At 60.3% G+C, this 224,347-nt stretch carries 223 protein-coding genes and 9 pseudogenes (1 of these 232 cut by a window edge); 98 read left to right on the top strand and 134 right to left on the bottom strand.

Annotated features, from left to right (window positions below; all coding sequences use genetic code 11):
• The coding region (locus tag GA566_RS31560) for an arsenate reductase (azurin) large subunit (RefSeq protein ID WP_160475170.1) at window positions 1–867 on the top strand (867 nt) is incomplete at its 5' end.
• A gap of 54 nt (window positions 868–921) precedes the next feature.
• Here the strand turns inward: GA566_RS31560 and arsN2 are convergent.
• The 3 genes from arsN2 to GA566_RS31575 all read right to left on the bottom strand — a co-directional run bounded on the left by arsN2 (window position 922) and on the right by GA566_RS31575 (window position 2,430).
• Window positions 922–1,365 (bottom strand): arsenic resistance N-acetyltransferase ArsN2, encoded by a 444-nt coding sequence (arsN2, locus tag GA566_RS31565; RefSeq protein ID WP_137924316.1) that lies wholly within the window; start codon window positions 1,363–1,365, stop codon window positions 922–924.
• 101 nt (window positions 1,366–1,466) lie between these two features.
• Window positions 1,467–1,790 carry a helix-turn-helix transcriptional regulator gene (locus tag GA566_RS31570; protein WP_137924315.1) on the bottom strand — a complete coding sequence of 108 codons (324 nt, stop codon included), beginning with the start codon at window positions 1,788–1,790 and terminating at the stop codon, window positions 1,467–1,469.
• A 364-nt stretch (window positions 1,791–2,154) separates the two neighbouring features.
• A complete protein-coding gene (locus tag GA566_RS31575) occupies window positions 2,155–2,430 on the bottom strand; it encodes a hypothetical protein (protein WP_137924314.1) in 276 nt (91 codons plus the stop codon).
• 379 nt (window positions 2,431–2,809) lie between these two features.
• On the opposite strand from GA566_RS31575, the gene GA566_RS31580 reads away from it, so the two are divergent.
• On the top strand, window positions 2,810–3,028 hold the full coding sequence (locus GA566_RS31580) for a hypothetical protein (protein WP_137924313.1): 219 nt from the start codon (window positions 2,810–2,812) through the stop codon (window positions 3,026–3,028).
• Window positions 3,029–3,043: 15 nt separating this feature from the next.
• Here GA566_RS31580 and GA566_RS31585 read toward each other — a convergent pair whose 3' ends face one another.
• The 10 genes from GA566_RS31585 to GA566_RS31625 form a co-directional block, all read right to left on the bottom strand.
• Window positions 3,044–3,676 carry an RNA ligase family protein gene (locus tag GA566_RS31585; protein WP_237380979.1) on the bottom strand — a complete coding sequence of 211 codons (633 nt, stop codon included), beginning with the start codon at window positions 3,674–3,676 and terminating at the stop codon, window positions 3,044–3,046.
• Window positions 3,677–3,681: 5 nt separating this feature from the next.
• Entirely contained in the window at window positions 3,682–3,900 is a 219-nt protein-coding gene (locus tag GA566_RS31590) for a DUF2188 domain-containing protein (protein WP_202127014.1), read from the bottom strand.
• 68 nt (window positions 3,901–3,968) lie between these two features.
• Window positions 3,969–4,394 carry a hypothetical protein gene (locus GA566_RS31595; protein ID WP_137924311.1) on the bottom strand — a complete coding sequence of 142 codons (426 nt, stop codon included), beginning with the start codon at window positions 4,392–4,394 and terminating at the stop codon, window positions 3,969–3,971.
• Window positions 4,395–4,445: 51 nt separating this feature from the next.
• Window positions 4,446–4,610 (bottom strand): hypothetical protein, encoded by a 165-nt coding sequence (locus GA566_RS31600; protein ID WP_160475171.1) that lies wholly within the window; start codon window positions 4,608–4,610, stop codon window positions 4,446–4,448.
• A 382-nt stretch (window positions 4,611–4,992) separates the two neighbouring features.
• Window positions 4,993–5,307 (bottom strand): hypothetical protein, encoded by a 315-nt coding sequence (locus tag GA566_RS33500; protein ID WP_237380981.1) that lies wholly within the window; start codon window positions 5,305–5,307, stop codon window positions 4,993–4,995.
• 315 nt (window positions 5,308–5,622) lie between these two features.
• On the bottom strand, window positions 5,623–6,078 hold the full coding sequence (locus GA566_RS31610) for a hypothetical protein (protein ID WP_237380982.1): 456 nt from the start codon (window positions 6,076–6,078) through the stop codon (window positions 5,623–5,625).
• Window positions 6,071–7,924 carry a hypothetical protein gene (locus GA566_RS31615; RefSeq protein WP_237380966.1) on the bottom strand — a complete coding sequence of 618 codons (1,854 nt, stop codon included), beginning with the start codon at window positions 7,922–7,924 and terminating at the stop codon, window positions 6,071–6,073. Before GA566_RS31615 ends, GA566_RS31610 begins: the two co-directional genes overlap by 8 nt.
• Entirely contained in the window at window positions 7,852–8,394 is a 543-nt protein-coding gene (locus tag GA566_RS33505; protein ID WP_237380967.1) for a hypothetical protein, read from the bottom strand. Before GA566_RS33505 ends, GA566_RS31615 begins: the two co-directional genes overlap by 73 nt.
• Window positions 8,391–9,986 carry a site-specific integrase gene (locus GA566_RS31620; protein WP_237380096.1) on the bottom strand — a complete coding sequence of 532 codons (1,596 nt, stop codon included), beginning with the start codon at window positions 9,984–9,986 and terminating at the stop codon, window positions 8,391–8,393. The genes GA566_RS33505 and GA566_RS31620 overlap by 4 nt, the downstream gene beginning before the upstream one ends.
• Entirely contained in the window at window positions 9,926–11,143 is a 1,218-nt protein-coding gene (locus tag GA566_RS31625; RefSeq protein WP_008648470.1) for a tyrosine-type recombinase/integrase, read from the bottom strand. Before GA566_RS31625 ends, GA566_RS31620 begins: the two co-directional genes overlap by 61 nt.
• 314 nt (window positions 11,144–11,457) lie before the next feature.
• Between GA566_RS31625 and imuA the strand changes: the two genes are divergently transcribed.
• Complete coding sequence (gene imuA / locus GA566_RS33800; RefSeq protein ID WP_370459394.1) at window positions 11,458–12,306, top strand: translesion DNA synthesis-associated protein ImuA; 849 nt, start codon at window positions 11,458–11,460, stop codon at window positions 12,304–12,306.
• Between the two features lie 812 nt (window positions 12,307–13,118).
• Here the strand turns inward: imuA and GA566_RS31635 are convergent.
• Window positions 13,119–13,409, bottom strand: coding sequence for a hypothetical protein (locus GA566_RS31635; RefSeq protein ID WP_137924309.1), 291 nt, complete (start codon window positions 13,407–13,409; stop codon window positions 13,119–13,121).
• Between the two features lie 379 nt (window positions 13,410–13,788).
• The gene (locus GA566_RS31640; protein ID WP_137924308.1) at window positions 13,789–14,673 is read right to left on the bottom strand and encodes a DNA-binding protein; all 885 of its coding nucleotides are present in this window, start codon (window positions 14,671–14,673) and stop codon (window positions 13,789–13,791) included.
• A gap of 138 nt (window positions 14,674–14,811) precedes the next feature.
• On the opposite strand from GA566_RS31640, the gene GA566_RS31645 reads away from it, so the two are divergent.
• On the top strand, window positions 14,812–15,612 hold the full coding sequence (locus GA566_RS31645; RefSeq protein WP_202127015.1) for a DUF6884 domain-containing protein: 801 nt from the start codon (window positions 14,812–14,814) through the stop codon (window positions 15,610–15,612).
• Between the two features lie 42 nt (window positions 15,613–15,654).
• Window positions 15,655–16,584 carry a site-specific integrase gene (locus GA566_RS31650; protein ID WP_171020346.1) on the top strand — a complete coding sequence of 310 codons (930 nt, stop codon included), beginning with the start codon at window positions 15,655–15,657 and terminating at the stop codon, window positions 16,582–16,584.
• Window positions 16,585–17,432: 848 nt separating this feature from the next.
• Here the strand turns inward: GA566_RS31650 and GA566_RS33125 are convergent.
• On the bottom strand, window positions 17,433–17,573 hold the full coding sequence (locus GA566_RS33125; protein WP_202127026.1) for a hypothetical protein: 141 nt from the start codon (window positions 17,571–17,573) through the stop codon (window positions 17,433–17,435).
• 105 nt (window positions 17,574–17,678) lie between these two features.
• Between GA566_RS33125 and GA566_RS31655 the strand changes: the two genes are divergently transcribed.
• Window positions 17,679–18,302 carry a hypothetical protein gene (locus GA566_RS31655; protein WP_237380983.1) on the top strand — a complete coding sequence of 208 codons (624 nt, stop codon included), beginning with the start codon at window positions 17,679–17,681 and terminating at the stop codon, window positions 18,300–18,302.
• Between the two features lie 89 nt (window positions 18,303–18,391).
• Here GA566_RS31655 and GA566_RS31660 read toward each other — a convergent pair whose 3' ends face one another.
• From GA566_RS31660 to GA566_RS31690, 7 genes are all read right to left on the bottom strand, one after another.
• Complete coding sequence (locus GA566_RS31660) at window positions 18,392–18,835, bottom strand: hypothetical protein (protein ID WP_137924305.1); 444 nt, start codon at window positions 18,833–18,835, stop codon at window positions 18,392–18,394.
• Window positions 18,836–19,159: 324 nt separating this feature from the next.
• On the bottom strand, window positions 19,160–21,091 hold the full coding sequence (locus GA566_RS31665) for a phosphoadenosine phosphosulfate reductase family protein (protein ID WP_237380984.1): 1,932 nt from the start codon (window positions 21,089–21,091) through the stop codon (window positions 19,160–19,162).
• Window positions 21,092–21,115: 24 nt separating this feature from the next.
• Window positions 21,116–21,400 carry a hypothetical protein gene (locus GA566_RS31670; protein WP_137924304.1) on the bottom strand — a complete coding sequence of 95 codons (285 nt, stop codon included), beginning with the start codon at window positions 21,398–21,400 and terminating at the stop codon, window positions 21,116–21,118.
• A 297-nt stretch (window positions 21,401–21,697) separates the two neighbouring features.
• Window positions 21,698–24,022, bottom strand: coding sequence for an AAA family ATPase (locus tag GA566_RS31675; protein ID WP_137924303.1), 2,325 nt, complete (start codon window positions 24,020–24,022; stop codon window positions 21,698–21,700).
• Window positions 24,010–24,525 (bottom strand): hypothetical protein, encoded by a 516-nt coding sequence (locus GA566_RS31680; RefSeq protein ID WP_137924302.1) that lies wholly within the window; start codon window positions 24,523–24,525, stop codon window positions 24,010–24,012. Before GA566_RS31680 ends, GA566_RS31675 begins: the two co-directional genes overlap by 13 nt.
• Before the next feature lie 178 nt (window positions 24,526–24,703).
• Window positions 24,704–26,161, bottom strand: coding sequence for a metallophosphatase family protein (locus GA566_RS31685; protein ID WP_137924301.1), 1,458 nt, complete (start codon window positions 26,159–26,161; stop codon window positions 24,704–24,706).
• Between the two features lie 96 nt (window positions 26,162–26,257).
• The gene (locus GA566_RS31690) at window positions 26,258–27,574 is read right to left on the bottom strand and encodes a hypothetical protein (RefSeq protein WP_370459395.1); all 1,317 of its coding nucleotides are present in this window, start codon (window positions 27,572–27,574) and stop codon (window positions 26,258–26,260) included.
• 913 nt (window positions 27,575–28,487) lie between these two features.
• Here GA566_RS31690 and GA566_RS31695 point away from each other — a divergent pair.
• From GA566_RS31695 to GA566_RS31705, 3 genes are read left to right on the top strand one after another with little or no spacing between them, the layout of a single operon-like run.
• Window positions 28,488–29,090 (top strand): hypothetical protein, encoded by a 603-nt coding sequence (locus tag GA566_RS31695; RefSeq protein WP_137924299.1) that lies wholly within the window; start codon window positions 28,488–28,490, stop codon window positions 29,088–29,090.
• A 25-nt stretch (window positions 29,091–29,115) separates the two neighbouring features.
• Window positions 29,116–29,715 carry a hypothetical protein gene (locus GA566_RS31700; protein WP_137924298.1) on the top strand — a complete coding sequence of 200 codons (600 nt, stop codon included), beginning with the start codon at window positions 29,116–29,118 and terminating at the stop codon, window positions 29,713–29,715.
• 12 nt (window positions 29,716–29,727) lie between these two features.
• Entirely contained in the window at window positions 29,728–30,135 is a 408-nt protein-coding gene (locus tag GA566_RS31705; RefSeq protein ID WP_137924297.1) for a polymer-forming cytoskeletal protein, read from the top strand.
• 111 nt (window positions 30,136–30,246) lie between these two features.
• Here GA566_RS31705 and GA566_RS31710 read toward each other — a convergent pair whose 3' ends face one another.
• The 33 genes from GA566_RS31710 to GA566_RS31870 all read right to left on the bottom strand — a co-directional run bounded on the left by GA566_RS31710 (window position 30,247) and on the right by GA566_RS31870 (window position 54,805).
• Window positions 30,247–30,627, bottom strand: a complete 381-nt coding sequence (locus tag GA566_RS31710; protein ID WP_137924296.1) for a hypothetical protein — start codon at window positions 30,625–30,627, stop codon at window positions 30,247–30,249.
• A 278-nt stretch (window positions 30,628–30,905) separates the two neighbouring features.
• Complete coding sequence (locus GA566_RS31715) at window positions 30,906–31,877, bottom strand: DUF932 domain-containing protein (protein ID WP_160475173.1); 972 nt, start codon at window positions 31,875–31,877, stop codon at window positions 30,906–30,908.
• A gap of 461 nt (window positions 31,878–32,338) precedes the next feature.
• Entirely contained in the window at window positions 32,339–33,889 is a 1,551-nt protein-coding gene (locus GA566_RS31720; RefSeq protein WP_137924294.1) for a hypothetical protein, read from the bottom strand.
• 63 nt (window positions 33,890–33,952) lie between these two features.
• On the bottom strand, window positions 33,953–34,306 hold the full coding sequence (locus GA566_RS31725) for a hypothetical protein (RefSeq protein WP_137924293.1): 354 nt from the start codon (window positions 34,304–34,306) through the stop codon (window positions 33,953–33,955).
• Between the two features lie 60 nt (window positions 34,307–34,366).
• Window positions 34,367–34,759: a hypothetical protein gene (locus GA566_RS31730; RefSeq protein ID WP_137924292.1), complete on the bottom strand. Its 393-nt coding sequence runs from the start codon at window positions 34,757–34,759 to the stop codon at window positions 34,367–34,369.
• A 221-nt stretch (window positions 34,760–34,980) separates the two neighbouring features.
• Window positions 34,981–35,454 (bottom strand): hypothetical protein, encoded by a 474-nt coding sequence (locus GA566_RS31735; RefSeq protein WP_137924291.1) that lies wholly within the window; start codon window positions 35,452–35,454, stop codon window positions 34,981–34,983.
• A gap of 10 nt (window positions 35,455–35,464) precedes the next feature.
• On the bottom strand, window positions 35,465–35,740 hold the full coding sequence (locus tag GA566_RS31740) for a hypothetical protein (protein WP_237380985.1): 276 nt from the start codon (window positions 35,738–35,740) through the stop codon (window positions 35,465–35,467).
• A 278-nt stretch (window positions 35,741–36,018) separates the two neighbouring features.
• The gene (locus GA566_RS31745; RefSeq protein ID WP_237380986.1) at window positions 36,019–36,348 is read right to left on the bottom strand and encodes a hypothetical protein; all 330 of its coding nucleotides are present in this window, start codon (window positions 36,346–36,348) and stop codon (window positions 36,019–36,021) included.
• 163 nt (window positions 36,349–36,511) lie between these two features.
• Window positions 36,512–36,985 (bottom strand): glycine zipper 2TM domain-containing protein, encoded by a 474-nt coding sequence (locus tag GA566_RS31750; protein WP_237380987.1) that lies wholly within the window; start codon window positions 36,983–36,985, stop codon window positions 36,512–36,514.
• A 149-nt stretch (window positions 36,986–37,134) separates the two neighbouring features.
• Window positions 37,135–37,908: a hypothetical protein gene (locus GA566_RS31755; protein WP_137924287.1), complete on the bottom strand. Its 774-nt coding sequence runs from the start codon at window positions 37,906–37,908 to the stop codon at window positions 37,135–37,137.
• A gap of 66 nt (window positions 37,909–37,974) precedes the next feature.
• Entirely contained in the window at window positions 37,975–38,313 is a 339-nt protein-coding gene (locus tag GA566_RS31760) for a DUF3085 domain-containing protein (protein WP_137924286.1), read from the bottom strand.
• A gap of 77 nt (window positions 38,314–38,390) precedes the next feature.
• Window positions 38,391–39,113: a hypothetical protein gene (locus GA566_RS31765; protein WP_137924285.1), complete on the bottom strand. Its 723-nt coding sequence runs from the start codon at window positions 39,111–39,113 to the stop codon at window positions 38,391–38,393.
• 189 nt (window positions 39,114–39,302) lie between these two features.
• Window positions 39,303–40,106 carry a PRTRC system ThiF family protein gene (locus tag GA566_RS31770; RefSeq protein ID WP_137924284.1) on the bottom strand — a complete coding sequence of 268 codons (804 nt, stop codon included), beginning with the start codon at window positions 40,104–40,106 and terminating at the stop codon, window positions 39,303–39,305.
• Entirely contained in the window at window positions 40,103–40,744 is a 642-nt protein-coding gene (locus tag GA566_RS31775; RefSeq protein ID WP_137924283.1) for a PRTRC system protein A, read from the bottom strand. The genes GA566_RS31770 and GA566_RS31775 overlap by 4 nt, the downstream gene beginning before the upstream one ends.
• Before the next feature lies 1 nt (window position 40,745).
• Window positions 40,746–41,465 (bottom strand): PRTRC system protein B, encoded by a 720-nt coding sequence (locus GA566_RS31780; RefSeq protein WP_137924282.1) that lies wholly within the window; start codon window positions 41,463–41,465, stop codon window positions 40,746–40,748.
• A 9-nt stretch (window positions 41,466–41,474) separates the two neighbouring features.
• The gene (locus GA566_RS31785) at window positions 41,475–42,614 is read right to left on the bottom strand and encodes a PRTRC system protein F (RefSeq protein ID WP_137924281.1); all 1,140 of its coding nucleotides are present in this window, start codon (window positions 42,612–42,614) and stop codon (window positions 41,475–41,477) included.
• A 90-nt stretch (window positions 42,615–42,704) separates the two neighbouring features.
• Window positions 42,705–42,929: a PRTRC system protein C gene (locus tag GA566_RS31790; RefSeq protein ID WP_137924280.1), complete on the bottom strand. Its 225-nt coding sequence runs from the start codon at window positions 42,927–42,929 to the stop codon at window positions 42,705–42,707.
• Window positions 42,930–42,941: 12 nt separating this feature from the next.
• The gene (locus GA566_RS31795; protein WP_137924279.1) at window positions 42,942–43,388 is read right to left on the bottom strand and encodes a PRTRC system protein E; all 447 of its coding nucleotides are present in this window, start codon (window positions 43,386–43,388) and stop codon (window positions 42,942–42,944) included.
• Between the two features lie 71 nt (window positions 43,389–43,459).
• The gene (locus tag GA566_RS31800) at window positions 43,460–45,133 is read right to left on the bottom strand and encodes a PRTRC system ParB family protein (protein WP_137924278.1); all 1,674 of its coding nucleotides are present in this window, start codon (window positions 45,131–45,133) and stop codon (window positions 43,460–43,462) included.
• 697 nt (window positions 45,134–45,830) lie between these two features.
• On the bottom strand, window positions 45,831–46,070 hold the full coding sequence (locus tag GA566_RS31805; RefSeq protein WP_137924277.1) for a hypothetical protein: 240 nt from the start codon (window positions 46,068–46,070) through the stop codon (window positions 45,831–45,833).
• 29 nt (window positions 46,071–46,099) lie between these two features.
• On the bottom strand, window positions 46,100–46,504 hold the full coding sequence (locus tag GA566_RS31810) for a hypothetical protein (RefSeq protein ID WP_137924276.1): 405 nt from the start codon (window positions 46,502–46,504) through the stop codon (window positions 46,100–46,102).
• Between the two features lie 27 nt (window positions 46,505–46,531).
• On the bottom strand, window positions 46,532–46,954 hold the full coding sequence (locus GA566_RS31815) for a hypothetical protein (RefSeq protein WP_137924275.1): 423 nt from the start codon (window positions 46,952–46,954) through the stop codon (window positions 46,532–46,534).
• A 23-nt stretch (window positions 46,955–46,977) separates the two neighbouring features.
• Complete coding sequence (locus tag GA566_RS31820) at window positions 46,978–47,169, bottom strand: hypothetical protein (protein WP_160475174.1); 192 nt, start codon at window positions 47,167–47,169, stop codon at window positions 46,978–46,980.
• A 20-nt stretch (window positions 47,170–47,189) separates the two neighbouring features.
• Complete coding sequence (locus GA566_RS31825; protein ID WP_137924274.1) at window positions 47,190–47,606, bottom strand: type II toxin-antitoxin system VapC family toxin; 417 nt, start codon at window positions 47,604–47,606, stop codon at window positions 47,190–47,192.
• Complete coding sequence (locus tag GA566_RS31830; RefSeq protein WP_137924273.1) at window positions 47,593–47,829, bottom strand: DNA-binding protein; 237 nt, start codon at window positions 47,827–47,829, stop codon at window positions 47,593–47,595. Before GA566_RS31830 ends, GA566_RS31825 begins: the two co-directional genes overlap by 14 nt.
• 127 nt (window positions 47,830–47,956) lie before the next feature.
• Window positions 47,957–48,340, bottom strand: coding sequence for a tyrosine-type recombinase/integrase (locus GA566_RS31835; protein WP_137924347.1), 384 nt, complete (start codon window positions 48,338–48,340; stop codon window positions 47,957–47,959).
• 501 nt (window positions 48,341–48,841) lie between these two features.
• Entirely contained in the window at window positions 48,842–50,551 is a 1,710-nt protein-coding gene (locus tag GA566_RS31840; RefSeq protein WP_137924272.1) for a hemagglutinin, read from the bottom strand.
• Window positions 50,552–50,844: 293 nt separating this feature from the next.
• Entirely contained in the window at window positions 50,845–51,771 is a 927-nt protein-coding gene (locus tag GA566_RS31845) for an N-6 DNA methylase (RefSeq protein ID WP_137924271.1), read from the bottom strand.
• A 143-nt stretch (window positions 51,772–51,914) separates the two neighbouring features.
• Entirely contained in the window at window positions 51,915–52,637 is a 723-nt protein-coding gene (locus GA566_RS31850; protein WP_137924270.1) for a hypothetical protein, read from the bottom strand.
• Window positions 52,638–52,703: 66 nt separating this feature from the next.
• Complete coding sequence (locus GA566_RS31855) at window positions 52,704–53,183, bottom strand: hypothetical protein (protein WP_137924269.1); 480 nt, start codon at window positions 53,181–53,183, stop codon at window positions 52,704–52,706.
• 98 nt (window positions 53,184–53,281) lie between these two features.
• Window positions 53,282–53,485, bottom strand: a complete 204-nt coding sequence (locus GA566_RS31860; RefSeq protein ID WP_237380988.1) for a hypothetical protein — start codon at window positions 53,483–53,485, stop codon at window positions 53,282–53,284.
• A 156-nt stretch (window positions 53,486–53,641) separates the two neighbouring features.
• Window positions 53,642–54,283 (bottom strand): hypothetical protein, encoded by a 642-nt coding sequence (locus GA566_RS31865; protein WP_202127016.1) that lies wholly within the window; start codon window positions 54,281–54,283, stop codon window positions 53,642–53,644.
• 3 nt (window positions 54,284–54,286) lie between these two features.
• A complete protein-coding gene (locus tag GA566_RS31870; RefSeq protein ID WP_137924267.1) occupies window positions 54,287–54,805 on the bottom strand; it encodes a hypothetical protein in 519 nt (172 codons plus the stop codon).
• Window positions 54,806–54,964: 159 nt separating this feature from the next.
• Here GA566_RS31870 and GA566_RS31875 point away from each other — a divergent pair, with 159 nt between their 5' ends.
• From GA566_RS31875 to GA566_RS31925, 11 genes are all read left to right on the top strand, one after another.
• Window positions 54,965–55,414, top strand: coding sequence for a hypothetical protein (locus GA566_RS31875; RefSeq protein ID WP_137924266.1), 450 nt, complete (start codon window positions 54,965–54,967; stop codon window positions 55,412–55,414).
• On the top strand, window positions 55,411–56,868 hold the full coding sequence (locus tag GA566_RS31880; RefSeq protein WP_137924265.1) for a 3'-5' exonuclease: 1,458 nt from the start codon (window positions 55,411–55,413) through the stop codon (window positions 56,866–56,868). The genes GA566_RS31875 and GA566_RS31880 overlap by 4 nt, the downstream gene beginning before the upstream one ends.
• Window positions 56,869–56,880: 12 nt before the next feature.
• Window positions 56,881–58,110 carry a DUF1173 family protein gene (locus tag GA566_RS31885; protein ID WP_137924264.1) on the top strand — a complete coding sequence of 410 codons (1,230 nt, stop codon included), beginning with the start codon at window positions 56,881–56,883 and terminating at the stop codon, window positions 58,108–58,110.
• Window positions 58,100–58,462 (top strand): hypothetical protein, encoded by a 363-nt coding sequence (locus tag GA566_RS31890; RefSeq protein WP_137924263.1) that lies wholly within the window; start codon window positions 58,100–58,102, stop codon window positions 58,460–58,462. Before GA566_RS31885 ends, GA566_RS31890 begins: the two co-directional genes overlap by 11 nt.
• 133 nt (window positions 58,463–58,595) lie before the next feature.
• Entirely contained in the window at window positions 58,596–59,444 is an 849-nt protein-coding gene (locus GA566_RS31895) for a hypothetical protein (RefSeq protein ID WP_137924262.1), read from the top strand.
• 444 nt (window positions 59,445–59,888) lie between these two features.
• Window positions 59,889–61,124: a hypothetical protein gene (locus GA566_RS31900; RefSeq protein WP_137924261.1), complete on the top strand. Its 1,236-nt coding sequence runs from the start codon at window positions 59,889–59,891 to the stop codon at window positions 61,122–61,124.
• Window positions 61,121–61,606 (top strand): hypothetical protein, encoded by a 486-nt coding sequence (locus tag GA566_RS31905; protein ID WP_137924260.1) that lies wholly within the window; start codon window positions 61,121–61,123, stop codon window positions 61,604–61,606. The genes GA566_RS31900 and GA566_RS31905 overlap by 4 nt, the downstream gene beginning before the upstream one ends.
• Window positions 61,603–62,724 carry a phage Gp37/Gp68 family protein gene (locus tag GA566_RS31910; protein WP_160475175.1) on the top strand — a complete coding sequence of 374 codons (1,122 nt, stop codon included), beginning with the start codon at window positions 61,603–61,605 and terminating at the stop codon, window positions 62,722–62,724. The genes GA566_RS31905 and GA566_RS31910 overlap by 4 nt, the downstream gene beginning before the upstream one ends.
• Window positions 62,725–62,743: 19 nt before the next feature.
• Entirely contained in the window at window positions 62,744–63,016 is a 273-nt protein-coding gene (locus GA566_RS31915; protein ID WP_137927686.1) for a hypothetical protein, read from the top strand.
• 55 nt (window positions 63,017–63,071) lie between these two features.
• Complete coding sequence (locus tag GA566_RS31920) at window positions 63,072–63,662, top strand: hypothetical protein (RefSeq protein WP_137927685.1); 591 nt, start codon at window positions 63,072–63,074, stop codon at window positions 63,660–63,662.
• Window positions 63,663–63,718: 56 nt separating this feature from the next.
• Window positions 63,719–64,615, top strand: a complete 897-nt coding sequence (locus tag GA566_RS31925; RefSeq protein ID WP_137927684.1) for a DNA/RNA non-specific endonuclease — start codon at window positions 63,719–63,721, stop codon at window positions 64,613–64,615.
• Between the two features lie 99 nt (window positions 64,616–64,714).
• Here the strand turns inward: GA566_RS31925 and GA566_RS31930 are convergent, their stop codons facing one another.
• The 3 genes from GA566_RS31930 to GA566_RS31940 all read right to left on the bottom strand — a co-directional run bounded on the left by GA566_RS31930 (window position 64,715) and on the right by GA566_RS31940 (window position 67,251).
• Window positions 64,715–65,602 carry a hypothetical protein gene (locus GA566_RS31930; protein WP_237380990.1) on the bottom strand — a complete coding sequence of 296 codons (888 nt, stop codon included), beginning with the start codon at window positions 65,600–65,602 and terminating at the stop codon, window positions 64,715–64,717.
• 31 nt (window positions 65,603–65,633) lie between these two features.
• Window positions 65,634–65,924, bottom strand: a complete 291-nt coding sequence (locus GA566_RS31935; protein WP_137927682.1) for an HU family DNA-binding protein — start codon at window positions 65,922–65,924, stop codon at window positions 65,634–65,636.
• A 196-nt stretch (window positions 65,925–66,120) separates the two neighbouring features.
• Window positions 66,121–67,251, bottom strand: a complete 1,131-nt coding sequence (locus GA566_RS31940; RefSeq protein ID WP_137927681.1) for an integrase domain-containing protein — start codon at window positions 67,249–67,251, stop codon at window positions 66,121–66,123.
• 1,029 nt (window positions 67,252–68,280) lie between these two features.
• On the opposite strand from GA566_RS31940, the gene GA566_RS31945 reads away from it, so the two are divergent.
• The 3 genes from GA566_RS31945 to GA566_RS33610 are packed head-to-tail and all read left to right on the top strand — an operon-like array spanning window position 68,281 to window position 69,942.
• Window positions 68,281–69,303, top strand: a complete 1,023-nt coding sequence (locus tag GA566_RS31945; RefSeq protein WP_137927680.1) for a PRTRC system protein D — start codon at window positions 68,281–68,283, stop codon at window positions 69,301–69,303.
• A gap of 9 nt (window positions 69,304–69,312) precedes the next feature.
• The gene (locus GA566_RS31950) at window positions 69,313–69,750 is read left to right on the top strand and encodes a hypothetical protein (protein ID WP_137927679.1); all 438 of its coding nucleotides are present in this window, start codon (window positions 69,313–69,315) and stop codon (window positions 69,748–69,750) included.
• A gap of 60 nt (window positions 69,751–69,810) precedes the next feature.
• Window positions 69,811–69,942, top strand: coding sequence for a hypothetical protein (locus tag GA566_RS33610; RefSeq protein ID WP_255459743.1), 132 nt, complete (start codon window positions 69,811–69,813; stop codon window positions 69,940–69,942).
• A gap of 70 nt (window positions 69,943–70,012) precedes the next feature.
• Here the strand turns inward: GA566_RS33610 and GA566_RS31955 are convergent, their stop codons facing one another.
• The 6 genes from GA566_RS31955 to GA566_RS31980 all read right to left on the bottom strand — a co-directional run bounded on the left by GA566_RS31955 (window position 70,013) and on the right by GA566_RS31980 (window position 73,834).
• A complete protein-coding gene (locus GA566_RS31955) occupies window positions 70,013–70,225 on the bottom strand; it encodes a hypothetical protein (RefSeq protein WP_137927678.1) in 213 nt (70 codons plus the stop codon).
• 100 nt (window positions 70,226–70,325) lie between these two features.
• Window positions 70,326–71,396: a primase-helicase zinc-binding domain-containing protein gene (locus GA566_RS31960; RefSeq protein WP_137927690.1), complete on the bottom strand. Its 1,071-nt coding sequence runs from the start codon at window positions 71,394–71,396 to the stop codon at window positions 70,326–70,328.
• 237 nt (window positions 71,397–71,633) lie between these two features.
• Window positions 71,634–72,197 (bottom strand): single-stranded DNA-binding protein, encoded by a 564-nt coding sequence (locus GA566_RS31965; RefSeq protein ID WP_137927677.1) that lies wholly within the window; start codon window positions 72,195–72,197, stop codon window positions 71,634–71,636.
• Between the two features lie 12 nt (window positions 72,198–72,209).
• Window positions 72,210–72,992, bottom strand: a complete 783-nt coding sequence (locus GA566_RS31970) for a hypothetical protein (RefSeq protein WP_137927676.1) — start codon at window positions 72,990–72,992, stop codon at window positions 72,210–72,212.
• A gap of 6 nt (window positions 72,993–72,998) precedes the next feature.
• Window positions 72,999–73,427, bottom strand: coding sequence for a hypothetical protein (locus GA566_RS31975; RefSeq protein ID WP_137927675.1), 429 nt, complete (start codon window positions 73,425–73,427; stop codon window positions 72,999–73,001).
• A gap of 98 nt (window positions 73,428–73,525) precedes the next feature.
• Complete coding sequence (locus tag GA566_RS31980; protein ID WP_137927674.1) at window positions 73,526–73,834, bottom strand: hypothetical protein; 309 nt, start codon at window positions 73,832–73,834, stop codon at window positions 73,526–73,528.
• A gap of 593 nt (window positions 73,835–74,427) precedes the next feature.
• Here GA566_RS31980 and GA566_RS31985 point away from each other — a divergent pair.
• From GA566_RS31985 to GA566_RS32000, 4 genes are all read left to right on the top strand, one after another.
• Complete coding sequence (locus tag GA566_RS31985; protein WP_137927673.1) at window positions 74,428–75,633, top strand: hypothetical protein; 1,206 nt, start codon at window positions 74,428–74,430, stop codon at window positions 75,631–75,633.
• A 15-nt stretch (window positions 75,634–75,648) separates the two neighbouring features.
• Window positions 75,649–76,827: a FlhC family transcriptional regulator gene (locus tag GA566_RS31990; RefSeq protein WP_137927672.1), complete on the top strand. Its 1,179-nt coding sequence runs from the start codon at window positions 75,649–75,651 to the stop codon at window positions 76,825–76,827.
• 431 nt (window positions 76,828–77,258) lie between these two features.
• A complete protein-coding gene (locus tag GA566_RS31995; protein ID WP_137927688.1) occupies window positions 77,259–77,456 on the top strand; it encodes a YqaE/Pmp3 family membrane protein in 198 nt (65 codons plus the stop codon).
• 96 nt (window positions 77,457–77,552) lie between these two features.
• On the top strand, window positions 77,553–78,383 hold the full coding sequence (locus GA566_RS32000; protein ID WP_137927671.1) for a hypothetical protein: 831 nt from the start codon (window positions 77,553–77,555) through the stop codon (window positions 78,381–78,383).
• Between the two features lie 239 nt (window positions 78,384–78,622).
• Here GA566_RS32000 and GA566_RS32005 read toward each other — a convergent pair whose 3' ends face one another.
• The 15 genes from GA566_RS32005 to GA566_RS32075 form a co-directional block, all read right to left on the bottom strand.
• Window positions 78,623–79,954, bottom strand: coding sequence for an adhesin (locus GA566_RS32005; RefSeq protein WP_137927670.1), 1,332 nt, complete (start codon window positions 79,952–79,954; stop codon window positions 78,623–78,625).
• Between the two features lie 126 nt (window positions 79,955–80,080).
• Entirely contained in the window at window positions 80,081–80,695 is a 615-nt protein-coding gene (locus tag GA566_RS32010; protein ID WP_137927669.1) for a type 4 pilus major pilin, read from the bottom strand.
• 25 nt (window positions 80,696–80,720) lie between these two features.
• Window positions 80,721–81,944, bottom strand: coding sequence for a pilus assembly protein TadE (locus GA566_RS32015; protein ID WP_137927668.1), 1,224 nt, complete (start codon window positions 81,942–81,944; stop codon window positions 80,721–80,723).
• Window positions 81,945–83,741, bottom strand: coding sequence for an ATPase, T2SS/T4P/T4SS family (locus GA566_RS32020; protein WP_137927667.1), 1,797 nt, complete (start codon window positions 83,739–83,741; stop codon window positions 81,945–81,947).
• Between the two features lie 8 nt (window positions 83,742–83,749).
• Entirely contained in the window at window positions 83,750–84,406 is a 657-nt protein-coding gene (locus tag GA566_RS32025) for a hypothetical protein (protein WP_137927666.1), read from the bottom strand.
• A gap of 10 nt (window positions 84,407–84,416) precedes the next feature.
• Window positions 84,417–85,760 (bottom strand): type 4b pilus protein PilO2, encoded by a 1,344-nt coding sequence (locus GA566_RS32030; RefSeq protein WP_137927665.1) that lies wholly within the window; start codon window positions 85,758–85,760, stop codon window positions 84,417–84,419.
• Window positions 85,757–86,545 (bottom strand): hypothetical protein, encoded by a 789-nt coding sequence (locus tag GA566_RS32035; protein ID WP_137927664.1) that lies wholly within the window; start codon window positions 86,543–86,545, stop codon window positions 85,757–85,759. Before GA566_RS32035 ends, GA566_RS32030 begins: the two co-directional genes overlap by 4 nt.
• A 1-nt stretch (window position 86,546) precedes the next feature.
• Complete coding sequence (locus GA566_RS32040) at window positions 86,547–88,352, bottom strand: protein PilN (RefSeq protein ID WP_137927663.1); 1,806 nt, start codon at window positions 88,350–88,352, stop codon at window positions 86,547–86,549.
• An 8-nt stretch (window positions 88,353–88,360) separates the two neighbouring features.
• A complete protein-coding gene (locus tag GA566_RS32045) occupies window positions 88,361–88,960 on the bottom strand; it encodes a toxin co-regulated pilus biosynthesis Q family protein (RefSeq protein ID WP_137927662.1) in 600 nt (199 codons plus the stop codon).
• Between the two features lie 28 nt (window positions 88,961–88,988).
• The gene (locus GA566_RS32050) at window positions 88,989–89,423 is read right to left on the bottom strand and encodes a lytic transglycosylase domain-containing protein (protein ID WP_237380994.1); all 435 of its coding nucleotides are present in this window, start codon (window positions 89,421–89,423) and stop codon (window positions 88,989–88,991) included.
• On the bottom strand, window positions 89,420–90,670 hold the full coding sequence (locus tag GA566_RS32055; RefSeq protein ID WP_137927661.1) for a pilus assembly protein PilL: 1,251 nt from the start codon (window positions 90,668–90,670) through the stop codon (window positions 89,420–89,422). The genes GA566_RS32050 and GA566_RS32055 overlap by 4 nt, the downstream gene beginning before the upstream one ends.
• Complete coding sequence (locus GA566_RS32060; protein ID WP_160475176.1) at window positions 90,667–91,464, bottom strand: transglycosylase SLT domain-containing protein; 798 nt, start codon at window positions 91,462–91,464, stop codon at window positions 90,667–90,669. Before GA566_RS32060 ends, GA566_RS32055 begins: the two co-directional genes overlap by 4 nt.
• Entirely contained in the window at window positions 91,457–92,701 is a 1,245-nt protein-coding gene (locus tag GA566_RS32065; protein WP_137927719.1) for a TrbI/VirB10 family protein, read from the bottom strand. The genes GA566_RS32060 and GA566_RS32065 overlap by 8 nt, the downstream gene beginning before the upstream one ends.
• Window positions 92,701–93,609 (bottom strand): TrbG/VirB9 family P-type conjugative transfer protein, encoded by a 909-nt coding sequence (locus GA566_RS32070; RefSeq protein ID WP_137927720.1) that lies wholly within the window; start codon window positions 93,607–93,609, stop codon window positions 92,701–92,703. The genes GA566_RS32065 and GA566_RS32070 overlap by 1 nt, the downstream gene beginning before the upstream one ends.
• 15 nt (window positions 93,610–93,624) lie before the next feature.
• A complete protein-coding gene (locus GA566_RS32075; RefSeq protein ID WP_137927721.1) occupies window positions 93,625–94,332 on the bottom strand; it encodes a type IV secretion system protein in 708 nt (235 codons plus the stop codon).
• A gap of 333 nt (window positions 94,333–94,665) precedes the next feature.
• Between GA566_RS32075 and GA566_RS32080 the strand changes: the two genes are divergently transcribed.
• From GA566_RS32080 to GA566_RS32155, 16 genes are all read left to right on the top strand, one after another.
• The gene (locus tag GA566_RS32080) at window positions 94,666–95,715 is read left to right on the top strand and encodes a CpaF family protein (protein WP_137927722.1); all 1,050 of its coding nucleotides are present in this window, start codon (window positions 94,666–94,668) and stop codon (window positions 95,713–95,715) included.
• A gap of 20 nt (window positions 95,716–95,735) precedes the next feature.
• Entirely contained in the window at window positions 95,736–96,083 is a 348-nt protein-coding gene (locus GA566_RS32085) for a TrbC/VirB2 family protein (protein WP_008645667.1), read from the top strand.
• Window position 96,084: 1 nt separating this feature from the next.
• Window positions 96,085–96,414 carry a conjugal transfer protein gene (locus tag GA566_RS32090; protein WP_008645668.1) on the top strand — a complete coding sequence of 110 codons (330 nt, stop codon included), beginning with the start codon at window positions 96,085–96,087 and terminating at the stop codon, window positions 96,412–96,414.
• Window positions 96,408–98,864, top strand: coding sequence for a VirB4 family type IV secretion system protein (locus tag GA566_RS32095; protein ID WP_137927723.1), 2,457 nt, complete (start codon window positions 96,408–96,410; stop codon window positions 98,862–98,864). The genes GA566_RS32090 and GA566_RS32095 overlap by 7 nt, the downstream gene beginning before the upstream one ends.
• An 18-nt stretch (window positions 98,865–98,882) precedes the next feature.
• A complete protein-coding gene (locus GA566_RS32100) occupies window positions 98,883–99,641 on the top strand; it encodes a conjugal transfer protein TrbJ (protein ID WP_137927724.1) in 759 nt (252 codons plus the stop codon).
• 14 nt (window positions 99,642–99,655) lie between these two features.
• A complete protein-coding gene (locus tag GA566_RS32105; protein ID WP_137927725.1) occupies window positions 99,656–100,693 on the top strand; it encodes a type IV secretion system protein in 1,038 nt (345 codons plus the stop codon).
• Entirely contained in the window at window positions 100,690–101,910 is a 1,221-nt protein-coding gene (locus GA566_RS32110) for a TraI domain-containing protein (RefSeq protein ID WP_137927726.1), read from the top strand. The genes GA566_RS32105 and GA566_RS32110 overlap by 4 nt, the downstream gene beginning before the upstream one ends.
• Window positions 101,910–103,775 (top strand): conjugative transfer system coupling protein TraD, encoded by a 1,866-nt coding sequence (gene traD / locus GA566_RS32115; RefSeq protein WP_137927727.1) that lies wholly within the window; start codon window positions 101,910–101,912, stop codon window positions 103,773–103,775. The genes GA566_RS32110 and traD overlap by 1 nt, the downstream gene beginning before the upstream one ends.
• A 6-nt stretch (window positions 103,776–103,781) precedes the next feature.
• Window positions 103,782–104,288, top strand: a complete 507-nt coding sequence (locus GA566_RS32120; protein WP_137927728.1) for a hypothetical protein — start codon at window positions 103,782–103,784, stop codon at window positions 104,286–104,288.
• A 16-nt stretch (window positions 104,289–104,304) separates the two neighbouring features.
• Window positions 104,305–104,559, top strand: a complete 255-nt coding sequence (locus tag GA566_RS32125) for a hypothetical protein (RefSeq protein WP_237380996.1) — start codon at window positions 104,305–104,307, stop codon at window positions 104,557–104,559.
• A gap of 3 nt (window positions 104,560–104,562) precedes the next feature.
• The gene (locus GA566_RS32130; protein WP_137927730.1) at window positions 104,563–105,183 is read left to right on the top strand and encodes a DUF4400 domain-containing protein; all 621 of its coding nucleotides are present in this window, start codon (window positions 104,563–104,565) and stop codon (window positions 105,181–105,183) included.
• 44 nt (window positions 105,184–105,227) lie between these two features.
• Window positions 105,228–106,067: an ATPase gene (locus GA566_RS32135; protein ID WP_137927731.1), complete on the top strand. Its 840-nt coding sequence runs from the start codon at window positions 105,228–105,230 to the stop codon at window positions 106,065–106,067.
• A 280-nt stretch (window positions 106,068–106,347) separates the two neighbouring features.
• Window positions 106,348–108,075 (top strand): ATP-dependent helicase, encoded by a 1,728-nt coding sequence (locus tag GA566_RS32140; protein WP_137927732.1) that lies wholly within the window; start codon window positions 106,348–106,350, stop codon window positions 108,073–108,075.
• 316 nt (window positions 108,076–108,391) lie between these two features.
• The gene (locus tag GA566_RS32145) at window positions 108,392–109,531 is read left to right on the top strand and encodes a ParA family protein (RefSeq protein WP_249359677.1); all 1,140 of its coding nucleotides are present in this window, start codon (window positions 108,392–108,394) and stop codon (window positions 109,529–109,531) included.
• Window positions 109,531–110,679 (top strand): ParB/RepB/Spo0J family partition protein, encoded by a 1,149-nt coding sequence (locus tag GA566_RS32150; RefSeq protein WP_237380999.1) that lies wholly within the window; start codon window positions 109,531–109,533, stop codon window positions 110,677–110,679. The genes GA566_RS32145 and GA566_RS32150 overlap by 1 nt, the downstream gene beginning before the upstream one ends.
• Before the next feature lie 592 nt (window positions 110,680–111,271).
• Entirely contained in the window at window positions 111,272–112,537 is a 1,266-nt protein-coding gene (locus tag GA566_RS32155; RefSeq protein WP_137927733.1) for a helix-turn-helix domain-containing protein, read from the top strand.
• 265 nt (window positions 112,538–112,802) lie between these two features.
• On the opposite strand, the gene GA566_RS32160 is transcribed toward GA566_RS32155, so the two are convergent.
• The 3 genes from GA566_RS32160 to GA566_RS32170 form a co-directional block, all read right to left on the bottom strand.
• Complete coding sequence (locus tag GA566_RS32160) at window positions 112,803–113,075, bottom strand: hypothetical protein (RefSeq protein ID WP_137927734.1); 273 nt, start codon at window positions 113,073–113,075, stop codon at window positions 112,803–112,805.
• An 84-nt stretch (window positions 113,076–113,159) separates the two neighbouring features.
• Complete coding sequence (locus tag GA566_RS32165) at window positions 113,160–115,271, bottom strand: phage integrase family protein (protein WP_137927735.1); 2,112 nt, start codon at window positions 115,269–115,271, stop codon at window positions 113,160–113,162.
• A gap of 6 nt (window positions 115,272–115,277) precedes the next feature.
• Window positions 115,278–115,835: a hypothetical protein gene (locus GA566_RS32170; RefSeq protein ID WP_137927736.1), complete on the bottom strand. Its 558-nt coding sequence runs from the start codon at window positions 115,833–115,835 to the stop codon at window positions 115,278–115,280.
• A 317-nt stretch (window positions 115,836–116,152) separates the two neighbouring features.
• Here GA566_RS32170 and GA566_RS32175 point away from each other — a divergent pair, with 317 nt between their 5' ends.
• The 4 genes from GA566_RS32175 to GA566_RS32190 all read left to right on the top strand — a co-directional run bounded on the left by GA566_RS32175 (window position 116,153) and on the right by GA566_RS32190 (window position 118,670).
• Window positions 116,153–116,785: a hypothetical protein gene (locus tag GA566_RS32175; protein WP_137927737.1), complete on the top strand. Its 633-nt coding sequence runs from the start codon at window positions 116,153–116,155 to the stop codon at window positions 116,783–116,785.
• Window positions 116,782–117,114: a hypothetical protein gene (locus GA566_RS32180; RefSeq protein ID WP_137927738.1), complete on the top strand. Its 333-nt coding sequence runs from the start codon at window positions 116,782–116,784 to the stop codon at window positions 117,112–117,114. The genes GA566_RS32175 and GA566_RS32180 overlap by 4 nt, the downstream gene beginning before the upstream one ends.
• 145 nt (window positions 117,115–117,259) lie before the next feature.
• Complete coding sequence (locus GA566_RS32185) at window positions 117,260–118,168, top strand: FRG domain-containing protein (protein WP_160475177.1); 909 nt, start codon at window positions 117,260–117,262, stop codon at window positions 118,166–118,168.
• Window positions 118,169–118,175: 7 nt separating this feature from the next.
• Window positions 118,176–118,670, top strand: a complete 495-nt coding sequence (locus GA566_RS32190; protein WP_160475178.1) for a DUF2971 domain-containing protein — start codon at window positions 118,176–118,178, stop codon at window positions 118,668–118,670.
• Here the strand turns inward: GA566_RS32190 and GA566_RS32195 are convergent.
• A pseudogene (locus GA566_RS32195) lies at window positions 118,641–118,874 on the bottom strand (transposase); the annotation flags it as partial. The gene GA566_RS32190 and the pseudogene GA566_RS32195 overlap by 30 nt on opposite strands.
• A gap of 178 nt (window positions 118,875–119,052) precedes the next feature.
• On the opposite strand from GA566_RS32195, the gene GA566_RS32200 reads away from it, so the two are divergent.
• The 5 genes from GA566_RS32200 to GA566_RS32220 all read left to right on the top strand — a co-directional run bounded on the left by GA566_RS32200 (window position 119,053) and on the right by GA566_RS32220 (window position 123,760).
• On the top strand, window positions 119,053–119,688 hold the full coding sequence (locus GA566_RS32200; RefSeq protein ID WP_137927611.1) for a hypothetical protein: 636 nt from the start codon (window positions 119,053–119,055) through the stop codon (window positions 119,686–119,688).
• The gene (locus tag GA566_RS32205; protein ID WP_137927610.1) at window positions 119,685–121,688 is read left to right on the top strand and encodes a DDE-type integrase/transposase/recombinase; all 2,004 of its coding nucleotides are present in this window, start codon (window positions 119,685–119,687) and stop codon (window positions 121,686–121,688) included. Before GA566_RS32200 ends, GA566_RS32205 begins: the two co-directional genes overlap by 4 nt.
• Before the next feature lie 29 nt (window positions 121,689–121,717).
• Window positions 121,718–122,695, top strand: a complete 978-nt coding sequence (locus GA566_RS32210) for an ATP-binding protein (RefSeq protein ID WP_160475179.1) — start codon at window positions 121,718–121,720, stop codon at window positions 122,693–122,695.
• Window positions 122,664–123,314: a hypothetical protein gene (locus GA566_RS32215; RefSeq protein ID WP_171020495.1), complete on the top strand. Its 651-nt coding sequence runs from the start codon at window positions 122,664–122,666 to the stop codon at window positions 123,312–123,314. The genes GA566_RS32210 and GA566_RS32215 overlap by 32 nt, the downstream gene beginning before the upstream one ends.
• A 188-nt stretch (window positions 123,315–123,502) precedes the next feature.
• Window positions 123,503–123,760, top strand: coding sequence for a hypothetical protein (locus GA566_RS32220; RefSeq protein WP_137927608.1), 258 nt, complete (start codon window positions 123,503–123,505; stop codon window positions 123,758–123,760).
• A 370-nt stretch (window positions 123,761–124,130) separates the two neighbouring features.
• Here the strand turns inward: GA566_RS32220 and GA566_RS32225 are convergent, their stop codons facing one another.
• Window positions 124,131–124,352, bottom strand: a complete 222-nt coding sequence (locus tag GA566_RS32225; RefSeq protein ID WP_137927607.1) for a DUF2188 domain-containing protein — start codon at window positions 124,350–124,352, stop codon at window positions 124,131–124,133.
• Between the two features lie 428 nt (window positions 124,353–124,780).
• Window positions 124,781–126,454, bottom strand: coding sequence for a phage integrase family protein (locus tag GA566_RS32230; RefSeq protein WP_137927606.1), 1,674 nt, complete (start codon window positions 126,452–126,454; stop codon window positions 124,781–124,783).
• Between the two features lie 298 nt (window positions 126,455–126,752).
• Here GA566_RS32230 and GA566_RS32235 point away from each other — a divergent pair, with 298 nt between their 5' ends.
• The 10 genes and pseudogenes from GA566_RS32235 to GA566_RS32275 all read left to right on the top strand — a co-directional run bounded on the left by GA566_RS32235 (window position 126,753) and on the right by GA566_RS32275 (window position 136,026).
• Window positions 126,753–127,193, top strand: a complete 441-nt coding sequence (locus tag GA566_RS32235) for an Hsp20/alpha crystallin family protein (RefSeq protein WP_029306667.1) — start codon at window positions 126,753–126,755, stop codon at window positions 127,191–127,193.
• Between the two features lie 15 nt (window positions 127,194–127,208).
• Complete coding sequence (locus GA566_RS32240) at window positions 127,209–127,616, top strand: Hsp20/alpha crystallin family protein (protein ID WP_029306668.1); 408 nt, start codon at window positions 127,209–127,211, stop codon at window positions 127,614–127,616.
• Window positions 127,617–127,819: 203 nt separating this feature from the next.
• The gene (locus GA566_RS32245) at window positions 127,820–128,389 is read left to right on the top strand and encodes an Hsp20/alpha crystallin family protein (protein ID WP_029306669.1); all 570 of its coding nucleotides are present in this window, start codon (window positions 127,820–127,822) and stop codon (window positions 128,387–128,389) included.
• A gap of 119 nt (window positions 128,390–128,508) precedes the next feature.
• Window positions 128,509–128,898 (top strand): hypothetical protein, encoded by a 390-nt coding sequence (locus tag GA566_RS32250; protein WP_029306670.1) that lies wholly within the window; start codon window positions 128,509–128,511, stop codon window positions 128,896–128,898.
• A gap of 141 nt (window positions 128,899–129,039) precedes the next feature.
• Entirely contained in the window at window positions 129,040–130,980 is a 1,941-nt protein-coding gene (dnaK, locus tag GA566_RS32255) for a molecular chaperone DnaK (protein ID WP_029306671.1), read from the top strand.
• 91 nt (window positions 130,981–131,071) lie between these two features.
• Entirely contained in the window at window positions 131,072–131,344 is a 273-nt protein-coding gene (locus GA566_RS32260; RefSeq protein ID WP_029306672.1) for a hypothetical protein, read from the top strand.
• Window positions 131,345–131,671: 327 nt separating this feature from the next.
• Window positions 131,672–132,238: an Hsp20/alpha crystallin family protein gene (locus GA566_RS32265; protein WP_029306673.1), complete on the top strand. Its 567-nt coding sequence runs from the start codon at window positions 131,672–131,674 to the stop codon at window positions 132,236–132,238.
• A gap of 85 nt (window positions 132,239–132,323) precedes the next feature.
• Window positions 132,324–132,637: pseudogene (locus tag GA566_RS33805) on the top strand (S1C family serine protease); the annotation flags it as partial.
• Window positions 132,638–133,418: 781 nt separating this feature from the next.
• Window positions 133,419–134,762 carry a nucleobase:cation symporter-2 family protein gene (locus GA566_RS32270; RefSeq protein WP_029306675.1) on the top strand — a complete coding sequence of 448 codons (1,344 nt, stop codon included), beginning with the start codon at window positions 133,419–133,421 and terminating at the stop codon, window positions 134,760–134,762.
• A gap of 178 nt (window positions 134,763–134,940) precedes the next feature.
• Complete coding sequence (locus tag GA566_RS32275) at window positions 134,941–136,026, top strand: porin (protein ID WP_029306676.1); 1,086 nt, start codon at window positions 134,941–134,943, stop codon at window positions 136,024–136,026.
• A 200-nt stretch (window positions 136,027–136,226) separates the two neighbouring features.
• Here the strand turns inward: GA566_RS32275 and GA566_RS32280 are convergent, their stop codons facing one another.
• Window positions 136,227–137,321 carry a hypothetical protein gene (locus GA566_RS32280; RefSeq protein WP_029306677.1) on the bottom strand — a complete coding sequence of 365 codons (1,095 nt, stop codon included), beginning with the start codon at window positions 137,319–137,321 and terminating at the stop codon, window positions 136,227–136,229.
• Between the two features lie 29 nt (window positions 137,322–137,350).
• A complete protein-coding gene (locus GA566_RS32285) occupies window positions 137,351–138,424 on the bottom strand; it encodes an aromatic ring-hydroxylating dioxygenase subunit alpha (RefSeq protein ID WP_029306678.1) in 1,074 nt (357 codons plus the stop codon).
• Between the two features lie 401 nt (window positions 138,425–138,825).
• Between GA566_RS32285 and GA566_RS32290 the strand changes: the two genes are divergently transcribed.
• From GA566_RS32290 to GA566_RS32320, 7 genes are all read left to right on the top strand, one after another.
• Window positions 138,826–139,488 carry a GntR family transcriptional regulator gene (locus tag GA566_RS32290; protein WP_029306679.1) on the top strand — a complete coding sequence of 221 codons (663 nt, stop codon included), beginning with the start codon at window positions 138,826–138,828 and terminating at the stop codon, window positions 139,486–139,488.
• Window positions 139,489–139,666: 178 nt separating this feature from the next.
• Complete coding sequence (locus GA566_RS32295) at window positions 139,667–140,521, top strand: aromatic ring-hydroxylating dioxygenase subunit alpha (RefSeq protein WP_029306680.1); 855 nt, start codon at window positions 139,667–139,669, stop codon at window positions 140,519–140,521.
• 25 nt (window positions 140,522–140,546) lie between these two features.
• Complete coding sequence (locus GA566_RS32300) at window positions 140,547–142,298, top strand: Rieske 2Fe-2S domain-containing protein (protein ID WP_029306681.1); 1,752 nt, start codon at window positions 140,547–140,549, stop codon at window positions 142,296–142,298.
• Window positions 142,299–142,309: 11 nt separating this feature from the next.
• Window positions 142,310–142,984, top strand: a complete 675-nt coding sequence (locus tag GA566_RS32305; RefSeq protein ID WP_029306682.1) for a glutathione S-transferase family protein — start codon at window positions 142,310–142,312, stop codon at window positions 142,982–142,984.
• A 108-nt stretch (window positions 142,985–143,092) separates the two neighbouring features.
• Complete coding sequence (locus tag GA566_RS32310; protein WP_029306683.1) at window positions 143,093–144,199, top strand: S-(hydroxymethyl)glutathione dehydrogenase/class III alcohol dehydrogenase; 1,107 nt, start codon at window positions 143,093–143,095, stop codon at window positions 144,197–144,199.
• An 8-nt stretch (window positions 144,200–144,207) separates the two neighbouring features.
• The gene (fghA, locus tag GA566_RS32315) at window positions 144,208–145,065 is read left to right on the top strand and encodes an S-formylglutathione hydrolase (protein WP_029306684.1); all 858 of its coding nucleotides are present in this window, start codon (window positions 144,208–144,210) and stop codon (window positions 145,063–145,065) included.
• 91 nt (window positions 145,066–145,156) lie between these two features.
• Window positions 145,157–145,765 carry a glutathione S-transferase family protein gene (locus GA566_RS32320; protein ID WP_029306685.1) on the top strand — a complete coding sequence of 203 codons (609 nt, stop codon included), beginning with the start codon at window positions 145,157–145,159 and terminating at the stop codon, window positions 145,763–145,765.
• Between the two features lie 321 nt (window positions 145,766–146,086).
• Here the strand turns inward: GA566_RS32320 and GA566_RS32325 are convergent, their stop codons facing one another.
• On the bottom strand, window positions 146,087–147,508 hold the full coding sequence (locus tag GA566_RS32325) for a PLP-dependent aminotransferase family protein (RefSeq protein ID WP_080711353.1): 1,422 nt from the start codon (window positions 147,506–147,508) through the stop codon (window positions 146,087–146,089).
• 154 nt (window positions 147,509–147,662) lie between these two features.
• Here GA566_RS32325 and GA566_RS32330 point away from each other — a divergent pair, with 154 nt between their 5' ends.
• A complete protein-coding gene (locus GA566_RS32330) occupies window positions 147,663–148,109 on the top strand; it encodes a carboxymuconolactone decarboxylase family protein (protein WP_029306687.1) in 447 nt (148 codons plus the stop codon).
• A gap of 811 nt (window positions 148,110–148,920) precedes the next feature.
• Here the strand turns inward: GA566_RS32330 and GA566_RS32335 are convergent.
• Window positions 148,921–149,412 (bottom strand): hypothetical protein, encoded by a 492-nt coding sequence (locus GA566_RS32335; RefSeq protein WP_137928051.1) that lies wholly within the window; start codon window positions 149,410–149,412, stop codon window positions 148,921–148,923.
• A 265-nt stretch (window positions 149,413–149,677) separates the two neighbouring features.
• Here GA566_RS32335 and GA566_RS32340 point away from each other — a divergent pair.
• The 5 genes and pseudogenes from GA566_RS32340 to GA566_RS32360 form a co-directional block, all read left to right on the top strand.
• Window positions 149,678–151,898 (top strand): annotated as a pseudogene (locus GA566_RS32340) (Tn3 family transposase); the annotation flags it as partial.
• 165 nt (window positions 151,899–152,063) lie between these two features.
• Window positions 152,064–153,233 carry a tyrosine-type recombinase/integrase gene (locus GA566_RS32345; protein ID WP_137928052.1) on the top strand — a complete coding sequence of 390 codons (1,170 nt, stop codon included), beginning with the start codon at window positions 152,064–152,066 and terminating at the stop codon, window positions 153,231–153,233.
• A gap of 155 nt (window positions 153,234–153,388) precedes the next feature.
• Entirely contained in the window at window positions 153,389–155,293 is a 1,905-nt protein-coding gene (locus GA566_RS32350) for a tyrosine-type recombinase/integrase (RefSeq protein ID WP_137928053.1), read from the top strand.
• Window positions 155,294–155,346: 53 nt separating this feature from the next.
• Window positions 155,347–155,940 (top strand): annotated as a pseudogene (locus GA566_RS32355) (Tn3 family transposase); the annotation flags it as partial.
• A 419-nt stretch (window positions 155,941–156,359) separates the two neighbouring features.
• Entirely contained in the window at window positions 156,360–157,307 is a 948-nt protein-coding gene (locus GA566_RS32360) for an NAD(P)/FAD-dependent oxidoreductase (protein WP_237381001.1), read from the top strand.
• Between the two features lie 287 nt (window positions 157,308–157,594).
• Here the strand turns inward: GA566_RS32360 and GA566_RS32365 are convergent.
• The 5 genes and pseudogenes from GA566_RS32365 to GA566_RS32380 all read right to left on the bottom strand — a co-directional run.
• Window positions 157,595–157,687, bottom strand: a pseudogene (locus GA566_RS32365) (transposase); the annotation flags it as partial.
• A 33-nt stretch (window positions 157,688–157,720) separates the two neighbouring features.
• Window positions 157,721–157,929: pseudogene (locus tag GA566_RS33130) on the bottom strand (hypothetical protein).
• Window positions 157,930–157,944: 15 nt separating this feature from the next.
• Window positions 157,945–158,421 (bottom strand): annotated as a pseudogene (locus GA566_RS33135) (ATP-binding protein); the annotation flags it as partial.
• Window positions 158,422–158,616: 195 nt separating this feature from the next.
• A complete protein-coding gene (locus GA566_RS32375; protein ID WP_137928054.1) occupies window positions 158,617–159,018 on the bottom strand; it encodes a hypothetical protein in 402 nt (133 codons plus the stop codon).
• Between the two features lie 1,034 nt (window positions 159,019–160,052).
• Window positions 160,053–160,334 (bottom strand): hypothetical protein, encoded by a 282-nt coding sequence (locus GA566_RS32380; protein ID WP_137928055.1) that lies wholly within the window; start codon window positions 160,332–160,334, stop codon window positions 160,053–160,055.
• Between GA566_RS32380 and GA566_RS32385 the strand changes: the two genes are divergently transcribed.
• Complete coding sequence (locus tag GA566_RS32385) at window positions 160,333–160,521, top strand: hypothetical protein (RefSeq protein ID WP_137928056.1); 189 nt, start codon at window positions 160,333–160,335, stop codon at window positions 160,519–160,521. The genes GA566_RS32380 and GA566_RS32385 overlap by 2 nt on opposite strands.
• A gap of 549 nt (window positions 160,522–161,070) precedes the next feature.
• Window positions 161,071–161,355: a periplasmic Cu(I)/Cu(II)-binding protein CopK gene (gene copK, locus GA566_RS32390; RefSeq protein WP_029307141.1), complete on the top strand. Its 285-nt coding sequence runs from the start codon at window positions 161,071–161,073 to the stop codon at window positions 161,353–161,355.
• Window positions 161,356–161,379: 24 nt separating this feature from the next.
• Here copK and GA566_RS32395 read toward each other — a convergent pair whose 3' ends face one another.
• From GA566_RS32395 to GA566_RS32405, 3 genes are all read right to left on the bottom strand, one after another.
• Window positions 161,380–161,796 carry a copper resistance protein CopN gene (locus GA566_RS32395; protein ID WP_237381003.1) on the bottom strand — a complete coding sequence of 139 codons (417 nt, stop codon included), beginning with the start codon at window positions 161,794–161,796 and terminating at the stop codon, window positions 161,380–161,382.
• Between the two features lie 132 nt (window positions 161,797–161,928).
• Window positions 161,929–163,314 (bottom strand): heavy metal sensor histidine kinase, encoded by a 1,386-nt coding sequence (locus tag GA566_RS32400; protein ID WP_137928058.1) that lies wholly within the window; start codon window positions 163,312–163,314, stop codon window positions 161,929–161,931.
• Window positions 163,311–163,997 carry a heavy metal response regulator transcription factor gene (locus tag GA566_RS32405; RefSeq protein ID WP_137928059.1) on the bottom strand — a complete coding sequence of 229 codons (687 nt, stop codon included), beginning with the start codon at window positions 163,995–163,997 and terminating at the stop codon, window positions 163,311–163,313. Before GA566_RS32405 ends, GA566_RS32400 begins: the two co-directional genes overlap by 4 nt.
• A gap of 201 nt (window positions 163,998–164,198) precedes the next feature.
• On the opposite strand from GA566_RS32405, the gene GA566_RS32410 reads away from it, so the two are divergent.
• The 5 genes from GA566_RS32410 (at window position 164,199) to GA566_RS32430 (ending at window position 169,241) form a co-directional block, all read left to right on the top strand.
• The gene (locus tag GA566_RS32410; protein ID WP_160475184.1) at window positions 164,199–166,061 is read left to right on the top strand and encodes a copper resistance system multicopper oxidase; all 1,863 of its coding nucleotides are present in this window, start codon (window positions 164,199–164,201) and stop codon (window positions 166,059–166,061) included.
• Between the two features lie 31 nt (window positions 166,062–166,092).
• Window positions 166,093–167,340, top strand: coding sequence for a copper resistance protein B (locus tag GA566_RS32415; protein ID WP_137928060.1), 1,248 nt, complete (start codon window positions 166,093–166,095; stop codon window positions 167,338–167,340).
• Between the two features lie 42 nt (window positions 167,341–167,382).
• Window positions 167,383–167,769, top strand: coding sequence for a copper homeostasis periplasmic binding protein CopC (gene copC / locus GA566_RS32420; protein ID WP_137928061.1), 387 nt, complete (start codon window positions 167,383–167,385; stop codon window positions 167,767–167,769).
• 6 nt (window positions 167,770–167,775) lie between these two features.
• A complete protein-coding gene (gene copD / locus GA566_RS32425; protein WP_137928062.1) occupies window positions 167,776–168,693 on the top strand; it encodes a copper homeostasis membrane protein CopD in 918 nt (305 codons plus the stop codon).
• 71 nt (window positions 168,694–168,764) lie between these two features.
• The gene (locus GA566_RS32430; protein ID WP_137928063.1) at window positions 168,765–169,241 is read left to right on the top strand and encodes a plastocyanin/azurin family copper-binding protein; all 477 of its coding nucleotides are present in this window, start codon (window positions 168,765–168,767) and stop codon (window positions 169,239–169,241) included.
• 94 nt (window positions 169,242–169,335) lie between these two features.
• Here GA566_RS32430 and GA566_RS32435 read toward each other — a convergent pair whose 3' ends face one another.
• Genes GA566_RS32435 through GA566_RS32450 form a run of 5 tightly spaced genes read right to left on the bottom strand, consistent with a single transcriptional unit; the run spans window position 169,336 to window position 173,049 of the window.
• The gene (locus GA566_RS32435) at window positions 169,336–169,860 is read right to left on the bottom strand and encodes a cytochrome c (RefSeq protein ID WP_137928064.1); all 525 of its coding nucleotides are present in this window, start codon (window positions 169,858–169,860) and stop codon (window positions 169,336–169,338) included.
• A 44-nt stretch (window positions 169,861–169,904) separates the two neighbouring features.
• Complete coding sequence (locus GA566_RS32440; protein ID WP_137928065.1) at window positions 169,905–170,318, bottom strand: DUF411 domain-containing protein; 414 nt, start codon at window positions 170,316–170,318, stop codon at window positions 169,905–169,907.
• Between the two features lie 48 nt (window positions 170,319–170,366).
• The gene (locus GA566_RS32445; RefSeq protein ID WP_255459752.1) at window positions 170,367–172,643 is read right to left on the bottom strand and encodes a heavy metal translocating P-type ATPase; all 2,277 of its coding nucleotides are present in this window, start codon (window positions 172,641–172,643) and stop codon (window positions 170,367–170,369) included.
• Window positions 172,640–172,780: a hypothetical protein gene (locus tag GA566_RS33520; protein ID WP_237381005.1), complete on the bottom strand. Its 141-nt coding sequence runs from the start codon at window positions 172,778–172,780 to the stop codon at window positions 172,640–172,642. Before GA566_RS33520 ends, GA566_RS32445 begins: the two co-directional genes overlap by 4 nt.
• Window positions 172,777–173,049 (bottom strand): DUF2933 domain-containing protein, encoded by a 273-nt coding sequence (locus tag GA566_RS32450; RefSeq protein WP_137928172.1) that lies wholly within the window; start codon window positions 173,047–173,049, stop codon window positions 172,777–172,779. The genes GA566_RS33520 and GA566_RS32450 overlap by 4 nt, the downstream gene beginning before the upstream one ends.
• A gap of 161 nt (window positions 173,050–173,210) precedes the next feature.
• On the opposite strand from GA566_RS32450, the gene GA566_RS32455 reads away from it, so the two are divergent.
• On the top strand, window positions 173,211–174,476 hold the full coding sequence (locus tag GA566_RS32455; protein ID WP_137928171.1) for a type II restriction endonuclease: 1,266 nt from the start codon (window positions 173,211–173,213) through the stop codon (window positions 174,474–174,476).
• Window positions 174,477–174,585: 109 nt separating this feature from the next.
• On the opposite strand, the gene GA566_RS32460 is transcribed toward GA566_RS32455, so the two are convergent.
• Window positions 174,586–174,822 (bottom strand): hypothetical protein, encoded by a 237-nt coding sequence (locus tag GA566_RS32460; RefSeq protein ID WP_137928170.1) that lies wholly within the window; start codon window positions 174,820–174,822, stop codon window positions 174,586–174,588.
• Between the two features lie 122 nt (window positions 174,823–174,944).
• Entirely contained in the window at window positions 174,945–175,406 is a 462-nt protein-coding gene (locus GA566_RS32465) for a CzcE family metal-binding protein (RefSeq protein ID WP_137928169.1), read from the bottom strand.
• 1,005 nt (window positions 175,407–176,411) lie between these two features.
• Here GA566_RS32465 and GA566_RS32470 point away from each other — a divergent pair.
• On the top strand, window positions 176,412–176,621 hold the full coding sequence (locus GA566_RS32470) for a hypothetical protein (RefSeq protein WP_137928168.1): 210 nt from the start codon (window positions 176,412–176,414) through the stop codon (window positions 176,619–176,621).
• A 355-nt stretch (window positions 176,622–176,976) separates the two neighbouring features.
• Here GA566_RS32470 and GA566_RS32475 read toward each other — a convergent pair whose 3' ends face one another.
• From GA566_RS32475 to GA566_RS32490, 4 genes and pseudogenes are all read right to left on the bottom strand, one after another.
• Window positions 176,977–177,711, bottom strand: a complete 735-nt coding sequence (locus GA566_RS32475; RefSeq protein WP_137928167.1) for a glycosyltransferase — start codon at window positions 177,709–177,711, stop codon at window positions 176,977–176,979.
• Window positions 177,712–178,219: 508 nt separating this feature from the next.
• Window positions 178,220–178,594 (bottom strand): NUDIX hydrolase, encoded by a 375-nt coding sequence (locus GA566_RS32480; protein ID WP_137928166.1) that lies wholly within the window; start codon window positions 178,592–178,594, stop codon window positions 178,220–178,222.
• 136 nt (window positions 178,595–178,730) lie between these two features.
• Window positions 178,731–179,762 carry a GDP-L-fucose synthase gene (locus GA566_RS32485; RefSeq protein WP_237381006.1) on the bottom strand — a complete coding sequence of 344 codons (1,032 nt, stop codon included), beginning with the start codon at window positions 179,760–179,762 and terminating at the stop codon, window positions 178,731–178,733.
• A 195-nt stretch (window positions 179,763–179,957) separates the two neighbouring features.
• Window positions 179,958–181,370 (bottom strand): annotated as a pseudogene (locus tag GA566_RS32490) (phage integrase family protein); the annotation flags it as partial.
• A gap of 297 nt (window positions 181,371–181,667) precedes the next feature.
• On the opposite strand from GA566_RS32490, the gene GA566_RS33810 reads away from it, so the two are divergent.
• On the top strand, window positions 181,668–181,745 hold the full coding sequence (locus tag GA566_RS33810; RefSeq protein ID WP_223819874.1) for a YHYH domain-containing protein: 78 nt from the start codon (window positions 181,668–181,670) through the stop codon (window positions 181,743–181,745).
• Window positions 181,746–181,890: 145 nt separating this feature from the next.
• Here GA566_RS33810 and GA566_RS32500 read toward each other — a convergent pair whose 3' ends face one another.
• Window positions 181,891–182,454: a mechanosensitive ion channel family protein gene (locus GA566_RS32500; protein ID WP_012435773.1), complete on the bottom strand. Its 564-nt coding sequence runs from the start codon at window positions 182,452–182,454 to the stop codon at window positions 181,891–181,893.
• A gap of 98 nt (window positions 182,455–182,552) precedes the next feature.
• Window positions 182,553–182,879, bottom strand: coding sequence for a hypothetical protein (locus GA566_RS32505; protein WP_049768032.1), 327 nt, complete (start codon window positions 182,877–182,879; stop codon window positions 182,553–182,555).
• Between the two features lie 849 nt (window positions 182,880–183,728).
• On the opposite strand from GA566_RS32505, the gene GA566_RS32510 reads away from it, so the two are divergent.
• The 4 genes from GA566_RS32510 (at window position 183,729) to GA566_RS32525 (ending at window position 187,369) form a co-directional block, all read left to right on the top strand.
• A complete protein-coding gene (locus GA566_RS32510) occupies window positions 183,729–185,336 on the top strand; it encodes a glycosyltransferase family 39 protein (RefSeq protein ID WP_008650720.1) in 1,608 nt (535 codons plus the stop codon).
• On the top strand, window positions 185,333–185,716 hold the full coding sequence (locus GA566_RS32515; RefSeq protein ID WP_008650722.1) for a GtrA family protein: 384 nt from the start codon (window positions 185,333–185,335) through the stop codon (window positions 185,714–185,716). The genes GA566_RS32510 and GA566_RS32515 overlap by 4 nt, the downstream gene beginning before the upstream one ends.
• The gene (locus GA566_RS32520) at window positions 185,713–186,834 is read left to right on the top strand and encodes a glycosyltransferase family 2 protein (RefSeq protein ID WP_008650723.1); all 1,122 of its coding nucleotides are present in this window, start codon (window positions 185,713–185,715) and stop codon (window positions 186,832–186,834) included. Before GA566_RS32515 ends, GA566_RS32520 begins: the two co-directional genes overlap by 4 nt.
• A 256-nt stretch (window positions 186,835–187,090) precedes the next feature.
• Window positions 187,091–187,369, top strand: coding sequence for a zinc ribbon domain-containing protein (locus GA566_RS32525; RefSeq protein ID WP_223277440.1), 279 nt, complete (start codon window positions 187,091–187,093; stop codon window positions 187,367–187,369).
• A gap of 57 nt (window positions 187,370–187,426) precedes the next feature.
• Here the strand turns inward: GA566_RS32525 and GA566_RS32530 are convergent, their stop codons facing one another.
• Complete coding sequence (locus tag GA566_RS32530; protein WP_011514822.1) at window positions 187,427–189,916, bottom strand: heavy metal translocating P-type ATPase; 2,490 nt, start codon at window positions 189,914–189,916, stop codon at window positions 187,427–187,429.
• A gap of 499 nt (window positions 189,917–190,415) precedes the next feature.
• Window positions 190,416–190,838, bottom strand: coding sequence for a flagellar basal body rod protein FlgB (gene flgB, locus GA566_RS32535; RefSeq protein WP_008650726.1), 423 nt, complete (start codon window positions 190,836–190,838; stop codon window positions 190,416–190,418).
• Between the two features lie 296 nt (window positions 190,839–191,134).
• On the opposite strand from flgB, the gene GA566_RS32540 reads away from it, so the two are divergent.
• Both GA566_RS32540 and GA566_RS32545 read left to right on the top strand, forming a co-directional pair.
• A complete protein-coding gene (locus tag GA566_RS32540; RefSeq protein WP_011229350.1) occupies window positions 191,135–192,202 on the top strand; it encodes a porin in 1,068 nt (355 codons plus the stop codon).
• Window positions 192,203–192,384: 182 nt separating this feature from the next.
• Window positions 192,385–192,663 carry a hypothetical protein gene (locus tag GA566_RS32545; RefSeq protein ID WP_008646716.1) on the top strand — a complete coding sequence of 93 codons (279 nt, stop codon included), beginning with the start codon at window positions 192,385–192,387 and terminating at the stop codon, window positions 192,661–192,663.
• A gap of 298 nt (window positions 192,664–192,961) precedes the next feature.
• Here the strand turns inward: GA566_RS32545 and czcE are convergent, their stop codons facing one another.
• The 9 genes from czcE to czcN all read right to left on the bottom strand — a co-directional run bounded on the left by czcE (window position 192,962) and on the right by czcN (window position 204,019).
• The gene (gene czcE, locus GA566_RS32550; RefSeq protein WP_011514820.1) at window positions 192,962–193,363 is read right to left on the bottom strand and encodes a copper-binding periplasmic protein CzcE; all 402 of its coding nucleotides are present in this window, start codon (window positions 193,361–193,363) and stop codon (window positions 192,962–192,964) included.
• A 108-nt stretch (window positions 193,364–193,471) separates the two neighbouring features.
• The gene (gene czcS, locus GA566_RS32555) at window positions 193,472–194,902 is read right to left on the bottom strand and encodes a sensor histidine kinase CzcS (RefSeq protein WP_011229349.1); all 1,431 of its coding nucleotides are present in this window, start codon (window positions 194,900–194,902) and stop codon (window positions 193,472–193,474) included.
• Window positions 194,903–194,906: 4 nt separating this feature from the next.
• Complete coding sequence (gene czcR, locus GA566_RS32560; protein WP_008646724.1) at window positions 194,907–195,584, bottom strand: heavy metal homeostasis two-component system response regulator CzcR; 678 nt, start codon at window positions 195,582–195,584, stop codon at window positions 194,907–194,909.
• Between the two features lies 1 nt (window position 195,585).
• On the bottom strand, window positions 195,586–196,536 hold the full coding sequence (locus tag GA566_RS32565; RefSeq protein WP_004635344.1) for a cation diffusion facilitator family transporter: 951 nt from the start codon (window positions 196,534–196,536) through the stop codon (window positions 195,586–195,588).
• Window positions 196,537–196,586: 50 nt separating this feature from the next.
• Window positions 196,587–199,778 carry a heavy metal efflux RND transporter CzcA gene (czcA, locus tag GA566_RS32570; RefSeq protein ID WP_004635342.1) on the bottom strand — a complete coding sequence of 1,064 codons (3,192 nt, stop codon included), beginning with the start codon at window positions 199,776–199,778 and terminating at the stop codon, window positions 196,587–196,589.
• Between the two features lie 16 nt (window positions 199,779–199,794).
• Complete coding sequence (gene czcB / locus GA566_RS32575) at window positions 199,795–201,357, bottom strand: heavy metal efflux RND transporter CzcB (RefSeq protein WP_004635340.1); 1,563 nt, start codon at window positions 201,355–201,357, stop codon at window positions 199,795–199,797.
• A 17-nt stretch (window positions 201,358–201,374) separates the two neighbouring features.
• Window positions 201,375–202,631, bottom strand: a complete 1,257-nt coding sequence (gene czcC / locus GA566_RS32580) for a heavy metal efflux RND transporter CzcC (protein ID WP_024570390.1) — start codon at window positions 202,629–202,631, stop codon at window positions 201,375–201,377.
• Window positions 202,632–202,706: 75 nt separating this feature from the next.
• Window positions 202,707–203,054, bottom strand: a complete 348-nt coding sequence (czcI, locus tag GA566_RS32585; protein ID WP_137924345.1) for a CDF family cobalt-zinc-cadmium transporter CzcI — start codon at window positions 203,052–203,054, stop codon at window positions 202,707–202,709.
• A 314-nt stretch (window positions 203,055–203,368) separates the two neighbouring features.
• A complete protein-coding gene (czcN, locus tag GA566_RS32595) occupies window positions 203,369–204,019 on the bottom strand; it encodes a heavy metal efflux RND transporter CzcN (protein ID WP_020206397.1) in 651 nt (216 codons plus the stop codon).
• A gap of 249 nt (window positions 204,020–204,268) precedes the next feature.
• Here czcN and GA566_RS32600 point away from each other — a divergent pair, with 249 nt between their 5' ends.
• A complete protein-coding gene (locus GA566_RS32600; RefSeq protein ID WP_004635330.1) occupies window positions 204,269–204,727 on the top strand; it encodes an MgtC/SapB family protein in 459 nt (152 codons plus the stop codon).
• Window positions 204,728–204,834: 107 nt separating this feature from the next.
• On the top strand, window positions 204,835–205,242 hold the full coding sequence (locus GA566_RS32605) for a hypothetical protein (RefSeq protein ID WP_004635327.1): 408 nt from the start codon (window positions 204,835–204,837) through the stop codon (window positions 205,240–205,242).
• Between the two features lie 87 nt (window positions 205,243–205,329).
• Here the strand turns inward: GA566_RS32605 and GA566_RS33140 are convergent, their stop codons facing one another.
• Window positions 205,330–205,506 (bottom strand): hypothetical protein, encoded by a 177-nt coding sequence (locus tag GA566_RS33140; protein ID WP_004635326.1) that lies wholly within the window; start codon window positions 205,504–205,506, stop codon window positions 205,330–205,332.
• Between the two features lie 598 nt (window positions 205,507–206,104).
• On the opposite strand from GA566_RS33140, the gene GA566_RS32610 reads away from it, so the two are divergent.
• Window positions 206,105–207,043 carry a DNA-binding protein gene (locus tag GA566_RS32610; protein WP_004635320.1) on the top strand — a complete coding sequence of 313 codons (939 nt, stop codon included), beginning with the start codon at window positions 206,105–206,107 and terminating at the stop codon, window positions 207,041–207,043.
• Window positions 207,040–208,545, top strand: coding sequence for a tyrosine-type recombinase/integrase (locus GA566_RS32615; RefSeq protein ID WP_004635319.1), 1,506 nt, complete (start codon window positions 207,040–207,042; stop codon window positions 208,543–208,545). Before GA566_RS32610 ends, GA566_RS32615 begins: the two co-directional genes overlap by 4 nt.
• A 23-nt stretch (window positions 208,546–208,568) precedes the next feature.
• Here GA566_RS32615 and GA566_RS33525 read toward each other — a convergent pair.
• Together GA566_RS33525 and GA566_RS32625 are read right to left on the bottom strand one after the other, a co-directional pair.
• Window positions 208,569–208,745, bottom strand: a pseudogene (locus GA566_RS33525) (DoxX family membrane protein); the annotation flags it as partial.
• A 182-nt stretch (window positions 208,746–208,927) separates the two neighbouring features.
• Window positions 208,928–210,853: a cytochrome c/FTR1 family iron permease gene (locus tag GA566_RS32625; RefSeq protein WP_053823089.1), complete on the bottom strand. Its 1,926-nt coding sequence runs from the start codon at window positions 210,851–210,853 to the stop codon at window positions 208,928–208,930.
• Between the two features lie 417 nt (window positions 210,854–211,270).
• On the opposite strand from GA566_RS32625, the gene GA566_RS32630 reads away from it, so the two are divergent.
• Both GA566_RS32630 and GA566_RS32635 read left to right on the top strand, forming a co-directional pair.
• The gene (locus GA566_RS32630) at window positions 211,271–211,843 is read left to right on the top strand and encodes a phosphatase PAP2 family protein (RefSeq protein WP_115737191.1); all 573 of its coding nucleotides are present in this window, start codon (window positions 211,271–211,273) and stop codon (window positions 211,841–211,843) included.
• A gap of 46 nt (window positions 211,844–211,889) precedes the next feature.
• Window positions 211,890–212,369 (top strand): MAPEG family protein, encoded by a 480-nt coding sequence (locus GA566_RS32635; RefSeq protein ID WP_115737192.1) that lies wholly within the window; start codon window positions 211,890–211,892, stop codon window positions 212,367–212,369.
• 44 nt (window positions 212,370–212,413) lie between these two features.
• Here the strand turns inward: GA566_RS32635 and GA566_RS33815 are convergent, their stop codons facing one another.
• From GA566_RS33815 to GA566_RS32670, 7 genes are all read right to left on the bottom strand, one after another.
• Window positions 212,414–212,680 carry a heavy metal-associated domain-containing protein gene (locus GA566_RS33815; protein ID WP_338123553.1) on the bottom strand — a complete coding sequence of 89 codons (267 nt, stop codon included), beginning with the start codon at window positions 212,678–212,680 and terminating at the stop codon, window positions 212,414–212,416.
• A 181-nt stretch (window positions 212,681–212,861) separates the two neighbouring features.
• Window positions 212,862–213,386 carry an OmpH family outer membrane protein gene (locus tag GA566_RS32645; RefSeq protein WP_115737194.1) on the bottom strand — a complete coding sequence of 175 codons (525 nt, stop codon included), beginning with the start codon at window positions 213,384–213,386 and terminating at the stop codon, window positions 212,862–212,864.
• 680 nt (window positions 213,387–214,066) lie between these two features.
• A complete protein-coding gene (gene cadR / locus GA566_RS32650; RefSeq protein ID WP_053821795.1) occupies window positions 214,067–214,492 on the bottom strand; it encodes a Cd(II)/Pb(II)-responsive transcriptional regulator in 426 nt (141 codons plus the stop codon).
• Entirely contained in the window at window positions 214,489–215,352 is an 864-nt protein-coding gene (locus GA566_RS32655) for an AraC family transcriptional regulator (protein WP_082371465.1), read from the bottom strand. The genes cadR and GA566_RS32655 overlap by 4 nt, the downstream gene beginning before the upstream one ends.
• Window positions 215,309–215,803, bottom strand: a complete 495-nt coding sequence (gene lspA, locus GA566_RS32660) for a signal peptidase II (RefSeq protein ID WP_053821794.1) — start codon at window positions 215,801–215,803, stop codon at window positions 215,309–215,311. The genes GA566_RS32655 and lspA overlap by 44 nt, the downstream gene beginning before the upstream one ends.
• A complete protein-coding gene (locus GA566_RS32665) occupies window positions 215,793–218,756 on the bottom strand; it encodes a heavy metal translocating P-type ATPase (protein ID WP_255459777.1) in 2,964 nt (987 codons plus the stop codon). Before GA566_RS32665 ends, lspA begins: the two co-directional genes overlap by 11 nt.
• Window positions 218,757–218,906: 150 nt before the next feature.
• Entirely contained in the window at window positions 218,907–219,539 is a 633-nt protein-coding gene (locus GA566_RS32670) for a cation transporter (protein WP_053821792.1), read from the bottom strand.
• Window positions 219,540–219,699: 160 nt separating this feature from the next.
• On the opposite strand from GA566_RS32670, the gene GA566_RS32675 reads away from it, so the two are divergent.
• Window positions 219,700–220,596 carry a sterol desaturase family protein gene (locus GA566_RS32675; RefSeq protein ID WP_082371464.1) on the top strand — a complete coding sequence of 299 codons (897 nt, stop codon included), beginning with the start codon at window positions 219,700–219,702 and terminating at the stop codon, window positions 220,594–220,596.
• 399 nt (window positions 220,597–220,995) lie between these two features.
• Here GA566_RS32675 and GA566_RS32680 read toward each other — a convergent pair whose 3' ends face one another.
• Both GA566_RS32680 and GA566_RS32685 read right to left on the bottom strand, forming a co-directional pair.
• The gene (locus GA566_RS32680) at window positions 220,996–221,349 is read right to left on the bottom strand and encodes a copper-binding protein (protein ID WP_053821791.1); all 354 of its coding nucleotides are present in this window, start codon (window positions 221,347–221,349) and stop codon (window positions 220,996–220,998) included.
• Window positions 221,346–224,347, bottom strand: the 3' portion of a protein-coding gene (locus GA566_RS32685; RefSeq protein ID WP_137924344.1) for an efflux RND transporter permease subunit. Its footprint extends 169 nt past the window's final position; only the last 3,002 of its 3,171 coding nucleotides appear in the window; its start codon lies off the right edge, out of view — the gene reads right to left on this strand; its stop codon occupies window positions 221,346–221,348. The genes GA566_RS32680 and GA566_RS32685 overlap by 4 nt, the downstream gene beginning before the upstream one ends.

Raw genomic sequence — 224,347 nt, forward strand, 5'->3', positions numbered from 1 at the left:
ACGTCAATGAATGGTGAGCGCCGGATGCGGCTGTCCGATCGGTTCATGGATCCGCCGGGCACGGCGCGGCCGGATTGCCTGATCGCCGCAGCCATCGCCAATACCCTCAAGCGCACGTACGAGGCGGAAGGCAAGCAGGACATGGCGGCACGCTTCAGCGGCTTCGACTGGAAGACTGAGGAGGATGCTTTCAATGACGGATTCCGCCAGGCTGGGCAGCCCGGCGCAGCACCGATTGATAGCCAGGGTGGCAAGACGGGCAACCTCGTTACCTTTGAGCGCCTGCGCGCCATGGGCAACAACGGCGTTCAACTGCCGGTTCAGGCGTATCGCGATGGCAAGCTAGTCGGCACCGAGATGCTCTACACCGACGGCAAGTTCGATACCGCCGACGGCAAGGCAGAGTTCAAGCCAGCAACCTGGCCCGGCCTGCCGAAGCCCGTAGCAGACCAGAAGGCCAAGTACCATTTCTGGATCAACAACGGCCGCGTCAACGAAGTCTGGCAAACGATGTACCACGACCAGTTCAACGAATTCGTGCGCGCCAGGGTGCCGATGGCCTATCTCGAAATCAACCCCGAGGATGCACGTGCGCTCGGCATCAGCTCCGGCGACGTGGTCGAGGTCTACAACGATTATGGCTCGACCTACGCGCTGGCCTATCTCGAGCCAGACATCAAGCGAAATCAGACCTTCATGCAGTTCGGCCACTACAACGGTGTCATGGGCAACGTGACCACACCGTGGACGGATCGCAATGTCGTGCCTTACTACAAGGGTACTTGGGCAGATCTTCGCCGAATCGGCAGCAGCGAAGATTTCAAGGAGACTGTCAGCTTCAAGAGACGTCGCTTTGAGTCGGCCTAGGCGCGCATCACACTGCACGCCGGCGTTCGCGCCGGCGTCGACGGGCCACCAGCCTCAGGCGGTGGCCTTCGTCATGCAAGTCGCAGATGCTGGACATAGAGCGGCGAACTGCGCGCTGGATTGCAGTGCTGCGGGCGCAGCGTTTCTCTCGACGATCCTGTACCCAAGATTGAGAAAGTAGTCCGCTGCGGAGGTCGTCAACAGGTAGAGTCGTCGTACACCGATCGTCCCGGCATCTCGTTCTATGAGGTCCACCAGGACGCGGCCGAACTGATTGTGGCGGGCATCCTTCGCAACGGCGACTGATCGGAGCAGTCCATCCGTCCCATAGGGCTCTAACCCAGCACAGGCCAAGAGGCTTCCGTCCTGTACAGCCACGAAGAAGCGGCTGGAGTTTTCTGCAGCTACGTCCTCGACAAGGAGGTCTTCTTCGGCCAGCAGCGCACGGATGGACGCGAAGTCGTCGGGGCGAGCAAGTCGAAAGGTCGGAGTCGACATAGGTTGCCTTCAGTACCGACCCGCCCGATGCTGATCGGAAGACTCAATGAAATTGGCGCAGCCGCCGCGCGCTTGCCGTGGCTCTTGTTGCGGAATTTCCGTCAGCATTGGCATGAGGTAGCGCTGGCTTCCAGGCAGGGATGCCCCTGGCAGCAGTTGGCCGTCAGGAAGCCGAGCAGCTCGTTCATATGGGCGAACTCTGCCCGATAGATCAGATTGCGACCCTCACGCTGCTGCGTCACCAGGCGCGCGTGCATCAGTTCCTTCAAGTGGAACGACAGCGTGGCGCTCGGCACGTCAAGCTCCTCGGCGATGGCCCCCGGGGTCAAACCTCCCGGGCCAGCGACTACCAGCATCCGAAAGACTTGCAGGCGGATGTTGTGGGCTAGCGCCGCGAGGGAGCGGACAATGTCTTGCTCTTCCATATTTCCAAGCTATGCGAAAGAGAGGAGTAATACAAAGGAGTATGCGCCACATGGGCGACTCATGTTGCTCCTATCAGGCATAGCTGACCAGCCTTCCAGTGTTTTGCAAACGAGCTGAGCTTTCCGATGGTTTCGGCGCGAGCGTTGGCTGTGGGGTAGTAGCGTACGCCGGGTGGAATCTTCCCCTTGGGCACCATACTGAAAGATGCGAGCACGGCTTCACGCTCACCACTCTCAGTTGCGCGGATGATCGGGGCAGAGTAGTCAGGCCAGGCTTCCGATCGCCATTCTCCGACAGGCGGTTCGACGCCAAACACGTTCCGGAGCATTTGCCGTTGGACCGGCGCGTAGTTGACGCACATCATCACCCTCCATTCAATTTGCCGGACTTCCCCCGGCCGCGTACCACGTCGGCAGGGATGGGCGTTTCCATCTCCTCGCGCGTGATCGGCCGCATTAGCCACGCTTGCCGATATTCCTTCAGTTCGAAGTCGGCGCGCTCGAATCCCGTAAGGACCAAATCGTCTCCGGACATTCTCACGATCCGCGCGTCATACAAGATGCCAAGTTCGGCTGTGTCTTGGTGCTTGCTGTGGGTCATGATCGCATGCGGTATGACGCGGTGGGCGCGCGTATCCATCCGGTCCTCGATTACCACTTGGCCACGCCAAAGCAGCTGCCCGCCCCACCATCCTCGGTGTAGCCGGCGTCCTTCCAGGCAGAGTTTCATGACTTCAAACAGCATACTGTATAAATATACAGTGCTCATCGATCTTGCGGCAAGGCACATGCACGGTAAGTGGTGCGAGAGCTGTATCCCCCAAGTGTCGGGGTGACAATGAAGCACCTCGGACTCACAATCCCGTGTTCGTGACTTGACCCCACGAGGACTATGACGGCCCGCAATCAACTGCGGGTCATTTTTTTGGCTCATCGACATGCCCGGGTAACCAACAATGGCGGAGGTATCTGTGGGCCGCACGGGCTCGGAGCCTGACGCAAACAACGAGAGAAAAACTATGGACAAGCCTGCGGTCTATATTTCCCAGGAGACAATCAGCGATTCGCTGACAAAACAGGGAAATCCATCGATTTTTGAGGACAGCATTGTCAGCTTGCTCAATGGCGGCTACTCGGTTGGACTTGGCAATGCCGAAGCGCCGGTGCGAGTATTTACTGAGGCCGATGAATTTTCGGCGTGGTTCAACAACTTGCGCGTGGCCATCGAGACTGCGTGACTGTTTTTCGCGAGATCAGGGTCCACGCCTGAACGCGCCGTGCTCATGCACTCCACGACGCCTTACCTTGATCCAGTCCACCGAAGGCCCGGCTCGATAGGGGCTGCTGGCACGCTTGCAGACGATGCCTTCTAGATTGAGCGCCAGCGCGTTCGCGAAGAGCCAATCGGACTGATCAAGGACAGCCTGGACGTAGAGAAGGCCGGGCAGGGAAGCGAGTAGCGGGCGCAGCATGGCCTTACGCTCCTCGATCGGCAGCACTCGCACGTCCCGACCCCTGAACGCAAGGATGTCGAAGACGCAGTAGACAATCGGATCAGCGCCTTCATACCAGCACTTGCGCCTGGCCCGCCGATGCAGCCGCTCAAAGTCGGCGCGGCCGACGGCATCCAACACGCATACCTCACCATCGAGCACGGTGCTGGCGGGAAGGGCCCTGAGGCTTTGAAGCAGTTCTGGGAACCAGGGGGTGCAGTCCGCACCGTTCTTCGTTCGCACAGAAGGGACCGAGCCTGTTAAGGCCAAGGCTCGATAACCGTCGTACTTGACCTCGGCCCACCAGCCTTCGCCGCGTGGCAGCGACTTACGCAGGCTTGGAAGCATGGGCGCGAACGCGGCAAGATCCAACTGCGCCATAGCGCGCGGCATGGGACTTAGCCCTTAACGTCTCGCGGGTCATGGCCGAACGAGTTTCGCTCGCGGATCTGGCCGTCGCGGCCGTGAATCAGCAGCTCGACCTTGTCTTGCTTGGCGCGCTCGGTGCCAGCCAATATGGCTTCTTCCTGAGTGGCGAACATCGTCCGCTTGCCCCCTCCAGCCGCCTCAACCGCCCAGCCCTCGCCAGCCGGAACCACGTGAATATCGTTGGCCATGATGGTCTCCATTGTTGACCCTCTTCTAGTGTTCTCCTCGGGGCAACATTGGGGTATCAGGTAGGGTCCTACGGACGTTCTGCGAGCTCTTGGAGCATCGACCGATACCCTTCATGCGGATACATTAGCCAGTGCTCGGGCATGCACACGTCCTGCTTGTCGATCTCAGTGAAGGCAGCATGCCAGTCTGAACCAGCCGGAAATACCCAACCGGCAAGGCCGATGGCGCCAAATTGGTCATAAGTGATGTCGACAATGACGCCACTGGTTTCGAACCACGCGTGACTTTGCGTTCGCTTCAGAAGAGGGTGGTAAGACCCGCAAACGTAATGGCCGTCGCAATCCAACCTTTCTTTCAGAATTCTGCCAACTAACTCCGCCGCTTCGCCACAATTTCCGCGGGGGAAATCGCGGAAGCGGGAGCTTTGTCTAAGCGCTAAAAGGCCGGTTCGGCACGCCTGCGCGATGTTTTCGATGGCTAGTAGGTCGATCATTTGGTGGACCTAAAAAGAAAGAGCCCGCACTCGGCGGGCTCTTCTTTTGACTCATCGAGTCTGCTTGGCAAGATCATGAACGGTCGCGCGGACTTCGTCGGTAATCTCGTCGTCCGAGAGCCCGTCGAACCCGAGCGCACGCATCGCATCCTGCTCGTTCTGCTCTTCTACGCTGGGCGCATAGTTATCGAGCTCTTCGTCTTTGTACGAAGACATATAGGCACTCCTTCGCCAAAACCGCAGCGAGAATGATTTCCCGGCGGGGAGCTAGTGTAGCGGCAGGTTCTCGACGTGTGGGCGGCGGAGCACAAATTTAAAGGCGTGTGGCGCAAAAGCTACCGAATGTGATTTATTAGCTATTCTTGGCACCTATGGCCTAGTGTTGCGTTGGTTTTGGTTTTCAGATTTTGTTGTATTTCAGCCGGAAGACGGACGGATTTTCCACAGGGCCCCCACTTTTTTGGCTAGCACGTGTTGCGTGCCCGTGGCACCAGTCTTCGTTGCGTTGAGCTTTGTGTGGAGGCGCAACGGAAGGACACGCCAGGCCGGGAGTCTGACGGCTGCGGTGTTGCGCGTTGCACACTTGGGCGTGGGACTACTATCGCGTCCTTGGTTTGACCCCCAGTTCCCACAGCACGTCGATGTTGCGGAGATATATGGAGACGTTCTCGGCCGAACTGTGGATGATCGAGTGCTCGCGCCCATCGACGGAGTCAACTTTTGCCGTCCACGGATCTTCCAGGCACTGGCAAACATCCTCAATATCGTCGCGATACTGCTGCAGCGCCTTCGGGGTCCAGGTCCGCATTGCATTTGGAGCCAACAACACAGAGAGCGTACCCTTGCGCTCCCCGATATACCGCACAGGTGAGAGCAGGCCGCCGACGTAAAGCATCATGAGCGCGTCGATCACGCGATCGTCATGGTCCTCGTCCCAGATGACTGCGAGGTCAAGGAATGCGCAGCGATCGAGCCGGTTCAGAAGCTCGTCATGCCAGACCGGCGCCCGAAGGATGGAGTAATGTGTTCCCGGCCGAGGTTGCCCACAGGGCGGGTTTCGTCATGCAGGGTCTGGAAGAAGGGCAATAGGACATGAACGCTCCTTTCGGGAGAGAGACGGCTTCCGCCGCGGAACCGCAGCCATTTCGTGGCTGCGAGCATCAATGCAGACAGTATCACGCCGGATGGCATTCAGCGTCGCCGCGCTTAGTTCCGGCGTTTAGGATTCTCAGGCATCGCGACGATTGCCGCTTCGGGTAGGGCGCCAAGTTTTGCAAGCTTGTCCGGGCGTCACGATACTGCTCGTAGAATCTGGCCCACTTGCTGAATCCGCCCAGCTCACCAACGGCACGTAGCATTGCGAGGTGGAAGCCGTCAGCAATTGCACGGTGGCTTCAAGCTCCGTAATCCTGAGGTCCTTGTCGGCAAGCGTCGCGGCCATGTCAGCGCCAGGTCGCTTGGCAGCGCGGCCACGCCAGCGCCGGTATTCCGCTTGGCGCTGCTGATACTCGGCAAGCAGCCTGCGGCGTGACTCGCTGCGGGTGATCGACGACGCTGCCTTGATGGACGGATGCAGCCGGGCGACGGCGCGCGCCGAGATGTCCTCGTCGTCGGTCAGCAACAGCTCAAGAATCTCGCGCATTTTCCCATCATCGGCCGACGCCGCTTCATTGGCTTTATTCATCAAGTATTCCCTGTTGTCGGGGCAAGGAGAGGTCAATGCCGTCGGGGAAGGGACGGTCGCCCGGCCGCGTTTTGAGCAGCCCTTGTACGCCAGTCAGCCGTTTTTCCGCGTGGTCGAGCTGGTTTTGCCAACCAATGCTGATCGATGGGCGGGCCTTGATCGTTTCCACGGCGAGCTTGAGCTGACCCTCGAGCCGGATCAGGTTCCGCCTGTGCTCCGGCAGGTCAGTGGCCGAGAGGTGACGACAGTCGGCAAAGCATTCCAGATGCTTGGCGCACGGATCGACCGTGAACGAGTTCAGGCAGTGCCCATAAGGGGTGGCATGGAATCCGTCCGCTTCGGCGCGCAGGTACTCGTATGCGGCCGCGTCGCCCTCCGTTTTCTGGATGCGCCGGAAGGCATCGACGATCGGACCGCTTGCCTTGCCACCCTTGATGAGTCGGGCAACCGTGCCGGCTTTTTCGCCGAGGAGGATCTCGACGTCCTGTGGAATTTCAATCTGGTCAAGATCCTCCGCCAGGCTGCGATGGTCGTATTCATAGCTTTGTGCAACGCTGCGCCGGTTGAAGCGCTTTGAGATGATCGTGTCGGCAACGCCAAGCCGGAACAGCTCGGTGTTCTGCATGTGGCGCAGCATGTGTGCCTCGATCTTCAAGGCCCGGTCTTCGTCAGTCTGTCCGTACTTTTCAAACAGCGTCGGCAGTTGCTTTGCGTCACCCAGTGACTGTCCGATGAACGTAGGGTCTGGTCGGTTGACCGACATGTAGCGGGTCACATCGCAAAGCCCGTCGTCGCGTTCCTCGGCCACGGACCGTTTGGGCTGCACGAACAGTAACTCCCAGGGCCCAACGAACCCAGTGGCCAGCGGAAGCCGCATGGTGTCGGATATCTTCGTTGGCGTCGTGAACCGCATATGCTCCTCGAGCTCGCCAACGTGCAAGTACGCAGCGTGCCACTCCATTCGCTTTACAAGGCTGATCGGCGAGCCATTAGCGTATCGGAAGCGCATGCTTGTCTTGCCTTCACGCATCGCCTTCACCAGACGATTCCCAAACACGTAGACAGACATGTCGAGGGTCAGTGTGCCATTTCGCCACAGCGCACACTGGTGGTCATACAGTTCATCAAACACTGACGGATCGAGGCCATCGCGGTAGCGTTTTATGAACGGATCTCGCTCAATGCCTAGCCAGAACGGGTTGCCTGCCAGACGGGTGTAAAGCTCGATGACAGGTACGAGACTGTCGACCGGATACCATGGCAATAGTCGCTCCGTCTCACATTGCAGTTTCAGCGTCGCGCGGAGCGGTTCTGTGAGCTTGGCTACACGGTCGAGTGTCTCTGTCAGCAACGCCCGGAACATTTCCGGGACCGGCTGAGCGCTTTCAAACAGGACGCGACTGTCCGTTTCAGCGTCCTGCTGCTTTTCCGCAAAGTGGCGGACCATCAAGGATGTCGAGATGCCACCGGACTCACCGGCTGGACGACCCTTCGAGTCCAGATACGTCCGCTCACGCTTCCAGTCGGCCGGCAGCAACGCAACTTCCCCTGCACGCATGCCGGTCACGATCAGAGTGCGCACTGCAGCGAATCGCAGCTCGTCCATGAACGTGCGTGGCCGTTCGGTCATCACGATGCGGGTCAGCTCCCAGAACGCCCGGCGCTCAGGCAGGCGTTCGCCGCGCTTGCGAGCCTCCAAGTCGGCCCGTAGTTCATCCTGCGACCAGGTATGCTTTGCCTTGCTCGTACCTTTTACTTGCATGCGCGGCACAGCTAGCGACGAGTACAATGGGCCCGCATCGCAAATGTGTTGACCATCAAACACCGTCTTGACGATGCCGACCACCTGATCCCCAGTTTGCCGGTCGCCTGACATGCTGTTGCAATACGAACAGCCGCACGCAGATCGTCGGCGGTCAGCTGCCACGGGGCCTTGTCCACGCACGTAGCGAGCACCCGCAATGGACGCGCGATGCTATGTGCCACATACCGCGTGGTGTTACGCCTGAACAGCAACTGTTCAGCCACCGCTGCTTTAATCAGGTCTTGCCACGAGACAGCCAGCGCTCGCCGGGGCAGTGGCATCAGGCCACGCTCGACGCGCTCTGCATTGACGATAGCCAGCGCCTTCGCCTCAGCGCCGAGATCTCGCAGGTAGTGGTTTGGGGGTGGCACGTCACCGGTAACCGCCGTCAGATTCCAGCCGACACCGTCACGAGCAGTGCCTGCCTCGTCCAGAGGTATGTCCCAGTGCAGGCCCTTTTCACGGACGAGTGCCTTGCCCAACTCGATGAAGGCAGAGTAGTGTGGGTTCATCGGCGCTCGCCTTCCAACTCGTCGATGACCGCCTGTATTTCGGCGATCGTGCGCTGCAGTTGCAGGTAGGCCGGCGATTGGGCATCACCACGAGAACTCTGCTCGAAGAGCAAGACCACTTCACGCATTGCGGCCAGCACACTCTCGTGCATCGTTTTGTCGTGCAAAGGCATAAACTTCCTGCACCCGTAGCACGACGTCACCGGATTGTAGGGGCAGGCTGGTTGCCCCGACGTGCAGCCGCCGATGCCGGCGATCGGGATGCCGTGAGGCACGCCGGCGATCTGCTGTTCTCCCTTGAGCTGGGTGAGTTCTTCCGGGGAGATGAACCGATCGTGCGCGATCTTTGCCACCCGCCGGTATATATCTGACGCGCCGAGTGCTCTGTTGACCCGTTCCGCGTGAGAGGCTGATGCCGCAAAGTACACCAGCCCCGTCCGTACATCGGAATGCCCCATGAACTCGGCGAGTTCTTCGTGGCTTGCACCAGCGTCAACGAGGCGTTGGGCTGCCGTATGACGAAGGTCCATCGCGCAAGCGCCGTCCCCGATGAGGCGTTCCATGCAGCGGGCGATGCGAGAGCCGGCCTCATGATTGGAACTGACGTCGAAGACGCGATCGCTCGCGTCACGACCTTGCAAATCTGCATAGGCGACCAGGGCCGTGAACAGCACCGCCCACTCCTGTTTCACACGACGGACCATCGGCCTTTTTCGAAGCCTTCCCCGCTGCTTGACCATGAGAAACGTGAGGTGAACGGCCGGTTCGCCGCGGGGCTCTGTCTGCCAGACCCGTACATCACGCATCGTCAGCATCGCGACCTGAATTGGGCGCATGGCGAACTGATAGGAACAGAGCACCATCGCAGCCTCGCAAAGCTCGTCGTGCGCGATGCCTGACCAGCCTCGGGCCCTCACGAGGTCCGACGTTTCGTCCAGGTAGCGAACGATTACGGCTTCTTCATCAGCACTCAGGAAGACATCGCCCGACCGCACACCGGCATATGAGTCCGACGCGGGGCCGGGCAGGGCAGCGCTGACATAGGTCAGATAGGACTCGGACCACCCGTGCTGGCGATGTCTGCATAGCAGCCGCAGAACCGCCTTAACGAAACGATAGGCGTGAACCGGCAACTGACGGGCGCGCAGCGCCATCCATATCGTTGATATGCGGGTTGGGCCGGCTGCAACAACGCGGTCGACGTCATGCACATCGAGATGCATTGCTGCGATCAATACATTGAAGCAGGTCGAGATATGCAAGTCTTCGCCCAACAGGAAGACCAGTAGATGCTTCTGCACAGCGCCGTAGACAGCAGGATACCGGCCAAAGTCGAGCCGGGACATCCGACCATTGATGTGAAGTCCGAAGACATCTGTCTGACGGACTGCCGGGATGGAGCGGAGTTGGTCGTCGAAGTCGTCGTAGTAGCGTACAACGGGCGGTAGCTCCGGCAGTGACGCCACCATGCTTTCGAGCACCGATGGCTCGGCTTGCCCACGAAGCCGGGATGGGAAGGCCTCCAGCATGATCAGCGTCCCTGCGGCAGCGCGCGCAGCAAGGCCACACGATCGTCGAATGCGTCGTTCCATACGCTCGCGAGTCGGCTTTCAAAGACAGCCCTAGCATAGCGCGACGGCATGTCCGACTCTTTCGACCATCCGAAGAATGTACGCAGTTTCTGCAGCGCTTCGGGCATCGAGTCGCCTCGCTCCAGCAGCTGGTGAAGCCGCAATACGGCGCTGGTGTGCCGGAGGTCGTGGCAGGTGACCGACTTCTTTCCGGTGCGGTCGTGCAGTTCCTGCAGCACATCCGTAGACAACGCTTTCGATATCGTTGTAAAGATCTTCGTCAACGACTCTGTGGAAAGAGGGCCGCCAGTCTGGGCGCTTAACATGAACGAATGGGAAGGCCGGCCCCGGTAATTTTCGCAATAGATCTGCACCAGGCCCGCCGTTGCGTCGCTGACGGGAATTTGCCTGACCGAATGGAGCGTTTTGATGCTGGGTTTCGAGTAACGGCTGTCGCTGCCAACTTCTTCATACTCGTTTTGCCGGACGTTCAGCCAGTACCTTGTCCGGCCAAGTTCGCGGTCATAGCTGCTCTTGATGGCGTCTGCTGGCAGCAGCAAGAGTTCGCCGCGGCGCAGACCCTGATGCAGCATCAGCACGAAGGCGATGAAGACCCGCCAGCGGGTGTGCGCGCGCTGGAAGGGATTGGCATCCGATTCCGGATCCAGGATCTGATAGAGATTCTCGACCACGCTGGAGGGCAACGACCGAACGGTCTCGCTGCGGGCACCTTGGCGAATGTGAAGCTGACGGTAAAGCGTTGATAGTCGGTGGATGCGCGCCTCGATCTGTCGCATCTTCGCGTCCGCCGACTTCGACAGCCATGTGACCACCGATGTCACGAATGCCAGTCCGGTCTGCCACCGGTCCTCATTGCTGCGAGTGGCAACAGGCTGATTACGCAGACTCACGAACCACGACTCGAGAATGTCCGCAAGCCGGGCATCGTCAAGGTCGGATAGCGCGTCATCCAGCGCATTCGCTTTGAATGACCGATCCGCATGCTCATACAGGTTCTCGATGTACCGCAGCCGCATGGTCTGCGTGGACGTTGCCCATTGCGCACCCGCGATGACCAGCCAGACCGCGGCCCAGTACCTGGGCATGTGGTTGCTGTCGACCAGCGCAACCCCCCGGAGCGCCCGTGGCACGGCGGCGGCGCTGACCTGAACGAACATAAAACCTAAACCCACAACAAAACGCAACGGCGAAAGATACCATAAAAGCACTTTTCCGTTGCGGTATCTGAAGTCTCCGTGCCGTCCCACACGCAACACTTCAGAACATACCAACAGAAAGCATAATTAACCTTATGTTCAATGTAAACAAAGCCGTTTAGCCGGCTAAATGGCGCGACACAAGCGCGACGATAGATATCTAGTAGCTACTAGATATCTATCAATTAAATTGCAAGGGGTCTTCGAATACTGTATATACGTACAGTATGCAGAGAGTTCGCGCGCACCATCCGCCTGATGTACCTACCCAGCAGATGTCGCTGTTGGGTGACGTGGAGCCTGTTCGCCCCATCGCCACGAACCTTGCCCTGCAGCCACCGGAACCAACAGAACCAAGCAGATGCTCCGGCAGGTTGAACCCCCTAACAGATCCAGGCGCGATCCACCCTTCTCTATGGCGAGCCAGCCAACTCGCCCGTCCCATTGGCAAAGTTGTGCCGAGCGGCATCGATGTTCTGGATGGGGAGTTGCCTGGCGGCGGCTGGGCAGAAGGATCAGTGGCCGAACTAATCGTCAAGCATTCGGGCATTGGCGAACTATCAATGCTTCGAGGAGCGCTGGACGCAGCGGCACAACGCAATCGCCCGATATGGTTGGTAGGGTGTCCATTTGCTCCAAACGGGCCCGAGCTTGCGCGCATTGGCGTGGGCAAGCACGTTCGATGGGTAAAGGCGGAATCTCCGGCCGACGCACAGTGGGCGTGCGAGACCATCTTGCGGTCGAATGCCCTCGGCGCGCTTGTGGCATGGTTGCCCCGGGTGCGGCCAGTAGGTATCCGGCGCTTGCAGGGCCTGACCGCGGCGACGGACGCATTGGTGTTCGCCATTCGTTCGGCATCGGCTGCGAACGACGCATCCGCATCCCCGCTTCGTATTGCGCTTGAGCCAGCGCCAGGAGGTTTCGTACGCGCGCAAATACTGAAGCGGCGGGGTCCGGCAGCTTCCAATACTCTGCTGTTGCCGCTTGGAAGCCTTGCACACTTGTTGGGCGTCAGCGGCGGTAATCGCAGACAAGTTCAACCTAGTCCAGAGACGAGTCAGGACAAGGACAGAGATAGCAAGAAGGTCGCGGGAATCGCCGAAGTGACCGGCGCTGGCACCTGAGTTGCGGGCAAACGCCATGCCGATAATTTCAGTTATCGGCATGGGGGGCTGTCGTGAAAAAGCCGCCTCGCGGGCGGCTCGGGGGAACAGACGTCTAACGCAGAGTCGCGTGCCCAAGGGCCGTTGCGATAGCCCCCCGTTCTTCGGAAGACTTAGCTTTCTTCAGCGCGGCGATCAATTCCGTTCTCGCTGCCTCGCCTCCAACCACGCCGAGTCCCGCTGCGGCGCCAGCACGGTCAGTGCCGTTTTTCCCGTTATGAAGTAGGTCGACCATTGCATCGATTGCGTCTTGCTTACTCGCCATTATTTGCGCCCTGATGTGAAGTTGGGAGCCTACTGTCGCACATGGGGCGGGACTACGCTATGGGCGCGAATACCACAAAGGGGGGCGTTTTCTGTCAAAGAGCCTGGTCCGTGTCGTTGCCGCAGGCGTCGCAGGCATAGTCGGCCACGGCATCCGGCGCGCACGGCAGCTTTTTGCCGCAGCCAGCGCAAGCCTGCCAAACAATCCAGGCGCCTAAGTACGGCTCGCACTCGCAGCCATCCAAGGGCCGCACGCTGGCCAGCGCATCGATATCCCGATCCGGTCAGCCGCATTCCTTCCGCATGAAACGGCGCGCAGCTTGCGCGTCGATGAAAAACCTTTGCATCACTGGGACTCCACGAGCTCACCGGTGTAGGTTTCACCGCCTAATTGAGAACGCACAACGCTATTTGCGAATGTCCACAGCTAGGTGGGTAGCTTTCGGCTACATGTAATCCAAAGCTACCCATCGGCCCAGAAACTATCCATAGGCTTTCTAAGATAAGTCTCAAACCGTGCGCCGGGCGCGTCGCGCCTGCTGCGAGTCGAAATGCGCCGCGACGACGGCCACCCACTGGCCGTGACAAGCTTCCGAACAACATGGAGTCCAGCCGTTTTCGCCTGTGGCGACAGGCTTGCCACAACCGTTAGCGCACCAGCGGGCGCGGTCCAGGTAGGCAGCCGTGGCCGCCCGCTCGGACTGGAGGCGTTTAACCTTGGCACGCTTGCGTGCAGTCTTATGGACGGCACGTGTCCGAGGGTCGGCGATGGTTCGTTCGAGGATGTAGTTGCGGCCCATCGTCTGACCCTCCAGAAAAGTAGTTTCCTATTCTTCAGGCTGACGCCCTACTACGGCTAAGGGTTGCCATTCACCTGCCGTGTACTCAACGCGGGGAAAATCGCCATTGGCAATCAGGCGGCGAAGCTCTGCGAGCAAACTGCTTGGCGCCTCGCCATTGGAGGCACGTGTCGCGGCCGTCTTACCGATGCTGTAGCGACCTCCACAAGCGGGGCAGTCATAAAGATAGCCGTCGGTACTCTGACGCTCCGGCTGGCGCCAGGCCGGCATATGGCATACCGCGCACGGCGCGGCTTCATTCGATCGTTGCACAATGGGCCTCCATCAGGACGCGTCGCTATGTTACCGCTATAGGCCGCTTGTCAGCGCACCCAATATCTCAGCCTTTGTCAGGAGGAGGCTGCTTGTCGCGCGCCCCCTTTTGCTGGCCAGCGGGCATTTTTCGCTCCGCCGACACTGGCCCTGCCCCGCGCCGCAAATCCACCGGCCTGCGCAGTTCGCGTTCACTACGCGCTCGCACAAGGCGACCGTCGACCAGCTGCGCCGTGAGCTCCTTTATCTGACCGTTCGCTTGTTCTTCGCGCGTGGACACGGTGCGGAGCTCCGTCTCGATGTGCTGGCGTGCCTTCTCCTCGCCCTCAAGCCGGGCGGTCGCAACTGCAGCAGCCTGCTCGGCAGCAACGCGATCGGCGCGTTCTTTCGCAGCCTCGGCGCGAGCGGTTGTCAATTCTTCCTCCAGGCGCGGCAGTGCTTCCAGCCGCAACAGTGCCTTGGCCAGATCCGTTCGAACGCCGGCGGCGGCCATGCGCTCCTGCTCGGCGTCACTACGGGCAAGCTGCAAATCAGAATTCTGCTGCTGTGCACGGCCCGCCAACGAGTCACGCTCGGACTGGCAGGCAGTAAGTTCGGCCTGCAAAGCGTCGATTTGGCTGATGAGCCGTTCGTTCTCCATGCTGAGGTCCGTATTGACCTGTTGCTGCTCCGCCAAGTCAGCGGAGAGCTCCACCTTGCCTTCAGCAACGAGCTGGGCGAGATAGTCGGCGAGGACGCGTTGGAGCGGCGCGGGCAACGTTATGGGAGCTTCAGGAATTTGTACCTGGCCTGCTCTCCACACATCCAGCATGCGTCCCACGGTGGCGTGAGAGCCAACGTCCCCCAGTTCTTTTCGCACTGCGCGAACCGATGGCTTCTTGCTGCCGGCGGCACGCAGCGCGTTCGCCGCAGCATTTACCTGTTCTTGGGTAATCGACGCTTCGCGTACCATAACAACTCCATCTATTTCGTTATGTTATGTTACGAATGTTATGTTATGGCACGAATTGGCGCAAGGCGTGAACCTTGACATGGCCATTTGGTGCGTACGCTAAAAGGGCAATTTCGCCACATCGCCCCAGTGCCCGCAATGCAACTCGCCCTATTCCAGCGAAATACCGAGATCCAGTTTGATCCATCGGCGCCTGCCCTCCTCCTCCTGGCCTGCTCTGGGAAAAAGGCGACTGTTCGCGCGCCTGCTTTGCAGCTCTACCGGGGCGTGATGTACCAGACCTACCGTGCGCATACTCGACGCGGCGCCGCCCTGGCGATGGTGATCCTCTCTGCCAAGCACGGTTTCGTGGCGCCCGACGACACGCTTGACCCGTACGACTTGCGAATGACAACTGCCCGCGCAGACGAGCTCTTGGCAAGGTTGGACCAGTCCATCACGCAGGTGGCCTGGCCACGTCGGGCCAGCAGAGTCCTCCTCGCTGGGGGTCAAACCTACCGGCGCGTGATGCGCGCTGCGATCGGGCTGGTCGGTGCGCCGCACCTGCCGATCGAGGAGGTCTGCGGAGGCATCGGCTACCAGCGCTCCCAGCTTGCGAACTTTCTCGCCGAGCAAGGCCGCCCTGCCCTTGCCGACCAGATCGGTTCCCATCCGAATGGCCAGCCGCTGTACAGGAGATACGGGGTCTATGCGGTCGGAGACAGCGTGCTTTTCAACGACCCTGGCCCGGGGCGGCTGGCGCTGAAACGCGCAGTACTGCGTGAGTTGTTCGATGGCCCGGCGGGCCCCACTGCATGTGCCGACGTCGACGACACGGTTGCCGGCCGTCCGCGCGTCGTTTCCAGGTGGATCTCGCTCGCCGGAATTCGATGCCGCGCCGAGGCCCTGGCAGACCGCCCCCCACTTTTGGAAGCGATGGCCGCATCAAAGATGCGGTGAAGATTGTCGGGAAACGCAACTTTCAGTATATAAATTCGGCCTATGGATACCCTTTGGCACCTTGACCCTGCGCGCGCTTACGCCGACTGGCAGACGCGCGAAGCCGCTGGCGCTGACCGGCGACCGTTCTCCCAGCAATCCATCGTTCAGCACCGGGCGATGTTCGACAGGTTCCACCGATACCTGGTCGGCCGCGGTGCCACGCTGGCCGGCTTCGGCGCCGATGTTCTCGACGGATTCTGGCTCGATGGCGATGCCGCAAACTACTCGCCGGCGACGCGCATGCGCTATCTCAAGCTCATCGATCGCCTTTGCAGGCATTTGGTGGCCATCGGTGTTCGAGATGCCAACCCTGCCAGTGACCTCGTCCTCGGTCAGTACTGGCCCGGCGAAGACCCCGATGTTCTGTTCCTTCCCCAACACGTCGACCGGGATATGCAGGACTTCGTACGGCCACAGCCGCACGACGATCCGGCCACGCTGCAGAAGCGGGCGATCGTCGCGCTGTATCTCGGCACCGGCGTGACGGCCAGCGAGGGCCGTGCTGCCTGTATTCAGGATCTGAATCCGCACGCATCACCTCCGTATCTCCACGTGCCGGCGCGGCCGCCGAAAGTATCCCGCACCATCCATCTGGATCCATTTGCGGTGGCAGCTCTGAGCGCCTGGCTCTATGCTCGCCGAAGCTGGCCAGCCGATGGCGACCTCCTCTTCTCCCTCAAACGCACGGGCACACCGATCACCGACATGAGCCTTGGCAAGATCGTGCGTGAGGCGTTCGCCACCATTGGCCACGAGGCTGACGACATGGGCCCGCGCATTCTGCGAAACACCTACTGCCGGCGGTTGTTGATTCGTGGCGTTGCGCCCGACACAGTCACGGAGCGGCTTGGTCTGGCCAGCAACCGAACGGTTGAACGAATCGCCGCAACAATCGACGTACCCGTTAGCCAGGATTGCCCCCCTCTTTAGCCGGGAGGCCGTCTCAGGCTTGCTACGCCATACTCGCAGCTCGAATTTCCGGATCAAACGAATTGAACAACACCGGGAGACGCAGCATGGTCACAACCCTCGCATGGGCTCTCTACGCCCTCACCCTCTTGGCCGCGCTTTTTGCGGGCCTGCGCTGGATTATCACCAACGACCCGAGCTACGCATGGGCCGAGTAATTAGCCGCTTGGCTGCCCTTGCCTTGATCGGCGCCTCGGTGGGCACAGCCCATGCATTTACGAAATGCCAGCGCGCCAGCCGAGTGTTGTACACGCAGGACCTGTACTGTCCGACCGGTTTTACACCGGTCGCAAGTCCCGCCGTTGGCACGGTCTCGACTATCGGCAAAAGTGAAGGCGTCCGCCGGCAGGAGCAGGAGTTTCTCGATGCCCGCGCCAGCACGGCTCGATCAGCGCCACCGAACGCCATCGCAATGACCACGTCGGTGCAGAACCAGCCCCAGGCAGCAGCATGCGATGCGCTAGCCGATCAGGCCAGGGCCGTTGAGGCTGCGATGCGGCGCCCCAACTCCGTGTCCTGGCTAGACAACTTGCGTCAGCAGCACCGCGGAATCCGCGACCAACAGTACCGGATGGGATGCTAGGATTCTCTCAGTCTGAGAATCGATAGTCCGTCGCACAGTGAAACAAGCCAGTCCCAAAACGTCGCAACGCGCGGCGGCGGCACTCGCCCGGCTCCACGCCACCGCCATTCAACAGGGCTTCACCTGTCACGCGACGGATTGGCCTGGCGTCAGCGCCAAGATTCCTCTGGAATGTGCCAATGGGCATCGTTTTGAGCGAGCTGCCTACGGTGTCCTATACAAGGAATCAGGTTGCCCAGAATGCAGCCGCGCCAGCGTCGCAGAAAAGTTCGACGGGCTCGTGGCAGCTTACGGCGGCCAGTGCCTGAACGAAGGCGGATTTCTTGGTGGCGCAGCGATCCACCGGATACGCTGTGAGAACGGACATGAATGGTCGCCGGAGGGCCGAAGCATATTGGCGGGCTATTGGTGCCCCCGTTGCGCTGGCAAGCCCGCGGTCTCAATCCCCCAAAGGAAGCCGTCAAAGTACGGGTTGGCAGACCTGCACGCAAAGGCCGCCGAGCACGGTGGCAAGTGCCTCGCGGCCGAGTGGAAGACCGGGCGCGATCATTACCCGTTCGAATGCGCGGCTGGCCACAGGTGGGAGGGGATGGGCTATAAGGTTCTCAAGCAGGGGAACTGGTGCCGAGCCTGTACCGATACCAGACTTGGCGCGCAGCGTACTGATACTGACGGCCTGACACGTATACGAGGCGCCGCGCGCGACCACGGCGGCCAATGTTTGAGCGCCACTTATCATGGAACGGCCGCAACCTACCGCTTCCGATGCAAGGCCGGCCACGAATGGAAGGCACTCGGCAATAACGTCCTCCAGGGAGGTGGGTGCCGCCTTTGCCGCAACGAGGGACAGAGGCTGGGCATCGAAGCGATGCGTGCCTTGGCGCGGGAGCGCGGCGGGAATTGTCTCTCCAGCACCTACCACACCGGCAAAGCGAAGCTCAAGTGGGAATGCCATCGCGGCCACGTATGGGACGCGACGCCGTCAGGGGTAAAGGCCGGCCACTGGTGCCCGTCCTGCGCGATTCTCAACACCATCGCGCCAAAGAATTATCACAAACGCCAGCGCTACGAGGTCGCAGCAAAGGCCGCAGACTAGCAATTCCTATTGCACGAAGCGCGGGCTTCTCGCTAAGCTATTTCGGTCCGGCCAAATGCCGGCATGGGTTGGCGATCCGCAAGGTTGCCCTATTGACTCGCCTCCGTTATTTTCCAGCCGCCCCAACCCACTGCTACGAGCGACAGTCGCAAAATCGGGTGGTACTGTTCAGTCACTGTCACAGCAATCTCGCGATCTGGCGCCTTGTCTACAGAGGTTGCCGCCACGCCAAATACGTATCGACCAGGCGCAAGATTGACGACCAGCTTCTCTCCGCTGCCAATTCGTGCGACTTGCTTTCCGTCCACAAAGACACTCATCAGATAATAGTGACCGGGAAACGTGTCCCGCTTGAAAACAACTGGGACGGTTCCCGGCGTGGCTTCGCTCAGAGCTGTAGCGTAGATACGGTCGGCTGGAACAGGTGCTGCAGTGTCGGTTATGACGTTCGTCGAGGCGCAGCCGGCAACGGCTAAGACAACCACCAGCCCGGACAGTAACTGGAAACTAAGATTCTTAGCTTTTGTAATCATTGTTAATCGCTCGTCCTTTGTGCATGACGCAGAAGTCTACCGCTGATTTACCCGGACTGTATGCCAGCCTCCGCTGAGCACAGCCATGAAACAGGTTCGAAACCGCATTGGGTCGGAATTGCGCGATCGGCGGCGGGCCAATTGCCCGACTGAAAAGGGACGTCCAGCCACCAGGGGCCGGAACCGGAGCTCACGGATGTCGGACACTTGTCGGCTGTTAGCTGCCTCCCCGTAACAGATACATGGGCGGGGGCGATATCCGGCCTAGCCTCACAAGGAAAAAGCCCCGAACGTCGCAAGGACGCCGGGGCTTTTTGAAGGGACTTAGCAAAGGGCAAGTTGCGCCTGTTCACTACCATAGCGTCCCCAATGGGCACTCGCCGTAGGTGGGAGCTCCTCAAGCGAGACAGACCTGGCCACGACGTTCTTGACGTCGTAGCTCAGTGTCAGACCCAGGCGGTCCTTAAACGCAGTTCGTCGAGCGATATCGTCGTGCTCGACCTTCTGCGCGTGAGAAAGCGTCAAACAGCCGTAGTTCGCGTACCAGCGATACCCCGCCGTCACTGAGCCTGGCCCGCCGTCTGCGTCGTGCATATCAAGCAGCCGATCAGTCTCGAACTCCGCAATGAGGTGCGCAGCTTCGGCGTCGACGTCAAACTGCTGGGCCGTCTGAAAGTCCAGCACTGCCCGCCCGTCCGCCGCAATTGTCAGATTCGACTGGCAAGCACTCCCCTCCGTCAAGGCCTCACGCATAGGATCGCGCAATCCGGTCCAATCGGCATCGGGAGCCGTGTCGTCCCATTCGCTGCCGACGTGCAAGTATCGTGCGATCGGCATCGCAGACTGCGGAGCGTCGGGCACTTCCGGCACGTCGTACCGGACTCCGCGAACCTGAATGTCCCGAAGGTCGGCCCAGGCTGCGAAAGGCCTCGCAACTCCGTTCAGCGACTGCATTGCGTCGACTGCGATCATCATGTCGAGGGGCAGCAACTGAAACTTTGGTCGCTCGCCAACGCCTGCAGCCCGTCGCTGCTCGTCGAAATCCAACTGCAGCATGTAGCGAGTCAGCGCCCGCAACATCGAGGGATGGTACGTATCGGGCATCACCCGGATGTAGCCACCTCGAATGGTGCGACCGATCCAGTGGCGCCGCGACCAATCGTACCGAGTCGCCCGGATGAAGCGATTCAGCTTTTGCAGGCCTGCGGCATACGCGTACCGGTCGTCGTACGCCACCATGTTTGCGAGGCTCTTGTCCTCGGCCATCTGGCAGACGTGACAGCCCAGGCGCGCACCACATTTGCCTTGCCGCCGGGTACCGCTACCGTCCAGTATCGCATCAGCCACGACAGCACACGAAGTCCCGACGGAATGGGCATAGATCCGCCGCATTTCTTCGAAATCCGAGTACCCAGGTCGCGCATCGCCTGCATACAGCCCCACGGCTTCCCAAATGTCGTCATCACTCCAATGGGCCACCGGACTGATGACCAGGTCACCATCCTTGTTGCGTGAAGCCGTGATGTCAGTGTCTCCCCGCAACCGCATTCCGGCCGCACGTCGCGTGCTTTCATCGTATCGGCTGCCGAGGCAGGTCACCGGTTCCGCGAGCCCCTGCTGTTCAAGCTCACGAAATAGCCTCCGCCGAAAGCTCCGCTGCGGCCCGATTTTGAGGTCGGTCGAACAGTCGCCCTGCGCGCCAGGAAAGCTTGGCAACGCACGACCAGAGAGCACCTTCACCTGAAATGTCGACGCCAGCGACGGCGTGACGATATGCGCCGATACAGTGATGCCATGCGCCTTCCCGAATGCGCGCATACGGCGCAGCTCCGCGCGATAGTGTTGCGCGACTTCCGGGGACTCCACGAGGGTGTCTCCCGTGGTCACGACAACCATCGGCTTGCCGCCGGCGCTGTGATGCAATAGCGCAGCATGCAATACAAGGGCTGCGACGACGCTACTGTCCTTGCCACCGCTGTACGCAACGACGACAGGATGACGGGCGGCGAACAAGGCGACGATGGCTGCGATCGCCTTGTCGGCCTTACGGTCCACCGGGTCGCATGCGCCCTGCGGAAATAGAGAAATGGTTTCCATATGGTCCTCGATAAGGACCAGCACCCAACGGGCACTGGTCCCGTTGGGTTGAAATAGCGTGTCGACCGACGGCGTCTCGTCGTCACAGAACATCGCGGAAGCGAAAAGGAAAATGCCTATGCGCCCCGGATGGGATGCATAGGCATGTAGGTATTGCAACGAACTTGGATTCCGCCAAGTCCGTCAGGCGGCTTTGCGGCCGGGAGGCAGCAGACCGAACTTGGCCAGCGCCTTCAGGTTGGTCTCGATGTACGTCACCATGCCGTCGATCTTTACCGCAAGGTAGTGATCGAAGCAGGCGGCGTCTTGGGAGACCTCAACGTTCTTGGCAGACTGGAACACTTTTAGCAGCGCCTCGCGATCCATGTTGTCACCCTGCCATCCAAAGATGCGGATAAACGTGTGGATCTTCCGGCGCCGCGGCAGCAACTTTTCAGCCTCTTCGGCCGTGACGAATACCTTAGACATGTTTTCGGTGTAACTGGGCTATGCCTGAATGATTAACGGATCGAGGGCGCTCAAGAGCAGCCCTTCGGAAGGGGGATAAAAGCCAACCGGCATTTCAGTCTTGGCATCGATGCCGTACTGGCAAACTGGTCCAGTGCCGCAGTAGCCGCCGCCGCAGATCTGTTGGCAGTAGCTCTCGATGCCCTCGGCCCGGAGTTGGGCGAAGACATCTTCAAGACATTCCTTAGACATTGGAGACAAAAGAAATGCCCGCTCCCTTTCGGGAAGCGGGCATGTGGTTAACGAATGGCGCCGGACCTACTGCAGCGCCAGCGCAACGACATCGATGACGCCATCGGCGTCGTCCACCAGGTCTGGCGTCTGCGAGATAAAGTACTCCCGCTCATAACCGCCGACCCGCAGCACCTCGCGCTTCATCTTCATGAAGGCGCGCTTGCGCTCCGGATCCAATGGGCCATCCGCTTCATCGGTGAACAACGTCTGGAAAGGCTGCTGCGCATCCTGCGCCCGATACAGGGCGATTCCGCGCGTCAGGCACTCGTTGATCCAGACCTTTTGCCCACCCGACATCACGCCAAACTCCTTCGTGGTGTCGTTGTCAGCGTCGATCACGTTGATAGAGAAGCCCTCGCGCAGTTCGCCGCTGGCCAGCGCTGTCTGTGTCTGGATCGCGATGGTGAATCGCGGTCCGTAGCAGGCCAGGAGCAAGTCATTGACGATCTGAGTGATCGCCGGGCCCGCGTCATCGATAGACAGCGCGATCACGCCATCGTTGCCCAGGCCCTTCGCGAGCAGCTTCCACTGCGCAATCTGGTCGGACAGCGCCTGCGCCTTGGCTTCGAGGTTCGGCATGCCGACAAGCTCAACATCCAGACGCTCGCGCTCGGACACGAGCATGCTCTCCTGCCGAATCAACGCTTCAATCCGGCCGGCAATCGCAGCGACAGCCTCCCGGCTGGCGGCAATCTGGCGGTCCATGTGGGCCAGTATGCCGGTCACGTCCTCCGTGGCCAGCGTCGCCAGTTCCCGACGCACCGCTTCGACTTGGGATTGCACGTCCGCGATATCGCGCTTGTGGCGCTCAATGCGTGACGCATCCTCCTCGCTCAATGCCGTCAGATCGCGTTCGGCCTGCGCCAGTCCTTCACGCGCGGCGTCCAGCAACGGCTTCTTGGCAGCCATTGCCGTGAGTCGCTGCAGCAGTTGCTGATCACGAACCAGGTGAGCCTCCAATGCCGACAGTGCAGCGCGTGCCGTGGCACGCTCAGATAGCGAACCTTGCATCGATTGCACCTGCTCCAGCTTCTTTCGATAGCTTTCGCGCAGTGCTTTCACCGACACCACCTGCTCTCCGAGCTTCACCTTGGCATTACGAGCGTGTGCCAGTAACGGACACGTGGCGTGCATGGGATCATCACGGCATGGGACCGCTTCGATGACCTCGGCTTGCAGCTTCAACGAATCGGCCAACTTCGCACCTGCAACGCCTTGCTGCTCCAGGCCCTTGAGCTCTGTACTCAGCGCCGCGTGCTCGACCTGAACGGCGTCGAGCTTCTCCACGATCGCGCGCTGGCTGGCAATTTCGTCCTGCCTCCGGCCAATAGCCAGTTGCAGAACGTCTCGTTCGCCGGATGCCGCCTCAATGTCTGCGGCCTCCGCCAATACCGCACGATGGCCTGCCACTTGCCGATCCAAATCGCGCCGGCGTGTCGTAACACGTCCGGCGGCGACCTGTTCATCGTTGGTCAGCGATGTTGCACGCTGGTCCAACTCGCCCTTGCGCTGGTTCAGTTCCCGCAACCGCGCTTCGGTACCGGCATTGGCGGCCTGCTTCGCCGCCAGCGTCGCGCGCTCCTGCAGCAGCTTCGCACCCTTCGCTGTTTCGCTGTCACGTGCATTTCGCTCGGCGTCCAGGCCTTCACCCATCTGCCGGATCTCGCGCGCCACGACCACTGCCCGATCGCGCTTGCCCGTGAGGGTCAGCACGTCGCGCTGCAGGGTGTCGAGCGAGCGGGTAAGCAGCTTGGCGACCTCGCCTGCCTTCGCCGACAAGTCGCGCAAGTGATCGATCCCGAGCAGCTCGGCGAGCAGCTTCTTGATCTCGCTAGGTTGATAGCTGGCGAGCGGCCGCCTGTTTTGAGCAGAAAAAACGCTGGTGAAGAACGCCTCGAGAGACCCCAAGACGGTTTCGAGACACCGGTTGTAGGTGTCCGCCTTGCCGTCCGACAGCGTGCCGTCGGCCAGTTGCACCGGCTTCCAATCGCCATCGGCGTGCTTCTCAAACAGGTAATACTCGGCCTTCCGGCTCTTGCCAGGGTTACGAAAAGCGAACGCGGAGCGGTACGTCTTGCCGCCATGCTCCCATTCCAGGTCCTTCTCTGCGCGCGGGGCGCAGAGATGGTCCCAGTACGAGAACGCGTCGGCCGACATCTTGCTCGCGTGGCTCGGCATGATAGGAAACGGATGCAGGTTATCCATGATCGTCGTCTTCCCTGCCCCGTTGGGGCCGACAAGGGCGATCAGGCCGCCGGGCAGCGTCGACAGGTCGACGGTGACGCTATCACGATGCATACCATCGCGGATCCCGTGGAATCCGGCAAGCGTCAGCTTCAGTGGGCGCATTCGGACACCTCCGAGCCGTTGAAAGAATGGAGATAGTCGGACGGTACTTCCATCGCGCTCTCGTCCCATTGCGGCACATCGGGCAGCGAAGGTGCATCTTGCTCAGGCTTACCGGCGACCGCACGTTCGACGGAGCGACGCGCTGTTGAAAATTGCTTGCCTGCGAGCTTCATCACGGCGTCCCAGTCCTGATGGCCGGTGAGGGCTCGCAGTTCCAGCTCGCTCCACTGTGATGCCAGGCCGTTGGAGAACGACCAGATCAATTCCTGCAGTTCCTTGGACGGCGCCACGGCAAAGAAGGTGTTGCCACCCGCCTCACCCAAGGCCATCACCAGCATGTGGTCGCGCTTGGCGATCACAGCGCCGCGGCCTGGGCCGAACGGCTCATACATCATGCACTGCGTAAAGCCGTGCTGCTCGCAAAGGCGCTTGGCCATGTCCGAGCGGTTGATAAAGGTCTCTTCAATGAAGAGCCATTGGGGACCAGCCGGGTAGAGAATCATGTTGAGCACTCCAGAGTCGGACGGAGTGCGCCCGGACGGGAAGCACCCGTCTGGGTAGATAGAAAAGAAATGGATACTGCGGGGTCGATGCGTCAGGGACGCGGGTAAAACCAGTTTTCGACAACCTCAAAGGCTGTCGGAACATGGCTTTCGCAATGTTCTAGGGATTGGCGTATCGCTACGCAAAAAGATCGTCGGTCAACCAGTTCATTGGCGCCGCCGCGGTGGCAATGGGTGCTACCGGCTCCGCTAGCGATTCCAACAAGGCAGACGTCGCCTCGGGTGCGACGGCGGTTTCATCCAGGTCCAACTCGCTCAGTTTCGCAATGAAGGGCAGCGCGGCAGCTTCCACAACGCGGACCTCCTGCGTTACAGGGATGGACGTCTCCGCAAGACCAGCAAGCACTTGATCGGCAATCGCCTGTGCGTCGAGGTTTTCCAGCATCGAAAGATTGTCCAGCAACGGATTCGCGTCGACGCCCGTCAGTTCGCACCATCGTCCAACCTTCTCGGACAATGTTGCGGCCCGACTGATACCTTCGGCGCGACTGCGGACAGCCGGCAGCACACGTGCTTCCAGCTTGACTTCCGCACTGGCAGCGAAGACCGCTTCGATGGCCTCACGATCCACCAGTTGACGATGCTCCTCGTTGACTGTCCACCGCACGCGCACGTACTTGTGGGCAGCATCGGCAGCAATCTCGGCAAGCTTTGCCATGTCAGGCGGCCCGTCGAAGTCGATGCAGACGGCCTCGCTCGCCGGCGTCTTCACCTGGGTGGCTACCGCCTCTCCCGGTGAAACCTGCCACTGCAGATACCCCTTCGCTCCGATCTCGCCGTAGTGGAACCGTCCGATTGAGCCCGGGTAGGCAACCACCCTGCCCTCACGTTCCCACTGCTGGGCCCGGTGAATGTGGCCAAGCATGAACGCGTCGCAGCTGGCCTCGAACAGTGCCCCGATAGTGAACTCGTGGTCGAGTCCGGCCATCGGCACGCCGTGCTCCGTCTGGCAACCGTTGACGGTACCGTGTGAAACACCAATCGTGCGAACGCCCTGCGACCGCCATTGACGATTCACAGCACCCGCAGCCGCCAGATAGTCAGCCAGGTGATTACCCACCGCCGTCGCAGCGTTTGCCACGCCAGCCGCGGCCGCCAACACAGCCTTGTTGACCGTTGGCACGCAGGTGAACACAACGTCCGGCAGACCGTGCTGTGTCAGCAGCCGGTCCATTTCAACCTGGCTGAAAATCGCTCCATCGCTTGGAAAGAAAGCCCCGCCAACGAGCGCGACCTGGTGAATCCGATCCGCAACGTACACGGGATAACTTGCGCCGATCAGTCGAAACAGATCCAGCGTGCCGGGCGGTTCGTGGCTAAAGGTCCCTTGCAGCATGATGACCGGCAAGTGGGCCGACAACTGATGGATGCGCCGCGCCAGCGCCGAGAGTGCCGGCGTGTGGGCATCGAGCCGGTGGTCGGTCGAATCGCCCGACACCACAGCCACCTGGCAGCGACTTGCGATCGCGTCCTCTACAGCGAAGCCAAAACAACGATCCGCCTCGGCCAGATGACCAGGGGAGTAGTGCAAATCAGAGAAATGCGCAGCCAACAGGCTTTCGCCATCGTTGAGCATTGTGGAACCTCCAAGGGAATGTGCCGGCATGCGGCAAGAAAGAAGAAAGGGAAGCCCGTGGGCTTCCCTCAACTGCCGGCACAAGGCTGGCGATAGTTACGTAGCGACGTCGGCGGCGATGGCCGCCACCTGCTCACGGAATGCCATCGGATTGGCCAGCGCAGTGCGAAGTTCAGCCAAGAACCGCCGCACATCCTGATCCCGCTTGGACCAGCCACGTCCGAAGGTCGCCGCTGCAAAGGCTTTCAGCTGGCGGGTGCCATCCTCGCTGTTGAGCCCAAGGCGCTTCACGAGATCGAGGTATTCGCTCTCCAGGTTCTCGGTACCCGCCGTATCGGACGCGGGTGCCGAGCTAGCGGCCTGATCTACGCCAATCTCCGTTGCGCCGGCCTGCGGCGTAATGGTGGCGTCATCGGCCTGGCCGTCATCTGGCAGAGGATCTTCCCGGTCGCCTTCGAGCATCGAGGCGGCCTGTTCTGCCATCTCCAATGCCGGCGGGCGCCTGTCCGAACCATCAAGCAACGCAGCGATGTCGATCTCCGCGTCGAGCGTGATGAGCCATTGCATCTGGCGCACTGGCTGACCGGAGTCATCGATGCGGCTGATCTCGATCTCCTGTTTCGACATCCAGAACTTGATGCCGACCAGCTTGCCGCGAGCCATGAAAACGGTCTGCATGGCGGCGTGAGCCTTTTGCAGAACGTAAATCGAGGTCGTGGGCATTTCGATCAGACCGAGGCCAATAGCGGAGGGCACGGCAAAAAAGAAACTGGCCGAGAGGTTACAGTTACCGGCTTGGTACTGTGGGCACTCCTGCGGATCGCAAATGCCATCCTGGATGTGTTCGTCCTGACGCAGGATGACGGTGCGGCCGTTCCACGTGCGCTTTGCACGGTCGGCCCGCGCATCGCGGACGGGCGCAGCGTACATCTTGCAGTAGCGCCTGCCGTCAGGGCCGTACTCCGAGAAGTACTGCCTGCCGCTCTTCGTCCATGCAACGAGTTGGTTGGGCATGTTGCTCAGCCAATCGTCGAACGCAAAGACCAACGGAAAGCGCCAGAGTCGCCGTCCGTGACCATCATTTCGGTCCTCGCCGTAGCGCTGCACGATGTCTTGCGCCAGCGCCGGGTTGGCGAAGTCAGAACCCCGGCAGGTGAACCACGGGACGTTTTTTGGAACCATCGGCGTCTTGATGCCAGTCGCCCTGGTGATGTCGGCCGAAATGCGCTCGAAGCTCTCGCCTCTGGCCAGTCCGGCATCGTGAATCCTCACGGCTTCGGGCTTGTCGCGCGCAGCTCTGGTCAGGACCTTGATGCCGGGCCGGATCTTGCCAATGACAGGCGGCCGCATGGGCCGCTCTTCTAGCAGGCTTCGGCGTCCGCCGGGCTCGCTGTAGGTGATGGGTGCATGCATTCGCTCTTTCTCCTATCAAGGAAACGAACGACATTCGCCCGGATGGACGCAGCATGCTCCCGAAGGCGCAAGGCTGTGTCTGCCCCGCGCTGGGTCGTTACTAGATTGAGGAAGTTCGCTCTCGCGGCTTCCGGTAGACCGGCGACGTGAGCCGCCTCACAAAGTGCCCGCCACGCCTGCGGCATGTCCTTATATTCGGGACGGCGCAGGTTCAGCGTTGCCGCGATGGCGGCGGAAATCTCGGCGTTCTGGTGGTGCATCGGGTGCTCCTGGAATCGAGGTCTCTCATCCAGAAACAAAAAAAGCCCGCCCCGGTTTGCGCCGGCAGCGAGCTTTGTTAGACAGGAACCTGCAACGCCACGCCCCTTCCGGGGGCGTGGCATCGAGGGAGCGGCGCACGAATGCGCGCTGCTCTATGTTGAGGACGTAAAGTCGCCCTCGTGCAGCATGGTCACGCTGCACAACAACCCTTTTCGCGAACCCACAGGTTCGGCCGCAGGTTCACGGATCGGCTCGACGTCTGCCGTTCTGCCTAGGAGGGGCCTTTGAGAGAGCTCCACATGGTCCCAGGCTCGAACGGTGTCCTGCGTGCGCTCATGAAGAGGCACAGCAAGGAACGCGTATTACGAGCTGATGAGGGGGAAGTGTTCGGCGAAAACACTTAGCACAAGAAGTATCCACACTGGTAGCCAACCAGTCGGCGCGTGCACAGAAGCACGACTTGATTCAACAGATGGACTCACGAGGAGTCGGGGTCGATGCGTCAGAGACGCGAGGTGTGATTGAATTCTGACACAGAGGCCTCCTAAAAAAAGTCAAAAAGCTCGCGAATTTCGTATAGCTTTCTCGGGGCGGTCTCGGCCAATTCTCGCTCACAATTTGTTACTGAGAGAGATCCTATAACACATGGAACATGGCCGAACCCTCCCACCACCTGCCAGATGGTGAACCGCGCCCGGTACCCGTCGTTTCATCCGGTGACGTGCCACCTTCCCCTGCCTCCAGCTCGGGCCCGAAGCCGATCCGGCGAATGCTTAGCGAGACGCGCGTCTCGAAGATCGTTCCTCAAACGGATAGCGGCACAGAAATCGCCTATTGCACAGACTTCGTACGGAACTTCCTTCGCAGCGACTACAACTTTTGTGCAGCCAAGTTTTCTGTTGCTAGTAAGTCAAAAACGCTCGCACTGGACGAGGCATTCCGTGAAGCTCAGCAATGGATGGACAAAAAGCTAAGCTGGATCGAGGACAAGCCTCGCCGGTACATCAGCATGAAGTTCAGTGATCGGCAAATCGTTGTGACCCACCCGCTTGCCGGCCGGCTAATCCGATTGCTGAACCAGCATGATCGCTTAGTACATCGAGCCCTCGGCGCCTACGTCGCCCAAACCATCAACGACAAAGAAAAAGACGACGCCATTCTTGGCGCGGCTCGGCACATTCGAGCCATTCATCGGCTCTGCATCCCCGATAACGACAGATTCTCCCCGGATGGCAAGCTGTCTGACGGAGCATAAGGCGATCAACGAATAGGCATGAATAATGGACATTCAAGAACTGCAGAAGCTTCATAGTCAATACGCTCAGCCGCCCCTTACCATCGACGTTCAGTCTTCCGACGCCATCTCCATGGCCCCTGGGGTTCACGCTCTCCCCGGCCCGGATCAACCGAACACATCCAGCGAAAGTCAGGGGAACCTCGGCGCGTTGCAACGTAAAGCCCTGTTGGTCGGGCTTGTCCTCGTTATGGCGGCCGCTGCTTATGGCATTGGGAGCTGGATGGGATCTTCACAGAAGCGCAAACCGGTGGAAGAGCGCGAGCAGGCAGCTGCGCTACAAAACCGTACTGGCGTAACAGCATCGGACCACGAGTGGCCGGCAGCTTCCGCAGCTGTGCCTGGCAAGCCAGCGGATCCAGCCTCCGCACCGGTCGTCATCGAGCCGCAGAGCCAAGCCACGAACGTCCGAGCAACAACAACTCAGGAGCAGCCCGCCGAGCAGCGGCCTGAGGTAAAGCTACCGCCGAAGAAGCCGCAGGTCACGAATGCGCCCCACCCCGTCCAGCAAACTGCGCCGTCTCATCAGCCTGTGAAAGCGGTATTGCCGACCAAGCAGCAAGGCAATGAGATCACCCTTTTCTGAGAGCATTGGCCAATGACACAACCAGCAAATTTCAGCCTCATCCGACCAGGTCTCAGCATCCACGGAGATATCGTTGCAGATCACGGCATCAGTTGTTTCGGGCTCATTGATGGAGACCTACGCGCATCGCGGGGGTTGGTACACATCGGAGCGGAGGGACTGGTCCGAGGTATGGTGCAAGGCGAGCACGTCGTTATTGACGGCACTGTTGAGGGCGACGTCGCAGCAAGAACATCGCTTCATATCAACGGCAAGGTAAAAGGCCGCATCATGTACGCTGGCACGATACGCCTAGGCGTCTCCGCGTCTCTCGATGGCACAATTAGCCGCGTCTCATCGACGCTTTGCACGGATGCGACCGAAGCGACGATCGCTTCGTCGACAGCGATGGAAAGCGAGACCATCGAGGCCAAAGTCTGAGCGTGCTCATCGTAAAATCCCGAAAAGGCAGCACAAAAGCAACGTCTTTCTAAGGTAGCAAGCAAAAATAGGGGGCCAACACACGAGTGTGTCGGCCCCTTTTTATTCCCGCTACAGTTGCTTCATGCTGACGATCTCTTCGACTGTGAAGAGCCTTTTGACTGTGATCCAGGGTCCTGGATGGTCTGCTGCATCAAGAAAGGCGACAAGCGGTACGCGGCTGTCGATGATGCAATCAAATTTTCGTGCACCCCTCACGTAGTCCTCTATGAGGTAACGCTTTCCGTGGCGCAGTTCAAACTCCAACAAGTCCTGCTCGATGCAGATCCCTGCGATAGCGCCGTTTGCGGGCGTCGCAGCAACTCTGAGCCAAGCATCGAATGAATCGAATTGTTCTTGAAGTCGTACATTTGATAGCCACTCTTCAACGCGAACGGCAAGTCCGTGTCGCGGCAGCCTGTCGACTTTGATATGTAGTGGATGGGATTCCAAGGCATGCTCCCTGGTCCCTCCCCGTCGTACGCAGCCACGTCGAATCCTATTGCCATATGCAAGGTCGTCGCGCAACGCGATTATCTTGGCAAATGGAACAATCCGGCTCATGAGCTTCAATGCGGCGTAAGTAATAGACGATGGAGTTCCCAAAAAGAAAAAAGCCCCGGGGTCAGCCGGGGCTTCATACCTGAAACGACCACTCCAATACCAGACTACGGCATCGGAGCAGATCGCTTGAGGTCGGGTTTAGTAGAAGGGCTCCAGACCCGAAGGTCTTAGGCCGCGTCAGCTGCGAGTTCGAGGGCTGCGTCCCAAGCGCGCTGCTTGAGAATTGCGCCGGGGCCGAACCACGCCGAATCCAGACGGTTGCCAGGGTTGCGTGCACGCTGCTGGTGATCGACATACTCGGTCACGCTGTTCACGAGACCCCAGGCGGTGCCTGCAGCCGATTGCAGCGTTGCACCGCGGCCATTACCTTCGAAGAGACTGAGCACTGCCTTCAGGCCGCGCTCATTCATCTTGGGATTGTCCGAGGGCTTGGCAGTCGAGTAGGTGAAGAGTCGCTGGAAGAACCGCTCCGTCTCGGCCTGGCTGACCTTGCGGTCGGCCAGTTCGTGCATGTTGGCCATGAAGCCATCCCACGACGAAATGGCAATGCCAAGCTCTTCCTTCACGGCGCGCGGATCGAACTGGCTACGGTGCGGCACCTTCACGGCGCCACGGTTGCGGCCCAACGCGATCTGCAGCGTGTTGTTGCACACCACGCGAACCGAGGTGAACTGAGCAGTGGTGGCCAGCGTACCGTCGCAGGCCGTGGCCAGCAGCAGGTAGCCGCGCACCTCGTCACCGCCCTTGAGCGTGGCCGATTGTCCTGTGCGCGCGAGCGCCCAGAGCTTGCGGCCCTCCTTCAGCACACCAGCCGTTTCCAACTGGTATCCGCCTACCTGAACAAGGTCCCTATAAAATTCTAGGATCTCGGCGGGTTGGACAACCTGGTACCGCTGCGATACCGTCGACAGCGGCTTGCCGTTGTCGGATCGGTACAGCACCTTCTGCTCAGGGAACGACTTGATCGGATCGAGGTCATGCGTGCCAACGCGGAACATCACGTCGGTCTCCTCGATGCGCCAGTTCATGCCTGCGGCTTCGGCCCAGACTTCGAGCGGCTGATGCTCGGCCAACCGGTTACCCAGGCCGTGCCAGGGGGTTGCGCCAGCGTAAGCCATCGTTTGAACGAGATGGGACATGGGATTGCTCCTAGAAATGGAATAGCGCGAGCGAGAGCCAGTGCTTTCGATCGCAAATGAAATAAAGGGAATGAAAAAAGAAGAGAAAGACGGCCGGGCCGGAAGCGCGGTCGCCTGGGAGACGCTCGCCATCACCGCCGGCAGCGATGAGTGACAACGCGCCGCGTGGCTACAGCAAGGTGAGGTACATCGGAATCGTGGAGATGCCCACGGAGCCGTCCCATCAGGGAGCGGTCCCTGTGGGCGGTTTCAAGAGATAACCGGCGTGCCGGCGTTTGGGTCGATGCGTCGGAGACGCGGGTAAAACTCGGTTTGGACTGAACGGTTTTCAGTGCAAACAGAGCTCTGTCGGTATCGCTAAGGCTATCGCGAAAGCGGTGTCGCGCACCCGTCGAAAGCTCGGCATTTGGGTAGCTGATTTGAGAAAAAACCCCCAGCCAAGACGGCCGGGGGGGTAATAATCATGCAATCGCCTCAGATGCGTTTTGCTCGAGGCGCGCGCGCGCGTAGTCCAGCGTACCGTCCTTGGCGCGCAACGGCCGCGAGATCCGCTTCACCGGATCGTGAATCCAGTAGCGTGTGACGCTTCCCCGCCGCTCGTCGAGGAGCCGCGAGAAGCCCGCAGCGATGCAGAAGTCAACATACTCGCGCCCGTTCATGGCCTGACCGGTTTCGAGTCGGTAGGTCGTGCCCTCGGCGCGCGACTTCGCGTCTGCGACCACCCTATCAGCCCGCTTGCGCGCTTTTGATATGGCAGCCTGGGCTTCCCACTCCGCTTGCTCGGCGAGCGAGAATCCGCACAGGTCGAACAGGCGCCGTCGCCGCTCGGCAGAAGTGCATTGCAGGACATCGACACCATACTCATCGCGCAGTGCGCGCTTCGACTCGGTGTTCCAGTCTTTGGGCCCGTCGAAGATGTCCAGCACCACCGCGATATTGCGCTCCATGACGGCCAGCGCGACCCGATTGGGCCACTCGTAGCCATACCCGTCACGCTCGATCACTGCCGCCCGCAATCGTCGATCCAGTTCGCGCTGGCTGATGTTGAACGCTTCGCGCTCTGCACCGGCCCTGTCCACAGCTTCCTGATATCGCCGCTGGCAAATCAGGGTGCGAATTCGCGCCGCCAGCTTCGTTGCCGGCTGAGCGTTCGCTCCCTCCAGAGGCTTGGGTGTGGGCATGGTCCGCGGTGGCAGGATGCCGGCCGCGTACAGCGCGTCGTCGACGTGCACATAGTTCCCGTCGCGCGGCACGTCTCGCAGCGCAGCGATCAGCTTGCCGACGTTGTGTGTCGTGATTTCCAGCTTCTCGCTGCGCATGGTTTGGCAGAGCGCTTGCAGAACGCTGGGCGACAATGCCCCGCGCAGCGCCGGCACCTCGATCAACGGACGCATCCACAACTCGGAGCGGGCGTGATGCGGGTTGTCGCGATAGGTGTTGATGATGCATTCGCGCACCTTTTCGCCACGCATCAGCGCATAAGCAACATGGACTTCGTGACGGCAGTTGGGAGGCGCGGTCGGGTGATACAACGGCCCGTTCGTGCCATAGCCAAAGCGGCGGAAAAACTCGCCGCAAATGAAGTCGGTAATGTCGAAATCCCCCTGGTCTTCGAAGAGGTCCACTGTCTGGAACAGCGGCCCGGCGTCGGCTTGGGACATATCGATGGCTTCTGCCGGAAAGTACGCCAGGCGGCCGGCGGCCACCACGGCGCCCCAGGCGGCGCGGCTCATCTCGTGGGGGCGCAAGATCTTGCCGCCGACACGAACAATGAAGCGATCAACCTCGTCGAGGATCAGGGAAAGGATGGCACGGCGGGTACCGGCCGGCCGAACGGCAAAATTGCCGCTGGCGAGTCGTTCGACAGGGATCGCACCGCGTTCAACGTGGCGCACTGCGATATCTTCGACACGCGGCGCAGCCTTGCCGTCGCGGTCATCGTTCAGATACTGCAGCACGCCAGCGAGCGTCGTGCGATGTTCGGCGCGCTGGCCGATGTGAATGACGTACATAGTGGCTCCAGGACGGAGCATGCCCCTTCGGGGACATGCCCCGATAGGGTTGGAAGGGATGGCTTATGCAGGCTCTGCCGCTCTCGCGACGTGGATCGCCTGTAGCAGTTCGGGGGAAGTGATGCGCCAGATGGCACCCCGGAGGTTGCCGACGGCAATCGTGCGAGTCGGCTGGAGGCAGTCTGAGTCGAGCAGCGCAACCACGGTCGACATAGGCAGGCGCCAGATGCCGACGATCACCTCATCGTCCGCAAGCGTTTCGCTGGGGACGTTAGCGGTGAAGGTCTCGTAGATATCGCCGGTCGTCATTTCGACCAGCGACAACGCAGGGCGGTCGTTGACTGCATAGACCTCCGCTGCGATGTGCAATGGACCGGGCGATCCGGCCAGACCGGTTCCGTCGATGGTGATGGGCATGGGAATCTCCCATAGGCCCACCGCCTTGCGGGATGGGCCCGCAAGGGTTGAAGGGATCGGTCAGGCGACGACGGCCGAGCGCCGCGCGGCTTTGCCACGACTGGCCACAACACGTGCCGCCGCGACTTCCGTAAGGATTTCGGCATCGACAATGCGCCAGACTTCGCCCCGGTCAAAGCCGACCTGGTTCCAACGGCCGGTTTGCACGAACTTGCCGGTTTCAAGCAAGGCAGCCTTGAGGTCGAGGGGCAGGATCCAATCGTCCGTGACGAGGATCTCGTCGTCGGCAAGCGTGGCATCAGGCAGATTCACCGACAGCACGCCGTAGGGCATGTCGTCATCAGCGCAGACAAACGAAATGGCTGCGCGAAGGTTGGTCGAATAGACGCTGGCGCGCAGCAGGACGCCAGCCGGGTAGCTGGCCAGGCCTGCGCCATAGACGGTACTGTTCATCGGGATGCATCCTTGGATGGGAGACGTCCCGACGGGACGGCGCCCGTGTGGGTGTAGAAAACAAAAAACGCACCCCGAGGGGTGCGTTCAAGCGGTGAGCCGACGAATCGGCTCCTGAGAAGGGATTGGCTAGTCCTTGTGGATGCGGCGGCCGTTGCGGTCAGCCCACAGCATGTATGCCGCGATCAGCAGGCCCAGCAACAGAACAAATGGTCCAAACATCACTTTTCTCCTTTAGAGAGGACAGCGCCTACGGCGAATAGTACAACACCGAACGCCAGAAGGCTTGCGCAGTTCACGACGGATGTTGCGGTCCAACCAGGCAAGCCTGCTCCGTAGCCAACAGCACCAACTACCGCCGATATCGACAGCGTGTGGCAATAGCGGCCATGCTGCAGGCGCTGGTCCTTCGTCGGTGCAATGACCGAGGATTTGAGCTCGTCCAGGAACCCGGGACGCGTGGCATGCGAGCGGTCGACGCGGTACGCCCCCGTTTCGTCACGAACGAGCGGGTATTCGAAGCCGCGCTCGACAAGCAGAAGCACATGCTCGTCACCGCTGGCGCCGATCTGCTCGACCAACGATGTGATACGCGCCGGCACGGCGACGAGATTCTGTGAACCTTCATACCGGACCGAACAGGAGACTTCGACCCCGTTCGTGGCGCGAAAAACCACCTTTGCAATGCGCGACATGAGCAGCTCCTCAGCCGCGCCGGCCGGCCACCACGCGCAGCGTAGCGACCAGATTGGCGTAGCCTTGCTCGCTGGCCAGCGAATCAACGCTGACCGCGTTATCTCGGCCGCCGGTGAGGTCATGGCGACCGCGGCATGTCCGGTAGGACATAAGCACGCCACCTTCGGCACCAGCGGGATGCTGGATCTCGATGAGCAGCGAGTCGGTATGCAACGCGAACACGTTGACATCGCGACGACGCTGGCGATGCTCGCGGATGGTGTATTCGCGCGGGCTGAGCGCCATGTCGCCGGCGAAACGACGGAGAACACGGCAAGCATCCCGACGAATTGCCTGGCAGGCTGTGGAATTGGTCGGTTGGTGCCGACGGGTAAAGGACTTGGGGACTTTCATGGGAGCCTCGATATAGACGGGACATCCCTTCCCCATGGGACGAGTGTCCCAGCTGGGTTGGTGGTCCGGACGATGCCGGACATGGGTCGATGCGTCAGTGACGCGGGTGAAAACGACTTGCCGAAGCCTCAGGGCTTGGGCAAGCCCTCTCGGGCATGCACGCTGCGATGTCAGGTGACGTCGAGCAATTTACTGATCGCACGAACGAGATCCCAGCCATGCTGTTGGGACAACGTCTTGCCGATCAGGAGCTTTTGCAGGGCTGTCGTGCGCTTTGGAGCCTCACCGGCATAGCCGATGTGGTCAACATAGACAATCCAGCCTTCCGACGTCCCTCTGTAAAGAGAAACGGCGAGACGATCGCGTGCGCCGAGTTTCGGCCACGGCCGATCCGGCTTAGGACCATACAGGGCTTCGTTGCCATCGCCCGGAAAGTTGGCGGAATCCAGCCATTCCGGCTCCAGCTCGGTACCCCGGAGGGCCGCTGTGATCTGGTCCAAGACCTCTGCAATCGATTTGCCATCGGTGAGGACGGGCGAGAATTTCGGGGGTGCGTCTGCCACGGGTGGCATAAATAGCTCCGATGGACGCACGGAGCCCCGCACGGGGACTCCGTGCGGGGAAGGTGAAAGAATTTGGGGATCCGACTGGAACCCGATTGAATTAGCGCGTCAGACGGTAACCGCCACCGGACGCCACGAGGTAGAGCTGCTGCCCCGTGACGAACTGTTGGTCGGCATCCTGCGTGACGGCGATCTGGCTGCCATTCTCCTTGCGGACAATGACTTCCAGGCCTTCGCGGCGGTTCATGCGGCTAGCCACAGCTTGCGCTGCAACAGCCGACACCGTGCCGGACATCGCGCCGGCAATGTAACGTCCATTGCCGCCGCCAATGACACGGGCACCGAGCAGGCCACCCACGACCGCCCCAACGATACCGGGGACGCCGCTATTGGCCGACGTGTAGCCATCGCTGTCGACGATCGTGACCTGGCGGACACGGACGACAGTGACAACTTCAACGGCGCCAGTGCGCAGAGCTTCCGAACTGCGATAGGCATTCGGAGACGTCTGCTGGACAGCGCAGCCGGTGAAGATGACCGAGCAAAGGAAAAGCGAAACGATGCGCTTGAACATGATGGCCTCAAATGAAAAAAGGGCCAACATGCCCACGGGCAGGAAGGCCCGTAGGTGGGAGAAGAAAAAAGCTGTCCGGCTATACAACCGGAAGTGTCGATGCGTCTGAGACGCGGTAGGTGCACGAATCTTAGCAGCCGTTACAGGAATCAGCAACGATTGATGCGCGCGATTGCCAGGGCATCCACGAGTGAGATGCCGTACTCCGCAGCGGGGTCTGCATGGAGCCAGAGCGGGGAACCGCATAGGGGGTTGAAAATCTCTTCGCCCCCCGAGACGAATACCAGTCGCGGAAGCGGTTCTCCACTTTCATCGTCATGCATGGTGATGTACAGCCCGAGCCGCGGATAGCGACCGTGGTACCGTGCGAGGTCAGCGACCGTCGCACCGCGCAAGCTTCCAGCATCAGCGCCGAAGAACCGGAAGCCCGGAACGGAAACCTCGCGACCGAGCTGCCGCGTCAATGCAAATGCGCGCTTGGCAGTCATGATGGCAAGGTATTGTGCCAACCCGTAGACGTCGAAGACGAACTGGTTGGCCAGCTTGCCCGTTACCGCGCCGACCGCCCCATGCGAGGCAAATTCCCAATACGCCGCGTAGCCCATGTACACGAAGACTTGCACAAAAATCAAGGCGGCGGCCGCATAGTCGTCGACACGCCTCATCGCCTGAGAATCAACAGCGACTGTGCGCGAGCGGACAACACCCCAGAAAAACCAGCTGATTGCTACCAGCATGGCCGGAAACCCGATGGCGGCAAGGAAATGCTCGCCGCAGGCCATGAGCTCCCGTGGAATGGCTAGCCAATCCGCCGCGTAGTAGCCCTTGTATTCGAAGTATCGGAAGGCGCGCGACGCCAAAGCAACGCCGCAGAATCCAACGGCGAGACGAATATTTGTGAGAAGAAACTTTCTAGCGTTCATCGTTGGAGAGAAGAGGAAGGAGACGCGCCGCCTCACAAGGCCAGGCGGCACGTTTCGCATTGCGGGTCAGGCGAACGAGTCCAGGCGGATTGACGTTGCGTTCACGGTGATGCGGACCTTCTGAGTCGCAGGGATTTCCAGCGCCTTGCGCAAGTCGACCAGCGGCAAGTGCTCACCAAAGTCATCGCCACCGAAACTGCGGCGCGCGTTTTCATAGAAATCGGCGTCCTTCGCAGGATTGCAGCCCTTGAAATAGAACAGGCACTGCTTATCGGGCGTGGCACCCGTGCTGTAGCCGACATACGCACCGTGGTCCTTCGCGATGAAAAACTGGTCCGAACCAGCCGCATCGCAGAAGGCGACGAGCGATGCGACCTGCGTGCGGGAAAGAGTGATCTGAGGCATGAAAGTGCTCCTAGAGATGGGCGGAGCACTCCCCCAGCGGGATGTGCCCGCGATGGGTGAAAGAGAAGGTTAGAAACTCAGACGCCGCCGACTTCGCGGGCCAGTTGGTCCAGCATCGCTTCGATGATTCGCTCGCGCCGCGCTTGCTGCGGCAACGCATTGAATCCCTCGCCATCGGCGAGATACGTGAGCGCGTCGACAACGGCAATCCATTCGCTGGACTGCACAGCAATCCGAACCGCTCCCGGCAACGGAAGCCGCTGGCTTGCAATGGCCAGCACGGCATCGAACCGAGACAGGTCCAGCCGACGACGGCAGTCCAGGCGCTGTTCGATATAGCCGGACAACCGGAAGGACGCATACGCACACAGCGCAACGTGATCCTCGTCTGCCAGAGCTTGCATCCATTCGAGTGCCGCCGTTCGGACCATCACGTGCAACGACTGCCCGTGAATGGCAGGGACGGTATCGTGACGCGCCAACTGCCATCCCCAACCGAAACCGACGGCGTAGAGATCCATCAGCTTTCCGTCGACGATGTGGGGTTCGGCGTCAAACCATTCGGTACGGCTTCCTTCGACGTGCCGCACCGCATTGCGCGACTCACTGAAGGTTAGATCCGGCAACAGCTCGCAAAGCCGCTGCACATCCGCACGACTAAACATGGGATATGTCAGCGTGTGCCACGGCTTGCCGTTCCAATAACCAGTAGCGATAACGCCAGCAGACAGCCAGGGGCCCGTCACGAAAATGCGACGAAAGGCCGACTGGGCCGGGACTTGAGGGGTGGAAATGCTCATGTAGTGCTCCGAAGAGGATGGAGCACTCCGCCAGGGCAAGTGCCCCAACGGGATAATGAAATGTGTGGCCTAGTGCCACGGGTCGATGCGCCGGAAGCGCGAGGTGTGGCGCAATAGTAGCAGCCAGGCCTGCCGTCCTGCAACGAGCGCACAAAAGAAAAAAGCCACTCCCGCAATGGGAGTGGCTGTTCAAACGGATTGGCGCGTCTTGCGTTTGGCACGAGCCTTAGTCTCACCCAGCTTATAGCCGAAGCGTTCCCATGCACCCGGATCCAGCGGCAGCGGGCTTGTACGCCCCGTCGCCAGATTTACAAACGCACCGCAGTACTGGAGCGTCCCCGTGCGGAACAACGTCCACAACAGGTTGTACGCCTGTACTGCAATCACCGAGTTGATCACCAGCGACTGCTTCTGCAGCGCCTCCGCCATCGAGCACGATGGCGCGGTGTCGGCCTTGTCCCCTTTCGGGTCCAGCAGCTCCGGAAACAGGTCGCCCACGTGGGGCAGCCGTTCCTTTGCCTTGCCACGCACCTGCCCAAGAATCACCTGGCCGCGATCAGACTCGTTGCCGCAGTCGATATAGTAGCCACCGGTACCCCGTTGCATCGCGCCGAGGATCGCCTTGCGAGCGCCCCGTGTGTCGACGCAACCAATCACCATGTCGCACGCGAAGCGGTCGCCGCTTCCAATCCGGCGGGTCTGCGCTTGCCAGCGCGTACCCATCAGGTTGTTCAGGCGGTTCACGATCAGCGTCGCTTTGGGCTGTCCCACATCAACCGGGTAGAACCCCTGGCGGCCGACGTTGGTCTCGCTGACGGTATCGTCATCGTAGACCGTACAGTCAATACCCCCAGGATGGCCAAGCTCCAGCATGGCGTGATGCAGCCGCGCAAGGTTTGGCAGCAAAGCGCTTCCGGTACCGCCAGCGCCCACAACCGCTACTTCCCATGCGCGAGTGGTCATCTCCTGCGGAATGCGATGTGCGAAGGTCATGCCAAGACCTCCTCGCGCGCGGCCTCGTACCATTCAGCCGGTACCTTCTCCACGTTCTCAAAGATCCCTTTGGCGCAGAGACGCAGTGCCAGCGATGGCACCGCGGCCTGGCAATTTCCCATCACGAACGCGAACTTCACGTCGTGCTGGTCATCGGCGTTGTCCGTTCGGGAAAACCCCGCCGGATGGCAACCATGCGAATGGCAGTCGACTACCAGGACCTCGCCAGTTCGGAGCGACGGACGGTCATACTTGAGGTGCCCGCCACTATGCTCCAGGATTTGCACGGGGACCAGTCGGAATGCCGCCGTTGCGGCATTCCAGACAATCCACGCGCCCGTTTCCTTGGGGTGCGTAGCACGCGCCATCGCAGCGAACTCGCCGATCAGGTCGGCGGGAACTCGACTACAGCGCAGTTCGGTGGCTTCAGCCACCTCGCCATAGGGGATCGCCGTGCGGTACTGGAAGGCACCGAGACGACGAACGACGCGCAGCCAGGGCCGCACGATTTCCAGAAAAACACCGTTGGCCGCGATGAGCAAGCGCTCGCCGGGCCGCTCCATAGTGGCCAGCGCACCGAAGCGCGGGACCATCACGGACGGAAAAGACTGCTGCAGGGCAGCGTCAGCAGGATGCATGTTACTTCTCCAGTTTGCCGGCGATCAGATCGGCCAGCGTGGATTTCATGGAAACGAGGACGTGCTTGGGAAAGTCAGGAAACTGACCGTCCAGCATGTCCTTCCAGAAGGCATAGGCGCCGCGCTCGTACTTGACGCGCTTGCCGCCGTGATTGGGATGGGTGAATGCCGAGTTGAAGAACCCGTCTTCCCAGCCCTTAATCGAGGCAACGTCGATCTGCTTTGGCACGTGTGCTGAGCCGATGCAGATCTTGCCGTGGTCCCACGTGTTGAAGTACGGCGGTTCGAACAACACGCTCTCCGGTACCGGGCGCTCTTCCCCTTTCAGGGCGAAGACCTTGAAACCGGATTGCGATGCCTGGAAGACCAGCGCGGGGTGCGCAACGATGGCGCTACGCTCACCCAGCTCCTTGCACTTGAAGAACACCCGACGGCGTTTGGCTGGACACCACCACGTCACCGCACTCGTGCTGATCGAAAGCACGTTGGGTGTCAGGAACTCGCCCTTGGGAAGGGCGTGCTCTGCTACCTCGCGGACTGCGTGGATCAATGCCATGCGATTCAGTGGCACACCGGCGCCAATCACCGGGCGCCCGGATGCTTCCGATTCGATGCGATGGGCGGTGGCATAGGAAAACTGCCCCGGCCCTTCCCCATAAAGCAAAATGGCCCCCTGGAGGGCCACTTCATGCGACCGCGAGGCGGTCAGGATTTCGGCCATGTGGCCCCCCTAGTCAGAAATAAGTGTGAGTACGCGATCCAGCGCCGCAATGATCTTGAGCATGCCGCTCAGATCCTTGAACTGTTGCCGAATCGCCTTTGGCTCGTCCGCGATGGGAATAAAACACTGGAACATCGTTGCATCGCCGTTGCAGTTGAGTCCGTCATAGAGGTCATCCAGCACCTGCGTGACATAGTCCGACTGCATATAGGCAAGGGTGGCCGCCGCATAGGCCGGTTCGGCCCATTGGGAACCCGAAACAGCCGATCGGTCACCCTGGCGCTTTACCGCCAGGTTCAACTCCGCCAACGCCACGCACAGATCCTTGATCCAGCCTTGATGGCTGCGAGCCAGCTCGTAGAGCTTCCGGCTACCAAAGGCCCTGAGTCTGCGCGACTCCGGGTATGCGTGACAGAAGGATGGGAGCACCTCATCCGGCGCCAGTTCCGGCCGAACCGCGGACGGCAGGTACCGCGCGATGTCGTCCTCATCCAGGCCGCACTGTTCCTTGAGGAACTCGCGCGCGTCGTCGTCGTTGGCAAGGGTGCAGTCGTACTCCCAGTGCCACCGCGCGAACAGGTCGAGCAGTACCTCTGGCGTACGGAGAAACAACGATTTCGCACCCGCCAGGTTGATCAGCGACATGGCGGTGTACAGCAGATGGGGATGCACGGACCGCAGCGCGTTCGCGCGAGCCTCACCGATGAAGTACGCCTCGTCGCCAGGCATGTCGATGGCCAGATACAGCGGCGCATCCACCTCATCATCCCAGCCGAACTGCATCAGTTGATCCCTCGCTGCGCCGATATCAAGGAGCGAGAAACTGAAGTTCAGCCGCCGGCAGCTTGGCATCCGCGCCGCGAGCCATGCGAACATGGCCTGCGCGAACGCATCACCCGCTCCAGTGGGATTGACGACGTCACTGGCACGTAGCACGCCCGTTGCGAACTGGGCGCGTGCCAAATCCACCGCTTCGACCTCGTCTCCGAAGGTCAGAAGCGCACGGCTGGGGATTCCCTCCGGGATGGCAGGGAGCGTCAGAAAATCATGGGCAGGTCGACGTTTGGCAACGGGATGCTGTCGCGCAGGCGTCCATGCGGGTTGTCCAGCATCGACCGCTGGAACAAACGACCGAGGGTCGAACAACATTGTTGAGTCTCCTCAGAATGTAAAAAAACCGCCCTCTCGGGCGGCTTCGTAGTGGAAGAGAACTGGGCAGATGCCAGCGCTCTCATCAAGTCAGATTTGCGCATGCGCGCCCTTTGCGCCGGCGGCGCGGACGAACGTGTAGCGAGCGACACCACCCGTCACTTCCGGGCCGTCCACCGCGGCGGTGGTCAGCTCGGGGTATTGAGCGGAATAGACATCGCGCACCTGGTCGGGCGAGAACTGCGGGCCCACGTCAGGAAGCGTCATGCCGTTGTAGGAAAACTCACGGGTGAGTTGCGTTACTTCGAGTGCCATGTCGGTTCTCCTTTACAACAGGGAAGCGAGGTCGGTACCGGTGGACGCCGGTGCGCTCGTATCAGCTTTCGCCTCGACTTGCGCGCCGTCACCGGTTTCCGACTCGTCAGCATCACCGCCATCACTGGTGGTGTCGGGCGCCGACGGCGATGCGGCCTTGGCCAGCGCTTTCGTCGCCTTGGACGATTGCGTGGATTTGGCGGCATCGAGAATCGACCTCGTGGCCTCGGCCTGCTCGGCAAGCGAGCGATGGGCTTCGGTCACGCTGGTGACGGCCGCCGCGAATTCGGCATCCATTTCCGCCGGCGTAGCCGACAGCATCAGGGGCCTTGTCAGTGCGGGGTCCGCAGCGTCCTTGATGACGGGCATCACGACGACGGACATCGTGTCGCCTTGCATTGTGAGGGTGAGAACGACCTTGTCGCTCGCGCGAACGAGCGGCATCAATTCAGTGAACATGTTGAATCCTTTGGGGAAATGAAATGACAGAGGGCGCCTGGGCGCCCTCTGCAGATGGAGAGTTGAGTGGATCAGTAGCCCAGAACCTTGGGCAGCTTTCCGGTGTAGTCGAAACCTTCCACCGCCAGCAGGCCGGCGATGACTTCGGGCTTCGACTTGTTGAATAGCTTGGCGAAACCATCGCCGAGCGCCTTGCGGATACCCAGTTCGTCGGCGAGAACCTTCATCTCCGACTTGGTGAGCATTTCGAGGAAATCCTGTGCTTGCTGGAGATTCCAGTGGTTGCGCAGATCCAGCTTGTGATACCGGCACAGTTCGCGGAGATTGCCTACCTCCACGCCATCGATAGCGGCAACGGTCAGTCCGATCGTCAGCTGCTGGCGCTTCTGGTCATCCAGCGCGTGGATGGCCGTCAGGCAGCCCTGCAGCGACGATGACGACTTCTGCTCGGTCAGCTTCTCGAAAAACTTGCCCATCACGTCGCCGGCGATATTGCGCGCCAGCCCGTTCAGTGCAACCGCCAGGAGGTACGAGTTCGCCTGTTCGGCGTTCTGCGCAACTTCCTTGCGCAGTGCCTTGCGCCAGAGCGCGGTGCGGTACCCCTTCACCTTTTCACTCTCGCTGATCGACGTCACCGGCTTTTCGGCCGCAGCAGAGGACTGGTCGCCCTTCTTCGCAGGCGCCGCCTTGCCACCTGCTGCCGGTTTGGCTGCAGGCGCCTTGGTGGCATCCTTCTCGGCCTTGATACGCGCGGCAACCTTGCTCTGGTTGCAAACGGTATCGAAGCACTGGCCACTGTAGACCTTGCCCATCGAGTCGGGCAGGCCACTGACGGCGGCGCCGAAGTTCTGGCACGCGTGGCAGGCTTTCGCCTGTTCATCGCCCACGCCAGTCGGGCCTTCAACCTTCAACTGGATCCGGGTGTGGTTGTCACCCACCCGGATGATGCGCACGATGGGATACTCGTCCTTGAGCCCATAGGCGATGCCTTCGAGCTTGCTGGTGAGCTTGCCGTCGTAGCATGCGCGGTTTGTGCAGTTGCCGGTGGCAATGGCTTCGCTGAACATCTCCGTTTGCAACGACGAGTTGTGCGGGCACGCCGCGCACTCAGTCTTGTCAAAGATGGCGGCTTCGAGACTGCACGCGGCGGCCTCGATCGTCTTCTTCAGTTCCGCAACGGGCTTTTTCTCGCTCACGATGACCGGCAGGAGCTTGTCCTGCTTGTCCTTGGCGAGCGTGGCCAGCAGTTCGGCATGGCCGAGCTGGATCGTACGGGTGTTGAGCGCTTCCAGAACGGATTCGCTGCAGTTCATCAGCGCCAGGCGCTTGTCGAGCGTTGAGCGCGACCAGCCAAGCTGGCGGGCCGCTTCGTCGCGGTCGCCGTTCAGTTGACCGACAATCTTCGACGCTTGCACGGCCTCCTCGGATGGAGCCATGTCGGCACGCTGGATGTTCTCGATCAGCGCCTTACGATCGGCTTCGGCATCGGTCATCACCTGGATGTTGACAGGCATCTCGTACCTGTCGCCGTGGGCCGCCATTGCAGCACGATACCGGCGTTCGCCGGCTACCACCTCATACTCGTGGCCGTGCTCATCATCCTCGATGGGACGGATCAAGATGGGCTGGATGACCCCGTCTACGCGGACGGATTCGGTCAGCTCGGCCATCTGGGCAGGATCGAAGTACTTGCGCGGGTTGCGGCCAGGACGGATGCTGCCAATAACAACGGTAGGATTTTGCATTGTGGGTTCTCGCGAGAATAGGGGAACCCGTTGCCGCACCGGGAACATGGTTCCCGAGGGGATAGAAGGTTGGACTACCAGGCTATGCTGGCCGGCCACCGTACTGCAGAAGCTGGCACCAGGAGGTGCGGGGTCGATGCGTCTAGGACGCGGTAGGTGCCGTGAGGATATCCTAGGCCAGTTTCGGAATCAAGCACCTGCGATAGTAGGGTGCGGGATCCCGCAGTCAGGCAGATCCATGTCCTTTTCCGTTGTCAGTGTTGTCGCTGCCCGATTGCTTTCGATTCGCGCAGCTTCCGCTCAGCCGTGTCGTGCCTCAGACGGTCCAAGGCCGCGAGAGCAAGACGCACTTCGTCGCGCATTTCCTCCAGTGTTTGCCAATCGCCTTCCCTCCGCGCTCGCTTCGTCATGGCGTCCAGGACAATCGGCAGCCGAGAAGGGTCATCGAATCGCTCGTACTCTGCCAGATGCTGCGAGGCCAGCCGCCACTACGCCACGCAGAGCGTCGCGCAAAACACCGCGAGGGTGATCCCGAGATATAGAAGCCGATATCATTTCGCAGGCGGTCGCGGAGCTTCTTCTGTTCATCACGATCCGCCCTGCGAACCTTCCGTTGGAGTTCGCGGACTCGCTCTGCTTCGGCCTGAAAGAAAATACTCTTTCCCTTCATACCGGCTTCTGTCGTCCTATATCGCGGTTATCGAACGCGCGTTCGCCAAACAGTCAATATAACCACGAATGCGCTGCCGGCCATGCCGATCAAGCTAGCAAGGATGGCCGCCGGGTTGCGCGAAGCAGCATTGAAAAAGATCCCAGCTACGCAGCTGCCGAACACAACACAGTTGAGAATCAGTAGTGCCAGGGAGGGGCCGGAGAAGGAGAACCTCGCCTCTTCGGCGTCGCGCTCGCCGCATTTTATTGCAGTACTTTCCACCATTTCTGCTTTTCCTGTCTATTGCGACTGCGTTAGGACGGCTTGCCCACCGTTACGGATACGTCGTAGGGCCCCGTGGCACACGCGGACGTGATCGACCGCTCCAAGGGCGCGTCACCGTACGGCTTGACAACGGTGTTGTTCACCACGGCCTGCACCACGACATCGGGCCGCAATGGCCGGGCGTTGCGCACGAAGCTCTCGCAGGCCGCGGGGTCCTTTAGGACCCCGCGTACGCGCACTGCGTCACCGCTGCGGGTGAGCGTCGCCGCTTGGAAGGTCGTCCCTGCCGGTGGCTGCTTCTGGCAAGCTGCGCCTTCCTCCAGCCGGCACTGCGCGAACGCGACGCTGGCCATCGCCAGCTCCCAGCCGGCGTCCGAGCAGCCCGACACCCCCAGTGCCGCCATCGTCAATGTCACAACGGGCAAAATTTTCATGGTTCAGTCAGTCTTTTCCGTTGTCTTTTACCCTGCAGCGCCGAGCTCGGCGAAGTCAGCAGGAAGCTTCGGAAGCTTGCCATCAAGATCACCATAGCCGCGCACAGCATTCCATGTGTCACGCAGATCCTCGATCGCGCGCGAGACCGCAGACGTCCATTCGGAACCGCGGGTCAGTTGCTCTTGCGGTAGCGCGGCCAGCTTCGCTTCCAGTGCGGCCATTGCCTCATTGAGGGTGCGACCGGTTTCCATCGGCAGCCAATCGACGCTGAATACGTACTCCATTGCCGGGATCATGTCGAGATCGCCCGCGCTTGATAGGTCGCGGACGGTATCGATCATGTTCTCCCACACCCCGAGCGCCGCCCACACGCCTTTGCCGTAGCGGTCTTGCCAGGCCTGAAAGGCGAAATCATGCGTGGTGATTAGTGCGTCAATTCGCTCGAACATCGTCTTTCCACTTTTCCCTTGTCTTACTGGGCGGGCTTCCAACCCATATCTTGGTGGCACACTACCGGCGTGCCGTCGGCAGTTGCTTTTACCCCTTGCTGCGCGATACAAGGCGCACCTTGAACGGCCGGGCGCTTTTGCGTCAGGATGTTCCAGGCGTAGGCGAACATCGCCAGCGCGATTACGAGCAAGACAAAGTTCGTTGCTATCCTCATACTTGAAACGCTCCTTTTCCTTAGTCGAATGGGTTCAGCACTCGGACACCCAGCCCCCCGAAGTCTTCTACGTTGCGCGTTACAACGGTCAGGTCATGTATCAGGGCAGTTGCAGCGATCAGCTTGTCTAGCGCGTGCTCGGGATGCGGAACCCGAAGGCGTCCCCACACTTGGCCAACTTCCTCGTCCACCGAAAGGATGTTCTGCGCGAAATCACTCAGAACAGTCTCCAGCCATGCGTCAAGCATTGCCGCCTGCTGCTCATCGCCACGGTGACGAACCACCTCGACACCTCGCCGCAACTCGCCCACAGTCACCACGGACAGATAGAGACCGTTATCCTTTTTGACTGCCTGACGAAAGAATGCCAGCACACCTTTGTTAGCACGCAGGCGCTTTCGCACCTCGCTGATGACATTGGTATCAACCAAATACACGCGCGACCTCTCCCACGTCATCAACGCGTGCAAAGTCGGCATCCTCGCCAACGTTGGGCATGCTCATAAGGACTTCCGCAAAACTCTTGCGCTTCGTCCCGCCCAACGCTTTGGCCAAGATTTCACGATGTTCGGCTTCAGCGCTACGCCCGTGAGCTGCGGCCACTTCACGCAGTCGTTGCACGAGTCCCTCATCGACATTTCGAACCAAAAGATTTGCCATTGCCACTCCTTGTCGTCGCGCTATCAATGATAGCACGCACACAATGAAGTGCAATCATTGATAGCGTCAGGGAGTGGCGCACCAACACCTCGTTGAGGTATCGGCATTTGTGCTTAGATCTTTACATTCAGCCAGCGTCCAACTCGGCTATCGCCTCTCGATATTCTTTCTTCGGCACTTCCAAATAGGGAGCAACATGATCCAGCTCGGCATGTCCCAACAGCAGTTGCGCGGTTTCGAGCGAATGCCCCTGCGCCAGAAGCCAACTGGCGAACGTCCGTCGCCTTGAGTGGCTGCTGTAGTCCCTCCCAAGCCCGGCCGCTCGATAGAGCCCCGTCACATAGCTTTGCAGGCTGTCGGCTGCAAGGTAATCGACCCGTTCGCCGGCCTCGTTGATTCTGCGCTTGACGCTTAGTTCATAGGGCCCGCCCTTGTGCGTCAGGATGAGCCTCGGTGACGCGGAGTAGGTGGCGGATTTGGGAAGGTTTGAGGGTCTTGGCGCCCTTGATATTCATCCTTGTCCATCTCGGAATATGCTCGATTTCGAACTTGTTACGAGAGAAAAACGCGGAGCGCTCCCTGCTTGGCGTCCTCGGAAAAGGCGATGGACAGGCATTGGAATGCTTCGCCTCGAATTTCATTGCTCTCCCAGTCGAGTCACCGTCCGGATTTCCGCGGAGTGCCTCGCACTCGCAGGGATGGCAGCCACACGCCAGGCCCCGGCGCTTTGACTACGGTGCCCTCTACAGTCGCTTCGCGGCCAACGAGCGAGCGAGCCTCGTCCAAAGGCATTCCCACCAGCTCCCAGGTCTCATGGGCAGCCGTCTCCAACACCACGGTCGGGAATGGCTCGTTACCCTTGATGTGAATCTCCCCCACCAGCGTTTGCGTCTGAGGCTCCGTTGCCGCGCCCGCGCAGGCCGCAAGGCCGAGTGCCGTTAGTGCGGTCAGTACGATCTTCTGCATGACAATCCCAAAAAACGAAGGGGCGGCTGTTGCCGCCCCGGGGGTCTTATTGAATCACGACCGACAACGTCGAGTTAGGCGGAACCTTGACCGTCTCGCTATACGTACCGTTCACGGCCTTGCGCACCACCGGCAGGCTCGCGTAGGGCTGGAGCGTCGACGGCACCGTCTGCGTCAGCGTGCGGCTGGCCAGCTGCGCCTGCGGATCGATCACCGGCAGCGTGAAGCCACCTTCCGCGCGGGCCGGGAAGCCGAAGCCGGTCGGGCTCGGCGCCTTCATCAGCGCGCCAGACGTGGCGGCGAAGCGGCGCAGCTGCTCGCCAAGGCTGGACGTCGGCGCGATCGCCTTGATCGACGCGTCAAGCACGGCAACGGAGTCCGTGCTGCCGACATTGGTCAGCAGGTGCTTGTAGAAGCCCAGGCCGAGTTGCCGATCCAGGAAGCCGCCCAGCGAGCCGGACACCGAATAGCTGTCGCAGGCCGCGCCGAATGGGTCCCACGTCAGCAGGCTGCAGTTATACGAGCCTGCCTTGTAGCCGATGTAGTTCGGGAAGCGCACATCGCGGATCGCGTTGTAGGTCGGGTCGATCGACTGGCTCGCGAAGTCCTCCATCATCATCGCCGTGCCCTCTTCCAGCCACGTGGCAAAGGCGTAGGCCGGACCCTTCACCACGCCGCGCCGGTAGAAGTTTTGCATGTGCATGCCTTCGTGCGCCATCGTCAGCAGCATCGACTTCATGCCCGACGCGCCACCCAGGTATAGGGTCTCGGCATCGAGGTACAGCGACACCGACTGGTTGCTGAGCGGCTCGGCGGCAGCCGTGAGCGCATTGCGACCGTAGAAGTAGCCGACCATGCCGAACGGCGTGGCGTTGTTGTCGAAGTTCAGGATCACGATGTCGATCGGCTGCGCCACGGCGCCAGAGATCAGGTCCGTGTACACGTGCGGACCCCACACCGGGCCGCCGGTCTGCTTGAGCAGGTCGTAGATCTTGCCGGCCGGCACGAAGCCCGCTTCCAGCGCGGCGACGATGGCCGTGCTGACCTTGAGCGGGTTGTTCTCCGTATCCTCGACCCAGAAGTTGACGACCGTGCCGTCGGCGGTCGTATCCGTACGGACCAGCGTGGTTGCCCGCGAGCTGTTGTCCTCGTGATACCAGTTGCGCGTGTCGCCCACGGTGTAGGCGGCACGCAGCGGCGGCGTGGCGCCGAACGTCGACAGGCTGGCGCCGGTGCCCCGGGCGCCTGCCTTGGCGGCCCAGCCATCGCGGTTGTAATCGGCGATCCGGCCCTTGGCGGCGCTGACGCCGTCATCCCACTGGATGGCGCTCGCGGCCACCGTCGGCAACTGCGACGCGGTCAGCGCGACAGTCGGCATCGTCTGGGCGGTGCCGGATTGGTTCGTGAACACCAGGGTCACGTCTTGGCCGGTCAGGCCGGCGATGCTGATCGGCATGTCGACGGCTGCCGTCGTGGCATTCATGCTCTGCCAGACACCGACGCCAGAGCCGGCGTAGGTATTCGCATCGACCGCAGCGCAATTCGAGCAGGCCGGTGCAACGACACTGGTTGGCTTGGCAGCCGGATCGGCGGGCGTCTGGGTAGCCGGACCGCTCGGCGCGGTCGCGGCCGTTGTAGTGGATTGCGTGGCGGGCTCTCCGCCATCGCCGCCACCTCCGCATGCCGCTAGCACGGCCGACGTCAGCAATGCCAAAGCAAGAGACCCTGGGAACGACAAAGTGCGCTGATTGCGCATGACAATTTCTCCATGTTTCGTTGGCCGCTACCCTTCAATTCGCGGCATCTGAATATCGGCGGATTCGCCGTGCCCTGCACCCCGCTTATGGGGGATTACCCTAACCCTCTGGACTTGCCGGTGCATCTGCGGCAATCGCCCACGGCTTCAAAAAAAAAGCCCTCACGAGGAGGGCGGGGAGAACGGGTCCATCTTGAGAGAGTTCCGTAGCGGGGCGCTACGGAAACCATCTTATGGCTTAGTGGGCCGGTCGATGACCCCGAAAGGTTGGCAATTTCGGCGTCTTTTCGCCGTCAGAACAGCGCAAGCTGGTCATCTGGCACGAAGACCCGCATCGCCGGTGTGGTTAAGCGCGCCTGCTCGGGATCTGCACTCACGTGGAGAATGGATTCAACCTCAAGGTCAGTCGATCCAGTCGGCAACGACGGGGCAGCGGATTCGTCGGTGTCAACGGACTCCGGAGTCAGCGATTCCATAGCCTCACGGAACCGCTTTACCCGCAGCTTCGCGCCCCAACCACCGAGGATGTGAGCCGGCGTGAACCAGGTGCCCCAAGCCTCGACGGAGAGCGCGTTGCCGTGTACGACGATGGCGGGGATATTCAGGAGCGACAATTGAACGTACGCCATGTGGACGCACCTTGGATCGATGTCGATGCAGGTCGCATGCATCGTCTGCTGGTAGTTGCGGCCTGCGTCATGAAGTGCATCCGCGCAAGCGATCACCATCCCACCGGCACCGCATGCCGGCTCGCTGATCGTGACGAACCCGTCCCGGTCAACGTACGGATTGCCGTCGCCGATATTGATGCTGGCCATCAGGCGAGAGACGCTGTACGGGGTAAAGAACTGCCCTGCCCGATCGTTCCCGAGTTCGAGCATCATGTATGTCTGGCCAAGCACATCGGCCAGGCCGTCGCCGTGGGGCACCAGTTGCTGCACCCGGTCTTCGAATGTCAGCGTCAGGGCCCCCAGCATGTGCGAGAAGCGCTCCAGATCCTCGCGCTCGTACCGCTTCACGATTTCCAGGTAACGCTTCTCCCGCGCATCGAACTGATGGCGATCGACGGCATTGCTGATGGTCAGCGCCGACAACTCGACGAAGTCGGAGAAGACCTCGTGCATCGAGTGCCGGTGGCCGAAGGCCTTGAAGAACGACAGCAGCTGCTTGTGCGGGTCGCTGGCCGTGCCTTCGAACTTGCGTTTGGCGGCCTTGCTCATTGACCCGGCCTACGCAGAAACGGGTACGCGGCAGTACTGCAGCAACGGAATTGAATGGAATTTGGGGGCATTTCGTTGGGATCAATGGATCCGGAAACGCCCCCTTGCCGGGAACGTTCCCGGACGGGGTGGAAGAAAAGGGTTCAGGTGCCGACGAACTGCGCCAGGCGCTCGGCAAGCTCTCGGTGCAATCTGATCTCCCATTGCTCGTTGAACTGGCGGATCTCGACACCAGGGAAGGCGCGCCGCTGGGGAGATACAAACGGCGCGTCGACGCGAAACTCACTGAGGCAGGCGGCCATTGCCAGCTCGCCAGAGCGTTTGGCGAAGACGGCCAACCCAGTTAGAACCAGGTTAACCCGGTCGACAGCGCCGGCACAAAGCCACCGCATACCGGGCGTATGGCCGGCCGCCGGCTCGGACGGAGCCGCAAGGCGCAGGATTCCGAGTTGCCGCGTCAGCCTCATGCTCAGGTTCGTGTTATCCGCGAAGGCGCTTCGCAGCACGCTTACGGCCTGCTCGATAGGCAACGGCTGAGCTTTTGAGGCAACCAAGACATGCCAGAGCTTGTCGAGATCGGGAATCTGGCCGGCGTCAATCACCTGCCAGACATTACGGGGACCATCCAACTGGACCCGTGTTTCGTCGACGCGCTCCCCGATCTGCGTACTCGCCTTGTCGACAAGGTTTGCTGCAAGGCGCTTCAGGAAGGCACGACGGTACCGCAGCCGAGATTCACTCGAACGCCGGCAGGCGAGGCGCGCCGCATTGGGGAACAGAGTGGCCTCCAGCTTGGCAACCCGATCCATATCGGTCGTGCTGAAGTGTTCCGCGGCCAGAAACTGGCCGATCAACTGGTTGTACATATGGTCTCGAAGGAATATCGGGACCGACCCGCAGGGACTCGGTCCCATGCGGGGAAATTGCGATGCTCAGTGCAAGCCGAGCGATGGCACGGCGGGGGAAAAGCCCATAGCCCACCACTGCGCAACAGGGTGATTCGGGAATTCCGGAATCTCTTGCGCCCGGAATATCTCCGGGACAAGGGCAATGGCCGACGGCCGCGCAAGCACTGTCTCGCGCCACTGCTGCTGAAGGCGCAACCACGTCAGTTCGGCGCGAGCGACATGATCCCAAGCGTGCGGCAAGCGGTCTTCGTCAAATACTTCTGCACCTTCTGCCGTCATGACTGCCACCACCTCGTGGTACCGCCCGAGTTCATGCGGGAAGCCGCGACGAACAAACTTCAGGATGGTCGCGTCCGGGAAATTGAAGACGCGCTGCAATTGCCGGATGTACACAGCGCATTCACGTCGCGAGCGCTCGTTGTAGTCGTCGCGGCCAACCTGCGCACACGATTCTTCGGCCGGGACGGGCCCGACTTCGATGTCAATTGTCTTGGGGCGGAGCATTGCGTTTCCTAAATGGGAGACGGGAAACGCCCCATCGGGACGCTTCCCGGATGGGTGTGGAGGGCCGCGCGTGCCGGATGGGCAGCGCGCGGCGATGGTCAGACCAGCTGGCCCGACAGATGAGAGAACCTGGCAAGGACCCACAACACAGCAACCACCAGAACGGCGACTGTCAGCGTGGAAAGTTGCAGGTACAGCAGCGGTATGCTCACCGTCGTAACGATGAAGAAAAGCGCTGTGAAAAGAATCACGACCAGTGCAACGATGGCACCGGCAGTTTCAGGGGCGTCGATGTGAGACATGATGGCTCCAAAGTAATGGGAGCCATGACCCATGTGGGGACATAGCCCCAATGGGTGAAAGAAGAAGATGGCCGGTACGCCGGCGAGGTCGATGCGCGGTAGCGCGGAGAATCGAGTGGATAGTACAGCGCACCAGCGCCTAGGGCAAGACGCTAGTCATGCATCGGGCTTCTTCGCCGGCATGCAATCCGCAAAGTCGGCGTGGAGTGCGCGCACGGGAACCATGTTGGGCTGAGCGTCTGTCGAGACCAGCGCAGCCATCTGCGCCGCATAGGTGACCAGGCCATTTGCGCACCTGACCACATTGTCAATCAGTCCCATCGGGTAACCGGAACCGGATCTGGACATGGGATTCATACCGCCGTGCGTGAAACTGTTCATGGCGCGCAGGGATTGCTGGCGATACTCGTCCAGATGCCCCACGATTCCTTTCACTCGCGGGTCATCGAGCTTGAGCAGCTCGTCGAACATGACCTTGAGGCCCGGCGCCTTGTCCGCTGCCCGCGCCGACTCTTCGCTAAGTGGCTCGTGATACTGCCGCACCCACTTCTCGCCTGCCGCTTCCAGCAGCCAAACGCCACGGATCAGGGTTTCGAACTGCGGTCGGAAAAGTGCCATCGCGGCATTAGGCATGCCCATCGTGAGCAATGCAACGGCGCCTGCTGCATGTTCCACGGACATTAACGCGCATTGGTAAGCACAGATCGTCCGCGGATGATCCACGGGCGTGGCGCGGGCCATGCCAGTCACTGCGGCGTTGTGGAGTTCCGCCGAGCGGCTCAGGATATCGACGGCCATCGGCTATTCCCCCTTTGTTGCATGTCGGGCCAGGCGGTTAGCCTCCCGGAGACGGTTCACTACGGCCCAGCGCCGCTGCTCAACCTCTTCCGGGTTCTCCAGATTGGAATAGTCCTGCATGGGTCCATCGCCAATGAACGCCCTGTAGTCCTCAGGAAGCTTGCCTTGCGCCTTCAGCTTGTCGCGCTGCAGTCGCCCTAGCCCATCCGTCGCCTCGGTGATGGCCACGTAGTCCCAGCGCGCTGGCACGGCCGCCTCAGAAAACCAGACCTCCCCCTCTCCCTGGCCCACGAGTGCGACCACGTCGTACACGCTACCGACAGGCGACGGCACAGCGCGCACCTCGAAGCGCAGCACCTCAGGGCGAGGGTGCCAGAACACACGGTCGAGATAGCGTTTGAAGATGAAGGCGTCGAGCCTGGCGATCTCGCCGTACTCCGGCTCTCCGGGCGCGATGAACTGCGGCTCGCTTTGGGGGCGGTTCCCGAGGGATACCTCTCGGCTGATGGGTGTGTGCGACATGGTTTTCCGGTAAAAGGCGCCCCAAATTCTATAGCTTTCGGGCCTAACCCCGACGGAAATCACCCGGAGAATGGTTGGCGGCGAACTACGCCCGCCGGCCGCCTTGACTTCGGCGTGGGGCCGGTATCTTGGTCTCAGACCACCAAATACCTAGCCGCCATGCGATTTACCCGACACGGACGCCACGATCCCATCAATTTCAATGCACGCCGCCAGGCTGCCTTCGCCCGCAAGCAGCAACGCGAGCGCGACAGGTACCCGCTCTTTGCGGAACACGTCGCGGCCGAGCAGCACTCGCCGGACGAGGAGTTCGCGCGCCGTCAGCGTCGCTCAGACAACCTGGAGCGCACGACGCGCAGCCTGCACGCCCGGATCTGGCGTGAGAAACGCGCCGTCTACTTTTCCCTGGCAGCCGAACTTCGCGCCGAAATCCGTACGAAATGGTTGGCGTGGACGGGTCCTACAACCCCCTTCTACTTCGCCTACATCGTTGACATGGTCAGCGGCGAAGCTGCACGACGCGCAGAGGCCTCCCGCGCAAACATGCTCGCGGTCCGTCGGCGCGTCCTGGCCATGATGCCGGAACAGGCTGCACTGGAGATTGCATGAAGCCAACCGCTGAACAGGATCAGGTCGTCGAAGCAGTCGGCGCCGGCGGCGCCGTCAAGGTCAAAGCGTATGCCGGCGCTGGCAAGACCTCAACGCTGCGCATGGCTGCCGAGGCTCGCGGCCGTGCCCGGGGTCTGTACCTCGCCTTCAACAAAGAGATCGCCAACGAAGCGGCCCGCAAATTCCCGCAAAACACCCGCTGCCGCACGGTGCACTCGCTGGCCTACAGCGGCACGCGGCCCGAGATCACCCGCAAGCTGAGAAATCCGGTGGAGCCGCCCCACCAGTTGGCGTTGCGCTATGGCTTTGGCAAACTGCGCCTGCCTACCACGATTGGCAAGGATCTGGAACTCAGTCCGAGCAAGGTCGCCCGGATGGTGATGGACGGTGCCGCCCGCTTCTGCCGCTCCGCCCAGTCCGAACCGCTCGCATGGCACATCCCGGTCGAGGCGATCGTAAAGGACGAGGAAGCCGAGCATCTGCGCGAATCGCTGTTGCCGTCCGTCAAACGCCTCTGGTCGGAATACCTCGATCCGGCGGCGCCATCAGCCATTTCACACGACTGCTACGTAAAACTCTGGCAACTCAGCCGGCCCCGCATCGGCGCAGATTTCATCCTGTTCGACGAGGCGCAGGATGCGGATGGCCTCATGCTCTCCGTGCTGCGCGCCCAGCAGTGCCAGGTCATCTACGTTGGCGACCCTTACCAGCAAATCTACGAATGGCGTGGCGCCGTGAACGCCATGGAGCATATCCGCGCGCCCGAGTGCGCACTGACTGAATCGTTCCGCTTCGGCCCCGCTATCGCCCAGCTCGCCAGCCGCGTGCTGCAATTGATGGACGAGCAAACGCCCGTACGTGGCCAGGACCATGTCGCTTCACGCGTCCTGCACGAGTCCTCCCCCGGCCAAGACCGATTCGACGCCATCCTGTGTCGGAAGAACGCCACGGTGCTGACCCACCTCGCGCAAGGCATCGGCCGCGGTGACCGTGTGGCGGTCCGAGCCAACGTCGATGAGCTGCGCGCCTTCGCGGACGGCGCAGAGCAGCTCATGCGCGGCCAGCGCGTCGGTTTTCCAGCGACCCTCGCCCTCTTCGAGACGTGGGATGAGGTGCAGGAGTACGCCGAGTCGTTCGCAGGCCGGGACCTCAAGCCACTCGTCACGCTGATCGACAGCGAGGGGGTCGACTACCTCAGGCTCATCCTCACGCGCGTTGCCCCGGAGGACGAGGCGGACTACATCGTTTCCACCATCCACCGCGCCAAAGGCCTCGAATGGAACCGCGTCCAGCTCGCCGGCGACTTCAAATTCAAGAATGACGAAGGCCAGCTCACGATGGCCCCAGAGGAAATGCGACTGCTCTATGTCGCCATGACCCGCGCCAAGCACGTCCTGGACGTGAGCGAGATCCGGCGCGATCTCTACACCATGTTCCGCGATGCAGGCGTCTGAGGAGAATCAATCATGATCACGGTGCGGATTGGCGGGACCGAGTTCCCGTTGGGCGATGTGTTGGAAGACCCGGGCCGCTATGCCCGGCAACTGGAACGCGCGAAGACCGTACAAGGGTTCGCAGAATGCGGCTGCACCTCCAGCCGTCCACGGCCCAAGCTGGTGATCCGACGCCACCGCGATATCTTCCTGCTGGCGCGCTGGCCGGACCAGGCCCATCACCACGGCGGCGCATGCCCCTTCCATCGGCAGGCGCAATCCAAGACCAATGTCGTCGACAGCCTCGACGCTTTCCGCGTGCGCGACGGCCGCCATGACATCCGCCTGGATGCCACGCTGTCTGCAAGCACGCGAACGCCGGCGAAGACCGTGCAACGGACCCCGCAAGCGCAGAGCACCAAGCCCCAGCGGCGCTCCGCAGGCCTGCTCGCCTTTCTCGAGTACGCGTGGGAGCAAGCGGGACTGAACGTCTGGTCCGGCAACGGCTCGCGCGGCTGGAACGCGTGCTGGTCCCAGCTGACCACGGAGCTAGCCGACTGCCACATCAACGGCAAGCCCGCCGCTGAATTGCTGCACGTCATGCAACGATGGGACCCGGCGCGCAAGACAGAAATCCTGGCCGAATTCGACGCGTGGCAGGCCCGCCTCGCCCCCAATTCGACAGGCAACCCGCGCGGCATCGTAATCGGGGAGGTCGAGTCGCACGGAGCCACCCGGTATGGCGGCAAGCTGGTGTTGCGCCAGAGCACGCAGCGCTTCTTCATGGCGGCCGAGATCTACGCCCGCCTGCAATCTTCTTTCGGCGGGGCCCTGGCGGCACTTGGCAAGGACGACCAACGCTGCGTCGCCGTCTTGCTGGTTGAGCGATCGAAAGCCGGCTACCTGACCGTGGTCAACGTGGCCGCAATGCTCGCGAACCGCCAGTTCCTGCCGTGCGATTCGTCGTACGAAGTCGCTATGGCCGATCACCTGGTCGCCCAGCGCCGTGCGTTCCGCAAGCCCCTGCGCCACATTGGCCGCGCCGTCGTCCATCCCGACTTCGTATTGACTGATGTCGAACCGGAGGTCGTCATCGAGGTGCTGGGCATGACCGGAAACCCGGAGTACGACGCGCGTATGGCGGCCAAGCGCCAGCACTATCGTGCACAGGGTGTCCCGTTTGTCGAATGGGATGCGGTGTCGACGTCCCTCACCCAAGTGCCGCTGCCCCAAGCCAAGTCACCGTCGCACGATGCACGCTGATCGCGAAGCCCTGTTCGCAAGGACAATTGCGCTTGTCCACGAGCATCGCGCAGCGTCTGTTGTGCTCCTGCAGCGTCATCTTGGCGTCAGCCACGACACGGCAGAAACGTTACTGCTGCGCATGGCTACGGAGACGACTGCGGTGCGGCGCATGCAGAACGGGTTGTTCCTCTACACGCAGGGACCTATCGGCGAGGAACTGGCGGCGCTCCACGGGTTCGCACGCGCCGTGCTCACCGCGCTGGCGGAGGACAACGTCGATACCGAGCTGCTGCGAGCGGCTGCAGTCCGTTTTGGGTTGGCTAAAGGCGAGGCCCTCCCTTTGACGCTCCAAGGACGCTTTCCACCTTGACTTCTAACGTTGCCCGCTAGGGTGACGAAACGCACATGTTTTGCGTCTTCACCAAAAAGTGCGAGCAAAGCGCGAACGCACGGCTCGCGATTAAGGTTTCAATTGTCATCCTCACCATATACAAGGAGCAAGCATGACAGTCACGGAAAACGGCACGCTTGATGCCGGTGGCACGACCAACGGCAACGCACGCCAGGCGGGGCTGACGATTGCGGCGCAAGTCGCGCGCAATCGCGGCCTTGACCTGCACGCCACCGAGCTCCGCGCCATCCTCGCCGCCCAATCTGGGGATGTCAGCAACGCTGCGATCCCGCAAGGCTGGATGCTAGTTCCCGTGAACCCGACCGAGGAAATGCTTCATGCGGTTGACATCGGGCGAATCGTGCCTGCCAGCGTTGGCGAGACTGTGAAGCGCTGGGACCGCCGTCGCAAGGACTGGGCTGTAATGCTCGCAGCGGTTCCTCCCGCGCCCAATACCGATCCTGCCAAGGATGCCAGCAACGCAGCGACGGGGCGAGGGCTGACGGCGGAGCAACGCAAGCAAATTGCATGGGACGCCCATAACACGATGACGCGCATTCCTGGCGCTTCGATCTACAACGATGCAGAAATGACAGTGCCAGCAACTCTCGAAGCCATCGCTGCGCCCGCCGCACCAGCGCCGAAGCTGACGCCTGAGCAGGCTTACGCGGCATGGTCATCCATAGCGCCATACGGCACTGGCTTGGAGCCGGAAACCATCGTGGCATTTGCCGAGGCAGTCTGTGCCATGATCGCGGCGCCGGCACCCGCTGCGCAGGCGGATCTCACAACGATCAACGTCACGCAGCCGGGCGACCAGCGCTTGATTGACATGCTGACGCAGGCTTTCGGCTCGCGGCACCAAGCCATTGACGACTTGGCCGCACTGATTCTCCGCGCCAACGCGAAGGCACGCACCCAGAGCGGCGAGGCGGGGGCGGATGCGAAGGGAGGTACGTGATGGATTTCGATTGCCACAAATGCGGCGGAGAGAAAACCGTCTGGATACTCCCAATTTCAGGGGGTCGCGGAACGGGGGAGGCGACTGCCTATGAGGCGCGCTGCGAGACATGCATGGTGGTTCATGCGACCGAGTTGCCTAGCAACAACGACGGAAGGAAGTCGAGCGCAAAGCGTGAGTTCCAGCGCATTCAGCACGCCGCCATGCGCGATCAGCGGACCGTGGAGGGGTGAGATGGCGAAGCAGATCCTTGATCTGCGGCTCCGATTGGAAAGCTGATTTGGATTCACTGGAGCGGCTCGACCAACCCAACGACGGCCGCACCTTGGATGCGATCCAGTCCCGTTTCCACATCGGCTGACGCGCGCGTAGGTCGCCCCGACTTGACTTTGCACGCCAGCGGCTAGGCTGATGACACCATAATTTCGTCCTCTCCCTCACACCATGATTTCGCTTCCCCGTTTCCCCGCCGCACTCCGCAAGATGTGGAGCGGCGCCGAAGTTCAGAACTGGATCGATACCAATCTCGCCCCCCTCCTCTCCCGGCAAGACATAACGTGCGGTAAACTCCGCGAGGCTTTGGATCGGATGGACGCGCTGCTCGACCCCGCCTGCGGCTTGTTGAGCGTGCCAGCTGAATCTGCAACTGCACAAGCCAGTGTCCGCGACATGGCCATGATCCGCGCCGCCCTCGTCCCACTAGACGAAGGAGTGTCTGAGGCCGATGCCCGGCTTCAGATTGAGCACGTCCTGCACACGCTGGACGGCGGGTACGTCATGGAAATGGGTGGGGACAGGATCGTCGAAACCGTGATGAACTTGGTCCGACGTGCCGCCCTTACCGTCACGCCACCGTCGGCGTGGACAAACGACCGCTGCGAGCATGAAGTCTGCGACGAAGAAGACGAGCACGACACGAAGTGCACGGCGTGGTCGACGCAGACCCAGCAGCATGAGCGACCAGCATACGGTCTCACCGCAGAACCTCTGCCCACACAGGACCGCATCGAGTATTGGATTCATGAACTCCGCGGCAAAGCGCGCACCTGTCGTGCGGTGGCCTCCGCCATCACTGCAGATCCCTCGGTCCAAATCGGTTCCCCGGAGGAAGTCGCTGGTGGTATCACCCAGGATGCGCACGCATTCGAAGCGGCCGCGACCCTGATCGAGGATCTGGCAGCCGAACTTACAGCGCCGGCCGGTGGACCGCCACCGTTCACCGGGCATTGGCGTGGCGGCAATGGGGTGATCTCTTGCGGCACGCTGCGCATTTTCAGTGAGAACTTCGACACCAATCCCGCGAGCGACATTAAAGCCGTGATCGTGCAATGGGTGTGCGACACGCTCAATTCCGCCCAACGGCCAGGCGTTGTGGCTGGCCATGACGCTTCGGCCGACGCCGGTGTTCCCTGCGTGCCGGCTGCCAAAGCTGCCCCCTTTCACCCTCCGTTGCATCTGGTCAGCCACATTGCATCGCTAATCGCGGCGGATCTGCTCGGCCAGTCCAAGGAAGAAGATCGCCAACTGGTTGCCCTGCGTCTTGTCGAACTCCTCGTGCGCGCGAATGCCCACCCATGCTGCCCGCCCCCTGCAGATAGGACCGAAGCACAGGAGCGCCACCATTTTGGCTGCGCGCACTGTGGTACAGGCATTTACTTCGCCGCACCCAGGCGCCCATGATGTCCAAGGACGATCGCTACTTCGGCAAGACCATTGCTGAGCACCGGGATATCGGCACCTGCTGGCTTTGTGGTGGCCGTGTGGAGCGCGCTCAAGGCTACCACGGGGCCACTGGTGCTCATTGGGAATGCAGCAAGGCTCTCACGACGCAGTACGCAAGACTGACCCATAGTGACTCGACCCCGTTTCTCGCCCGTGCAAATGGCGGCTTCTTCGTGCACACCGTTGACCCGGTAACCGGCACGTCGTTGTGCGGACACAAGCCGAAGGACACAGCTCGCCAAATGCGACCGCGCGCCCGTTGGATCCCACTCGATCGTGTCCCGCGTGGGTTCAAGCGCTGCCCGCACTGTGCACGAATCGTTGCCGGTGCCGGTCAATCAGTTGCAGCCCATCAGGCCGACTCCGGTCGGTCGGCTGTTACCAAAGAATCAGAACGAGATACCCGCACCCGGGATCTCTTCGAGGACCACATTTCATGAGCGAAAACACGAACATTGAATGGACCGACCACACTTTTAACGCTTGGGAAGGCTGCCAGAAGGTCGGCCCCGGCTGCGACCATTGCTACGCTGAGACGCGCAATGCCCGGTTTGGCGGGGGTGTTGCCCATAACTGGGGCCCAGGTGCGCTACGGCGCCGCACAAGCGCCGGCAACTGGCGCAAGATGTTCCGGTGGAACGCCGCGCATGCGGCCTTCGCCGCGGTTCACGGGCGCCGCCAGCGCGTTTTCTGCGCGAGCCTGGCCGATGTCTTCGACAACGAGGTGCCCATCGAATGGTTCATCGACCTGCTCGATGTCTGGCGCCAGACGCCGAACCTCGACAAGCTGGTGCTGACCAAACGCATCGGCAACGCTATGAAGCGGCTGAGCGAGGCATTCAACGTTCTGATGTCGCGCGAAGACTTCGCCGAAAACCCACTCGTGCCGTGGCTGGCCACCTGGCTCGCTGGCAATGCGCCCGCCGATATCTGGCTCGGTGCAACGATTGTGAACCAGGCCGAGGCGGACCGTGACATCCCGAAGCTGCTCCGCACGCCGGCGAAGATTCGTTTCCTGTCGATGGAGCCGCTGCTTGGCCACGTTGACGTCTTCTCCGCCGCCACGGGAGAGCTACTGCATACCTCGGGCAACGAGTACGATCCAGGCGCCATCGATTGGATCATCGCTGGCGGCGAATCCGGTACAGGTTCTCGATACATGCTGCCCGCATGGCCCCGCAGCCTGCGCGACCAGTGCGCAGCCGCCGGCGTGCCTTTCCTCCTGAAGCAATGGGGGGAATGGCACACAAACGCCGTGTTGACGACGACCGGTGAGGCCGTCTTCCGGAGCTTCGACACGTTCGAGCAGTGGGTGAACAAAGCACAGACCTGGATCGCCGGTGGCATTTGTATCGACAGGCATGGGCAGCAGCTCACGAAAGGGGAGGATTTCATGCGGACGCGTGACCACGGGGCTTTCCCCGTGACCATCATGCATCGTGTCGGCAAGAAAGCGGCCGGACGCCTCCTCGATGGCGTCCTCCACGACGCTTTTCCGCCCCCCCAACTTTCCCCCTCCAACACCGACGGCGGTCACCTCGACCCCGCCCGCGCATAGGCAACACAACCGACTCAGCATGCAACACAACGAACAAGAAGATCGGGAATATCCCGAGCCCGAAACCGTCCTGGCCATCCGCGGCGCCATCGTCACCGGCCAACTGGGGGGCCCAATGGGTCCGCCTGGCCATTGGTTGAATGAGTTCTGGCAGATCGGCGCCGCGCTGCGCGATCACGCCGAGATGCTGCAAGGCTTTCAATGCACCGCCCGGCGCGAGGTTCTCAGTACGACAAGCGAGTACCTGGCCTTCCGGGAGCCGATCACCGAACAGCCCGTCGGCCAATTCTGACTGGCGCATGTCGCGGGCAGGCATAATCCCGGGATTTTCAGCACCGGACCCTGCCATGCCCAGCGGCCTCCTCCAATGCGCCCACTGCGACGGCGCTCCCCTCTACATCGCCGGCCGGGTGCAGGCAGTCATTGTGTGTAAGGAATGCGGCATATCTACCCCGCCAATCCGAATGGATTCGGGAGATACGGATACGGTCTTTGCCCAGCTGAGCGCCATTTGGAACAACCGCGTCGAACACCGGCCTGCGGATCAGCAAGCCATTGCGATGACGGCCCGGCGCGCGCTCACTGCATCCGATATCCCCTACTTCCTGAACCTGGTCGCTTCTACAAGCACCGACTGGGAAGAGAACGGCCCCAAGTTCGCCGCTATGGCCGCGGCGCTCGCTGAACCCGGCTATGAGTTCAAGCACGTCGACCCGCCGGAAACCGTCGTCTCGCAGGCGGCCCGCTACCAGAAGCTTCTGAAACGCGCCAAGATTATCTACATCGATGGCGCCCCGATGGTCCGCTTCGACCATGTGCCCGCAATGTGCGCGGAGATTGCGGAAGAGTCCCTGGTCGACAAGGTTTGGCCGCTGCTAGACCTTCAGGAGTTCATCGGCAAGGCCATCGATGGCCTGCCGGATCATTGGCAACCTTGACTTTTCCGAGGTGCAGGCAAGCTAGAAGTGTCTTCACTACTCAGGGTACTTCCAGCATGATCCGCCATCTCGCAGTAGCACTCACCCTGGCGCTCGGCACGGCAGCGGCGTCCGCCAAAGACACAGCGCAGTGCCCGCACGTTCTCACCGCAGGCACGCCCACGGTCGCACAGGCGGCGAGCAATAACCGCCTGCTCTGCTACCGGGCCTACGCCGTTCTTTACTCGAGCCAGACCCGCACTGCCTTGTGGTCGGCGGAGCGCCTCACAGCCGCAGCCGTGGACGCAGCCCGCACGTTGCCGCGAGACAGCGATTTCTACGAAGAGGATCGTCTGCCGGCTCCTGATCGAGCACGCCTGGCGGATTTCGCACGATCTGGCTGGGACCGAGGCCACCTATCGCCAAGCGGTGATTTCGCAGACAAGGCATCGCAAGCCGAGAGCTTCAGCTTGGCGAACATCGTGCCGCAGAATAGCGTATCCAACCGTCGCACGTGGAGCCACATCGAGACTTCGACGCGTCGGCTGGCGCGACAATATGGCGCCATCCAGGTGGTCACCGGCCCTATGTTCTCGCGCGACAGTGCGACCCTCAACGGTAGGGTTCGGATCCCCGATTACCTATGGAAGGCTATCTATGTGCCCGGCGTCGGTGCCGGCGCCTATGTTGTCCGCAACGACGCAACGCCGGCATACAGCGCCATCAGCATCGAAGAGCTGGCGCACTTCACGGGCGTCGACCCATTCCCAGCGCTGACTCGCGCGCAGCGAGCTTCGGCACTCGATCTGCCAGCGCCTACGCCGCATCCTGGCGAAAAGATCTCCCGCCGCGTAGCATTCGCATGGCTAGTCTCGGGTGAATCGCTTGGGGATAAATCTGCTGCGCCGTCGCTCAACCGCCTTGTCGGCGATGCCAGTGCGCTCGCCACCATCATTCTTGCCTACGCGCGTTAGACGCTGATGGCCCCAGCGCCGAAAGGAACATGTTCCTTTCAAAAGCGACAAAAGAGGGGCCTGCGGACCCCTCTTTTGCCTTCAAAGCGCCGACAGATTTCAGCGTAGTAGCCAATAGGCTAGCGCACCGTAGTAGAGCGACAACGGAACGGCTGCACCGCAAAGCGAAGCAGCCACAAACCGGAATCGCGATGGGCGTGCGGCATGGGCGAGTTCGCGAGCACGGCTCCGAACCTGCGCTACCGTAGCGCTAACGAGACCGTCAGCGGCGGCCCCGTCCCAGGCAGCGAGCCATTCCATGTCCGAGTTATGTACATCACCGACGAAAAGCGAGATATCGGCCGCGCCCAAACGCCGTGCACGCTCCACGGCGAATTCCAGCATGAAAACGCTTCGCAATGGAATGTTGAGTTCCGGCTCGATCATCGCGAGCCAGCTGTAGTCTTGGTCGGGGAAAACCGGACCTGCCCTGTCGCCCTTCCCCACACGCCTCTGACAATTGAGCTCTAGATACTCGGCTGGCGCAGGAAAGCCGGCGATCCTGCGCCGCTCCGCAGGCGATATCGCGTGATATGCCGCCGAGCCACCGATGTCCTGCAGTCGTCGATGGCCGTTGCGCCCAAACCGGTCTGCCGCCGTCCGCTTTTCCCGCCATATGCAGCGACTCAGTTGCAACAATCGTGCCGGTGTCGCTGCCGCCTTAAGCTGCATGACGAAAGCGTCCCGGAGCGGGATCTGGGTCCAGTCGTCCATCTCGACTTGGATGCCACGGTAGAGCTTCGCAAACTTCGTTTCACCGAATACGAGCTCACCAGAAGCTGCCGCGATGGTACGTTCCACGAGGGCCTTGTACTGGAGGTTCGTGCCGCCGGTCAAACCATGCAAGACGCCATATACATGACAACGCACGCCGTTGTACTCAAACCTCGTCACATCGATGCGCTGTGGAACCTCTCCTGAGTCATTAAGCAACTCGGCAACGGACATGTACTTGGGCAGCTCGCCTGCGGCGCACTCCTTAGCCATGCGGCACCGCGTTGACCGCGTCCTTAAAACGCTGCCCAGCCTTGAACTTCACAGTGTTCGCCGCCTCGACCGTGATCTCTTCGCCGGTGCGGGGATTTCGGGCAAGCCGTTCGGCCCTTGTCCCTTTGCTGAAGGTTCCGAACCCCACCAGGCTCAACGATTCGCCTTTAGCTACCGCCTGGACGATGGCGGTCAGCGTGGCATTGAGCACCTGCTCAGCTTTCGTCTTGGACAAGCCATCGACACGTGCGGCGATCGCATCGATCAGTTCTGCCTTCGTCATTTTCAATCTCCAATTTTAAGAGGGAATCCGATTCAAGCATGCCGCGGTCACCCAAATTCCCCGAAAAGACAGCAGAAAAGTCCGAGCTTTCCGGTTTTTTAGCATGAGCACGCTCAGGCGAAGGGGGCCCATATCGCCGATGCCTAACCGCGCCTACCTTCGCGCCGACGCTGTCGGCAGCAGCGCGTATAAACATCTAGCTTGCGATGCGCCGGTATAGACTCTGGCGCGTTATCCCTAGCTCCGAAGCGGCTCTGCTCTTATTACCGCTGTGTCTGCGCAATGCCGCCTCGGCATCTTCACGAGATACCTCGGGCTTGCCGGCGGCAGCCATCGCAGCAAAGGTCGACAAATAGGCGCCACTCTTCGACGGCTTACTGTGGCCAGCAGCAAGAACGACCGCTTGAATTGCCTGACGATGAGCCTCCAGGTCCGGCGCCGCGCCACCCTTGACTGGCGCCGGTGCCCCCGCCTCCTCTTCGTACACCTGGTGTGCCCACCCATGCCGCAAACCGTGACTCGTTACGCCCAGGCCCTTTTTGTACACACCGTGCTTCCGCAGAACCGCGTTGTAGTAGTTTCGCCAGCGCTTCATGGAATATGAAGCCGGAGTCGTAGACCCACTCACGGGATCGATGACGCGTGCCGCCTTTTCCAGAACCATTAGCTGAAGTCGAATGGGAACCTCCCGCTTCCGGCCACCCTTGGTACCGTCGACGACCCGCAGTGTGTCCAAGTTTTTCAATGCGGTAGCGATCTTGAGCGACCAACTCTCCTCAATTCGTAACCCGAATGCGGCTTGTAGCTCCAATTGGATGGCTACACGCGGATCATCCTTCGCAATGTCGGCGATCACTGCCAGAGCGTCCACACCGCATCCTTCCCACGACTTGTCTCTCGTCGTCACATATGACCGAACGAGTCCATTCTCCTCGCGATCTGTGTAAGCACTTAGCGGACGAACGAGGTCGTGCTTGCCAAGCCATTGGCAGAAGGCCTTGAGGTGACTGAGCTTGTTCTCAATCGTCCCCCCTGTCTGTCCTTCCCGCACCCAGTACTCGACCAATGCCTGAATGTGCTTGTGCCGTAGCGAGTAAGGGCTCTCGATCATCAGGCCAAGTTCGCGGAGCTCCGCGAGTGAGCGACACACGGTGTACATCCGCCGCTCCTGCGTTTTGAGTGACGCGCTCTTGAGACTCATCCGTGTCTGGCTAAGGATCTTCCTCAGATTGTCCGAAAGTACCACCTCGGTCTCGGACTTCATTCGTGTGGGTAGGTCGTATTTAGCCAAAAGGCCCCGGATGTCGAACACCGCCGCCTGGCGCATGATTTCGCTCCTCTAATTGCTGTTCTCGACGCTGTGCGATCACGCGATGCCCCCGTAACACCGCGTTTGGCCTCAACGCCCCTCTCTGCCGTTTAACCACCGACCGTGGCCCTGCTCTTCCAGGTCCTTTAGCGATTCCATTGGCTGGTCAGCCCTCACGCGGAAGAAGCGTGCATGACTGTCCCGATCGAACCAACTGCGCTACGCGCAATAGGCTCGACGGGCTACCCGGTTGCTGGAGGGAACCGCTCCCCAACATGAACGCCACATGGTGCAAGCACCACGCTACGCCGCCCGCGTAACTCTTGTTGCGCTGTTCTTTTCTACGGCCGCGCACGCCGTTCGTATGAAGTTGGAGCGTCTGGTTGATCAGTTCAACCCACGTCCTGCCCGTCAGGTAGCGACATCTGAACCGCCGTGTATCGGGTTCACCGTTCGCATACCCCGCTTCTCGCCGCTGGGCTAGTGGAATAGATAGAGGCAACAATGTGTCCGGGTGTCCGGTTTGCACATGTCCTCATTTCAGCTCATTCCCCAAAACCGACCGCAAAGCCAATTGGTATCGCGGTGTCCGGGGTCCTCAGTGTGGGCCAGTATGTACTTGAGCCGATTGAAAAAAATGCCGCGACATTGTGCGGCTCGGACAGATGCGCCCCTAAACCCATTTGTAGGAAGGATTCAGAGGGTAGATTTGCCGCGCAAATGGCGGCGAGGTCGATGCGTCGGGGACGCGGTAGATGCGCCAAGCATAAACCACGATTCAAGCGTGTGGCAACGTATCGAAGCCTAATTTGGCGAGCTTTTGCGGACTTGACTTTGGTTTTGCGACGGTAGAGTGGGCTGTGACGATGTGCCACCAAGTCGGACCAACTGGCACTTGATCCGTCCATGTCCGAGATAGTGGCATCAAACTGAACCAACATCGTGGGACTTGGTGCCATCAACTAGGACATGGTGGGACTTGTGCGGACGTTTCCGAACTGGCGCATCGAGCAGAGCAACACAAACCATCTGAGAGGAATTGCGGTCATGAAGCAACACGCCGAACACATTAAGCACACGACCTTCGCCATCGACGTAGGCTACGGCAACACCAAGTCAGCCTGGGCTCAGGGCTCGGAGATCGCCATGAACATGTTTCCGTCCCTCGCACCGCTCGCGCCAAACACCGCGCTGAATAGCTTCGGCGGCGGCGTCTTCAAATCACGCAACGTCGTCACCGTGGAAGTGGATGGAGCGCGATACCAAGTGGGACCGGACGTATCGATCAGCGGTGCGCACGTACATACAGGTCGATCTCTGTCGGAGGATTTCGCAGCTACGTCAAACTATGCTGCGCTGCTGGCGGGTGCCCTTCATTACGCCGGCGCGCGCGAGGTAGAGCGCCTCGTTCTGGGGCTGCCGGTCCACAACACCCAGAAATACGCCGCCCACCTGAAAGACCGCTTCGCAGGCACGCATGATTTCGGGTGGGGCGAGATTCAGATTGGCAATGTACTCCCCCTGCCTCAGCCGCTCGGCACCCTTATCAGCTACATTCAGCAAAGCGGTAAGCAATACGATCCCGACAACGCCTACTTGGTCATCGACGTAGGCTATTTCACCACCGATTGGGTGGTTGCACGCGGCTACACGGTGGACGACACCCGCAGCGGTGGTGTGCCCGGCGGCGCGGCTCGCGTCTACCAGCAGGTCGCGAGCCTGATCACCGCTGACCGTGGCCAGCCGGACGCGGGCATCGAGCGCATCGACAAGGCCATCCGGGAATCCAAGCCCCTGGTATATTTTGGCGAGGATCTCGATATTGGCCCCTATCTGTCCGAAGCATTGGCGATCACCCAGCAACCAGTCAAGGAAATTCAGACCCGCGTCGGTCGTACTGATGATCTGCGCGCGATCATTTTGACTGGCGGCGGTGCACAGATCTATGCGCCGGCGATCCGCGCCGCCTTTCCCCTCAATGTCATCCACATGATGGATGCACCCTGCTTCGCGAACGTCCGCGGTTTCTACGCGATCGGGGCTGCGCGGCATGCAAACCGCAAGGCGTAAGGCGACGTCATGGACAAGCTGCAGATGACCGTGACGCTGTCCGAACCGGAGCTGCTCGCGTATGTACGGCAGTTCTCCGGGGCACGAGAGCGTTCCTTCATGTTGCGAATGCTCGCTATGCGTGGCCTTCAGGCGGGGCTGCAGAGTGGAGCCGATGGCGCGCTTTTGCCGCTAATGGCAAGCCCACCGATAATGCGCGTGGCGGAGGCGGACCCATTGCAATCCGCCAACTCCTCTACTGTCACCCAGGAAGAAGAGTTCCGGGATTCCGCGCCGCCGCTACGAGGCCAGCCGCCAGTGGCACCACCCACTGCGACACCTGACGGCGCCGCCCGTTCGTCTTCGATGCAGACCGCCGATGCCATGAAAGAACCGAGCGACGACCATTTCGATCCGCTGGCAGGCCTGGACATCGATGCACTCAATGACGCAATGGCCCGATACTAGACATACGCTTGACCTCAGCGAGTTGTGTGGCAATCTATAACAAACCTCAGGAGAATTCATATGAAGTTCTTTGACTACCTCTCGACCAACCACGACATTAACCGTTTCGTGTTCGCAGTCGTGATCTGCTACTGCGTACTGGAGGCGGCCGTCGCTTGCTACCGCGGCTTCAAGGCGCGGAAGCCAGCCTGATAAAAGCGGCGCGCGGAAATAAAAAAGCCCGGCATTTGCCGGGCTTTGTGTTTAATGGGATGGGTCCGCTTCAATGTACCGTCGTGGGCGTCAGGCAATAATCCATCGCCGAGTCAAATGAAAGGCCCTTCTCGACCAACGTCATATCACCGGATGGTTCACGTCGATAGACGTCGAAGAACTGCGCGTCCGACTGATTGGCCTGAACATCGCGAGTCAAAGTGCGACGCATGGCTTGGATATGGAGCTTGTTCACGATCGCGGTGAAACCCTTTTGCGGCATTGCATTTCTCCTGAGAGATCCTGCCACATTGGGAGTCCGCCCACGTGGGACAGACCCACGGGGCAGAGGTTGAAAGAGAACCGCCGGTTGGCGGGGAAAATCAGGCGGTGACCGCCTGTTGAGAAATCTGGCGCAACTGGAACTCTGTTCGCCATTCGTCACAGAAGTCCGTGCCTCGGATCTTGGGACGATGAAGCACTACCTTGAAGCCGGCTTGACGCAAGCGCCTTTGAAGCGCGAGCGCATCGGCTACGCCGGGCGACTTCCCCGTCTTCACATCAACAGCATCGAAGTCCGCGAAGATGTGGATCGTCTGGATACCAAGACCGTCAGGTACAACGAACTGGCTGAGAAGTACACGGTTAAGGCAGTACCAGGTCGGCACACCGAACTGCATGTACGCGGCGTAAGCCGTTTCCAGCCCTTCGGCGATACCCAACTCGCCATTGCGCGGCGCCATCAAGCGGACAGCACCGCCCGCCGGTGGAAGCGCCGACACGTCGTTGCGCTTCGAGGGAAGAATCTCCCCGTCTTCGCTGATCACAGTGGCCTTCTCAGGCCGATTGGGATCCAACGATGTCCGATGCACGGTTGCCATGCGGCCGTCTGGCAGCGTGAACTGCGCAACGATCGTCGGGAACCGTCCGATCAATTGCTTCTCGTGCCAGTACTCCTGTACGGCCAACCGCAACGACTGCGGCCGCGGGGCGCGTAGCCCAGGAACCCGGGCGGCAAGGTACTGCATCGCGAGGTCACCCGATGACAGAGGCGATGCCTTGGACCACTGCTGCTCGATCCGACGCAGCTTTGCCGCCGAATCAAGCGGCTTGCGCGTCGACACGGGCCGATCGGGTAGCTGCAATGGCGCCGGCGGCGCCGCGCCATTGAGCCGACACTTCAGCTCGTAGTAGGACATGTTGGTGTATCGGCGGACCAGCTCGAGGCCGTCACCGCCGCCAGGATTTCCGTTATTGCATTTGCGACACACCCAATCTCCGCGATCACGCTTGCGGGTGTAAGTGAACCGATCTTTCCCACCGCATATCGGGCAAGGGCAAGGTCGACCGCTCCAGAAGGCATCCGTCAGGACGCCAGCAGGTAAATACTCTGCAATGAGTGCATCCCACTGACGGGATTCCCAACTCGCAACAATCACGCTCAGATCTTTCATTTTCATGGGATGCTCCAGGTGGAGTAGGTTTGTCGATGCCTGAGACAGGCGAAGGAACGCTTGCTCAAAAGACATCCCGGCGGGTAGCCAGAAGGTCTTTTCAGCATGGCGCTTCGAGGGAGATGGAAGAATCAGTGGCGCGGCAGCGAATCGCCGGCAACGTAAGGAAGGTGCAACCGCTACCGGGAACCCGGCAGCAGTTGCAAATTGAAATTTCGACGCCTGGCTCCGGCTGCCTTAGCGCCGGAACGGTATCCCATCGAGCGCCAGAGGAGCCGCGAACGGTATGTCGTCGTCAAACTGATCGAAGCCATCACGCTGCGCCCCGCCACCGCCGTAACCTCCAGCCGGCTGTTGCCCAGCGTGGCGTTGCGACTGTCGATGGCCTTGTGCAGCACCGCCGGTGCGCTGACCAGCATTGCCACCTTCGTCCAGACCATTGTCATCGCCGCCGGACTGTCCGCCCTGACGGCCACCCAGCATTTGCATCTGGTCAGCAACGATCTCTGTGCTGTACTTGTCCTGGCCGGACTGGTCTTGCCATTTGCGCGTACGGATGCGGCCCTCAATGTAGACGGATGAGCCTTTCTTCAGATATTGGCCAGCGATCTCCGCCAGCTTCCCGAAGAAGGCAATGCGATGCCACTCGGTCGCTTCCTTGAACTCGCCGGACTGCTTGTCCTTGTAGCGATCCGTCGTTGCGAGGCGAATGTTGGTAACTGCGTCACCGCTCGGCAGGTAACGAGTTTCAGGATCGGCCCCGAGGTTGCCGACGAGGATGACTTTGTTTACGGATGCCATGTTGTTTCCTTGTCAATGAATACGGTTAATGGACCAGACCCAACGGTCCCAAAGCTTCTGCTTTTGCGTGCCCTTTTCGAAGATGGGACGACCGGTCGCCTGGTCAAAAGCGAGAACTTTCTCTTTATAGAGACGCTTGATGCCGACGCGCTCACCGACTTTAGAGCGCGCGTCCGCCAGGACGTCCTTGAGGCCTTCGCCCTGCAGCGTCTTCACACCATTGTTGGTGTCAAGCTTCACGGCGAAAGACGTATAAGTTGGCTTGCCACCTTGCTTTCGGTTGGGGAACTCCATTTCGCCCCATTCGATGAGCGTTCCGACGGTGTAGTCAGCTGACGAAGCTTCTTCGTGCGACGTGGTATGCGCGGTCCGCGCAATGGCAGAGCCTCGCCGATCCGACAGACCACGGCCATCGTGCGTCTCTTGGGCCGCCTTGTGCTCCACCGGCGACGACTGCGTGGGCTGCTGCTTGGCGTCACGCATCACCGTTTCCGCGACCGATTTGGGCGTCACGCCCTTTTCGTCGTAGACGCGCACCTTGGTCCAACGAGGAAACACCTCCGGCAGCAGCTTTGAGCCGAACGCTGTTTGCTGGATCAGGCTATCGAACTCCGCTCGAAAATGGACAACGCAGTCGCCCTCATCACGGAAGAGATGCGGCACGCCGCTGATGAAGATCTCGTATTCGTTATCCGCGCCGGTTCCAACAGCTACTTCTGCGGCTTCTGCGGCTGTACTGGCACCCTGCCCCAGGATGGCAACAGTCGCCTGCTTGATGAACTTGAAAAGCGACATGAGATTTCAGAGAAGAGAGCCGCAGCACTGTTGCCTGACCTCTTCGAGATCAGCCTTCAGTCGGGCATTGTTGAGGACAACGTCTTGCAGCACTTCGGGGCTAACGCCACACACTGCACAGACGTATATGTAGGGAAGCGCTCCGTCCCAATATCCAAAGATCCAACCGAGCGTCATGCAGTACTCCTCATGATCGAGCGGCTTCCTTCGGATACGAGCGCGCAAGAGTTCTGCGCAGTCAATCAACGATTCAGGCATGTTGTCGCCGCGACGGCTGTCACAGGCCAGGCTGATCAACGCATCGACCATCTTCTCCCGCACCGCCTCGCTCCAATGCGAGGGGTCAGGCAAAGGGTCAAGCTTGGGAGGCGGGACAACGATGGCGGCCGCTTCACCGAAGAAGTCCAGCTGCCATCCTGCTGTGTTTGTTTCCATGATGGTCTCCGGACAGGCATCCAGAGACCCACCTGTCGGCGGGTATTGGATACCCGCGACAGGTGGAATGAGGCCGCCCAGGATTGGGCGACTAGGGATTAGGAACGATCGTGCGTTCCGGTGCGACGGATAGGCGTGACCACGGCCGAGCGTTCGTACTGCTTCTCGGGTGGTTGTGCCGGCTGCTCAGCGGTCGCTTGCGGCTTCGCTGGGACATCAGGCATCGACACCTTGGGGGCGGCTGGTACGACCTTGCTCCACTGAATTGCTTTCTCCTTCAGAAAGAAGAACGCAACAACAGTGACAAACACACCAACGATGAAGGACTGTGAAGCCAGATACAACACCATAGCCAAAGCGAGAAGCTTGAGCGGGCGCTTGATCAGGTTATTGGCGAAGGATTCCATGGTTTCTCTCGAGAAACGTTGATAGGGGGATTTCCTGGCGGATGCCGGGCGATTATTCGATGCTCGAGGAGCAAGGAATCCGATGGCGGGCGCAACGCGCTTGCGGCATGCTCATTGGCATGGCGTAAGCACGCTGGGATTAGAAGGCGTCAGTGAGATGGCACCGTATGAGCTATCTGGTGCGAGTCGATGCGTCGATGACGCGGGGATGATTCTGATGCTATGGGCAAAACGTCGCCAAGACATTGGAGAAAGCTCACAAAAAAGGCCCGTCTTTCTGGTTTTTTTCGATGAGCGTGCTCAGAAATCCCGCCAACGCATACACGCACCCCGTCTTTACTTTTATTTACCTTTGTCTTAAACGTTGCTTATATGGACCCCTGACCATAGGGGTAAGTGCCTACAAGCAAGGCTCCAGCGTCCCGATAAGACACCCTTAGGCAAACAGCTTTCCACTCCCCTCCGGAAAAGCCGCATCGAAAAAGCGAGCTTTCTCCGATCTGAACGCTCCCTCGCTTTCGTAACCTTCACGTTAGCTTGACATCGCGTTCAGACCGATACGCTGTTTGTCGGGACATCAACAGAGAGTCGAAATGCCTCAAGGTAAAGATAAGAAAGCTCAGGCCGAGCAGCAGGCCGATATCGTCAACTACGCGGGAAGCACAGACACGGCACGATACGCGCTTGCACTGCGCCAGGCTTTCGGCGACATCCCGGTCAGCGAGGACATGCTGAGCCGTTTGCTGGAATGCATCCGGAACGTTCAACGCACCACGGACAAGATCAAGCGTCTAATTCTTGACCTGGGCGCGGACCTGCAGCAAATTCACGACTCCGCAACCGAGATCGCCGTCACACACTACGGCGATTCAAGAGCCGCACGGTCTCGCGGCTGGGATCTCTTCTTTCACATCGCAGAGAACCATCTTGAGCTATCCCGAAGCAAGGCAGAGCTCTACCTGAACCTTTACCGGCGCTTCTTGAGCCATAACGGCGCGTTGTCGAAGTTGAATGTCGGCGAACTTATGATTCTTCGCCGTAATGACTATACGGACGATGAGATTGACGCCGTCATCGAATATAAGGAAACGGACCCAACGTATCACCGAGACAACATCCGGAAGTTCGTCGACAAGCTTCGCCGGCAACAGGAAGACCTGTCAGAAGTTCAAAACAGGCTAGACATCGCCACCGGCGAACTCGCGAGCACTGTCGCAGAGAACACGGAAAAAGACTTCGAGATCCGCAAACTGAACTCCGAAATCTCTCGACTGACGGCCGCTTCGGATGCGAACAGTACCGCGCTGAGCGCAGCACGCGAAGAGCTGACGCGTCAAAATGCCACGTTCAGCCGGCTGCAAATGCAGATTCACGACCTCGAACAGGAGAAGCAAGAGCTTCAATCGCGGATCGCCTACTCCAAGGCCCATGCCCGCCCCGAGACCGTCCCCATCGAGATCGTGCCCCCAGGCTACGCGTCGCTCGAGGAAGCGCTCACCGCCAAAAATGAGCAACTGGCTGCTGCCCAGGCAGAATTGACCGCCCTTCAGAGCAAGCGCGACGCAATCGACCACGAAATTTCCGAGAACCAGGACGCGTTGGACCGTCGCACCCGTGCCAGCGAGAGCCTGCGGAAGCTCGTCCAGATGTTCGAGTCGCTCGTCTCGACGTTTGCTAGCGCCCAGTTGGCGGTCCAGCTTGACGGAGAGGTTGAAAAATACCGCCCCACATTGAGCGTGCTCGACGGCATTGTCATTCGCCTTCAGGCGGACATCCGTGCAGCCCTGAAGTCCGCATAAGAAAAGGAGTACATCATGCAAGCCCAATCTCCAACAGCGGATTTCGAACGACTGCTGCTTTCGCGAATGACACGAGACCGTATTCGCTCCGCCAACTATCATCTGACCGACCATTTGGCAGAAATTCTCTCGCACCACCCCGAGCTTGAGGCTACGCTCCAGATCGGGCATGAAAATGTGGAGCGCGTTCGTCAAGCCGAGGTCACGCAGCGCGAATTGATGGGCACGCCTTTCCTCGTCGTTACGCCTACGCTCACCGATGTGCAGGACTGGCGCTGTTTGGCAGAGAACACAACGACCACACTGGCAATCGATGAGCTGCGCTCCAACATGCCGCCGTGGGACACCGACGATAAGCTGCGACTGTTCTATAACAACCGCCACTACATCTGGCTGCTGGCAGAACTGCTCCACGTCAGCATCCTTGCGGCACCGCTTCTTGGACTGAGCAAGGATCTCGCAGAGTATCTCCGATCGCTACCCCAACATGTGCTTGACCGCGCGATCGCCCGGATCGATTTCCCGATCTTCAAGTGGCGGCTTCCAAGCAAGCCGTTTTGGATCGACTTCGATACGGGCCGCATCATGCCCGACACCCTTGCGCACCATTTTATTGCCGCGACGCCGATGCGTGCCGACAAACTCGCTGGCAAACATAGTTGGACACGCCTCACGTTGGAGCCGGTCGCCAAGCGCGTCTACTCGGATCTGATGATCCGTCAGAGATTCCGCGCGTCGATCGTGGCGTCGTTGCTCGGGATGAGCGGAACGTACACGCGGAACCAGTTCCAACAAATTCACGGCGACTCCTCCCCTTCCGGCCAACTCCCGTCCTCTACCGCCTGGTACTTCGAGCACGCCACGCATCGCCTCCAAGCCACGGCTATGGTTTCGTTCTACAGGATAGCGCAGTCCTTCGGTGCCAACGTCCCCGAGGCATTGATCGCGGCATACGACCTGTTCGAGAAGATCTTTGGCACGATTTCGAAAATCTCAGCTGACCGAGCGTGCCACATCTGTCGGATTATCTCGACAGAAGCCACGCTAGAATTGGCGCCCTGCCGTGTTTGCAGGACTCCCTATCTCATTGCCAACACGGCTCCCCGCATCGAACTCAGCCACAATTTCTCCTGCCCGAACTGCAGTGGCGCGCTCGGTGGCCCACACGCTGATTCCCGAAAGAGGAAGAAATAGTATTTATGTACATCGCACTTTGGCTGCCAGCCATACTCGCCTTCTTCTTGGCCCCTCGCGTAGGCCGCAATCGCTTTCTCTGGACAGCGATCTGCTTCTGCACCTCGTTGATTGGCCTCGTTGCGCTGATCTTGCTCCCCAGCCGGAAACATCCGAGGTTGGCGGAGTATCTCCAAGCCCATCCGCAGTGCCAAACGCAACACGGCGTCAGCTGCGCCTACTGCGGCTCGCGGAGCATTCGTCTGTGGAGGGAGACCGGTTTCATGGTCGCTCGCCAATACCACCTGTGCAATTCGTGTGGAAAGACTCTGTACACGTCCTAGCCAGCACCCCCTGGACGTGGGGTAAAAATTGGCGCTTTATTGCCGAATAGTCAAATGGGCGGTGATGTATCCTTCTGCCCTTGTCATTTTTGCCATTTGCTTGCAACGATGCGATTACTCCTAGCCATTCTGCTGCCGTGGCTGCAGTTCTTCACGATCGGGAGACCGTTCGCCGGCGTCGTCTGCTTGATACTTCAGGCAACAGTGATCGGCTGGATTCCGGCGGCCATTTGGTCGGCATATGCGTTGAGCCAATACAAAACCGACCAGAAGATTCAGGCCGCACTTAACAATCGCGGCCGATGATTTTTTCACGGGCTTGACAAGCGGATTAAGCCCGTAGGATGGAATTAAGCGGTTCAGATCGAGCCGCGGTCCATACCGAAAACAGAGGAAGAAGAAATGCAAAAGACCAAGTTCGCACTCTCCATCGTTTCTGCTGCTGCACTGCTGACCCTGGCCGCCTGTGGTGGCGGCGGTGGCGATAGCGCTTCTGCGGCGCAGCAGCCTGCAACGCCGACGCCGCCCGCGCCGACCATTACCGTTCAGGGTAGCGCCACAGTGGTTTCCGGTGACCCTCTTGCCGTCATCCTCGTGCCGCAGGGCTCATCGACCACGAAGACTGTTACCGGCACAATCTCCTCGGCTAGCTTCGCGGCTCAGTTCCAGAAGGCGACTGCCGAAGGCGCGTACACACAGTTCGGCGTTGACGCAAATAGCCTGGTGACGCTCAGTTCCGGCAAGGTCGTGGACGTAGCGGGCAACGGTGACTTCGCCATTGGCCGGTGGACTGACGGTGGCAGCTCTGTTGGCACAATCAACAGCAACCAAGGTTCCCACTACGCCGTAGGGAGGCCGATTAAGCTCCTTCCCGACTTGACTGTCGGAGCCCCGGATATCAAAGTGAATTGCTCTGCCGTAGCGAGCACTAGCCCCACCGCTGTAAGCGGCAACTTTGCTCCGGGTAAGCTCAACTCGGCCGTAGCAGTCGTTGATTTGACATTTGCCACGCTTGACAGCTTCAATCTCGACGTCGCCATCGGCTCCGATGCGCACGCCACCGCAGCTGTGACCGGCTCAATTCTCAACGGCGTTTTCATTGCCGGCGGCGTTCTGCAGCAAGTTCAGACTTTTGGGCCTTCTGCAACGAAGCCGTACTTGGCCATTGGTTATGCCATCCCTACCCCCACGAGTGGGGACGTTACTGGGGTCGTCGTTCTGAAGTGCCAGTAAGCCCCTCGCACGGCGTATGACGGCCAGCCCTGCTGGCCGTTTTTTTTGCTATCTTCGGAGAATGACGCGGCCTTCACGCGTTCATCACCGGTAAGGGTGCTTAAGAGTAGCGGATTGACGGTGAGGTCGTTGGCGCTCACTGCCTGCCCTTGGCATCCTATTCCTTGCCCTTTTCACAGCTAAAATAATAGAAATAGCCCCGTCGCGGCGGGGCTTTTTGGGGTCAAGAGCGACCTGAGTTAGCCGCCGTTGCCGCCCCCATCTTGAATGATGGGGAAGGCTTGGACCCACGCAGTGCCCGGCGGGCACGCGTATCCATCGGTCTGCCGATATCCCCTGTCGCCAAACGGCGAAAATGCGTCCGCAACGGATCCGGCACGATTGTCCGTCGAGTAGGCGCCAGCCCCCTGATAAATTCCCGGTGACCCTGCCTTGTAATAACAGAGCATCGGGTAACTATTCGCGGCGCCCGAGCCTCCATATTGCCATGTCATAGAGTGTATGCCCATCCCACCACCGGACGCAGCCTTCCACACACCCGATTGGCAAGAAAGTATCTTGCCCGATGCGTCGCTCCGAATCGACCCTTGGGGGTCCCCGCATGCTTGTCCGTCAAACACTTGCTGCGATGTACCTGTTGAAGGGACCAAGGCACCGGCAGCGTATATATAGCCGTCTGTCACAACTGACCCGTTCGCCCTCACGTTCCCGTACGATTGGATCGCAGAGGCGTTAACTTGAGCGGCACCTACGATTCCCGCAATGGATGCGTTTCCGTAGGATTGAAGCCCGTTGGCTGCCACGAGGTTGCCCGTAACGTTACCGCTCGCGGCTACATTCCCGGCTGCCGACACAGAACCATTAGACTGGAAATTCCCCACGCGATTCATCGCCTGGTTGTTCGCATCCATTGGACCGGTCAGATTCAGCGAGCCGTCGCGCTTGTAGAACTGATTCATGGACTGCGCGAGCAGTGAGGTATTACCTACTCGCATCATCAGCACGCCGGCCGGCGTTCCCGGCAAAGGGTTCGCCGCCGACCAACTTGCCGCCATTCCAGTGATAAGGGCGGGATTCTCCGCGTATGAGGCACCGCCATCCACGCCGGCCATTTGAACTGCGGCTGCCATCAGGTCTGACCGGATATTGCCGGTCGCATCCCGATAACCGGCGGTGGAATACATCTGCCCAGGGATCGTGCAATTAGTCAGACCGGATGCGCAGTTTGTGGGCGTCAGATTGATAGTGAAGGAGATGCCCAATGGACTCTTGTCACTGAATCCAATGGGCAACAACTGCAGGTTCACCAGATCCTGAATCGTCGGCTGCAACGGCTTGGGTACGGTTGCAGTGACGCTGCCCGCCTGAATGCTGGTTGGTGTTGTCGGACTGGCGGCAAGCACAGTCATATTGTCAAACACGTACGTGTTCACGACCTGCGCCACGTTCTGCATGTACTGCCCAGTGCCCATCGCAAGGGCGTCATCGATGGCGCTGTTCGTGGTGTAGACCATCGTGGCCAGCCCCACCGCAGAAATCGTCAGCTGAAAGGCGGCATCCGTCATCAGCATCTTGGTTCTCCTTATGCGAAACCCGGCCACACGGCCGGGTCCTTATACCTCAGTATCATGCAGCCAATCAGCAGAGTATTACCGCTCAAAAGCTCGGCAATTTGCTATCGCTTTTGGCGGCAAGGCTTAGGCAACGACGATGTTGATCGTGTTGTTCCCGCCTGAGCAGGAAATCTGCGACGGATCGACCGAGCCGCCCACTGCCTTGATGACGGTACCGTTCACCACGATCTTGCCGGCGCTACCTTGGTATGCCGCCACGAGGGAGCTGCAGGCAGCGTCAGGCTGCTGCGACAGCGTCCACTGGATGGCATCGTTCGCGCTCAACAGCTGCGCCGGCGCCACAGCCAGTTGCGCACCGCCGGGCTGGACGATCACGTTGCTGCCCGCCACCGTCATAGTCGTCAGATCCTTGAAGATGCCGTTGTTGATAAGGCCGGACATCGAGACCTTGCTGTACTGGCCGCGGTAGGTCGCTTTCGTCTTGCCCACCACCGAGTTCAACTCGGAAGTCAGTTGCTGGACTTCAGTGTCCGTCAGCGTACGGGCGAAGGCCACCAGCACGGCGATAAGCACGATGCCGGCAACGAGCAGGTAGATACCGTACTCCTCGATAATGCCGGCGCCGCGCTGACGGCCGAGCCGGCTCTTCGAGCTGATCGGCCGATCCTTGAGGGGCGTCAGCGCCGGAGCTTTCGTGGCTTCGATCGAGACGTCGTGTTCGTTGATTTGTTGGCTCATTTTTAAATCTCCTGGGGAATTGAAATCAAGGTTGGGGGGTGACAGTTGACGGCGCGACATGCTGTTTCGACATGCCCACAATCTGGGAACGTCCCTTCATCTCCATAGCGATGAAGAAGGGGGTGAACGACAAGCCTGTAATGAGGAACGCCATCGCAACCGACATACGGCGATTGAAAGCCGCAGCCTTCTTGAGCATCAAGGCGGGGGTATCCTTGAGCATGTCTGCGGCCACCTTGCTCAGCATCTTCGAGAGGTCTTCCTCGTACTCGGCGATATCCTGGATGTTGAAGCTGGTGTCCTTGTCGAAAAGGCCCGTGTCGAAGACCTTGCCCCCTTCGTTCGGGATGTACTCCAGGTTCAGCTCGATGCGCTCGATGTGGTACGCCAGGTAGGGATACGCGTTGTCCCGCATCAGCGACAGACCTGCCGACAAACTCTTACGATCGCCGCCGACGCGCTTTGTCACAGCGGACAACCCCGCGAAAAACTGCGCCCCCTGGAAGCGACGGAAAAAGTCGAACGGCAGCAGGTTCCGATCCATCCAGCCCCGGTGCTTGCCGACGTATCGCGTCAGCGCCCGCGCCGTCCATAGGACGATGCCAATCTCGGCAGCCAGCAACAGCCAGCCCCAATGGCGCAGGAACGTCGTTCCGATGTGGAATGCAGAGCCAAGCGGGCCATATTGGCTAGGATCGAGCAGCGCCTGGAACGACTTCTCCATCTTCGGGCCGGCGTAGAACGCCATCGTCCCCAAGTAGACGTGAAGGATCAGGAACGTAAAGACGACGCCGGTCAGAATGGCGACCATGCCTGTGCGCGCCTCTTTCAGCGCAAGCAGGTTCGCACCCAGCGTTTCCAGTCCTTCTCGAATGTCGCCGCCCTGCTCTGCCACGGCAAGGATCGGGATGTCCTCATCCGGCACCGTCCCTCGGAAGATCTCCGTGACCGTGGACTGCTGCTTCTCCCCGTCCAGGCCTTCGAAGCGCGCGAGCCAATGCGCCGACAGCTTTCCCAGCGGCTCACCAGCCCGGCGTGCGGCATCTTTGGCAAAGAAGTTCGATATCGGCTCGCCGGGCATCGCGGCAATACGCTTGGCCAGTGCGCTGTAGTACGTACCGCGCTCGGCGCGGAACCGGAACTTGGCCCAGAAGAGACGGTCGGCAAATACGCGGTCGCCGGCACGCAGACCGGGACCAACAACCTTGCCCTGCACAATCTGGCCAAAGCGCTGCATGGATTTGAGCACTCAATTTCTCCGTTGCATTTCACGCTGGCGCTTTGCCTCATAGGCGTCCAGCGACGTGATGCGTTCGACTTCGCGCGGATCCACGATCCCGGCGAAGACCTTGTACATGGCCACCTCGAATACCGTCTTGCCCGTGCTGTCGGGGATATCGAAGCCTGTCGTTCGCTTGGTGCGCTGATAGGCCGCGAGCTCGATGTTCATGGCGTCGCGGATGTAGACGAGATCCTGCTCGTCGGGCTCGAACATTTCGGCCACCACCGTACGCCCACGTGCGCCATTCAGGTCCGGCAAGTTCGGCCGGGCGCAGAGTTCGCAGCCCGCCGGGTTGCGCAGACGGATGCCCTCCACATCGAACTTGAAAAGTCGCTCGATCTGCTGCAGCTTGGCCGCGCCCAGAACGTTCTTCATTTCCGCGCCATGCAGGCCGCAGGAGCAGGTCTTCGGGAGCAGCGCCTGGTAGACGTACAGGTTGATAAAGCCGGGCGTAGCCAGAACGCTGCGCGGGATGCGAAGCTCACCGTCGGACAGTCGATCGGGCGCCGTCAGGGCACTTGGGGCGTGGACGGTCGTGAGCGCACGCAGGCCTGCACCGGCGACGTCACGGAAGAGACCGGCGGACTCGTGATCGCGCAATTCCCCCACCATCACAAAATGGGGGTTCATCCGCTTGATCTGCCGCTTCATCGCAATGAACGGATCTTCGTCGCGGTTGCCAGCATCCAGCGTCCGGGAAACCGAGAAGTGATGCGTGCCCGGTGCGATCAGCTCCACCGGATCTTCCACAGTCATCTTGTTCATCCATGCCGGCAGCCGCTGCATCACGGCCTGCGCGGAGGTGGTCTTGCCGGAGCCGACCACTCCCACGAACACGGTGCCTCCGCCGAGGTTCAACGTGCAACGATCCAGGAGCGCCGATTGCTGCGGGAAGTAGCCCAGATCCTCCACAAAGTCGAGGATGTGAGTTTGAGCCTCTTCGCGATGAACCCGCATCACGGTCAGATGACCGTTGACGCTCTGCGCAGACGCCCAGCGGCAGACGACGCTTTGCCCGTCAACGCGAGTGCGAATGCTCGTCTGCTGTGGTAAAGCGCGTGAAAACGCGTTGTGCGAGCCGCCCTTCCCTTTCTGGAATATATGCGACAGCGTGTCCAGCAGCACACCGGTTTCCATACGAAACTCGGGCGGGTCCACCAGATAGCCATCGATGGCGAACCGGATCTGCGAATGGGTGCCCTGGTCGACGATCTCCCAATGGATGTCGGAGGCCGTCTCCCGTAAGGTGAAGCGCAGGATGGCTTCAAAGTTGTGCCATAGCGCGCTTGCTGGGCGGCGGCCTGTCGCAGGCGTGCCGTCGGCCAAGCCCATCGGATCCACACCGCCGCGCGAGAGCGTCACCATCACCTGCGGCGCGGCCACATGCAACATCGGGGTCGCCGCGTCGTAACGCAGACGCAGCTGGCGCAGGATTTCCTCGGTGACGTCCGAATTGACCATCTCTCGGGTCAAGATCACCGCGAAGGTGCCACGACCGGCAGCGCCGCTACCTTCCGACACCAGCACCGGGCAGATCGAGTGACGCAGGGACTGCGACAGACTCAGTTCCTCGTAGAGCGTACTGAGGAAAACAGGCAAGTCATCTGCCGTGCCGATCTCCGTCGCGACTGCTGGCGGCGGCGCGAGGGTGGGCTCGACCGACGCCGCCGGCATGAACGACGCGCCGTTGCCGGTCAGCACGGTGACGCCATTCATACCGGCCATGCCGGTTTTGGCCTTTTCCGATTTGGAGAACAGTCCCATTTCGGCACTCAGCGCTGCGCAACCGGCGGCATCCCACCCGGCTGGGGCGGCGCGATCGGGGGCATGATGGGGGCAGCCGGCATCTGTGCAGGCTGCGGCAACGTCGACGGCATCTGGAAGGATGGAGCGGCCGCGCCGGGCAGACCACCTTGCGGCAGTGGCGACGACGGCCGCGCGGCGTTCATCCCCTCGCCGCCAGGTCGTTGTTCAAACAGGTTCACAGCATCGTCCTGCTCGTAGGGCGCGAAGAGCTTGGACTTGCCCTTCGTAAGCGTGGTGCCGCTCTCGGTGATGGCGCTCACGGTATAGCCGCGCCACTTTGCCCCCACCCTGGCTGAATAGGTCTCGCCGCCCCATTGCACATAGCTGCGCAGCGACATGGCGCCACCGGCGGAGCGGCCGTCAACGCCATAGAGGGCGATCGTGCGCGGGCGTGAACGCTCTACCTCCGCCTTGGCCTGCGCAGGGTTGGGTGCCGCCGACACCGCAGCGGGCGGCGCGCCCTTGTTCAGATCCTGCTCGATCTTCTGAAGCGCCACCCGTCCATCAGCGTCGATCAGCTTCTGTGTGATCGTCTTGGTGTCGTCGTCGGCGTAGGCACCGCCAACAACGGCGAGGCCCAGGATCGCGGCCAGCGTGCGGCCAGAGTTTCGTGCGAAGCGCATGGGGTGTCCTTTAATCGCGGGCGTAGGCATCGCCCTTGACCGTCAACATGAATTTGGATTGCTTGAGATCGGGCGCGGCGTCAAGGTTCACGGACAGCTCAATGAAGGTGACCGTCACCGGTGTCGGGAACGCTTTGAACTCCGTCGCGTTACGCAGCGGGCCGGACAGTTCCCAATTACCCACTTTTACGGGGTGCTCGATAGAGGCAGGCCCCTGCGGTGGCACGAATCCGAAGTGGCCGAACTCGCCCAGCTCAGCCTTGCCCGCCACGGGCCGGAGAACTTGCAATTGCGATCCGAAGTCCGCACGCAGCGACATGGAAGCCGGCAGGCGGCCGACCACATCGCCCAGGCGCCGGGCCTCGCCCATCCGGACGCGAGCGGATACATCCACGGCGGCGTCACCCTTCTGGAAATGCGGATTCGCTGCCCAGTCCGGGATCGCCTCCAAGAACGTCCGATTCGTGGCACCACGGGTGGTGTCTTTGATGACGTAGGTCGCAACGCAATCCGACTCGGGGGTTACGACCTGCTCGCATTTGACCGTCGATAGCGTCCAGCCGCCCACAGACAACGGCGCCACCGCGGAGAACCAGTGCGTGAATGCCGGCAGTGCACTCGCTGCCGGTGCGACAGGTGCAGCGCTGCGCGAAACTAGATCCTCGGCATACAGTTCCGCAGGCGTCTTCTGAGGCGGCGGCGGATGCAGACGGCGCTGGTAAGCCTCATATTCGGCCTTGCCGTAGTGCCACCCGACAAAGCCGACGGCAGCAAGCGCCGTCACGATCAGCAACTGCTTGCGCTGCGTGGTCGCCCGCGGCTTCTTCAGAACCGCCGCCGGACCGGCCACCTCTACCAGCTTTGCCAAATCAAACTCGACGTGCGAGACGCGGCGGTCCTGCGGGAGCAACGCCAGCAGTTCCGGCGAATTCCCAACCAACTTGAACTCGCCCTCGAACTTCGTCGGGAAATCGGCCACGAGCGCAGACAGCGTGCGCTCTTCGGTCACGACCTGATCAAAACCTACGCGCGGCCTGCCTTTGACGATGCCGCATACAAAGTAGATCGGCGCGGCGCCGGCGTGATCGAACCTGAAAACGAACAGCGCGTTGGGGACCAGTTCCGGCACGCGCGAGAGCGCGGCCGCTGCCGAATACAGCTTGTCCTTGATCTTGGCCTGCGCATCGGCTCCGCTGAGATAGCCCATGTGCAGCGCCTGGTCCTCGTGCCAGATGCGCGCGGCACGGACTTCCTTCGCAATGTTGGCAGCCAGTGTCGTCGGCGTGCCGCTCCCCGTCAGGGTGCGCCACTGCATGCCGAACACCAGCTTCTTGCCGTGGATATCCAGAATCATTGCGCAACCCCATCAAGAAGCCCGCCGTTTGTAGCCCCGAAGCGGTACCGCTTGCGGAGGAACGCGCGGAACTCAGCCCCATCGCGTACCGGTACGGACTCATTGCCCCGCATGCGATGCAACGACAGATCCCCTGTCGACGGTAGATCCAGACGGTTGCGCAGCGCATGTTGCCACTCGGCGCGGAACTCGTTACGGAATCCAAATTGCCGATAGGCGAACAGCGCGCCCATCATCGCCACAAGCAAAGTCGCTCTCAAGAACAGTGCGAGGAGATCGGAAAGCCGCTCGGGCGCCACCTGTGCCGCGAGGAGGATCGACTTGATGCCGGTGACTGTACCGGTGCCGTCCAGCAGCAATGCGCCGACGGCAGTCCAGAACATCATCAGCGGCACATATCGAGCCAGCCAGCGGCAGACGTTGACCGCCAGCACGCCGGCGTTGCACAGCTGACGAAGATACGTCGACAAGGAGAATGCCGCGCGATGACGGATGGCAGCGTACTCATTCTCCGGCACGGCGCCCAGGTCAATGCCGTCGATACGCACATGCAAGAAGCCGACGTCCTCCGAGTCGATACGATGCTCCAAATGCAATCCGTAGGCAGATAGCGTTGCTTGATACGCCAACGTCAGCAGGCACGTGGCCAGTGCACAACCAATCATTTCCGCCGGTCGCTGCATCGCGAGCATAGCGATGCCGGGTAGCCACATCAGCACGGCGACCCAGTAATGATCGCGGTAAAGCCGGGCGATATCGGCCCAAAGTGTTTGGATGCGCGCCATGTCAGCTGCCGTGTTGAACAGAGGGCTCGCCCTGGTCCTGCACCATGACGGTCGCCAGCACGAGGGTGAAGGTCCGGGTCTTCGACGCAGTCATCGAGCCCCCGAGAATCATCGGCAGTGACTCGCCGAGCGTGCGGCGCGTCAACTGCGTGTCATCCTGCTCGAACGCGGTCATGACGACCGTCTGGCCGTTGCGTACGATCAAATCCTGCTTGGGGATTCCCTTCGCCACGAGGTTGATGTTCTGGATCGACTGCTGGTTATCGCCCGTGCCCGAAGTGAACTTCTCCAGCGGCCCATCCTGCTTCGACTGGTCGAAGGCGATCTGCAGGTTCACGTCGTCGCGCGTGGTGGCATCGGCATAGACCTGCAGCTTGAAACCCACCGTGGCCGTCGACGTGCTGATACCCGGAATGCCACCCGTGCCGCCAGCGGTCGTTGTCGCCGGCGTGGTGCTTGAGACGTAGGAGAAAGTGCGCCGGTTGTTGTACTGGAAGGCGTGGCGGTTACGCATCGACACGGGAATCGTCACCGATGACGTCACGGTGCCGTACTGCTTGAGCGCGCTCATGATGGCGTTGGTGCCCGCGAACTGGCCCGAGTTCATCGTCAGGCCAAAGCTGCCGGCCGTGCTCGACACCAGCGTCGACGGCGATAGCGCCGACAGCGTGAAGCCCGGCACGTTCTCCAGCGCCTTGGTCAGCACGGCGTTCCAGTCCACGCCAGCCTCGCCGTTGTCGGCAACGGACAGGTCGATCATTTGGAACTTGAGCGTCACCATGCGCGAGTAGATGGCGATCTGGCGACGGATGATGTCGTCGGCCGCCTCCACCGCTTCGCGCGTGTCACGCATCGTGAGCAGGCCGGTACCGCGGTTCAGGTCCAGATCCCCCACCATCGTGCGCACTGGGTTCAAGCTCTTGCGGACTTCCTCCAGATCATCGAGTTCCTTCAGCTCGGCCTTGGCCGCAGCGTCAATCTGCGACGAGTTCGAGCTACCGCTGTTGCCCGTGCCGCCGGACCCCTGAGACGTTTGCTTGAACTCCGTCGTAAACGAATTGGTGCCCGGCTGAATCGGCAGTTGCCAGGTCTTTGTCACCAGCCGGTAGAACCGAATGACGCCCTTCGAAGGCAGGAATTCCCAGTTGATGCCCAGACGCGTGGCCACCAGATCCAGCATGGTCGCGAGCGGCATTTTTTCGCTGTTCTTGAACTCAACGTTCAAGGCGTTCTCGACCAGCGGTGTGGTCTGGATGCCGGCAGATCCCCCAGCGGCAGTTAGCGTAGAGGGCAGCGGGCCGCCTAGCGACGGTGCGGGACCGAGAGCGCCCGCCGGCGTCGGCGTACCACTGACCGGCGTACCCCGCAAAGCCTGCTGCGCCTGTGGGCCCAGCGAGCGAGGCATCAGAACGTTCGAAGGCAGGTACACGTCCGAGTCGATCTTGACCGGGATACCGGTTGCCATCGTGATGCGCTGGCCGACCACCGCAAGCGGCATCGTCTTCTCGGGGAACATCACCCACGTGTCGACGTTGTTGCGCAGTGCCAGCGGCAGCGTGACGTTCCGCGCGACGGCCACGCGCTTTCCCACCAGGAACGGGCGGTCAACGTCCTGCTCCGCTTCCACAGCGGCGCGGTCTTGCCGGATACGGGCGTAGAGATCCTGGGTGGTTTGCGTGGCTTGCGCGCGTGTGTCGTCGGTCGTCTGCCGAACATCCTTCAGCAACGTCGGCGAGACGCAACCGGCCAGCATCGATGTAACGAGCGCGGCACCAGTGGCGGGACGGAGAATGCGGTTCAGCTTCATTGTTCGCCTCACTTGGACGGATTGCACTTCGTGGTCTTCTTCACCACGCGCACATAGTTGTTGGAATAGAAGCAAGGCTTCAGGCTGTAGTCGGTCATCTCCGTGGACGAGAGGACGCGACGAAGGGCTGTTTTGAAATCTGCGGTGAACGCATCGTTGCCACCGATCTCCACGTCCTGGTCCAGTTCCCAAGGCGCAGCCGTCCAGCCAGTCTCCCGGGCCCACTTCTCGACCAGCAGCCTATAGTTGCCGTCGGCGGTAGAGACAGTCCAGTCGCGCGGGCCGGAACCGGTCGGCAGTGCTGCACCCGCAGCGGCCACCGGCGTCACTACCGTCGCGGGGATCGATTGGGCAATCGGCGTCGAGGTGTCGCTTGCCTTGGCAATGAGTGCCGGAGCCTCGCCTACCTTCGGCTGCGCGTTGCCACGACCGTCCGACAGCAGCTGCCAGCCGCCACCGGCCAAAGGCTTGCTCGGCTCAAAGTTGCCCGATGCGGACGCCCCAAAAGGCGAGGTACCGGGTACGGCTGCGTGAGCGCAGACGGCGATAGCGGCGGCGCCGCTCAGCAGAACCCGGCACATCCGGGACATCGATCGAGGCTGGTACATGGCTGATTTCCGTTATGAATTCGTTGGCTTATTTGCTGGTGGACTGGAGCTTCTGATAGACACGGTTGGCGTACCGGAGCCGCTTGTCTGGAGCGCCGGCGTTGTAGCAACCGACCGCCGTCCACGTTTCCCCGTATCGGCTCAGGCAATCCGCGAGAATCCACGTCCCCACGTACGCGTTCGTACAGGGGTCGAACAGGCTCTGCCGCGTAATGCCAAACTTCGCCAGGCGCGGCAGGTGCGCCGAGTTGATCTGCATCAGGCCGATGTCCTCGCTGCCGTTCGTGTTGGTGTTGGTCACCCACGAGCGCATACCGGATTCGACCTGCGCAATCCCGCGTGCAAGCGTCGGGCTTACGCGGTGGAATGCTGCGGCTTCGTCCAGGCAGTCGGCGTGCGCACCGCCGGCCACCGTCAGCCCGGCAACGACACACAACAGGAGGTAATGGCGCTTCACACTCATTGAAGGGCGGCTCGCTCGTAGAACCGGACTTCTGGCAGACGGTCCACCCGGACGACATTCCCGTCCGCGATCACAGTAAGGTGATCGGACACTCCGTTGAACTTGAAGTACCGGTCCTTTTGCTCGCCGCCGCCCTGGTGGTTGTCGCCGAATACGGAGATGCTGGCCGAGGACTTGGCAAAGCTCAGATAAGTGGCACCGTCCTTCTCAAACACGCGCTCCAGGCCCGCATCGTTCTCGCGGGGGAACAGGAAATTGATGCCCGGCACACGTGCGACTTCGACGCGCTTCGCTCCACTGCTCGCCGTAAAGCTGTCGACCGTCGGGAAGGACAGCACCTTTTCGGCGTCATCCCATCGCGTACGGAGCTTGTCACCCGCGCCATCGCGCACTTCCAGATCTTTCGGCTCGGTCTCGAAGCGGACTTCGATGCGACCGTTCTTGGCGTCGCGGATTGCCAACGCGTTGAATGCCGAGGCCAGTGTCGGACCTTCAGGGAGCGGAGTGCCTGCCGCGGGTGCGCTCGCGGCCGGGACCGGCGTCGGGACTGCCGGCGTGGTTCCAGACGTGGCCGAGGCCCGGAGCATTCCGCCGGTCGCGGTCTCCACGGCGAACGCCTTGGGCGGCGTGGCACGCAGTGCAACGTTCCGGCGGCCGAAATCCACCTCTGCGTACAGGTTGCGCTGCTCAAGCACCTGCGCCAGCGCCTGCAGCCAGTTCTCCCCGGCCCGGGCATCCAGTGAGACATCGTCCGTCAGCGGAATGTCTTTCTGCGCCGTGCCGCTCCAGCCGTTCGGCGCGATGGACTTGACCATCTGCGCCAGCGGCAAGGAGGACCGGCCGGCGCGCACCAGCGCGATATCCGAGTAGCTGCCAATCAGAGCCAGGCGGCCCGAGATCGCGGCGAGGCTGCGCGGCATGTCGCCACCGGGGTTGGCTGGCTCGGACGTGAAGCCATTCGCCCGTTTCCAACGTGCTACAACAGGCTGTCCGTTCACTGAATAGCGGACCACTTCCGGCACACCTTCGATGACCCAATAGGGACCGTTCTGGATCGCGCCATCGGCCTGCACCGATTGCCCGAAGCGCGGCTGGATGTACGTGGACAGTCCGTCGTTGAACACCATCGCAGGCCGGTCGGACGCGCGGGCCACAACCTGGTAGTCGAAGTCGAGCGGGTCGGTATCGGCCGCGATGGCCGGCGCTGCCAACAGCGCCAGTGCAGAGAAAATCAGCGGCCTGATCATTGGAAGCTCGCAACGTGTTTCATGAAACGTGAGAAGTAAGGCCCGCCACGCTCCGGGTTGGCGCTGTGGTACCAGGCCACGGCCTTCATGGGGGAGCCGCTGCGCTGGAGGTTCTCCGCAAGGATGTCCTCAGCCACGCGGATGTTTGTCGCCGGCGCCAGTGCTTCCCACGGGGAGGCAAAACGCTTGCCGTGGTAGCACCAGTTGACCTGCATGAGGCCCACGTCAAAGTCGCAGCGGTCGCTCGCCAGCAAACGGTTGATCGCCGAATAGGCTTCTTCCCTCGACGAGAAGAACATGCCCCGCCCCGCAACGTTTAGCGTCCACGGCCAAGGGCGGCCGCGATACGACGACTCGTTCATGGCAATGCCAGCGGTAATCTTGGGGTCCACGCGGCTGCCCATCTGGGCGAACGGCTCGGTCTTTGGCGCGCATGCCCAGCCGCCGCGGCGCTCCGCCAGCGCTTCTTGAGCGGCGTCATCCAGATGTGGCGGGCGCAACCACCCTTCCCGAGCGAACAGACGAGCAAGCGGCACCGTCTTTCCCGCCAACGTGACGGTCGGGCCTTGGTCCCCACCCGCCTCGATCTGCACGCCAAGCAGCCGCGCCGACCAGGCAAGGAATGTGTCCAGCCCGCAGTACAAGACGGGCTTGCCTTCGAGGGTGTGCACGCGCGCCTGACCATCGGCATTCACGACAATGGCGTTGGGGCTGATGACGGCATCGATCGTTGCCCCACTGGCAACAAAGGACGCGGAAGCGCAAAGCAAGAACGCCGCGAGCCGCTTAGTCACGATAAGGCTCCAGCACGATGTCATGCTTGACCTGCACCATCATCTTCTGGCCGGGCTCGGTCGTGATGGTCGGGCGAATGTTCTGGTTGCGATTCAGGATCGTTTGGGCCGTCTGCGTCGCTACCTGCCCTGCCGCGTTGCCGTATGCCACCAGTCCGGCCGGCCCGACCGTTGTGGTGGTCGGGTTGTCGTTGAAGCGCAACGACAGCGCGCCGATGATGAGCGCGCCGCTAAAGATCTTCAGGAAGTGGTTGTTGACGTCACCCGTATTGCCGGCGGTGCCGTCCGGATCTGCGCCCTGCATGCCCATCAGCGGCACAGTCTTGCCATTGGGCAGTTGCATGCGCACGAAGGCCGTGAGGATGCGTTCCTGGCCAACTGCGATGTCAGCGCTGTACATGCCGACCAGCGTGCTGCCGGCAGGGATGATCTTGCAGGTGCCCTTCACCGTGTCGTAGACGTCCTGCGACACGGTTGCACGGAATTCGCCCGGCTTGTCCGAGTTCAGACCGCCCGCAAAATTTGCAGGAATGTTGAAGCCCCGGCTCAGGGTGCAACGGGGGAGCTTGCCGTCGAAACCTGTACGCAGTGTGGTCATGCTGCCGGCGTCGCGCAAGAATTGGCGATCGGCAGACGCCGGTTGAGCCACCGCGCCCTCAGGATTCTGAGCCGCCGCATTCGCCGCCGCTGCCTTCGCCGCCACAGCCTGCTGGATCGCGCGCATCTGCGCGGGATCGGTGATGTCCGCTAGCGCCGCCGTTGGCTTTGCCTGATTGACTTGGGACTTCCGCGTCCCGCTCTTGAAGACCGGCGCAGTGAAGAGGTCATCTTGCGCATTCTTCTTGGCATCCGGCGATGCGGGCGTGCTCTTGGCCGCACTGGTCAGATCGCCAGCGGTCATGACAGGCGCTTTCGTGTCCGGCGCAATCGCCTCTTTGCGCTGCTTGTCGGCTTCCTCGCGCGCCTTGTCCGCCTGTGCGCGAATCGTGGCCTCCAGACTCTGGCCCGTGTCCGCGCTGCCCGCGCGCTGGGCGATCTGGTCGGTGCGCTGCTGCTCGGCCTTGGCATCCTGCTGCTGGTCCGAAATCGTCTGGTAGTAGTAGCCCAGCGCGCCAACCATGACGGCGGCCACGCCACCCAAGGCGAGCACAACGTTTCGCGGGAGCTTCCCCTTGACAGTACGCTCCTGCGCTTCCGTCACGTCGGTGACGTTCTCGGACTTCTTGTTGCCGCGCATCAGAACAACCCCAGAATGCGGCGACGACGCTCGATCTTGACTTCATCGCTACCGGAACGCAGCACCACGGTGTCGGCCAGCCGTTGCACCACGAGATAGCGACCGCGCGTCACGGAGTTCACCACCACGTAGTCGCTGCCGTCCTTGATGAGCGGGACCGGCCAGTTCTGCAGGGCACCAGCCGGCAGGCGCAGCCAGAGCGCCTTGCCATCGTCAAAGGCCGTGTCCGGCTTGAACGCCGCGCCCCCAGAGATGCTGTAGTCGAAATTCAGCTGGTCGGGCGGTACGCCAACGGCATCCAGACTCCGGCCGCTGTCGGATTCGCCAGCCTTTCCGTCGTCGGCCTGCTCGGGCCGCGCGTCATTGCGCGCTTTCACCTTTGCAGAAATGGACGTAGGAATACGGAACCGGACCTTCTGGTAGAAAATGCCGCCGAGCGGCGAGGAAACCAGCGTGAATTCGTAGCTCCGCTTGTTGGTGTTCACCGACAAGGTGTTGACCAGGCCGGCAGCTTGCGGCTTCACGTACAGGTGATTGGCACCGTCGGTATCGTAGTCCCACCTGACGTTCTCACCCCAAGCCGGATCACCAATGATCTGCTCATCGTCCGGGAACTCGATGGTTGTCACCTTGAGCGGCGCGCTCAGGACACGGAAGATCTGGTCGCGGCTGTAGGTGAACACAACCAGCCGCGAGTCGCCCGGCAGCGCGACCGGATCCACGCCGCCGTTGAACGGGTTGGTGGGATTCATCGCATCACTGAGGTCACCGATACCAAGACCTGCCATCCCGGCTCCTGGGCGACGGGGCATCTTTTCGGCAGCGTGGCCATCCGGAACAGACAGCACCAGCGCGATACAGCAGGCGATGGCGACAGGGAGGAATCGGGAAGAAGTACGGGCGTCCATGAGCGTGTGCGCGGATCAGGCCGCGGATTTCTGAATGCTGAAGAAAATGGGGTACACGCCAAACGGATTGGTGCCGAGCACGGCTTCCTTGTCCGCCGGCTTGGTCTGGTACCGGAAAGTAATCGTGTATCGCTGCTTGCGCGGCTTGAAGCCGTCTTCGGTGGTCGTAGTCACAAACTCGACGACCACGGTGCTGTCCGGCAGGCTCGCGATATTGGTGAACTTTGGCTCCCGCGTGAGCGTGGGCGACGACGTGACCTGACGGAACGGCTCATCCTCGTCCACCCACGCCTTGAACTGTTCCTTGGCCGAGCCCAGCATCTGCTCGCGCACGGAACGTAGGTTCGCTGCCATGCGAGACGTTTCAATTTGGGAGGTCAGGATCGGCTCGATGGTGAACCAACGTTGCACCAGGTCCTTGAGCGCGGCCTGCACCTGTCGCTCATCCGGGCGGAAGGCATCCAGTTCACGCGTGATCGGCTTACCAGTCACGTCCGACGACACACCGACCACTTTCACGACCGAAGGCGGTGGCTCACGCGTAAGGATCGCCGCCACTGCGATTACGCCCAACCCAACGGTGGCCAGCTTCCAATGATTCCGGTCCACGCTGATTCGCGTGGTACGGTCGAAGATGGCTTGCTCCGGACTTTCATCGCCATACATCCCCGGCGCAACGGTCAGGGGCTTGGCTTTGTCGGAAGATTTGCGAGTAAGGCGCATGCTGCGGCTATCCAATTTGATGCCGCCCATTGAATCAGCTAATGCCCGCCGACTATCACCAAAAAGCTATGTGATTTCACTCAGCTTTCTTAAATTCTGCGATATACCTGAAAAGTCGTATGCGCTGAGTCACCGGCGCAGCCAGATCGATGTCCCTAGAAAGACGATACAAAAAAGTGAGCTTTCTAGGATTTTGTGATGAGCGTGCTCAGACTTTTGATACCACGCCGGGACTGGCGCGGCGTGACCGAACATCAAATCCTGAGAAAGCTCGCCAAAATCCCATAGCTTTCGGCAGTCCATGCATAACGTACCCCGCCAACAATACGGGGCATGGAATCGCCGACCAACGACCACCCTCTTCTACAGCTCACGCAGCTGGCCGAAAGCGCCGTCTCGATGTTCTTCGAGTCGCTCGCGCCGCTGCACGACGTCATCCATGCGCCGGACGTTGCAGAAGTCATGATCAACCGCCACGACAGCATCTGGGTGGAACGCCGCGGCGTCCTCACAAAGCTGGACGTGGTACTTGAGCCATTCAAGGTCGAGGGCGCCGTCCGCTCACTCGCATCCTCCGTCGAAAAATCCGCAGTCCGCGGCACAGAGCAAGGCATCATCAATGCCGGCCACAAGGGCCTGCGGATCGCGGCGGTCATGCAACCGACTGCCATTGATGGTCACGCGCTGAGCATCCGTAGACACAGGGAAACGAACCTGTCCCTCGCGGACTACGCGCGAGCCGGCGCCTTTTCATTACGGAACGCCACAACCCAGGAGGAAGAGCCGATCTTTCTTGGCGGGGAGGAAGACGAAGCTCTTGCACGCGCCCTCGAACAACTGATGGTCCGCCGCAAGAACGTCATCGTCGCCGGTGGCACGTCCTCAGGGAAAACGACTTTCCTCAACGCCCTCGCGGGCAAGGTCCCGGCAGGCGATCGTGTTCTGACGATTGAGGACACGATGGAATTGAAGTTGACCGTACCTAACCAGGTCCGCTTGCTGTCCAACAAGGACAAGGGCGTCACCACGCAGCACCTCGTCGCCTTGGCGCTGCGCTTCCGCCCCGACCGCATCTTCGTTGGCGAAGTGCGGTTTGGCGAGGCGTTCGACATGCTGCAGGCACTCAACACCGGCCACGATGGCGGTATGGCCTCCCTTCACGCCAGCAGCGCACGCTCCGCTCTCTCCCGACTGGAGAGCATGGCTTTGCTCGGCATTCCACCCGGTTCCGGCTGGAAGCTCGACGACATGCGCAAGCTCATTGCCGATTGCATCCACTATGTGGTGCACATGAAACGAACCGGCGAAATGCGTCACGTCTCGGAAATCATTGAAATCAAAGGCTTTCGCGACAACGACTACGACCTCAAACGTGTCTTTTAACCAACGGAGTCTTCCTCGAAATGCAGCTCGCAATCCATCCGCGCGTACGCGCCACCGCCCGCAAGTACGCACCCTCCGCCATGCTGATGATCGGCATGATGGCCGTCGCCACATCGGCGGTGGCGGCTGACGATTCGTTCCTGGGCAATCTCGGCAACTTCATCTGCGGCCTGGCGACGTTCATCAACACCAAGTACCTGTTCGTGCTGGGGCTCATCGTGATCGTGCTTGGCGCGATCGCGTATGCCAACGCCGAATCCTCGCTCTCGAAGTTCATCTCTGGCGCTTGCGTGGGCATCGGTCTGGCCGCCGCTGCGCCGTCGATCCTCAAGACGCTGAATATTGTTGCGTCCTGCACGGGCTTCTGAAATGCGCAAACACCACGTGAGCATCGGCTTGTCCATGCCGCAACTGATTGCCGGCGCGGTGCGGACCTTGGCCATCGCCAACGGCACGATTACCGCACTGCTGATCTACGTCACCTACCGAAGCGGCTGGCAAATCCCTGTGACGTTTTTTGTCCTGGGATTGAGCGTTCATGCGCTACTGGCGTGGCTGACAAGCCGAGATCCGTGGTGGAACCAGATTCTGAACCTTTACAACCAGTACGGCGACCTCTACGAATCACTTCCGTGGCACGGCAAGTCGCATCCAGTTTTCCGCCGACCCTATGGCTTTGACAGCGACCTGCCATGCTGAAACTCAAGCGACGCCCGCTGGCTGAGATTGCCCCTTGGCTCACCTCGATCACACCTGAACTCATCCTGAACAAGGATGGCTCTCTGCTGGCCACCTACGAGTTCCGCGGCGTGGATGCAGACAGTGCCGACGCAAGCGATATCACCTCCGCACGTGAGCAGCTCGACCAGGCCTGCCGCTCGTTCGACAACCGCATTACCGCATGGTGGCGCCTCACGCACCGGCGCACCAAAGGTTACGTCGACGGCGAATTCAGCAATGGTACCGACGCCCGTCTCAACGCCCTGAATGAGGCGCACATGACGACCGGGCGCTATTTTCGGAATGCGCACTCACTGAGCATCGCCTATACGCCCGAAACCGGCGTAGCCAAGTTCTTTGAAAAAATCGGCTATCACATGACGGTCGGCGGCAAGAAAGTCTATGGCGCCATTGTCGAAGCTGCCAAGGACACCGTGCTGTCCCGCAGTGCCTTCGCTTTCGATATGGAGCAGATCCGCTCCGACACGCGCCGCTTCGAGGCCATGCTGGATGCCTTCACGGGCGGTGTTCCGCGCATCAAGCCAACCCGCCTCGCCATGCAGGAAAGCTACGAGGCGCTGCATCAGATTGCGAATCCCAGCGTGCCGAAGCGACGCATCCGGTTTCCCGTCACATTGCTTGACACCCATCTGAGCGAATCTGAAATCACCGTGGGCGCTGAGCGCCTGCTGTTCGAGTCCGCCCACGGCAAACGCTACGCAGCGATTGTGGCGGTAAAGGAGTGGATGAGCTTCCAGGAAGCCGCGCTCGACAGCCTTCTGCAGGTGGACGCGGAGCTGGATATTTGCATCATGTTCCGCTTTCTCGATACCGCGCGGGCCACGGCCTACATCGAGAAAGTGCGCCGCTTCTACAAGATGGCGGCTGTCAACCTCCGCTCGATGGTCAAGCAGTATGTGGCGAAGGAGGAAAACGAGAATGATGAGGGGCGCGAGGAGCTTGCCAAGGAAGCTGGCAAGGCCCTGAAACGCCTGACGGCCGAAGGCGTCCAGCACGGTTTCGCCAATATCTCCATCGTCATCTACGCAGATACGGAATCGGAACTGGAGGATTCAGTCAGCGAGGTGGTCGGCACGCTGACGAACGCCGGATTTGGCGCGATCCGCGAAAAGACCAACCTGATGCCGGCGTGGAACAGCACCCTCCCTGGGCGCTGGGACAAGCAACGGCGACTGCAGTTTGTCGAGACACCTGCTGTATCCGATATCGCACCGGTGCGCTCGGTGCTCGAAGGTCCAACCCGGAACGCCTGGCTATCGGAGAAGAGGGGTACCGAAGTGCCGCCGCTCACTTGCCTGCCGACACGCCACCGCACCCCTCAGCGCGTCGACATGCACCAGCCGGGTGGCAACGGCCACCTGTTCGTCATCGGCCCGATTGGCGCCGGGAAGTCCGTCTTCCTCAACTTCCTGGTGTCGCAAGCGGACCGACACGGTGCACGACGCATTCGCTTTGATAAGGATCGCTCCACGCGTATTCCGACATTGCTGAGCGGTGGGGCATTCATCGACGTAACTGGAAAATTCCAGGCTAGCACGCCGGTGAATCCGCTCTCACTGCTCTCCGATCCGGGTAGCTTTACCTATGTCGCCGAATGGCTGACGCTCGCCATTGAAGACGACAGCTTTTCGACCACACCGCAGCAAAAGCAGGACATCTTCGAAGCAGTGAAGCTGCTGGCGAGCTATGGCCCGGAACGATGGACCCTCAGCAACTTCGCCACGCAGGTCCACGGTGAACTGCGCGAGCGACTCCAGATTTGGCTTAGGGGCGGTCAATACGGTCACTTCTTCGATCACGTGGATGACGCCTTCGCCGTGAGCGACAACCTCTGCATCGAGTGCGGCGAGCTATTTCAGAAGTTCCCGCGCGCGGCTGCTCTCTTCACCGACTACGCGTTCTATCGGATCAGCCAGTCGATGGACGGCATCCGTTACACCGTCATCGAGGTGGAGGAATGCGGCTTCTTCTTCCAGAACGAACGGTTCTATAAGCGCTTCGAGGACTGGATTACCACTATCCGAAAGCTCAACGGCTCGATCTGGGCGGCGACCCAATCCTTGCGCCAGATCGCTCGCGTGGCGAATTTCGAAATCCTGAAGGAGAACATCGCTAACTGGATCTATCTGCCCAACAGCCAGGCCAAGACGACCCCTGAGCTCTATGGGGAGAAGTTCGGTCTGACCAACGACCAGATCCAGATGATCTCCGACGCGGTCCCCAACCGGGACTACCTCTGGATCACCAATACGCAGACCCGGATGCTTCAGACGGCATTCAACGACGAGATGGTCGCAATGCTGCGATCCGACGGCGTCGCCCAGTCTATTTGTGACAACCACCATGCGTCGGGCGAGCCCGATTGGCAGGAACGCTACGTCCGCGAAATGCTCGCGCGCGCGGCCTAACCCAGGGAGAAGAAGAAAGTGAAGAAGTGGATCGCCAACATCGCCGTCGCCGCATCGGTCTCGGTTGCATCAACCGCCCACGCCGCACTGCCTGTCACTGACTGGGTGGGCCTCGTCCAAACCACCATCTCGGCTCTGCAGTCAATCAAGTCCGAGGTGTACGAAAACACCAACATCGTCTACCAATACCAGATGATGGCCAACCAGTTGTTGCAGGCAACCGGCCTCGACCCCGAGGCCATTATGGATCAGTTCAACAGCATCAAAGACGAGATCGGCAAATACGAAGTGTACGGCACCACGCTAAAGGATCTTTATGGGACGGTGCAGGATAACGCCGACTACCTGAAGAAGATCCAAAGCATGGTCGTGTCGTCCGGGAAAACCAAGGAGCAATGGTTCGAAGACCAGCGTTCCCTGCTGACCAATGGCGACAAGACCGCCAAGGCGCTGTTCAGCCTTGGCGAACAGGTCTTCAAGAACACCCAGTCGGTTGCCAAACGTCGCGAGAAAATTCAATCGCAGATCAAGCTTTCGCCAACAGCACAAGCGACCGCCCAGACAACGAACCAGATGCTGGATGTGCTGGCCAGCCAGAACTCCGATTTACTCCAACTCATGAGCGTTCGCGCCCAGTCCGATGCCGACAAGGACCAGCAGAACGTTGCCAAGGAAGCGCAGAGCGCCGATGCCATGCGTGCCATTAACGCGGCGCAGGATGAAGAGCTGAAGCAGCTGCGCGCACGGGTGTACTCGCGCAAGTTGCAAGCCAATTGATAGAGGATTACCCGATGTGGTTCGCTCGCGTCATCGTGCTGCTCTTCTCGGTACTCGCGCTGCACTCCGGCGCAGTCTACGCCCAGGCCTCCGGGCCGGACACGGGAACCGAGGCCCAGCAACCAAACAAACCTTCAGTGGGTCTCGGGGCACAGAAAGGCACCATCGGAGAGTCAATCCAGAAGTGGCTCGAACAATTTACGTCGTTTAGGACGGGACTTATTGCCGGCGCGACAACCTTGAGCAAGACAGTGAAACCGGACGCGGACAAGATTGCGTTCGGTCTTGGCATCATCACGCTGACGTTGGCGGGCTTGCGGTTTGCCGCCACGTCGGACCCTGTATCCGCGTGGACTGACTTCTTCGAGACGATTCTACTGCTTGGCATATTTGCGTCGATCTACGCGGGCTATGACAAGTTCGGACCCGGCATTTACGACTACTTCCAGTCCCTTGCCACCAAAATCGCGGGCACAGACGCCACAACACCTGGCCTTACACTTGCCAGCGTCGGGGCAGGATTCATGGACTCGTACATTGAATCGATGTCGGCGGCCCAGGGCATCAGCGATGTGCTGAAGATCATCTTCGCCGGCATCCCTCTTGTCATAGCGTTTGTCTTCTGCGCTGCGGCTGCCTGCTTGTATGTCATCTTCATTTCGTTGGGTGAGGTCTCCGCGGCCATTGGCATCGTTATCGGCCCCATCGCCGTTGCATTAGGCTTGTCTGAGTACACCCGCCGCTACTTCACCTCCTGGCTCGACTTCATGATCGGCGCGTCCATGTACACAGTGGTTGCAACGATCATGGCGAAACTCGTCTCAAGTGCCCTCGTGTCGACGCTTTCGGAGCAGAAAGGTGTTGGTACAGCAACCTTGGCGGGAGCAGCATACGCGATGAGTGTCGCTATCTTCATGTTAATCGTGGCTTTGGAACTCCCCAAGATTGCCACTGGGATCTTCGGTTCAGGCGGTGGCGTCAGTGGCGGCGGCGCAATGCGGATCGGCCTGAAAGCAGCGGGTGGAATCGGCAAGTTTCTCAGCAAAAAATGAGTACACATATCCACCAACCGTTGCCTCCTGCGGCCCTCCTATCGGCGCAAGAAAGCCGTGTAGCGTTGATTCGGCAATACGCCAATGAGACAACGCCGGCGGAGTTCGACGACAAATGGTTGAGCATCCTTATCCGGTGCGCAGAGTGGTTTTCTAGCGTACCCCTTCGCCCAAATGAGCATGCGGAACCTGGGGGCGCCTTCCGTGCCACGATCGAGGCTGCATATTTCGCTATGCGATTGTCCGGCGCGCAGAAATTTGGGGCAAATCAGCCTTCGGAGCGCCGGAGACTGCTTGAACCCCAGTATCTTTATGCACTGTTCCTCGCAGCATGTTGCTCGCGGCTCGATGAGCCTTGTCGCCATTTCCAGTTTTACCGCGACAGCGACGGCGCTGAATGGATTCCTGCCGCTCATGGTGCGTTCTCAAACTGGGTCGGCACAGGTAGCTATCGTGTGTCGCGGCGGGAAATCGCTCTTCAGCCGGAACGAATGCGCACGGCACTCCTGGCGCGCGAGATCCTCGGCGCAGAACGCCTGAGCCGTTTTGACAGCGAGGTGCTGACCGACCTTTTTGGCGCCATCAATCCTGATCCGCGTCCTAGCGGTCTCGAATCTCTCTTGCACAAAGTGGCCCGTCAGGCCATTGAGACCCTGACAACCTTCGAGGTGAAAGCCCGTCAAGCCGAGTTTGCTCCGGACTCGACGCCGGCTCCGGCCGCGGAGCTGTTGGCGAAAGCGGACGGCGTTCCCGTTTCCGGCCCCTCTTGTACCGCAGTGGCCAGTCCGTCTTCTGTGCCAACTGGCGAAGTCAAGCAGCCGGGGGCGCCGACTGCTGCGCCGAGTATCGACAATAAATCGCCGTCTACACCAGAAGCGCAAGAGCCATCGTCGCGGAACGTCCTGCAGTTGGACGGCGCGCGCACGCTCCGAAAGGAAACGCTAGCGGACGACCCCTTCCAGGCGTTGGCGGGAACGTCCAATCTCATGCGTGAATTTTTCAAGGCGCTCTCGCAAGACGTGGCCACCGGCAAGACAAAGGTCACTCGCGTGGATGGGAAAGTGGCCGTTAGCAAGCGAATGCTCGGCAACTACGGACTGGCGTCTGACACGCTGGTTGAACACCTCCGCAAGGGCAAGCATCTCTACCGGGTTGACGCGCAGAGCATTCTGCTGGTCGACGAGGTGGGAAACCTCATCGCTCCGATTTCGTCGTGATGAATCCCTATACCAATCATTTCCGACCGATCTACGAGATCCGAGCCGCGCTCGGATGGAGCCTCGCCGCGGTGTTTGTCCTGTTCAGCGGCATCCCCCACGCTGGATACTTCGCGCTGCTCTGCCTGACGGTACTACTGTTCCGCTCGACTCAAGTCTGGCGCGCCCTGAAATTCCGTCTCGCTATTTCCACGAAGTGGCTGACGGTCGAAAGGATCGACTCGCTTCTCGCCCAGAGCCAAAAACTCCGTTCCAGGGACAAGGATGAGGATGCAATGTACCTCGGGACTGGCTACGAATGGACGCAGAAGCACTGCCAGCTCGCGCACGACATTCTGCGCATGCCTTCGACGGACATCCCTGGGCTACCTAAGTGGCTCCCCAAGCAGACTGTACGTGCCATCGAAAAGGCGTTCGCACCGGGGAGCAGCATCGCGGACCGCTCGCCCCAGGGCAAGCCTTGGATCGCTGGCCTGGAATCGACTAAGCACCCTATTCCATTTCACTACAAGGCAATGGGCGGTCATACGTCCATCAGCGGTACCACCGGAGCGGGGAAAACGCGCACGTTCGAGATCATCTCGACCCAGGTTATTCACAATCCCAACGACGTGTTGATTGTGATCGACCCGAAGAACGACCCCGAGTGGGTCGCTCGATGCCGGCGAGAATGCGAGCGTACGGGTCGGAAATTTCTGTATTGGAAACAGGCGGCGCCGTCACAATCCATTCGCCTCAATCCGTTGGAGAACTGGTCGCAGCCCTCGGAGATTCCGACGCGTATCGCGCAGCTCATGGAGGAAGGCCCCTTCCGGCAATTTGCGTTCCTATTTATCGACCGGTCTGTCAAGGGCGAACTCTATGTGGGCGACAAGCCCAATCTGCGCTCGATCCTTCAGTACGCACAAAACGGCATCAACAACCTGCTCGAGCGCGCGCTGCAGCGATTCTTCCCAGAAGCCGGTAAGCCAGACTGGGATGAAGAGGTTGCCGGCTATATGCAGCAGGTCGGACAAAAGGGCGGTGGCACGCGGCTAGATGCGATGGTACGGATGTACATCGAGCGCTTCGCAAACGTCGGCAACGGTCACGAATCCATCGACGGCCTCATCTCGACTTTCCAGCACGATCGGGACCATTACGGTCGAATCATCGCGTCCGCCCTGCCCCTTCTGCAGATGCTGGCCACCGGTGAGACTGGGCTGATGCTGGCGCCGAAGGCCGACGACTTCCATGACGACCGCGAGATCTGGGATATCGACAAGGTCATAAAGCAGAAGGCAGTCCTTTACGTCGGCGCGGATTCCCTATCTAACTCGATGGTGGCCCAGGCCGTCATGTCGATGCTGCTTGCCGACATTGCGTCGGTCGCAGGGGCGATCTACAACTTCTACGCCAAGCCTCCCGAGATTGTCATTCAGGTTGACGAGGCGGCTGAGGCCATCAACGAGCAGTTACTACAGCTTTTGAATAAGGGACGCGGTGCCGGCTTCAAGGCATTCATCGCCTATCAGACTCGCTCCGACTTCACTGCCAAGCTCGGAAACGTTGCAAAAATGAACCAGGTTCTGGGCAATTTGAACAATCAGATCGTCTTACGATTGGAAGACATCGACACCGCCCAGTGGTTTGCGGAGAAGGCTGGGACCACCGCGATTCGGAACCTTGTCGTCTCCAGTAGTACCAGCACCGGCACCGAAGCCCATGTTGGTGAGTTCACTGGCTCGGTATCTCGGTCGGCACAGCTCGAAAAGGTCCCGCTCATACCGCATGACCTTCTCATGCAATTGCCCAACCTCCAGTTTTTTCTGCGGATCTCCGGTGGCGCCGTCTACCAGGGCCGTATTCCAATTATTCAGGACTAACCATCCATGCGCAGCAGTCTGTTCCGACAAGTTGTCAAGGAAAACAAGCTTTCAACGAAGCTCGCCCCTATTTTCACGCTTTCGCCCGATCTCGATGACGTTTGTACTCGTGTGGTCGACTACATCGGCGTGAACTTCCGGGTCCGTGACGAACCCTTGGTCAAGGAAATGCTATTGGATGCCATCACCGCCTGGCGTGCTGCGCGCAAGCAAGGTGATCCGAATGTCGCATTCATGAAAGGGCTGTTCGGGCGCGCTCATGATCTCTATGAGAAGCGCTACGCCGCGTTCAAAGGGGAGAGGTACAACGTCTGGGATCCGTTCCAGGAATCCATCCCCTCGTTCGAGCAGCGCCAGCCTGATGGATATGTCTGCCAGGTCGTCGAAGAACGCGTACCGGGTCCGGTCACACAGCGATGCGCCGCTTTCCAACTGGCTGCTCGCGTGCTCACGGGCTATGCCTTCTCCCGCTACTTTGAGAGCTACGATGTCGCTGGCAACTTTGCACACTGACGCGAGGCACGCTGCCATGCTGTTCCGGCAGGCTCCGGCCCGAATAGCCGCCCGGGTCTGCGGGGTGGATACCACCCTGGCACTGGCCATGCATGAGTGGATCACTTCGACCGCACCGGACAAAGGGGAAAGACCGGTGGCGTTCGCTGAGGGCGCCGCCCCGGCGTGCTTCGCTCTCGTGCAGATCGCCGTCATCAAACCAGCGATGTTTTGGGCGGCAATCGTGGCTATCCCATCCTTTCCCGTCTTTCTAGCTCTGCGTTGGTTCTAAATCATGGCCGGCAATAGCAGATTCGCTTCTCATGTTCGCCTCTGGCTCATCGTCTCGCCATTGATGATCTGCACTTTGGCGCCCTTCATTCAGGACCAGTCGGCATTTGAGATCAGCGAGGCCGAACAAACGTCCGTTGAACGAGTGCTGGGTCAGAGAAAAGCCCAAAGCGCGGTTTTGCTCGCGAACGCACGATTTCACAGGTGGTTCATTGAAACCGGTGCCGTTAAGGCTTCATTCTCTGGTTCGGATACTTCGACGGCAGTATCCGACGGCGGTGCGTCGGATTTCGGCCGCGGTTGGATGAAGCATTTTTGGCTGACCATTTACAGAGCCTTGTACCGCGCCGGTGTGGCCTACCACTGGTTGTTCGGCGCACTCTTCCTACTGCTTGCCGTGTTCAACGATGGTTCTGTCACCCGGAAGATCCGCGCTGCCAGTGCGGGCTTTGCGAACCCTGTGTCGTTCCACGTTGCAGCGCACGGCCTGATGCTTTGCTTTGGGCTGGGTGCTTCCGCGCTGCTGCTCCCCTTTTCCTTGCTCGCCAACTGGTGGACCTATGTCGTCTGCCTGGTGGGCCTACTCTGCTGGCGCCTCGCAGCGTCATTCCACGTCGGAAAATAATCCGGCCGCTTGCTGACTACATGGGCCATGCCCAGGAGAAATTCATGACCACGACCGACCTCACCCCCAACGAAGACCTCCCAGTGGATCCGGCGGCGACCACGGCTTCCCCCCCGAATCCGAGCACGCTCGGTGCCTTGGACAGCAGCGGCGACGTCGAACGCGAACTCAACGAGATGGAGGCCTCCGCCGATGCACTGCGTAAGGAAGGCCTAATCTCCACGGCCGACCACGAGCAACGCAAAGCGGAAGTCGAGCGCACCCGGAAGCTTTTTCGTGAGCTACAGCCTGAACAGCGTCAGGCAATTATCCGCCGCCGTCGTGAGCTCGGCATGCAGATCCTGGATCGCGAGCTTGCCGGCGCTGCTGTTGTTCCCATCGCTCTGAAGTTGAACCATACGCGCTTGCGGCCCCTCTTCGAACAATGGTGGCCGTACATGAACCGCATGTCGCTGAATCTTCAGCGCTTCGGGCAAAGCACGTTCACTCGCACCGAGTTGTCCACGCTCGAAACCTACTTCGAGCGTGAGCTTTCCAAGCTTGAGGACTACGTCGACGAACAGCTGCAGGTTGCCAAGGCCTATCGTGAGCAGCGAGAGACCGAAATGCGCAGCAAGGAGGAGATCGTCTTTGTACCGACCATCCAGCGCCCTTCGCTCTCACTCGAGGTCCAGGCGTACTCGCGTTTCGCCGTGCGGGCGCTACAGGTACTCATCAAATTCGACCAGACTATGGATCAGTTCGACTTCATGGTGTGGAACGGAATTCGCGACCAGAGCGATGTCAATGATGAAGTAACCCGTTTCTTGCGAAAGTTCCAGCCACTCGGCCTGCGCAGCTACACGACGCATCTGAAGCTCATGACAACGGTTCGCGGCATCTAGTGCTTTCGTGCACAACTATGGTGGCACCAAGTCCGTCGCAATGCGATGTAGTGGGACTTGGTGCCACCAACTGCCAGATAGCTGATCGGCGTCACCCAGTTCGTTAGTCTGACGTTGTGCCAGCAAGTAGGACATGGTGGGACTATGTCCCTCCTAGTGCCAGTTTGTATGGCGGACCGAGGCTTGCTACTGGCAGTTGCTGGCACTTTCTCCTACTTGCAGGGACCAAGTCCGACCATGTCGGTCAATGGCCCTCCCAAGGCATTCGCCACACCGAGTTATGTCTCTCGCTGAAGTTCTCGAAAAGCTGAACGCGTCGCAGCGCGAAGTCGTGGAGTGCCGCGACCATTGCGTGGCCGTAGCTGTTCCTGGTGCTGGGAAAACGGCGACGATTGCCGCTAAGGCCGCATTGCTACTGAGCGACCCATCACTGACCGTAGGTGCGGTCACTTTTAGCAAGGATGCTGCAATCGAGCTTCGCGACCGGATACTCGCACTGGCGGGCCCAGCGGCAAAGAAGCGGCTGATCGCCGGCACCTTCCACTCGCTCGCATATAAGCAATTGGCGTCCGTGGCTGGAAAGCGACCGGATATTGCCTCTGATGGCGATCGTGCGGCATTGATTGTCCAGGTTCTCCAGGAGATGGGGCTTGAATGGAAGATCGAGGAAGCGGTTGCGGTCATCGAGCGTCTGAAGGCCGAGCTAGGCTCACCCACAGACGATAGCGTTGAAAGCCAGATATATGTGGCCTATCAAGCTGCACTGGAGCGGAATGGGCGTGTGGACTTTCAAGACTTGATGCGGCACGCGGTCAAGGGGATGCAATCCAGTGCTATCAAGCCGTACGCCGTCGACGTGCTATTGGTCGATGAGTACCAGGATTGCGATTCGCTTCAGGCACTTTGGACTGCAATCCACGCGCGATCTGGGTCCACGACCACACTGGTAGGGGACGACGATCAGTCTATCTTCGGCTTCAGGTCGGCCCTCGGAAAAAAAGGGATGGATGCCTTCGCTGGCGAGTTCAGCGCCCGCCAGATCGTACTTGGGGTCAACTACCGGTCGCACTCAGAAATCCTTAGTGTGGCCGACAACGTGATCCGCAACAACGAGGAACGGATCATCAAGGAACTCCGCTCCAACAAGGGCCAAGGTGGATCTGTCCAGTTCCAACGGTATGACGACGAGTACAAGGAAGGTGTCGCTGCGGTTGAGGCCATGTCGGCGGCCGTTCGCGCCGGGAAGAGCGCGGCCATCCTTGCTCGGACGAATCGTATTCTTGACCCTGTCGAAGCAGTTTGCCGTTCGCATGGTGTGAAGTACTACCGCGCTGCGGGACGATCGATCCTGGATCGTCCTGAGTCCGCACTGATGGGTAACTTGCTCCAACTTATTCAGCAAACAACGAGCAACGGCCTTGACGGAATCCTCGGCTACACCGGCATTGGGTCCACGGATTTGCACACGATCCATAAGAGGTTCGCTGCCGGAAAGGTTCCCGAAGGCGTCAAGAAGAAAGACTTGATCGAAGCAGGCCTCGGCGAGGACGCGGCAGAAAAATTCGTCGAACTGACCAAAAAGATGGCCGAATGGCGAGCGCTTTGTGAACGGGAGTTTCACGCCCTGGTGCTTGATGGCGTCCACGAATGGATGCTGAAAAAGGCGACATCGGATCAGGCCAAGCGCGCGATCAACACTACGTATGACGTGCTCAGCAGACTAAATGGGACGTTCTCCGACCGACTCGATTTTCTGCGTCGGAAGAACAACGAGCCTGGCGAAGACGCCATCGTCCTTACGACCTTCCATTCCAGCAAGGGGCTGGAGTGGGATCAAACGGCGCTGATTCGTCTCGAAGAGACGGTGATTCCGGACGAAGGCAGCACGGAAGCCGAAGAACGGCGGCTCTTTTATGTGGGTCTCACGCGCGCTCGAAGCTCCATGTTTCTTTCAACTGCCAAGAAGAATCCGACGTCGCGATTTGTCGTCGAATCCGGGCTTGCCTAGCGGCACGACTCTTGTAAGTGCTGCTTAAGACAGTCGCACAAATCTGCCGAAAACATGGGCCTGCCTCTCTCAGCACTCTCCAAGCCTGAGACAGGGCATAAAATGCATTATACGGCATATACGATGACCGAAAGCATGCACTTCGGTTGGATAAAAGCAACAGAACCAATCTACTGCGAAAACATGTTTCTATTGGCTAATAGCCTGCGGCACCGCAACATTCACCAACAAGGCACTTTTTATAGCGTAGCCCGTAATTTTTGCTATGATAGGGAAATCGTGCTTTTTTGCCGAAAAACCCTTTCAGGATTGCCAAGTGCCAATCAAGACTAACAAGTACCGTCTTGCAGACATCGTCCCGATGCTGGACGTCAGCGAGGCAACCGTCCGAAGGATGATCGAAGAACAGGGGATTGTTCCTGATCGGGTTCCGGCAGGCAGCACTACGCGCCCTGTCTATTCGCTCGAACAGATCCTCCAGTTGGCGAAATCCAAGCGCCATCGCGGCAAGGTCAAGTTCAAGCGTCCACTCGTCATTGCCGTTTACGTACCGAAGGGTGGCGTTGGCAAAAGCACCTTGTCGAACGAGTTCACGGCGGAACTGACTCTGCAGGGCTACAACGTCATGGCCATCGACCTGGACGACCAAGCGTCGCTGACCGTTATGAACGGGTTCCAGCCAGATGAAGTCGCGGACGCCGGCAAGCCGAATCAGTGGCTCGTCAAGCATACCTTCCTCAATGCCTTGTATCCGGCCAATGGGGAAAAAACTACGCTGCCGCTGTCCGAGATCATCGTGAAACCGTATGGGGAACATGGCCCCAAGCTGGTGCCTGCTGACATTACGCTTGGCGAGCTGGGTTATCGACTGGCAATTCAACCGAACCGCGAGCAATTTCTGCGGAATTGGATTTCAGCGCATGCCGACAGCGACCTCAAGGATATCGACATCATCCTGATCGACAACGCGCCGTCTACGTCTGTCGTGTCTCGTGCGTCAATCGTTGCAGCCGATTTGCTACTGATTCCGGTTCGCCTCGATGCGCTGACTGTGAAGTCGCTCAGTTTCCTTGCGAACGAACTGACGGGGCTATCGGAGTCGCAACTGCCGATTCCCCAGGTCGTCGCGGTTCCCAATTTCTTCAAGGCGAATAACAGCCGCAGCGCTCGCGTCATGAGCGCCTTGCAGCGGTCTTTCGGTGACGATGTTCCGATTGCCCCGCACGTGGGTGAATCCGAGCGCTTCCCACGTTCGCTGATGCATGACATCGGTCACGAGCTTGAAGAGGTGCTGCCCGTCACGTTTGAGGGGTGGACGCGCGCACTGGAACGGCAGCACGAAGAGATCCGAAACGTGTGCAAGTTTGTGATGAACATTGCCGAAGAGACGTTCGCACGTGGCGAAACGCCGGGCTTGTTCGACGACGCTCCCGAATCGAGGAGGGCGACTAACTAATGACTGAAAGAAAGCGTTCCTTCCAGCCGCCGCCAGTTGCAGAAGTAGCATCGCCGGGCGGCGACACGCCGGCCGCGGCACCCGTGCCAGGCGGCGGCTTCAAGATTGCGGCATTTCCCAAGCGATCGGCCGGCGCCGCCACGGTCCCGGTGACCGATGCTGTGACGACTGCGCCTGCGCCCGCTATCGTCGCGGCTGAACACGCGCCCGTAACGGTTTCTGAGCCCTCCATCCGCTTGGATGACGGGGCCGTAAGGGGCTTTCCGGTTGCCATTGATCGACTGGAAACCCATCCATGGAATGCTCGGATTCATCGTTCGGCAGCTCGCATCAAGGAGCTAAGCCTCCAGATGTCCACGGACGGTCAGGAATCGCCAATCATTGTCACGAAGAACCCCGCTAAGGCGGGTTATTGGTTCATCGTCGATGGCGAGACGCGTTTCCGGAGCGGGCAGAAGTTGGGATGGAACCAGCTTTGGGCGCTTGAGCGTGCGGTCGATCCCAACGATGCGAAAGAGTTCTATGCCGTTTCGTTTGAGCGTACTGACTCGACGGAGCCAATTTCTCAAATTGACCAGGGTCTGCGCTGGGCCGAGCTCGTCGGCAAAGGTCACGCCACGCTGGAATGGTTGGCTGAACGGCTTGATAGGAGCAAGGCAACGATCAGCAATATGCTGTCCTACGGGAAGTTCCCCCAGAAGGTAACTGACCGGATGGCCGAGCATAGTGAGGCATTCCCCTACACCGTCGCGGCTGAGTTGTCACGGCAGATTGGGGATATGTCTCAGCTGGGCGACGATCAATTGCTCGCGCTCGTGGACAAGGTCATCGACGAGAACGTCTCCCGCCGCGGTATCGAGGCGCTGGTCCGTCAATTCGTTCGTGAACCTGGTGCGAAGCGGGAACGCAAGGCCGCACTGACGAATCGCCCGATTATGGTGGGTTCCGCCAAGGGCGGCTCACTGCGTGAGTACGCCAATGGCGGGATCGAACTAAAACTCCAGCCGTCGGCTGCTCTTTCGACTGAGGCGAAGCAGGAGTTGCTCGAGATCCTAGGTGCCGCTGTCGATGCGCTGAACAGTGGCGGCGGCGAGGGAATCAAGGAAGTTCTTCTTGAGCGCCTCTCCGCCGGAAAAAGAGACGTATGATGCACTCAGTCATGGCCGACATGCATTCCCCTTCCATGCAACGCATGGGGAAGTCATTCGGCCTCGACATTGCTACATCATTAAGCCAGTTGGATGCTAGTGTCCGCTCAGGCGGACTGGTATTTAGCCGGCTAAACGCCCTTACCCTTCTCACTCTGATCGCGCAGCCATTTAGCCGGCTAAACGCTGGCAACCTGCGGACCTTTCCTGCGTTTAGCCGGCTAAACGCGTTCGTCCCACCGTTCTCGTTTAGCCGGCTAAACGTTCGGCACGAGCATCCGGACAGTCAGCGATACGGGTCTCCCTGGTCCGGTCCATTTAGCCGGCTAAATGGACCTCGATCCCAGACACCAAAAGAAAACGCCCCAGTAACCCTGGGGCGTTTTCTTTTGTGGCCTTTGAATCGACTGGAGCGCCAATGAGCCCCTAGACGCAAAAGACAAAAAGAAAAAGCCCGGAGCTGCAACTCCAGGCTTTCTCAGTGATGCGTTGACTTCGGTCTTACTTCCAAACTCAAGCTCGCAACTGGAGTGTAGGAAGCTCGGATCGTCGTGTCAATGCTCTTCACGAATAAAAACTAAATGAGCAAACGATGACGACCAATACAGCAGTCGGTGGAGAGCTTATTTTCTCTGCAAATAGTGCGTACGCTAAAGAAGCACAGTTTGCGATTAATAAGCAGACATCGCTCGCGCAATGCGAAGCGGTAACTCAAGAAGTTTCCAATAGCTTTGAAAGCCCTGATTTTCTTCCTTCGCGCGTTATGAAGGCGATTGCACTCGCGTACGAATCCCGATTTTTTAATGATCTTTCAATCACGACCCGTCAGGTATTAGCAGCATTGATTCGGTTCTCTCTTAACGACAAAAACATGCACCAATTAGCCTACGTTAAGAAGGAAACGTTGGCCCGTCATGTCGGAGTTAGCGAAGCTACTGTCTATCGTGCGTTGTCGACCCTGGAAGGGCAGGGCCTTATCGAACGCGAGAAACAGCTCCGTACACGAATGAAGCTTCAAAACATCGGAAGGATTCGATTCACTCTGAAGTTATTAGGAGCACTCGGATTTTTGCAACGTACTTTTGAGCATGCGGTCGCTCAGCACCGCGACAACGCTGTAGTTGCAGGTGCTTCCTCGCGCACCTCCGATAACTTGACAGAAAAATCATTTAAATCAATGACTTACAAGCCGCCGAGCATCGGGAGCAAGGAGGCCGAAAAGAACCTATCCGAGCGGAAGCACGCCTTCAAGACCATCAATGGGAAAGCAGTTCCTTCCGACTTGGCCTGGTTGGCCGAGCGAAACGCATTGGCGGTCACAGCCATCTTCAAACTCATGAAGGCTGCGCGCGCAGCGGGCAAGCGGCTCTCCGATGTGGTGGCAGTGACCAAACACGCTCTTCAGAAGCTGCAGGGCAAAGAGCTTTACGCCTACCTGAGTTCCCTGTTGTCCAAGGACGTCGACTTCACCTTTATCGCGAAAGAGCATGCGGATATGGCTGACCAGGAACAGCAGCGAGAAAGGAAAGCCGCCGAAACGCAGAACCGGATCAGCCAATTGGCAGTGAGCCTGCGCGGCAAAAAATTTGAGTTGCCGGACGGATCGACCATTTCGGTCGACGAAGTGTCTGTGGTCGTCCGCCGAGGCAGTTTTACGTCATCCACTCCGTTGCATGCGGCTTTGGGTCAGCTCGAGGCATTGGCCTCCGGCCAAATTGCCTCGCTCACCCCAAAGGAAATGCGCGAGCCCGATCGACGCAGCCGCAACGACGTGGCCGGCCACCTCGCCCAGTCGCTCGCGCTCTTGCGTCAACAGTTGCCGGCATCAATTCGGCGCAGCGAACGGCTGGCGGGTTGAGGAGCGGCGATGGTCAACCATCTCTCACCAATGCGAGACGTTAACCCCGTGGGTAAACAACCAGTCTTCTACGAAGAAACAGTCCAACCGGGAATTTTCTTGCAGACTAGGCACGACAAAACCGACCGACTGAACTAAATTTATATACTGAACGTACGACAAAATGAGTCTCGGCTCCGACACGCCGCTGTGACCAAAATGTGCCGCAGTGGCAGCCAAAGGCTAGCAAGAAGGGGGGAGCCCCCCCCCCCCCGAATAAACTACCTCATCTACCGCCAAGCACAGCGCTCATCGCCGCAACTAGGGACCAGAACGCGAAAACACCGGGGAGGGCGTCGGGATTGCCTATTGCCGAGACCGTGGCCATTGTTGGAACAGCCGTACCGATACAGGTAGCTGCAATTGCCGTCGCCAGTGACCACTGTTTTTGCGACCAGCCATGAAAGCCGCCAAATGGGAGACCGAGGGCCAGGAGAGCGCCGCCGATTACGACGTACGCGAATTCTGGCCAGTTGGGAAAGAGGGTGAAGATTGTCATTTCAAGCCTTGTAGAAGTGCGCCACTCGGGATTGAACGACGCTCTACGTATAGCTCGAGGGACCTTATATTCGACGCAAAAAACTCACCCCTCTGAAGCGGGGGGTTCCATCGTCTCGCTACGGTCGGAGCTCCAGACCGCAAGCATCGCCGCCATGCGCCGTGCTTCTTCGGTGGTGACGTACTTCGTCGTCGTATCCAAGGAAGCGTGGCCAGCGTTCTGCTGGACGACTTCCAACGGTGCGCCAGCGGCAAGCGCGTGCGAGATATGAGTGTGGCGAAGCCAATGAGTGCTGGCAGCGGCCAGCCGCTCAGCTCCACGCTCGTCGTGAGGTTGCAGGGCAGTCGCGCACTTAGCAAAGAACCCCTTCAATTGCTTGTATAGGGTGTCAGGCGTGACGCCGCGGGCGGCATCTGGCTGTCGCTGCATCATCCAAGGCGCTAGTTGGCCAGCGTCAATGGCCTCGCCCAGGAGAAAGACGCTCCGAGGCAAGCGCCCTTGGTCAGGCTCTGACCGGAATCCGCGGTGTGCGAGGTACGTGGCCAGCTCGCTTATGACGACGGGCGCCATCGGCACGCGCCGGAGCTTACTTCCCTTTCCCAGCACTTCCAGACGCCAACCCTCCACCGGCCTATCGCCACGGGCGCCTGGGAAACTGACCCACTCCAGGTGATCAGTGGTCACGCTTACGGCTTCTGACAGCCGCATGCCCGTGGTGTACAGCAACGACAAGGCGAATCGAAGACGGAGGTTGGCCGACGTCTGGGGCAGGGCGGTGGCCTCTGTACGGACAAAATTCCACTGGGCCTCGGTGAAACTGCGGCCTACATCGAGCTTGGGCGCGGCGGTGCGTGGCACGTGCACGCCATGCCATGGATTGCCCATCAGATAGTTCTGGTCCACCAAGAACCGGTATAGGTTGTTGAGCACGCCTATCGAGTAGGCGCGCGCCCGGTCCGACAACGGTCCCTCGAAAGGGCGCCAGATCGGGCTCCACCGCTCGCGCGATCGCGGCGCGCACCAGTCCGAAGGCGGCGCCGCGAGAAATTCCCGGTAGGCAATGCAGTCTTCGTGCGTCATTGAAGAGAGCGGCTTGCCACGGACGAGGATTGCCCATAGCAGGAGGCGTTCGGCTTCTTTCCGGTAGGCGCGCTGCGTGTGAGAGAGCGTCTGCAGCCAGTCCAGCGGGCCGGGTACCGTGCTGATGTCGCGACGCTTTTCGCGAATGCGAGAGACCTGCTCAGGCGGGAGGCCGGGCTTCGCGCGCAGCCAGGCGAGCACCGCCTCGTAATCGTTGTGGGCGGAGAGCAGGCATTGCGCCTGTGGTCGACGGTAAGTTCCGGCCCGGCCATCCAGTTCCGCTGGGACCACGAGCTTGTCTAGGGGCACCAGCCCCGTCGCGCGCGGCACGACGCGGGCGAGCTCATGCGCGTAGCGCTGCCGGCGGGGCACCGCGACGTGCTGGCCAATCGTGCGGGTAAGCGTGTCCTGGTGGGCCTCAAGGAACCGCTCCACGGCACGGGCCTTGCCGGCGCCGATGCCGGGCAGCGCCGTTGACCAGCCTGTACCCAGGCCGTTGATGCGGTCGATGAGTTGGCCGATCGTTTCGACGCCAGCAGCTTCTAAGCGACTGGCCAGCGTGTCGGCGAGCCAGGCCCGGCAGCCATCATCCACCAGCACCGGGCGCGCATACTGCGTTTCCAGCCAGTCCATCGCCTCCAGCTGCTTTCGCATGAGGGCGACGCGCTTTTTCTCCCGTTCGAGGGCCGTGCCGTGCTGCTCCTGATAGGCGGCCAGCTGCTCGGCCTCGCTGAAGCCGTCCAGCCCTTCGGCGGCGGCAAAATCCTCCAACGAGGGGAGGCCGGCGCCCGGCCGACCGATCTGGCGCAGATCCACGCGCACCAGGCGGGCCATGCTTGGACGCTGCGTGCGCCGCGCAGCTGCCGCCAGTTCGTCGCGCAGCCACGCCGTGACGCGCCTGACCTTGGGATGGCGCGAAAAGGCGTCAGCTTCCCCGCCATCGGCCGCGGCGCGCGCATCCGCCTCAGCCTCGATCTCCCCTTCTTCCGCTAGGTAGCGGTCCCACATGCTCCGGGCGTGCAGACCCTGAATGGTGGCGCGCAGAAAGCCGAAGTGACCGCGATGGAGTTGACGCCGAGTGACGGACCTGCGGCGCGAGCGAACCGTGGCTGTCATCTGCTTTTAGCCTTTCGACGCAGTACCGAGCGCGTCGTGAAGGTGAGCGACTTGGGCGGAAAAGGCTGCCTCGTCGCCCACGGAGTCGATGAGGCGACTTTGCCAATCGGGTACGAGTGACGAAATACGCGCCAGGGTGGCGACCGGCAACAATTTTGGAAAGTGTCTGCTGACGATCTTCGCGGGGATGGAGTGGGCAACGAAATGCGCATTCATGGGGTATGCGCGAGCGAAGATTGCGTAAGCCCGCGCAATGCCGCGTACGTTTCCCGCGTCGGCAAGCGCGCTGAGCAATTCAAGGATTGGCCCGGACTCGGTGACGTAAGCTTTCGAACCCTGCTGGCGTATGGCTTCTCTGACCCGCTGGACAAGATCGTCCCTGCCGGGAACGTCCAATTCCTCTAGGCCGATCAATTCCTGTGCCAATGCGCGCCGCTCGGCGCCAAGTTTCTTCACAGCATCGGCATCCTCTTGGGACGGTACCCACAGGCGGACCTCGACCCAGTTTGCCCGCTGGCGTGCAGCGCGCTGATCGTCTACCCGTTCTTTGTTCGACTTTGCCATAACTGCTCCTCGTAGGTGATTAACGGCCGTTTCGTTATACACCTACGAAAACGATTCGTCCAGCGGGACTGGTAAATGGTTTGATCTTCCGGCTGGGGCACCTGCCAGATGCCTGGAAAACCGCTCCAGCTAAGAGGGTTGCAGGCCGAGCTTCCGATTGTAAGCTCTAGAGTGTGCGTTCAAGTAGGTGACCCGTACCTTATTTTCGCCATTCTTGATAAGAAAGATTATCAAGAAGCAGAAAAAGTATGTTTTGCGCACGTAAGTGACCCGGCCAGCATGTTAGAATCCTGAAAACAATCTAAAGAAGTCATCGGATGCCAGACCGCATCACCAGCCAGCACTTCACCGGGCAGTCCGCCGTCACGCTCGAGCCTGGCGCCGAGAACCTGCCCGTGCCGATTGCTGATGTACCAAAGCTCATTGGGGCTATCGACGGCAGCGAAATTTCAGTGTCATTCGACGATGAGACCTACGTCTTCGAGATCCGTCACCCGTGGCTAGAAGACCCAATGATTCGCGTGCTTTCGTGGGACGCCGACGAAGGCGCCCGTCGCTTGATCATTAATCAAAACTTCAAGATCCTTGGACCGCACCGGAGGAAGGGGCTAGGGGTGCGCAGCATTGCCACCGAAATGCGCATGGCACTGCACTTGGGGATTCCGGCGGTGTCGTGCATCGCGGCAGGCGCGCCCGGCGATACACTAAATGGCTACTACACTTGGCCAGTGCTCGGATTCAACGCGGATCTCACTCCCCACGACATCCAAGCACTTCCTCCGGATTTTGTGGGGTGTAGGTCGCTCAATGATCTGATGCAGCGGCGGGGAGGCGCTGCATATTGGCGCGCGAAGGGACATGGCGGCTTCCTCACATTCGACACCGCGCCCGGAAGTAGCTGCTGGGTTATACTTGGCGAGTATATGAAGCGAAATGGAGTGGAGCTATGACGACGAAAAGCAACGCGCTGACGCCGCCAGCCGACGTCGTGGCCCGAATGATTGCGGTATTGGAGCGCCGAGCGCCCCAACGGGCGGAAGTCGACGACCAGGTCACGCTGGAAGTATTGGAGTCCGGTACCGGACATCTTGAGGCACTCATTCGTGAGGCAAGGCCACGCATTCGCCCATCTCGGATTGCTCTTGCGCTTGCTTTGCGCAACGGCCGACGCTGGCAGTCCAAGGTAGGCGCACAGCAGGTACGAATGAAACGAAACAAAAAGATTGCGCAGTATATGGTCGAGCTGCGACGCAAGACCATTCGAAAGGAAGCCGCCTAATTCAGGCGGTTTTTTTTTGACCGAGTTTGCTCTGAACCGGGACTCTCGCTGATCGCTTTCGGTTCCAAAGCTGCGCAGACCTCCGCGGGGCAGTATTGTCTTCTCCGGTATGGCAATATGCGCATTCATTTGGCATGGTGGGAATATGGCGATCACTCCTTCTTTCAAGCGAGTTGCACTCGATGACCTATCGCTGTCGACCATCACACATCGTGCAGCTGATAGTTTCGAGGTCGAGCTGGATGATTGGTCGCAGTTTCATCAGGCGCTCGCCAAACTCGAGTCAATTGACCGCGAGGCCGACACGGCAGCTCTGGGCTCGACGAAATGGCTCTTCCGCGGCCACGCCGATAGCGAGTGGCCAATCATCAGCACTCTTGAGCGGTTCAACCCCAGTATCGACACTCTGGAAGAGTACTATGCATACGCCTACAGGCCACGATACGGCATTGAGTCAGCAACTGGACAGCAGTGGAACATCCGACCTCCACATGAGTTTGCCGAGGAGTTTGGCCAGGCGGCCGTAGTGTTGACAGGGTTCAATACGCAGCCCGACGAGTACGCGTACCTGGTCTATCTGCGACATCACGGTTTCCCTTCGCCGCTACTGGACTGGACAAGGTCGCCGTACGTTGCCGCATTCTTCGCATATTCGAGAGCATACGAACAGCGCCAAGAGCGCGTAGCGGTTTTTGCATACCTGGAAGCCACGGGAAGGGGAAAGGCAACATCGCCTGCGAGCCCGACCATTTACTCGTTCGGTCCATATACCAGGACTGCGCCTCGGCACTATATACAACAGGCCGAATACACACTGTGTCTTCGGAAGAGGAGCGGGGAAGGGCGGCATGGAATCTGCAGCCATATGGAGGCATTTGCGAGCCGGGACGCCATACAAGACGTACTCGTAAAGTTCACGCTACCAAGATCTGAATGGCGGCGGGCACTCGGCTATCTGGATCAGCACAACATGAATGCTCACACGCTGTATGGATCGGTTGATCGACTCATGGAGACGGTGGCAGTCCGTGAGATGCTCCTCAATGCTGACTAGGACTTTCATGGAACTCGTGACTCCGCCAGCGTCTCTCTACAAGTTATATGCATTAAGTGCAGCCGTGCAGTGGGCCAGGTTCGAACGTCTACTCAGCCACGGGGAGATCTACCTCGCCAAGCCCTCGGACTTCAATGATCCATTCGACTGCGCCCCCAGCTTCAATCCACGCGCGGTGCTGGACCGGAAGAGTGTTCTCAAGCTCCACAATAATGCAGGCCGAAAGCAGGGCCACAGCCGGCAGGAGCGTCGCGGTCGCGCCTTTCGATTCATGGCGCAATCGAACACTGAAAAAATCGAGACGTACAACACGATAGGCCGTCGACATGTTCAGAACGTCGGTGTCTTTTGCATGACAGACAGGCGCGACCATCCTTTGATGTGGTCGCATTATGGCGACAAGCATACGGGTGTATGCGTTGAATTTGCGTCTGATGTCGGACCGTTTCAGTTGGCGAACAAGGTGGCGGTTTCAAGTCTGAGATGCAACACCGGTTCGTAATTTGTTGATCTCTTCTGCCATGGCTTCTGCCGGAGTGGCGAAGTCAAGGACCGCCCGAGGGCGATAGTTCAACGCTTTCGCGATCCTGTTCAAGTACCCTTGTGAGAAGATCGATAGGTCTTCGCCTTTCGGTAGATACTCACGGATCAGTCCGTTCATGTTCTCGTTGCTCGGCCTCTGCCACGGACTGTGCGGGTCGGCAAACGTAGAGCGTATTAAATCTGTCACTACCCTTGCCGTTAGCTGACGCGGCTTAGCGCCGTTGTGTTGACACATTTGCTTCCACTCGAAACGCATTAAAAGTGTCAATTCGCATAAGTCCGTATTAAATCTGTCAATTCACCTCCTACACTTCGAATCCCATCCGTAAGCCCTTGATCTTATGGAAGATTCCCGGTCGATTGCGGGGCCGATCACCTTTGCTCGGCCGCGAGGTGCGCATCGGTTCGAAGCATTCAGCCCGAAGCTTGCGCGGCGCGTCATGTTCTATCAGCGCCCCGCCGTCGAACAGTGGCTGCTGCTGGAAGCAGATCCGGCAGTCGTTACGTTTTGCGAACGGCCGGGCTATGCGCAGATCGATGGTTGCCGCCGTCTCGCCGATTTCTGGGTTCGCTATGGCGATCGCGAGGAATTGGTCCTTCTTGATGATGCAAGATCCGAGGACGAGGTACCGGCTGCGGATAGCGATCTTGACGACAAAGCCCTTTCGATTCGGTACGTCGCCCTGGCTGAGCTGGCTGCCGCGCGTATTTGGATCGATAACTGGCAACGCATGCTGCCGTACCTGGTCGCAAACCGCGGTCTTGTCGCGCCAACGCTGCCTGGGGCAATCGTGCGCTTCCTTAAGGAACCTCAACGCCTGTTGGCCATCGAGCGCGAATTCTCGACGGGTGATCCGGTCCTGGTTCGCGCGGCGCTGTTCGGCTTGCTGCATGTTGGTCGAGTCACCGCACAGGAACTGCGGACCCAACCGCTGTCATTGCTCACGATGTTCGTGGCCCAGGAGGCGAAGTCATGAACCGTCGCAAACCGGCGCTGCAGTCCGTCGATGCAAGTGCCTGGCCCACGGTAGCCTACACGGAGTTCGACGAAGCTGCTCGACGCGTATTCGAAAGGCGCCGGCAAGCGTTGGAGCAGTACGTGGCCGGGGCGCCAATCAAGGCCATCGAGCAAACGACGGGCGTCAATCGGCGACAACTGTACCGCTGGCTTGAGCGGGCCATGCAGGCGCATCCGGACGGCAGGCCATTTGGTTTTCGTGCACTGATGCACTACACGCGCATTACTCAATACGCGCGGGTGTGTGACGTGCAGATACGCGGCGAGCGCGGCAGTTGCGGGGCGGCTGGTGCCTTGTCTCAGCTGTTTGAACGCTACCCGGCACTGGCCGGCTGGCTGCTGCTCCAGGTCAAACAGCGCAAGGTCGTGCTTGAACAGATCCATACGGATGGGCGTTTGCGCACCCGGCTGCGCGGCTTGCAGGCGCTGCATGACGATTTTCTGCGTCAGTGTCGGGCCGTGGGCTTGACGGCCGCCAACTATCCGTTCAACACAGCGGGTCATGCGATTCGTTCGTTGTCGCGGCGATTGAAGGCCGAGCTGTTGCACAGTTTCGGGACGGCGGCTCGTGCGGCCGGTGCGTCGCACCTCAAGGGACTGCCACGCACCGGCACCACCGCAGCGTCTATCGCGACGCGCCCGTATCAGGTCGTCGAATTTGATGGTCACCGGCTCGACATCCGCCTCAAGGTGGTCGTTCGCGATCCGCTTGGATTTGAGCACGAATTTGAGATGGAGCGGGTATGGCTACTCGTCATGATCGACGTGTGTACGCGAGCAGTCCTCGGCTACCACATTGCGCTCGCCAGGGAGTACAGCCGCTACGATGTGATCAAGACCCTCGAGAACGCGCTGGAGCCCCATCGTCCACGAAGCTTCACCATTCCAGGCCTGACTTATGGTCCGCAGGATGGGTTCCCGTCGCAAAGGCTGCCGGAACTCGCCTATGCCACCTGGGAATCCATGAAGCTCGATAACGCGAAGGCGAACCTCGCCAACGAGACGCTGTCAGTCCTGTGCGAGTTTATCGGCTGCCTGGTTGATGCCGGACCCAGGTACAGCCCCGATGAGCGTCCGTACATCGAGCGCTTCTTTGGCACGATCGCCAGTCGCCTCTCCTCGCGCCTACCTGGCTATACGGGTTCCCACCCACGCGATCTGCGCCGGGCCCTGGCCGATCCCAAGGGAGACCTGTGCCTGTACGTGTCGCTTGGCGAGCTCGAGGAACTCGTCGAGTACGCCATTGCCGGCTACAACGGTATGCCACATAGTGGTCTGAACAATGCCACGCCGCTCGAAGCGATCGAGTACTTCGTTCGTGGTCGGGGGACGCTGGTGACATGGCTTGCAGATCAGCGCCGCAGAACCCTCTGCTTGATGCAGTCGGCTCGGCGGTGCCGCGTGCGGGCCTATCTCGACCAGGGGGTACGTCCGCACATCAACCTGCATGGCGTGCGTTATACCAACGGTGTGCTCGCGACCAGCACGCATCTGATCGGCCACCAGTTGCTGATCTACATGAACGCGGATGATCTGCGTAGCGTGCGCGCGTTCCTTGCCGACGGCACGGAATTGGGTGTGCTTGACGCACAAGGAGCATGGCGGGTGGTACCGCACAACCTCAAGTTGCGGCAGGAAATCCGCCGGCAAGCGGGCAAGCGACGCCACCACTCGGCCGGCGCAGCCAATCCGATTGAGACCTACGTGAAGGAAAAGGCCGCACAGGCGAAGAAGACCCGCAAGGCGGCCACGGAGCTTGCCCATGTGATGCGCCTGCTCGCGGCGGCGCCGACCACCCGCACACCCCCTGGTCCACCTCGACCGACCGACAAGCCAGCGGTGGCGCAACCTGCCACGCCCTCGGTGGACGTCGCGTCAGGGGCGGCGATTGCTGAGCCTTCGCCGCGCCTGACGGCACGGCCGCGAAAGCTCTCGATCGGTACCGGCCAGGTTTTCTAATCCCAGTCGATCTTGTCAGGAGGTGCATCATGTCGCTTCAGGTTCCGCGTCCGATTGACCCGTCGCTGCACCCGCTCGCCACCGGCAACTACAGGATTGCCACGCCGGCGATCGAGAGCTTCTATGAACTCGTCGAGCGGTGCCTGCGCTACCGGATCATGGGCGCGCTGATCCATGGGCCATCGCGTATCGGTAAGACCCGCGCGATCGAGTATGTACGCCTGTTGCTGGCGCGCAACCATCCGAAGATGACCACCTACCACGCGCAGTGCGAGCACAAGCCACGCCATGCCGAGGGGCCGTTCTTTGCGAACCTGCTTGCGGCCGTGGGGGATCCGGAGCCGAATGCCGGTGGCAATCCGTCAAAACGGATGCGCCTGTCCTTGAGAATTCGGGAAGCGGCCGCACGTGCCGGGAGTGGCACCGTCCTGCTATTTTGTGACGAAGCGCAGCGCTATAACGAGAACGAGTACGAATGGCTGCGCGACGTACACGACGCGCTCGATCGGCAGCAGATCAAGCTGTTCACTTTCTTGGTGGGCCAGCAGGAACTGCTCGCGCAAAAAACCGCGCTGCAGATAGCGGGGAAGACGCAGATTGTTGCGCGGCTGATGGTCGAGGAACTGTCATTCTATGGCATCCGCAATGCCGAGGATGTGGCTACGTGTTTGCAAGGTTACGACCAGACTGCGTACCCTGAAGGTAGCGCTTGGAGCTTCACGCGCTTCTATGTCCCGCAGGCCTTCGATAGTGGGTATCGACTGGTGAGCGATGCGGACACCCTGTGGCAAGCCTTTGAGGCGGCACACAACAAGGCATGTTTGCCTGGCCGACTGGCGATCCCGATGGAGTCGTTTGCACGGGCAGTCGAGATTCTCCTCAAGGAGAGCGAGATCCGCGACACGCTGGGATACTGCCCCGAGTCGGCTTTGTGGAGCTACGCGGTGCAGCATTGCGGTTACGTGCAATCGCGTCATGCCACCGGTCATGTGCTCGTCGCTGCCTAGGGGCTCGCGCCTCACGCCGCCGAGCTTCCCGATCCTCACGCTGGACGAGGGCCGATTGACTCCGGCGCTGGGGTACCTCTTCAACAAGAAGTGGATCGAGCCCTACGAGTCGCTTGTCTCAATCCTGTGGAAGTTCGAGAAGGCAAACGCGCTGCCCGGACACGTCGTGGCCCGGCTGTTGGGTGCGGACATCGATCCGTATGAGGGCGTCGTGCCGCAACTCGGGCTGATTGATCTGCGGCGGCTGCACGATACCCTGGCGATACCGATCCAGACGTTGCGTCTTGCACTCGTCCAGCCGAGTCAGCGGCGGCGCTATTGCAGCGTCTTCCGGCACTGTCATAGCTGCATGCTGGACGGGTATCACAGCGTCCTGCACCAGATTGAGAGCATTGCTGCTTGTCCAGCGCATCGCAAGCCGCTGGAGAACTCGTGTCGGCGCTGCGGCCACGAGGCACCGTATCTGCTCAATATCCGGCTTCTGGAGTCCCCCTATCGCTGCGCTCATTGCCGGGCGACCTATGGAGGGAAGGGATGGTCGCCTGATCATGTCCGCCCGATGAAGGCCGAGGCCCGCAAGTCGATCACGCGACGATACTTTGATCTGCATTTCGGATAGCGATGCAGTATCAAGCGGGGAAGGCCTGACCGTGCCCGTTTGGCGTCATCGGTGTGCAGGTAGATGGATTTGGTCGAGATGGGGAGCATGGGACAGGTTGTCGCGCCTAAGGCCGAGATAGCTTTAGGCGCCGTCAGGTGCGAACCTCATCGTGGTGCGGGACGTCCAAGATCTGTGGAGGCGGGAATATGAATACCCTTACCTACACTCTGGTCATTTACCGGCCCGATGGCCCCACCAACAAGAGCGAGCACGACATCTTCGTCAGCCGCGATTGGCAAGAAGTGGTGCACCGCACCGCGACCCTGCTCGACAAGAATGCCAGGCACGAGGCCTGTCAGCCTTGGAGTTATTGCCTTCTGGTGGATGGGCAGATTGCCGGCCCCTACACACGGGAACGGCTGGTGAGAGCCGCGACCAACTGCCGACGGCCGGTGCAGAAATGAACGGGGGCGCACGAGTATCGCTACTGCGCTCACCTGCAGCATCAGATCCTTCGCGCTCTGCGCGGGGGCGGGCTGGCGTCAACTTGCAGTGCGCTGCGCCTGTCGACCTCGCACGCTGACGAGTCAATGGGCGCCAAGCCTCTGGCACATGCTCGGTGCCCGCACACGGTCAAATGCGGCAGTGTCGGAATGTGCCGCGCACGCAAGTGCCTGCGGCGTTAGTCACACTTCAATGTCGTCGGTGACTTGTGGCTGCGGCATCGGCAGGGAGGGCGGCATGTGAATTGCGTGCGCTACTGCACTGCCGTACCGCAGTCGTTGGCCGGTCAGTTGACCGCCGGCTTGGCGCGCTGCACGAACGCGAGCGCGGTCAGATGCCCAACTGAGCGTCGCAGTCTCTGAAATCGAGGGCACTTGGCTCCTCGTTGACGCCGTCTATCGTCAGGAGAGCGTCCTCGGCCATTGCAATATGAACGCCTGCAGCTATGGCGGCGCCTTTTGATGGGTAGGTGAAGCGCTCACGTCCGTCATCCCTCTCCACTGCCCAATGTGCTTTTTCCGTAAGCATCACCCGAACTGTCGTAACAGGCATCCGAACACTCCTTGTTTCGTTGGTCACGTCTTTCTTTTAGGTTGTTCCAGCCCGAACTTGTGTAGGACGATTTCCTACTTTCGTGGATCGCGAAGTGCCAAGTCTCGCCTTCAATTCATTGGCCAGCTCTAGATGCTCTATTCGCTCCAAAAATGGGGCTGACAGTGCCGATCATTTCGGGAATGCCGATAAGCGTCTCAACCTACGCCTTTCTGATGCCCTGATGAGGATGCTGTGAAGTGCGGTAGCCAGGCCACTTGTCATAGCGCTGGCACCTGCGTCCCGGCGACGAGAGCGCCTAGCCGGTGCACGCGCAATAGCCAAGCCGCGCCAGTCCCCGGCGATGCGTCGAGGCCTGGCGCGTCTGGCTGCGCAAAGGGAATCGCGGCCGGCATACAGTGTTAGTGGTGTCGTGGCTCGGCGGCATCCTAGCGCCGGCGCCCGAAGGCCTGCTCCAACTGCTGGCTCCGCTGCATCTCGTCGTCGTGTAGGTAGGTCGAGGTGGTCGTGATGGACGCGTGCCGCAGGTTGTCGCGAACCGTTGTCAGCGTTGCACCCTGCGCCAGGGCTTGGGTCGCATGGGTATGCCGCATCCAATGGGGCGTCGCTCGGCCTAGCTTGTCGGCCAGCGCCGGATGATCGGTCTCGATGGCGTCGGCTGACAACCGGAAGAAGCGGCGCAGCACGTCGCGTAGGCGCGGCGTCGTGATCGCTACCGTGCCCTGCAGATTGGCCAGCAGCGGCATGTCCGGCTTCCAGTGTGCGGGCGTCACCGGTAGGCCGCGCTGCGCCAGGTACTGATCGAGCGCGTGACGGGCCAGCGGCGGCAGCGCGACCTTGCCGGGCTTGGCGCCTTTGCCGACCAGGTGCAGCCAACGTTCACCACGTGCGCCAATCTCGATGCCACCGAGCGTCACGCCCACCAGCTCGCCGGCGCGCAAGCCCGTCGCGTAGCCGAAATCGAGCAGGAAACGCAGCCGCTGCGCCGCCGGCACGGACCAGCCGTACGACCACTCGAGTCCGTCGGCAATCGCACGGATCAGCTCCCACTCGCCCGCGGTGAATGCCCGGGAGGCATCCAGCCCAGCCGCACGCGGGGCGCCACGCACCTTCACCCCGGCGAACGGGTTCGCCAGCACGTAGCGCTGCGCGATCAGCCAGCGGAACATCGCGCCCAGTACCGACAGCGCATAGGCGATCGAGCGCGGGGACAAGCCGCCGGTGAAGGGGCGCCATTCCGACGATGCGCGCGGCCGTGCCGGCGCGACCCAGTGCTGGTGTGGCGTGGGCCGGCGCAGGAATGCGCGATAGGCAATGGCGTCCTCGGTCGCTAGCGACGACAGCGCCTTGCCGCGCTCGACGATCGCCCACAAGAGGAGGCGCTCGGCTTCCCGGCGGTATGCGCGCGTTGTTTCGGCCGATTCGTGCAAGGTCAGCCAGGCGCTGATGGCCTCGTAGTCGTTGCCGGCATCGAGCGTGCACATCTGGCGCGGTGCCCGGAAGCCTCCGCGTGCTCCGTCGAGTTCATGTGGCAAGCGGATCTGCTCCCACGGCACGATTTGGGCTGGTGGCGCCGCCGCGATCAGGGCGCGCGCTCGTTCGGTGAGCCCGGGGTGCGCGGCAAAGAAGGCTTCGACCCGGCGCGCGCTGCCAGCGCCTAGTCCGGCAATGGCGGCCCACCAGCGCCGTCGGCGCGGCACGCGCACGGTCAGGTCGGCCAGCGTGCCGATCCCATAGGCGTGCAGCGCGACGGCCACGCGAGTAGGCAGCCACCAGGTGATCGGATCGCTGATCTGCGGCTCGGGGATGGGCAGCGACCGCAACGACTCCAGCGCACGTGTCACTGCCTTGCTGTGCTTCTCTCGCTCCGTTTCGCCGCAACGGAACAGCGTGGCCAAATCCTCGCGCCGGCGCTGCCGCGCGAACTCGGCAAGCTGACGGCGAATCGCTCCCAACACGCCACGCGCCGACCTGCCCGCCCCCAGCGCGTCGGGGCAATAGCGCTCGACAGCCTGCCGCGACGACGCTCCGGCGTACCAGGCGCGCAGGGCGGCCAGCGGGGCGGCGTCGGGAAAGTCGACCGTGATCAAGAAGTTCCGCATGGGACGCACCGCAAGTGATGAGAAGTTGGCTCGCCGACCGGGCCCGGCTCAATCTCACGGATAGCAGTTTGGCCAAGAAACGGCGCTGTATCGATAACAGGGGTTATCGGTATGGCTCGCTTTTGCGGCCGCACCGCAGCCCCCTTGAAATCGTCCTGCCCAGTTGCTATTTTAGTTTCGCTCAGGCAGTCGCGTCGTTGCGCGCTGCGTGTTTCTGTTTGTTTGCCAGCAGCTTGGCGGGTGGATGGGAGCGCGTAGGCCCCTTCGCCTCCTTGCTGCATCGAAGGAGGAAATGACCATGAGTGACCTTTTCTTGGGAACTGACCTCTTCAGCGAACTTGACCGCATGCAAAGGCAGATGGCGAGTTTGTTCGGCGGCTTCCCGTCCAGCCTTCGTACCGGACGCTTCGGGGCCTTTCCACCCGTCAATATCGGCTCCACGGACGACTCCATCGAAATCGTCGCATTCGCACCGGGCATCAAGCAAGACAAGCTCGAGGTGTCGATCGACAAGGGCTTGCTGACCATCAGCGGCGAGCGCGAGGCGGCGTATCCCGAGGACGATCCGGAGGCAAGGCTATACGCGCAAGAGCGGTTTGCCGGCACGTTCCGGCGCGTGGTCGAGTTGCCACAGGGTGCCGATCCCGACAAGGTGCAGGCGCGCTACGCCAATGGCTGCTTGTCCATTAGTGTGGGCAAGCGCGAGTCGTCAAAGCCGCGGGCAATCGCGATCCAGTAATGCCAGGAGACTGCCATGAACGATAGTACCGAAGTCGCCAAGCGCGACCCGAACGCGCTGGCACAACACGAGGAAGACCGGTCGACGCCGACCATGACACTGCTCCCCGCAGTCGACATCATCGAGGACCGCAGCGGCGTCACCCTCTGGGCCGATCTGCCAGGCGTGACCAAGGACAAGCTCGAGGTGAATGTCCACGACGGCAACCTCAAAATCGAGGCAGAGGCGGTCGTGCCGATGCCGCCTGGGCTGCGTGTACAACACGCGGAGATTCGCCAGCCGCACTTCGCGCGGGCGTTCTCGCTGAGTCCCGACCTTGATGCGGCGAAGATCGAGGCGAACCTGCAGGACGGGGTATTGAAGCTGACGATTCCGCGTCGCGACGAGGCCCGCCCGCGCCGCATTGAAGTCACCGTGGCGTGATGTGCCTCAGCTGAGGGCCTAGCTACGTTGCGGAGCTGGCGACGGTGGCGTCCGCGCGGATGCCACCGCCGAGCGGCGTGGAGCCGGCGGACAGCATTGTCAGCTCCGGTGCCACAACCCGCCGCGCCGGATCCGAGAAAGCGTCCGCCCCGGCTTCTCTTGGCGGGGGCACCGAAACACAGAGGCGTCGAATGGAGGACAACATGAAAACGGAACTGGGGAAATGGAACCCCTTCAAATTCTTGCGCAGGACGTCGACCGACAAGCCACTGGGGGCAGAGACCTCCAACGCTCCGGCGCCCCGGCACTGGCAGCCAGACTGGCCGGATGTGTCGCGGTTCTTTTCCGGCGATCCCTGGCGAGCGATGGGTGAGTTCCTGCACGAGCCGCTCGCGAGCTTCGGCGGTTTGGATCGTTGGTTCGGCGACTTCAGTTCCTCTCGCTTCCAGCCGCGGATCGACGTGGTCGATGATGGTACCGCGCTGAGGATCACCGCCGAGCTGCCCGGCATGGAGCGCGAGGAGGTGCAGACGAGCATCGAAGATGGCGCGCTGGTGCTGCGCGGCGAGAAAAAGCAGGACATTCGGAGCGAGGAAGATGGCTGCTACCGCCTGGAGCGGGCGTATGGCGCGTTCATGCGCAGCATTCCGCTGCCGGATGGCCTCGATCTGGACCACGTCGATGCCCGATTCGAACGAGGGCTGCTAACACTGCGCCTATCCAAGTCAGGCGCGCAGCCACCTGCTGCCGTCAGGAAAATTGAGATCAAGTAAGCGACTCGAAAATTGAGGAGCCTGAAGGGAATGTCTTGCGTAACAGACTGCGACGTATAGTCGGTTTGTCAACGGCTAGGCGTTCCGGCAAATCGGTGAATGGAGCTTAGGAGGTAACGATGGAATTTGATTCTGATTGGCTTACGCTGGGTAGACATCGGCTGAGGCTCAGGTGTGCACGCGGATTTCCTACGGAGAAAACACGGACAGTGGCGGAACTGGCGAGGATCGCCATCGAAAACAACTTGAGTGCAGCCGCTCGCCTAGTTGAAGTGTCCGCGACTGGACCAGGGGAAAACGCTTACACGATCACCGTTGGCACGACCTTCCCGAAAGACAGGGAAGCGGCTACCCATCTTGAGTTGGCGCTGGCCACGATGTTAGGCATTCCGGCCGACCACCTCAATATGGAGGTGGAAGTCATCAGCCAGGCTGAAGTGGATACACATTTTGGCGTGTATGAACGATGCCTGGCAGAAAAGCTTGGCATCGTGTTGCCCATTCAGTGAGATGCCAATGGATACGGCCAAATCCGCTGTGGCATAACCAAAGGTGGAGTACTGAAGGGGAGCGCGAGGCGTGCGGGCCGTGGTGAACAGTCAAACTTACAGGGAATTTCCGGGTTGGGAGGCGCTAGTCGCTTGAGCATCATGAGTAAGATCATCGGAATCGATCTCGGCACCACAAACTCGTGCGTGTCCTTGATGGAAGGCACCCAGGTCAAAGTCATCGAGAATTCCGAAGGCGCACGCACGACGCCGTCGATCGTCGCCTATATGAACGACGGCGAAATCCTCGTCGGCGCGCCCGCCAAGCGGCAGGCCGTGACGAATCCAAAGAACACGCTGTTTGCCGTCAAACGGCTGATTGGCCGCCGCTACGAGGACAAGGAAGTACAGAAGGACATCGGCCTGGTTCCCTTCACGATCTTCAAGGCTGGCAACGGCGATGCGTGGGTCGAAGTGCAAGATAAGAAGCTCGCCCCGCCCCAGGTCTCAGCGGAAGTGCTGCGCAAGATGAAGAAGACCGCCGAAGACTATCTCGGCGAAGCTGTCACCGAGGCCGTCATCACGGTTCCCGCCTATTTCAACGATAGCCAGCGGCAAGCGACGAAGGACGCCGGCCGCATAGCCGGTCTCGAAGTCAAGCGCATCATCAATGAGCCGACCGCGGCCGCTCTCGCGTTTGGGCTCGACAAGAAGGACAGCACAGACCGCAAGATCGCCGTGTTCGACCTTGGCGGTGGCACCTTCGACATTTCAATCATCGAGATCGCCAATGTGCAAGGCGAGAAGCAGTTCGAAGTGCTCTCGACGAACGGCGACACTTTCCTCGGCGGCGAAGATTTCGACCAGCGGATCATCGACTACATCATCCGCGAGTTCAAGAAGGATCAGGGTGTTGACCTGTCGAAGGACGTCCTGGCGCTGCAACGCCTGAAGGAGGCGGCGGAGAAGGCCAAGATCGAACTCTCATCCAGCCAGCAGACAGAAATCAGCCTGCCGTACCTCACGGCCGACGCCAGCGGTCCGAAGCATCTCAGCCTGAAGCTCACGCGTGCCAGACTCGAAGCCCTCGTTGAAGACCTGATTGAGCGCACGATGGAGCCGTGCCACATCGCCATCAAGGACTCCGGGGTGGCGCTGGACAAGATCGACGACGTGATCCTGGTGGGCGGGACGACACGCATGCCGAAGGTGCAAGACAAGGTCAAAGCGCTCTTTGGGCGCGAGCCGCGCAAGGACGTCAATCCCGATGAGGCGGTGGCAGTGGGCGCAGCGATCCAGGGCGCGGTGCTCACCGGTGACCGCAAGGACGTGTTGCTGCTCGATGTCACTCCGCTGTCGCTCGGCATCGAGACGCTGGGCGGCGTGATGACCAAAATGATCAACAAGAACACAACTATCCCGACCAAGTTCTCTCAGGTCTTCTCCACGGCCGAAGACAACCAGGCATCGGTGACCATCAAGGTCTTCCAAGGCGAGCGCGAGATGGCCTCCGGCAATAAGCTGCTGGGCGAATTCAACCTCGAAGGCATTGCTCCGGCGCCGCGCGGCGCGCCGCAGATCGAGGTGACGTTTGACATCGACGCCAATGGCATCCTACACGTGTCGGCCAAGGACAAGGCCACGGGCAAGGAGAATAGAGTCACAATCAAGGCGAATTCCGGTCTTTCCGAAAGGGAAATCGAAAAAATGGTGCAGGATGCAGAGGCACACGCCGCCGAGGACCGGCGGCTGCGGGAGTTGATCGATGCGCGCAACCATGGCGATACTTTGGTGCACAGCACGCGTAAGGCGCTGGCCGAATATGGTGAGAAGCTGGAACCGGGTGAGAGGGCGAAGATTGAATCTGCGATTAGTGAACTAGAGACGGCGCTAAAGACCTCCGACAAGGCCGAGATCGACTCCAAGATGCGAGCGCTCGCCGCGGCATCGCAAAGACTCGGGGAAAAGATCTACGCGGACGTGCAGGATGCGGATGGAGGCACCAATTCGAATGACTCCACCGGCGCCCGGGACGCAGCCAACGAGAAGAAAGGCGAGGAGGTGACAGATGTCGAATTCAAGGACGCGAATGCCAAACGGTAAGCCAGCCGACGCCATACGCGTCCGGGCTTGGGGAGTGTCCTAGACGCGGAGGGATTTGGCCAGGCACCGGACACTTGATTGGAGGCGAACCATGCGCACTTCCAAGACTGACTCGCGATGCGCGAGCGCCAACGAGATCCGCGAGATTGTCGGTCCAATTGATGGCGAAGTGATGGCACGAATTCTGGAAATAGAACCATCCATTGAGGACGTGCAACGGGCCTGCTGTTGGTTGTGCACCGACAATGACCGATCCCGCGACTCTAAGTTCGATCTGGGAGGAAAGACGGAGCGGGTGCTCGAAATTCTTGACGATGAGCTTCCGGATTTCGATTCGTCTGGCCATCCCCAGAATCCAAGGTAGACGCCCAGGGTGTTCGTGTGATTATCTGTATCAATGATACTGACTGTCCAATGCAGGCGACGAAATCTGTCTTGCCAGTCAGAGTTGATGGGATAGTCAATAGACGAACTGGTCCGGCTAGCCTCGGCGCCAATGCTTCGGGCAACTGAGGACAGTTATGAGGCTGACATGCGTGTCGGCGCCCGAACTAGCGAGGAATAAAGCCAGGGACCACCGCCCGACTGAGGCGGCTCGGATGTGGCACGTTGATTGTAATGGCTGCGGAGTCGCGGCTTCAGTGAAATGGCCCCTATCCGACTCTCCTGCCAGACCGTAGAGGAGGATACGATGAACACTGACCCGAAGAAGTGGAGTCCCTTCAAGTTCCTTCGTGGCGCGGGGCGCAAGTCCGATGCGGACAGCCCGGAAGACCCACCGACCAGCGAGCAATGGCACGCCATTTGGCCTGAAATTCCCAGTTTCTTCTCGCGCGAACCGTGGCGTGAAGCTGAAGAGTTCTTTCACAAGCCGTTCGCCGGGCGCGGGGTCCTGGAGCGATGGTTTGGCGACTTCAGTTCATCGCACTTCCAGCCGCGCATCGACGTGGTCGATGAAGGGCAGGTGCTGCGAGTAACGGCCGAGCTGCCCGGAATGGATCGGGAAGATTTGAACGTTACTGTGGAGGATGGGGGGCTCGTGTTACGTGGCGAGAAAAAACAGGACGTGCGCAGCGAGGAGGACGGCTGCTATCGGCTTGAGCGCGCGTATGGAAGCTTCATACGCATGATTCCGATGCCGGAAAGCGCCGACCCTGCTCACACCCTAGCGAAGCTCGACAACGGTGTGCTCACATTGACCGTACCGAAAGGGGAATCGTCGCGATCTGCAGGCCAAACGATCGAAATAATAGGCTAGTGGCAAGTGTCGATGGCGTCGAGATGTCGCAGACTCAACGAATAGGCGACGTCCCAGCGTACGAAGGCAGCATCACGTCCAGCGGGTATTCAACTGCAATGGGCAGGTCATCGGCATCAATGCACAGATTTACACCGAGACCGGGGTATCAGGGGCAGTCCCTCGCCATTCCCATCAACCTAGCCACGAAAGTCGAAGTCGAGTTGCTGACCCACGGCAAGGTGACGCGTGGGCAGGTGGGCATCGGCATCCAGGAGGTCGACCAGGGACTGGCACCGAGCACTCCGCGAACCGTTTGGCCTGCCGCGACCCGCGGGAGCGCACATCGCCTTGGTTGAGCCCAGTACGCCCGCGGCTGCGAGCGGACTCGGGCCGGGTTGGGTCACGCAGGGGGACAACGTGATTTTCGTCGCGTAGAACGGCGATGTCCCGTGGTTGCACTCGTCTGGCGCGATCGCCAGCATCCTTGGCGATCACAGCCGCCTTGAGAAACTTTCTGGCGTGGGCGGGTGTCGGGGTATTTCGACGAAAGCGAGTTTCGTACCGAAATGATAGTACAGGGATAATCAAGCTTATCTCTGCACTAACGACGACCGTGCGTCCATCCGTTCGGCTTCACCGATCTGCGCGGTGGGTGACGGTCTCAGAACGACCCAACACGGTCGCTTGTAGCTCCTCCCTTAGTCGGCAGGATCTAGTCGCAGAGCGGACATCGATCTGTACGAAAAGTCGAGACTTGCAAAGTCTCTCCTGGACGCTTTCAACCGCTCATCGATTGCCACGCCAGGCGCCCTGTAACAGTGCCTAGCGCACCAATACAGCAAAAGTAGCCCTCCATTTGCACCGCGCCCGCTCGTCGGGAAAACACCTATCACGGTAGTTATCTTCGGCACATTAGATCTGCTAATCTGGTATACCTAAACATATGATTGGTGAACCAGAGGAGTGATCATGCACGCCTGACCAGAGCCCCGATCCGAACCTGTCGGAACGAGGCACCCCTCGAGAGGTGTCCGGTCGGTTGGCTGGATCGAACGTGTCCACGTGACACGTGCAGTAAAAAATAGAGCCCCCAAAACATCAGGCCTAGATTCCCACCCCCTCTCCAGTGCACGGAACTGGGACGCCTTCCTATTTCCAGGAGGTCGTCGAACTGTTTCATTTACTTTGGAGATTCGAAATGCAACCGAGTGGCGTTGATAAAAAATTGGGAGGCCTGCCTCTCCTGATTCTCGGCTGTCAGCACGTGATGGTGATGTATGCAGGTGCGGTGGCGATCCCACTGGTGCTTGGCGCAGCCCTGAAGCTGCCGAAGGAGCAGGTCGCCTTCCTGATCAATGCGGACCTTTTTGCATGCGGCTTGGCTACCATCATCCAGTCACTGGGTGTTGGTCTATTCGGTATCCGTCTTCCCGTAATGATGGGCGTGACGTTCACGGCAATTGGACCGATGATCGCTATCGGCAGCGATCCCAACGCTGGTCTGCTTGGCATCTTTGGTGCCACGATTGGTGCTGGTCTGTTTGGGATAGTCGTTGCCCCACTTGTTGGGAAACTCTTGAGGTTTTTCCCGCCGGTCGTAACCGGTACGGAGATTCTCGCTGTTGGGTTGTCGCTCATGGTTGTAGCTGCCGCCTGGTCAGCAGGAGGATTCGGCAACCCCGACTTCGGCAATCCGCTCTACCTTGGTATTGCAGCTACCGTCCTGGTATCGATTCTTCTGTTGGTGCGGTACACCCGCGGATTTCTCAACAACATTGCCATCTTGCTTGGTCTGGCCATCGGCTTTCTCATTTCCGGAGCTGCTGGACAAGTATCCCTCGGAGAACTGAACGAGGCACCTTGGTTCGGTTTCATTCTGCCGTTCCACTTTGGCGCGCCAAAGTTCAGCTTCTGGCCCATTGCAGCGATGTGCATCGTGATGCTGGTGACGTTTATTGAGTCGACGGGCATGTTTCTCGCACTTGGTGAGATCGTCGAGAAGCCGGTCTCGGAGAAGGACTTAGTTCGGGGATTCCGCGCCGATGGCGTTGGCACGATGATTGGGGGCATCTTCAATACGTTCCCCTACACATCCTATGCGCAGAACGTTGGCTTGGTCAGCGTTACCGGGGTCAGGAGCCGTTGGGTATGTGCTACCGCCGGCGTCATCTTGATGGTCCTGGGCCTGTTTCCAAAAGTCGCTGTCCTCGTTGCGTCGATTCCACCGTTCGTTCTTGGTGGTGCCGGTATCGTGATGTTCGGCATGGTCACTGCGAGCGGCATCAAAGTGCTGGCTCGTGTGGATTTTCACAACGTAAAGAACCTGTACATCGTTGCCATCAGCATCGCGCTAGGCATGCTTCCTGTCGTGTCGCCGAAATTCTTCTCGCGGCTTCCACACGAGCTTGCTCCAATCCTGGAGAGTCCGATCCTTCTAACGGCTATCTCGGCAATTCTCCTGAACATCTTCTTCAACGGACTCGGTGACGCAAAGGAAGCACGAGCTTCACTGATGGCGACCGCCAAAGAAGCAGACCTCTAACAATTCCCCTCGAATCGCCATCGCACTCTTTGTGCGATGGACCTCTCGTGCTGAGACCTTTATCCGGAGGTCGCAAGGGGAGTCCTTTGCCTATTTGATGTCATTTTTGAACGGTAAAGGCGACGCTTGAGAGGATCGAGGGACGATTTCCGGAAGTATCAATCCTCACCTTAGAGCCATGAAAACTCAATTTCGATTCAGGAACACTCGGGTCGCCACGCTCACATTCTTCTCGGGAGCGATGTTGGCGAGCAGCGCGATGGCGCAGTCCAGCGTAACGTTGTATGGACAGGTCGATAGCTACATCGGCACAACGCGAACACCAGGGAGTGCTCGGTCATACATCGTTGGCGGCGGGGGCATGCAGACGTCCTACTGGGGGATCAAAGGCACCGAAGACCTTGGTGGCGGTACAAAGGCGATTTTCGACCTCAATGCGTTTCTGCGGGTGGATACCGGGAAAGGCGGGAGCTACGATGGAGAACCATTCTTTGCCCGCAACGCTTATGTGGGCATGGAAAACTCAAGCTACGGCACCGTCCGACTGGGTCGTAACACAACACCCTACTTTGTCTCTACCATCCTTTTCAACCCGATGATCGACTCATATGTCTTCGGGCCGGCAATTAGCCACACCTACCTCTCTGCAAACAACGGCACGTTATTCGATCCAGGCATCTTGGGTGACACCGGCTGGGTCAATTCTGTCGTCTACTCCACTCCCAATTTCAACGGGTTGACCTTCAACGCAATTTACGCGTTCGGTGAGCAACCAGGTTCCATCGGCCAGAATAAGTGGGGCGGAAATGTCACCTACTTCAAGGGCCCCCTCGCTGCCACCGTTGCGTTTCAGCAGGTCAAATTCAACACAACGCCAGGTGATGTCACCTCTCCAGGTTCGCTTGTTGGCTTCCGCAAACAGAACGCGGCGCAGGCGGGCATCAGCTACGACTTCAGCGTTGTCAAAGTTTACGCTCAAGGGCAGTACATCAAGTCGGACGTGAACGGCCCTTCCGGGAATCTGAAGCACATTGATGCCTTAGCCGGCGTCGCGATTCCGATAGGCGCTGGTAGCCTGCTCCTCACTTACGCCTACGGTAAGTCGGAAAACGACATTGCTTCCTTCCGGCGAAACACGGGATCGATCGCGTACGACTACAACCTGTCGAAACGGACGGATCTATACGCTGCCTACTACTACGACAAGTTGACCGGGCAGGCTCATGGTGACACAGCCGGAGTTGGCATCCGTCACAAGTTCTGACAGCACACGACAAGGTCGGCCAGTCTTTGGACTGGCCGCTTGCATTTGCGAAGCATGGGGAGGCTGAAAGTCGTGAGGCGGAGGAAAGATCGTCGCCTTAGGGTTGAGCGCCTTTTCCTAAAAAAGGGCGAGGGCATGGAGCCCTCGCTAACCCCTACTACACGGATCGGTGCATGCTGGCTATCGCCAGCCGAATACATTCAGCGGGCGATATTGCCGCGATACTGATCAACAAACTCTGACGCCGTCTTGCCCTTCTTCGCTTCGAAGATTGCCGAGCGCTCCGCATAGAGCTCACGAACGAATGTAGCGACCAGACAGCTATCGGCAAACATGTCATATCCCCAACCCAGGCCGTACGCTCCAAGGTTGATGTTGTCGATGGTCATGACGCGCATGTTCGAGTCATCGGTCGAGAGATACTGATCGATGACCTTGCGAACCAGCTCTTTGGTGCATGCCAGCTTGTGCGCATGCCATACGTCGGTATGCCATTCGCCAGGCTTCGGCAAGCTGAACGGATACTGGATCGACCGACCTGGACGGTCGTAGCCCAGGCCATCCCAAGGACCTGACTCGAAGGCCAGCCAGTTCACGGGGCCATTAGGGGCGGCCGGACGGACTTGCGTCCAATGAACCATGTTGCGCTGCAGCCATTCATCGGCGAAGCTGTCATCGTTGAACGGGTCCAGCTTCCTGATGGCTTCGGCATCGCCTCGCATCTGTGATACCGCGTGCTCAACTTCGTTTTCGATCTTGAAGATGCAATGGCTGTAGTCCATGCAGAAGTTGAAGGGAACGCCTTGCTTCTCCACCAGGCCGGCAACCTTCAAGACACGGCGGAAGTCCTCGGACCACATGTCAACGTGGCTTTCGTACGTGACCGTGATGCCGCGGGCTTCAGCGTACTCGTACGTATTCAAGTACGAAACAGCAACCTCTTCGTCGGTCACATAATGGCCGTCCGCATGTTTGGCCCAAACCATGAGGTTATGGAATTTGGCATCGACTTCGCGCGTGCGCTCGATGTTTGCCTTGATCTTGTCTTCGTCGACACCCAGGGTATAGGTCCAGCTTCCCGTCAGCACTGGCAGATTGTAGTGCTGGCTCGCCTTGATATATTCGTCCAGCTCTTTGTCACTCGCAGGGATACGGTCGACGAAGTCCCACAGCCCGCTTTCCTTCTGCAGGCGAAATTGCTCCATTACCGGCAGCTCGATTTCAGATACCGGCGCCTCGATGGAAGATGGTTGTACGCCTCGACCGGCACAGCCGAGCAGGAACATTGGCTTCATTGGAACTCCTCTTTTTCGGATGCTTTTGACTACAGAGTCGTCGACTCGTCGATGACGTTGGATCGCAGTACTGCCTGGAACTCCTCCTTGCCACGGAGAGCGGCTTGACAGAGTTCGCGGTGCCATTTGCGATACTGGATAGAGACCTTGTCAGTGGCGACGGATATCTCGCCTGCCGAGATCTCGGCAGGCCATTGCGATTGAATTACCGGCTGATCCTCTTCCAGGACGCGTTTCTGGAACGCAAGGTGCATGTGGTCCGGCTGACCATCGGTCTCGCGAGCGATGATCATGAAGTTGCGGCAGGTCTTGTCGTCCACTGGGGACGCTGTTGTCCACAACACGAACCGTGAGTTGTCCTTCCAGAGCTTGATCTCGAGGTTGATCCCGTACGGCATCGTGCATCGGTAGTCGAAGTCTCCCATCGGCGCCTCTTCAGGGATGCCTTCCATTTCACGAGGCGGAGCCAGCTTGAACTGCAACTCTCCGTCGATTCGGTTGACCTGCACGGCAGGGTGGCTGGCAAAGAACGGGTCGTACAGAGTGCCCGGATGAACGAACGCGAAGTGCGAAAAGTCGGTGAAGTTTTCCCAGCGTCGCTCGGCGACCGTGTTCCACAGATAGGAGTCGGCGACGATCGTCTGCATGCCGGGCTTGTCCCAATCACTGAAGTACGGGATCTCAGTACAGTCGAAGCTATTGTCGAGACGTACCCATACGATCGAGTATTTCACCTCGCACTCGTAGGCATTCAGCTTGGCGCGGGGAGGAATGGCCTTTTCCGGGCAAGCGGGGACAAGCTTGCAAATCCCTTCGTTGTCGTATTGCCATCCGTGATAGGGACAAGCCAGGAAGTCTTTCCCGTCTCGCTTGCTCACCCTGCCAAGAGAGAGCTTGGCTGATCGGTGCGCGCAACGGTCGCTCGCGGCCACGAGCTTTCCATTCAAGCGAGCCAGTACGATGGACTCGCCCAACAGCGTGATGGCCATCGGACCATGGCCGGACGCATTGGCGCGTTCGAATTCAGCCACGGTGCAAACCGGATGCCAGAAGTGGCGGAGATAAGTCTTGTCCTCGAGAAGAGGCCTGTACTGCTCGTTCATGATCGAAGCTCCAGTGGGGGATCTGTTTTGTGAAGCCAAAACTACTACTCTGGGAAGCCAAATGTCTTATCTGGTATACCAGACTATAGAGCGTAATTTGGACCGGCAATCAGGGATTACCCGTCTTGGGGATGCTCACTTGCTTCGGGGATATGGCACGAACTGTGCCATGGTCAGGGGGACGGACGTTCCGTTGGGACGTGGCCGTGAGGAGCGTTGGTAGCCTTGGTTCTCGGCTAACCATGCACGAGAACGGGTATGCAGCCGCGGGAGCTAGCCCATCTTGGTGCGGCGCGTCACAGCTTTAGTGCCAAATGACGCGCTTGATGTACCATCTAGAAATTCTGGTCGACCAGACAATTGCTGCGCCGAGCCGACGGTAGCAGTCACGCGACAACATCATGCTAACCCAGAAAATTGTAGGCACCATCTCCGATGCGATCTACCACCGTCGTCTTCCGCCGGGGACAAAGCTGAACGAGCGAGACATTGCGGATTTGTTTGGCGTCAGTCGCACAGTCGTCCGGCAGGCGCTTATCCGCTTGTCGCAAGACGGGCTGGTAGAAATCTCCCCCAAGCGCTCTTCATCTGTCTGGCGGCCGACTTTCGACGACGCGTTTGAACTCTACCAAATGCTCCTGGTGCTCGAGAGTGGCGTGATCGACCAAGTGATCAAGATCATCACTCCCGAACAACTCAAAGCGCTGCGGGCGCATACGGGGAAGGAACGGGTTGCATTCGAGAAGGGGAAGCACGACCAGGGGGACAAGCTTGGGCGGGAATTTCACTCTCTCCTGCTGTCCTTTTTGAACAACGAGACACTGAACCAAATTCACTCGCAACTGCGACGCCGCGAAGCGCTGATCAACGCGATGTTCCGTGTTGGCTTTGACTACTGCCAACTGCGCGACGAGCACGGGAAGCTCGTGGAGTGCCTCGAGAAGAAAGACGCCACTGCGGCCAAAGAGTTGCTGGCATCGCACTACAACCTGGTGATCAGAGGTTACCGATTCGACGCCTCCGCACCTCCTGAGATCGACCTCAAAGCTGTCCTCGCCATCTAAGCTGTCCTCGCAATAGACCCGGCCGCCTTGAGCGGCCCTGGTCTACTTCACGCCGTATCTCGGCAATTCTCCCGCTAAGTATTTTCCCCAAGTGCAAACTGCTTTGCGCTTTGGGTTCTTCTGATATACATTCTGGTATACCAGTTTAGCAAACTAACAAGCCACGGCAGGAGGGGCAGTGAAAGCAGATCAGGTGCTGTTCGAAGATTGGCATCCCGTTGCGGCGCTGGAGGATGTTCTTCCCAGCCGGCAATATCTAACGCGGCTGCTCGGCCGCTCGGTGACATACGACGTGTCGCCCGATGGCGAGATCCAGGCAAACTGGACCGACGAGGGCATTGTTCGGCCGGTGTCATGCAAGCGTGCCTACGGAACGCTGTGGTTTTCGTTCTCGTCATCGCCACGCGACTTGTTTCCGGTGCCAGAGTTTGCGGAAGCAGATCGTCGGGTTGTCAGCGCTGGATCGACGCGCGTAAATGTGTCGGGGCTTCGCGCCATCGAAAATTTCTTGGACATGGCACATTTTCCGTTCGTGCATACGGACATCCTTGGTGCTGAACCGCTCACCGAGGTGCTGCCTTACAACGTACGGATCGACGAAGAACTGGATGAAGTCATCGCCACGGAGTGTCGATTCGCTCAGCCCCGTGCGTCGGCCACAGCGGTCGAGCCCATCGAGACCCAGTACGTCTACCGCGTGACGCGCCCCAACGTTGCCATCCTTTACAAGACCTGTCCTCCGGATCCGCAGCGTTGGGATGTCCTCTGCTTGTTCGTACAGCCTGTCGATGAGGACTGGTGTATCGCGCACACGATCATGTGCTACGTCGACGATATCAACTCCGACGAACAGCTTCGTCGCTTTCAGCAGACGATTTTTGGGCAGGATCTGATGATCTTGATCAACCAGGTTCCCAAACGGCTGCCGTTAGCGGCCAGTCGTGAGAACCCTGTCCGAGCAGACGTACTTGCAACCGCTTACCGCAGGTGGCTTCGCGAAAGCGACTTGCACTACGGCGCGATTCGCGGTTGAGCGAACGAATAGAGAGTCCTCCAAAATGAAATCATTAGATACGAATCGCTGGTATCCGATCGCCAGTGCCACGGATCTTCCGTCGCGCCACGTTTATCAGACAAGCCTCGCAGGTCAAGAACTCGCCCTTTGGCGCGATGACAATGGCATGGTCAATGCCTGGGAGAACCGTTGCCCTCATCGCGGGCTACGCCTGTCGCTGGGCGTGAACCTCGGTAACGAACTGAGGTGCCAGTATCACGGGTGGACGTATGAGACCGGCAGCGGTGGTTGCACTTTCGTTCCCGCCCACCGCGAAGCAACTGAGCCGAGCTCTGCTTGCGTTGCCACCTTCGCCGTGTCCGAAAAGGACGGGTTGGTATGGGCGTCTCTCGGAACGCCGCTGGTCGAACCTGAAGCCCTGCAACTGGGCTATCCCGGGCAGGTCCGGACAGGCCTTCGCAGCCTTCCGATCAATGCATCGCAAGAAGAAGTCAGCGAAGCGTTGCTTGCACAGGCCAACCGATTCTCGGAAGTACTGGATGGCGAGTCGCGCGCCGAAGTGATTGCAGACGGATTGATTCGAATCGAACGACACCAGGAGTCGAAGGTATTGGTGTTCCTTCTGCAGCCGACCTCTGGGCAGAAGTGCATCGTGCACACAATGGTCTTCGCGGCGAATACCGCGACCGTGGGTTTCAGGACTCACTTCTCAACGATTCTTACGGAGTTCCGCCGCGCAATGGAGGCGACGCATGCCAGTGCGCCGAAGATCGAGAAAATCCATGCGACGGCGCCGGTTGCAGCGGAAGTGCCTGCGGTGGTGGTGCCGTTCCCTCGGCCTGCGTCAACCGAATTCAAATGCGAAGTCACCGCCCGCCTGCAGGAAACCGAAGACATTATCTCGCTGTGGCTGAAGCCTAAGGGCCGGACGATGCCGCAGCTCTCGCCTGGCATGCATATCAGCGTGACTACCCCGGCTGGATGTGTACGGCAATACTCCGTGGTCAACAGTCCAAGTGAGCGTGACTCATTCATCATCGGCGTAAAGCGCGAGGCGATGTCCCGGGGCGGTTCCGAATCCATGCATGCGCAGGTGAAGGAGGGAACCGAACTCTCCATTACGGTACCACGCAATGCGTTCCCTCTTATTCGAAACGGAAAGCGCCCGGTACTTATCGCCGGCGGCATTGGCATAACACCGATTCTCGCCATGGCCCAGGCGCTGCAGGCTGGAGGCGATGACTTTGAGTTGCACTACTTTGTCAGGGGAGCAGAGCATTCGCCATTCGGCGAGCGCTTGCGCGACTTGGGTCCGAGCGTCCATCTTTACGCAGGCCTGGATGGCGTTGCGACTCGCGAGAAGCTGATGGCCATGCTCGCCGCCGTAGACCCTGCCCAAACAGAGGTTTACACATGCGGGCCGGGGGTGATGATCAACTGCGTAAGCGAAGTTGCCGCGGCGCGGGGCATCCCCGAAGAGTCCATTCGCTTCGAACTTTTCAAGAATGACGACATCCCGACGGGCGGCGATTCGTTCGAGGTGGAACTCGCCAAGTCCGGAAAGTCTTTCAGTGTGCCGTCAGACAAGAGCCTGCTGAAGGCGTGCTGGGAGAACGGGGTAACCATCGAGGCATCCTGCGAGCAGGGCGTCTGCGGAACCTGCATGACCGGCGTCCTCAGTGGCGACCTGGAGCACCATGACACGTATCTCTCCAAGGCGGAGCGCGAAAGCGGGAAGTGGATCATGCCGTGCGTGTCGCGTTGCAAGAACGGCAAGATCGTCCTGGACATTTAAAGAGAACCCCCATGATTACGCTTTACGACTACGAGCTATCCGGCAACTGCTACAAGGTTCGTCTGTTGCTCAACATTCTGGGAATTGACTACCAGAACGAACCGGTCGAGTTCTACCCAAGCAGACAGCACAAGTCCGACGCATTCTTGCGGGTCAATCCCTTGGGGCAGCTACCGGCACTGACGGACGGCGATTTTTCGATTCGGGACGCGCAGGCGATTCTTGTCTATTTGGCCAAGCGTTACGACACGTCGAACCTTTGGTACCCGGTCAGCGATGCCCGCCTTGCGGGTGAAGTGCAAATGTGGCTGTCTTTCGCAGATAGCCTGACCGGCTCCATTTCTGCGGCGCGTCTTCATGATCTGTTTTTCTTCGACTTTGATGCTGAAGCTTGCAGGAAGAGGTCCCACGAGTTGCTGCGCATACTGGATGAACACCTTTGGCGGCGCGAGCAAATGGGCGGGAAGTTTCTTTGCGACGCTTCGCACCCCACGATTGCGGATATTGCGTGCTTCCCATATATCGCTTTGTCCGATGAGGGTGGCGTATCGCTCGGCGATTACCCCGCAGTCCGTCGGTGGACCGATCAGATCAAGCGGCTACCCGGCTTCATCGTGATGTCCGGCGTTTTTCCCACTTCACGTCAGCTCGACGAGCCAGCAGCGGCTGTAGTTGCGATGCGTTGAATGAATTGTCTGTCCGCAGGCGTGCCATCGAAGCGACTTGATGGCACGCCTGCCCTGCGCGGGATACCGCTCAATTCTTAGATATCTCAATCGGAAGGTTATTTGAAGATGAAAACGAAAGCTGCTATTGCCTGGAAAGCTGGCGCCCCCCTTAGCGTTGAAGAAGTGGACCTGGCGGGTCCGCGAGCTGGCGAGGTGCTCGTCGAGATCAAAGCAACGGGTGTATGCCACACCGACTACTACACACTCTCGGGCGCAGATCCCGAGGGTATCTTCCCCGCCATCCTGGGCCACGAAGGTGCCGGTATCGTGACGGAAGTTGGGCATGGCGTGACCTCGCTCAAGCCAGGCGATCACGTGATCCCTCTGTACACGCCGGAATGCCGGCAGTGCAAGTTCTGCCTGTCGCAGAAGACGAATCTCTGTCAGTCGATTCGTGCAACACAGGGCAAGGGTCTCATGCCCGATGGCACGGCGCGCTTCTCGATCGACGGCACGCCGATCTTCCACTACATGGGGACGTCGACCTTCGCGAACCATATCGTGGTTCCCGAAATCGCCCTCGCAAAGATTCGCCCGGACGCCCCTTTCGACAAGGTCTGCTATATCGGCTGCGGCGTGACGACCGGTGTAGGCGCAGTGCTGTTCACGGCAAAGGTGGAGGCCGGTGCGAACGTGGTGGTATTTGGTTTGGGCGGGATCGGGCTGAACGTTATTCAGGCAGCCAAGATGGTCGGCGCCAACAAGATCATTGGGGTCGACTTGAACCCTGGTCGGGAAGCAATGGCTCGGAAATTCGGCATGACCCACTTTGTGAACCCGAGGGACGTTGAAAACGTCGTCGATCACATCATCCAATTGACAGACGGAGGCGCAGACTATTCCTTCGAGTGCATCGGCAATACGAAGGTCATGCGCCAGGCACTGGAGTGCTGCCACAAGGGTTGGGGCAAATCCATTGTCATCGGTGTCGCCGAGGCCGGCGCCGAAATCTCGACTCGTCCGTTCCAGTTGGTGACAGGTCGTGAGTGGAAGGGCTCTGCATTCGGTGGCGCTCGTGGTCGGACGGATGTGCCGAAGATCGTCGACTGGTACATGGAAGGGAAACTGAACATTGACGATCTGATTACCCACAGGCTTCCGCTGGAATCGATCAACGACGCCTTCGATCTGATGAAGAGCGGCGAGTCGATCCGTTCGGTGGTGCTCTACTAGGTACCATCATGAGCAACTTGAAGCCAGTATCTGAGCACGCCTGCTTCGGCGGCCTGCAACGGTTCTACGAGCACGCATCCAAGGAGACCGGGACCAGCATGCGCTTCTCGGTGTACTTGCCGCCGCAAGCCTTGAGAGGGGAGCGCTGCCCGGCGCTCTTCTATCTGGCTGGGCTTACCTGCACGGAGGAGACGTTTGCGACGAAGTCTGGCGCTCAACGGGTCGCCTCTGAGCTTGGTTTGGTGTTGGTGGCCCCCGACACGAGCCCGAGAGGGGTCGAGATTGCAGGAGATCGGGAGAGTTGGGACTTTGGTGTGGCAGCGGGCTTCTACGTCGATGCCACAGACGCGCCATGGGCCACAAACTACCGCATGTATAGCTACGTTGTCCGCGAGCTCTTCAGCGAGGTAATGGAGAACTTCCCTGTCGATCAACGACGGGTCGGAATCTTCGGGCACTCGATGGGTGGTCACGGCGCTCTGGTGATCGCTTTGCGGAATCCGGACCAGTTTCGATCCGTCTCGGCGTTTGCGCCAATTGCCAACCCGGTGGCATGCCCATGGGGTATCAAAGCCTTCACTCGATATCTCGGCGTTGAGCAAAGTAAGTGGACGGACTACGACGCGACGCTGCTGATTCGGCGAGCCGGGCGCGCCGTCTTCCCAGGCGGAATACTGATCGACCAAGGACTTGATGACAAATTCCTGGAAGAACAGTTGTATCCGGAGACTCTCCGCGCAGCATGCGAGATAGCAGGCCAACCGCTGAGGCTGCGCAAACATCCTGGGTATGACCACGGCTACTACTTTATTTCTTCCTTCATGGAGGACCACCTCAGGCATCACGCCTCTGAGTTAGGTTCTTGACCGTCTGATCCTTGCAGCGTGTGTCTCGCTGCTCCTTCCGGCGTTCCGGTGGGCTCCGTGGCTCCGGAACGCTTTTTTTGTTGGAGATTTCATGATTCGCTTACATGATTTTGAGCTGTCGGGAAGTTGCTACAAGATTCGACTTCTCTTGAACATGCTGAGCGTTCCCTATGAGAAAGTCAGTGTGGACTATGTTGGCCAACAACATGAGTCGGCGGACTATCTCGAACTTAATCCGTTCGGGGAATTGCCTATCCTGGAGGATGGGTCATTACGTTTGCGCAATGCGCAAGCGATCCTCACATACATCGCCCGCAAGTATGACAAGTTTGGTACTTGGTACCCGACTGAGGCCGATAGCGCTGCGAGAGTTCACCAATGGCTCGCCACGGCGGGCGGAGATCTCATGCATGTAGCGCAAGCGAGGTCTGTAAAGCTCTTTCACCACTCCGCAAACTTAGGCGACCTACTTGCGCTCTCGCATCGGGTGCTCAGGGTGTTGGATGGGCATTTGGAAAATCGAAAATGGCTTGAGCTCGGTCGACCAACTATCGCTGATGTTGCCTGCTTTCCTCATGTCGCACTATCAACAGACGCGGGTGTCGAGATTGCTGGATACAAGCATGTGTTGGAGTGGGTCGAACGCTTCAAGACGATCCCCGGTTTCCTTAGTATGCCCGGCATACGTTGGGGTTCGTAGACGTTCGGAGTCCGCACGGGCCGGATGAGCATGGGACCGGTCCTCGCGGCTTCGCCTGATTCGAGCCACTTGAAGCGCATCCGAAAACGGTAAAACCGTGCAGGGCCGACGGCAAAGCCGACGTTCGCGGACAAAAAAGGATTTACTCGACCATCTATCGATGGCGGCAAGTCCCGCACATAGCTCGCTGAACTGGCAGGTGTTGACCACTAAGCCGTCGTTCGGCGCTCGATCCTGGATTGACCGTTTGTGGCCGGACTCGGTCATAGGCTCAAAACTCACACGCCAACACGTCTCAATCCGCGGCTCACGACTGTGGATTCAGCGCATTGATGCAACGATTATCGCAAGCGTTTCGCACGCGGCATCGAGGTTGTCGAGGCGCAGGTTCGTCGTGCTGAGTAGCAGGCCTTGTTGCGCGTGACTGCGGCGAAGGTACCAGGCGGAGAGAGCAGAAGGCGCGAGGCCGCGCGAGCGGGCAATGTCGACCACAGCGGTGTCGTTGGCGGTCGTTGGAAGCGGTGCGATCAGGCCAAGGCCCGCAGTCAGCGTGCCAGGCAGAAACGCGTTGAGACAGTCCAGCGCAAGACTGCGGCGCCTGGCATAGAGCGCCTTCATCCGGCGCAGGTGCCGCAGAAAGTGCCCATCCTCCAGAAACTCCGTGACTGCCAACTGTGTGGTCCGATTCGGAGCCGGCGCCAATACGGCAGCGACCTCGACCAAACGCTCTGCCACCGAGTGTGGCGCGACGATGAAACCGAGACCCAGCGCCGGGCTGATCGTCTTGCTAAACGCGCCGATGTGAATCACGCGCTCCGCGCCTTTACCTGCCGCAAGGGCCGGCGCCGCGCGGCCTTCGAGCTGTAGCTCTCCCAGATAGTCATCTTCGATGATCCAGGCATTCTTTGTCGTCGCCCAGTCGAGCAAGGCGTGTCTTCGTGCTGGCGACATTGTCACGCCAAGCGGTGCGTGCTGGCCCGGTGAAACCAGCGCCAGCAGGGCGTCTGGCGCGCTGGCGATGCCATCTTCCACGCGCAGTCCCTCGGCATCCACGGGGACGGGTTCAACTTCGGCTCCCATCAGTTCCAGCGCGCGCCTTCCCAGCGGGTAACCTGGCTCCTCTATCCATGCCTTGCGTCCGTGCGCGTGCAGTGCCGTCAGCGCAAGCATCAAGCCCTGCCGGTATCCGCTGGTGACGATGATCTGATCGGGATGGCAATGCACGTGCCGGCTGACGGCCAGATAGCTGGCAATCTGGACGCGTAGCTCGGGCTCGCCGCGCGGGTCGGCGTAGGTCGTGAAAGCGATGGCATCGTTGCGTACGGCGCGCGTGCGCATGCGGGCCCAGAGTTTGGCGGGAAACGCGTCATCGGCGGGTACACCCATCTGGAATGGCAGCGGAGCGCTCGAATATGGGCGTGTGAACCCTGCCAACGGCCCGTCGAGTGGCGGTTCCTCGTCTGCTCGCCCGGCCAGCAACCCAGCGCATACTCGGGTGCCTGCAGAGCCAGCGCCGAGCACCAGGTTCTCGGCAATCAACCGATCGTAGACCACGCGGATGGTGCCGCGCGCGACGCCAAGCTGGGTCGCGAGATCCCGGCCAGACGGCAAACGCTGTCCGGGTGCCAGCCGGCCGTCGACGATTGCCAGTCGCAGGCTTGCATGGATCTGGTCGACGATGGGCACGGCTTTGGCACGGTCCAGTTGAATGGAAAACGCTGCGGGCGTATTCGGATCAGTCATCTTGGATCAGTCGTTTCGGTAGTTTTTGGGCCTGTTCCTTCAATGCCCGGCGGAGTAACGTGATGTTTTATGACATGTTCCGCGCCCGACGTCGATATACGGACCGTGCGCCCCGACTGCCCTTTACGTACCTCAATGACAGGAAAGGACCGAGATGACCCGCTTAAACTGGCAAGAGATCGCACCTGACGGTGCGAAGGCTCTGTTTGGTATCCACCACTATGTAACCAAGAAAACGAATCTGCCGGAGGAACTTGTCCACCTTGTGTTCCTTCGCGTTTCGCAGATCAACGGCTGTGCCCACTGCATCGACATGCACAGTCGCGACCTTCGGAAAACCATGTCGATCGACAAGATCACATTGGTACCGGTCTGGGACGAGGTGCACCATCTATTCTCCGACCGGGAACGCGCCGCGCTGGCCTGGGCGGAGGAAGTGACCCGGGTCAGCGAAACGCATGCCTCAGATGAAGCGTATGCCGCTGCCTCGGCTGCGTTCACGCCCAAGGACCTCGTCGACCTCACGATCACAATCGCCGCAATGAATGCGTTTAACCGACTCGGTGCGCCGTTTCGCCTTCCTGTTGCCGCCGCGTCGTGATTCTTCCACAGGCTAATGGGGACTGATGGCTCAGGGGCCGACCGGAGTTTTCTTAGACCCTACGGACGAATTGCGCGCAATCGAGCCGGGTTTTTCGAGGGGCGTCTATTGGCCGGTCTCGGGCGCACGGTATGTCGCACTTGCAGTGCGCTTAGTTGTCGATACGGGCGCGAATCGCCGCAGGATTCTTCGGCTCCCTGTAGCCACCGCTGCCGTGGTATGTCTCTGCACAAAGCCAAAAAGCCTCGTTGCAATGCAGGCAACGGAAATGGTACTCGACGTAGTCATCCCATGCTGCGCCTTTTGAGAGATCAATAAACGGGACGGACACACATGGAGTAGAAGGAATTACCTCTATTAATGTTTGATCCGTGAGGTTCTCCGCTGCGATCTGTATGGCCTTGCGCAGTTCGCTAGGGGATCGGACTGCATAGCGGACACAGACATCCGTACACCGTTCACATGTCATGGGAGAGTTCGTCGAGAATTCGTTATTTCGAGCGCGATCTGATCGTATCGGCCGCATCGACGTTGATTGTCGACGATCTGCAGGGGCGTGCGATGGTCCGCTTCTGGCCGATCTCTGCCCGTGGCCGGAGCCAGGGGGCACCGCTGGCCTTCCGGCCCCAGCATCTTGGTGACAAATTCAGTTCGCGACCAGCAAACGCTTGCCCAGCAAGGGATGGCGCGTAACTGACCGAAATTGCCAGGCGAGTTGACAGATTTACTGGCGCAACGGTGACAAATTTGGTACGGTCTACGACAGCGGCCCGGTCATGTTCTCTCCCGGCAAGTGATGGACGTGGCCACGTCAGACGACGGTTACAGGCACCGTGTTGCCGCTGATGGAGAGCATATCGTGACGCGTCACGAATTCCGCGACAGCAACGTCGGCAGCCCAATACGCTTCGTGAAGATACGGTGGCCATTGCAAGTGGCTGCTGAATCCGCCGTGGTCCTCCTGCCGGGCGAATTTGTCGTGCCAAGCTGTACCGCCGGAAAAGACCCAGCCCGATATAGCTGTGCCTGGGAATTGATCGTGCGTTATGTCAATCAGAATTCCGGAGACGAGGACCCACGCATGAGACTGGTTTTCTCGGAGGTTGGGATGCTCCCAACCACATATATAGGTTCCGGAGTGCCCCAAGTACTTCTCAATGAGCAAGCCGAGAATTGTGGTCGCATCCCCGCAGGCGCCCGCAGGAAAGTACCGTAGCTCCAGCGATGGTTGTGCTTTTGCAAAGAGTTCCAGCCCGCGTCGGCAGGCGACTGTTACTCGTTCGATTTCGGCAAGATTGAGCACGTTCTGTATTAGCGATGGGACCAAGGGCAAAGACGAGGATAGGGGGCCTCTTGATTTCCATGCAATTTACCGGGGCAGCCACATCTAGCACCCACGCGGGTTTCCGGGAGGTACCCGGACAAAATCCCCCAACAATCAACGACTTGCTGTCTGCCGTTTTTCGAACACGCCAAGTTGCTTGATGCAGCACTTTTGTGCCCAGTACGTTGCGCCGCCATTGCATTGCCGCTAACCTCCGCAGTCCGTCTCACGCTTGGAGAGCGCGATGGATTACTGGCGGTTGGCCTATCTGGGAATGCGGCAGATGCCGCGCGAGCTCAGCGAGTTCGAACTTGCCACGTTCTTCTCCTACTCTCCGAAGGAACGGGCGCTAATAGAGGCTCGCCGCAGTCACCTGTACCGTCTTGCCGTCGCTGTCCACATCGGCTTCATCCGCATGACGGGCCGCACGCTGGATGCCTCCAGGCACGTGCCCAGATTTCTCTGGGCTCATGTCGGTGCACAGATCGGGGTACCACCACCGGACATGGGCACGCTGACTGCCCTCTATGACGGGCGCACCGATACCCTGGTGGACCACCAGATGCTCGCATACCAGGCCCTCGGGTTCAGCCCGATCGTCGAGCACCAGCGCCGTTACGTGACTCGCTGGCTTAAGGAGCGACTGGCCGGTCAGCCCAGTCGTATCGAGTTGCTGCATGAACTGAAGCGCTGGCTGTACGAGCACCGCATCCTGATTCCCCATGACCGCGCCCTGAAGCGTCTGATCGGTCAAGCCGTGACGGCCTCCGAGGTAGCACTGACCGAGGCGCTAGTACTTGCCTACGGTGAAGCCTCCCTGGACGCGTGGGGCACATTACTGGCGCGACCGGAAGGCAACCGCCCGAGCCTGCAGCAATGGCTCTGGGCCGTGCCGTTACGGACTTCGACCCATCAAATGGGTGAACTGTTCGACAAGATCAATCGTCTGTACAAGCTGGGGATTCACCACGGCTGGCCAGCGGCGTGCAACGAGGCCGTAGTGCGTCACTATGCCAGACGCTGTGCCAATCGTCCGGCATCAGTCAGCAAGCGCATCGCGCAGCAATCGCGTCGATTGGAGACGGCCTGTTTTCTCCGCTATGCCCTGTGCTCGGCAACGGACCAACTGGCGTCCATGTTGCGGCACTGGATCCGGAAGTCCATCAATGATGCGGGGCGCCTGATCGATGCCGGTCAGGCCGACCCCAGCACGAGGATGCGCGAGTTCGCGACCGCCGTCAAAGCGCTGGCTGAAGATTCCGCCTTGACGCGCGAGGCGCTTTGCCAGCAGTTGGCCGCCCTGGCCGACGCCGCGCTTACCCAGCATCGGCTCAGCCGCGCCAAACTGATCCGTGCCCAGCTATTGTCCAGGCATCGGCCGGCCCGTGCCTTGCTCGCCAGACTAGTGCTGTTGCCTTTCACGTCGCAATCGGCACACCCGGTGACCGAGGCGCTCGCGATGTTGCAGACGCTTTACGCCCGTAACGCTGACTGGCTGCCGGAGCGCTCCGGGATCCAGCTAGGCCGCGCCTGGCAGGCAGCCGCTGGAAGGGCATGACCGCCAGCGGCCACTTGCTGCCTTTGAATGGGGCACCCTTTTGGGCTTGCGGGTGGCGCTGCGCAATGGGTCAGTTTTTCTCGAGCACAGCTTTGCCTTCCGTAGCCAGGCGACGCTCCTGATCGCGAACGACGAATGGCTGGCCAAGCGCAATCACTTTTATGGTCACTTGAAGCTGCCACAGGACGTCAATGCCTTTCTGGGGCCCGTGATCGCACACCTGGACACAGGCCTAGCCCGCCTGCGGGATGCCGCCGTGCGCGGCGAGATCAAGATCGACGAGGCGATCCACATTGACCCGTTGGTGGCAAAGGCCCCGATCGCTTCGGTGGAGGCCCTGCGGCGCGCCTTGTTCGAGCGGCACCCCGGCGGACAGTTGCCCGAGATCCTGTTGGAAATCGACAGCAGCACGCACTTCAGTTGGCTTCTGCTTGGCCGGGAACCCTATGCGCGCACGGAATTGCTGCTGGTCTACGCGGCAGTGCTGGCGCACGGCACGTCGATGTCGGCAGCGGATCTGGCGCGCATGGTGCCGGAGTTGTCGCCCAGCGCGATCCGGCAGATGATGCATCGCATTGCGGACGAGCGAAAGCTGAGGCAAGCTGCTGACGCCGTATTGACCTTCATGCATCAGCATTCGATCGCCGTGCACTGGGGGCGCGCCGATCTGGCGTCGTCGGACATGATGTCACTGGAAACAACACGTACGGTGTGGCGTGCGCGGGCCGATCCGCATCGCCGCACGCCGTCGATCGGCATGTACACACACGTTGGTGATCGTTGGGGGATCTTCTATGACCAGCCGATCCTGCTCAACGAACGGCAGGCCGGCGTGGCAATCGAGGGTGTGATCCGACAAGGCGGCGCCGAAGAAGTAGCGCAACTGGCCGTCGATACGCATGGTTTTATTGTTACGTGGACATTGTCATCTTTCCGCCATAGGTAAGGCCTATAGATAAGGACAGATACGTCGCCTGCCAGCCAGGCGGCACTGCCGACCGATAAACGGCGAACCGGGAGACCCCTGCGTTTATGCGCCGGGAGCTAATCGGCGCTTCGAAAGGAGTCTGCCATGGCCGTTCGCAACACCCTTTTTCCAAATGGGCAAAGAAGCGTCTTGCTGCTGGATGACGCTGGCGAACCTGTTCAGGTCGTCAATGACTACCTGCGACACCTTGCGGCACGAAACTGTTCGCCAAACACGCTGATTGCCTATGCCCACGATCTGCAACACCTGTGGCGCTTCCTCACGCAACAGCGACTGGAGTGGCAAGAGTTCAGGGTGTGGCATACCGTCGAACTTCTTGGTTATCTGAGATCGGTCCGGATTCCATTGTCGCCTCGCCGGCGTTCGATCGCCGAGGCGCTGACGATCGACGGAAGGGCAATGGCGCAACTGGCCCCGGCCACTGTCAACCGGATACTTGCAGCCGTCTCGTCGTTCTATGATTTTGCAATTCTCTCGGCCCAACTGGACAGCGCTAACCCGCTTGAGAAGACGCTTGATCACCAACAGCAGCGCGTAACCAGTAGGCATCGACCTTTCATGGACGGCGCGAGCCGCCAAAGGCCGTTGCGCAGGCGGGTGTCCGTAAAGACCGTGGATCGATTGCCTCGTCCGATGTCCGATGAACAGATCGACGCGCTCTTCGCGGAGCTTCATTGCCAGCGTGACCGGGCGATTCTGCGATTGATGCTGGATGGTGGGTTACGGCCAGGAGAAGCATTGGGCCTGCATTTGGAAGACGTCCGGTACGGCCAGCGTCGCATCATGGTGCGATATCGCAACGATCATCCGAAGGGCGTACGGGCTAAGTCACGCTTCGAACGCGTCGTTGATCTGCACGATCCCACCACGCTGGAAATCGTGAACATGTACGTCATGACCGAAAGGCCGAACGACGGGGACAGTCCCTTCGTATTTCTCGTCGGTGGCGCCGGGAGGCGTCGGCTCGAACCACCCGGCTATCCTGCCTTGTTCAAGCTGTTCATCAGGGCTTGTGAGCGAGCCAAAATTCGGGAACCATGGGTAACGCCGCACAGCCTGCGACACACCCATGCCACGCGTATGTGGGAGGCGGGTATGCGTGAGCTGACGCTCCAGAAGCGGCTCGGCCATGCATCCCCAGAGTCGACGCGCATCTACACCCGTATCTCCGATCGACAGGTCGTCGCCGATTATCGACAAGCGCTGGGTCTTGATCATGTCGAACCGATGAGCGGCGTTCCGCTGACCACCTGAACGATCTAGGATCGATGCCGCGACCGACAAACGTTGCAGCGAAACCGCTCGATACACCACATCGAGTTGGTTCGTATTGCTCCGAGTCTGAATATGCAGAGTTTGCCAATGCGCTGCCCGGGTCTCCCACCCGATCCCGCCGCAGGCTTAATGACATGCGCCGCTTCGTACGTCGCTGGCCGGACCTTCGAAGCTGGTTTGCGGAGCCCCTTGCCGTCCGTGTCGGCAGTGTGCCTGCGAGAAATCAATATGGGCTTGATGCCGAAATTTCCCACACTGGACGGCCGTTTCTTCTGTTCCTGGGGCTTCGCGGTTTCGTGCAGTTCGACTATCCATGGCTCTTCGCCAGCAGCCCGCTGTTCGTTCCGGAGACAGCGCGAGAAATGGGGCTGGATCTAGGTATCGACGCCCTCTGGCGTGATGCCCAGCGCCTTGGCTTTGGCAAGTTCGGTATCGACGCAACGTTGCGCTGGACTGTGAGTCGGGTGATATTGCATACCGGATGCCTCGACGTATCGATGCTCAGCGGAGCCCATGTGGATGAACTACGCGCAGGCGTGGCGGCGTTCCTTGCCAGCCGCGACCTTCACGAGTTCTATCCGAGCGCCTCAAGCAACTTCGAGGCTTGCCGAAAGAGCTGGACGCTGCGTGTGAATCAGCTTGAGTTGCTGCTGTTCCATCGAGGGCAACTGGATGCACAGCCGAAGAAGTTCATGCGCAGCATCAAGGAACGAACGCCCGTTGTCCCGCGCATGCAGGCGGTGGTGGAGCGCTGGCTCGAGGCGCGTAGCGCTACTGACCGGCCGCTAAGCGTGCAGAAATTCGAGCTCGCGCTGTATCGGTTTATGGTGTGGCTGAACAATGAACGGCCGGCGGTGAAAAGCTTTGCGCAGGTCACGCGAGACGATGTCCTGGAGTATCTGGTGGCGTTATCGGAGCAGCCGAGCCCGCGAACGGGGCAGCCCTTGGGCATACTGGCTCGACGCGGGCATGTTTCCGCGCTCTCACAATTCTTTCGCAACACTGCTGCATGGGAATGGGATGACACACCGGGGCGCCCATTGCTCGGCTCTGGAGATCTGCCGAAGATGCCGGTGCGAGTGCCTCGATTCATTCCAGCCAATGAGCTCGCGCGTCTGATGGTTGCCGTCGGTAACCTGGAGTGTCCGTATCAACGTACCGCTCTGCTCATCGCCCGATGGACCGGGGCTCGAAAGGGGGAGATTCAGCGACTGTCCGTCGATTGCCTCGATAGCTATCCCGATGGTACGGCCCGTCTGCGCTTACCAGCGGGCAAAACATATCGCGAACGCGTCGTGCCGTTGCATGAAGAAGCGGCAATTGAACTGAGGAAGTTGATCGCCCAACGAAATCAGAGGCGCGAGCGCGCACTGACCGATGAACTCACGGGAACACCGACGCGATACGTATTCATGGAGCACGGCAGACTGCTCTCGTGTGCTTACCTCTTCCAGGCATCGTTGAAACTCGCCTGCGAAGTCGCCGGCACTATCGATGAGAAGGGCCGTCGGACCATCAGCCCTCATCGCTTCCGTCACACCGTCGGTACGCAACTGGCCGAGCGGGGTGCGAAGCTGCACACGATCATGAGCATACTGGGGCATCGTAGTGCATCAATGTCGCTTGTCTATGCCCAGATCAGCGATCGTGAGGTATTACGCGACTACAAGGCTGTTCTGGAGCCCGGAGCAATCCTTGCGGGTCCCGCTGCGGCGCAGCTCCGCGGCGGGACCTTGCCGAAGTCCTCCGTAGATTGGCTAAAGTGCAACTTCTTCAAGACCGAACTGGAACTCGGTCATTGTTTGCGCTTGCCGGCCGAGGGACCTTGCGAGTGCGATATGTACTTGACGTGCGCGAAGTTCGTGACGACGCCGGCATACATGCCACGACTGAAAGAACGCCGCAAGCTCGAAATGACGCTGGCTAAGGATGCACAGGCACGCGGTTGGCCCAAGGAACGAGAGCGGCATTTGGCCATCGCCAGACGCATTGAGCAACTTCTGATCGATTTGGGGGAGTCAGGAAAGGACTCAGACTGACGCTGATCCGGTTGGGACGTCAGTCGCCTGACTGGCAAAAAACGCGACTTGTCCATATAAATACCGATTTCGCGATGAGCCAGTCCCGTCTGCTGGGTTTTGATCTGTGCCCTCGGCTTGCGCACTTGCGTGACAGGCGCCTGCACGTGCCCAGATGGCACGACGTGCCGCCCGAGTTGGCCGCTGTTACTGACGACGACATCCGACTGACCCTCATCGAGCCGGCCTGGGATGAGTTGGTCCGCATCGCGGCCTCTGTTCAGAGTGGGCAGTGCACGGCTGTCCAGGCGCTCACGCGATTCGGTGCAGCCGCGCGCGGGCAGCCTGTCTACGAGGCCGGCGTGCATCTCGGTCGGTTGTTTCGCACAATCTTCCTGATCGACTATTTCACCATACCCGCGTTCCGCCATGAGATGCAGCATGTGCTGAACCGCGGCGAAGCCGTCCATGTGGTCCAGCGGGCTATCCATCACGGCAAGATCCCTGTCGAACTGACGCGGCACGATGCGTCGCTGGCAGCCGTGTCCTCAGCCCTGACTTTGCTTGCCAATGCCCTGATGGCCTGGAACACCGTCTATCTTTAGCGCGCTGTGCAGGCAATGGAGAGCAGCGGCATGCCGTCGATCCGGCGCTGTATCCCTACTTATCGCCTTTAGGGTGGGAGCAACCTAACCGGCGACTACGTATAGCGCATTAGCCATAAATAGGCAGGAAAGTTTCGCCCCTTGAGTCGTCTAGCAGAGCAGGCATCATAGAATTCGATTTGCCCGGCACCAGATAACACCAATCTTTCCGAGGCATTACATTTCGTTATCACCCCACGTGAAGGTGGGCGGCTAGAAATAGAATATATGGATGCTGGAGAGGTCGGACCCGCGAAGGTGCTGGGCCGCGGAGCCGTGCTGGACAGCATCCAGGCGATCACATCGCGGGTTCGGCGCCCCCCCGGCTCAAATTTTGGTGGACAGGATGCCTCAAGTTCGGACCGGTGCCGACAGTTGCGCGATCTGCTGGCGAACCCGGCATCCCAGTCACACGATGCGTTACGCGCCCGCCTGCTAAGCGAATGACCATGAACCACTCGGCCGTGCAAGATTTCTTGTGGGACGTCATTATCGTCGGCGGCGGGCCTGCCGGACTCAATGCGGCCCTGGTGTTGGGTCGCTGCCGCCGGCGGGTTCTAATTTTCGATGACGGAAAGCCTCGCAATGCGGTGTCGCATGCGCTGCATGGGTTCCTAAGCCGGGATGGAGTCGACCCTGCGCAACTGCGCGCGATCGGCAGAGAGCAGCTCGCTTTATACCCGTCGGTCACTCTCGATGCAGAGCAGGTAGTGGATGCCGCGCGGACGGAAACCGGATTCACGGTGTGTACCTCGGACGGCCGCGAGTTCCGCGCGCGCAAGCTGCTGTTGTCTGCCGGTGTTGTCGACGTCCTGCCTGAGGCGCCTGGTTTCGCCGAACTTTACGGCAGGGGCGTGTTCCATTGTCCGTACTGCGATGGTTGGGAAATGCGTGACCAGCCGCTAGCCGTCTACGGGCGTGGAGACGACAAGGGCGCCGGACTGGCGCTCGAAATGAAGCTCTGGAGCCAGGATGTCGTCTTGTGCAGCGACGGCCCGAGCGACCTCACCCCCGAGTGCGGCCAACGGCTTCGACGGCATGGCATCGCACTGCGGGAGGAGAGGATCCTGCGTCTGGACATTGGCAGCCGTCTTCCGTACCGTGCATCCTTCGACATTGTATTCGACTCCGGACCGTGCCTGCACCGCGCTGGCTTGTTCTTTAACACCACCAGATGCCAGTCTACGGACCTTGCCAAGCGCCTGGGGTGCGACAGGTACGACCCCCAAGGATGCGAGGTGGAGAGCCACCAGCAGGCTACCCATGTACCGGGTCTGTACGTCGCAGGAGATGCATCACGCGACGTCCTGCAGGCGATCGTCGCGGCCAGCGAGGGGGCGCAGGCCGCGATCGGCATCAACACTGAGTTGCTCCAAGAGGATCTCGCCTGACCCATTTTTTGGCGCCGACTGCGAGGGTGTTCTGGACCGGGCCGCGCTTTGTCGTGATGTGCGCGCGCTACTTGTTCGACGCTGACCTCTGCGGCGACTTGGGCGCGCTGAAGCCAGCTTCGGATGCCGGGACATCGTGAAGGGATGAGCCGGCGGCCAGGAGCAGGATGGAGGTGCCCGAATTCCGTCCACTGTTCCCAGGAGGTCCTCCATGACACCGCTCCGCGAACGCATGCTGCACGACATGCAGATCCGCAACCTCGCTGCCAAAGGTTCAAGTACTGGTGCGGGCGTGATAGAGCGCTGGCTTGTCCGACCCAGTCGGCAAGTGTCGAGCGGCTCAACTCGACGCCATCCCGCGCGTATATCGCCGCCCTGCGTTCAACGCCTTCGATGGAACGGGGTAGCTCCCGTTAGTGCGAATCGCCTTTCATGCTCTCGGCTTCGATCGCGGCATGTAGTTCCTCAAATGCCTCGATTGGCTCCATGTCCTGATCGACGAACGCGGCCGCGCGCTCTGCGGCGGCCAGCGCGTCGTCCTGTTCAAGTAGTGACGAATTTCCGAGTTTTGCTCGGCGGTGAGTGGGAGCCCTCGAAAAGTGGGGTCCGTGTTGTGATGGATCTTGGTCAGGGCTGCCGGCAACTGCAGGCTTTGCCTGGCCGCCTGGAGCTTCTGGACGAGTTCGCTGGTTCGCGTGAACAGCACGCGGTAGCCGGCGTCGATCAGCGCATGGCCGATCGCTGACCCAAGATGGCTCTTGCCGCCACCTGGCGGACCGAAGATCAGGACGTTGGCCCCTTTGTCGAGCCAGGAGTCACCGATGGCCAGCGCCATGACGTGGGCCTTGGAGACCATCGGTACTGCATTGAAGTCGAAGCTGGCCAACGTCTTGGTCGGGTCCAGGCGAGATTCCGTGCGCTGTCGTTCGATACGACGCTTCGCTCGCTCGGCCAACTCATGCTCGAGCAAGGCACCCAGCAGCCGGGTTGCCTGCCAGCCTTCCTTGTCGGCACGCTGCGCGAACTCCGGCCAGAGGCGGCCGATGGTTGGCAGGCGCAGGTCATTGAGCATCAGGGTCAGACGCGCGGTGTCGTAGGTGATAGGCATGTTCATGCTGCTACCCCCTCACTGAGCAACGCGTCATAGCAGCTCGCCGGTGGCATCTCGACATTGACCACCGGGCAATCGGCCTGCCGGGGCGCAAACTCCTCGCGCAAGGCCTCCAGTTCAGGTAACCCACCGTTAGCGAGCAGGCCAGATTCTCAACGAATGCGACCCAGGTCTCAAATTGCATTATCGCCATGTTCGCTACCCCAGGCTGGCATGTCGGTCATTCTTAAGCCATGTTTGATCACAACAAAGGCATGCTTGGGATCCTTGCGGTTTCGGTCCAGACGTGGCGGTGCGGGATAAAGTCCTCGGTTCAACTGGTTGTCCGGCAAGCTCGCAGCGCGGTGGCAAACGGCGCCACATGGACGCATACTGGCCTGCGCCTTTAAGAATGCGCTGCGCATCATTCAGATTTGGCGGATTCAGCTTCTCGGGTTGCCGGCCAATCGCACGCGACCGCACCAATTCGAGAAACTTCTCCGTAGTCGGCCAGTGCCGTTCATCGGCGGCCACGTTATAGGCGCCAAAATATGCGATACCGAAAACCGCTGTGGCAAGAACAAGCAGCAACTCCACGATCGAACGGACGAAAGTTCTCATTGCTACTCTGCGTCAAATGCAAACCTGCTTACGTGCGTCGGGTGTGAGTGTACTGACGTAACATTCTGCCCGCCTGGAGTCGCCTTGGACGCGGTCGGGGGGCACTCAGGATTAAGCCGACGCACTCGCTAGCGTTCGATCTAGCGCTCCCTCATTGCGCGGCAATGGGGCGGCGACCGCTTCGTAGTTCGACGCGGCATTCGATTTCGCTATTGACAGTCGTGAGGATGCGACTATGACGATGCGTCCGTCAAGTGAAAACCACGCCTGATTTGACGCATAGCATCCGCCCGCAGGCGGCCGACGACCGCTGGCGGGCTCCGTTCGTCAGCCCATTCAGAGCCGACGATGCATACAGGGGCCGCGCTTGGCGTCCAGACGTAAAACGCACCCGCGCCAAGAATCGGAATCCTTCTGATACCCGAGTTTTTCGCAAGCTGGACCGTATATCAGGAGAGAAACATCCATGTCGTGCTCGGCTTGAGCCGTACGCTCGGATACCGTCGTGCATCCAACTACCATCATGATACTAATCAGAATAAAGAAACGCATTTCTTTCACCATTAACTTTAAAACTGGCACATAAAGTAAAACAATCGCCGAGTCGCTTTTAAAGAAGAAATGTCATCGAGCGAACGGCGCAGGCGACTCGCTGAATTTAATTTAGGCCGAGGTTGCTATAGCACCAAGTAGTTATTGAAATATTCCGAATAGAGACGGTAGTGGTGGATTACAAAACCATTACGGTACGGTAATTATACCGTCTGATAAACCGTTGCCGGCACACGACGCCGTTATTGATCAGCGCGCGACGCTCGCTTAGTATCATGCTGATCTCATCCGAACAGCTTTCGCATCAGCTCATGCTCCTCGCAGACTCGCGCATTAACGCGCCGTCAGAACGTCGGCAGGACGGACGGTATGCCCTGCGGTTCCGGCTGATGGCGTCGAACCGTCCCGCCTCAAGTGAAAAATGGCACCGGACGACCAGAGCCTTTGGTGCGCGATTTTCCCTTGTCAAGTCCGGTCGCGAATCACAGGAGAACGCTGCACTGCGGTCTATGCTCAATTTGTGGCAACTGCCCGCCGTCGGGAAGAAGTGCGTTGATCCATTTTCCTTCATACTGAACCTCTCCGGCAGGGCCACCCGCTATTGTTGCGCGCTCGCTGGAGAGATCCTTGCTAACACGGCGACATACGTTATTGTTGTACGGTTTCGTCAAGCAGTCGAATATCCATTTGACGGGCTTAGGTAAAGCATCGCCGACATAGTTTAAAACCAAACTCAGTGGTCGCCATAAAGTACGAACGATCATGGAACTTGTCCTCGAACCTGTCTCCGAAGTGGTGGAATTCGAACGCGTGCTATCCAACTTAGCCCGACTCGGATTCTTGGTAGCTTGGGAGTGCCTACCTGATGGCTCGTACCTCATCGAAGTCAAGGATGAACTATTGGAAGAGCTTTCTGGTTTTCCGCAATTCGTGCGGAAGCAGCGACTTTGATGGTGTTGCAGCGCGGGATTGGAGCACCCAAGTTAACCTCAATCTTTCAGGATCATTACATTTATGCTCCTATTCGGCCTGCGACCTACGTCGGGGAATAAAATGCAATCGGAAAACGCTTCGGATAGAAGATTCGATCCGCTACTTGTGATGTAAGGACGGGAATGAACTCAGGCATGCCGTTATCCATATCCGTTGGCGTGGCCCTCTGCCTTGCGCCTGGACAGATGTGGGCGATACAACTGGCATGGGTTGCCGAGACTCCTGCTGGACTCGGCATTGAAGGAATCAAGGCCGAAGGCCTCGACGGAGGGGATGAGGTCCAACTATTGGCGTTGGCGGCCAATCCCCGGCATCACTTGATGAAGCACGTTACGCCGCCGAAGGCTACGAACCTCCCGACGGACCGGTCGGAACGGCATCTGCGCCGGACAGTCAACAGGCGGGTTGCGAAGATGACAAGAAGACAAGGTCCATTGAACCCGTTGTTCCCAAAAATAGTGGACCCAATGCGCCCTAGTGCAGGACCATAACATGGAGATCTAAACGATGAAACAAAAGCTGATGGTCGGAGCCTTCATTGCTGCCGTATCGCTGACTGCGGCCGCGGTCGATATGAGCAATGTCGTAAAAACCTACGAATTGCAGGATGGTTCGAAAGTGCACGTCTTCAAGGACGGCAAGATGGGCATGGAGAACAAGTTTGGCAAGTCCATGAGCATGCCCGAAGGAAAGGTCATGGAGACCAAGGACGGCACGAAAATCATCATGAAGGGCAATGAGATTTTCAGGCTTGACGAAGCCCTCAAGAAGGGCCACAGCGAAGGGGGCTAATCTGACAAGGGCGCTTTAAGCGCCCTACTTGGCCCACTCAGGGAGCGCAGAAACAAAGATCCGCAACGGTTTCGTTGCCTGTATTCTCCATTCCTGCCGTTCCCCCGCAAGCAAATGAATCGTCACGGGCTGACTATTCGCCATCGGCGTTATGGCTTCACTCTGGGATAGCACGACAGCGATGTCGATGCTTTTGTCACCCAGGTTTCGCAAGCTGAGCGAAACCGTCTCACCGGTCCGGACGGCACGGCTCGCAGGCTGGCCGTCGAGATGGTCCACTTCCACCACCCACTCCGTCGCCGGCAATGTCTTCCCTGACGCGCCGGGCGCCAGATATGCGGCCGCCGCAGGATGCACGCCCGGCACGGGAATGATGTGTGCGTGAGCGACAAGCCCGGACAACCCCGCCAGCCCAAAAATTCCAAACTTGATTCGACGCAACGTTATCTCCTTCTCAGTAGAAAAGTTGAAACACAAACTGCGGTCACGTGCATCTGTGTCCCGGCGATAGCGGCCCGGTACGGTAACGCGCCCCGGTGGGGCCCCCCTTTGACCGCGCGCGCTCGTGTGGGATCAGGTCAGTCCGATGCGACCATGCGGGAAAGTCATGGTGAAACGGGTTCTTCCGCCGGAAGACGACGCGGCAATATTTCCGCCATGCGCAACAACGATCGCCTTCGTGATCGACAGCCCCAGCCCGACACTGTCTGAATCCAGTCGCGCCCTTGACTTGTCGGCCCGATAAAACCGATCAAAGATATAAGGAAGCAGATCCGGCCGGATCTCCTCGCCTTCATTCTCCACCACAATCATGGCAGTTGTACCCTGCTCCCGCACAGAAACCATGATCTGACGGCCCTCCGCGGTGTAACGCAGCGCATTAGACAAGAGGTTGCTGAGCGCCCGACGCACCATCAGGCGATCTCCCGTGATTCGGGCATTGCCGTGAAGTTGCAGGTTGACGCCCTTGTCCTCGGCCAGCGCGTCGTAGAAGTCGAAGAGTGCCTGGACCTCGTCGGCAATGTCGATCGATTCCTCGTTGGGCAGCGTAATGCCGTGCTCCATTTTTGCCAGGTACAGCATATCCGAGACCATCCGTCCAAGACGCTGAAACTCCTCGGCGTTTGAGGTGAGCACGTCACGATACTTTGCAGCGTCACGCGGCTGGGCCAGAACGACATGTGTCTGCGTCATGAGGTTGGTAATCGGGGTGCGCAACTCGTGCGCCAGATCTGACGAAAACTCGGACAATCGTTGAAAGTCGTTCTGCAGACGCTCGAGCATCGCGTTCAATGTCGCCGCGAGATCCGCCATCTCAACCGGCACCGCAGCCACCGGCATGCGCGCATCTAACCTGTTCGCCGTCACATCTTTCGCGCGCGATGCCATCATGCGCAGTGGCGCAAGACCGCGGCGTGCGGCCCACCAGCCCAGCAAGCCGCTGGCGAAGGCGGCAAGCATTGTATAGAAAGCCAAGGACCGGCGGAAAGCATGCATGAAGTGTGCATGAATCTCAGTGTCCATTCCGACGACTATTTTCAAAGCGCCGGCGCCTAACATGGGAACTTCCGCGCGCATGCCGCGGTAGTACTTGGCTTCCTGCTGCCACACGAAGGTGCCTTCGTAGGTCAGCCCCTCGTTCGTAGCGCTCTCCGCCGGCCTGAAATCGAAATCCCGCGTGGCAAAAAGCATCTTGCCTTGAGCGGTCTGCACCCGCGCGACAAAGCCCGGATGGTGTTCCACCAGCTCCCGCAGGCGCGCAGGCAAACGATCCACAGGCGTTTCATGCGCGACGCGTTCAATCAGACGGATGTTGTCACCCAGCACCACAAAATCTTCATTGGCAAAATGCCTCTCCATCGCCAGCCAGATGAGCACTCCGAGTCCGAGCAGGACGACTGCAGAAGACAGCGAGAACAGGATGGTCAGCCGAACAGTCAGAGACAGACGGTGCCTCATAACGGATCCTCGGGCGCCTCGAGTACGTATCCCATGCCGCGCACGGTCTGGATCAGTTTTACCTCAAAGCCGTCATCGATTTTTGCCCGCAGGCGCCGGATCGCCACGTCGATCACGTTGCTGTCGCTGTCGAAGTTCATGTCCCACACCTGGGAGGCAATGAGGGATCGGGGCAGCACCTCCCCCCTTCGACGCGCAAACAACTCGAGCAAGGCGAATTCCTTGCTGGTCAGCGTGATGCGTCGGCCACCGCGAGAAGCCCGTCGCCGGCTCAGGTCCAGAATCAGATCGGCAACCTGAATCCGGTCCATTGCCAACTGCACCGCGCCTCGACGCAGCAGCGTCCTGACCCTGGCAAGCAGCTCTGAAAAAGCAAATGGCTTGACCAGATAATCGTCCGCCCCGAGTTCCAGGCCTCGCACGCGATCAGCAACACTGTCTCGCGCTGTCAGAAACAAGACAGGGACCGCGTTCCCTGACGCGCGGATGGCATGCAGGATATGCCATCCGTCGACGTCGGGCAGCATGACATCGAGGACGATGAGATCGTAGGTTTCGTTGACCGCGAGATGTTGACCATCGAGTCCATTGGCGATCAGGTCGACCACGAACCCCGCCTCGGTTAGGCCTTGCCGGAGATATTCTCCCGTCTTGATTTCATCTTCCACTACCAGCAGCTTCATTGCCCAGCCTCCTCCCAACCCGATCGACCGGGTTTTGTTAATACAAATGTTATCTTCGGCGTAGTCTACCCAGTACGCACCGAGGTGACCCCAACCTGTCCGGAATGTAATATTCAGGTAAGTCGTCGGTAGCCAGCATCTCGCTACTCTTTGATCTGCCGCAAAACCGACGCGGCCATTCAAGCGAAAAGGACTATTTTCATGCGACGTGATCGACCGTCTGGCATCTTGCTGCCCAACCTGCCGCGCCGCCGTTTCGTACAAGGTTTGGCCGCCGGCGGGGTAATGGCGGGGCTGAGTGCCTTGGGCGGAACTGCTTGGGCACAATCCTCGGGCCTCCCCGAAAGCACTTCATCCGGCACCGCCCCGGTATTGACTGGGACGGAGTTTGACCTTGTCATCGCCGAATCGGTTGTCAACTTTACCGGTACGCCCCGGCTAGCGACAACGATCAATGGGATGCTTCCCGGTCCGACGCTGCGCTGGCGGCAAGGCGACACGGTCACGATCCGCGTAACGAACCGCTTACGCGAGCATACCTCGATCCACTGGCACGGCATCATCCTGCCGTTCCAGATGGACGGCGTACCGGGAATCAGCTTTGCCGGTATCGCCCCCGGCGAGACATTTACCTACCAGTTCAAGGTCGAACAGACCGGCAGCTACTGGTATCACTCGCATTCCGGCTTCCAGGAAATGACCGGCGTGTATGGCGGCATCGTGATTGATCCGGCCGCCGGTGTGGACGGTGTCCGAGCCGACCGGGACTACACGATTCTGCTCTCGGACTGGACCGACGAAGATCCTATGCGGGTCCTGTCAAAACTGAAGGTTCAAGGCGACTACTACAACTACAACAAGCCGACCGTCTTCGATTTCTTCCGCGACGTTTCAAACGACGGTGTGAAGAGCGCTTTCGAAAAGCGCAAGATGTGGAACGAGATGCGGATGAATCCGACCGACCTCGCAGACCTTTCCAGTGCCACGCTGACCTATCTGACCAATGGCGTCACCCCCGCTGGCAATTGGACAGGCCTGTTCAAGCCCGGTGAGAAAGTGCGCCTACGATTCATCAACGGGTCCGGAAATACGTTTTATGACGTCCGTATTCCCGGCCTGAAGCTCAAGGTCATTCAAGTCGACGGCCAGAATCTGGAGCCCGTAAGCGTTGACGAGTTCCGCTTTGGTCCCGGCGAGACCTACGACGTGCTGGTGGAACCGCGAGACGACGCCTATACGATCTTCTCCCAATCCATGGATCGCACTGGCTACGCCCGCGGCACACTCGCGGTGCGAGCAGGACTCAGCGCCCAGGTGCCGGCCGTGGACAAGCCCGAGTGGCTCACCATGACCGACATGATGGGAAGCATGGGTGGCATGGGTGGCATGGGTGGCATGGGTGGCATGGACCACAGCAAGATGGACATGGGCGGCACGAGCCAAGGCGGCATGGCTGGCATGAACCATGGGGCCATGACCATGGACCATAGCCAGCACGCGATGGGTGGCATGGCCATGGATGCTTCGCTCAAGGTCCCCAGCACGAAGGCTCGGCACGCCAAGACCGAATATGGCGCGACCACGGACATGCACGTGGACATGGCCAGAACCAATCTCGACGACCCTGGCATCGGTCTGCGCAACAACGGCCGCCGAGTTCTCACGCTGGCCGATCAACATACCATTGGCGGCCCCCTCGACAGGCGCGGTCCCGCTCGGGAAGTCGAACTGCACCTGACCGGCAACATGGAACGCTACTCCTGGTCGATCGATGGTGTTGAGTACGGCAAATCGACACCTGTCCGCTTCAAGTACGGTGAACGACTGCGTGTGATTCTGCACAACGACACGATGATGACCCACCCGATGCACCTGCACGGCATGTGGAGCGAGCTCGAGTCACCTGACGGCTCGTTCCAGGCGCGTCGACATACCATCCCGGTCCAACCTGCGCAGCGGATCAGCTTCCTGGTAACCGCCGACGCACTGGGCCGCTGGGCATGGCACTGCCATCTCATGCTGCACATGGATGCCGGGATGTTCCGCGAAGTACTTGTGGCCTGATCCGACTCTCTTCAACCGACTACCAGATCCCATGTACAAGTACACACGAATTGCAGTCGCCGTCCTACTTACTGCGGGAATGAGCGCCGCGTGGGCACAGCACTCGCATTCGCCCAACAGTTCAAACAATGATGGTGCGCCGGCAAACGAAGCAACGCCGGATTCACGCCCCCAGAAGGCGACAGCCCCAACCGCGAAGAAGCAGGGCTCGACGCCGAGCGCAGGACAAGGTTCGATGCAGGGGATGGACCACAGCCAGATGCAGGGCATGGGCCAAGGCTCAATGCAGGGCATGGACCACAGCCAGATGCAGGGCATGGGCCAGGGTTCGATGCAGGGGATGGACCACAGCCAGATGCAGGGCATGGGCCAAGGCTCAATGCAGGGCATGGACCACAGCCAGATGCAGGGCATGGGCCAGGACTCGATGCAGGGCATGGACCACAGCCAGATACAAGGCATGGAGCAGGGCTCGATGCAAGGCATGGACCACAGCCAGATGCAGGGCATGGATCATGGCGCCATGCAGATGCAGGGTGGAAGCGCTCCGCCGGACGCCAGAGATCCAGATGCGTATTCCGACGGCGCAAAGCTCGGTGTCGGCCAATACGCGATCGGACCCAGCAGATCGCTGCATATGGCGGACGAACATATCTTCACGTCCGTTCTCGTTGATCGCCTTGAATGGACGAAAGGCAACGAAAGCAATGCGGCTTCCTATGAAGCGCAGGCGTGGATTGGGAATGCGTTCAACAAGTTCGTCATCAAGGCAGAAGGCGAGGTCGAAAAGGGCAAGGTTCCCGAAGCCCGCACCGAACTGTTGTGGGGACACGCCATTTCTACGTATTGGGACACCCAACTGGGTATCCGGAACGACGCCGGCTATGGGCGCCCAGCACGCAACTGGCTTGCGTTCGGTGTGCAAGGGTTGGCGCCTTACTGGTTCGAAGTCGAGGCGACCGGCTATGTCGGCACCGAGGGGCGAACCGCGCTGCGCCTCTCCGGTGAATATGATTTGCTGCTGACCCAGAGGCTGATCTTGCAGCCCAGGTTGGAAGCCAGCCTATACGGAAAGAACGACCCCGAAATCGGTATCGGCAGTGGCCTTTCCAGCGGCGCTGTCGGAGTGCGATTGCGCTATGAATTTAGCCGGCAGTTTGCGCCGTACATCGGTATCGAACGCTCGCAAAGCTTCGGCAATACCGCAAACATGGTCCGAGCCTCCGGTGGCCGCAGCGGCGAGACGCGCTTCGTCGCGGGTATTCGCATGTGGTTCTGACCGTCTTTTCTTTTCACACCCCACCAGTACTTGGAGTTCTTCATGCAAGCATCACGCCTCACTATTCGTGCGACCCTCACGGCTGCCGCATTGCTCGTCAGCTCCGTGGCCTTTGCGCACCCGAAGCTGCTCACGTCGACCCCCGCTGACAAGGCGGAAGTCGCCGCCCCCCAAAAGATCGAACTGAAGTTCTCAGAGAATCTTTCGACGCAGTTCTCCGGCGCAAATCTCCTGATGACCGGCATGCCGGGCATGGCTGACCACTCGCCGATGAAGATCGCAGCAAAGGTAGCCAGCGGCGACGATCCCAAGACCATGGTGGTCACGCCCGCGCAGCCGCTTAGCCCCGGCAACTATCGTGTGGAATGGCGCGCTGTATCGTCCGACACCCATCCGATCAACGGCAATATCACCTTCACCGTCAAGTAAGCTGCAATGGACTGGGCAACTGTCGCAGTGCGTTTCGCACTCTATCTAGATCTCGCAGCGCTGTTTGGCCTTCCGCTGTTCGCCTTGTATGCATTGCGCCAGGAGGAGCGGCGGTCATCGATCGGCGCCTCCTTTGCAACCCTTTGCAAGGTGGCCGCAACGCTCGGTATCGTCCTGTCGTTCGTGAACATCGCCGTTATGGCGAAGGGCATGACGGGCGCCGCTTCGTACACCGAACTTCAAGGCCACGTTTTCGAGATGATTGTGACCGGGACCGCGTTCGGTACGGCCTGGATGGTTCGTCTGGTTGCCCTGTTTCTGTGCCTGCTTGCCGCGCTTTTCCTGCGTAATCGGCCGCTGTCCCAGTTCAGCGCCATAACAGGCGGTGCCGCGTTCGCCCTGGCAACGTTGGCGTGGGGGGGGCACGGCGCGATGGACGACGGCGTAAAGGGCTATATCCACCTTGCATCAGACATCGCGCACCTGATCGCAGCCGGCGCATGGTTCGGTGCCCTGATCGCCTTCGTTGTGTTGTCCCGCACGGCCGCAACCCCCAACAAGGTGGCGCTACTGAGCCGGACGTCCAACGGGTTCGCCCAGGTCGGCACGATGGTGGTTGCCACCCTGGTGGTCACCGGCGTCGTCAACTACTGGATGATTATTGGGTTGCAACTGCCGGAACTGAGCCTGGCATCGTACGGTGGCCTGCTGCTATTCAAGCTAGCGCTCTTCGGCGTCATGCTGCTGCTCGCGGCTGCCAACCGTTTCCATCTCAGCCCGCAGCTTGAACATGCGGTTCGCACCGGGGATCACGTGGTCGCCGTACGCACGCTGCAACGCAGTTTGACGATCGAGACCGGCGCCGCGACGCTGATCCTGGTTCTGGTTGCGTCGCTCGGCATTCTTTCCCCCATGGCAATGTAAGACCTATCTAGTCCATGGGCTGAGTCGATCCGACTCAGCCCAGCCCTAACATCCCACCACCGAGGTTCGCCATGAAGACACTCGCGCTTTCCCTCATCGCCGTGGCCTTTGTACCGTTGCTGGCGACAGCCGCCCCGAGCAATGACAGCTCGGCCACTCGCAAACCGGCTGCATCGGTCACAGGACAACCTGGCGATAGTGCCAAGGCCACGCGCACGGTGGACGTCACGATGAACGACACCATGCGATTCTCGCCCGACGCGATCCCGGTGAAAGCGGGTGACACCATCCGGTTCCAGGTACGCAATGCCGGGATGGTCGAGCACGAAATGGTGATCGGCACGACGGCCGAACTGGAAGAGCATGCAAAAATGATGCGGGAGATGGCCGGCGAAAAGCACGCTGCCCCGAACAAGCTCACGCTCGCACCGGGCGCACAGGGAACTCTCGTCTGGCGGTTTGACAAGCCTGGTACCGTCGATTTCGCCTGCCTGGTGCCCGGCCACTTCGAAGCCGGTATGGTCGGCAAGGTCGTTGTGAGAAAATAGCGCGGCGCGCGACTAACCACTCCCGCCAAACAGACCGATGGCCTCCAACCTGTGACGACGACAGGCATGGAGGCCGTTCTTGTTGCTCGACAGACTAGCGACCGATGTACTCGTTGGTCGCCTCGCGCTGGGCGGCCTGCACCTTCTCTGGCCAGGTGCTTTTGATGTAGGCCAGTACTGCAACGATGTCCTCGTCTGACATCGACGACTTGAAGGCCGGCATGTCGCTGACATAATTGCTCGGTGCAGAGACGCCTGGTACCAATCCATTCTTCGTGAGCGAGAACAGTATCGCGTCTGCATGGTGCCAGGTATGGCCTGACGCGTCGTGTGGCGGGGCCGGCAGCCGCCCACTCGGAAGCCGATCGCGCCAGTTAGGCTGCCCTTCCAGTTTGGCACCGTGGCACGCGGCACATGCCTGCGCATATAGCTGCCTGCCTCGCTCCACCCGCTGTGAATCCGATGCGTCGATGCGCAATTCGCGCCCACTCCCTGCCCGATCGAGGATTGGCGGTGTCTCCAGATAGCGTTTGGTCTGCAGCGCGATGACCGTCGCGGCGACGGTACCTAACCCCAGGAGGCAGATGATCCTCCAGCGCGGCTTGTTGGATTCTTCCATGCCAGCATTGTCTGGTGGCATGGGCGCCGCCAGCTCTGATTCCGTTAGTCTTGGGAGAAGGGCTTACCCTGGAAATCCACCGTGACCAGGCCGCCGTTCAGCTTGCCCATGCCCGGTGAATTGGTCGGCATGCCGGGCACTGCAACGCCCTTGACTGCGCGATTGGCCACCAGTTTCTGGATAGCGGCGGCCGGCACGTGCCCCTCGATAACCTGACCGCTATTTTCGAGCACGGCGGTGTGGCAGGAACTGAATGAGGCAGGCACGCCAAGTCGCGTCTTTACCGAGGTCACATCCGTCGAGTTGATCACCTTGGTGGGGAAGCCGGCCTGATTGACGTGCTTCACCCACTCTTCGCAACAACCGCAGTTGGGATCCTTATAGACCATCATGGCAGGCGCCGCGGCATACGACACGGTACTTCCTGCCAGGATGGCAGCGGCAAACAGGTATTTCATTAGAATTTTCCTTGTACTGAACTTACTTGAAACAACGCCCGGCTCGCGTCAGACACTCGTCCGCCTGAGCCTCAGCGCGTTGGAAATCACCGATGCGGAACTCAGGCTCATCGCGAGTGCCGCAATCATGGGGGACAGCAACAACCCAGTAAACGGGTACAGGACGCCAGCGGCCAAGGGCACGCCAAGCGCGTTATAGACAAAGGCAAATGCCAGGTTTTGCTTCATGTTGCGGATCGTCGCTTCCGAGAGGTTTCGGGCTCGGGCGATGCCGCGCAAATCGCCCTTGACCAGGGTAACCTGGGCACTGTTCATTGCCACATCGGTCCCGGTGCCCATGGCGATGCCCACATCGGCCTTGGCCAGTGCAGGTGCGTCGTTGATCCCGTCACCCGCCATGGCTACCACGTCGCCAGCGTCCTGCAGTTGCGTCACCAACGCAAGCTTGTCGGCGGGCTTCACTTCCCCGCGGAACTCGTCGATGTTCAGATTGGTGGCCACCGCCTTCGCTGTGGCGAGGCCATCGCCGGTGGCCATGATCACGCGGATACCCTCGTCCCGCAGACTCTGCAACGCTTCCGGCGTCGAGTGCTTGATGGGGTCCGATACGGCAAGTAGCCCAGCCAGCGTGCCGTCAATGGACAAATACATGACGCTGGCTCCTTGCACGCGCAGGTCGTCGGCTTGCGCACGCAGCGGCTCGACCTGGACACGCTCCTCCTCCATGAGCGCCGTGTTGCCAATGGCGAGCCTTTTCCCGGCCACGATTCCTCGAACGCCAATCCCCGTGCTCGATTCAAAATTCTCAGCCTTCTCCAGGGACAGTCCCGCATCCAGCGCGGCGCTAACCAGTGCGGCAGCCAGCGGATGCTCGCTCCCCTGGTCAAGGCTTGCGGCAAGCCACAGCACCTCTTCCTCGGCATAGCCATTGACGCCAACAGATCGCGCGAAGGCGGGCCTGCCCTCGGTCAATGTACCGGTCTTGTCGACGATCAGTGCGGTAACCTTGCGCAGGTTCTCGATCGCCGCCGCGTCGCGAAACAGCACGCCGTTTGCAGCTCCCTTACCGCTTGCGACCATGATCGACATTGGCGTGGCCAATCCGAGCGCACACGGGCAAGCGATAATCAGCACGGCAACGGCGTTGATCAGGCCAAACACCCAACTCGGTTCGGGACCGAAGAGCCCCCATGCGAGAAACGTGGTCACCGCCACACCGATGACTGCGAGCACGAATACCCCGGCGACCCGATCGGCCATGCGCTGCATCGGCGCCTTCGACCGCTGCGCCTGGGCAACCATCTGGACGATCTGCGACAACATGGTCTGCGCACCGACCTTCTCCGACCGAATGATCAGGCTGCCCGAAGTGTTGATCGTCGCGCCAATGACATGGTCACCCGCGCGTTTGGAAACCGGCATGGGCTCGCCCGTAATCATCGATTCGTCAATCGAGCTGCTACCCTCCGTAACGACACCGTCCGCCGGCACTTTTTCGCCGGGCCGGACCCGCAACAGGTCTCCCACGTGAACGTGGGTCAGGGCCACATCTTCCTCTTGTCCGTCGGGGCCAATGCGCCGGGCAGTTTTTGGTGCCAGGCCGAGCAGCGATTTGATTGCGGCGGAGGTCTGCGAGCGCGCCTTCAACTCAAGAAGCTGCCCGAGCAGGGTGAGCGAGATGATGACCGCGGCGGCTTCAAAATACACGCCGATACGCCCATGCGCGGCGAACGCGGGCGGGAAAACGCCCGGCGCAACCGTCGCCACCACGCTATAAATATAGGCAGCACCGGTTCCCAGCCCAATCAGGGTCCACATGTTCGGACTACGATTGATGAACGATTGCAGGCAGCGTTCGAAGAATGGCCAACCCGCCCACAGGACGACCGGCGTCGCCAGAACAAACTCCACCCAGCTTTGCGTGTCGGGTGACATCAAGCCCAGCCGAGATCCGAACATCGCAAGTACAAAGACGATTGCGGTCAGCGGAAGCGTCCACCAGAAGCGGCGTCGAAAATCCGTCAGCTCAGGATTTTCGCCGTCCTCGATATCCGGCAACAGCGGCTCCAGGGCCATCCCGCACTTCGGGCAGTTCCCGGGATGATCCCGACGAATCTCCGGGTGCATCGGGCACGTATAGATGGTCCCTTCCGGTTCGGCAACCAGTGGCGCAGCATCAGAGGTCGTCACCCCCGCATACTTCGCCGGCCCCTGCAGAAACTTCTGATGGCAGGAGTTACTGCAAAAGTAATACTGCTTGCCATCGTGTTCGTCGCGGAATTTGGATTCCGTCGATACCGCCATCCCGCAAACCGGATCTTTCAAGTCGGTCTCGGGCGCGCGCTTGCCATCGCATGGCGAACCATGCCCGGCATGCGAATGGCCATGATGCGCGTCATGATCGCCGGGCGACGCTGCGCCGTGCGCAGCGTGATCGTGTGGCTGGAGCGGACTACGTTCATTCATTGTGCGACTCCTGTGTTCCGACGCGCTCTTCGTTTGCCTCGTTACCTCTCGCCGAGGACGAATTCCGCTGGCGCCCGGCGTGATGGAAATGCATCAACGGGCACAGCAACACTAGCCCAAAAGGCAACTTCGACGCAAGCCGCTTCCAGCCCGAGTTAGCGAAAGCGAGCACGACGATCAACACGGCCCCCAGTGCAAGCCACCCAATCGCCCGCCGGTTAAGCCCGGTCTTCGAACCAGCATCCGGTACTACGTGGGAATCCATGACGTCACCTTTCAGATAATTTTCCAAGCCACGACCCGACAACGCTTACCCGATACACCATAATCCTTCCCGCCGTGGGAAGGTCAAGTTCGCTTGAGACCGTTTTGGCGCACAGTATTCCGCGCCCGCGGTGATACACTGCCCGGCAAAAAAGTGACGCCATGACAGACACCACCCGAACTCTCATTGAACGCTGGAAATCCGATCCGAACGGCACCTATCAAACCTGGTTCCTCTGGCCTGAACGCCTCAAGAATTTCAGATCCATCCGGCGCGGGATCGGCGCCGTCGTCGAGGAAATTCACGCAGGCACCTTTGGCAATGCGTACCGAGGATCGTCTCTGGAGACCGTTGTCGCTTCGATTGCCGAACAGCGACAGATCTTCAAGGGTGCCGATCACGCGTTTCTTTGGAAGCCAAAACTGCGCATTCCCGATATTTACGAGAACGCCGACAACCAGCGGGCGTTCGCAAGGTTGCTTCACACGTGCAATTGTTGTGATACCGAGGCAGAGATGCTCACCGCCATCCAGCGACTGAGCGGCGTGGGAATCAAAGGCCTCGGTCCCGCCGTCGCCAACCTGCTCTATTTCATCCACCCCACCCTGCTGCCACCGTTCAATACTGCGATCGTGAACGGCTACAACGCCCTGACCGGTGCGGCGGTCAAGCTGGGCAAGTGGGATCACTACCTTGCAATGCGCGACGGCATCCTGGCGCTCAATCATCGCTATCGTGAGGTCCTTTCCAATGATCTGGGTGCGCTGGCCGGCCTGCTATTTGACGTCGGCACAGGGCGTTATCCCGCTCCGCCACGCAACGATCTGCCCGGCGAGGTCAGCGCGTGGGAAGACGATCTGGCCAAGGTCAGGGAACAGGCGTCTGCACTCGCCAAGCAGATCCAGGCAGGCAAACTTGAAGATGCCACACATACCGAAGTCCAAGGCTGGCTAAGAGATCTCGGCAAGTCGCTCGGCTACGCGGTTTGGATCGCGACCAACGACCGGGGGCGCGAATACAATGGCGAGCCCCTCAGTCTTGGGTGTTTGTCCGCCTTACCGGCGACGCTGCTCGTCTCGGGCGGTGAGACGGTCCCGCTGATCGACGCGGTCTGGCTGGATCCCGCAACCCTTGAGGTGGCCGCCGCGTTCGAGGTCGAGCATTCGACATCGATCTACTCCGGCATCGTGCGGCTGCTGGATCTTGCCCTGGGCACCAGTCAATCCGCCACCAAACATCTATTCCTCGTGGCGCCAGATAACCGAGAAGCGGAAGTCCGTGCGCAACTCAGCCGGCCGGCATTCAACCGTGTCGCGGAACTCAATATGCGATACGTCCCATACTCCAGCCTTCGCGAGCATCGGGAGAACATCGCGCGCTTTGGCACGGGCATCAAGCCGATCGAGGCGATCGCCAAATCCTTGTAGTTCGCGCTTCACGGCCGGCGGGGCCCCAAAATGCACAACGCCCATGGAGGACACCGAGCCTTACTCGGTGCGCCATGGGCGCGTGCCGTCTCAGCCAGGACCTTGACGATCAAGCGCCGTCAGAGAACGTATCGCGGGTTCCGACGGAATGTCCGCCGTCGGTGAACGGGTCACGCGTGCCCATCGAATGCGCACCATCCGTGAACGGATCGCGCACCCCCATCGAGTGGCCGCCATCCGTATAGGGATCGCGCAGGGAAGTTACCCCGGCGTTCGCGACCCCTGCCGCTCCACCAAGCGTGGCGACTGCCAGCACCAGAAGGACACTCTTTTTCAGCGTTTTCATCGTAATCTCCAAGGAGTAGGGGTTCAGCGAACCGTTCATATACAGCTTACGTGACGGTTGCCGACCCACGCCTGACCGAAACATGACAAAACAGACAGGTGCGCGGCTAGCGCCGTGCCTGGTCAGTGGCCGGTGTACAGTTCGCTCCGCTCGATGTACACCCAGACACCCTGGCTGTTAGGCAATTCCGGGAAGAGTACGTTGAGGGCAATGGCCTTGGTGCGGGCCAACTGCCCGAACGCGAAAGTGATCTCGCTCGCCCCACTCTTGAAGGTTACGGTCTCGCCCGAATCGACATTCACATACTTCAGGCCCGGCGCAACGTCGACGACACGCGAGGTGCTTCCCGCCGGCGCCTCGCTGCCGAACAGCGAAGCCTGCGGGCCGGGCTTGATAGCGGACAACGAAGAGAGGCCCGCTCCGGCGCCATGATCATGATGTGCAGCCGCTTGCATCTGGGCTTGCTGCGACCAGCCGGCTGCGCTGGTGGATTCGAGCTTGTCAGCGCTCCATGCAGCGGAGGCTGCGAGAAGTGCGGCGACGCCGAGCATGAGCGACGCGATCGAGGGCTTTTGAGATGTCATGATTTTCTCCTTATGAGTTTCGGGCCTAACCCTTGCCAACGATGTTAGCCATCCAGCCCAGGCGAACACCTTACCCACCCGTTACAACTCGGAAAGCCCCACGAATAGCGCAACCGAGATCGTCAGCCTTGCGTTAGCCATGCCAGACGCTCACGCTAAAGCATCGCGTCACGATGCATCGTGACCTGTCCCGACGGGCTAGTGGCACCGATGTAATGCCCATCTCAGACCGAAGGACGAGAACCTATTTCTTGCTGTTTACATGCTTATGGCTTGCCCCACCCCATATTCCCCGTCACCCCCCTACGCCCTCATCCAGTGGCTGCGGTCCCTACCCTCTGCCGTTATCACGGCTCCAGGACGCCGTCTCGCCGATGGCTTCATACATGCCAGGCCTCCTCGGAAGCACGGGAGACCCTGAAGTCGATGTGCTGTCAAACTGGCTGCGTAGCAGCAACGAAGAACTGTCTGTCGTCGCATGGTCCAAGGTCGTCGCGCTGCGAGGCCATCTGCAGTGTTTGCTGGCGCAGCGGGGCAAAGACGAGTGGTGGGCGCACAGACGCGAAGGCCTGCAGCGAGCTCTGGATGAATTCTCGATCGGTAGCAAAGATGGGCAATCCTGCCCGATTGCCGGCGGGGCTCCGGTTCCACCTCGCGCCGCTAGCCGCTGAGAGAAGAATCTGGGCGGATGCCATTCGCCAGTGGTACAACCTATGTGCGACACAGTTGTCCGACTCCGCTCTCGCGCAATGGGTAAGCGCTGAAGATCGCCGCCGATTTGCGGTTCCTCGCAACGAGGCCTAATTCACCCCAAAAACGTTCTGCAGTTGTAATGGGAGGGTCATCTGTAGGTTCGGTTGGCCGGACTAGACTGGCATTGTCGAATTGGTAGGGCGTATCGCGCCCCCCGACCGTTGTGCTCATAGCGTTCCGGCACACGCGCAGACGATCCTTGTCCAAAGGGGGACCGGATCGTATTGAATAGAACTCAACAGGAGGCAACTCATGAAACGTACCACTGCGGCCCTGTTCGCTCTCACGATCTCGATCGTCGGTATCGGCAGCGCCATTGCAGAAACCGCGCGCAATACTGAGCGTGGACAGATTCATCGACCGAGGGATCCGTACACGGACGGCGCTAAAGCCGCCGACTTCGATGTGTACGGCGGTGGCGCAAAGATTGAGCATCGCGTGGGTGAAGACATCGCGAAATAGCCCAGCCAAGAATGCAGTGGAAACGCCAGCCTCGCGGATTTGACTTGTACGAACACAGGACACGATATCGGCCCACTCCTCCAATGGCCCTCATCTTCGCATCGCCGGGTTCGATATCCATGAGATCTGCCGTTCCCCCGGTGGAACATAGCGGTTGCTCCGATCTAGGCAACCACTTTTTTTGGCGAGACGCCTCCAGACGATTGGGGACTGGCACGGTATCGACCTATCGACAGTTAACGCTACGAACGCCGGGCTACAAGCTATGATCGGCACCAAAGCCCGCATCTCTGGCGGAACGCTGGAAGCTCAGCCCCAAATGACTCACCATCCTTTGGTGATCCATGCCCACGCGTCACTTTTTTCTTGCCAATTTTGCGCGAGCGGCCATGGAAATCGAGACGGCCACGGCGTATATCACACCATTCAATCCAAGGCGATTGTAGATGATTCTAAACTTCTCCAATCGCTTCTCCCTGGGAAACGATGCACTGATTCCACTTGGCTCTATGCATGAAAACGCCATCGGAACATAGCGGAACGCTCCGGCCGCATATCGCTTGTAATATTGAATAACGAAATCCAGGTCCGAATAGATCCTGTATCTTTCCTCGTAGCGCAGATCGCAAACACGAAATGCCATCGCTTGATGGCATGCGTGAATAACGCCGGCGCGAAGCCTCAGTAACGGTGCGGCAGGCTCCAGACCATTCCGGCCAAGATTGTCACCATAGATCAACCAGGGCTCCGCCGAGGATTCGTTCTTGCTCCGCATCATCTCAGAGAGTACGCCTGGCGAAGCGAAGCAATCCCCCGAATTCATGAATACCGCCCACTCTCCTCTCGCAACGTTTAACCCTTTGTTCATTGCGGCGTACACTCCGCCATCCGGCTCACTAAAAAAATGGTCGACTTCTGATCGCCGTAGCTTTGCCAGCTCAACGGATCCATCCGTAGAGGCGCCGTCGACAATAATGAACTCAACACGGAAATTGTCACGAACCTGCGCGGACACGCTATCGATTGTCCTTGACAGCCCGACGCAATTGTTGAGATTGACGGTTATAACAGATACTAAGGTCATCGCCATCCCACTAGCCTAAGGTGCGAAAGCACAGTGCCATGTACCACCCCGCGTGCTCGTCGTCCGGCATTCTTTTTGTCCCGCAAAAATTGACCGGCCGTACAAATCCATCATCGCCCAACTCTTGCCACGACTCTATTCACCGATTAACAAAAGCCACTGCACCGATCAGGATAGAGGATCGAAGGTGACGAATACCTGTCCAACTGGTTACCGGCTGGCGCCATCGCAGCAACCTGTCGGATGAGCGCCCTTGTTCATGGCGGCATTCATGCGCCATGCGTGGCTCCGTATCATCCTGGAGAAAAGCTCCCGTCATGCAGGTTGCAATCAACGCCTCCCGTCGGCCTCGAATATTGTCCCGGCTCCTACCCCGCCGTTTGGGCGGGATGGCGGGTTTCAACGCATGCACACGGCGTGGTGAATCGCGTCGCAGCAGGAGGATTGATTTGTGAAAGCGCCGCGATCCTGCGCTTCGTGCAGGGACTCTCGCGTCGACGCGCACACCTTGCCTCTACCGATTGCGTACGATGCAGAATCCTTCAATGATGTGGCGCGTCGTCGGGCTAACGACAATCTCGTCCAGCTCGGATGGGGCGAACCACTGGCAGCGCTGGATCTCCTTGCCCGGCATGGCGGCGTCGGTCTTGCTGATATTCGCAACGAAAACGTGGTGCACCGTTGTCGCAACAATCACTTGAAATAGGAACTCACGCCCTTTTGCGATCAGCGTCGTCTCTTCATAAAGCACCCGTGCTGCGGCACTGGCAAGAACTTCAGCTTTGCCCGGACGCCCACCAGGCAAAGCCCATCTGCTGTCATCCTTGGTAACGAGTAGTATGCGGCCCCCGCGTGTACAAACGACTGTGGCCCTTACTTTCGTCTTCATTGATCCCTTGGGCTGAAGTCAGCGATGGGCCTGAGGTTGCACCCAAGGCAAATGCTTTCGTAACGCCAGGTTCGCTGGCATCGGCGCGCAGACCAGAACACCCCGCTCGAGAACGGACGGACTTCCGCGTCTTGCGTCAGCCGACTGCGGCGGTTCGTCTTACTGGACATGGTTGTTCGTGCCGACTGTCTGCCCATTCCCGTGAAAGCTCAGACGCTTCCCTTGCAATGGCATCCTGGTACGCAAGCGGTAATCCGGATTCCAGCGTTACCAGCGGTTGCCAGCCCGAAGCGCTGATGACACTGCAGTCCAGGCGCTTGCGCGGCGTGCCGTCAGGACGCGCGCTGTCGAACACGATGCTGCCCTGATAGCCCACCACTTGCGCCACCAGCAGCGCCAACTGGCGGAGCGAGACTTCCTCTCCAGTACCGACGTTCAGGAAACCGGCCTTGCCTGCGTGTGTCCAGTAGGCCTGGCGGGACAGGCCCATCACGTGCAAGCAAGCGTGCGCCAGGTCGTCGGTATACAGGAACTCGCGCATCGGCGTACCCGATCCCCATACCGTCACCTCGGGTGCATCCGCAATCTTCGCTTCGTGAAAGCGTCGGATCAGCGCGGGGATCACGTGGCTGTTCTCGGGATGGTAGTTATCGCCGAGCCCATAGAGATTGGTCGGCATCACGCAGCGAAAGTCCGCATCGTACTGACGGTTGTAGGTCTTGCACAGCGTCATGCCCGCGATCTTGGCAATGGCGTAAGGCGCATCGGTGGGCTCCAGTTCGCCGCACAGCAGTGCGGATTCCTTGATCGGTTGCGGCGCGAACTTCGGATAGATGCAACTTGACCCGAGAAACAGTAGCCGTTCGACGCCGTTGCGCCAGGCCTCGTGTATCACGTTAGCGGCAATCATCAGATTCTGCTGGATGAACTCGGCTGGGTAGGTGTCATTGGCGTGGATACCGCCCACACGCGCTGCCGCCAGATAGACTTGCGAGATCCCTTCGGTGGCGAAGAAGTAGCTGACTTCCTGCTGGTCGGTGAGATCGACCTCGGCATGCGTGCGGACGACCAGTTCCACGTCATCGCGCTTGGCCAGCGCACGCGCAATCGCTGAGCCGACCATGCCGCGATGGCCGGCCACGAACACTCGTTGGATAGGTTTGTTCATGATTGTCATTGGGAGAGGTCTGCCATCTTGACCAGCGTCTCGTGGTGCGCAGACAGGAAGTGTGCTTCGATCATTTCATTCACGAATTCGCCGACGTGAAGCGTCATGTTCACTGCTTGCCCGTGGCATGACTTTATGGGGTCGCTTCAGAAAACGGAAAATATTGCACGCTAAGCCAGTCGGCACGGACGTCGGCTACCGAGCGGCAAAGGCCTGACCTATTTGGTGTGCCCGCTTGACTTCGTCGCTTTGCAAGTAAATCGAGGTGGTGGCCACCGACGCGTGGCGTAGGTTATCGCGCACGGTGGTCAGTTCCGCGCCGCGAGCGAGGGCGTGTGTAGCGTGGGTATGCCGCGTCCAGTGGGGACTGGCTCGGCGCAGCTTTTCGGCGAGTGTCGGGTGGTCGCCGGCGATGATGTCCGCGGCCTGGCCAAAGAAGCGCCGCATTACCATCCACAGCCGGGTGCCGGTGATGTTAGTGACGCTGTCCTGCTCCAGGCTGGCGATCAAGGGTGTCCTGGGGTCCCAACGGGCTGGTGTCACCGGCAGTCCGCGCTGTACAAGATGCTGATCGAGTGCGGTTCGCGCAAGTGGCGGTAGCGCCACCTTTCCCGGGCGCCCACCTTTGCCGACCAGGTGCAGCCAGCGGTCGTTGCGCTCGTCAGTGCGGATATCGCCCAGCGTCGCGCCAACCAGTTCGCTGGCCCGCAGGCCGGTCGCGTAGGCAAAATCGAGAATGAAGCGCAAGCGCTGCGCTGCGGGCACGTCCCACCCGTACGACCATTCCAGGCCATCGGCAATGGTGCGCACCAGCAGCCATTCGCCCTCAGTAAAGCCACGTGTGGTATCGAGTGGCGCGACCCGCGTGCGGCCGCGGACTTTGATGCCGGCAAACGGGTTGGCCAATACATAGCGCTGCTCGATCAGCCATCGGAACATGGCGCCCAGCACCGTGAGGGCGTAGGCCGTCGAACGTGCCGATAGCCCCCGTGCGAAGGGGCGCCAGTCGGGCGCGCTGCGTGCCCGCGGTGGCCCGATCCAGCGCTCACGCGGAGTTGGTCGCCGCAGGAACCCGCGGTAGGCGATGGCGTCCTCGGTCGTAAGCGACGACAGCGCCCGACCGCGCTCGATAATCGCCCACAGGATCAGGCGTTCCGCCTCCTTGCGATAGGCGCGCTGCGTGGTCTGGGTTTCGTGCAGGGCGAGCCAGGCCTGCACGGCTTCGTAGTCGTTCGATGCGTCGAGCGTGCAGGCCTGTCGCGGTGCCCGGAAGCTGCCTCGCGAGCCGTCCACCTCGTCGGGCAGTTTCAGCCGCTCCCACGGGACCACCTCGCCTGGCGGCGCGCCGACGATCAGGGCACGCGCACGCTCCGTCAACCGCGGATGGGCGTGGAAGAAGGCCTCGATGTGCCGCGCGCTCGCTTGCCCCAGCCCCGGGATCGCGCCCCACCAGCGGCGCCGGCGCGGCACGCGCACGGTCAGGTCCGCCAGTGTGGAAATGCCGTGGGCTCGCAATGCGCGCACGGCCCGCGGTGCCAGCCACAGTTCAATGTCGTCGGTGACCTGTGGCTGCGGCGCAGGCAGAGCACGCAGAACCCTGATGGCCTGGCCATCGGCGAGGCCATCGGGATTGCGGGGACGCTATGCGTCGATTCACCTACAAACTTGGGCGCCAGCGGCCGTCAGCATTTTCGTTAAGTTGCTGAGGTGCGTTGGCCGTAGCGAGCGCAGACAGTTGTGACACAGCCGCAACAGCCCTACCGCGGCGGGGAGGGCTGGCAATCGCAGTGATGATAGTGTGGAACTTGCGGCAGACTGAGACCGCTAACCAACACTCCAGGGAGACCTTTCTTGAAACGGATCACCATCATTCTCACGGCCGTTCTGGCCTGTGCGTCGGGCGGCGTGTGGGCGCATAGTGGTGGGACTGACAGCCAAGGCTGCCATATGGACCACAAGACCGGCATTCGTCACTGCCACTGAAGTCAAGCAGTATTGCGGCGTCCGCCGACATCGCGGACGCCAGCGGCTTAAGGTCTTGAGTAGTTTGCTCGGCCTCAAAAAAGCGAAGCGGGGCTTCCCTTCTTGCGCCGGTCTCCGTCCTTGCCTGACCGCGCCACCCTTGCGGTTACTTCCACCTTCGTAGCACACGTTGAAACACCAGACTGTTCGGCAGCTGCAGCACCACCTCTTGTCCTTCGACTGTTGTTTCCAGTAAGGTGGTATAGACGAGATTTACGTCGAGCACACGGCCCTTAATTCCCGGCTTTTCCCCGTTCTCAAGAAGCTCCACAACATCCCCAATGCGGAACGCACCGGTGACGTATATCAGGAGCGCGCAGAACAGGTTCGAGAGTACACTCCACGCGGCGAAAAACGCGACCGCCCCGACAGTGGCAAATCCCGTGAATGCGGTCCACAGGACGGTTCCAGACACGCCCATTCGCTCCAGAGCCCAGAGCGTGGCAGCTACGTACACGATGGTCGCGACCACACGCAAAGACAGCGCCGCAACTTTTCCTGGCAGAGAATATGTATTGGTCAGCTTTCTAAGCAACCGCCGCGCGATGCGCACTGCTAACCATGCGCCAGCCGCAATCAGCACGACCTCGATAGCGGGAACAAGAATGTCGAACCAATCTGCCAGCCACTGCGGCAAGCTTTCGTGTATAGCTTGAAGAAGTTTGTTCATCGAAATAGAGATACAGCCACAGCACCGTACTGTGGCACAGATACCAATAATCGGATTTTTACCGTTCCGGTCTTTGCTTGAAGGTCAAGCGCGACAACTTACATGCCGGCGTCGTGCCTACACTCACCGGTTTTTGATCGAGGTGCAGGCTCGATCGGCTCAACCAACAGATCACCGAAAAAGTAGGCGGCAAATTGATGGCGATTGCTGAGGTTCGCCTTGGCGAATACGCCCGCGGCAATTGTCCGCACCGTCACATCATGCCACGCTAGCGAGTGAGCGCACTCTTCAAGGGTCAACCCTTTTATGAGAAGCATCGCCACTTCCGTTTCCGATGGCGTATATTTCCAGCGCTCGAACTGCAGCAGCATCGACTGCAACAACTGCCGCGTCGCCTGAATTGCCACCTCGTTTCGTTCCGCCATCACCTGCCCTCGTACCTTGGCTGCGCCAGGTAGCGCCTCAGAAACAGGTCGGTTTGGGCTGACACGACGACACCGTTTTCGAATCACGAACCAAAGGATCGCGAGGCCGCCCACTACCTACGCGACTGCGTCGGCGACGACATGAGCGTCCGGTGTTCGCGTTGCAAGGTGGTAGAAATCCCACGCCTGATAGGTCGAGATTGCCATCAGAAGTGCCGTCAGTCTCGACCGCATAGCAGCGAAGTCCTTGCGACTTTTTGGGGTTGACAACGAACACCCCGGATCTAAGCGCAGCGCGAAAGACAAGCACCTTCGAAAGAGGCTGCGCCTAAGAACATCTGATGGAAAGCGACTTCCTAGGCTTGAGCACTAAGGGTGATGAGGCCCGCTGACAACTGCGGGGCGTCAAGTTTACTATGCAGAACATTGCGGCGACATTGCCGAATGGTTACGCACCAACGCATCGAACCCGACGCCCGTTCTCCGAAGCACTTGGGTTACCATGAGCTAACGCTGACGCTTCGTCAGGCAACTTCTTCTGCCGCAAAGCACTCGACGGCGGACTGCGCCGTCATCATCTCGTAATCCCCCCGACAGGTGAGCGCCCTAGAATCCCGCTGTTCGCTCTCTGCTGGCCAAGTCGCCATCCTTCGGACTCCCGCGTGAATCGCATCCTCGGCTCGTGGGGCGTCAAGCGGCGCCGCGTGAACTGCTCCATGATCCAACATCACGACGGCGACGAACCACATCCGGCATCTATGTCGTTGCGCCCTGAGAGCATTTGACCAAGCGCGGTAGCAGTGGCCACCGCACACCTGGACGGGCAGTCTCTTGAAGCGACAGATTTTCATGGCTTTGACCATCGCACTCACGGTGGTCCTCTGGATGTCCACGCTATCCGTGCGTCCCCTCTATGAACCCGACGAGGGTCGTTACGCCGAGGTTCCGCGCGAGATGTTCGTCTCCGGCGATTGGGTCACGCCGCGGTTGAACGGCATCAAGTTCTTCGACAAGCCGCCCCTGCAGTATTGGGCGACCGCCAGCGCCTATACGCTCTTCGGGCCGTCCGAGTGGACAGCAAGGATCTGGAGTGCGCTTGTGGGACTGCTGGGCGCACTCGCCGCATGGTGGGCGGCGCGATCGCTCTATGACACGCGCATAGGCCTCGCCTCAGCGCTGGTGCTCATCGGCGCTCCCCTCTGGATTCTCGGCTCGAATCTGACAACAACAGACATTGGTGTCGGCGCACTGCTCGGCAGTGCCGCTCTCGTTTTCGCCGTGGCCTACCAGAATCGGGAACCTCGCTTATACCCCCTGATCTGGTTGTTGGTCGGTCTGGCATTTCTTGCCAAAGGCCTGATTGCCCTGGTACTGCCAGGAATCACGCTGCTGCTATACGGGGCGGTCACTCGACAATTTTCCGCATTTTTTAGCGCGAGATTCTGGCGCTGGAGCCTGCTTGCGGTGGCCATCACCATGCCTTGGTTTGTCGTGGTGTCCCAGCGCAACCCCGAATTTCTGAATTACTTCTTCATCCACGAACACTTCGCGAGATTCTCGTCCTCGGTTCACGAGCGGGACAAGCCATTCTGGTTCTTCCTGGCCGTTGGTGCGGCAGGCGTCCTGCCGTTCATGGGCTTGATTCCCCGTGCTATCGCACTCCGCTCTCGCAGCGCACAGGCAACGCCTGGCTTCGACGCACGACTGTTTCTGTCGCTGTGGGTAGTCGTTGTCATTGCCTTCTTTTCGATTTCGCGCTCGAAGCTGCCGCTCTATATCCTGCCCGCCTTACCACCGGTGGCCGTCTTGCTCGCGTACAGATCCATGACTGCAGCCCGCCCCACACTGGCGGCAAGCTTTCTTGCCATGCCTGTGCTCGGCGTTGCCATCGCCGTGCTGCTATGGCATCCGACAATGTCGAATGCGGTACTGAAGCTCAATATCAGCAATCCGGCCTCATTGCATACCTGGGGCGCCATCACGATGGGCATTCTGGTCATCGGTGGCTTCCTGGCCTTTGGGATCGCCCTGCGCGGCCACAGGCTCTGCGCGGTTGCCGTCGCTTCGCTGGCGACGCTGGCCAGCCTTCAGGCTGGCTTGATGGCGTCTCGGGCGTTTGGGTCCCTCTCCATCAAACCACTTGGCTTGGAAGCCAAGGCGGCGTCCCGCGACAACACACAACTGTTCAACGTGGGCCAGATTGACCGAGGTCTGGCGTTTTACGCCGAACGAGAACCGATCATTGTCGGGGCCAGATCCGAGCTGGATCTCGGCTTCTCGGTCGAGCCCGACAAGTGGATTGCTAATGAAGAAGCTTTTGCGCAGCGATGGCTGACCCCTGGTCACAAGCTCGCGGTCATGCGGCACGAGACGTTTCATCGACTGAGACCGCTGCTCGGCGGCAACACAACTGTGATCGGACGACATGGCGTCAACGTTCTGGTGCAAAAACCATGAACATCCCATCACGATTTGTACGGTTTCTGGGCGCGGGGGCGACGGCAACCGCTACACACTACGCAACACTGATCACGCTGGTCGGTTTCGGGGTTGCAGCGCTACCGGCGTCTGCCGCCGGCAGTGTTGCAGGCCTTCTGACGCACTACTGCATCAGCAGCCGATGGGTGTTCACACCAGTCCGACCACAACGCGCCACTTTCGGACGGTTCATTCTCGTTTCCGCGCTGGCGTTCTTTCTTAACTCACTTCTGATGTGGGCTGGACTAGCATTGGGGCTTCACTACCTGGTTGCTCAAATCCTCTCGACAATTTTCGTCATGTTGGTCAACTACGTACTCCATGCAAATTGGACGTTCATGAATGGAGCGATGCGATGAATGCCGCCAGCCTGCTGCCAGAGAAGATCTCGGTCGTCGTACCGCTCTTCAATGAAGAAGCTGTCCTGCCACAGTTTCACTTTCGGCTTCTCCGCGTGATGGATGGATTGGCATCGGACTACGAGATTATCTACGTGGACGATGGCAGCCGCGATCGATCACTGGCGGTTGCACACAATCTCAAGGCGGCCGAAGCGCGCGTCGGCATTGTCGAGCTGAGTCGCAACTTCGGCAAGGAAGCCGCGCTAACGGCGGGCCTCGACGTGGCAAGCGGCGACGCCGTTGTGATCATCGACGCCGATCTGCAGGATCCGCCCGAACTGATTCCGTCGTTGATCGAGAAATGGCGCGAGGGGTTCGACGTGGTGTACGCCACGCGCACTTCCCGGGATGGCGAATCGTTCCTCAAGAAGTTCACCGCGCACTGGTTTTACCGCCTGATGGGCAAGCTCAGCGATACGGAGATTCCGGCCGACACCGGCGACTTCCGCGTCATGAGCCGTCGTGCCGTTGCCGCACTCGGACAACTCCGGGAGCAGCACCGCTTCATGAAGGGGCTGTATGCCTGGATAGGATTCCGGCAGACGGCCGTCTTGTATCGGCGTGACGCGCGGGCATCCGGGACGACCAAGTTCAACTACCGCAAGCTGTTGCGTTTTGCCGTGGATGGCATCACTGCCTTTTCCACCGTGCCGCTCAAGTTTGCAACCTCGATCGGCCTGCTTGTTGCCGTTCCCGCCTTTGGCATGGCCGCCTTCATCGTTGGCAAGACGCTGCTCTACGGCGACCCCGTACACGGCTACCCATCCATGATGACCGCCCTGCTTCTGCTGGGCGGCCTGCAACTGGTTTTCCTAGGCGTGCTCGGGGAATATGTTGGGCGTCTGTTCAATGAAGTCAAGCGGCGGCCGGTGTATCTGGTGGCAAGCTATACGGCGCCGATCGGCCCCGGCACCCCCACCGCTGAGCCGGGGCAGGTGGCCGCAGCGACACGGGGTGGCACCCCGCCTGCAGCAATCTTTCACGCACCCGGATGCCCGGAAGGCAAAGCTCCTGGCCTCCCCGAGGCTCCTCAGCGGGATGCCATCCTCACGGAAACCCTTGCGCCAAGCCGATAGACAGCCCGCCTTCCATGCGCTCTCACGACATGGCCAGCAACTATCGGGATCATGACGTTTTCGAAAGAAAGAGCCTCGTATTCAACTTATTCCGTTCTTCGCATCCACCGACCATTGACCCTGTAGTCACTACAGACTATTTACTACAGGCATTGGCTGACGCGTAGCAGCGCAAGTCGTCGCAGCACCCGACACCACGGGGCCGCAGCGACGATCCATCCACTTAGGAGGAATGATGGGTTTCTTGGAAAGGCTCATGGGCCGTCACAGCGGCGGTCATCACGGCGGCGGAAGTGAGCACGGTCGTCGAGGAGGTCATCATGATGGTGGCGGCAGCTACGGCTATGGGAATCCTTTGCCACCACAAAGCCCCGCCGGCGTCCACTGCCCCAACTGCGGCACGGTGAGCGCCCAGGGCGCGCGCTTCTGCCAGCAATGCGGCAGTTCACTGGCTCCGGCGCCGTGCAGTCGATGCGGCACCTTACTCCCACGCGACGCAAAGTTCTGTGGAAGTTGCGGCAATGCCGCCAAATGAGTCGGCGGCCATAGCTGCCGCCGCATCTGGCATCGCCATCATTGCGGCCGGGGCCCGTCATGGGGATTTGTCGCGATAGGCTAGCAGTCGAAGCGCATTGAACACGACGATCAGCGTCGACCCCTCATGCATGGCCACGGCGGGCCCGATACCGAGGCCGAGGATCGTGGCTGGCAGAAGGAACGCCACGACGCCGAGGCTGATATACACGTTCTGAAGGATGATGGCCCGCGTATGTCGGCTTAAACCGACCACAAAAGGCAGGTGTTGGAGGTCGTCGGCCATCAGCGCAACATCCGCCGTTTCCAGTGCCACATCTGAACCTGCCGCACCCATTGCGATGCCCACCGTGGCGTTGGCCATTGCCGGCGCGTCGTTGACGCCGTCGCCGACCATGGCCACTTTGGCTTCCGCGCGCAACGTCTGGATGGCTTTGACCTTGTCCTCAGGCATCAGATCGCCCCAGGCTTCATCGATACCTACGTCCTTGGCGACGGCTTCGGCTGCGCGCTGGTGATCGCCGGAGATCATGATCATGCGTGTGATACCCAGCCTGCGCAGTGCCTCGAGGGCAGCGCGCGCCGAGGCGCGCGGCGTGTCCATCAGCCCAATGGCGCCGAGGTCCCGATCTCCCTGCCTGACGATCATTGTCGTGCGGCCAGTGCTGCGCAGCGTCTGCACTGCGCTCGCCATCGATTCGCTAAGCGGTGCAATCCCGTCGGCGCCGAACATGTCAGGCTTGCCAATCCAGACGGTCTTACCGCACAACGTCGCCGTGACCCCGCGTCCGGTCAAGCTTTGGAGATGAGACGCTTCCGGGATGGAACTGCCTTCCAGGCGCTTGCGGCCATCGCGGGCAATGGCCGCAGCCAACGGGTGGTCGCTGAGCGACTCCACGGCGACCGCTACGCTCAACAATTCCGCTTCAGCTACTCCTTCGGCGACCATCACATCGGTAATACGGGGGCGCCCCTCCGTCAGCGTCCCCGTCTTATCGAATGCAATGGCTTTCAGTGAACCCAGGTTTTCGAGCGGCGCCCCGCCCTTGATCAGTACACCCCCTCTAGCGGCGCGCGCTACCCCCGACAGCACCGCGCTCGGTGTCGCGATGGCGAGCGCGCATGGGCTGGCGGCAACCAGCACCGCCATGGCGCGGTAGAAGGTCGCACTGAACGGCTCATTGATCACTAGCCCTGCAAACAGCAGCAATACCGCCAGCACAAGCACTGCAGGAACAAAGATCCGTTCGAACTTCTCAGTGAACCGCTGGCTCGGTGACTTTTGCGCTTCGGCCTCGTTGACCATCTTGACGACTTTCGCCAGGGCGCTGTCCGTGGAAAGGCGCGTCACTTCCACTTCAATGGCGCCGGCGCCATTGATGGTTCCGGCGAACACGCGGGACACGGCCCCTACGGCATCGGGCTTCCTCCTGGCTGCGGCGGCGTCATCCACGGGCTGCTTGTCGACCGGGATGCTTTCGCCAGTAACCGGCGCTTGATTGACTGCGGAAGCCCCCTTTACCAGAAAACCATCGGCGGGGAGGCGTTCGTTCGGCCGAACCACCACCACATCCCCCACCTGCAATTCCTCGACGGGGACCTCTCGTACCTCGCCTTCACGCCGCACACTTGCTGTAGCCGGTGCGAGCGCCGCCAACGCTTCGATCGCCCGCTTGGCGCGCCCCATGGCGTAGTGTTCGAGCCCGTGGCCGAGACTGAACAAAAAGAGAAGTAGCGCGCCTTCCGCCCAAGCGCCTAACGCCGCCGCCCCTGCGGCGGCTACCAGCATCAGTGTGTCGATTTCGAACTTCTTTAGCCGGAGGTTCTCTATCGCTTCCCGAACGGTATAGAAACCACCAAAAAAATACGCGCCGACAAAGAAGGCAACCGGAATCCATGCTGGCAGGCTGCCGAACAGCTTACCAACGGCAAATCCGAGACCAAGCAAGGCCCCACAGATCAGGGAGAAGATTAGCTCAGTATTCGGGCCAAACACGCTGCCGTGTGCGTGGGCCTCATGCCCCTCGCCTTCCCCATGTGCATGATCCTTGACGCCTTCGCGGTGTTCATGGTCTGCATGACCGCTCTTCCGGGCACCGATCTCAACCGGCGCGAGCCCGCGTTTTGACAGGGCCTGCTCGATCCCTGCCGCGGAGATCCGATCGTTGTCGAATTCGACGCGCGCTATGCCGGAGGCGCTGACTTCGGCCTCGATGACGCCGGGCAAGGCCCGCAGTTGGCTAGCTACGGTTCGCGCTCGTCGTTCGTGCCAGACGCCCTTCAATTGCCAAAGCACATGACCAAACCGCGACGAAATCACCGCACCCGTGCTTGTCACCAGCTCCCGGATGCGGGCAAGGGAAATCGCTGCGGGATCGTAGTGGACACATATCTGTGAATCGCTATCAACATTTGCAGTTTTTATATGCGCCGCCTCGACGCCCTCTTTCCCTCTCAGTTCGGACAGCAACCGTTCTACACAGGGATCAGAGGAATCGGGAAGGCCAGGAAGCAAGACAGGAATGTCCAGGCGCAGCTTTTCGGTCATTGTCGCGGGCTCCAGTCAGTCTGAATCGGCATTCACGCCGTTGCACACTATTAGCAACTAGTGTGCCCCGCATTGCAACAACAAAGCTCAACGAGTCAGCGCCCCAATGCCCCGCCGTAATGCGTTGGTAATGTGCCCGCAATCTGAGCGTACTATCTTGCGGATGACAGGATCCTCATGTCATCCGTCCAGGAACCATACAGATGATTAGCGCCGTCGCATGCTCTGCCTTGCTGGCCTACGCTTTGCCGGCTCCTGCGACCGGTGATCGACTCAGCGAGAAGCCGACCCAGTGGCACACCCTCGCCATTGGACATTCAGACACGGGATACGCCTCCCGCGACCAACGGGTTGCCTGGGCGGCCAACCCGCGACATCGCACAGCCAAACATCCGTCGAAGCAGGAATCCGCAGCGAGCACACCGGAGCCGTCTTCCAGAGACGCGTCCAGCGCTGTCGCCGCACCCAAGCCGCCCTGCCAGTAGTCGCGGTTTCCCCGCTAGGGCCGCATGTCCTGGTAGAGCTTGAGCATGTCCTTGTACTCGTCGGCAGTCTTTTGAATGGAGAACCGCATCCGCAGCGCGTTCTCTGCAAACGCCACACGCTCGACGTCCATCTCCACGGTGTTGCCGTCCATACTCGACTGCAGGGGGACGCGATACATCAGATCCTCTTCCAGCGCGGGCTTGCTTGCCTCGATGTGTCGCGGCGAAGTCATGGTCATGCCCGCAAAATTCTGGCCACTGCCCATCACCCTATCCAACTCGGCGCTGAAGTCGATATCGCGCGCCTTGTAGTTCGGCGTATCCGCATTTGCAATATTTGCAGACAGCAGCTCGAACCTCCGTGTGCGAAGTCGCAGCGCTTGCTCATGAACGCTGTCTTCGCTACGCGCCCATTTTGCGACGTATGGCGTGTCCATCCTTACTCTCCAACTAGATCGGAACCCGCAGCGTATTGCAAAGGCAGTCGATCTTGCTTCGAGAGAAGCGACCTCTTTTCGTGAGTTTCCCATTACCGGCCCGCAATGTTCGCGCGCACACAGGTTGACGCGTCCGCGCGAAAGCCATGTCAATCCACATAACCCCGGTACGTTCCACCTTGTCGTCATCACGCGACGAAGTGACCCCACGTAATTACTTCGCAATCTGACCGTCATCTGCAGATTTCTATACTCGCCCCCACCAAATTAATTTCGGGTCTTAATGAGGAGAATCCATGAAGATTAGTCGCATTGCCGTCGCATCCCTCGGTCTGTTCGCTACAACCGCATTCGCTCAATCGAGCGTCACGCTGTATGGTGTGGCCGACGCGGGTATCGAGTATCTGAGCAACGTCCCATCGGCTTCGCCCGGTGGCTCGAACCAGGTTCGCATGACCTCCGGCAACATGTCGACGTCGCGTTGGGGCCTGCGTGGCGTCGAAGACCTTGGCGGCGGTCTGAAAGCCATCTTCGAATTGGAAAGCGGCATTTCGTTCGACACCGGCGCACAGAACAACAGCACCCGTCTTTTTGATCGTAGTGCCTTCGTAGGATTGGGTAGCAAATATGGTCAACTGACGTTGGGTCGTCAAACGACACCAATGTATGACACCACGCTGCAACTCGACCCGATGGGCTTCGCGCCGCGCTACTCGCTCTTCAAGATGGATGACGTCTTGGCGGGTCGCGCTGACAATGCTATCAAGTACCGTGGCATCTTCAGTGGCCTGACGGTCACCGGCCTCTACAGCTTTAGCCGCACCGGCGGCGGCGAAGTGCCGGGGAACTACAAGGTCGATCGAAACATGGGCGTATCGCTCATGTATGAAACCGGCGCCCTCGCTGTCGGCGCGGTGTACGACGAGATCCAGGGCAGCACCGTCGCCACGGCCGACCGCAAGGACCGCCGCGCTCTAATTGGCGCGAGCTACGCTTTCGGACCGGCTAAGGCATTTATTGGTTATCGCTGGTACAACGGCAATGTCGGTGCGCTGCCGACGAACGGTTCTAACATTTACTGGGCCGGCCTGCGCTATGGCCTGACGCCCGCACTGACGCTGACCGGCGCCGCCTACTACACGGACAGCCGCAATTCTGGCGCAGACCCGTTCCTGTTCGTTGCCTCGGCAGATTACGCTTTCTCGAAGCGTACCGATGTGTATATGAACGTCGGTTATGCACTGAACCGCGGCAACTCGCAGCTGGGCATGAACGGCTACAACTCGACGACCGGCAGCCCGACCAACGTTGTCCCTGGCAAGGATCAGACCGGCGTCGTCGTAGGCGTACGCCACAAGTTCTGAGCGAGCTCAAAAGAATCGACACTTTCTTGTTAATTCAAGAGAGTTTGTGCCTCCCAACCGGGAGGCATTTTTTTATGACAGGATCGTAATACGCGGGTAATTCAGTGGAGCAGGTCCGGTAGCTAGACTGTGAACACGGTGAGCGATTAGAGACTCACAAACATTGACTCCGGAGAGATTCCATGAAGACGATTCACACTGCCCTGATTGCTGCTGCCCTCACGATTGCTGCCGCCGGCTCCGCCATCGCTGCTACCCCTGATGGCCAGATCCACCGTCCCCGCGACCCCTACACCGACGGCGGACGCGCCGCAGTCAACGACATTTACGCCGGCGGTGCACGCATCGACAAGCGCGACGTGTTCACCGACGGCGCACGCCTCGGCCAGCGTGACGTATTTACCGACGGCTCGCGTATTGGGCCGCGTGATGTGTTCACCGATGGCGCACGCGGAATTTGACGCAAGCCGTCCCTGAAACTCAGACCGACCTCTGTGGGGGAGCCAGGCACCCGTCAGTTGCTTGGCTCTTGGTGCTCTTTCGCTTTATCCCGATGGCGAAAGCTTCCGAAGCTTGCCCTCCCCGGAGGGCAAGCTTTTTTTCCCTCCATCGGCGTCAATCCGGTGCCGTTCATGATGCGGTGGCGCGTGCTACAACTTCCCATCGCCTCGTGTATTGCTAAGCGGCAGAACCGACGCCAATGACGATGAAAAAGGCCCCGCATTGTGCGGGGCCTGTAGTTCACCGGTTCAGCAACGTTCAGCCACCTGTGAAGAGGTCGCTTCTATCAATATAGACGCGCACGCCAGCGCTACCCGGCAGATCCGGCATCAACAAGCCAAGGTCCACACTCGTATCCCTGACCATCTGGGCGAAGGTCCATGCGACGATCTTCTCGCCGGCCCGAAACGCCACCGTCTCGCCAGAGTCCACGTTGACATACCGCATCCCTGGCTTCACGTCGATAATGCGACTGGCCTGAGATTGGCCGGCTGGATCGCCATACAAGGTCGCGTGACGCTTCGCCATCGCCTGCGCCGTCGCCGTCGACGCAGGCACGCCCGGTTTCAACCCGGTCATTTCCAAAGCATACGAAGCCGACATCCCACCCAACAGCAACGCCGCAAACAGCAAGGCGTGTTTCTTCGTTTTCATAGTCATCTCCTTTCTAGAGACTTCGTTGATCTATGAAAACGAGTGTATAAATTGTACGCATGCTGCAGCCTTGCCCGGCGATTACAAATAGGCAATCGGGCTCATTGCACCACTCTACCCAACGACTGGTCGGTCCTGACTCGGCCTACCCACCGAAACCCGCGCTGAGGCTTCAGCACCGTTGAGCGGGAAGCGCAATGTAAAGCGTGTCTTCCCATCCAAGCCGCTCACGGCTGACGCGTCGCCGCCATGGAGCTCCATGATCGACAGGACGATGGCCAGGCCCAGCCCCGTGGACTGTGACGAGTTGGATCTCGCCCTATCCCCACGGAAGAACCGATCAAAGATGAGGGAAAGTTCCCGCTCCGGGATTGGGTCTCCAACGTTCGTGATGTCGATGCAACAATGTGCCGCTTCGCGGCGCACCACCAGATCTATCATCGAATTCGGCCACGCATGACGGACCGCATTTGACAGAACATTGTTGATCGCACGCTGGAACAGAATGGCATCAGCGACCAGGGTGGCATCCCCGCTTACCCTGATTACGACGCTTCGCTCCTCTGCAAGCACCGAAAAGTAGGCGGACAACTTGCGAAGTTCTGCATTCAACTGGAGTTCCGTCAACTCGAGCGCCACATTGGCACTGTCAGCTCGCGCGAGGAACAACATCGCATCGATCATCCTCGCAAGTCGCTGGTATTCGACCAGGCTTTCCTCCACCAAGGCGACATACTCGGGCCCGGTGCGGTCTCGTGACAAGGCGACCTCGGCATGTCCAATGAGGTTGTTAAGCGGCGTGCGCAAATCATGGGCAAGATCGGCGGAGAACCGCGACAGCTTCTGATAACCATCCTCGAGGCGTTGCAGCATCGCATTGAACGCAGAGGCGATATCACGCACTTCGGTGGGCTTGGGTGGCATGTCCACCCGGTAGCTCAGCCGTTCCACACTGATCCGGTTGATCTGCTTGATAAGTACGTGCGCCGGCTCCAGCTCACGGCGCGTAATGGCCGCCCCCACCAGGGCCGTCAATATCACACCGACGGTGGTACCAAGCACGAGCGTCGTCCGGAATCGCGCAGTCACCTGCTTCCTGTCCTCGCCAGACTTCGCCACGAACACCGTCGCCCGCGTACCGTCTCGCCCCAACACCGCATCGGCGGACTGGAACATGAGCGATGACTTTCCCGTGACCGCCGCTTGGTCAGTGCCTTCCAGCAATGCATCGTTGCCCGTGCGAAACAAAAGCCGGCCATCCAGCGCCGTGACGCGAACGATGAGGTCCGAGTAACCTCGCACCAGATCATCGAAGCGATGCTGCGCCGCCGGGACGCCCTGCACCCCGTCCACCTCGCGCAAGAAATGCTCGACCTGTTCGAGTTTTCCCTTTACAACCTCATCGTCTCTGGCCTCGAGTTGCGCGGCGAGCGAGTAGTAAGCAAAGGCGCCCATGCTGGCCAGCGCGATAGACAGTACCAATGCAAAGAAGAGCCCAAGCCGCCTCGTCAGTGACAGCGGGGTTATCGAAGTCCCGGGCCTCATTCCGTCACCGGCCGCGCTCTGGGTCGAGGACATAGCCCATTCCCCGTACGGTATGGATCAGCTTTTGATCGAAGGGATCATCCACCTTGGATCTCAGGCGCCGGATCGCGACGTCAACGACATTGGTATCCGTGTCGAAGTTGACGTCCCAGACCTGGGACGCGATCGTGGTTCGCGACAGCACCTCCCCTCTCCGGCGCATGAGCAGGTGCAACAGCGAGAACTCCTGATTCGTCAATTCAATGCGGGTAGTTCCCCGGAATACCCGCCTTCCAAGCACGTCGATGTCCAGATCGGCAATGCGCAATCGCTCGGACTCCTTCGAGGTGCTTTGGCGCAAGCAACGCCGGATACGGGCAAGGAGCTCGGCAAAGGCGAAGGGCTTGACCAGGTAATCGTCTGCCCCCAACTCGAAGCCTCTGACACGATCCGCCACATCATCCAGCGCCGTCAGAAACAGTACGGGTGTCTCGGACTTGGATCGAATGGACTTGATGACCGTCCACCCGTCCATACCTGGCAGCATGACGTCCAGGATGATGACGTCGTAGTCGGTCTCTTCCGCCATGTGGAGCCCATCGCCACCATTGTTCGCGATGTCGACCACGAAACCCGACTCCGACAATCCCTTCTGCAAATACTCCGCAGTACGCGGTTCGTCTTCTACAACAAGTACCCGCACCTTAGTTTCCTCCTGCAGCAAGCGACTTCGATCCGACCAGTGCTGGCGATGCATTGAAATGCTGAGCTGCATCCGCTTGTTCGCATGGTGCCAGTTCGAACTGAATGGTCACGTGCGTGATATCGAATTTGTCAGCCAGCATCTGCTTCAATTCCGGTAGCACTTCCATTTCCGGGTTGACGGCCGTGTCATTCACGACATGAACCGTCAAGCTCGCCTTGCCGCTGGTAAGTGCCCAGATGTGGAGGTCATGGAAGCTTTTTACCCCGGGCGTCGCCAGAATTTGCTTCTCAACCTCTGCCAGATCCACGTCATCGGGTACGCCTTCGAGCAGCACATTCAGGCTCGACTTCAGCAGGATCCACGTGCGAGGCAGTACCCAGAGGCCGATCAGCACCGCAATGGCGGAGTCGACCCACGCCCAGCCCGTGAAGCGGATGATGATCGCACCGGCGATGACGCCAACCGACCCGAGCAGATCGCTCCAGACTTCCAGATAAGCACCCTTCACGTTCAGGCTGCTGCTTTGCCCGGAGGACAGCATGCGCATGCTGATGAGATTGATGATCAGGCCCAGCACAGCCACGACGAACATGCCGGTTGACTCAATCTGAGGTGGCGATTTCAGCCGCAGGTAGGCTTCGTACAGGATGTAGATAGCCACACCGAACAGCAGCAATGCGTTAAAGGCCGCGGCAAGAATCTCAAAACGGTAGTAGCCAAATGTCCGCTTCTTGTCCGCGGGTCGCTTGGCGATCGCAATAGCAGCCAGTGCGATGGCCAGTGCGACGGTGTCCGTGAGCATGTGCGCGGCGTCGGAGATCAACGCCAGGCTCTTCGTCATGACACCACCGACCACTTCGGCAATCAGGAACGTACCGGTCAGCGCAAGGGCGATCTTGAGCGATCGCTCGTTGCCACCGGGATGGTCGTGTGAGTGACCTGCGCCCATAGAAACTCCTATAAAAATTGGGCGGTACGATGACCGCCCAAGGATTTACGTCATGCAGGCTGGCGGCCTTGATCCGGTTGATGCGTCTGAGTGACTGGCTCGCGAGTATCTTCCGCGTCCTCATCCTTGCGGTGAGCAAGTCGATAGAGCACCGGCAACACCAGTAGGGTCAGCGCCGTGGACGACAAGATGCCACCGATTACCACCGTTGCGAGGGGACGTTGCACCTCAGCGCCCGTACCGGTGGCGATGGCCATCGGCACGAAACCCAGGGATGCCACCAGGGCCGTCATCAGCACCGGACGCAGTCGCGTCAGGGCGCCAACTCGGACCGCGCTGTCGAGGGAATGCCCTTCTTCGCGCAGCGATCGGATAAACGACAGCATCACCAGACCATTGAGCACCGCCACCCCGCACAGCGCGATGAAGCCCACCGCTGCAGTAATGGACATCGGAATGCCGCGTATCCACAGGGCAAGAATCCCGCCAGTCAGCGCAAAGGGAATGCCCGTGAAGACTAGCAAGCCATCCTTGATGTTGTTGAACATCGCAAACAACAGTACGAAGACCAGCAACAGCGCCACCGGCACTACCACCTGCAGGCGGGTGGTGGCGGACTGCAGTTGCTCAAAGGTGCCACCCCATGTCATCCAGTAGCCAGCCGGGATCTTGACCTGGCTTTGGATAGCCGCTTCCGCCTCGGGCACGAATGAACCAATATCACGTCCACGAACGTTGGCACTGATCACGATGCGGCGCTTGCCGTTCTCGCGCGAGATCTGGTTCGGGCCGGGCGCCATTTCCAGCGTCGCCACCTCGCTCAATGGGATAAACGTCGTTCTCGCGTCCACTCCTTTTGGCAACGGAATCGGCAATCGGCGCAGAGCCTCGACCTCGCCGCGCACAGCTTCGGGCAGGCGGACCACGATATCGAAACGACGATCGCCCTGGAAGAAGGTTCCGGAATCACGGCCTCCGACGCCCGTTGCCACCGCGTCTTGCACGTCGCTCATGTTAAGCCCGTATCGCGCCGCCTTCTCCCGATCGATCTTGACCGTCAGCATCGGCAAGCCGGTGGTCTGTTCTACCTTCACCTCCTGCGCGCCGGGGATGCCCTGCAGCACGGCCGATACCTTCTTCGCCGTCTCGCTGAGCACGTTGTTGTCATCGCCGAAGATCTTGACTGCGACGTCCGAGCGGACCCCGGAGATCAGCTCGTTGAACCGCAGCTGGATCGGTTGGGAGAACTCGTAGTTGTTCCCGGGGATCTTGCCGGCTTCCTCCTGGATGGCGGACAGCAGTTCGGCATGTGTTTTCTTCGGCTCTGGCCAATCCTTCTCAGGCTTGAGCATGATGTAGCCATCCGAAATATTCGGCGGCATCGGATCGGATGCAATCTCCGCCGTACCTGTCCGCGCAAACACGCGCTCGATTTCGGGGAATTTTGCCTTGAGGGTCGTCTCGATCGTCTTCTGCATCTCCACGGACTGCGACAGGCTCGTGCCAGGAATGCGCAGCGCCTGGATGGCAATGTCGCCTTCGTTCAGATTGGGGATGAACTCGCTGCCCAGGCGGGCCGCAATGGCCACGCACAGAACAATTGACACCGCGGCAAACGTCAATACAACGGCCGTGTTCGCGAGCGACTTTTCCAGCAGCGGCTCGTAGCGACGCTTCGCCCAGAGCATGAGACGATTTTCTTTCTCGGCCACCCGTTCGCCGATGAACAAGGCGACCGCAGCCGGAACGAACGTCACGGACAGAATCATCGCGCCCAGCAGCGCCAGGACGACCGTGAACGCCATCGGGTGGAACATCTTGCCTTCCACCCCCGTCAGCGCAAAGATCGGCAGGTAGACGATCATAATGATGAGCTGACCGAAGATCAGTGGGCGACGCGCCTCCTTCGCTGCGGCAAACACCTCATGGAACCGCTCGGAGCGCGTCAATGGCCGGCCATGGTGTTCCTGCGCATGCGCCAGTCGCCTCACACAGTTTTCGACAATCACCACCGCGCCATCGATGATGATGCCGAAGTCGAGCGCGCCCAAGCTCATCAGGTTCGCACTGATCTTGTAGTTCACCATCCCCGTGAAGGTGAACAACATCGCCAGCGGAATGATCGTCGCGGTAATCAGCGCCGCGCGGATGTTACCCAGGAAAAGGAACAGAATTACGATGACGAGCACCGCGCCTTCAAGAAGGTTCTTCTTGACGGTCGCAATGGCCTTGTCGACCAGACGTGTCCGGTCGTATACCGTTACGATCTTCACACCTTCCGGCATCGTACGGTTAATGGAAGCGACCTTTTCATCGACCGCTTTTGACACAGCCCGGCTGTTTTCGCCGATGAGCATGAATACCGTGCCCAGCACAACTTCCTTGCCATTCTCGGTTGCCGCACCGGTACGCAGTTCCTTGCCAATCTCCACATCCCCGATGTCGCGAATGCGGATCGGCTGCCCCTGCGCTGTACCGACAATAATGTTGCGGATGTCGTCTTCGGACGCAACCTGACCCGGCGCACGAACCAGATACTGCTCGCCCCTACGCTCGATGTAGCCCGCACCCACGTTGTCGTTGTTCTTGTTCAGCGCATTGACGACGTCGGTCAGCGTCAGCCCGTACGACGCTAGCCGTTCAAGACTCGGCGCGACCAGGTACTGCTTGTTGAAACCACCGATAGTATTGATCTCGGTGACACCGGGCACGTTACGCAGTTGCGGCCGTACCACCCAATCCTGGATTTCGCGCAAATCTGTCGGCGTATAGGCAGTCCCGTCAGCTTTGCGAGCACCCTCTTCGGCTTCAACGGTCCATAGATAGATCTCCCCGAGGCCGGTCGAAATAGGCCCCATCGCCGGCACAACGCCTTCAGGCAGATTGTCCTTGGCTTCCTGGATGCGCTGGTTGACGAGTTGGCGCGCGAAATAGACGTCCGTGCCATCCTTGAAGATGACCGTCACCTGCGACAAGCCATAGCGGGACAGGGAACGCGTCTGTTCGAGTCCCGGCAGGCCGGCCATCACGACCTCGATCGGATACGTAACACGCTGTTCGGTTTCGAGCGGTGAATAGCCTGGTGCCGAGGTATTGACCTGAACCTGAACGTTGGTAATGTCAGGGACCGCGTCGATCGGTAGTCGGTTGTAGCTGAAAATCCCTAACCCGGCCATTCCAAACACGGCGAGCAGGACCAGCCATCGCTGCTGGATGGCGAAACTAATGATACGTTCAAACATTGCTGTTTCCCCCGTATCAATGGCCGTGTTCGGCGCTGGATTTGCCAAGTTCGGCCTTCAGAACAAAACTGTTGGCGGCGGCGTAACGTGCGCCCGGCTTCAGGCCCTCGACAATCTCGATGACCTTGCCGTTTGTCCGGCCGACCTTCACCGGCTGCGGCACGAATCCACCTTGAACCGCGACAAAGACTACGCTCTCGCCATTGACGTCCTGGACGGCCTCGGTCTTCACCGCAACGGGCACCTCGACATCAGCACCGAATACGTCGACCGTGACGAAGAGACCCGGTCGCCAAGCCATCTGTGGATTGGTCAATGTTACGCGGGCCTTCGCCGTCCGCGTCTGCTCGCCCAGCAGCGAACCCACGTATGAAACGGTGCCATCTGCCTTCACATCGGACGATGCCGAATTGATCGACGCCTTTTCGCCGATGCGCACCCGCTCGACATCCTTGGCAGACACCACGAACTCGGCCCAGACGGACGACAGATCCGACAGCGTGAACACGTTGGCGTTGTCCGCCACCGCTTCCCCAAGCGAGATATGCTTTTCAACGATCATGCCGTCGAACGGTGCGCGCAGCTCGTAGCGATTGAGTGCCGTCGAGCTGTTGCTGGCGCCAATGGCGGTCAGCTTCTGCTGCGCGTTCTGGACACTGATCTGCGCTTCCTGCAGCGCGTTGCGGGCGCTCAGATAATCTTGCTCCGCAGAGATCTTCTGTTCCCAGAGCTTCTTCTCGCGGTCATAAGTGACACGCGCCAGATCCAGACGTTTCTGTGCTGCGAGCAGTTCGCTGCGCTGGTCAGAAAGTCCGGTGCTCGCGATGACCGCGAGAACCTGTCCCTTCTTAACCTGTTGCCCAATATTGGCCGGAACGCTCTCTACGACGCCAGCCAGTCGCGGCACCACGTGGGCTGTCTTGTCTTCGTTGAAACGGATTTCGCCGGGGAACTGGACGCCAGCCTGGACCTTTGCCGAGCCCGCGGTTTGAACCACTACCCCTGTCTTGGCCAGCTGGTCCGCTGTCAACTCAATCTTGCCTTCCTCTTTCGAGAGCCGCACGGCGAGTGGCGAAGACGAACCGGGCAAGGTCACATTTGCGGTCACGTCAAAGACATGGGGCTCGGCAACTGGCTGTTGGCTTTCCAGCGCGTCGCCAGACACCACGAACTTGAGCGCTTGAGACTCGCCCGTAGCCCGCACGAGCTGGCCTGTCGCTGCCACGCCATTTGCCACCGCCTTCCCAGACTTGCTAACCCAGAGCCGAATACGGGCCTCGCCCTTGGATTCGGCCGTGCCAATTTCGACGTCATAGCCATCACGCGAAAAGAGCGCGCCACCATTGGGGCCCTTCTTGACCTCGTGATGCTCGCCGTCGCCGTGTGACTTGTCATCCTTGTGGTCGGCTTCCGCCGCCTGCTTGCCATGGTGCTCGGTGTCGCCATGCCCCTTGGATTCCGAGTGCCCACCCTGCTCTTCCGGCGCAGAGCGCCCGCTCAGCAGAACGCCACCAGTCGCGACGCCGCCCACCAGTACGATGGCCGCAATGGCAGCCTTTTGTTTGTTCGAAATAGCCATGTTTTATGAATCCCGTCTTAACGTCCCAGAATGCGATCGATCGTGGTCGCCGCCTGATAGGTTTGTCCAAGCACGCCGAGATAGCGGATGCGTGCCTGGAACAGCGTGCGCTGGGCATCCAGGACGTCCAGATAATTGAACTTGCCGGCCTCGAAGCCAATGGTCGCCGCGTTGAAGGCTTGCTCGGCGCCTGGCAAGACGGTCTGCTTCAGCGTTTGTGCCGAGGCGCGCGATACCGACAGCTGGTTCGATGCCATCAGGAGATTTCGGGTCAGGCTGATGCGATTGGCCAGATATTCATCCTGGGCCTTGTCCGCCTGGCGAATGGCCGAATACAAGTTGCCCTGATTCCGGTCAAAAATCGGCAACGGGATCGCCACACCGATCACCGCCATGTTGCGGTTGGCTTCTGTATCTCGCTTGGCACCCAGACTGACTGTCAGATCCGGATACTGGCGGCTGCGCTCAACGCCCACCAATGCCTGGCGGCGGTCAAGTTCAGCGCGGCTTGCGGCCACCAGCGGTGAGTTTTCCAGCTCCTTCTGAAGGAGTTCAGGCGCCGGCCTGGATGGCAGCGCGTCCAGATTGCCCTGTGCTTCGGCAAACTGCGGCGATGCATTGCCCCACAACGCCGTCAACGCCTGACGGGCGGACTGCAGGCTCGCCGTTGCTTCGGCCAATTCAAGTTCGGCGTTGGCCTGTTCGACACGTGCCTTAGTTTCGTCAACCGGGGAGATCTTGCCGGCCGCGACGCGGCGTGAAGCGGCTTGCGCGCCCCTCGCAGCGATATCCGCGGAGCCAGTTGCCAGCTTGACGCGTTCCTGTGCGATCAAGACGGAAAAAAAGCTCTCGATTACCTGCGCCCGAATGTCACCGCGAACGCCAGCCAGCGTTGCCTGCGCCAGTTCGCGCGTCCTTTCCGCGGCATTGATACGAGCCGAGCGCTTGCCGCCCAGTTCGATGGGGATATTCATCTGGGCGGTGGATGTACGGGTGGATTTCCGCGTGTCCTCGACCAGCGTCTGGAGTTCCGGGTTCGGAATAACCCGGGCCTGCATGATCCCACCTTCTGTGGAATCGAGTTCCTTGGCGGCGGCGGACAGGTTGAAATTGCTTCCTGCCGCCAGCGACAACGCGGCCTCGAGGGTCAACGGTCCCGCCGCTTCCCTTGGGAAGACGGGCACCATGGACGTGCCGGTGTCAGATTGCGCTACGGCAAAGTTTGGGCTGAGAAATGCTACCGCCAGCCCGAGCGGCAGAAATAGTCTTCGCATCGAATTGCACCAAGGTATGTGACCAGGAGAATTCGGCGAGAGACGAAAGGAGAAAAAGAGTCGTCGTCTCGCCGATCAAGCGAGACGCTGCCACTGAGGACGGTCGGGAGCCCTGGCATTCAGAGACGAGAACTCGGACGCATGTTGAGTATCGGTCACTTCTACCCGATTCGCTATCAACACGTCCTGCGTCTGTCCATAGACGAACGGGAGGGAGACCAGATGGCATACCCCGCAGTCTGTATCCACGAATGGCTTTTTCTCGGCATCCGTTTTACCTTCCGGCTGCTGATGACGATGCTCGTGGTGCCCAAGGTGCCAAGTGGCCGTGGCTTTCTCGTGCTGACAATAGCGTGCCGCTGCCGCCCAGGAAAACTGGAACGGCAAAATGAGCAGCACGAAGATCAGAACGAAACGTCGCATTCCTTGGGAGACTGTGCGGGGGGCTTGGGGTTAAAGTACTAACGGCTGGGCCGTCGCCGAAGTTTACATGAATCCTCGATCACCAGCATTAAGAGCAGATTACGATTATCGCTTTCGCCTGCTCGTTTTGGGGTGCCGCTTTCGCCCCTCATCAGTCTTACGCTTGGGGGCGGGCCCATGCTTCCACCGCAAATAGACAGCGAACCCCACATACAGGACGATCAGGCCGACCAGCATCACGAGCATGCTCTCGACAACAGAATCGGAGACGTGAGCGTAGTGCATGGCTGTACGTGTATGCGGAGTTGCCCGCATCAGGCAAGCGTCACGACCGCCCGGAGGACGCCGGCGTCATGGAACAAATCAAACGACTCCACGACCACCGACAGGCCGAGAAACCAGACCGAGTCCGCAATATTGCGTTGAAAGGAAGACACATGGACCGTCCATGTCGACTCCCCCCTATACAGCGACAGACGGGGAAAGAACGCTGGTGTACGGCGTGCGTATTCGGCGAATTCCGGGAAGGCGGAAGCCAGAAAGCGGTCTTCCGTCCGGATGACAGCCGGGTACATCAGCGCAAATGCGAGCGCCAGGACTGCGGTAACCGCCAGCGACTCGGTCATCGCCCCTAGTCCGATAATGCCTAGCAAGTTGCAGACATAGAGCGGATGGCGACACAGTGAATATGGACCCGAGGTCACCAAGGTATTGTTCTTGCGCCCGGAAATGTACAACGCGCACCAGAGCCGCCCGACCGTGGCCAGGCTCACCCCCAACATCCCCAGCGTCAGCAGCAGCGGCGACACCCAGGTACCGTCCCAGCGAGAATGGCCAAAGACCAGACTTGCCAGGACAAACGTTACGACAACACGCCAAACGCCGATGCGGTGGCGTGTCAGGAAATTGTCCAGCGCCCTCGAGAGACCAGCGGGTTGGGACGGGGAGATTGAAGAATCGGTCATGCGGTTCGGGGGCTGGAGGAGAATGTCGCGCACTTCGAGTGGACACACTGGCGCGAAAACGAGCACTAATGGCCGGCATTCTAAGGTTGCCCTTCCGTTGTCAGGCTTTATTGCCGAAATGTAATACGTTGTTAATCTTGCCCCCGGGCCAGCGAATCCGGTTGTGTCATAGCTCGGCAATCTGACAGTCATCTTCTGCGACATAGACTGTCTTGGCCATTTTCAGGACACACCCAGAGACGCTCCGCAATGAACGACATCATCCGCACATTGAGCTCGGAATTCTCCGATCTCGCTAATGCTGCCGAGGCAGTACGTGCCGTCGTTCGAATGACCGTCTCTATCGTTTTGGGGGGCTTGCTGGGGTACGAGCGGGAGAGCTCGGGAAAATCCGCAGGCGTGCGCACTCACATGCTCGTCGCGCTGGGGGCATGCGTTTTTGTCGTGGTTCCCCTCCAGGCGGGCGTGCAGCTTGCCGACATGAGCCGCGTGCTTCAGGGTCTCACGTCAGGCATCGGATTCCTTTGTGCAGGGGCGATCCTGAAGCCGGACAATGAGACACACGTCAGGGGGCTCACAACTGCCGCGAGCATCTGGATTGCTGCCGCGATCGGCGTGGCCGCCGGCATGGGCCATGCGGTGACGGCCATCGTCGCGACTGCCTTCGCACTCATCGTGCTCAGAATCCTTCAAATGTCGAAGAAGTAAGACTCCCACTGCTCCCAAGCCACGTGCAGCGCGAATGCGCCAACTTCAGGTTCGGCCAGCATTTCCCAAACGTATGAGCGCGCTTAACAATACGCAAACTCCATCGCATGAGAATTTACCTGGATTACAACCTGTTTGCGTACCTTCACGAGGGCACGAACCCGGCTCTGCAAGCCAAAGTGAGCGCACTGTCCGATCGACATGAGTTTCCTTGCAGCCCGGCGCACATGGAAGAAATTGCCTCGGCGCTCGCAAGACCTTCGGATACTCCCCCGCTCGATCGGTTAGCGGCCGCTTTCTGCAAAATAGACGATGTTTCTCGAATTAGCCGGAACGTGCAATTGTCTCCGACGACGTTAGGCCCGATGGTTACGAAAGAAGAACAGCCTCTCGAGTGCTTTCTTCGGGTCATGCGGCACTATCGCAAAGAGCCGGTTGTCGAGAAGAACGACTGGTATACGCGGGACTCCGTAAAGAAGGGGTCACTTCAGAAAACGGAAAATATTGCACGCTAAGGCATGGAAGAGGACCACTGCTGTCCCCAGGGGCATTGGCCAGCCGATGGCAAGCAGGTAGAAACCAAAGTCGGGGGACTCCCGTTCTCAGAGATCGGCTAGCAGCAGGTAGGCGCGGTCGAGTTGCCGATGAGCTTCCTGCCGGCGATCCATCGCTTCTAGGGCGAGCAGGAGGTCCTCGGCCAGCTCGAAATCGCTTTCCTGGCATGCCCTTTCGAACACCGCAAAGACCTCTTCATACAACGTGCGCCCCGGAACGCCCATTTGACTAACCTCCGGCGGAAAATCCGATGCTCTCTGCCGACTTGGTCCTGCCACGCCGCAGGGGCTTCTGTCCCCCATGGTTAATATGGACGTTCCCACGGCAGGGAAGGTCAAGCATTTTTCCGGCCGCGGGCCGACCTATGGTTCGCAAGCCGCCGCGCGAGACGGTTAGTGCTCGCCCCCTACAGTTCGTCCAGCGACTAGTTACCCGCACCCGGGCGCAGCCGCACCACCAGCATCGCCGCCCACTGGATATGCGGCCAGGCCAGCGAATAGACGAATGTCTGGATCAGGGGTCCCCTTGATTTCGCCGCAATTTACCGGGGTAGCCACCCGTAGCAGCCATGCGGGTTCCAGGGTGATGCCCACCCTAAAACCCTAGTCAAATCAGTCACTTGCTGACTGGTCCTTTTCCCCTTGGTTTTGGAACGTTGACCGCCCCCGCCGCGCGGCCAAGCGCGCCCTGTGGCTGGAAGCCATTGTTTCCGCAAGATAACTAGATTTATCCGTCTTTGGTTTTCCCAAGCAACACATAAATGGCTTTTCTAACGTTAGGTATGTGCGTAAGATAGGCTGAAATGCGCCTCCGGAAACTGCCATGCCCCGCCTCGCCGCCACCCCCGACCAGATCCGCGCCACCGTGCTGGCCATGCTCACCGAGGCCGGCGACGCGGCGCCGCCCACGGCCGCACGCTTTCGCCGCGTGGTGTCGGTGCGCAAGCTGCGTGACCGCCTGGGCGGCGGTGACCCTGCAACGCTGTCGCGTACGCTCAACGCGATCGAGGCCGAGGTGGTGCGCTCGGGCCTGGCCGACCTCGCCCTGCCCGAGATTCCGGTCGAGATCGCCGAAGCGATGCGCGCGCTGTGGCAGGCCGCGGTCGCGGTGCAGCTCGACGACGTGGTGCGCCTGAAGCGCGAGGCGCAAGCCACAGCCGACACCGCCGAGGCCGCCCGCGCCGAGGCCGAACTGCGGGTCGAGCTGCTGCGGGCCGAACTGAGCGAGGTGCGCGGCCAGCTCGCCGCGCGCGACACCGCGCTGGCCGTAGCGTGCGCCGCCCAGGCGGCGGCGTGCGCGCGCGCCGATGAGCAAGCCGCACGCCGGGGCGAGCTCGAGGCGGCGCTGGCGACCGCCCAGGAGCGCGCCACGGCGGGCGAGCGCACCCACACCGAGGCGATCGCCACCACCCAGGCGCGCTACGAGGCGCTGTCGAAGCAGCTCCTGCAGGAAACCGCGCACCAGCGCGACGCGGTGCGGGCCGAGCGCGCGCAACTGGCCTCCCAACTCAAATTCGCCGAGCGGCGCATCGCCGCGCTGGAAGACGAGCGCGCACGACTCGACGCCGACCTGGCCAGCGAGCGGGCCGCGCGCCAGACCGCCGCGGGCGAGGCGAGCGCACTCAAGGCCGTCACCGCCAGCCAGCGCGCCCAGCTCGACGAGCTGCTGCGTGCGACCCTGGCCGCGGCGCCACCAGCGGCCAAGACGCGCGTGCCCAGATCGACGGGCAAGGCGGCCGCCAAGCGGACCGCCCAGTCATGAAGCCGGCCGACTGGATCGATACGGGCGCGGTGCCGCCGCGCCCACTGCCGGCCACCGTCGCGGCGGCCCTCGCCTACCTGGCGGAGGCACTCGGGCACCCGGTCTACGCGCACTGGACGCTGGCGCGCGTCAAGCGCCGCTATGGCTCGCTGGCCGACGCCAAGGCCGCGCAGCCGACCGTGCTCAAGCTGCTGCTGGCGCACGATGGGGCAGTCGAATACTGGGAGCGCGGGCGCCTGCGCACGGTGACGGCGGATCTGGCGCCCCGCCCGGAGACGGTCCTCGCGCGGCTGCTGCACACGCACCGGCGCCGCATCCGGTCCACCGCCGCCTTAGCGAGCGAAGCAACGGTGCCGACCGCCGCGGAAGCGAGGGGAGCTGTCGCGGCGAACCCGTGGCTGGCCGCTTACGGCCCTGCTGACCACGCGTGGCTCACGCGCGCCGGCCGCTTCGCCCAGCCGCACGCGGCGGCCAACACGCTCGGCGCCGCCGACGATGCACAGGCGCTGGCGCTCTTCCTGCGCGACCGAACCGGGCGCTCGCCCCACACGTTGCGCGCCTATGGCGCCGAACTGCGCCGCCTGATGCGCTGGTGCGGCGCGCACGAGCTTGGGCCGCTCTCGGACCTCACGCGCCAGCGGTTGCTCGGCTACCGGCACGCGCTGCAGCACGGGGAGACCGGCAGGGAGGACGCCGCGCCGCCCTTGTCAGAAGCGACCCGCACGCGCGCGCTGGCGGTGGTGGCAAGCCTCTACGGCTACTGGTACGACACCGGCTACTTGCATGCCAATCCGGCCGCGGGCCTGTCCGCCGGCAGCCGCACCCGGGCCGGCTTCGCGCCGACGCGGCTGATCCCGCCAGCGCTGCTGGCCGCGTGCGATGCCTGGCTTGAGGCGCCGGAGTTTGCCGCCGCCAACACGACCAACACGCTGGCGGCGCAGCGGCGGCGCGCGATTTGGGCGCTGTATCGTTACGCCGGCGTGCGCCTGGCGGAACTGGCCTGGTCGACAGAGATCGCACTGCCCCGCCTGGAGGCCGAGGCGCCCGGGCGGTGGACGCTCTATGTCTGCGGCAAGGGGCGCAAGGCACGGGCCATTCCGCTGCCGGTGCCGTGCGTGACGGTATTGCGCGCCTACCGACAAGCACGCGGCCTGCCGTCCGAGCCGCCGGCGCACGAGGCGCTGCCTGTAATCCACGGCAACAAGGGCGAAGCGCTACAGTCGGCAGGCCTGTACCGGGAGGTCAAGGCGATCTTTGCGGCCGTGGCCGATGGTCTGCAGGCGCGCGAGCCGGCGCAGGCGCTCTTACTGCGCGCGGCCTCCCCGCACTGGCTGCGCCATGCCTATGCGCGCACACTGGTGGTCGACCACCAGGTGCCGCTGCCGGCCGCCCAGGCGCTGCTCGGCCACGCCTCGGTGCAGACCACGGCGGCCTATGCCAGGACCGACCTGACGCAGTTGCGGGCCTTTGTCGATGCCACGTTTGCGGATGATGGGCCGTAGCGACAGCGCGCGTTGCCTTGTCGCATCGCCACGGCGCGGGTCGCCAGTCCCAGCAACAGCAAAGCTGGGGCGGTCAGCTCGATTGACACCGCCAGGCAGGCCGCAGACTCCGAGGGCACCAGCGGCACCCGGTAGTCCTCGCGGAACAGGTCGAGGGCGGCATTCCAATTGGCCAGCTTGGCGATCGCCGAGTTCCAGAAGGTTGGCTTTTTCTCAGCCCGCACAGCACGACAGTTGCGTGACATCCTTGGCAGCCCTACATGTCCATGCCGTCCATCGATCCTGCCGCGAATGGAAGGTAGTCGCAAAAAGTCCGCCACATTTGGGCCAAATCGCTGACTTTGAAATGGTCGACGAACAAAGCTTCGCGCCTGACAGGGGCTCACACCCTCGCGGTACGTTGCGATCGCAAGTTATAGGTCACGCTGGCAACGATGATGAGGAGAATAGCCACTTGCGCGGCAATGGTTTGCACAGAGGGGTAAACGCCCAAGACATCGATACGCGGCATAGAGAGCGGCGTCACTTGCAACAGGCCAACTTTCTGCAGTGCCGCCACGCCCTTGCCAATCAGGACCACGGCAAGCACGCCAACCAAGGCGGAGCTGAACGCGAAAAATTGTCGAATCGGCAAACGCGCCGTCGATCGCAGGAGCAGAAACGCAATCACTGCCAGCACAGCAATACCGCAACCGAGTCCCGCGAGCATGTAGGCACCGTTGCCATCGGACCACAGGGCCGCGTAGAAGAGCACGGTCTCAAATACTTCCCGGTAGACCGTGACGAACGATAGCAGGAAGAGCATAAACGCCGATTTCCTGTTCAATGCCGACGACAGCTTTTCCTTCACGTACGATTGCCAGCGTCCCGCCAGACTCTTCTGGTGCATCCACATGCCGACGCCGAGTAGGACGACCGCCGCGAAGACCGCGGAGAAGCCTTCGGTCATTTCGCGACTAGCGCCGCTCAGATCAACGACGTAGGTAGCTACCGCCCACGTCAATCCACCGGCTCCCAGCGCAGTGACCCAACCCGCGTGAACGTAGGGAAGGACGTCAGTGCGATTGGCCTTCTTGAGGAACGCCAGCATGGCTACGACTACCAACAGCGCTTCAAGCCCTTCACGAAGCAGGATCGTAAAGGCGCCAAGGAAGGTCGAGAATGCGTCATTGGCGCCTGCGAGCGCTTCCTGCGCCTCGTCCAGCCTTGACTGCAGTTGCGCTGCGATGTCATGCGCGCGCTCTGCCTGGCCATTCGCGACGGCATTTCGATAGAGTCCCATCGTCTTCTCGATGTCCAGGAAGAGAGCCTGGTTCTTGGCAGCCAACGCAGGCTCAACTGGTTCGAACCCATCAAGATATGCGGACAAAGCCAGTTGCGATGCGGCCCGCGTGTCTCCCTTGTCAAGCGCAGTGACACTTTCCTTCAGCTTTTCCTTGGCGATTGAGAGACTATCGGTGGTCGATGCGGCCAGTACGTCCGGTGAGCTTCGCAGGTATGCAAGACCATCACGAGAGGTCTGTGCACCCACGAATTTAGCAAGTGCCGCCTCCGAGGTCTGGCTAAGCTTGTCGAGCGTGGGAACCGCCGCGCGCAGCCCCGGTTCAGCAGTCCAAAGCTTGGCGCCCGCCTGGCGGTCAGTATCTGAATAAGACAGCGTCGAAGCAAAATAGGCCAGAGCCCATCGGTCGTCTTCGGAGAGATGGGCAAAGCCCGGCATCGATGTTCCCTCCACGCCGCGCGTGATGATCTGTTGCAAGGCAAAGACGCTGCGTTCCTGCGCGCGCGCGTGGTCGGCCAGCGCAATCGGGGGCGGGTTGAGTTTCGCTGCGAGGGGGCCGTCCGCGTTACCGGATACGCCGTGGCAGGACGCACAATGGCTTTGATAGAGCTTCGCCCCGTTCTGCAAATCAGGCGCCTTGCTTGGTGCCATAGGAACCGGATAGGCTGTGAGGACGCCGCTGGCCAACTTCCGAGCCAGTTCGGCGACAGTTTCTGGCGAGGCCTTCGCTGCGATGGACAAACGCAATGCGCCAGCTTCCTTGCCTAGTTGTTCGGAGGCGGGTCCTGGCGGCAATTCGCCTAGCTGTCGCGCGACCGTCTGCGCGAACTCTTGCATCTCGGCATATTCAGCCTCATTGGTGATGCGGCCATCGTTGACTGAACCGCCATAGTCAACGGCAAGGTAGTCCAGCAATTGCCAGACTTGCTTGGCCTTGTCTTGCGTGGATAGAGGCTCGGCCAAAGCCGTCGAGACGGATAGCGCCAAGGAGACTAGAACGAGGGAGAGGATGCGCAGGGCTTGCATGAGGAACACGCCGGGCGGGCGGCAGTTTTCGCGGACAAATGCGAATGATTGTAATTCATATCGTTTGCGCGAGCGACCCATCTTGGTGATGGAAGTATGGGGAATCGCGCTTGACTCTATAGCCGCTAGAGGGCGTAGAAATAACAACGTTAGTCAATACTGGCGACCTACTTTGAGTCAGCGCAACACAAACCGATGGGGACTTCCGGCGGATTGCTCGTATGGGGTCGAGCCAAGTGCAGCCGCGTGCAAGATGCGGGAGGGTGCAATGCGCTTACGTGAGGTGCGCACAACTTCGGGCGACCCTCCGCCTCGGCTTTCAGGCGTTCGCACGATTGCGAACAATAGAACCCAACGCCCCCATATCGCGAGTCCTTACCGTATGGTGGGATGCGAGGGGCGGAGGATGGTGATCCGATGAGTTGGGCACTTGTTCTCTACGACTGGAGCGGCTGGAATCGAGAGATCTTCCTACTGGTCAATGAAGGCACGCCGGCAATGTTCTTGCCTTTGGCCAAGCTGTTTAGCTACCTATTGGGCAACTATTGGACCGCGCCTGTTGTCATGGGAGGCTTTTGGGTCTGGTCAAGAACAACCTCGGATGTAGATCGTTCGTTGGAGCTACAGGCTCACTTGGCACGATTTGTAGTCGCATTCGGTATGGCATTTGCTGTAGTTGGAGCATCAAAGTTTCTCTTCGATTTCCCGCGGCCGGCTGCCGTGTTCGGTCACCTGTGGCATTCAATCGGTTCAATTGAGACGCACTACAGTCTTCCGAGTGGACATTCCACGTACGCCGCTCTGGTTGCTGGTGGGTTATGGCCAATGGTCCGCGCCCACTGGCGACCGGCTCTACTTACCTATGTCGCGCTAGTCGGCTGGTCACGTTTGGCCACAGGGATGCACTTCCCGGCGGACGTCTTGGCGGGCTGGTTAGTAGCGCTCGGCAGTTTGGCTCTTTCGAGCCGGTTATTGAAGGGGGCTGCTTAACGTACCAAGGATCGTCGTGCCGGGGTAACAGGCGAGGAGTGCAACCATGCCATGGAGTCTGCAACAACGTCGCATCGTACGTGATTCGATGCTTGCCTGCTTAGTTTGCGCGGTAGTTCTTGGCGCGGGTTATATCTGGCTTCCCCCCGCTCTGTTCGGCCTCGATGGACAGCTTGGTATTGGCGACCGTGTCGCGTTTGCGCTCAAGGCCGATCTCCCTGTTTTCCTATGGTTAGCAGATTGCGTGAGAGCCGTAAGCAAGGGACGCTTTTTATCGCAAGCCGATATCCAGGGCTCGGCGTTTTCGCGTCCTAGTCCCGCTATTGAGCTGCGCGTGGCGGTGCTACAGAACTCGCTCGAACAGACCGTACTGGCGGTAGGCGCGCATTTGATTCTTGCGACAGTGCTGTATGGCGCCGAACTTAGGCTGATGCCGATTCTGGTGAGCTTGTATCTGCTCGGTCGTATCACGTTCGCGGTTGGCTATGCGCGGCATCCTACCGGTCGGCTTTTGGGATGGCGATGACTGGGATTTCGACCGTTGTGGTGCCTACACGCTTGCGGTGGCTCTCATTCTCTCGGGGCGCTGAAGGAGGGGGGCCGTTTCATCGGACAGATCAGGCCCCTGCCTCGCGTTCGACCGTGGCATGCATGCCGTAACGGATTTGGTAGACGGTATTGCACCTCCAGCCGGCGGTTCATCAGGTCAAAGTCGAGTCGTTCTATCCCCTCCACCTTGCCCAGGCGCTTGCGAATCAGGGCTTCCTCGGTGGGGCAGTCCATGTTGGTGATCAGGAACTGCGTGGTGTTGCCCGTGGCTGCAGGGACGAGCGAGATGGCAGTGCCGCAGGGACCTCAGCCGGCCTCGATGGAATGAACCCAGCATTGCACCATGTCAGACAAAGTGGATGATGCTTCTATGCCTTGAAGGGTCACATCGCGTGAGTGAACATGAATTACCTACAGAGCGGGGCCAAGCATCTCCGCGCAGCCTGCTGCGACCTCCCATGAAGGTTTCCTACTTGCTGCTGGCGTCCAGCGCTTTCATGACGTCTTCAGTGATGTCAATGCGCGGATTCACATAGACTGCCTGTATGACAAGGTCGTACCCGCGCTGCTCGGCAAGCTGGCGAATCGCCTGCTGGGCGCGCTCTTGCACCCGTGCCAGTTCCTCGTTGCGGCGCTGTTGCAAGTCCTCTCGGAATCCACGCTGCTTGCGCTGGAATTCGTGGGTCAGCTCGGCCACTTCGTGCTGGCGGCGCTGATGGTCAAGATCTGTGAGCACGGCCGCTTCCTTCTCGAGCTTGTCAGCCAAGGCCCTGGTCTTCCGGTCCATGTCCTGCAGTTCACGGTCGCGCGTGGAAAACTCCTGTGCAAGCCTGTTGTGGGCCTGCCTGGCTGGCAACGAGTCCGGCAGAATAAGTTCGGAATTGACTACGGCAATGCGCGCTGGCTGCGCTAGCACCGGTCCTACCGCGCACAGCATGGCGGCGGACAGCGCCGCCGCTATCAGAGTTTTCGGATGTGGGGTTGGCGTTTGCATGAGCGACGGAGCCGTACCTTTTGTGAGTGTATGGCGGTTACCGGTTACTTCTCGGAGTGGCGTTTGGCATGCAGAAATTCATGGGCTCGAGTGTAGTGAAATCGAAGATGTTGCAGCACATTGGATCGGTCGGCTTGGATCCCGCGCTCGGCAGGTTATAGAGCAGTGCCGAGGCATGCCCCAATGATATGGCCGGTCGCCTTTAGCCCAGCGCCTCTCATTGGCAGCCTGTCAGCTGATATGTCGGTGCGATTTGACACCATGTAGTGGCTACAGGGTCAAGACAAGGCTGCACGCATATATGCCGCCTGCTACGAACAAAGCACCCGCGCCGCACTTCAGGAGAAAAGTTCGGCAAACGCGTAGCGTTTTCCTTGACCCTATGGCAGCTACACAGTGCTAGATGAAGCACTAGAAGGGGCTAGCCCAAACTGGCGTGGACCTTGTTGGCTGGTCGCGTCTGGTCGCAGGCATGCATTTCCCGGCAGACGTTTTGGCGGCTTGGGAGGCGCACTTGGGAGTCTGTGCCTTTCTGCGGGGCTATGGCAGAGGCTGCCTTGCGCGTCGGGAACGCTTCCGCCTGCGCTGTTTGGGGTGGCGCACATGCCGCTTAGCGCCGGCGACAGGAAAGCGTTCGCTGAAGGCGGATCTGCCTGTAGTCCTTCGTGGGATCCGCGTCCCTACTCTTCTCCCAACAGCTGTGGTGTCTGATGGGCTGTTTTCGTAAGGCCCTCCAGAATGCCGCAGTCCTTGGCCTCTCGCGACAGACCGCATTGACTGCGCAATTGCTTCAGGTCACGTTCCAATGCCATCAACTCTTGTATGCGGCGCGCCACGTGTCGAATGTGGCCTTCTAGCAGGACGTTGACCTCTCCACAGTCCTCGTGGGGCGCATCCTTGAGACGCAGCAAGGACCGAATCTCGTTCAGGGTCATGTCCAACGAGCGGCAATGGCGGATGAACGCCAACCGCTCAAGGTGCTGGGAAGCGTAGAGTCGGTAGTTTCCAGAGGAACGAGCCGGCGCCGGCAGTAAGCCTTCATGCTCGTAGAAGCGAATAGTCTCCACCGTGGTGCCGGCGGTTTGAGCAAGTTTGCCGATCTTCATGCTTTTCCCCTTTGTTGGGCTCCTGTCTGACGCCCTCCATGCCGGATGGTGTCGACAAATTCAAGTCCGTGCAGTGTGAATGGAGGTTTGGACTGTGCCGTACAGACAATCCGAGCGCCACGCAGCGGCGCTGGCCGGACTCCGAATGTGGACACGAAGGTGCGCGTCAGGTGCGCGCTGTCGGCGAAGCCGGCGAGATGAGCAGCCTCGGTGAGCGTACAACCATCGGAGAGGGTGCGCACCGCACGCTGCAGGCGCAACCAACGCACGTACGCCCGGAACGACAGTCCGCTCGCCTCCGCGAACCAATGCATGAAACGGGAGGACGACAGGCCTACGGCGTCGGCGGCATGTGCGACATGCACGGGTCCCTCCAGCGACGTTTCCAGCCACTGGAGGACCGCAGCCCAACGCGAAGCCTCCGTGGCAGGTTGTGACACATTCGCTGTTTCAGACGGCATTGCGCCTCGCAGCCAGCGGTCCAGCTCATGTTCCAGCATATCCGCCTGCACGGGGCTCGGCGCCATCGTGGCTGCGGGCCGACGGCCAGTAGGGCAAACGCTGTGCATGGTCGGGTCGAGAAACACCATGCGCACCGGGCCGGCCGCTACGAGACGATGCGGCACCCCGGCCGCAAGAAAATGTCCCGGGGCCTGCAATCCGCCCCAGGCCCCTTCGAGGAGCAACATCCCCTGTTTGCTCCATGCCAACTGAGCTGCTTGATGTCGGTGCAACCGACCGGCCTCTATCGGTCCGATGTAAATGGCCCAGCCGCGGCCGATGGTCAGCAGCGGCTGCCTGTCGGATGCTTCGTGTTCATCCGCGGGCTGGGCGTGCCTGCATTCTGCCGAAGAGCTCATGGAACACGATCAAGGCAGCACCGAGTGTGATGCCGATGTCAGCCACATTGAAGGCCGGCCAATGGTACGAACCCCAATGAAGATCGATCCAGTCGACCACCGCTCCGCGTGCGACCCGGTCGATCATATTGGCCAACGCGCCGCCCAAGATCAGTCCGTAGCTGATCCGCTCGGTATCGGTGGTACCAGTACGCCGAATCATGTACACAAGGAACGCGGAGGCCGCCAAGGCAATTCCAATGAAAAAATATCGCTGCCAGCCCCCCGCGCCGTGCAGAAAACTGAAGGCGGCACCTCGGTTCAGCACATGCACGACGTTGAGGACGGGCAGCCAGTCGAGGCTTGCACCGTAGTCGACCCAGGCCACGATGGCTACTTTCGTCCCGATATCCATCGCCACGATAAGGGCCGCCAATACGAAACCCAGGCCAATGCTGCGATCAGCCCGCATGGTGGTCACTCTCAGTGGAGGGGCTGGTCCCCAGCAGGCGCAGTCCGTTGAACACCACGGCCAGGCTTGCGCCCATGTCGGCAAGAATCGCGAGCCACAGGCTGGCATGGCCGGTGAAGGCCAGCACCATGAAGACCGCCTTGGTACCGATCGCGAAGGCGATGTTTGCCTTCAGCACGCCACCCACCCGGCGCGACAGCTTGATGAACTCAGGCAGCTTGCGCAGGTCGTCCTGCATCAGCGCCACGTCGGCGGTCTCGATCGCGGTGTCGGTGCCAGCAGCGCCCATCGCAAAGCCGATGTTCGATTTGGCCAGCGCGGGCGCATCGTTGACGCCATCCCCGACCATGCCTACCGGCGCCTTCGCGCCAAGCTCTGCGATCGCAGCCAACTTGTCGTGCGGCAGCAGGTCGCCGCGCGCGTCGGTGATGCCCACCTGGGCGGCCACCGCTTCCGCGGTCTTGCGGTTGTCGCCGGTAAGCATCACCGGCTCTACGCCCAACTGCTTGAGCGCCGCTACCGCACGCTTGCTGCTGTCCCGGACCGTGTCGGCAACTGCCAGGACACCCAGTGCCTGCTTATCGGTGGCAAGCACCACTGCTGTCTTGGCCTGCGCTTCCAGGCTCTCCAGCAGCTTGCGGACCTGCTCGCTGGCCACGCCAAGCTCATTTGCCAGGCGGTGGTTGCCGACGTAGTAGGTCTGGCCGTCGATGTCGCCCTTGACGCCACGGCCAGCCAGAGCCTCGAAGCGTTGCACTGAGGCGTGCGGCTTGTCGCCGTAGGCGTTGACGATAGCTGTGGCCACTGGATGTTCGGACAACGCATCCAGGCTGGCGGCAATGCGCAGCACTTCCGTCTCCGAGAGCGCGCCCGTCGGTACCGTATCGGTCAGCGCCGGGCGGCCGTGCGTAAGGGTGCCAGTCTTGTCCAGTGCCACCGCGCGCAGCAGACGCCCTTGCTCCAGGTACAGGCCACCCTTGACGAGGATGCCACGCCGCGCGGCCGCAGCCAGGCCGCTGACGACCGTCACCGGTGTCGAGATCACCAGGGCGCAGGGACAAGCAATCACCAGCATCACCAGCGCCTTGTAGACCCATTCGAACCAAGGCGCCCCAAAGAACAGCGGCGGGATCACGGCAATGGCGATCGCCAGCGCAAAGACAGAGGGGGTATAGACGCTCGCGAAACGATCAACGAAACGCTGCGTCGGCGCGCGCTGGCCTTGGGCTTCCTGGACCGAGCGCGCGATACGGTCGAGCGTGGTCTCTCCCTTGCGCGAGTGCACTTCGAATTCCAATGTGCCGCGCTCATTGATCGTGCCCGCGAACACCGTGTCGCCGGGGTTCTTTTCCACGGGCATGCTTTCGCCGGTGATGGGCGCCTGGTTGATGGCTGATGCGCCCGACACCACGACCCCATCCAAGGCGATACGTTCGCCGGGACGAACGCGCACGACGGCTCCAAGCGGCACTGTCTCGGCCTTGACCTCTTGCCAGCGACCGTCGTCCTGGCGGACGAGTGCGGTTTCCGGCGCCAGGTCCATCAGCTTGCGAATCGCGTTGCGCGCCCGGTCCAGGCTTAGCGCTTCGATCATCTCCGCGATGGCGAACAGCCAGATCACCACGGCGGCTTCCGGCCACTGGCCGATCAAAGCGGCACCGATGACGGCAATCGTCATCAGGAGGTTCATGTTCAGTGACAGCGTGCGCAGCGCGATCCAGCCTTTCTTCAGGGTCTCGATACCGCCCAACGCAATGGCCGCCAGCGACGCGGCCACCACCGGCCATGCCGATTCACCCATCCCGGCGAATGTGAGGACTTCCGCGCCAACCGCCAGCACGCCGGCGGCCCCCATGCGCAGCCACTCCGCCTTCGAAATGCCGGTGCCAAAGTCCCTCGTGACTGCGGGGGCAGGCCGACTATGGTCGCGCAGCACCGGCTGCATGCCAAGTCGCTCAATGGCCGCTGTGATTGGCACCTCGTCCTTCAGCGAATGGCTGACGGTCAGGGTCCGGCTCATCAGGTTGAACTGCAGGCTGCTGACACCCGGCATGCCTTCCAACGCCTTGCGCAGCAGCGCCTCTTCGGTCGGGCAGTCCATCTTTTCGATCAAGTAGGTGGCTTGTCCCTTGGAACTTGCCCCTGCCTCGCGCTCGACCGTGGCATGCATGCCGATCTCGCGCAGTGCGCCGAGGACCGGTGCCGGATCGGGCAGGCGGTGTTGCACCTCCAGTCGGCGATTCATCAGGTCGAAGTCGAGGCGTTCGATGCCCTCCACCTTGCCTAGGCGCTTGCGGATCAAAGCTTCCTCGGTGGGGCAGTCCATGTTTGTGATCAGGAACTGCGTGGTATTGCCCGTGGCTGCAGGGACGAAGGAGACGGGGGGCGTGCCGCAGGGACCGCAGGCAGTCTCCGTTGTCGCTGCGCAATTCGCGCCCGGAGGAGTTGTGTCTTCGCCCAGCCTTGCCTGCATGCCGATCGATTGCAACGCCGTCAGCAGGGGTTCCACCGAGGACAAGGTGTGGACGACAGACAGCTGGCGTGCGGGTAGGTCGAACTCGAGCGACCGGACGCCGGCCAACGGCTCCAGCCGCGCGCGGATCGCCGCCTCTTCGGAGCGGCAATCCATGTTTGGAATCGTGAATGTGTCTTTTGACTCTTCTAACGCAGCGCTCTGGCTGCCGGCGCAGGATCCAGCGCACGCGGATCCGCAAGCGGCGTTGCCCGCGGCTTCGCCGTCGTCCTCCATCGATGCTTGCATGCCGATCTCATGGAGGGCCTCCAGCAACGGCCCCGGGTTCGGTAGCCCATGCCGGACGGTGAGGCGGCGCTGGGGAAGGTCGAACGAAAGGGACTCTACCGCTGGCAATTTGGCAAGCCGTGCACGGATTGCCGCTTCTTCGTTGCGGCAATCCATGTTGGGAATGCGGAAGACGGATGTCGCGCCGTTCAGGTCCTCCGCCTTCTTCCTTTCTTGAGTTGATCTCGCATCACTTTCGGCATGGGCTTGGTCGAGTTTCATCATTCGCCTCTTTCTGTATATGTCAGAATTTCACACCCTAAAGTAGATACAGAGTCAAGGGCTCTGCCTCCTGGTCGGAGGTTAAGTTGCCTCGGAACGGGCCTTTTCCTCATGTTCTGTCGCGTCAACCAGGATTTCACGACCTCCGTTAGCGGCGATCGCAGATACCACCAGACCCAGAACCAGGTCTGGCAGGTTGGAGCCCGACCACATCACGAGCGCTCCGGACAACACAATGGCCAGATTCACAATCGAGTCGTTGCTGGTGAATATGGCGGAAGCCTTGAAGTTGACGTCTTCCCCGCGGTGGCGTTTCAGTAAGCGCAAGCAAATAATGTTCAGCGCCGCATTGATCGCTGCCATGACCATCATCGCCGGCCCCAATGGCGCCTCGCCGCCAAAGAACCGGCGCAGGACTTCCACGCATAGCATCAGGGCCAGCCCAATCAAAAGCCACCCCGATAGCCGCGCTGCCCGCACCTTGATGGCTCGCGATCGGCCGACGGCGTACAGGCTGACGCCATACACCAACGCGTCGGCAAGGTTGTCCAGAGCCGCACCAAGCACCGCCGTGGACGCCGCCCAAAGGCCCACGCCCATACCTGCCAGACATTGGCTGACATTAATCAGTAGTACCAGCCACAGAATCCGGCGGTCGGCCGCCTGACTCGCGTCGAGGTCAAGGCGTTCTTTGTCGGGGAAGTGGTCGTTCATGCAACTCCTTTGTTAACCCGCCTGTTTCCACAGAAGATCTGAGTAATTTCACACCCCGTACCTGCTATAGAGTCAAGACGTCGCCCGCACACAGCATGTTTATTCAAGCTAGCTGTCTGTCGCTTGGAGAAACTGGAGGAAATTGAACTCTGGAGTCGCAATGACAGCGCGTTCTGTGGTGCGGTACGGCGCCTATCCGACCATCATGGCCCTGGTAATCACAGGGGTTTCGGTCGCCCCATCCCACGGCACGCCGCTGGCTTGGCTGGCGTTGTGGGCCGCCGCCGGGCTATTTCTTGTTGCTTGGCTGGAGCGCATTGTCCCGTTCGATGCACGGTGGCAAAAGCGGGATCTCGACTTTCCGGCGGATGTCGCCCATGCCGTTGTGAATTTGGCCGTGATGCACGGTGCCGTGCTGGGGTTCGTGGTGCTGCGGGAAGGAACGGGTTGGCCCAAGCTATGGTGGCCTGCGGAATGGCCATACTTGTTGCAGGTATTACTCGCAGGGGCGCCACTGGACCTGTCGCTGTATGCCGTCCATCGGCTCAGCCACCACTACGGCTTTCTGTGGCGGCTGCACAGCATTCATCATTCGTCGCGGCGGCTCTACTGGCTAAACGGGGAACGCCGCCACCCGCTGCATGCAGCCCTGATGGCGGGTCCGGGCTTACTGGTCCTGGGCATACTAGGCGCGCCGGCCGAGGTAGTGGCCGGCTGGTTCGCAATCCTGGCGGTCCATCTGGCATTCCAGCATGCCAACCTGGACTATAGCCTGGGGCCGGTGCGGTATATGTTAGGCGTGGCAGAACTCCATCGCTGGCACCATCGGGAGCGCTTCGCGGACGCGCAGGTCAATTTCGGGGAGTTCTGGCTGGTATGGGACCACCTCTTCGGTACCTTCTATCAACCGCAGGCGCCACTGGGCGCAATCGGCATCGAAGGCGACCCGGTGCCGCACCGCTACGGCGAGCAACTGATTTATCCGTTTGAACGACCGGATCCGCAAGTTCGTCTGGCCACCGAAGACGTCTCGCAGGGCCGCGATGCTGATGTCTAAAGCCGCTCTCGTTGGTGAAACCGGCTCGCAAGCTGCATCCAGCATGAATGCTCAGGTGGGATCTGACAGGACTATTTGCGCCGTCTTGAAGTTATGCGACGTCGCGTGGACGAACCTGATCTGTCATTCTCGAGGCCGCGCTTGATGCGCATCTGGCGACGAAAATGCCAGGCAAGCGAACCTGTAGCACACACCGTGAACGCCACGGCAAACACGATGACAACGATGACTTCACGTGGCAGGTCGAAGGGTGGGCGGCTCACTGTGGCCGAACGTTCATGGAAAGCGGTTTCGATCCCGACGACGCCATTCGGAGGTCTACCGAAGCGGCGTGACGGAGGATTTTGGCCATGGCAGGCGGCACACTGCCCCGATGCGAGCGGTGGTGCCGCCTGAGTTTTACTTGCGCTGCATGTCCACGACTGTCGGCTTGCCGTCGACCGTGTCGAATACGGCGGTAACCGCATCACCTTCCTTGAAGTCCTTCAACGAAGCGCGATCCTTGACCGGGAACGCCATGGTCATGGCGGACATGCCGAGATTTTCGATCGGGCCGTGCTTGAGGGTAACTTTCCCTGCCTTCGCATCGATCTTCTTTACCTCTGCCGCAACCGGGTGGGGGGCCTGCTTCGTTTCGGCTGACGGCTTCATGTCCATGCCCTTCATATCCATGCCGTCCATCGACCCTGCCGCGAACGCAGCCGGTGTGGCAGCGAGAGCAGCCATGATGGCAAGAGTTTTGACGTATTTCATTGTGATTCCTCCGGGAGTGAGGGGTGGGTGGAAAGTGAGACAGATTCGGCCTGCCGTCTGCGTATCAGCAAGTACACCGCCGGCACAACAAACAGGGAAAGCAATGGCGCGGTGACCATGCCGCCAACCATCGGAGCCGCAATGCGCTGCATGACCTCCGAGCCGGTGCCATGCGACCACATGATGGGAATCAGGCCGGCAAGAATGACAGCGACGGTCATGGCCTTGGGGCGGACCCGCAGCACTGCCCCTTCCTGAATGGCGTCCAGCAATGCGGACACGCTGGTTTCGCCTCGGCCCTCGCGTTCGCTCCAGGCTTGCTTCAGGTAGAGCAGCATGATGACGCCGAACTCGGCTGCCACGCCGGCAAGGGCGATAAAGCCGACAACCCCCGCTACCGAAAGGTTGTAGCCCAGCAAGTAAAGCAGCCAGAATCCGCCGATGAGCGCCAGCGGCAGCGTGCCCATGATCAGTAGCGCTTCATCGAGACGGCCGAACACCAGGTACAGCAACACGAAGATGATCAGCAGCGTGAACGGCACCACCACCTTCAGCTTCGCGGTGGCCCGCTCCAGATACTCGAACTGACCCGACCAACTGAGGGAATAGCCCGCTGGCATCGGGACCGCCTTGGCCACGGCGGCCTGCATGTCCTGGACGGCCGAACGCAGGTCACGTCCGCGAATGTCCACGTACACCCAGCCGGACAGGCGGGCGTTTTCGCTGCGCAGCATCGGCGGCCCTTGCACGACCTGGATGCGCGCGACGTCGGATAGGGTGATCTGCTGACCCCGGTCGGTGACGATGGGGAGGCTGCGCAGTTGCTCCACCGAGTCGCGGTAGTCGCGCGGATATCGGACATTGATGGGAAAGCGCGCCAGCCCGTCGACCACTTCCCCCACGTTGTCGCCACCGATGGCCGAGGACACGATGCTCTGGACATCCTCGATGTTGAGCCCATACCGCCCGGCGGCCATCCGGTCGATGTCGACATCGACGTAGCGCCCGCCGGACAGGCGTTCGGCGAGTGCAGAGGTGACGCCTGGCACCGCCTTGACAGCATCCTCGATCCTCGTGGCCAGTCGGTCAATTTCCTTCAGGTCGGTGCCCGCCACCTTAATGCCGACCGGGCTCTTGATGCCGGTGGCGAGCATGTCGATCCGGTTGCGGATTGGCGGCACCCAGATATTGGACAGGCCCGGCACCTTCACCACGCGGTCGAGCTCTTCCACCAGCTTGTCGGTCGTCATGCCGGCGCGCCACTGGTCGCGCGGCTTGAACTGGATGGTGGTCTCGAACATCTCGATGGGGGCTGGGTCGGTCGCCGTGTCGGCACGGCCGGCCTTGCCGAACACGGTCTCGACCTCGGGCACGGTCTTGATCAGCCGGTCCGTCTGCTGCAGCAGTTGCGCCGCCTTGCCGGCGGACAGGCCCGGCAGTGCCGACGGCATGTAGAGCAGGTCGCCCTCGTCAAGGGGCGGCATGAACTCGCCGCCAATTCGCATGATCGGCCAGGCGGTCGCCGCCATCAGGAGCGCGGCGATCGCCACGGCCGTTTTCGGGTAGGCGAGCACCTTTGCCAGCACCGGCTGATAGCCGCGAATGAGCCAGCGGCTGAGCGGATTGGACTGCTCCGAGGGGATCTTGCCACGGATCATGTAGCCCATCAGGACCGGCACCAGGGTGACGGACAATCCCGCCGCCGCGGCCATGGAGTAGGTCTTCGTGAACGCCAGCGGCGAAAACAGGCGGCCCTCCTGCGCCTCCAGCGTAAACACCGGGATGAACGACAGCGTAATGATCAGCAGCGAGAAGAACAGCGCGGGTCCCACCTCGGCGGCCGACTCGCCAATCACGCTCCAGCGCTCGCGCTCGCTCAGATCTCGTCCGGGGTTGTCCGCATGCCAGTGTTCCAGATGCTTGTGAGCGTTCTCGATCATGACGACCGCGGCATCGACCATGGCGCCGATGGCGATGGCGATGCCGCCCAGCGACATGATGTTGGCGTTCACGCCCTGATATCGCATGACGAGAAAGGCCGCCAGCACACCGAGCGGCAGCGAGACAATGGCCACCAATGCGGAGCGCAGGTGAAACAGGAAGACCAGGCAGACCAGCGCGACGACGATGAACTCCTCGATCAGCTTGTGCGTCAGGTTCTCGACCGCACGGTTGATCAACGCGGAGCGGTCATAGGTCGTCACGATCTCGACACCGGCCGGCAGGCTCTTCTTGAGGACCGCCAGCTTGGCCTTCACCGCCTCGATGGTCTCCAGCGCATTCTTGCCCGATCGCATCACGATCACGCCGCCCGCTACTTCTCCCTGCCCGTCCAGTTCGGCGATACCTCGCCGCATCTCGGGGCCAAGCTGGACGGTGGCGACATCGCCCAGGCGCACGGGAATGCCCGCGTCACTCGTGACTATCGGGATGCGCCGAAAATCGTCCAGTGTCTTCAGATAGCCCGAGGCGCGCACCATGTACTCGGCCTCGCCCAGTTCCAGCACGGAGCCGCCGGTCTCCTGGTTGGCGCCCTTGAGGGCCGCCAGCACCTTGCCCTGTGACAGGTTGTACGCGCGCAGGCGGTCCGGCATCAGGACCACCTGGTACTGCTTGACCATCCCGCCGAGGGACGCGACTTCGGCGACATTCGGGAGCGACTTCAGTTCGAAACGCAGGAACCAATCCTGCAAGGCGCGCAACTGGCTCAGGTCATGCCGGCCGGTCTTGTCCACGAGCGTGTATTCGTAGATCCATCCAACGCCTGTGGCATCCGGGCCCAGAGCCGGTTTGGCCGCAGCCGGCAAGCGGGATTGCACCTGGTTCAAGTATTCGAGCACGCGCGAGCGCGCCCAGTACAAGTCGGTGCCATCCTCGAACAGCACATAAACAAAGGAGTCGCCAAAGAAGGAATAGCCGCGCACCGTCTTCGCGCCAGGCACCGATAGCATCGTGGTCGTCAGCGGATAGGTGACCTGATTCTCGACAATCTGCGGCG

The organism is Cupriavidus sp. SW-Y-13, assembly GCF_009793345.1.
Classification (GTDB): domain Bacteria; phylum Pseudomonadota; class Gammaproteobacteria; order Burkholderiales; family Burkholderiaceae; genus Cupriavidus.

What these genes read in the sequence shown, in the direction of transcription:
- GA566_RS31880 (WP_137924265.1), top strand. Translation starts at nt 55,411, where the DNA reads ATGAAGCCAACCGCTGAACAGGATCAGGTCGTCGAAGCAGTCGGCGCC.
- cadR (WP_053821795.1), bottom strand. Translation starts at nt 214,492, where the DNA reads ATGAAGATCGGCAAACTTGCTCAAACCGCCGGCACCACGGTGGAGACT.
- GA566_RS32325 (WP_080711353.1), bottom strand. Translation starts at nt 147,508, where the DNA reads ATGACTGATCCGAATACGCCCGCAGCGTTTTCCATTCAACTGGACCGT.
- GA566_RS32190 (WP_160475178.1), top strand. Translation starts at nt 118,176, where the DNA reads ATGGAACTCGTGACTCCGCCAGCGTCTCTCTACAAGTTATATGCATTA.
- GA566_RS31695 (WP_137924299.1), top strand. Translation starts at nt 28,488, where the DNA reads ATGGCCGAACCCTCCCACCACCTGCCAGATGGTGAACCGCGCCCGGTA.
- GA566_RS32265 (WP_029306673.1), top strand. Translation starts at nt 131,672, where the DNA reads ATGAACACTGACCCGAAGAAGTGGAGTCCCTTCAAGTTCCTTCGTGGC.
- GA566_RS31620 (WP_237380096.1), bottom strand. Translation starts at nt 9,986, where the DNA reads ATGGAACGACGCATTCGACGATCGTGTGGCCTTGCTGCGCGCGCTGCC.
- GA566_RS31875 (WP_137924266.1), top strand. Translation starts at nt 54,965, where the DNA reads ATGCGATTTACCCGACACGGACGCCACGATCCCATCAATTTCAATGCA.
- GA566_RS31740 (WP_237380985.1), bottom strand. Translation starts at nt 35,740, where the DNA reads ATGGCGCTCAGCCCGCGCGAATACACCATCCGCGAGCATCGCCAGCGT.
- GA566_RS31600 (WP_160475171.1), bottom strand. Translation starts at nt 4,610, where the DNA reads ATGTCTTCGTACAAAGACGAAGAGCTCGATAACTATGCGCCCAGCGTA.
- GA566_RS31980 (WP_137927674.1), bottom strand. Translation starts at nt 73,834, where the DNA reads ATGGAATCCTTCGCCAATAACCTGATCAAGCGCCCGCTCAAGCTTCTC.
- GA566_RS32375 (WP_137928054.1), bottom strand. Translation starts at nt 159,018, where the DNA reads ATGAGAACTTTCGTCCGTTCGATCGTGGAGTTGCTGCTTGTTCTTGCC.
- GA566_RS32510 (WP_008650720.1), top strand. Translation starts at nt 183,729, where the DNA reads ATGGCTTTGACCATCGCACTCACGGTGGTCCTCTGGATGTCCACGCTA.
- GA566_RS32280 (WP_029306677.1), bottom strand. Translation starts at nt 137,321, where the DNA reads ATGAAGCCAATGTTCCTGCTCGGCTGTGCCGGTCGAGGCGTACAACCA.
- GA566_RS32040 (WP_137927663.1), bottom strand. Translation starts at nt 88,352, where the DNA reads ATGAAGCTGAACCGCATTCTCCGTCCCGCCACTGGTGCCGCGCTCGTT.
- GA566_RS32505 (WP_049768032.1), bottom strand. Translation starts at nt 182,879, where the DNA reads ATGGCGGAACGAAACGAGGTGGCAATTCAGGCGACGCGGCAGTTGTTG.
- GA566_RS31580 (WP_137924313.1), top strand. Translation starts at nt 2,810, where the DNA reads ATGGACAAGCCTGCGGTCTATATTTCCCAGGAGACAATCAGCGATTCG.
- GA566_RS32010 (WP_137927669.1), bottom strand. Translation starts at nt 80,695, where the DNA reads ATGAGCCAACAAATCAACGAACACGACGTCTCGATCGAAGCCACGAAA.
- GA566_RS32210 (WP_160475179.1), top strand. Translation starts at nt 121,718, where the DNA reads ATGTCGCTTCAGGTTCCGCGTCCGATTGACCCGTCGCTGCACCCGCTC.
- GA566_RS32065 (WP_137927719.1), bottom strand. Translation starts at nt 92,701, where the DNA reads ATGCGCGGCAACAAGAAGTCCGAGAACGTCACCGACGTGACGGAAGCG.
- GA566_RS32070 (WP_137927720.1), bottom strand. Translation starts at nt 93,609, where the DNA reads ATGGACGCCCGTACTTCTTCCCGATTCCTCCCTGTCGCCATCGCCTGC.
- GA566_RS32135 (WP_137927731.1), top strand. Translation starts at nt 105,228, where the DNA reads ATGACCACGACCGACCTCACCCCCAACGAAGACCTCCCAGTGGATCCG.
- GA566_RS32500 (WP_012435773.1), bottom strand. Translation starts at nt 182,454, where the DNA reads ATGAACAAACTTCTTCAAGCTATACACGAAAGCTTGCCGCAGTGGCTG.
- imuA (WP_370459394.1), top strand. Translation starts at nt 11,458, where the DNA reads ATGTCGCTGTTGGGTGACGTGGAGCCTGTTCGCCCCATCGCCACGAAC.
- GA566_RS32635 (WP_115737192.1), top strand. Translation starts at nt 211,890, where the DNA reads ATGCCATGGAGTCTGCAACAACGTCGCATCGTACGTGATTCGATGCTT.
- GA566_RS32380 (WP_137928055.1), bottom strand. Translation starts at nt 160,334, where the DNA reads ATGATCGTTCGTACTTTATGGCGACCACTGAGTTTGGTTTTAAACTAT.
- GA566_RS31810 (WP_137924276.1), bottom strand. Translation starts at nt 46,504, where the DNA reads ATGAAAATTTTGCCCGTTGTGACATTGACGATGGCGGCACTGGGGGTG.
- GA566_RS32110 (WP_137927726.1), top strand. Translation starts at nt 100,690, where the DNA reads ATGAGTACACATATCCACCAACCGTTGCCTCCTGCGGCCCTCCTATCG.
- GA566_RS32455 (WP_137928171.1), top strand. Translation starts at nt 173,211, where the DNA reads ATGACAGACACCACCCGAACTCTCATTGAACGCTGGAAATCCGATCCG.
- GA566_RS32645 (WP_115737194.1), bottom strand. Translation starts at nt 213,386, where the DNA reads ATGCAAACGCCAACCCCACATCCGAAAACTCTGATAGCGGCGGCGCTG.
- GA566_RS32250 (WP_029306670.1), top strand. Translation starts at nt 128,509, where the DNA reads ATGGAATTTGATTCTGATTGGCTTACGCTGGGTAGACATCGGCTGAGG.
- GA566_RS31735 (WP_137924291.1), bottom strand. Translation starts at nt 35,454, where the DNA reads ATGTCGCGCATTGCAAAGGTGGTTTTTCGCGCCACGAACGGGGTCGAA.
- GA566_RS32655 (WP_082371465.1), bottom strand. Translation starts at nt 215,352, where the DNA reads ATGAGCTCTTCGGCAGAATGCAGGCACGCCCAGCCCGCGGATGAACAC.
- GA566_RS32360 (WP_237381001.1), top strand. Translation starts at nt 156,360, where the DNA reads ATGACCATGAACCACTCGGCCGTGCAAGATTTCTTGTGGGACGTCATT.
- czcA (WP_004635342.1), bottom strand. Translation starts at nt 199,778, where the DNA reads ATGTTTGAACGTATCATTAGTTTCGCCATCCAGCAGCGATGGCTGGTC.
- GA566_RS31675 (WP_137924303.1), bottom strand. Translation starts at nt 24,022, where the DNA reads ATGCGCCCACTGAAGCTGACGCTTGCCGGATTCCACGGGATCCGCGAT.
- GA566_RS31805 (WP_137924277.1), bottom strand. Translation starts at nt 46,070, where the DNA reads ATGGTGGAAAGTACTGCAATAAAATGCGGCGAGCGCGACGCCGAAGAG.
- GA566_RS32020 (WP_137927667.1), bottom strand. Translation starts at nt 83,741, where the DNA reads ATGGGACTGTTCTCCAAATCGGAAAAGGCCAAAACCGGCATGGCCGGT.
- GA566_RS32155 (WP_137927733.1), top strand. Translation starts at nt 111,272, where the DNA reads ATGACGACCAATACAGCAGTCGGTGGAGAGCTTATTTTCTCTGCAAAT.
- GA566_RS32525 (WP_223277440.1), top strand. Translation starts at nt 187,091, where the DNA reads ATGGGCCGTCACAGCGGCGGTCATCACGGCGGCGGAAGTGAGCACGGT.
- GA566_RS32470 (WP_137928168.1), top strand. Translation starts at nt 176,412, where the DNA reads ATGAAACGTACCACTGCGGCCCTGTTCGCTCTCACGATCTCGATCGTC.
- GA566_RS32385 (WP_137928056.1), top strand. Translation starts at nt 160,333, where the DNA reads ATGGAACTTGTCCTCGAACCTGTCTCCGAAGTGGTGGAATTCGAACGC.
- GA566_RS31670 (WP_137924304.1), bottom strand. Translation starts at nt 21,400, where the DNA reads ATGTCTAAGGTATTCGTCACGGCCGAAGAGGCTGAAAAGTTGCTGCCG.
- GA566_RS32185 (WP_160475177.1), top strand. Translation starts at nt 117,260, where the DNA reads ATGGCGATCACTCCTTCTTTCAAGCGAGTTGCACTCGATGACCTATCG.
- GA566_RS31775 (WP_137924283.1), bottom strand. Translation starts at nt 40,744, where the DNA reads ATGCATCCTGCTGACGCTGCCCTGCAGCAGTCTTTTCCGTCCGTGATG.
- dnaK (WP_029306671.1), top strand. Translation starts at nt 129,040, where the DNA reads ATGAGTAAGATCATCGGAATCGATCTCGGCACCACAAACTCGTGCGTG.
- arsN2 (WP_137924316.1), bottom strand. Translation starts at nt 1,365, where the DNA reads ATGTCGACTCCGACCTTTCGACTTGCTCGCCCCGACGACTTCGCGTCC.
- GA566_RS32270 (WP_029306675.1), top strand. Translation starts at nt 133,419, where the DNA reads ATGCAACCGAGTGGCGTTGATAAAAAATTGGGAGGCCTGCCTCTCCTG.
- GA566_RS32230 (WP_137927606.1), bottom strand. Translation starts at nt 126,454, where the DNA reads ATGCGGAACTTCTTGATCACGGTCGACTTTCCCGACGCCGCCCCGCTG.
- GA566_RS31905 (WP_137924260.1), top strand. Translation starts at nt 61,121, where the DNA reads ATGATGTCCAAGGACGATCGCTACTTCGGCAAGACCATTGCTGAGCAC.
- GA566_RS31770 (WP_137924284.1), bottom strand. Translation starts at nt 40,106, where the DNA reads ATGACCTTCGCACATCGCATTCCGCAGGAGATGACCACTCGCGCATGG.
- GA566_RS31950 (WP_137927679.1), top strand. Translation starts at nt 69,313, where the DNA reads ATGGACAAGCTGCAGATGACCGTGACGCTGTCCGAACCGGAGCTGCTC.
- GA566_RS32345 (WP_137928052.1), top strand. Translation starts at nt 152,064, where the DNA reads ATGGCCGTTCGCAACACCCTTTTTCCAAATGGGCAAAGAAGCGTCTTG.
- GA566_RS32165 (WP_137927735.1), bottom strand. Translation starts at nt 115,271, where the DNA reads ATGACAGCCACGGTTCGCTCGCGCCGCAGGTCCGTCACTCGGCGTCAA.
- GA566_RS32030 (WP_137927665.1), bottom strand. Translation starts at nt 85,760, where the DNA reads ATGATTCTGGATATCCACGGCAAGAAGCTGGTGTTCGGCATGCAGTGG.
- GA566_RS31610 (WP_237380982.1), bottom strand. Translation starts at nt 6,078, where the DNA reads ATGAATAAAGCCAATGAAGCGGCGTCGGCCGATGATGGGAAAATGCGC.
- GA566_RS31760 (WP_137924286.1), bottom strand. Translation starts at nt 38,313, where the DNA reads ATGCCTCAGATCACTCTTTCCCGCACGCAGGTCGCATCGCTCGTCGCC.
- GA566_RS31910 (WP_160475175.1), top strand. Translation starts at nt 61,603, where the DNA reads ATGAGCGAAAACACGAACATTGAATGGACCGACCACACTTTTAACGCT.
- GA566_RS31800 (WP_137924278.1), bottom strand. Translation starts at nt 45,133, where the DNA reads ATGCAAAATCCTACCGTTGTTATTGGCAGCATCCGTCCTGGCCGCAAC.
- GA566_RS31575 (WP_137924314.1), bottom strand. Translation starts at nt 2,430, where the DNA reads ATGGATACGCGCGCCCACCGCGTCATACCGCATGCGATCATGACCCAC.
- GA566_RS31930 (WP_237380990.1), bottom strand. Translation starts at nt 65,602, where the DNA reads ATGTCCGTTGCCGAGTTGCTTAATGACTCAGGAGAGGTTCCACAGCGC.
- copC (WP_137928061.1), top strand. Translation starts at nt 167,383, where the DNA reads ATGCAAGCATCACGCCTCACTATTCGTGCGACCCTCACGGCTGCCGCA.
- GA566_RS31830 (WP_137924273.1), bottom strand. Translation starts at nt 47,829, where the DNA reads ATGGCAAATCTTTTGGTTCGAAATGTCGATGAGGGACTCGTGCAACGA.
- GA566_RS32095 (WP_137927723.1), top strand. Translation starts at nt 96,408, where the DNA reads ATGCTGAAACTCAAGCGACGCCCGCTGGCTGAGATTGCCCCTTGGCTC.
- GA566_RS32630 (WP_115737191.1), top strand. Translation starts at nt 211,271, where the DNA reads ATGAGTTGGGCACTTGTTCTCTACGACTGGAGCGGCTGGAATCGAGAG.
- GA566_RS32430 (WP_137928063.1), top strand. Translation starts at nt 168,765, where the DNA reads ATGAAGACACTCGCGCTTTCCCTCATCGCCGTGGCCTTTGTACCGTTG.
- GA566_RS32415 (WP_137928060.1), top strand. Translation starts at nt 166,093, where the DNA reads ATGTACAAGTACACACGAATTGCAGTCGCCGTCCTACTTACTGCGGGA.
- GA566_RS32435 (WP_137928064.1), bottom strand. Translation starts at nt 169,860, where the DNA reads ATGGAAGAATCCAACAAGCCGCGCTGGAGGATCATCTGCCTCCTGGGG.
- GA566_RS31915 (WP_137927686.1), top strand. Translation starts at nt 62,744, where the DNA reads ATGCAACACAACGAACAAGAAGATCGGGAATATCCCGAGCCCGAAACC.
- GA566_RS32320 (WP_029306685.1), top strand. Translation starts at nt 145,157, where the DNA reads ATGATTCGCTTACATGATTTTGAGCTGTCGGGAAGTTGCTACAAGATT.
- GA566_RS31590 (WP_202127014.1), bottom strand. Translation starts at nt 3,900, where the DNA reads ATGGCCAACGATATTCACGTGGTTCCGGCTGGCGAGGGCTGGGCGGTT.
- GA566_RS32515 (WP_008650722.1), top strand. Translation starts at nt 185,333, where the DNA reads ATGAACATCCCATCACGATTTGTACGGTTTCTGGGCGCGGGGGCGACG.
- GA566_RS31795 (WP_137924279.1), bottom strand. Translation starts at nt 43,388, where the DNA reads ATGTTCACTGAATTGATGCCGCTCGTTCGCGCGAGCGACAAGGTCGTT.
- GA566_RS32200 (WP_137927611.1), top strand. Translation starts at nt 119,053, where the DNA reads ATGGAAGATTCCCGGTCGATTGCGGGGCCGATCACCTTTGCTCGGCCG.
- GA566_RS33505 (WP_237380967.1), bottom strand. Translation starts at nt 8,394, where the DNA reads ATGAACCCACACTACTCTGCCTTCATCGAGTTGGGCAAGGCACTCGTC.
- GA566_RS32120 (WP_137927728.1), top strand. Translation starts at nt 103,782, where the DNA reads ATGCGCAGCAGTCTGTTCCGACAAGTTGTCAAGGAAAACAAGCTTTCA.
- GA566_RS31730 (WP_137924292.1), bottom strand. Translation starts at nt 34,759, where the DNA reads ATGAACAGTACCGTCTATGGCGCAGGCCTGGCCAGCTACCCGGCTGGC.
- GA566_RS31705 (WP_137924297.1), top strand. Translation starts at nt 29,728, where the DNA reads ATGACACAACCAGCAAATTTCAGCCTCATCCGACCAGGTCTCAGCATC.
- GA566_RS32080 (WP_137927722.1), top strand. Translation starts at nt 94,666, where the DNA reads ATGGAATCGCCGACCAACGACCACCCTCTTCTACAGCTCACGCAGCTG.
- copD (WP_137928062.1), top strand. Translation starts at nt 167,776, where the DNA reads ATGGACTGGGCAACTGTCGCAGTGCGTTTCGCACTCTATCTAGATCTC.
- GA566_RS31660 (WP_137924305.1), bottom strand. Translation starts at nt 18,835, where the DNA reads ATGATTACAAAAGCTAAGAATCTTAGTTTCCAGTTACTGTCCGGGCTG.
- GA566_RS31990 (WP_137927672.1), top strand. Translation starts at nt 75,649, where the DNA reads ATGCAAGCCCAATCTCCAACAGCGGATTTCGAACGACTGCTGCTTTCG.
- GA566_RS32150 (WP_237380999.1), top strand. Translation starts at nt 109,531, where the DNA reads ATGACTGAAAGAAAGCGTTCCTTCCAGCCGCCGCCAGTTGCAGAAGTA.
- GA566_RS31790 (WP_137924280.1), bottom strand. Translation starts at nt 42,929, where the DNA reads ATGGCACTCGAAGTAACGCAACTCACCCGTGAGTTTTCCTACAACGGC.
- GA566_RS32540 (WP_011229350.1), top strand. Translation starts at nt 191,135, where the DNA reads ATGAAGATTAGTCGCATTGCCGTCGCATCCCTCGGTCTGTTCGCTACA.
- flgB (WP_008650726.1), bottom strand. Translation starts at nt 190,838, where the DNA reads ATGGACACGCCATACGTCGCAAAATGGGCGCGTAGCGAAGACAGCGTT.
- GA566_RS32170 (WP_137927736.1), bottom strand. Translation starts at nt 115,835, where the DNA reads ATGGCAAAGTCGAACAAAGAACGGGTAGACGATCAGCGCGCTGCACGC.
- GA566_RS32055 (WP_137927661.1), bottom strand. Translation starts at nt 90,670, where the DNA reads ATGATCAGGCCGCTGATTTTCTCTGCACTGGCGCTGTTGGCAGCGCCG.
- GA566_RS31720 (WP_137924294.1), bottom strand. Translation starts at nt 33,889, where the DNA reads ATGTACGTCATTCACATCGGCCAGCGCGCCGAACATCGCACGACGCTC.
- GA566_RS32400 (WP_137928058.1), bottom strand. Translation starts at nt 163,314, where the DNA reads ATGAGGCACCGTCTGTCTCTGACTGTTCGGCTGACCATCCTGTTCTCG.
- GA566_RS32215 (WP_171020495.1), top strand. Translation starts at nt 122,664, where the DNA reads ATGCCACCGGTCATGTGCTCGTCGCTGCCTAGGGGCTCGCGCCTCACG.
- GA566_RS31815 (WP_137924275.1), bottom strand. Translation starts at nt 46,954, where the DNA reads ATGTTCGAGCGAATTGACGCACTAATCACCACGCATGATTTCGCCTTT.
- GA566_RS32440 (WP_137928065.1), bottom strand. Translation starts at nt 170,318, where the DNA reads ATGAAATACCTGTTTGCCGCTGCCATCCTGGCAGGAAGTACCGTGTCG.
- GA566_RS31585 (WP_237380979.1), bottom strand. Translation starts at nt 3,676, where the DNA reads ATGCCGCGCGCTATGGCGCAGTTGGATCTTGCCGCGTTCGCGCCCATG.
- GA566_RS32260 (WP_029306672.1), top strand. Translation starts at nt 131,072, where the DNA reads ATGCGCACTTCCAAGACTGACTCGCGATGCGCGAGCGCCAACGAGATC.
- fghA (WP_029306684.1), top strand. Translation starts at nt 144,208, where the DNA reads ATGAGCAACTTGAAGCCAGTATCTGAGCACGCCTGCTTCGGCGGCCTG.
- GA566_RS31920 (WP_137927685.1), top strand. Translation starts at nt 63,072, where the DNA reads ATGCCCAGCGGCCTCCTCCAATGCGCCCACTGCGACGGCGCTCCCCTC.
- GA566_RS31680 (WP_137924302.1), bottom strand. Translation starts at nt 24,525, where the DNA reads ATGATTCTCTACCCGGCTGGTCCCCAATGGCTCTTCATTGAAGAGACC.
- GA566_RS31935 (WP_137927682.1), bottom strand. Translation starts at nt 65,924, where the DNA reads ATGACGAAGGCAGAACTGATCGATGCGATCGCCGCACGTGTCGATGGC.
- GA566_RS32485 (WP_237381006.1), bottom strand. Translation starts at nt 179,762, where the DNA reads ATGAACAAACCTATCCAACGAGTGTTCGTGGCCGGCCATCGCGGCATG.
- GA566_RS31985 (WP_137927673.1), top strand. Translation starts at nt 74,428, where the DNA reads ATGCCTCAAGGTAAAGATAAGAAAGCTCAGGCCGAGCAGCAGGCCGAT.
- czcC (WP_024570390.1), bottom strand. Translation starts at nt 202,631, where the DNA reads ATGCGAAGACTATTTCTGCCGCTCGGGCTGGCGGTAGCATTTCTCAGC.
- GA566_RS31640 (WP_137924308.1), bottom strand. Translation starts at nt 14,673, where the DNA reads ATGGTACGCGAAGCGTCGATTACCCAAGAACAGGTAAATGCTGCGGCG.
- copK (WP_029307141.1), top strand. Translation starts at nt 161,071, where the DNA reads ATGAAACAAAAGCTGATGGTCGGAGCCTTCATTGCTGCCGTATCGCTG.
- lspA (WP_053821794.1), bottom strand. Translation starts at nt 215,803, where the DNA reads ATGCGGGCTGATCGCAGCATTGGCCTGGGTTTCGTATTGGCGGCCCTT.
- GA566_RS32180 (WP_137927738.1), top strand. Translation starts at nt 116,782, where the DNA reads ATGACGACGAAAAGCAACGCGCTGACGCCGCCAGCCGACGTCGTGGCC.
- czcE (WP_011514820.1), bottom strand. Translation starts at nt 193,363, where the DNA reads ATGACTATGAAAACGAAGAAACACGCCTTGCTGTTTGCGGCGTTGCTG.
- GA566_RS32290 (WP_029306679.1), top strand. Translation starts at nt 138,826, where the DNA reads ATGCTAACCCAGAAAATTGTAGGCACCATCTCCGATGCGATCTACCAC.
- czcB (WP_004635340.1), bottom strand. Translation starts at nt 201,357, where the DNA reads ATGGCTATTTCGAACAAACAAAAGGCTGCCATTGCGGCCATCGTACTG.
- GA566_RS31945 (WP_137927680.1), top strand. Translation starts at nt 68,281, where the DNA reads ATGAAGCAACACGCCGAACACATTAAGCACACGACCTTCGCCATCGAC.
- GA566_RS31970 (WP_137927676.1), bottom strand. Translation starts at nt 72,992, where the DNA reads ATGTCGCTTTTCAAGTTCATCAAGCAGGCGACTGTTGCCATCCTGGGG.
- GA566_RS31820 (WP_160475174.1), bottom strand. Translation starts at nt 47,169, where the DNA reads ATGAGGATAGCAACGAACTTTGTCTTGCTCGTAATCGCGCTGGCGATG.
- czcI (WP_137924345.1), bottom strand. Translation starts at nt 203,054, where the DNA reads ATGCGACGTTTCGTTCTGATCTTCGTGCTGCTCATTTTGCCGTTCCAG.
- GA566_RS32240 (WP_029306668.1), top strand. Translation starts at nt 127,209, where the DNA reads ATGAACGATAGTACCGAAGTCGCCAAGCGCGACCCGAACGCGCTGGCA.
- GA566_RS32085 (WP_008645667.1), top strand. Translation starts at nt 95,736, where the DNA reads ATGCAGCTCGCAATCCATCCGCGCGTACGCGCCACCGCCCGCAAGTAC.
- GA566_RS32035 (WP_137927664.1), bottom strand. Translation starts at nt 86,545, where the DNA reads ATGGCGCGCATCCAAACACTTTGGGCCGATATCGCCCGGCTTTACCGC.
- GA566_RS32005 (WP_137927670.1), bottom strand. Translation starts at nt 79,954, where the DNA reads ATGCTGATGACGGATGCCGCCTTTCAGCTGACGATTTCTGCGGTGGGG.
- GA566_RS31785 (WP_137924281.1), bottom strand. Translation starts at nt 42,614, where the DNA reads ATGTTGTTCGACCCTCGGTCGTTTGTTCCAGCGGTCGATGCTGGACAA.
- GA566_RS32140 (WP_137927732.1), top strand. Translation starts at nt 106,348, where the DNA reads ATGTCTCTCGCTGAAGTTCTCGAAAAGCTGAACGCGTCGCAGCGCGAA.
- GA566_RS32160 (WP_137927734.1), bottom strand. Translation starts at nt 113,075, where the DNA reads ATGACAATCTTCACCCTCTTTCCCAACTGGCCAGAATTCGCGTACGTC.
- GA566_RS31750 (WP_237380987.1), bottom strand. Translation starts at nt 36,985, where the DNA reads ATGTTCAAGCGCATCGTTTCGCTTTTCCTTTGCTCGGTCATCTTCACC.
- GA566_RS31595 (WP_137924311.1), bottom strand. Translation starts at nt 4,394, where the DNA reads ATGATCGACCTACTAGCCATCGAAAACATCGCGCAGGCGTGCCGAACC.
- GA566_RS32565 (WP_004635344.1), bottom strand. Translation starts at nt 196,536, where the DNA reads ATGGGCGCAGGTCACTCACACGACCATCCCGGTGGCAACGAGCGATCG.
- GA566_RS31845 (WP_137924271.1), bottom strand. Translation starts at nt 51,771, where the DNA reads ATGAGCAAGGCCGCCAAACGCAAGTTCGAAGGCACGGCCAGCGACCCG.
- GA566_RS31860 (WP_237380988.1), bottom strand. Translation starts at nt 53,485, where the DNA reads ATGTCTCACATCGACGCCCCTGAAACTGCCGGTGCCATCGTTGCACTG.
- GA566_RS32205 (WP_137927610.1), top strand. Translation starts at nt 119,685, where the DNA reads ATGAACCGTCGCAAACCGGCGCTGCAGTCCGTCGATGCAAGTGCCTGG.
- GA566_RS31650 (WP_171020346.1), top strand. Translation starts at nt 15,655, where the DNA reads ATGGATACCCTTTGGCACCTTGACCCTGCGCGCGCTTACGCCGACTGG.
- GA566_RS32465 (WP_137928169.1), bottom strand. Translation starts at nt 175,406, where the DNA reads ATGACATCTCAAAAGCCCTCGATCGCGTCGCTCATGCTCGGCGTCGCC.
- GA566_RS32450 (WP_137928172.1), bottom strand. Translation starts at nt 173,049, where the DNA reads ATGGATTCCCACGTAGTACCGGATGCTGGTTCGAAGACCGGGCTTAAC.
- GA566_RS31870 (WP_137924267.1), bottom strand. Translation starts at nt 54,805, where the DNA reads ATGTCGCACACACCCATCAGCCGAGAGGTATCCCTCGGGAACCGCCCC.
- GA566_RS31570 (WP_137924315.1), bottom strand. Translation starts at nt 1,790, where the DNA reads ATGGAAGAGCAAGACATTGTCCGCTCCCTCGCGGCGCTAGCCCACAAC.
- GA566_RS32235 (WP_029306667.1), top strand. Translation starts at nt 126,753, where the DNA reads ATGAGTGACCTTTTCTTGGGAACTGACCTCTTCAGCGAACTTGACCGC.
- GA566_RS32220 (WP_137927608.1), top strand. Translation starts at nt 123,503, where the DNA reads ATGAATACCCTTACCTACACTCTGGTCATTTACCGGCCCGATGGCCCC.
- GA566_RS31895 (WP_137924262.1), top strand. Translation starts at nt 58,596, where the DNA reads ATGACAGTCACGGAAAACGGCACGCTTGATGCCGGTGGCACGACCAAC.
- GA566_RS32090 (WP_008645668.1), top strand. Translation starts at nt 96,085, where the DNA reads ATGCGCAAACACCACGTGAGCATCGGCTTGTCCATGCCGCAACTGATT.
- GA566_RS32300 (WP_029306681.1), top strand. Translation starts at nt 140,547, where the DNA reads ATGAAATCATTAGATACGAATCGCTGGTATCCGATCGCCAGTGCCACG.
- GA566_RS32520 (WP_008650723.1), top strand. Translation starts at nt 185,713, where the DNA reads ATGAATGCCGCCAGCCTGCTGCCAGAGAAGATCTCGGTCGTCGTACCG.
- GA566_RS32285 (WP_029306678.1), bottom strand. Translation starts at nt 138,424, where the DNA reads ATGAACGAGCAGTACAGGCCTCTTCTCGAGGACAAGACTTATCTCCGC.
- GA566_RS32000 (WP_137927671.1), top strand. Translation starts at nt 77,553, where the DNA reads ATGCAAAAGACCAAGTTCGCACTCTCCATCGTTTCTGCTGCTGCACTG.
- GA566_RS31965 (WP_137927677.1), bottom strand. Translation starts at nt 72,197, where the DNA reads ATGGCATCCGTAAACAAAGTCATCCTCGTCGGCAACCTCGGGGCCGAT.
- GA566_RS31685 (WP_137924301.1), bottom strand. Translation starts at nt 26,161, where the DNA reads ATGCTCAACGATGGCGAAAGCCTGTTGGCTGCGCATTTCTCTGATTTG.
- GA566_RS32625 (WP_053823089.1), bottom strand. Translation starts at nt 210,853, where the DNA reads ATGCAAGCCCTGCGCATCCTCTCCCTCGTTCTAGTCTCCTTGGCGCTA.
- GA566_RS31855 (WP_137924269.1), bottom strand. Translation starts at nt 53,183, where the DNA reads ATGCTCCGCCCCAAGACAATTGACATCGAAGTCGGGCCCGTCCCGGCC.
- GA566_RS31765 (WP_137924285.1), bottom strand. Translation starts at nt 39,113, where the DNA reads ATGAGCATTTCCACCCCTCAAGTCCCGGCCCAGTCGGCCTTTCGTCGC.
- GA566_RS33140 (WP_004635326.1), bottom strand. Translation starts at nt 205,506, where the DNA reads ATGGGCGTTCCGGGGCGCACGTTGTATGAAGAGGTCTTTGCGGTGTTC.
- GA566_RS31975 (WP_137927675.1), bottom strand. Translation starts at nt 73,427, where the DNA reads ATGGAAACAAACACAGCAGGATGGCAGCTGGACTTCTTCGGTGAAGCG.
- GA566_RS31955 (WP_137927678.1), bottom strand. Translation starts at nt 70,225, where the DNA reads ATGCCGCAAAAGGGTTTCACCGCGATCGTGAACAAGCTCCATATCCAA.
- GA566_RS32305 (WP_029306682.1), top strand. Translation starts at nt 142,310, where the DNA reads ATGATTACGCTTTACGACTACGAGCTATCCGGCAACTGCTACAAGGTT.
- GA566_RS32175 (WP_137927737.1), top strand. Translation starts at nt 116,153, where the DNA reads ATGCCAGACCGCATCACCAGCCAGCACTTCACCGGGCAGTCCGCCGTC.
- GA566_RS32025 (WP_137927666.1), bottom strand. Translation starts at nt 84,406, where the DNA reads ATGCGCTTCGCACGAAACTCTGGCCGCACGCTGGCCGCGATCCTGGGC.
- GA566_RS31700 (WP_137924298.1), top strand. Translation starts at nt 29,116, where the DNA reads ATGGACATTCAAGAACTGCAGAAGCTTCATAGTCAATACGCTCAGCCG.
- GA566_RS32105 (WP_137927725.1), top strand. Translation starts at nt 99,656, where the DNA reads ATGTGGTTCGCTCGCGTCATCGTGCTGCTCTTCTCGGTACTCGCGCTG.
- GA566_RS32050 (WP_237380994.1), bottom strand. Translation starts at nt 89,423, where the DNA reads ATGAGTGTGAAGCGCCATTACCTCCTGTTGTGTGTCGTTGCCGGGCTG.
- GA566_RS32405 (WP_137928059.1), bottom strand. Translation starts at nt 163,997, where the DNA reads ATGAAGCTGCTGGTAGTGGAAGATGAAATCAAGACGGGAGAATATCTC.
- GA566_RS32680 (WP_053821791.1), bottom strand. Translation starts at nt 221,349, where the DNA reads ATGAAATACGTCAAAACTCTTGCCATCATGGCTGCTCTCGCTGCCACA.
- czcN (WP_020206397.1), bottom strand. Translation starts at nt 204,019, where the DNA reads ATGACCGATTCTTCAATCTCCCCGTCCCAACCCGCTGGTCTCTCGAGG.
- GA566_RS31960 (WP_137927690.1), bottom strand. Translation starts at nt 71,396, where the DNA reads ATGAAAGATCTGAGCGTGATTGTTGCGAGTTGGGAATCCCGTCAGTGG.
- GA566_RS31780 (WP_137924282.1), bottom strand. Translation starts at nt 41,465, where the DNA reads ATGGCCGAAATCCTGACCGCCTCGCGGTCGCATGAAGTGGCCCTCCAG.
- GA566_RS32410 (WP_160475184.1), top strand. Translation starts at nt 164,199, where the DNA reads ATGCGACGTGATCGACCGTCTGGCATCTTGCTGCCCAACCTGCCGCGC.
- GA566_RS32075 (WP_137927721.1), bottom strand. Translation starts at nt 94,332, where the DNA reads ATGCGCCTTACTCGCAAATCTTCCGACAAAGCCAAGCCCCTGACCGTT.
- GA566_RS32310 (WP_029306683.1), top strand. Translation starts at nt 143,093, where the DNA reads ATGAAAACGAAAGCTGCTATTGCCTGGAAAGCTGGCGCCCCCCTTAGC.
- czcS (WP_011229349.1), bottom strand. Translation starts at nt 194,902, where the DNA reads ATGAGGCCCGGGACTTCGATAACCCCGCTGTCACTGACGAGGCGGCTT.
- GA566_RS32225 (WP_137927607.1), bottom strand. Translation starts at nt 124,352, where the DNA reads ATGCCTGTTACGACAGTTCGGGTGATGCTTACGGAAAAAGCACATTGG.
- GA566_RS32475 (WP_137928167.1), bottom strand. Translation starts at nt 177,711, where the DNA reads ATGGCGATGACCTTAGTATCTGTTATAACCGTCAATCTCAACAATTGC.
- GA566_RS32350 (WP_137928053.1), top strand. Translation starts at nt 153,389, where the DNA reads ATGCGCCGCTTCGTACGTCGCTGGCCGGACCTTCGAAGCTGGTTTGCG.
- GA566_RS32545 (WP_008646716.1), top strand. Translation starts at nt 192,385, where the DNA reads ATGAAGACGATTCACACTGCCCTGATTGCTGCTGCCCTCACGATTGCT.
- GA566_RS32530 (WP_011514822.1), bottom strand. Translation starts at nt 189,916, where the DNA reads ATGACCGAAAAGCTGCGCCTGGACATTCCTGTCTTGCTTCCTGGCCTT.
- GA566_RS33125 (WP_202127026.1), bottom strand. Translation starts at nt 17,573, where the DNA reads ATGTCCGTTCTCACAGCGTATCCGGTGGATCGCTGCGCCACCAAGAAA.
- GA566_RS31900 (WP_137924261.1), top strand. Translation starts at nt 59,889, where the DNA reads ATGATTTCGCTTCCCCGTTTCCCCGCCGCACTCCGCAAGATGTGGAGC.
- GA566_RS32130 (WP_137927730.1), top strand. Translation starts at nt 104,563, where the DNA reads ATGGCCGGCAATAGCAGATTCGCTTCTCATGTTCGCCTCTGGCTCATC.
- GA566_RS32460 (WP_137928170.1), bottom strand. Translation starts at nt 174,822, where the DNA reads ATGAAAACGCTGAAAAAGAGTGTCCTTCTGGTGCTGGCAGTCGCCACG.
- GA566_RS32330 (WP_029306687.1), top strand. Translation starts at nt 147,663, where the DNA reads ATGACCCGCTTAAACTGGCAAGAGATCGCACCTGACGGTGCGAAGGCT.
- GA566_RS33520 (WP_237381005.1), bottom strand. Translation starts at nt 172,780, where the DNA reads ATGAACGTAGTCCGCTCCAGCCACACGATCACGCTGCGCACGGCGCAG.
- GA566_RS31715 (WP_160475173.1), bottom strand. Translation starts at nt 31,877, where the DNA reads ATGTCCCATCTCGTTCAAACGATGGCTTACGCTGGCGCAACCCCCTGG.
- GA566_RS31755 (WP_137924287.1), bottom strand. Translation starts at nt 37,908, where the DNA reads ATGAACGCTAGAAAGTTTCTTCTCACAAATATTCGTCTCGCCGTTGGA.
- GA566_RS32245 (WP_029306669.1), top strand. Translation starts at nt 127,820, where the DNA reads ATGAAAACGGAACTGGGGAAATGGAACCCCTTCAAATTCTTGCGCAGG.
- GA566_RS32045 (WP_137927662.1), bottom strand. Translation starts at nt 88,960, where the DNA reads ATGTACCAGCCTCGATCGATGTCCCGGATGTGCCGGGTTCTGCTGAGC.
- GA566_RS31625 (WP_008648470.1), bottom strand. Translation starts at nt 11,143, where the DNA reads ATGTTCGTTCAGGTCAGCGCCGCCGCCGTGCCACGGGCGCTCCGGGGG.
- GA566_RS32600 (WP_004635330.1), top strand. Translation starts at nt 204,269, where the DNA reads ATGAACGACATCATCCGCACATTGAGCTCGGAATTCTCCGATCTCGCT.
- GA566_RS31890 (WP_137924263.1), top strand. Translation starts at nt 58,100, where the DNA reads ATGCACGCTGATCGCGAAGCCCTGTTCGCAAGGACAATTGCGCTTGTC.
- GA566_RS31635 (WP_137924309.1), bottom strand. Translation starts at nt 13,409, where the DNA reads ATGGGCCGCAACTACATCCTCGAACGAACCATCGCCGACCCTCGGACA.
- GA566_RS32675 (WP_082371464.1), top strand. Translation starts at nt 219,700, where the DNA reads ATGACAGCGCGTTCTGTGGTGCGGTACGGCGCCTATCCGACCATCATG.
- GA566_RS31925 (WP_137927684.1), top strand. Translation starts at nt 63,719, where the DNA reads ATGATCCGCCATCTCGCAGTAGCACTCACCCTGGCGCTCGGCACGGCA.
- GA566_RS31725 (WP_137924293.1), bottom strand. Translation starts at nt 34,306, where the DNA reads ATGCCCATCACCATCGACGGAACCGGTCTGGCCGGATCGCCCGGTCCA.
- GA566_RS31690 (WP_370459395.1), bottom strand. Translation starts at nt 27,574, where the DNA reads ATGCATGCACCCATCACCTACAGCGAGCCCGGCGGACGCCGAAGCCTG.
- GA566_RS32480 (WP_137928166.1), bottom strand. Translation starts at nt 178,594, where the DNA reads ATGAAGACGAAAGTAAGGGCCACAGTCGTTTGTACACGCGGGGGCCGC.
- GA566_RS32615 (WP_004635319.1), top strand. Translation starts at nt 207,040, where the DNA reads ATGAAGCCGGCCGACTGGATCGATACGGGCGCGGTGCCGCCGCGCCCA.
- GA566_RS32125 (WP_237380996.1), top strand. Translation starts at nt 104,305, where the DNA reads ATGCTGTTCCGGCAGGCTCCGGCCCGAATAGCCGCCCGGGTCTGCGGG.
- GA566_RS31885 (WP_137924264.1), top strand. Translation starts at nt 56,881, where the DNA reads ATGATCACGGTGCGGATTGGCGGGACCGAGTTCCCGTTGGGCGATGTG.
- GA566_RS32605 (WP_004635327.1), top strand. Translation starts at nt 204,835, where the DNA reads ATGAGAATTTACCTGGATTACAACCTGTTTGCGTACCTTCACGAGGGC.
- GA566_RS32275 (WP_029306676.1), top strand. Translation starts at nt 134,941, where the DNA reads ATGAAAACTCAATTTCGATTCAGGAACACTCGGGTCGCCACGCTCACA.
- GA566_RS31995 (WP_137927688.1), top strand. Translation starts at nt 77,259, where the DNA reads ATGCGATTACTCCTAGCCATTCTGCTGCCGTGGCTGCAGTTCTTCACG.
- GA566_RS31840 (WP_137924272.1), bottom strand. Translation starts at nt 50,551, where the DNA reads ATGCGCAATCAGCGCACTTTGTCGTTCCCAGGGTCTCTTGCTTTGGCA.
- traD (WP_137927727.1), top strand. Translation starts at nt 101,910, where the DNA reads ATGAATCCCTATACCAATCATTTCCGACCGATCTACGAGATCCGAGCC.
- GA566_RS31865 (WP_202127016.1), bottom strand. Translation starts at nt 54,283, where the DNA reads ATGGCCGTCGATATCCTGAGCCGCTCGGCGGAACTCCACAACGCCGCA.
- GA566_RS33610 (WP_255459743.1), top strand. Translation starts at nt 69,811, where the DNA reads ATGAAGTTCTTTGACTACCTCTCGACCAACCACGACATTAACCGTTTC.
- GA566_RS31850 (WP_137924270.1), bottom strand. Translation starts at nt 52,637, where the DNA reads ATGTACAACCAGTTGATCGGCCAGTTTCTGGCCGCGGAACACTTCAGC.
- GA566_RS32670 (WP_053821792.1), bottom strand. Translation starts at nt 219,539, where the DNA reads ATGAACGACCACTTCCCCGACAAAGAACGCCTTGACCTCGACGCGAGT.
- GA566_RS32610 (WP_004635320.1), top strand. Translation starts at nt 206,105, where the DNA reads ATGCCCCGCCTCGCCGCCACCCCCGACCAGATCCGCGCCACCGTGCTG.
- GA566_RS31940 (WP_137927681.1), bottom strand. Translation starts at nt 67,251, where the DNA reads ATGCGCCAGGCGGCGGTGTTCGACATCCGGGGCCTTTTGGCTAAATAC.
- GA566_RS31645 (WP_202127015.1), top strand. Translation starts at nt 14,812, where the DNA reads ATGCAACTCGCCCTATTCCAGCGAAATACCGAGATCCAGTTTGATCCA.